At 43.8% G+C, this 230,686-nt stretch carries 202 protein-coding genes and 1 riboswitch (2 of these 203 only partly in view); of the genes, 95 read left to right on the forward strand and 107 right to left on the reverse strand.

Features of this window, described 5'->3' with window-relative positions; genetic code table 11:
* Positions 1–222 carry the 5' portion of a mannonate dehydratase gene (gene uxuA, locus D2U88_RS13670; protein WP_119641115.1) on the reverse strand. The gene continues 966 nt to the left of window position 1, outside the view, so the window shows 222 of its 1,188 coding nt (coding positions 1–222); it begins with the start codon at positions 220–222; its stop codon lies off the left edge, out of view.
* Between the two features lie 273 nt (positions 223–495).
* Here uxuA and D2U88_RS13680 point away from each other — a divergent pair, with 273 nt between their 5' ends.
* The 8 genes from D2U88_RS13680 to D2U88_RS13715 all read left to right on the forward strand — a co-directional run bounded on the left by D2U88_RS13680 (position 496) and on the right by D2U88_RS13715 (position 14,524).
* On the forward strand, positions 496–1,182 hold the full coding sequence (locus tag D2U88_RS13680; RefSeq protein ID WP_119641117.1) for an NUDIX hydrolase: 687 nt from the start codon (positions 496–498) through the stop codon (positions 1,180–1,182).
* A gap of 531 nt (positions 1,183–1,713) precedes the next feature.
* The gene (locus D2U88_RS13685) at positions 1,714–3,318 is read left to right on the forward strand and encodes a thioredoxin domain-containing protein (protein WP_119641118.1); all 1,605 of its coding nucleotides are present in this window, start codon (positions 1,714–1,716) and stop codon (positions 3,316–3,318) included.
* A 389-nt stretch (positions 3,319–3,707) separates the two neighbouring features.
* Positions 3,708–5,909: a peptidase domain-containing ABC transporter gene (locus D2U88_RS13690; protein WP_119641119.1), complete on the forward strand. Its 2,202-nt coding sequence runs from the start codon at positions 3,708–3,710 to the stop codon at positions 5,907–5,909.
* A gap of 3 nt (positions 5,910–5,912) precedes the next feature.
* Positions 5,913–7,211, forward strand: coding sequence for an HlyD family secretion protein (locus tag D2U88_RS13695; RefSeq protein WP_119641120.1), 1,299 nt, complete (start codon positions 5,913–5,915; stop codon positions 7,209–7,211).
* Between the two features lie 351 nt (positions 7,212–7,562).
* Complete coding sequence (locus tag D2U88_RS13700) at positions 7,563–10,013, forward strand: TonB-dependent receptor plug domain-containing protein (RefSeq protein ID WP_119641121.1); 2,451 nt, start codon at positions 7,563–7,565, stop codon at positions 10,011–10,013.
* 145 nt (positions 10,014–10,158) lie between these two features.
* A complete protein-coding gene (locus D2U88_RS13705) occupies positions 10,159–10,830 on the forward strand; it encodes a TonB-dependent receptor plug domain-containing protein (RefSeq protein ID WP_119641122.1) in 672 nt (223 codons plus the stop codon).
* An 81-nt stretch (positions 10,831–10,911) separates the two neighbouring features.
* Complete coding sequence (locus D2U88_RS13710; protein WP_119641123.1) at positions 10,912–11,343, forward strand: lipocalin-like domain-containing protein; 432 nt, start codon at positions 10,912–10,914, stop codon at positions 11,341–11,343.
* A 169-nt stretch (positions 11,344–11,512) separates the two neighbouring features.
* Entirely contained in the window at positions 11,513–14,524 is a 3,012-nt protein-coding gene (locus D2U88_RS13715; RefSeq protein ID WP_119641124.1) for a WD40/YVTN/BNR-like repeat-containing protein, read from the forward strand.
* 133 nt (positions 14,525–14,657) lie between these two features.
* Here D2U88_RS13715 and D2U88_RS13720 read toward each other — a convergent pair whose 3' ends face one another.
* On the reverse strand, positions 14,658–14,876 hold the full coding sequence (locus D2U88_RS13720) for a hypothetical protein (protein WP_119641125.1): 219 nt from the start codon (positions 14,874–14,876) through the stop codon (positions 14,658–14,660).
* A gap of 11 nt (positions 14,877–14,887) precedes the next feature.
* Positions 14,888–15,385 (reverse strand): DinB family protein, encoded by a 498-nt coding sequence (locus tag D2U88_RS13725; protein ID WP_119641126.1) that lies wholly within the window; start codon positions 15,383–15,385, stop codon positions 14,888–14,890.
* Between the two features lie 252 nt (positions 15,386–15,637).
* Between D2U88_RS13725 and D2U88_RS13730 the strand changes: the two genes are divergently transcribed.
* From D2U88_RS13730 to D2U88_RS13750, 5 genes are all read left to right on the forward strand, one after another.
* Positions 15,638–16,600 (forward strand): helix-turn-helix transcriptional regulator, encoded by a 963-nt coding sequence (locus D2U88_RS13730; RefSeq protein ID WP_119641127.1) that lies wholly within the window; start codon positions 15,638–15,640, stop codon positions 16,598–16,600.
* 78 nt (positions 16,601–16,678) lie between these two features.
* Positions 16,679–17,533 carry a methylated-DNA--[protein]-cysteine S-methyltransferase gene (locus tag D2U88_RS13735; RefSeq protein WP_119641128.1) on the forward strand — a complete coding sequence of 285 codons (855 nt, stop codon included), beginning with the start codon at positions 16,679–16,681 and terminating at the stop codon, positions 17,531–17,533.
* A 24-nt stretch (positions 17,534–17,557) separates the two neighbouring features.
* Complete coding sequence (locus D2U88_RS13740) at positions 17,558–18,271, forward strand: 2OG-Fe(II) oxygenase (RefSeq protein WP_119641129.1); 714 nt, start codon at positions 17,558–17,560, stop codon at positions 18,269–18,271.
* 1 nt (position 18,272) lies between these two features.
* Complete coding sequence (locus D2U88_RS13745; protein WP_119641130.1) at positions 18,273–18,524, forward strand: Ada metal-binding domain-containing protein; 252 nt, start codon at positions 18,273–18,275, stop codon at positions 18,522–18,524.
* A complete protein-coding gene (locus tag D2U88_RS13750; protein WP_119641131.1) occupies positions 18,505–19,116 on the forward strand; it encodes an alpha-ketoglutarate-dependent dioxygenase AlkB family protein in 612 nt (203 codons plus the stop codon). Before D2U88_RS13745 ends, D2U88_RS13750 begins: the two co-directional genes overlap by 20 nt.
* 9 nt (positions 19,117–19,125) lie before the next feature.
* On the opposite strand, the gene D2U88_RS13755 is transcribed toward D2U88_RS13750, so the two are convergent.
* Positions 19,126–20,676, reverse strand: coding sequence for a vanadium-dependent haloperoxidase (locus D2U88_RS13755; RefSeq protein ID WP_235855790.1), 1,551 nt, complete (start codon positions 20,674–20,676; stop codon positions 19,126–19,128).
* The gene (locus tag D2U88_RS13760; protein WP_220473506.1) at positions 20,657–21,667 is read right to left on the reverse strand and encodes a transporter; all 1,011 of its coding nucleotides are present in this window, start codon (positions 21,665–21,667) and stop codon (positions 20,657–20,659) included. Before D2U88_RS13760 ends, D2U88_RS13755 begins: the two co-directional genes overlap by 20 nt.
* A gap of 377 nt (positions 21,668–22,044) precedes the next feature.
* Here D2U88_RS13760 and D2U88_RS13765 point away from each other — a divergent pair, with 377 nt between their 5' ends.
* The 21 genes from D2U88_RS13765 (at position 22,045) to trxB (ending at position 52,958) form a co-directional block, all read left to right on the forward strand.
* Complete coding sequence (locus tag D2U88_RS13765) at positions 22,045–24,798, forward strand: LuxR C-terminal-related transcriptional regulator (RefSeq protein WP_119641132.1); 2,754 nt, start codon at positions 22,045–22,047, stop codon at positions 24,796–24,798.
* 232 nt (positions 24,799–25,030) lie between these two features.
* Entirely contained in the window at positions 25,031–28,069 is a 3,039-nt protein-coding gene (locus tag D2U88_RS13770) for a SusC/RagA family TonB-linked outer membrane protein (protein ID WP_119641133.1), read from the forward strand.
* Positions 28,070–28,079: 10 nt separating this feature from the next.
* Positions 28,080–29,624 (forward strand): RagB/SusD family nutrient uptake outer membrane protein, encoded by a 1,545-nt coding sequence (locus D2U88_RS13775; RefSeq protein ID WP_119641134.1) that lies wholly within the window; start codon positions 28,080–28,082, stop codon positions 29,622–29,624.
* Positions 29,625–29,648: 24 nt separating this feature from the next.
* Complete coding sequence (locus D2U88_RS13780; RefSeq protein ID WP_119641135.1) at positions 29,649–32,021, forward strand: LamG-like jellyroll fold domain-containing protein; 2,373 nt, start codon at positions 29,649–29,651, stop codon at positions 32,019–32,021.
* A gap of 40 nt (positions 32,022–32,061) precedes the next feature.
* Positions 32,062–33,429, forward strand: coding sequence for a glucoamylase family protein (locus D2U88_RS13785; protein WP_119641136.1), 1,368 nt, complete (start codon positions 32,062–32,064; stop codon positions 33,427–33,429).
* Complete coding sequence (locus tag D2U88_RS13790) at positions 33,419–34,792, forward strand: glucoamylase family protein (protein ID WP_182859187.1); 1,374 nt, start codon at positions 33,419–33,421, stop codon at positions 34,790–34,792. Before D2U88_RS13785 ends, D2U88_RS13790 begins: the two co-directional genes overlap by 11 nt.
* Before the next feature lies 1 nt (position 34,793).
* Positions 34,794–35,582: a carboxylesterase family protein gene (locus D2U88_RS13795; RefSeq protein ID WP_119641137.1), complete on the forward strand. Its 789-nt coding sequence runs from the start codon at positions 34,794–34,796 to the stop codon at positions 35,580–35,582.
* 4 nt (positions 35,583–35,586) lie between these two features.
* Positions 35,587–37,356 carry a discoidin domain-containing protein gene (locus D2U88_RS13800; RefSeq protein ID WP_119641138.1) on the forward strand — a complete coding sequence of 590 codons (1,770 nt, stop codon included), beginning with the start codon at positions 35,587–35,589 and terminating at the stop codon, positions 37,354–37,356.
* A gap of 24 nt (positions 37,357–37,380) precedes the next feature.
* Complete coding sequence (bglX, locus tag D2U88_RS13805; protein WP_119641139.1) at positions 37,381–39,648, forward strand: beta-glucosidase BglX; 2,268 nt, start codon at positions 37,381–37,383, stop codon at positions 39,646–39,648.
* 55 nt (positions 39,649–39,703) lie between these two features.
* Positions 39,704–41,329, forward strand: a complete 1,626-nt coding sequence (locus D2U88_RS13810) for a sulfatase family protein (protein WP_119641140.1) — start codon at positions 39,704–39,706, stop codon at positions 41,327–41,329.
* Positions 41,326–42,168, forward strand: coding sequence for an endonuclease/exonuclease/phosphatase family protein (locus D2U88_RS13815; RefSeq protein WP_119641141.1), 843 nt, complete (start codon positions 41,326–41,328; stop codon positions 42,166–42,168). The genes D2U88_RS13810 and D2U88_RS13815 overlap by 4 nt, the downstream gene beginning before the upstream one ends.
* A 238-nt stretch (positions 42,169–42,406) precedes the next feature.
* Complete coding sequence (locus tag D2U88_RS13820; protein ID WP_119641142.1) at positions 42,407–42,862, forward strand: (2Fe-2S)-binding protein; 456 nt, start codon at positions 42,407–42,409, stop codon at positions 42,860–42,862.
* 26 nt (positions 42,863–42,888) lie between these two features.
* Complete coding sequence (locus tag D2U88_RS13825; protein WP_119641143.1) at positions 42,889–45,093, forward strand: xanthine dehydrogenase family protein molybdopterin-binding subunit; 2,205 nt, start codon at positions 42,889–42,891, stop codon at positions 45,091–45,093.
* A gap of 476 nt (positions 45,094–45,569) precedes the next feature.
* Positions 45,570–47,024 carry an arginine decarboxylase gene (locus tag D2U88_RS13830; RefSeq protein ID WP_119641144.1) on the forward strand — a complete coding sequence of 485 codons (1,455 nt, stop codon included), beginning with the start codon at positions 45,570–45,572 and terminating at the stop codon, positions 47,022–47,024.
* 119 nt (positions 47,025–47,143) lie between these two features.
* Positions 47,144–48,118 (forward strand): deoxyhypusine synthase family protein, encoded by a 975-nt coding sequence (locus D2U88_RS13835; RefSeq protein ID WP_119641145.1) that lies wholly within the window; start codon positions 47,144–47,146, stop codon positions 48,116–48,118.
* Positions 48,119–48,120: 2 nt separating this feature from the next.
* Positions 48,121–48,435: a hypothetical protein gene (locus D2U88_RS13840; protein WP_119641818.1), complete on the forward strand. Its 315-nt coding sequence runs from the start codon at positions 48,121–48,123 to the stop codon at positions 48,433–48,435.
* A gap of 23 nt (positions 48,436–48,458) precedes the next feature.
* Positions 48,459–48,911: an NUDIX hydrolase gene (locus D2U88_RS13845; RefSeq protein ID WP_119641146.1), complete on the forward strand. Its 453-nt coding sequence runs from the start codon at positions 48,459–48,461 to the stop codon at positions 48,909–48,911.
* A complete protein-coding gene (locus D2U88_RS13850; RefSeq protein WP_119641147.1) occupies positions 48,877–49,290 on the forward strand; it encodes a VOC family protein in 414 nt (137 codons plus the stop codon). The genes D2U88_RS13845 and D2U88_RS13850 overlap by 35 nt, the downstream gene beginning before the upstream one ends.
* Before the next feature lie 3 nt (positions 49,291–49,293).
* Positions 49,294–50,082 carry an RMD1 family protein gene (locus D2U88_RS13855; protein WP_119641148.1) on the forward strand — a complete coding sequence of 263 codons (789 nt, stop codon included), beginning with the start codon at positions 49,294–49,296 and terminating at the stop codon, positions 50,080–50,082.
* Positions 50,083–50,093: 11 nt separating this feature from the next.
* On the forward strand, positions 50,094–51,464 hold the full coding sequence (gene rimK / locus D2U88_RS13860; RefSeq protein WP_182859188.1) for a 30S ribosomal protein S6--L-glutamate ligase: 1,371 nt from the start codon (positions 50,094–50,096) through the stop codon (positions 51,462–51,464).
* 525 nt (positions 51,465–51,989) lie between these two features.
* On the forward strand, positions 51,990–52,958 hold the full coding sequence (gene trxB, locus D2U88_RS13865; protein ID WP_119641150.1) for a thioredoxin-disulfide reductase: 969 nt from the start codon (positions 51,990–51,992) through the stop codon (positions 52,956–52,958).
* A 68-nt stretch (positions 52,959–53,026) separates the two neighbouring features.
* Here the strand turns inward: trxB and D2U88_RS13870 are convergent, their stop codons facing one another.
* The gene (locus tag D2U88_RS13870) at positions 53,027–53,470 is read right to left on the reverse strand and encodes a hypothetical protein (RefSeq protein WP_119641151.1); all 444 of its coding nucleotides are present in this window, start codon (positions 53,468–53,470) and stop codon (positions 53,027–53,029) included.
* Positions 53,471–53,767: 297 nt separating this feature from the next.
* On the opposite strand from D2U88_RS13870, the gene D2U88_RS13875 reads away from it, so the two are divergent.
* On the forward strand, positions 53,768–56,890 hold the full coding sequence (locus D2U88_RS13875) for a SusC/RagA family TonB-linked outer membrane protein (protein WP_119641152.1): 3,123 nt from the start codon (positions 53,768–53,770) through the stop codon (positions 56,888–56,890).
* 10 nt (positions 56,891–56,900) lie between these two features.
* Positions 56,901–58,382, forward strand: a complete 1,482-nt coding sequence (locus D2U88_RS13880) for a SusD/RagB family nutrient-binding outer membrane lipoprotein (protein ID WP_119641153.1) — start codon at positions 56,901–56,903, stop codon at positions 58,380–58,382.
* Positions 58,383–58,399: 17 nt separating this feature from the next.
* On the opposite strand, the gene D2U88_RS13885 is transcribed toward D2U88_RS13880, so the two are convergent.
* The 7 genes from D2U88_RS13885 to D2U88_RS13915 form a co-directional block, all read right to left on the reverse strand.
* On the reverse strand, positions 58,400–59,446 hold the full coding sequence (locus D2U88_RS13885; RefSeq protein WP_119641154.1) for a pyridoxal phosphate-dependent aminotransferase family protein: 1,047 nt from the start codon (positions 59,444–59,446) through the stop codon (positions 58,400–58,402).
* Entirely contained in the window at positions 59,446–60,456 is a 1,011-nt protein-coding gene (locus tag D2U88_RS13890) for a dipeptide epimerase (RefSeq protein WP_119641155.1), read from the reverse strand. The genes D2U88_RS13885 and D2U88_RS13890 overlap by 1 nt, the downstream gene beginning before the upstream one ends.
* 109 nt (positions 60,457–60,565) lie before the next feature.
* Entirely contained in the window at positions 60,566–61,288 is a 723-nt protein-coding gene (locus D2U88_RS13895; protein ID WP_119641156.1) for a head GIN domain-containing protein, read from the reverse strand.
* A 152-nt stretch (positions 61,289–61,440) separates the two neighbouring features.
* Complete coding sequence (locus D2U88_RS13900) at positions 61,441–63,177, reverse strand: PspC domain-containing protein (protein ID WP_119641157.1); 1,737 nt, start codon at positions 63,175–63,177, stop codon at positions 61,441–61,443.
* A gap of 10 nt (positions 63,178–63,187) precedes the next feature.
* Positions 63,188–63,517 carry a PadR family transcriptional regulator gene (locus D2U88_RS13905; RefSeq protein ID WP_119641158.1) on the reverse strand — a complete coding sequence of 110 codons (330 nt, stop codon included), beginning with the start codon at positions 63,515–63,517 and terminating at the stop codon, positions 63,188–63,190.
* A 178-nt stretch (positions 63,518–63,695) separates the two neighbouring features.
* A complete protein-coding gene (locus D2U88_RS13910; protein WP_119641159.1) occupies positions 63,696–64,487 on the reverse strand; it encodes a nuclear transport factor 2 family protein in 792 nt (263 codons plus the stop codon).
* On the reverse strand, positions 64,487–64,969 hold the full coding sequence (locus D2U88_RS13915) for a DUF4870 domain-containing protein (RefSeq protein WP_119641160.1): 483 nt from the start codon (positions 64,967–64,969) through the stop codon (positions 64,487–64,489). The genes D2U88_RS13910 and D2U88_RS13915 overlap by 1 nt, the downstream gene beginning before the upstream one ends.
* Before the next feature lie 167 nt (positions 64,970–65,136).
* On the opposite strand from D2U88_RS13915, the gene D2U88_RS13920 reads away from it, so the two are divergent.
* The 3 genes from D2U88_RS13920 to D2U88_RS13930 all read left to right on the forward strand — a co-directional run bounded on the left by D2U88_RS13920 (position 65,137) and on the right by D2U88_RS13930 (position 67,415).
* On the forward strand, positions 65,137–65,592 hold the full coding sequence (locus D2U88_RS13920; RefSeq protein ID WP_119641161.1) for a DUF4442 domain-containing protein: 456 nt from the start codon (positions 65,137–65,139) through the stop codon (positions 65,590–65,592).
* A gap of 137 nt (positions 65,593–65,729) precedes the next feature.
* Positions 65,730–66,530: a TIGR00266 family protein gene (locus D2U88_RS13925; protein WP_119641162.1), complete on the forward strand. Its 801-nt coding sequence runs from the start codon at positions 65,730–65,732 to the stop codon at positions 66,528–66,530.
* 231 nt (positions 66,531–66,761) lie between these two features.
* The gene (locus D2U88_RS13930; RefSeq protein WP_119641163.1) at positions 66,762–67,415 is read left to right on the forward strand and encodes a DUF2461 domain-containing protein; all 654 of its coding nucleotides are present in this window, start codon (positions 66,762–66,764) and stop codon (positions 67,413–67,415) included.
* A 3-nt stretch (positions 67,416–67,418) separates the two neighbouring features.
* On the opposite strand, the gene D2U88_RS13935 is transcribed toward D2U88_RS13930, so the two are convergent.
* Positions 67,419–68,975, reverse strand: a complete 1,557-nt coding sequence (locus tag D2U88_RS13935) for a M81 family metallopeptidase (protein WP_119641819.1) — start codon at positions 68,973–68,975, stop codon at positions 67,419–67,421.
* A 144-nt stretch (positions 68,976–69,119) separates the two neighbouring features.
* On the opposite strand from D2U88_RS13935, the gene D2U88_RS13940 reads away from it, so the two are divergent.
* Complete coding sequence (locus D2U88_RS13940) at positions 69,120–69,683, forward strand: NUDIX domain-containing protein (protein WP_119641164.1); 564 nt, start codon at positions 69,120–69,122, stop codon at positions 69,681–69,683.
* On the opposite strand, the gene D2U88_RS13945 is transcribed toward D2U88_RS13940, so the two are convergent.
* From D2U88_RS13945 to D2U88_RS13960, 3 genes are all read right to left on the reverse strand, one after another.
* Positions 69,677–70,897 (reverse strand): D-alanyl-D-alanine carboxypeptidase, encoded by a 1,221-nt coding sequence (locus tag D2U88_RS13945; protein WP_235855792.1) that lies wholly within the window; start codon positions 70,895–70,897, stop codon positions 69,677–69,679. The two genes, D2U88_RS13940 and D2U88_RS13945, sit on opposite strands and share 7 nt — an antisense overlap.
* Positions 70,898–71,311: 414 nt before the next feature.
* Complete coding sequence (locus tag D2U88_RS13955) at positions 71,312–72,253, reverse strand: LysR substrate-binding domain-containing protein (RefSeq protein WP_119641166.1); 942 nt, start codon at positions 72,251–72,253, stop codon at positions 71,312–71,314.
* A 129-nt stretch (positions 72,254–72,382) separates the two neighbouring features.
* Positions 72,383–72,802, reverse strand: coding sequence for a DUF2141 domain-containing protein (locus D2U88_RS13960; RefSeq protein ID WP_119641167.1), 420 nt, complete (start codon positions 72,800–72,802; stop codon positions 72,383–72,385).
* A 212-nt stretch (positions 72,803–73,014) separates the two neighbouring features.
* On the opposite strand from D2U88_RS13960, the gene D2U88_RS13965 reads away from it, so the two are divergent.
* Positions 73,015–75,177 (forward strand): TonB-dependent receptor, encoded by a 2,163-nt coding sequence (locus tag D2U88_RS13965; RefSeq protein WP_119641168.1) that lies wholly within the window; start codon positions 73,015–73,017, stop codon positions 75,175–75,177.
* On the opposite strand, the gene D2U88_RS13970 is transcribed toward D2U88_RS13965, so the two are convergent.
* Positions 75,178–75,600 (reverse strand): DoxX family protein, encoded by a 423-nt coding sequence (locus D2U88_RS13970; protein WP_119641169.1) that lies wholly within the window; start codon positions 75,598–75,600, stop codon positions 75,178–75,180. It lies immediately after the preceding gene.
* A 136-nt stretch (positions 75,601–75,736) separates the two neighbouring features.
* Positions 75,737–76,216, reverse strand: coding sequence for a GNAT family N-acetyltransferase (locus D2U88_RS13975; RefSeq protein ID WP_119641170.1), 480 nt, complete (start codon positions 76,214–76,216; stop codon positions 75,737–75,739).
* Positions 76,217–76,474: 258 nt separating this feature from the next.
* Between D2U88_RS13975 and D2U88_RS13980 the strand changes: the two genes are divergently transcribed.
* A complete protein-coding gene (locus D2U88_RS13980; protein WP_119641171.1) occupies positions 76,475–78,271 on the forward strand; it encodes a PorP/SprF family type IX secretion system membrane protein in 1,797 nt (598 codons plus the stop codon).
* Positions 78,272–78,274: 3 nt separating this feature from the next.
* Here D2U88_RS13980 and D2U88_RS13985 read toward each other — a convergent pair whose 3' ends face one another.
* Both D2U88_RS13985 and D2U88_RS13990 read right to left on the reverse strand, forming a co-directional pair.
* Positions 78,275–78,886 carry an FMN-binding negative transcriptional regulator gene (locus D2U88_RS13985; protein ID WP_119641172.1) on the reverse strand — a complete coding sequence of 204 codons (612 nt, stop codon included), beginning with the start codon at positions 78,884–78,886 and terminating at the stop codon, positions 78,275–78,277.
* A gap of 107 nt (positions 78,887–78,993) precedes the next feature.
* Positions 78,994–79,893, reverse strand: a complete 900-nt coding sequence (locus D2U88_RS13990) for a DUF4382 domain-containing protein (protein WP_119641173.1) — start codon at positions 79,891–79,893, stop codon at positions 78,994–78,996.
* A gap of 268 nt (positions 79,894–80,161) precedes the next feature.
* On the opposite strand from D2U88_RS13990, the gene D2U88_RS13995 reads away from it, so the two are divergent.
* From D2U88_RS13995 to D2U88_RS14030, 8 genes are all read left to right on the forward strand, one after another.
* Entirely contained in the window at positions 80,162–80,794 is a 633-nt protein-coding gene (locus tag D2U88_RS13995) for a tetratricopeptide repeat protein (RefSeq protein ID WP_119641174.1), read from the forward strand.
* Between the two features lie 6 nt (positions 80,795–80,800).
* A complete protein-coding gene (locus tag D2U88_RS14000) occupies positions 80,801–82,129 on the forward strand; it encodes a 2TM domain-containing protein (protein ID WP_119641175.1) in 1,329 nt (442 codons plus the stop codon).
* A 218-nt stretch (positions 82,130–82,347) separates the two neighbouring features.
* Positions 82,348–82,626, forward strand: coding sequence for a 2TM domain-containing protein (locus D2U88_RS14005; RefSeq protein WP_119641176.1), 279 nt, complete (start codon positions 82,348–82,350; stop codon positions 82,624–82,626).
* 44 nt (positions 82,627–82,670) lie between these two features.
* Positions 82,671–82,973, forward strand: a complete 303-nt coding sequence (locus tag D2U88_RS14010; RefSeq protein WP_119641177.1) for a 2TM domain-containing protein — start codon at positions 82,671–82,673, stop codon at positions 82,971–82,973.
* Between the two features lie 2 nt (positions 82,974–82,975).
* The gene (locus D2U88_RS14015; RefSeq protein ID WP_119641821.1) at positions 82,976–83,281 is read left to right on the forward strand and encodes a 2TM domain-containing protein; all 306 of its coding nucleotides are present in this window, start codon (positions 82,976–82,978) and stop codon (positions 83,279–83,281) included.
* Between the two features lie 9 nt (positions 83,282–83,290).
* A complete protein-coding gene (locus D2U88_RS14020) occupies positions 83,291–83,623 on the forward strand; it encodes a 2TM domain-containing protein (protein WP_119641178.1) in 333 nt (110 codons plus the stop codon).
* A gap of 9 nt (positions 83,624–83,632) precedes the next feature.
* Positions 83,633–83,971 carry a 2TM domain-containing protein gene (locus D2U88_RS14025; protein WP_119641179.1) on the forward strand — a complete coding sequence of 113 codons (339 nt, stop codon included), beginning with the start codon at positions 83,633–83,635 and terminating at the stop codon, positions 83,969–83,971.
* A 10-nt stretch (positions 83,972–83,981) separates the two neighbouring features.
* Positions 83,982–84,737 (forward strand): LytR/AlgR family response regulator transcription factor, encoded by a 756-nt coding sequence (locus tag D2U88_RS14030; RefSeq protein ID WP_119641180.1) that lies wholly within the window; start codon positions 83,982–83,984, stop codon positions 84,735–84,737.
* Between the two features lie 90 nt (positions 84,738–84,827).
* Here D2U88_RS14030 and D2U88_RS14035 read toward each other — a convergent pair whose 3' ends face one another.
* Entirely contained in the window at positions 84,828–86,018 is a 1,191-nt protein-coding gene (locus tag D2U88_RS14035) for an LETM1-related biofilm-associated protein (RefSeq protein WP_119641181.1), read from the reverse strand.
* Positions 86,019–86,186: 168 nt separating this feature from the next.
* On the opposite strand from D2U88_RS14035, the gene D2U88_RS14040 reads away from it, so the two are divergent.
* From D2U88_RS14040 to D2U88_RS14050, 3 genes are all read left to right on the forward strand, one after another.
* Positions 86,187–86,879 carry a DUF4331 family protein gene (locus D2U88_RS14040; RefSeq protein WP_119641182.1) on the forward strand — a complete coding sequence of 231 codons (693 nt, stop codon included), beginning with the start codon at positions 86,187–86,189 and terminating at the stop codon, positions 86,877–86,879.
* A gap of 13 nt (positions 86,880–86,892) precedes the next feature.
* The gene (locus tag D2U88_RS14045) at positions 86,893–87,591 is read left to right on the forward strand and encodes a DUF4331 family protein (RefSeq protein ID WP_119641822.1); all 699 of its coding nucleotides are present in this window, start codon (positions 86,893–86,895) and stop codon (positions 87,589–87,591) included.
* Positions 87,592–87,657: 66 nt separating this feature from the next.
* Positions 87,658–88,944: a tetratricopeptide repeat protein gene (locus D2U88_RS14050; protein WP_119641183.1), complete on the forward strand. Its 1,287-nt coding sequence runs from the start codon at positions 87,658–87,660 to the stop codon at positions 88,942–88,944.
* 105 nt (positions 88,945–89,049) lie between these two features.
* On the opposite strand, the gene D2U88_RS14055 is transcribed toward D2U88_RS14050, so the two are convergent.
* The gene (locus D2U88_RS14055) at positions 89,050–89,586 is read right to left on the reverse strand and encodes a mechanosensitive ion channel family protein (RefSeq protein WP_119641184.1); all 537 of its coding nucleotides are present in this window, start codon (positions 89,584–89,586) and stop codon (positions 89,050–89,052) included.
* Between the two features lie 70 nt (positions 89,587–89,656).
* Here D2U88_RS14055 and D2U88_RS14060 point away from each other — a divergent pair, with 70 nt between their 5' ends.
* Together D2U88_RS14060 and D2U88_RS14065 are read left to right on the forward strand one after the other, a co-directional pair.
* A complete protein-coding gene (locus D2U88_RS14060) occupies positions 89,657–90,637 on the forward strand; it encodes a CorA family divalent cation transporter (protein ID WP_119641823.1) in 981 nt (326 codons plus the stop codon).
* A gap of 139 nt (positions 90,638–90,776) precedes the next feature.
* On the forward strand, positions 90,777–91,424 hold the full coding sequence (locus tag D2U88_RS14065) for an OmpW/AlkL family protein (RefSeq protein ID WP_119641185.1): 648 nt from the start codon (positions 90,777–90,779) through the stop codon (positions 91,422–91,424).
* Positions 91,425–91,489: 65 nt separating this feature from the next.
* Here D2U88_RS14065 and D2U88_RS14070 read toward each other — a convergent pair whose 3' ends face one another.
* From D2U88_RS14070 to D2U88_RS14155, 17 genes are all read right to left on the reverse strand, one after another.
* The gene (locus tag D2U88_RS14070; RefSeq protein WP_313782288.1) at positions 91,490–92,290 is read right to left on the reverse strand and encodes an anti-sigma factor; all 801 of its coding nucleotides are present in this window, start codon (positions 92,288–92,290) and stop codon (positions 91,490–91,492) included.
* The gene (locus D2U88_RS14075) at positions 92,287–92,814 is read right to left on the reverse strand and encodes an RNA polymerase sigma factor (protein WP_119641186.1); all 528 of its coding nucleotides are present in this window, start codon (positions 92,812–92,814) and stop codon (positions 92,287–92,289) included. Before D2U88_RS14075 ends, D2U88_RS14070 begins: the two co-directional genes overlap by 4 nt.
* 33 nt (positions 92,815–92,847) lie before the next feature.
* The gene (locus D2U88_RS14080; protein ID WP_119641187.1) at positions 92,848–93,153 is read right to left on the reverse strand and encodes a GNAT family N-acetyltransferase; all 306 of its coding nucleotides are present in this window, start codon (positions 93,151–93,153) and stop codon (positions 92,848–92,850) included.
* Positions 93,150–93,410 (reverse strand): (4Fe-4S)-binding protein, encoded by a 261-nt coding sequence (locus D2U88_RS14085; protein ID WP_235855793.1) that lies wholly within the window; start codon positions 93,408–93,410, stop codon positions 93,150–93,152. Before D2U88_RS14085 ends, D2U88_RS14080 begins: the two co-directional genes overlap by 4 nt.
* 53 nt (positions 93,411–93,463) lie before the next feature.
* A complete protein-coding gene (locus D2U88_RS14090) occupies positions 93,464–94,087 on the reverse strand; it encodes a YceI family protein (protein WP_119641188.1) in 624 nt (207 codons plus the stop codon).
* Positions 94,088–94,180: 93 nt separating this feature from the next.
* Positions 94,181–94,768 carry a superoxide dismutase family protein gene (locus tag D2U88_RS14095; protein ID WP_119641189.1) on the reverse strand — a complete coding sequence of 196 codons (588 nt, stop codon included), beginning with the start codon at positions 94,766–94,768 and terminating at the stop codon, positions 94,181–94,183.
* Positions 94,769–95,152: 384 nt separating this feature from the next.
* On the reverse strand, positions 95,153–95,839 hold the full coding sequence (locus D2U88_RS14105; protein ID WP_119641191.1) for a DUF2490 domain-containing protein: 687 nt from the start codon (positions 95,837–95,839) through the stop codon (positions 95,153–95,155).
* Positions 95,836–97,761, reverse strand: a complete 1,926-nt coding sequence (locus D2U88_RS14110) for a S9 family peptidase (protein WP_119641192.1) — start codon at positions 97,759–97,761, stop codon at positions 95,836–95,838. The genes D2U88_RS14105 and D2U88_RS14110 overlap by 4 nt, the downstream gene beginning before the upstream one ends.
* Positions 97,762–97,767: 6 nt before the next feature.
* Positions 97,768–100,968, reverse strand: a complete 3,201-nt coding sequence (locus tag D2U88_RS14115) for a WD40/YVTN/BNR-like repeat-containing protein (RefSeq protein ID WP_119641193.1) — start codon at positions 100,966–100,968, stop codon at positions 97,768–97,770.
* A gap of 36 nt (positions 100,969–101,004) precedes the next feature.
* Complete coding sequence (locus D2U88_RS14120; protein ID WP_119641194.1) at positions 101,005–104,289, reverse strand: amidohydrolase family protein; 3,285 nt, start codon at positions 104,287–104,289, stop codon at positions 101,005–101,007.
* 113 nt (positions 104,290–104,402) lie between these two features.
* Positions 104,403–105,674, reverse strand: coding sequence for a metal-dependent hydrolase family protein (locus D2U88_RS14125; RefSeq protein ID WP_235855794.1), 1,272 nt, complete (start codon positions 105,672–105,674; stop codon positions 104,403–104,405).
* Positions 105,675–105,684: 10 nt separating this feature from the next.
* On the reverse strand, positions 105,685–107,109 hold the full coding sequence (locus D2U88_RS14130; protein ID WP_119641195.1) for an amidohydrolase family protein: 1,425 nt from the start codon (positions 107,107–107,109) through the stop codon (positions 105,685–105,687).
* Entirely contained in the window at positions 107,109–107,684 is a 576-nt protein-coding gene (locus D2U88_RS14135) for a YdeI/OmpD-associated family protein (RefSeq protein WP_119641196.1), read from the reverse strand. Before D2U88_RS14135 ends, D2U88_RS14130 begins: the two co-directional genes overlap by 1 nt.
* 1 nt (position 107,685) lies before the next feature.
* The gene (locus tag D2U88_RS14140; protein WP_235855795.1) at positions 107,686–109,302 is read right to left on the reverse strand and encodes a M1 family metallopeptidase; all 1,617 of its coding nucleotides are present in this window, start codon (positions 109,300–109,302) and stop codon (positions 107,686–107,688) included.
* A 9-nt stretch (positions 109,303–109,311) separates the two neighbouring features.
* The gene (locus tag D2U88_RS14145; protein WP_119641198.1) at positions 109,312–110,646 is read right to left on the reverse strand and encodes a M28 family metallopeptidase; all 1,335 of its coding nucleotides are present in this window, start codon (positions 110,644–110,646) and stop codon (positions 109,312–109,314) included.
* A gap of 104 nt (positions 110,647–110,750) precedes the next feature.
* The gene (locus tag D2U88_RS14150) at positions 110,751–111,935 is read right to left on the reverse strand and encodes a nuclear transport factor 2 family protein (protein WP_119641199.1); all 1,185 of its coding nucleotides are present in this window, start codon (positions 111,933–111,935) and stop codon (positions 110,751–110,753) included.
* Complete coding sequence (locus tag D2U88_RS14155) at positions 111,932–114,142, reverse strand: bifunctional alpha,alpha-trehalose-phosphate synthase (UDP-forming)/trehalose-phosphatase (protein WP_119641200.1); 2,211 nt, start codon at positions 114,140–114,142, stop codon at positions 111,932–111,934. Before D2U88_RS14155 ends, D2U88_RS14150 begins: the two co-directional genes overlap by 4 nt.
* Positions 114,143–114,245: 103 nt before the next feature.
* Here D2U88_RS14155 and D2U88_RS14160 point away from each other — a divergent pair, with 103 nt between their 5' ends.
* Complete coding sequence (locus D2U88_RS14160) at positions 114,246–116,045, forward strand: glycoside hydrolase family 15 protein (protein ID WP_119641201.1); 1,800 nt, start codon at positions 114,246–114,248, stop codon at positions 116,043–116,045.
* 66 nt (positions 116,046–116,111) lie between these two features.
* On the opposite strand, the gene D2U88_RS14165 is transcribed toward D2U88_RS14160, so the two are convergent.
* The 7 genes from D2U88_RS14165 to purL all read right to left on the reverse strand — a co-directional run bounded on the left by D2U88_RS14165 (position 116,112) and on the right by purL (position 128,404).
* The gene (locus D2U88_RS14165) at positions 116,112–117,917 is read right to left on the reverse strand and encodes an acyl-CoA dehydrogenase family protein (protein WP_119641202.1); all 1,806 of its coding nucleotides are present in this window, start codon (positions 117,915–117,917) and stop codon (positions 116,112–116,114) included.
* A 43-nt stretch (positions 117,918–117,960) separates the two neighbouring features.
* On the reverse strand, positions 117,961–118,296 hold the full coding sequence (locus D2U88_RS14170; protein ID WP_235855796.1) for a four helix bundle protein: 336 nt from the start codon (positions 118,294–118,296) through the stop codon (positions 117,961–117,963).
* A gap of 54 nt (positions 118,297–118,350) precedes the next feature.
* A complete protein-coding gene (locus D2U88_RS14175; protein ID WP_119641204.1) occupies positions 118,351–119,541 on the reverse strand; it encodes an acetyl-CoA C-acyltransferase in 1,191 nt (396 codons plus the stop codon).
* Positions 119,542–119,627: 86 nt separating this feature from the next.
* Positions 119,628–122,033 carry a 3-hydroxyacyl-CoA dehydrogenase/enoyl-CoA hydratase family protein gene (locus D2U88_RS14180; RefSeq protein ID WP_119641205.1) on the reverse strand — a complete coding sequence of 802 codons (2,406 nt, stop codon included), beginning with the start codon at positions 122,031–122,033 and terminating at the stop codon, positions 119,628–119,630.
* 15 nt (positions 122,034–122,048) lie between these two features.
* Positions 122,049–122,498, reverse strand: a complete 450-nt coding sequence (locus D2U88_RS14185; RefSeq protein WP_119641206.1) for a MarR family winged helix-turn-helix transcriptional regulator — start codon at positions 122,496–122,498, stop codon at positions 122,049–122,051.
* A 337-nt stretch (positions 122,499–122,835) separates the two neighbouring features.
* Positions 122,836–124,605, reverse strand: coding sequence for an AMP-dependent synthetase/ligase (locus D2U88_RS14190; protein ID WP_119641207.1), 1,770 nt, complete (start codon positions 124,603–124,605; stop codon positions 122,836–122,838).
* A 127-nt stretch (positions 124,606–124,732) separates the two neighbouring features.
* Positions 124,733–128,404, reverse strand: coding sequence for a phosphoribosylformylglycinamidine synthase (gene purL, locus D2U88_RS14195; RefSeq protein ID WP_119641208.1), 3,672 nt, complete (start codon positions 128,402–128,404; stop codon positions 124,733–124,735).
* A gap of 248 nt (positions 128,405–128,652) precedes the next feature.
* Between purL and D2U88_RS14200 the strand changes: the two genes are divergently transcribed.
* On the forward strand, positions 128,653–130,245 hold the full coding sequence (locus tag D2U88_RS14200; RefSeq protein WP_119641209.1) for a zinc-binding metallopeptidase family protein: 1,593 nt from the start codon (positions 128,653–128,655) through the stop codon (positions 130,243–130,245).
* 78 nt (positions 130,246–130,323) lie between these two features.
* On the opposite strand, the gene D2U88_RS14205 is transcribed toward D2U88_RS14200, so the two are convergent.
* The 3 genes from D2U88_RS14205 to D2U88_RS14215 all read right to left on the reverse strand — a co-directional run bounded on the left by D2U88_RS14205 (position 130,324) and on the right by D2U88_RS14215 (position 133,469).
* On the reverse strand, positions 130,324–131,226 hold the full coding sequence (locus D2U88_RS14205; protein ID WP_119641210.1) for a helix-turn-helix domain-containing protein: 903 nt from the start codon (positions 131,224–131,226) through the stop codon (positions 130,324–130,326).
* Between the two features lie 58 nt (positions 131,227–131,284).
* On the reverse strand, positions 131,285–132,127 hold the full coding sequence (locus D2U88_RS14210) for an SDR family NAD(P)-dependent oxidoreductase (RefSeq protein WP_119641211.1): 843 nt from the start codon (positions 132,125–132,127) through the stop codon (positions 131,285–131,287).
* 130 nt (positions 132,128–132,257) lie between these two features.
* Positions 132,258–133,469 carry an RsmB/NOP family class I SAM-dependent RNA methyltransferase gene (locus D2U88_RS14215; RefSeq protein WP_119641212.1) on the reverse strand — a complete coding sequence of 404 codons (1,212 nt, stop codon included), beginning with the start codon at positions 133,467–133,469 and terminating at the stop codon, positions 132,258–132,260.
* Between the two features lie 59 nt (positions 133,470–133,528).
* On the opposite strand from D2U88_RS14215, the gene D2U88_RS14220 reads away from it, so the two are divergent.
* A complete protein-coding gene (locus D2U88_RS14220) occupies positions 133,529–134,560 on the forward strand; it encodes a WD40/YVTN/BNR-like repeat-containing protein (RefSeq protein WP_119641213.1) in 1,032 nt (343 codons plus the stop codon).
* A 60-nt stretch (positions 134,561–134,620) separates the two neighbouring features.
* On the opposite strand, the gene D2U88_RS14225 is transcribed toward D2U88_RS14220, so the two are convergent.
* The 8 genes from D2U88_RS14225 to D2U88_RS14260 all read right to left on the reverse strand — a co-directional run bounded on the left by D2U88_RS14225 (position 134,621) and on the right by D2U88_RS14260 (position 142,089).
* Positions 134,621–134,974 carry a DUF6515 family protein gene (locus D2U88_RS14225; protein WP_119641214.1) on the reverse strand — a complete coding sequence of 118 codons (354 nt, stop codon included), beginning with the start codon at positions 134,972–134,974 and terminating at the stop codon, positions 134,621–134,623.
* 109 nt (positions 134,975–135,083) lie between these two features.
* Entirely contained in the window at positions 135,084–135,524 is a 441-nt protein-coding gene (locus tag D2U88_RS14230) for a hypothetical protein (RefSeq protein WP_119641215.1), read from the reverse strand.
* Positions 135,517–136,050, reverse strand: coding sequence for a hypothetical protein (locus D2U88_RS14235; protein WP_119641216.1), 534 nt, complete (start codon positions 136,048–136,050; stop codon positions 135,517–135,519). Before D2U88_RS14235 ends, D2U88_RS14230 begins: the two co-directional genes overlap by 8 nt.
* A gap of 33 nt (positions 136,051–136,083) precedes the next feature.
* On the reverse strand, positions 136,084–136,626 hold the full coding sequence (locus tag D2U88_RS14240) for an RNA polymerase sigma factor (RefSeq protein WP_119641827.1): 543 nt from the start codon (positions 136,624–136,626) through the stop codon (positions 136,084–136,086).
* Between the two features lie 354 nt (positions 136,627–136,980).
* On the reverse strand, positions 136,981–138,807 hold the full coding sequence (locus tag D2U88_RS14245) for an ABC transporter ATP-binding protein (protein ID WP_119641217.1): 1,827 nt from the start codon (positions 138,805–138,807) through the stop codon (positions 136,981–136,983).
* A gap of 4 nt (positions 138,808–138,811) precedes the next feature.
* Positions 138,812–140,518: a phospho-sugar mutase gene (locus tag D2U88_RS14250; protein WP_119641218.1), complete on the reverse strand. Its 1,707-nt coding sequence runs from the start codon at positions 140,516–140,518 to the stop codon at positions 138,812–138,814.
* Positions 140,519–140,577: 59 nt separating this feature from the next.
* Positions 140,578–141,525: a glycosyltransferase family 2 protein gene (locus D2U88_RS14255; RefSeq protein WP_119641219.1), complete on the reverse strand. Its 948-nt coding sequence runs from the start codon at positions 141,523–141,525 to the stop codon at positions 140,578–140,580.
* A gap of 42 nt (positions 141,526–141,567) precedes the next feature.
* Complete coding sequence (locus D2U88_RS14260; RefSeq protein WP_119641220.1) at positions 141,568–142,089, reverse strand: DUF4199 domain-containing protein; 522 nt, start codon at positions 142,087–142,089, stop codon at positions 141,568–141,570.
* Positions 142,090–142,248: 159 nt separating this feature from the next.
* On the opposite strand from D2U88_RS14260, the gene D2U88_RS14265 reads away from it, so the two are divergent.
* On the forward strand, positions 142,249–142,500 hold the full coding sequence (locus D2U88_RS14265; protein WP_119641221.1) for a type B 50S ribosomal protein L31: 252 nt from the start codon (positions 142,249–142,251) through the stop codon (positions 142,498–142,500).
* A 101-nt stretch (positions 142,501–142,601) separates the two neighbouring features.
* Positions 142,602–143,777: a GlmU family protein gene (locus tag D2U88_RS14270; protein WP_119641222.1), complete on the forward strand. Its 1,176-nt coding sequence runs from the start codon at positions 142,602–142,604 to the stop codon at positions 143,775–143,777.
* A 7-nt stretch (positions 143,778–143,784) separates the two neighbouring features.
* On the opposite strand, the gene D2U88_RS14275 is transcribed toward D2U88_RS14270, so the two are convergent.
* Positions 143,785–145,431, reverse strand: coding sequence for a SulP family inorganic anion transporter (locus tag D2U88_RS14275; protein ID WP_119641223.1), 1,647 nt, complete (start codon positions 145,429–145,431; stop codon positions 143,785–143,787).
* Positions 145,432–145,749: 318 nt separating this feature from the next.
* On the opposite strand from D2U88_RS14275, the gene D2U88_RS14280 reads away from it, so the two are divergent.
* The 4 genes from D2U88_RS14280 to D2U88_RS14295 all read left to right on the forward strand — a co-directional run bounded on the left by D2U88_RS14280 (position 145,750) and on the right by D2U88_RS14295 (position 150,055).
* Positions 145,750–146,331: a hypothetical protein gene (locus D2U88_RS14280; RefSeq protein WP_147378594.1), complete on the forward strand. Its 582-nt coding sequence runs from the start codon at positions 145,750–145,752 to the stop codon at positions 146,329–146,331.
* A gap of 41 nt (positions 146,332–146,372) precedes the next feature.
* Positions 146,373–147,434: a sensor histidine kinase gene (locus tag D2U88_RS14285; RefSeq protein WP_119641225.1), complete on the forward strand. Its 1,062-nt coding sequence runs from the start codon at positions 146,373–146,375 to the stop codon at positions 147,432–147,434.
* Entirely contained in the window at positions 147,431–148,156 is a 726-nt protein-coding gene (locus tag D2U88_RS14290; RefSeq protein ID WP_119641226.1) for a LytR/AlgR family response regulator transcription factor, read from the forward strand. The genes D2U88_RS14285 and D2U88_RS14290 overlap by 4 nt, the downstream gene beginning before the upstream one ends.
* Before the next feature lie 87 nt (positions 148,157–148,243).
* On the forward strand, positions 148,244–150,055 hold the full coding sequence (locus D2U88_RS14295; protein ID WP_119641227.1) for a CocE/NonD family hydrolase: 1,812 nt from the start codon (positions 148,244–148,246) through the stop codon (positions 150,053–150,055).
* Positions 150,056–150,111: 56 nt separating this feature from the next.
* Here the strand turns inward: D2U88_RS14295 and D2U88_RS14300 are convergent, their stop codons facing one another.
* The 13 genes from D2U88_RS14300 to D2U88_RS14360 form a co-directional block, all read right to left on the reverse strand.
* Positions 150,112–150,537: a sulfur reduction protein DsrE gene (locus D2U88_RS14300; RefSeq protein ID WP_119641228.1), complete on the reverse strand. Its 426-nt coding sequence runs from the start codon at positions 150,535–150,537 to the stop codon at positions 150,112–150,114.
* Positions 150,538–150,542: 5 nt separating this feature from the next.
* Complete coding sequence (locus D2U88_RS14305) at positions 150,543–150,938, reverse strand: DoxX family protein (protein ID WP_119641229.1); 396 nt, start codon at positions 150,936–150,938, stop codon at positions 150,543–150,545.
* A gap of 12 nt (positions 150,939–150,950) precedes the next feature.
* A complete protein-coding gene (locus tag D2U88_RS14310; RefSeq protein ID WP_119641230.1) occupies positions 150,951–152,579 on the reverse strand; it encodes a bifunctional metallophosphatase/5'-nucleotidase in 1,629 nt (542 codons plus the stop codon).
* Positions 152,580–152,641: 62 nt separating this feature from the next.
* Positions 152,642–153,019 carry a hypothetical protein gene (locus D2U88_RS19420; protein ID WP_147378595.1) on the reverse strand — a complete coding sequence of 126 codons (378 nt, stop codon included), beginning with the start codon at positions 153,017–153,019 and terminating at the stop codon, positions 152,642–152,644.
* Positions 153,020–153,158: 139 nt separating this feature from the next.
* On the reverse strand, positions 153,159–153,404 hold the full coding sequence (locus D2U88_RS14320) for a hypothetical protein (RefSeq protein ID WP_119641232.1): 246 nt from the start codon (positions 153,402–153,404) through the stop codon (positions 153,159–153,161).
* Positions 153,401–155,707, reverse strand: a complete 2,307-nt coding sequence (locus D2U88_RS14325) for a PHP domain-containing protein (protein ID WP_119641233.1) — start codon at positions 155,705–155,707, stop codon at positions 153,401–153,403. The genes D2U88_RS14320 and D2U88_RS14325 overlap by 4 nt, the downstream gene beginning before the upstream one ends.
* 211 nt (positions 155,708–155,918) lie before the next feature.
* Complete coding sequence (locus tag D2U88_RS19775) at positions 155,919–156,965, reverse strand: DUF6090 family protein (RefSeq protein ID WP_119641234.1); 1,047 nt, start codon at positions 156,963–156,965, stop codon at positions 155,919–155,921.
* A 99-nt stretch (positions 156,966–157,064) separates the two neighbouring features.
* Positions 157,065–159,110: an amidohydrolase family protein gene (locus D2U88_RS14335; RefSeq protein ID WP_119641235.1), complete on the reverse strand. Its 2,046-nt coding sequence runs from the start codon at positions 159,108–159,110 to the stop codon at positions 157,065–157,067.
* Between the two features lie 221 nt (positions 159,111–159,331).
* Positions 159,332–160,159 carry a 4,5-DOPA-extradiol-dioxygenase gene (gene ygiD / locus D2U88_RS14340; protein WP_119641828.1) on the reverse strand — a complete coding sequence of 276 codons (828 nt, stop codon included), beginning with the start codon at positions 160,157–160,159 and terminating at the stop codon, positions 159,332–159,334.
* 118 nt (positions 160,160–160,277) lie between these two features.
* Positions 160,278–160,802 carry a YceI family protein gene (locus tag D2U88_RS14345; RefSeq protein WP_119641236.1) on the reverse strand — a complete coding sequence of 175 codons (525 nt, stop codon included), beginning with the start codon at positions 160,800–160,802 and terminating at the stop codon, positions 160,278–160,280.
* An 87-nt stretch (positions 160,803–160,889) separates the two neighbouring features.
* Positions 160,890–161,717 (reverse strand): helix-turn-helix transcriptional regulator, encoded by an 828-nt coding sequence (locus D2U88_RS14350; RefSeq protein WP_119641237.1) that lies wholly within the window; start codon positions 161,715–161,717, stop codon positions 160,890–160,892.
* A gap of 74 nt (positions 161,718–161,791) precedes the next feature.
* Complete coding sequence (locus D2U88_RS14355; protein ID WP_119641238.1) at positions 161,792–162,610, reverse strand: AraC family transcriptional regulator; 819 nt, start codon at positions 162,608–162,610, stop codon at positions 161,792–161,794.
* 28 nt (positions 162,611–162,638) lie between these two features.
* Positions 162,639–163,634, reverse strand: a complete 996-nt coding sequence (locus tag D2U88_RS14360) for an SDR family NAD(P)-dependent oxidoreductase (protein ID WP_119641239.1) — start codon at positions 163,632–163,634, stop codon at positions 162,639–162,641.
* 214 nt (positions 163,635–163,848) lie between these two features.
* Here D2U88_RS14360 and mtaB point away from each other — a divergent pair, with 214 nt between their 5' ends.
* Positions 163,849–165,177 carry a tRNA (N(6)-L-threonylcarbamoyladenosine(37)-C(2))-methylthiotransferase MtaB gene (gene mtaB, locus D2U88_RS14365; RefSeq protein WP_119641240.1) on the forward strand — a complete coding sequence of 443 codons (1,329 nt, stop codon included), beginning with the start codon at positions 163,849–163,851 and terminating at the stop codon, positions 165,175–165,177.
* A 51-nt stretch (positions 165,178–165,228) separates the two neighbouring features.
* Here the strand turns inward: mtaB and D2U88_RS14370 are convergent, their stop codons facing one another.
* On the reverse strand, positions 165,229–165,522 hold the full coding sequence (locus tag D2U88_RS14370) for a GNAT family N-acetyltransferase (protein WP_119641241.1): 294 nt from the start codon (positions 165,520–165,522) through the stop codon (positions 165,229–165,231).
* A gap of 161 nt (positions 165,523–165,683) precedes the next feature.
* Here D2U88_RS14370 and D2U88_RS14375 point away from each other — a divergent pair, with 161 nt between their 5' ends.
* Both D2U88_RS14375 and D2U88_RS14380 read left to right on the forward strand, forming a co-directional pair.
* On the forward strand, positions 165,684–166,346 hold the full coding sequence (locus D2U88_RS14375; RefSeq protein WP_119641242.1) for an alpha/beta hydrolase family protein: 663 nt from the start codon (positions 165,684–165,686) through the stop codon (positions 166,344–166,346).
* A gap of 48 nt (positions 166,347–166,394) precedes the next feature.
* Positions 166,395–167,366: a lytic transglycosylase domain-containing protein gene (locus D2U88_RS14380; protein WP_119641243.1), complete on the forward strand. Its 972-nt coding sequence runs from the start codon at positions 166,395–166,397 to the stop codon at positions 167,364–167,366.
* A 4-nt stretch (positions 167,367–167,370) separates the two neighbouring features.
* Here the strand turns inward: D2U88_RS14380 and D2U88_RS14385 are convergent, their stop codons facing one another.
* The 3 genes from D2U88_RS14385 to D2U88_RS14395 form a co-directional block, all read right to left on the reverse strand.
* Positions 167,371–168,030 carry a peptidoglycan DD-metalloendopeptidase family protein gene (locus D2U88_RS14385; RefSeq protein ID WP_119641244.1) on the reverse strand — a complete coding sequence of 220 codons (660 nt, stop codon included), beginning with the start codon at positions 168,028–168,030 and terminating at the stop codon, positions 167,371–167,373.
* 63 nt (positions 168,031–168,093) lie between these two features.
* The gene (locus D2U88_RS14390) at positions 168,094–168,690 is read right to left on the reverse strand and encodes a hypothetical protein (RefSeq protein WP_119641245.1); all 597 of its coding nucleotides are present in this window, start codon (positions 168,688–168,690) and stop codon (positions 168,094–168,096) included.
* A 159-nt stretch (positions 168,691–168,849) separates the two neighbouring features.
* Positions 168,850–169,365 (reverse strand): DUF2892 domain-containing protein, encoded by a 516-nt coding sequence (locus tag D2U88_RS14395; RefSeq protein WP_119641246.1) that lies wholly within the window; start codon positions 169,363–169,365, stop codon positions 168,850–168,852.
* 168 nt (positions 169,366–169,533) lie between these two features.
* Between D2U88_RS14395 and rpmH the strand changes: the two genes are divergently transcribed.
* Positions 169,534–169,692: a 50S ribosomal protein L34 gene (gene rpmH / locus D2U88_RS14400; RefSeq protein WP_072882462.1), complete on the forward strand. Its 159-nt coding sequence runs from the start codon at positions 169,534–169,536 to the stop codon at positions 169,690–169,692.
* Positions 169,693–169,785: 93 nt separating this feature from the next.
* Positions 169,786–172,638, forward strand: coding sequence for a carbamoyl-phosphate synthase large subunit (gene carB, locus D2U88_RS14405; protein WP_119641247.1), 2,853 nt, complete (start codon positions 169,786–169,788; stop codon positions 172,636–172,638).
* 12 nt (positions 172,639–172,650) lie between these two features.
* Here carB and D2U88_RS14410 read toward each other — a convergent pair whose 3' ends face one another.
* From D2U88_RS14410 to D2U88_RS14420, 3 genes are all read right to left on the reverse strand, one after another.
* Positions 172,651–173,259: a hypothetical protein gene (locus D2U88_RS14410; protein ID WP_119641248.1), complete on the reverse strand. Its 609-nt coding sequence runs from the start codon at positions 173,257–173,259 to the stop codon at positions 172,651–172,653.
* Between the two features lie 127 nt (positions 173,260–173,386).
* On the reverse strand, positions 173,387–173,827 hold the full coding sequence (locus tag D2U88_RS14415; RefSeq protein WP_119641249.1) for a carboxymuconolactone decarboxylase family protein: 441 nt from the start codon (positions 173,825–173,827) through the stop codon (positions 173,387–173,389).
* Positions 173,828–173,890: 63 nt separating this feature from the next.
* Positions 173,891–174,478: a Crp/Fnr family transcriptional regulator gene (locus D2U88_RS14420; protein ID WP_119641829.1), complete on the reverse strand. Its 588-nt coding sequence runs from the start codon at positions 174,476–174,478 to the stop codon at positions 173,891–173,893.
* A 301-nt stretch (positions 174,479–174,779) separates the two neighbouring features.
* On the opposite strand from D2U88_RS14420, the gene D2U88_RS14425 reads away from it, so the two are divergent.
* The 4 genes from D2U88_RS14425 (at position 174,780) to D2U88_RS14440 (ending at position 181,129) form a co-directional block, all read left to right on the forward strand.
* On the forward strand, positions 174,780–175,184 hold the full coding sequence (locus D2U88_RS14425) for a hypothetical protein (RefSeq protein WP_119641250.1): 405 nt from the start codon (positions 174,780–174,782) through the stop codon (positions 175,182–175,184).
* A gap of 149 nt (positions 175,185–175,333) precedes the next feature.
* Complete coding sequence (locus D2U88_RS14430) at positions 175,334–176,419, forward strand: efflux RND transporter periplasmic adaptor subunit (RefSeq protein ID WP_119641251.1); 1,086 nt, start codon at positions 175,334–175,336, stop codon at positions 176,417–176,419.
* A 23-nt stretch (positions 176,420–176,442) separates the two neighbouring features.
* Positions 176,443–179,712, forward strand: a complete 3,270-nt coding sequence (locus tag D2U88_RS14435) for an efflux RND transporter permease subunit (RefSeq protein ID WP_119641252.1) — start codon at positions 176,443–176,445, stop codon at positions 179,710–179,712.
* Positions 179,699–181,129, forward strand: coding sequence for a TolC family protein (locus D2U88_RS14440; RefSeq protein WP_119641830.1), 1,431 nt, complete (start codon positions 179,699–179,701; stop codon positions 181,127–181,129). Before D2U88_RS14435 ends, D2U88_RS14440 begins: the two co-directional genes overlap by 14 nt.
* Before the next feature lie 123 nt (positions 181,130–181,252).
* Here D2U88_RS14440 and D2U88_RS14445 read toward each other — a convergent pair whose 3' ends face one another.
* The 6 genes from D2U88_RS14445 to gndA form a co-directional block, all read right to left on the reverse strand.
* On the reverse strand, positions 181,253–181,657 hold the full coding sequence (locus tag D2U88_RS14445; protein ID WP_119641253.1) for a Dabb family protein: 405 nt from the start codon (positions 181,655–181,657) through the stop codon (positions 181,253–181,255).
* 55 nt (positions 181,658–181,712) lie between these two features.
* Positions 181,713–182,075 carry a VOC family protein gene (locus D2U88_RS14450; protein ID WP_119641254.1) on the reverse strand — a complete coding sequence of 121 codons (363 nt, stop codon included), beginning with the start codon at positions 182,073–182,075 and terminating at the stop codon, positions 181,713–181,715.
* 39 nt (positions 182,076–182,114) lie between these two features.
* Positions 182,115–184,139: a S9 family peptidase gene (locus tag D2U88_RS14455; RefSeq protein ID WP_119641255.1), complete on the reverse strand. Its 2,025-nt coding sequence runs from the start codon at positions 184,137–184,139 to the stop codon at positions 182,115–182,117.
* Positions 184,140–184,206: 67 nt separating this feature from the next.
* On the reverse strand, positions 184,207–185,133 hold the full coding sequence (locus tag D2U88_RS14460; protein ID WP_119641256.1) for a mechanosensitive ion channel family protein: 927 nt from the start codon (positions 185,131–185,133) through the stop codon (positions 184,207–184,209).
* A gap of 132 nt (positions 185,134–185,265) precedes the next feature.
* The gene (locus D2U88_RS14465) at positions 185,266–186,117 is read right to left on the reverse strand and encodes a ChaN family lipoprotein (protein ID WP_119641257.1); all 852 of its coding nucleotides are present in this window, start codon (positions 186,115–186,117) and stop codon (positions 185,266–185,268) included.
* A 22-nt stretch (positions 186,118–186,139) separates the two neighbouring features.
* Positions 186,140–187,552 (reverse strand): NADP-dependent phosphogluconate dehydrogenase, encoded by a 1,413-nt coding sequence (gene gndA, locus D2U88_RS14470; protein WP_119641258.1) that lies wholly within the window; start codon positions 187,550–187,552, stop codon positions 186,140–186,142.
* A gap of 167 nt (positions 187,553–187,719) precedes the next feature.
* On the opposite strand from gndA, the gene zwf reads away from it, so the two are divergent.
* Entirely contained in the window at positions 187,720–189,252 is a 1,533-nt protein-coding gene (gene zwf, locus D2U88_RS14475) for a glucose-6-phosphate dehydrogenase (protein ID WP_119641259.1), read from the forward strand.
* 87 nt (positions 189,253–189,339) lie between these two features.
* Positions 189,340–190,065 (forward strand): 6-phosphogluconolactonase, encoded by a 726-nt coding sequence (gene pgl, locus D2U88_RS14480; protein ID WP_119641260.1) that lies wholly within the window; start codon positions 189,340–189,342, stop codon positions 190,063–190,065.
* Here the strand turns inward: pgl and D2U88_RS14485 are convergent.
* Entirely contained in the window at positions 190,046–190,591 is a 546-nt protein-coding gene (locus tag D2U88_RS14485; RefSeq protein WP_119641261.1) for an acyl-CoA thioesterase, read from the reverse strand. The genes pgl and D2U88_RS14485 overlap by 20 nt on opposite strands.
* A 48-nt stretch (positions 190,592–190,639) precedes the next feature.
* Here D2U88_RS14485 and D2U88_RS14490 point away from each other — a divergent pair, with 48 nt between their 5' ends.
* On the forward strand, positions 190,640–191,029 hold the full coding sequence (locus tag D2U88_RS14490) for an endonuclease domain-containing protein (protein WP_119641262.1): 390 nt from the start codon (positions 190,640–190,642) through the stop codon (positions 191,027–191,029).
* Positions 191,030–191,076: 47 nt separating this feature from the next.
* Here D2U88_RS14490 and D2U88_RS14495 read toward each other — a convergent pair whose 3' ends face one another.
* The 5 genes from D2U88_RS14495 to D2U88_RS14515 all read right to left on the reverse strand — a co-directional run bounded on the left by D2U88_RS14495 (position 191,077) and on the right by D2U88_RS14515 (position 195,919).
* On the reverse strand, positions 191,077–191,442 hold the full coding sequence (locus D2U88_RS14495) for a 6-phosphogluconate dehydrogenase (protein ID WP_119641263.1): 366 nt from the start codon (positions 191,440–191,442) through the stop codon (positions 191,077–191,079).
* A gap of 7 nt (positions 191,443–191,449) precedes the next feature.
* Positions 191,450–192,787 carry a DNA recombination protein RmuC gene (locus D2U88_RS14500; protein ID WP_119641264.1) on the reverse strand — a complete coding sequence of 446 codons (1,338 nt, stop codon included), beginning with the start codon at positions 192,785–192,787 and terminating at the stop codon, positions 191,450–191,452.
* Positions 192,788–193,055: 268 nt separating this feature from the next.
* The gene (locus D2U88_RS14505; protein WP_119641265.1) at positions 193,056–193,835 is read right to left on the reverse strand and encodes an ABC transporter ATP-binding protein; all 780 of its coding nucleotides are present in this window, start codon (positions 193,833–193,835) and stop codon (positions 193,056–193,058) included.
* A complete protein-coding gene (locus D2U88_RS14510) occupies positions 193,835–194,866 on the reverse strand; it encodes a FecCD family ABC transporter permease (RefSeq protein WP_119641266.1) in 1,032 nt (343 codons plus the stop codon). The genes D2U88_RS14505 and D2U88_RS14510 overlap by 1 nt, the downstream gene beginning before the upstream one ends.
* Positions 194,867–195,919 (reverse strand): ABC transporter substrate-binding protein, encoded by a 1,053-nt coding sequence (locus D2U88_RS14515; protein ID WP_235855797.1) that lies wholly within the window; start codon positions 195,917–195,919, stop codon positions 194,867–194,869.
* A 160-nt stretch (positions 195,920–196,079) separates the two neighbouring features.
* Positions 196,080–196,303: riboswitch (cobalamin riboswitch) on the forward strand.
* Between the two features lie 69 nt (positions 196,304–196,372).
* On the opposite strand from D2U88_RS14515, the gene D2U88_RS14520 reads away from it, so the two are divergent.
* A complete protein-coding gene (locus D2U88_RS14520) occupies positions 196,373–198,235 on the forward strand; it encodes a TonB-dependent receptor plug domain-containing protein (RefSeq protein ID WP_119641268.1) in 1,863 nt (620 codons plus the stop codon).
* A 31-nt stretch (positions 198,236–198,266) separates the two neighbouring features.
* On the opposite strand, the gene D2U88_RS14525 is transcribed toward D2U88_RS14520, so the two are convergent.
* Complete coding sequence (locus D2U88_RS14525; protein WP_119641269.1) at positions 198,267–199,742, reverse strand: S41 family peptidase; 1,476 nt, start codon at positions 199,740–199,742, stop codon at positions 198,267–198,269.
* Between the two features lie 212 nt (positions 199,743–199,954).
* On the opposite strand from D2U88_RS14525, the gene D2U88_RS14530 reads away from it, so the two are divergent.
* From D2U88_RS14530 to D2U88_RS14550, 5 genes are all read left to right on the forward strand, one after another.
* Positions 199,955–200,464, forward strand: coding sequence for an RNA polymerase sigma factor (locus D2U88_RS14530; RefSeq protein ID WP_119641270.1), 510 nt, complete (start codon positions 199,955–199,957; stop codon positions 200,462–200,464).
* Positions 200,451–200,870, forward strand: coding sequence for a hypothetical protein (locus tag D2U88_RS14535; protein ID WP_119641271.1), 420 nt, complete (start codon positions 200,451–200,453; stop codon positions 200,868–200,870). Before D2U88_RS14530 ends, D2U88_RS14535 begins: the two co-directional genes overlap by 14 nt.
* Positions 200,871–200,882: 12 nt before the next feature.
* Complete coding sequence (locus tag D2U88_RS14540; protein WP_119641272.1) at positions 200,883–201,422, forward strand: DUF4252 domain-containing protein; 540 nt, start codon at positions 200,883–200,885, stop codon at positions 201,420–201,422.
* A 113-nt stretch (positions 201,423–201,535) separates the two neighbouring features.
* Positions 201,536–202,075: a DUF4252 domain-containing protein gene (locus D2U88_RS14545; RefSeq protein WP_119641273.1), complete on the forward strand. Its 540-nt coding sequence runs from the start codon at positions 201,536–201,538 to the stop codon at positions 202,073–202,075.
* Between the two features lie 137 nt (positions 202,076–202,212).
* The gene (locus tag D2U88_RS14550; protein WP_119641274.1) at positions 202,213–203,028 is read left to right on the forward strand and encodes a mechanosensitive ion channel family protein; all 816 of its coding nucleotides are present in this window, start codon (positions 202,213–202,215) and stop codon (positions 203,026–203,028) included.
* Between the two features lie 225 nt (positions 203,029–203,253).
* On the opposite strand, the gene purB is transcribed toward D2U88_RS14550, so the two are convergent.
* Together purB and D2U88_RS14560 are read right to left on the reverse strand one after the other, a co-directional pair.
* Positions 203,254–204,597 (reverse strand): adenylosuccinate lyase, encoded by a 1,344-nt coding sequence (gene purB / locus D2U88_RS14555; RefSeq protein WP_119641275.1) that lies wholly within the window; start codon positions 204,595–204,597, stop codon positions 203,254–203,256.
* A 46-nt stretch (positions 204,598–204,643) separates the two neighbouring features.
* Positions 204,644–205,216, reverse strand: coding sequence for a hypothetical protein (locus tag D2U88_RS14560; RefSeq protein WP_147378596.1), 573 nt, complete (start codon positions 205,214–205,216; stop codon positions 204,644–204,646).
* 31 nt (positions 205,217–205,247) lie between these two features.
* On the opposite strand from D2U88_RS14560, the gene D2U88_RS14565 reads away from it, so the two are divergent.
* The gene (locus D2U88_RS14565) at positions 205,248–205,700 is read left to right on the forward strand and encodes a heme-binding domain-containing protein (RefSeq protein ID WP_119641277.1); all 453 of its coding nucleotides are present in this window, start codon (positions 205,248–205,250) and stop codon (positions 205,698–205,700) included.
* Here D2U88_RS14565 and D2U88_RS14570 read toward each other — a convergent pair.
* The 4 genes from D2U88_RS14570 to D2U88_RS14585 form a co-directional block, all read right to left on the reverse strand.
* Positions 205,684–206,382 carry an SIR2 family NAD-dependent protein deacylase gene (locus D2U88_RS14570; protein WP_119641278.1) on the reverse strand — a complete coding sequence of 233 codons (699 nt, stop codon included), beginning with the start codon at positions 206,380–206,382 and terminating at the stop codon, positions 205,684–205,686. The genes D2U88_RS14565 and D2U88_RS14570 overlap by 17 nt on opposite strands.
* Positions 206,383–206,406: 24 nt before the next feature.
* A complete protein-coding gene (locus D2U88_RS14575) occupies positions 206,407–207,909 on the reverse strand; it encodes a S10 family peptidase (protein WP_119641279.1) in 1,503 nt (500 codons plus the stop codon).
* Between the two features lie 85 nt (positions 207,910–207,994).
* The gene (locus D2U88_RS14580; protein ID WP_119641280.1) at positions 207,995–208,417 is read right to left on the reverse strand and encodes an EthD family reductase; all 423 of its coding nucleotides are present in this window, start codon (positions 208,415–208,417) and stop codon (positions 207,995–207,997) included.
* A gap of 188 nt (positions 208,418–208,605) precedes the next feature.
* The gene (locus tag D2U88_RS14585) at positions 208,606–209,217 is read right to left on the reverse strand and encodes a hypothetical protein (protein WP_119641281.1); all 612 of its coding nucleotides are present in this window, start codon (positions 209,215–209,217) and stop codon (positions 208,606–208,608) included.
* 144 nt (positions 209,218–209,361) lie between these two features.
* Here D2U88_RS14585 and D2U88_RS14590 point away from each other — a divergent pair, with 144 nt between their 5' ends.
* Together D2U88_RS14590 and D2U88_RS14595 are read left to right on the forward strand one after the other, a co-directional pair.
* A complete protein-coding gene (locus D2U88_RS14590) occupies positions 209,362–210,015 on the forward strand; it encodes a TrmH family RNA methyltransferase (RefSeq protein ID WP_119641282.1) in 654 nt (217 codons plus the stop codon).
* 42 nt (positions 210,016–210,057) lie between these two features.
* Positions 210,058–210,582, forward strand: a complete 525-nt coding sequence (locus tag D2U88_RS14595; protein WP_119641283.1) for an SRPBCC family protein — start codon at positions 210,058–210,060, stop codon at positions 210,580–210,582.
* An 8-nt stretch (positions 210,583–210,590) separates the two neighbouring features.
* Here D2U88_RS14595 and D2U88_RS14600 read toward each other — a convergent pair whose 3' ends face one another.
* From D2U88_RS14600 to D2U88_RS14615, 4 genes are all read right to left on the reverse strand, one after another.
* Positions 210,591–212,279, reverse strand: coding sequence for an alpha-amylase family glycosyl hydrolase (locus D2U88_RS14600; RefSeq protein WP_119641284.1), 1,689 nt, complete (start codon positions 212,277–212,279; stop codon positions 210,591–210,593).
* 94 nt (positions 212,280–212,373) lie between these two features.
* Positions 212,374–213,153, reverse strand: coding sequence for a carboxypeptidase-like regulatory domain-containing protein (locus D2U88_RS14605; RefSeq protein ID WP_119641285.1), 780 nt, complete (start codon positions 213,151–213,153; stop codon positions 212,374–212,376).
* A 75-nt stretch (positions 213,154–213,228) separates the two neighbouring features.
* Entirely contained in the window at positions 213,229–215,016 is a 1,788-nt protein-coding gene (locus D2U88_RS14610; RefSeq protein WP_119641286.1) for a DEAD/DEAH box helicase, read from the reverse strand.
* A gap of 140 nt (positions 215,017–215,156) precedes the next feature.
* Positions 215,157–215,738, reverse strand: coding sequence for a non-canonical purine NTP diphosphatase (locus tag D2U88_RS14615; protein WP_119641287.1), 582 nt, complete (start codon positions 215,736–215,738; stop codon positions 215,157–215,159).
* A gap of 59 nt (positions 215,739–215,797) precedes the next feature.
* Here D2U88_RS14615 and D2U88_RS14620 point away from each other — a divergent pair, with 59 nt between their 5' ends.
* Positions 215,798–216,250, forward strand: coding sequence for a methyltransferase family protein (locus D2U88_RS14620; protein ID WP_119641288.1), 453 nt, complete (start codon positions 215,798–215,800; stop codon positions 216,248–216,250).
* 158 nt (positions 216,251–216,408) lie between these two features.
* Positions 216,409–218,301, forward strand: a complete 1,893-nt coding sequence (gene serA / locus D2U88_RS14625; RefSeq protein ID WP_119641289.1) for a phosphoglycerate dehydrogenase — start codon at positions 216,409–216,411, stop codon at positions 218,299–218,301.
* A gap of 86 nt (positions 218,302–218,387) precedes the next feature.
* Here the strand turns inward: serA and rlmH are convergent, their stop codons facing one another.
* The gene (gene rlmH, locus D2U88_RS14630) at positions 218,388–218,861 is read right to left on the reverse strand and encodes a 23S rRNA (pseudouridine(1915)-N(3))-methyltransferase RlmH (RefSeq protein ID WP_119641290.1); all 474 of its coding nucleotides are present in this window, start codon (positions 218,859–218,861) and stop codon (positions 218,388–218,390) included.
* 173 nt (positions 218,862–219,034) lie between these two features.
* Positions 219,035–220,831, reverse strand: coding sequence for a BspA family leucine-rich repeat surface protein (locus tag D2U88_RS14635; protein ID WP_119641291.1), 1,797 nt, complete (start codon positions 220,829–220,831; stop codon positions 219,035–219,037).
* Positions 220,832–221,162: 331 nt separating this feature from the next.
* Between D2U88_RS14635 and nadC the strand changes: the two genes are divergently transcribed.
* The 3 genes from nadC to priA are packed head-to-tail and all read left to right on the forward strand — an operon-like array spanning position 221,163 to position 225,532.
* Complete coding sequence (gene nadC, locus D2U88_RS14640; RefSeq protein ID WP_119641292.1) at positions 221,163–222,020, forward strand: carboxylating nicotinate-nucleotide diphosphorylase; 858 nt, start codon at positions 221,163–221,165, stop codon at positions 222,018–222,020.
* Positions 222,021–223,043, forward strand: a complete 1,023-nt coding sequence (locus tag D2U88_RS14645) for a YihY/virulence factor BrkB family protein (protein WP_119641293.1) — start codon at positions 222,021–222,023, stop codon at positions 223,041–223,043. It begins immediately after the preceding gene.
* 32 nt (positions 223,044–223,075) lie between these two features.
* Positions 223,076–225,532, forward strand: a complete 2,457-nt coding sequence (gene priA, locus D2U88_RS14650; protein WP_119641294.1) for a replication restart helicase PriA — start codon at positions 223,076–223,078, stop codon at positions 225,530–225,532.
* On the opposite strand, the gene D2U88_RS14655 is transcribed toward priA, so the two are convergent.
* The gene (locus D2U88_RS14655) at positions 225,533–226,225 is read right to left on the reverse strand and encodes a LytR/AlgR family response regulator transcription factor (RefSeq protein ID WP_119641295.1); all 693 of its coding nucleotides are present in this window, start codon (positions 226,223–226,225) and stop codon (positions 225,533–225,535) included.
* Between the two features lie 236 nt (positions 226,226–226,461).
* Between D2U88_RS14655 and rpsF the strand changes: the two genes are divergently transcribed.
* From rpsF to hisS, 5 genes are all read left to right on the forward strand, one after another.
* Complete coding sequence (gene rpsF / locus D2U88_RS14660) at positions 226,462–226,800, forward strand: 30S ribosomal protein S6 (protein WP_119641296.1); 339 nt, start codon at positions 226,462–226,464, stop codon at positions 226,798–226,800.
* Positions 226,801–226,803: 3 nt separating this feature from the next.
* Positions 226,804–227,100 carry a 30S ribosomal protein S18 gene (gene rpsR, locus D2U88_RS14665; RefSeq protein WP_072882551.1) on the forward strand — a complete coding sequence of 99 codons (297 nt, stop codon included), beginning with the start codon at positions 226,804–226,806 and terminating at the stop codon, positions 227,098–227,100.
* Between the two features lie 13 nt (positions 227,101–227,113).
* Positions 227,114–227,566 (forward strand): 50S ribosomal protein L9, encoded by a 453-nt coding sequence (gene rplI, locus D2U88_RS14670; protein ID WP_119641297.1) that lies wholly within the window; start codon positions 227,114–227,116, stop codon positions 227,564–227,566.
* A gap of 100 nt (positions 227,567–227,666) precedes the next feature.
* Entirely contained in the window at positions 227,667–228,137 is a 471-nt protein-coding gene (locus tag D2U88_RS14675) for a DUF6495 family protein (protein ID WP_119641298.1), read from the forward strand.
* Positions 228,138–228,302: 165 nt separating this feature from the next.
* Positions 228,303–229,691, forward strand: coding sequence for a histidine--tRNA ligase (hisS, locus tag D2U88_RS14680; protein WP_119641299.1), 1,389 nt, complete (start codon positions 228,303–228,305; stop codon positions 229,689–229,691).
* Here the strand turns inward: hisS and D2U88_RS14685 are convergent.
* Positions 229,675–230,223: an NUDIX hydrolase gene (locus D2U88_RS14685; RefSeq protein ID WP_119641300.1), complete on the reverse strand. Its 549-nt coding sequence runs from the start codon at positions 230,221–230,223 to the stop codon at positions 229,675–229,677. The genes hisS and D2U88_RS14685 overlap by 17 nt on opposite strands.
* Positions 230,224–230,511: 288 nt before the next feature.
* A protein-coding gene (locus D2U88_RS14690) for a M42 family metallopeptidase (protein ID WP_119641301.1) crosses the window boundary here: on the reverse strand, positions 230,512–230,686 show its final stretch. Its footprint extends 914 nt past the window's final position; the window shows 175 of its 1,089 coding nt (coding positions 915–1,089); its start codon lies off the right edge, out of view; it ends in the stop codon at positions 230,512–230,514.

Below are 230,686 nucleotides of genomic sequence, written 5' to 3' on the forward strand. Positions count from 1 at the left end.
TTTTATGTCTTCGTGCACGGGTATGCTCTCAACTACCGACCAAGTCAACCCAGATTTTTCAATCTGTTGTTTTCTTTTCAAGATTTCAGCTTTGGACCACACTTCACCATTTGGTACATGGTGAAGCGCAGTGACCACACCTGTTGCCCCTGCTTGCTTAATGTCGGAAAGGGAAACCGGATCATTAGGGCCGTACCATCGCCATGTTTGCTCTAAACTCATAAAAACTGAAGTTTTAAACCTCACTACTATGATATGCTTCTATTCCATGGAGAACATAAAATCCCCCATTATGATTCCACACCATGTCTCTACCACAGATAACAACCACAACGTTGCCTTTCAATTCTTTATATTTGGAACTTTCCATTTAAAGGATTTCGAAAAAAGGAGTCGTATGGTTGAAAAATATGTTCTGTGTACTTTTTACATAGTTTCAAATATATTAATTTTTCCCATGCTTTTGGAGAAAAAATCAAAATATCACTTAAAAAAATGACAAAACAGGAAAAACTCCAGGATATTCAAGTAAAACCTGATTCGTTTGAATGTTCGGTCACCGCCGACATTACCGTGTTCGGATATGTTGACGGCAAGCTTAAAATTCTTTTGATTAAAAGGTCGTTTGGGCACTTTAAGAACCAATGGCATGTTCCTGGGGGGGTTATGGAAGCAGATGAAACCATTGAGGACTGTGCGGCAAAGGTCCTCTTCTCGCTCACAGGGTTCAGGGACATACATTTTGAACAGGTGAAGACCTATACAGAATTGGACAGGCATCCTTTGAAAAGGGTCATAACAGTATGTTTTTATGCTTTGGTAAGACCTGAAAACCATCCCTTGACATTGAGGGACAATGTTACGAGCATAGATTGGTTCGATATGGACAAAATACCCGAAAAACTTGGATACGACCATGAAAAGCTGATCAATGAAGCTTACTTGTTTGTGCAGAATAATTTAAGACATAAGCTTATCGTTGGTGAACTTTTGCCAAAAGAGTTCACCTTGCAAGAACTGCAGAACTTATACGAGGATATCTTGGATGTTGAGTTGGATAGAAGGAATTTCAGAAAGCGGATATTCCAAATGGATGTTTTGGAGAACACGGGGGAAAAGAAGCAAGGTGTGAAGGGCGGTCCGTACTTGTATAGATTAAAACAATCGAAAGCTATACGGTAATTGTTTTTTACATTGGTTTCTGTGTATGGTTAATTGGTATGTAACCTCTGGTTTGGACCTCATTATATTCATGGCCCCAAATCCTGCACATTCATTATAGGTTTTGCCCCAGGATCTACCGTCTTGAAGACTGTTGAGAGCTCGGTTAATCAGTTTTTATTTTAGTGTAAATATTGATCGTTAGAAGTTTGTATTGTTTCTTCCGATCATCCTGACTTAACCTTTTTAAGTAAAATCAAAACACTGATAATCATTTGATTTTAAGTGTTTTAGTGTTTGTTCGAATGCAAAAGGAAATTGAAATGCTTTTACAGAGCGAATGGTCAATATTTCCATGAGCACATGCACAATCCCAAAAAGGAATTTCATCACTACAGATACCATGGCCATCATTGCCCTGCTAAGCATTGGTACTGCTTCTCATTACACATTACATATATTTTTTGAAACTATTGATTACATTTAATGAAGTTAATTACTACAAATAGAAGTTAATTACTACATTTAAAGAGTGCTAAATTAATATGTGTTATGGGGGATACTTTGTTTAACTTGATAGTGAATTTTCTTAAAGATAATAATCACAATGTTAATTTTAATGAGCTAAAGTTACAACTACTAAGCCATCCTTCATATCCCAGCCTTCATTCCATAACCGGTGTATTGGATCATTTCAACATAGAAAATTTAGCGTTACAAGTACCGGTAGATCTAGGGACTTTGGAACAATTGCCAGAAAGCTTTATTAGTACCACATCTGGTAGTAGTCAATATATTTTGGTGTCCAATAGCCCAAATAAAGTTGAATTAAGACATGGGGACGGCAGAAAAGAGACATTGTCCAAAATACAGTTTTTACAACTTTGGAGTGGAATCATCATTGTAATTGACCCGCCTGACAAGAAAATAGGTAAAAAAGTGTCAGATGTTGGTAGCGTGGCGACATGGACAGTAAGCAGCTTTTTTTTAATTTTCTTGTTGCTGATTTTCGTCACTTCAAATCCAACGCCTTTTGAATATGTGCATTTTTCGCTTTCAGTTGTTGGTTTGGTGATCAGCTTCTTGATACTGAAACTTGATCTAGGATATCAATCCAAATTGGCTGATAAATTTTGTAATTCCAATAAGCTTACCAGTTGTGATGCCGTATTAAATTCAAATGGCGCAACATTTTTAAAGTTCTTGAAAATGAGTGATTTGAGCATCATTTATTTTTCAGCCCTTATACTTTCTTGGGTGTTGCACCTTTTTCTGGGCGAGGTTTATTCCTCCATGGTTGCAATTGGCTTTGTGGCGGTCTTGATTACTTTTTACACGTTGTATTACCAGTTTAAGGTTGTAAAAAAATGGTGTCCACTTTGTTTGGGAATAACCTCGGTTTTATGGTTCCAATTGTTGAGCGTCTTTGTACTGATCGATACCTCAATAAACGTATACAATTTCGATAGCATATTCATTCTGTTGTTTAGTTTTTTGGCCACAACCTCTATGTGGCTTTTCATCAAGCCTTTACTTGAAAAACAACAAGAACTGATCAAACTCAAAGTTGAGCATTATAAGTTCAAAAAGAATTTTGATTTGTTTTACGCGCTCTACGGTAAAAATGATTTTGTTGAGACCAACAACATTAATGGTAAGGAGATTTTACTGGGGAACAAGGATGCGGTATTACAAATGCTGCTGGTAACCAATCCGTCCTGCTTTTATTGCAAAGCGGCCCATACTGATATCATGCGATTATTGGAAAAGCATAAGGATAAGGTAAATCTTATGATTAGGTTCAATGTTCCCAAAGACGCTGATCACCCCTCGCATAAAACGGCCGATAAACTCTTACAAATTTACCATTCCGACAGATCCAATATTGAAACCGCCCTTCACGAAGTCTATTCGGATAAAGCAAACTTGGAAAATTGGTTGGCAAAATCGGAATCCATCGCTTCCAAAGGCTCTTTTGAACAACTGTTGCATGATGAAAAGGAGTGGTGTAACAAAAATGGTATTCACTTCACTCCGGCCCTGTTCATTGATGGAAAACAATATCCTAAAATGTACGACAGGAGCGACCTACAGTATTTTATTGAAGATCTGGTGGAGCTTAATGAAGATTCAATAAGTATGGAAAAAATCATATAAATGGGCCTCCATTGTCAGGAGGCCCGGAACAATATCTTTTCGCGAAAGATGGACGCAAACCTTGAGTGTCCTTAATTGTTCAAGGCTAATTTAATTTAAACTTTTTATCAATGAAAAAATTAGCGAATCTAAATGGTGTGAAAGCACTGAACAGACGAGAGCAGCAGTCTATCAATGGCGGTTCTGGTTGGGGAGGGGTTTGTTTCCCAAGCGAAGGCAAGTGTAATTATTATTGTGACTCTACATGTACGCCATGTGGTGCTCCTACACCACAGGGTTACACGCCCCATGTATGCAATGATATAGCACCTTGATTCTATTTGATTACGGGATGGGGTTGGTTTAAAAGCCCCGTCCTTTTTTAGTTTTATTTTATAAGCACTCTATAATTGAAATCGTCCTTTCCCTTTTATAAACAACCTGATTCCAAGGACTGTGGACCTACCTGCCTACGGATCATAGCCAAACACTATGGCAAACTAATTTCATTACAAGAGATAAGGGAACTCTCCGAAACAACCAGGGCCGGCAGCAATCTGTTGAAGTTGAGCGATGCCGCAGAATCCATTGGTTTCAAGACACTTGGGGTAAAAATTGACTGGAATCAATTGAACGAGGTCCCGCTGCCGTGCATTGTCCATTGGAACAAGAATCATTTTGTTGTGGTCTATAAGATAAAGAATGATCAAGTTCATATATCCGACCCTTCATATGGATTGATAACCTATGGCAAGGAAGATTTCATTTCAAGATGGATTGGCAACAATGCCAAAGAGGACAGCAAAGAGGGAATAGCTTTATTATTGGAGACAACACCCAAGTTTAAAAAAATGAACTGGGAGAATACCGACAAAAAGTCCATTGGTTTTCTGTTCCAATACTTGACCAAATATAAAGGACTTCTTATTCAACTGTGCCTCGGACTCTTTGTGGGCAGTGTTCTACAACTGATTTTTCCCTTCCTTACCCAAAGTATTGTGGATGTCGGGATCCAGAATCAGGACATTGGCTTTATTTATTTGGTCCTTATTGCCCAAGTAATGCTTTTCTTGGGCCGTACCAGTGTGGATGTATTCAGGAGTTGGATATTGTTGCATTTGAGTACCCGTATCAATATATCCCTGGTATCCGATTTCTTTATCAAGCTTATGGCACTCCCTATAGCATTTTTTGATACAAGAATGACCGGAGACATCATGCAAAGGATAAACGACCATAACCGCATTGAAAGTCTCTTGACAGGCTCTACCTTGAACACTTTGTTCTCCATGTTCAATTTATTGGTATTTGGAGCGGTACTGATCTACTATAGCCCTTTGATCTTTATGATTTTTGCTATCGGAAGCGTCCTATACGTACTGTGGATCATCTATTTTCTTAAGAAAAGAAAGGAACTGGACTATAAACGTTTTTCCCAATTGAGCCAGGAACAGAGCACGGTCATTGAACTCATTAATGGTATGCAGGAGATTAAGATGCACAATGCCGAAAAACAAAAGCGATGGAAATGGGAGTTTGTGCAGGCACGGTTGTTCAAAGTATCTATCCAAAGCTTGGTTTTGGAACAGACACAAGGGGTAGGGTCTTCCTTCATCAATGAGTTGAAGAACATTTTCATAACCTTCACTTCTGCAGTATTGGTCATTGAAGGGAATATAACATTGGGTATGATGTTGTCCATCCAGTACATCATTGGACAACTTAATTCACCTATTGGGCAAATGGTCTCGTTTGTTCGCTCCTATCAAGATGCCAAGATAAGTATGGAGCGTTTATCGGAAATCCACGACAAGAAGGACGAGGAGGCAAGTGAAATACAGATGATCAAAGATGTGAAGCCCGCACAAGACATAAGTCTAAAAAATATTTCATTTCGTTATTTGGGAAGTGAGGAAAATGTGATCAGCGATTTGGATATGGTAATCCCGGCCAACAAAATTACAGCAATCGTTGGCGCTAGTGGAAGTGGTAAGACCACCTTGATGAAACTAATCCTAAAGTTCTACGAGCCTAGTAAAGGGAAGATATGCTATGGGGACCATTACCTGCAATCCATTTCCCATAAAGCTTGGCGACATCATTGTGGTGTGGTGATGCAGGAGGGATATGTCTTTAATGATACCATTGCCTATAACATAGCAGTGGGAGAGGATGTCATTGACCAAGAACGTTTGGTGAGGGCTACCAAAATGGCAAACATTTATGATTTTATCCAATCCCTTCCTTTAGGATTCAATACCAAAATTGGAAATGAGGGAATCGGGATAAGTACGGGACAAAAACAACGACTTTTCATCGCCCGGGCAGTATATAAAGATCCGCACATCCTGTGTTTTGACGAAGCTACGTCCGCTCTCGATGCCAAAAACGAAAAGATAGTCATGGAAAACTTGGGTTCCTTCTATAGTGATAGAACAGTGGTCATCATTGCACATAGGCTTAGTACGGTCAAGAATGCGGACCAGATTGTGGTCATGGATGAGGGTAAGATCATAGAATCGGGAACACATAACGAGTTGTTGGGGCTACAAGGAGCATACTATAATTTGGTAAGTAATCAATTGGAGCTCGAAAATTTGAAAGCAGGATAAGGAATGGAGGAAGAAAAGAACCATGTGGAACTAAATCTCCGATCGGAGGAAGTGCAGGAAATTTTGACCAATCCTCCATCATGGCTGGTGCGATGGGGCATTACTATCGTTTTTGCGCTCACGGGCATTATTTTGGCGTTGTCGTTCTTGATCAAATATCCTGATTACGTATCCGCTAAGGTGATCGTAACGACCAAAACCCCTACCGAACATGTTGTGGCGCGTTACTCAGGGGCGTTGGAGGACATTTACATAGAAAATGGGGATACCGTGGTTTCAGGCCAGCGTTTGGCAGTGTTCCGCAATGCTTCCAATGTAAGGGATGTCTATCAGTTGAAATTTATTTTGGATACCATACAGAGCAGTACCCCAAACCTTCAGTTTCCCATAACATTGGTATCCGGCTTTGTGCTGGGGGATATTGAACCTTCCTACATCAATTTTGAAAAAAACTATGTGGATTACCAGCTTTTGAAAGATTTAGATCCCTATATGACACGTCTTTCGGGCAATATGGAATCCTTGGAAGAGATCAAGCTTCGGTTGCAAAGTCAGATTCGACAAAAAAAAGTATTGGAGCAGGAATATGAACTCCAAAAACGAGATTACGAACGATACGAGCAGCTCCACAAAAGCGGGGTGGTTTCACAGCAAGAATTTGAATCCAAAAAAATGGAATTTCTGCAGATGGAAAAGAACTTGAGCAACATGGCAATCTCCATTTCACAGATGAGAGAGGCCGTGGCTTCTGCAGACCAAACACTGCGCACCACAAAAATAAACAAAGAGGAGGACCAAACCCGACTTTTGGTCAACCTGTCCCAATCGTTCAACACCCTTAAAAAGGCAGTGAGGGAATGGGAATACCAATATGTATTGCTTTCTTCCATAGATGGTGTGGTGGGATTTCAAGAATTCTGGGGGGAAAATCAATTCATCAATGCCGGGGAAATGGTATTTTCCATTTTGCCTACCAATACCTCCCAATTGGTGGGTAAGTTGGTATTGCCATCCCAAAATGCGGGAAAAGTGGTCGCTGGGCAAAAGGTATTGGTCAAGTTGGATAATTTTCAGTACCAGCAATATGGCATGTTGGTAGGTAAGGTTGAAAACATTTCGGTGTCACCGGACAATGAGGGCAACTACTTTGTCTATATCTCCCTTCCCCAGGGAACGGTAACTTCCTATAACAAAAAGTTACCCTTTGAGCAGGAGCTTTTGGGAAATGCCGAGATCATTACGGAAAACCTGAGCGTGGCAGAAAGGATTTTCTATAAGTTTAAGGATTTGTTTAAGTATTGATTCCACCGAAGAATTAAAAGGTACGTCAATTAATGAATTTACGGCATAAAGAACCCATAAGTTTTGCCTAAGAATGTACTGTTTTGTAGATAGTTTAGAGTTAGCTTTTTAAAAAATCCATTTTATTGTCAATTTTCCAATTGTTGGCTTAAAAGACGTATCTTGTTCATAATTAGTAAGTTTACTGGAATAGATTTACGGATTTTCTAAAACTAAGTACTCCTAGGTTTTATTTGGGCGTTGTCTAAGAGAACTCTTTTGATTGTATTTCAGTATATCAACTGGGCTTTATTTCCAAAGAGTGATATTATTATAAATAATTGGATTAAAAGGTTTTAGTTTAAAAATCACATGAAACGAAAAACGATTCCAATACTAGTAATACTTGTTATAAGCTTGATTTCTTTCAACAGCCATGGGCAAGATGGAAATACAACAGAAATCCCCCTAACCGATAATATAAACTTCTATTCTCCGGAAAAAATCTATTTGCATACGGACAAGGATATGTACATGGCTGGGGACACCATTTGGTTCAAGGCCTACCTACTTGATGGTACTACCTATAAAAAAAGCACTAAAAGTAGCGTGGTCTATGTTGAGCTTTTGGATTCCAGAGACAGCATTGTAGATAAACGCAGGTTATATGTTGAAAATATCAGCAGTTATAGTGCAATACATTTGCCTAAAAAACCCCAAAATGGTTTTTACGGTTTAAGGGCTTATACCAAATCCATGTTGAATGGTACTGTTCCCTATTTTCAGAAGGTACTGCCCGTATTTCAGGATCATACCTCCCAAATGGAGTTCAGTGATGATTTTGTACATAACCCGGATAAGATCAAAAACCCTTCAATGTCCGAAGAGGACAAAACCATCCAAATCGATTTCTTCCCGGAAGGAGGAACCTTGGTGGCTGGACTCTCAACAACCCTGGCCTTGAAAATCACCGATGCGGACGGAAATCCACTTGATTTGGAAGGGGCAATACTCGATTCTAACGGAAAAACAGTCGCACATTTCAAGAGTGATGAGGGACTGGCCCTGGTTTATTTTAAACCCGAGAGCAACACCTCATATTACGCCATGATCCATGATGATGCCCAAAGAAAATATTTTCTGCCTCCGGTTTCCGCCAAAGGGTATTCCTTGAGCGTCAAAAACCGTGACGAAAACATCATAGTACAAGTAGAAAGTACTGAAAGGAACGGGCTTGATGGTACAGTCGTAAAGGGGTATATGAGAGGTGGAAAAATCATCGAACATAAAGTGGATTCCGGTCAAGAAAGTTTCTACGCCCTGAAAATACCTACCAAAGACTTTCCCAATGGGATGGCACGATTCACCCTAGACAACAAAAAAGGGGAACCCATTTGCCAAAGAACCATCTTCGTTGATAATAAAACCAAGGAGCCTAGATTATCCATCAACATTTCTCCCGACAAACCTTTCAAAAATGAAAGGACCAATTTATCGATAGCAATCAAAGACTCCATGGGAACACCGATAAAAGGGGATTTCTCGGTAAGCATTACACCATTGGAGAACCAGATACACCATTCTGGAATGAAGGACTGGTTTTTATTGGAATCGGACTTTATTGGCACATTCAACAATCTGACGATAGATCGTATAGGTTTTGAATTATCGAAACCTATTATGGATGCCTTCATGTTGACCAAAGAGAGGGAAGGGTTTATATTGAACGACCTGGAGGACAATAATAGATCGGTCGGCACATCCAATCAGGAAAAGGGCATCATGATCAGTGGAAAAGTGACTTGCTCGGCAAACAATGAAAAAATGAGCGAAAGGATCGTTTCGCTCAGTATTTTGGAAAATGCCTATAGTGAGACCCAAGTTGTGGACAAGAACGGTCATTTTAGTTTTGGCCCCTATGTCTTTAATGGCAAGGCCACGGCAATACTTCAATTAAAAAATAAGGATGATTTTCTCAAGGATTCGATCATCGTAGATCCGACATGGCCAAAAATCACCAAAAACATGCCTCATAATACAGAAAACCCGTATTTGATCGCTACTCATCATATCTCGAAAGATTACAATTCGGACTATGGCCATATCAAATCCGAGGATTACCAACCGGGTATGACGTATTTAAATGAAGTGGTGGTCAAAGAAAAAAGAAAGACAATAGACCAAATCATAATGGAGGAAATCAATTCCTCCGTTCCATATAGCCATCCTGATGTTCGGGTTTTCAGGGATTCCATACCAGGTTGGTATGGGATGAGTGCCATAGATCTGTTGGCTCGCAAAGGCTTCCGTATATCAGGGGATTATCCAAATCAAAGTATTAGTTTGTTAGGTGGAAGTCCCGGCAGTATAAAAAATGGGACAGGACCTTTGGTCTTGGTGGATGGGGTGCCCGCAAAAGGCCTTCTCAATACATTGCGGGCAAGTGAGGTGTTGTTCATCGACGTGCTCCGTTTTGCCTCGGCTACTTTATATGGGAGTAGGGCAGCTTCTGGCGTAATAGCGGTATATACCAATAGAACACTTTTCAGTTCAGATTATGGGCCTTCTGATACTGGTATGGTAAAGCTGGAAATACAAGGATTTGATGAAAATGCAGATTTTAAACCGGCCACTCTTGGGTTACATGGTGACAATAGGGGAACACTGTATTGGGATCCCAAAATCGAAATGGATACATCGGGTACCTATTCAATGGAGTTTTTCAGTGGAAACCAAATTGGCAAATATGTTATTGAACTTAAGGGGATAACCGAAAATGGGCAAATCGTAAATGAATCAAGAACTTTTGAAGTTAGTTTATAAAGACTTGTAAGAGAAATATTGACGTGAAAAATTAATCTTGATCAAAATCGATTAAATTACATCCAATAAAGTATGTGATACAAGCCTTATTTTTTAAATAAGAAAATTAATCTGATTATTTATAACCTTTAAAGTGTCATCGGAAATGAAAACAAAACCGCCAAGATTATATTTTATCATTCTCTATTTTATGTTCGTAGGTACACTTATAGCTCAAACTGCTGAATCCAAATCGGTTAGGGTAAGCGGTGCCGTATTGGACCCAGGGCATAATCCCGTTAAAAAGGCCATTATCTATTTGGACTCGGTCAATACCAGGATCAGAACCGATAAAAAGGGCCATTTCGAAATTGACTTGAATCATGATAACAAAGTTATCATGGCATTTTCCTCGATTTATGGAATCCAATCCGTTGATTTGGATGGAAGCGAAGAAATACAGATTGTTTTTCCTGAAGACGGCCCTGTCATCACCGAGGATAAATTGTCGGAACTTGGGTTCGATACGAAAGGAAAAGCACGGAGCAAAAGAGAGCCGAAAGATTATAGTAAATACCTGGATATGTATCAGTTGATTGCCACGGAAGTTCCGGGCGCCCAAGTGAACGGTACCAAAATCCGATTAAGGGGCAATGCACTAAACTCAGTGAACAGTGGGCAGGAGCCGTTATTGATCGTAGACGGCACAGTGGTAAGCTCCATAGAGTATATCTTGCCCAGAGATGTGGCTTCCGTAGAGGTGATTCGAGATGAAAATGCCTCATTGTATGGTGCTCGTGGCGCCAATGGTGTAATTGTCATTAAAATGAAAAAATAGATTGCTTGGCCAGCAAGCTTTTTTATTCCTGTATCACGCAACGTATTGAAAAAGAATCATCTTTATCGAAAAAATAAATTTATGAAAAAGATGTTTTTGTTTCTACCTATTTTAATTTTTACAGTCTTCAATTCTTGTGACAAAGAAGATGACCTTAAAGGATTTGACCAAGATGCTTTTCCAATTGAAGGAACATGGAAATTGACCTCAGCCTATATCAGTGCAGGTGGCCCACAGTATTGGACCGATGTGGAGGATGGGGAAGAACTTAACTTTCTCAACAACGGCAGTTTTTCCTCAGATAAATTTGAAGGGTGTTCAACAGGTACGTACAGCATTGAAGATGGGAACCTTACCTTGGAATATGATTGTGATGGTTTTGAGTCGGGCACGGAAAACGAAGAGGGCTTGATTACCTACAAGTTGGATTATGGCAAAAATGCAATCCTACTTACTCCCACAAGTATCCTTTGCATTGAAGGATGCAGCTATAAGTATAAGAGAGTGGATTAGATTCCAATAACAAAAACCTCAATTTTTCTTAGGGGATTTGCGGTGTTGATTTCTGTCCTATGAAATTTTCCCCGCTAAAATTCTTTAAATCCATAATTCTGTATCTGTAATATTTCAGTTTGCCTCAGTATTTAGTAGATTTGGGAAAACCAAACTATTCTACTGACTCATGCGAACTTACTACCGATTGTTACCATTACTTTTTACCTTTTTTCTCACTTCTGTCATTCTTGCCCAAGATTTTGATGCGTTTCAATACCGGACCATAGGCCCTGCTCGCGGCGGTCGTGTAACCACCGTTACGGGGACCGCCTTGGAGCCCGGTACCTTTTATTTGGGCGCTTCCGGTGGAGGAGTGTGGAAAACGGAGGATTACGGTACTTCGTGGTTCAATGTTTCCGATGGGTTTTTTGAAACGCCGTCCATTGGCGCTATCGAGATAGCGGAAAACGATGCCAACATTGTATACGTGGGTACCGGTTCCGATGGTATCCGAAGCAATATCATTGCGGGGAAAGGGATGTACAAATCCATAGATGCCGGAAAAACTTGGGAACACATTGGGCTGGAAAACGTGGGTCAAATAGGGGCTGTAGAAATCGACCCGACCAATAACAATATTGTTTGGGTTGCTGCCATTGGTAATGCTTTCAAATCCAATCCTGAAAGAGGGATTTTTAAAACGACGGATGGCGGCAAGACTTGGGAAAAAGTATTGTTCGTTTCCGATGAGGTAGGTTTTGCCGACTTGGAACTACTTCCGGGTAACTCCAATGTGGTGTACGCCGCGGCTTGGAAAGCTCGCAGAACGCCTTGGACCATCGATTCTGGAGGTGAAAACAAGGATGGCGGTATCTACAAATCCGTGAATGGAGGTAAGGATTGGGTGAAGTTGGAGGAAGGATTGCCCAAAGGACTGATCGGTAAGATTGATTTGGCCGTTTCTCCCGTAGATTCACGAATCCTATATGCGGTCATTGAAGCCCCGGACAAGGACAGGGGACTTTACAAATCGATAGATCAAGGAAAATCGTTTACCCATATTTCCGACAATGAAGATTTGGTGAACAGACCATTTTACTATACCAATTTGGAATTGGATCCCACCAATCCCGATATCATTTATTCCAATGCCAATCCGTTGGTAAAATCTACCGATGGCGGTAAAACTTGGAAACGGATGAGCGTACCCCATGGCGACAACCACGATATATGGCTCAATCCCAACAATCCCGATCTGTTGATCCAATGTAACGATGGGGGTGCCAATGTTTCCCATAATGGAGGAAAAACCTGGTCTACCCAATTTAACCAACCAACTGCTGAAATTTATCAAGTGGCAGTGGATGAGCAATATCCATATTGGGTCTACGGTGCACAGCAAGACAATACCACCATTGCCATTCCAAGCAAGGCACCTAGTGCCACCACCACTCCAGGAACACCAATCATGATGAACGTGGGCGGGTGCGAAACGGGACCAGTAATCCCCATGCCAGGCAACCACTACATGGTGTACAACAACTGTAAAGGGCGTTTTAGCGTGTACAGCAAAAAGACGGGAATTGATCGTGAATACTCCATCGGGGCTTCCAATATTTATGGCCACAATCCGAAGGATTTAAAATATCGCTTTCAAAGGGTGGCACCCATCCACGTGTCACCATTCGACCCAGAAGTAGTGTACATGGGCTCCCAATTCTTACATAGAACAAGCAACGGTGGAAAAAATTGGGAAATCATTTCCCCGGATCTTACGGCCAATGAACCTGATAAACAGGTTATCTCTGGTAATCCGATCACAAGGGACATCACTGGGGAAGAATATTACAGCACTTTGTATTCCATCAGGGAATCCAAGATTGCCAAAGGCACCATTTGGACGGGTTCCAATGACGGTGTCATTTCTGTAACCAAGGATGGTGGCAAAACTTGGAAGAATGTCACGCCTAAAAAATTGCCCAAAGGAGGAAGGGTGGAATCTGTGGAACCTTCTCAATTCAACCCGGCAAGGGCCTACATTGCTGTGGAACGTCACCTGCTTGGAGATAACAAGCCCTATTTCTACAAAACGGACAATTATGGTGAAAGCTGGGAATTGATCAGCACGGATTCCAATGGTATTCCTTCTGATTATTTTGCCCGAGTGCTAAGGGAAGATCCTTCTCGTGAAGGTCTCTTATACGCCGGTACGGAATATGGCATGTTCGTTTCCTTTGATGACGGGAAGAACTGGAAAAAGTTCCAGCAAAACCTTCCTGTAGTTCCTATTACCGATATCATCTTATTTCGTGGGGACTTGATCTTGAGCGCCATGGGTCGCGGTTTCTGGATTATCGATAACATCACTTCTTTGGAAGATCAAAATATGAACAGTTTAGGGGATTCGGCCGCACTGTTCAAACCGGCCAATACCATCCGTTATGACAGTCCAAGAGGAGGCGATTTCCCTGATTACCCATCCACTAGCGTACTCATCGATTACTACTTGCCTAGCGATATGAAAAGCGGGGTGCAATTGGATATCCTCGACGTTCAAAACAAGGTGGTGGCCTCCATTGTCAGTGATTCTACACAGCTAAAATCAACCAAGGAAGAAGTGGAGGACATGGGGTTGAACATGACTTTTGTGTATTTGGATAAAAAATTGGAGACCAAAAAGGGCATCAACCGTTTTGCTTGGGACCTTCGCCAAAAAGGACCTTGGGACAAGAACAAGAACAGAAGGTACAAAGGTGGTCCCATGGTTCCTCCCGGCATGTACAAAGCAAAATTAACGGTAGGCGGTGCTACTTTTGAACAACCTTTCGAAATTTTGATAGACCCTAGATTGAAGGATGATGGGGTGACCTTGGACAACATTTTGGAACAACAACAATTGGTTTTCAAGGTAATAGACCTATTGTCCGATGCCAAAATGCTTCAAGATAACTTGGAAAAGAAAATCAAGGAGCTTGAAAAATCCAAAATTGGCGATGCCAAATTGGATCACTACAAAACCATTTTAAAACAATTGAAAAACGAGGAAGGTGCCTATCCACAACCCATGATGGTGGGTCAAATCTCCTATTTATATTACATCTTGTCAGGAACCGACAAGGAGCCGGGCCAAGAGGAGAAGGAAAGATATTCCGAGCTGTTAAGCCAGTTTACGGAATTGAAACAAAAAGCGGGCATCTGACCCATAAGATCATGATGCCGACTTTTTTTGAAGGTTGGGTCTAATCGTCCAAAAACGAAGTGCGCGGTCAAAATCCCTTAATCGGTGGTTTTGGCCGTTTTCTTTTTCATCATTTGTGCTAGGGGAAGCATCTTCAATGGAGTTCTTCACAACTAAAGCCATTTTTTTCCAATAAGGTTGAAATTGTATGTGCCCGCACGTTCTGGGATTCGACCCGGAGAATGTTGTCACAATCCTCCAGGTCAAAATTCCACTGTCCGTTCTTGTTGATCAATTGGTTCAATAAAGGTTTCAATGCCCTAACATGGCCTTTGCCCAATACCGAAGTCTTAAATACCAAAACGGTCTTCATTGTCTTGTTTTTTATCGCTCGTAGAAAAATGGCGGTTCAATGTTCAAGGAACGCAGGTAAACATAAGCTTGCCCCCTGTGGTGGATCTCATTATCGATAAAATAGAAAATCGATGATTGAACGGTGCCTTCATACTGCCCGAAGAGTTTGATATACTCCTGAAAACGCTCTAAACCAATTTGGTTCCAGAGCTTGTTGATTTCTTCCGTGGATTCGTCCCACAGTTCCAAAACTTTGGCCTTACTGTGGCCAAAATCGCTTTTCTCCCTGAACTCCACTGTTTTTTTGCTCACGATTTCTTCCAGTCCCGGTACGGCAATGGCCAAAAGTTCAGCAACCATTTCGGAGAAGGGTCGCATACCTCCGATTTGATGCTCGAACAATTCTTTTTCGGGGAAGGCCTCAATGACCCTTCGGGTCAACCTTCGGTGTCCCTGCCAGTGCTCCAATAATTGTGCGGGTGAAATAACTTGATCCATTGTTTGCTGTGTTGCTGTTGTTTTTTCCATGATGTTGTATTTAAAGGATTTTAGAATTTGAATCAAAGGTAGAAGGGGGGTGTGACAGCCCTTTGTCAGTAGAAAAAAATGAGGTCGAAAAAAAATAATATTGACAAACTGTTGTCACTGTCCATAGGTAATATTGCTTGAAAATAAAGGATATACATAGCGTTGTCCTGTTTAAATCAATGAAAAATGAAAAGGAAATCATCTCATGGCTTTGGGCTTAAGTCCTATCTTTGGGAGATAGCCTACGCAATTATGGGAATGGATACCGTGAAACGTTTTGATAGGATTGTTGCCATCTTGATCCAGTTGCAGTCCAAAAAGATTGTAAAGGCCCAGGAATTGGCCGACCGCTTTGAAGTGAGCCTTCGCACCATTTACAGGGATATCCGCACTTTGGAGGCTTCCGGGGTACCCATAGCGAGTGAGGCAGGTATCGGTTATTCCATTATGGAAGGGTATCGTTTGCCACCTGTCATGTTCACCCGTGAAGAAGCTGGTAGTTTTGTGGCTGCCGAAAAGTTGATGCAAAAATTCACCGATAAATCACTCGGGGCGTATTATGAATCGGCCATGTTCAAGTTGAAATCCGTGCTCCGTGGCAGTGAAAAGGATTGGGTGGAAGCCTTGGAAAACCAAGTTTCCATAGTACCAGGACAGGAATTGTTCAACAAGGAGGTCCCGGATGCCCTTGAGATTTTGTTTGAAAGTATTGCAGAACGGAAACAGGTTTTTTTGCGATATGAATCCCTTCGGGAAGATGATCCCTCGGAACGGAAGATAGAACCTGTAGGCCTTTTCCATGAGAATGGCTATTGGTATATTTTGGGATATTGCCACTTGCGGATGGATTACCGTCATTTTAGAACGGATAGGATCCATCGGATCAAACGAACGCACGAACCTTTTGCCTTGGAACATGGCACCTTGGAAGAACACCGGGAAAAAAGGGAAAACGTGCAAAAGACCAAGGTGAAGATCTTGGTGGACAAGACCGTTGCCAAATACATCAGGAACGGGAAAAAATATTACGGATTTGTTTCTGAAAAAGCCACCGATAAAGGGGTGGAGATGACCTTTATGTCCATGGACATGAACAACGGTTTTGCCCGTTGGTACCTCATGTTTGCAGATTATGCCACTATTCTGGAACCCGAAGCTCTCAAACAACGTGTTGCCGATATCCTTCAGAAAAGCCAGGAAAGATTGTTGGGTTGATGAGGTTATTTAGGTTCGCAAGATTCGGGTTTTAAACCCTGGGATACGCACCTACATTTGCTCCAAACAATTTAGATCATGACAAGTCAAGCAGAATTCAACTACAACCGGATTGCCAAGGCAATTGCGTTTATTCAGGAGCATTTTCAGGAGCAACCCTCCTTGGGAGAGATTGCGGAGACCATACATGTAAGCCCTTATCATTTTCAGCGTTTGTTCACCGAATGGGCAGGGGTAAGCCCTAAAAAGTTTATGCAGTACATCAGTGTGGAACACGCCAAACAACTATTGAAACAAAAAGGGGCCACCTTGGCCGATGCCGCATGGGAAACCGGGTTTTCTGGTACGGGCAGGTTACACGATCTTTTTGTGGGCATTGAGGGGATGACCCCAGGGGAGTTCAAAAATGGGGGTGAAAATCTACATATCAATTACAGTTTTGCCGAAAGCCCATTTGGTAAAATGATTGTGGCCTCCACCGAAAAAGGTATTTGTCACATGTCTTTTATGGAGGATGCACAGCTGGCCTTTAACGAACTGAAATCCCGATTCCCCAATGCCCATTACCAGCAATTGCTGGACAAACATCAGCAAGATGGCTTGTTCATCTTCCAGCATGATTGGAGCAAATTGGATCAGATCAAACTGCATTTGAACGGTACCCCTTTCCAATTGAAAGTATGGGAAACTTTGCTCAAGATTCCCATGGGGAGTTTGGCCACCTATGGTGACATCGCTCAAAAGATAGAAAAACCAAATGCTTCAAGGGCAGTGGGGACTGCCCTAGGGAACAATCCCGTGGCATTCTTGATTCCTTGCCATCGTGTGATCCAATCCACTGGAAAAATAGGAGGCTATATGTGGGGTAATACCCGAAAAACGGCTATCATTGGCTGGGAAGCCGCACAGACCGAAACCCATCCAGAAGCTTAATCGGTATAATTAATCTGAATAAGTATGGACAGGATTTCAGAGCGAATCAAGCAACTGGATTGGGAAAACATTGGGGATGGTTTACACAACAAAGGGTATGGTTTGATATCGAACCTATTGGCCGATGCGGAAGTAGAGAGTTTGAAGAAGCTATATGATAAACCGGAAGGATACCGTAAAACGGTAGTGATGGAGCGCTACCGCTTCGGGTTGGGAGAATACAAGTATTTTGATTATCCCTTGCCGGAGATCATTCAAACGTTACGGACGGAACTTTATTCCCATTTGGCGCCAATAGCCAATCTTTGGATGGGAGCATTGAAAATGGACACTCGTTTTCCCAATGTACATCAACAATTATTGGAAGATTGCTGGCAAAACTATCAAACCAAACCAACACCGTTGATTTTGAAATATGGAGAAGGCGGATTCAACACCTTACACCGAGATTTATATGGCGAGGTTTATTTTCCCATGCAGGCTGTGCTATTTTTGAGCGAGCCTACAGTGGATTATGCTGGCGGGGAGTTTGTGTTGACCCAGCAAACGCCCAGGGCACAATCCAAGGCCATAGTTTTGCAGCCCAAAAAAGGGGATGTGCTACTATTCACTACGAATTTTAGACCGGTTCAAGGAAAAAATGGCTATTACCGTGTGAGCATGAAACATGGGGTAAGTGAACTGCATTGGGGAGAGCGCTATACCTTAGGAATCATTTTTCATGATGCCATCAGTTGAGATGCTACATCATGCAGGTTTAGGTGATGATGAAGTCAGAAGGAAGATCAAGTCTGGGAAAATCCGATATGGAGGCAACAGCAAGTTGAAGATTTATGGTACCTTGAAATGTAAATCGGGCAAACGGATGAAAAGGGAAAACCGTGTTTTCTTTGAATCTGAGAGTGAAGCCATAGCAATGGGGTATCGACCCTGCGGGCATTGTTTGCAAGGATTGTATAAAAAATGGAAGAATGGATTTGTTCAGCAATGAGGTGGACCACAGCCACAATTGGTTGCCAAAGGATGGCACAGTAAACTACTACGGCACCATCATGGATCTGGATGAAGCCAATGCATATTATCAACAATTGATGGAGACCATTGCTTGGGAAAATGATGTGGCCTTAATTTTCGGAAAACGCATCGTAACCAAACGGAAGGTGGCTTGGTATGGTGACCAACCTTTCGATTACACCTATTCCAACAACACCAAGAAGGCATTGCCTTGGACCAAAGAACTTTTGGAGCTGAAAAAACTATCCGAAAGGATCACTGGTGAAACGTTTAATTCTTGTCTGCTGAATTTGTACCATTCTGGAGAAGAAGGTATGGCATGGCATAGTGATGCCGAAAAGGAACTCAAGAAAAATGGGGCCATTGCCTCGATGAGTTTTGGAGCGGAACGAAAGTTTGCCTTCAAACACAAACAAACCCAGGAAAAAGTAGGTTTGGTGTTGGAACATGGCAGCCTTTTGGTGATGAAGGGCACAACACAGACCCATTGGTTACACCGACTGCCGCCCACCAAAATGATAAAGGCCCCAAGGGTGAATCTCACCTTCAGGGCCATTAATAGTCATTGAGTTTAGATTTTAATTATCCGCTCCGTCCGCTTTGGCTCGGTCAATGGTATATTGGGCAACCTCCCTTCCTTGATCTGTGCCCACGAAGGCATCAAAGCTCCAGTGAATGCCTCCATATACCCTCGAAATGGCAGCTTCTTCGGCCCATCCACGGACTTTGGCCGCCTCATCAGGAAAAATATAGGCCAAAACTTCAGATGCTGCCGCTGAAAACACACTGTGCCCGGATGTATAACTTGGAAAGTTCGGGGTACCCGCAATGGTCTCAAAATTCTCGATCATTTGTATTGGTCGCGGATAATGGTAATAGTACTTGGCATCCCAACAGCTGATCCCGGAATCCATGATGGCCATGTTCATATAGGCCAAGGTTCGTGTGGTCTGCAATGGGTTCAGCTGGTGTTCCACAATGATCTCATTGGCAATGCGGTTCCAGTGTCCGGGAGGGGTATAGGTGCCCAATCCGTCCTGCCAAAAATTAGCGATCCTTCGGTGCTCCTCGGTCATGTTACGGGCATAATCTTTGAGTAGTTGTACATCATCCAGAAACTCCTGTGAATCCAATTGTGGAGGAGCAATAGGGCGCACACTTTCCACATCAGCAATGCTCCACATGGTCACTTTTCCAAATAGAGGGGTAAGACCCACGGGACGTACTGGAATTTCCAAATTGTCCCATGCCCAGCCAAATCGGTCATAAGCTGCTTGCTTGATGGAATCCGAAACAGCCTTTGGGGTTTGGGCATTTTTCATCCCATCGTTGGCAGCCCTTGCCAATCCAGTGGCAGAAACGGCATCACCGATGACAAGTCCCGCATCAATATCGCTCATTACATATCCTCCGGAAAGCAAGAGACTTTCCAAGTTTTCATCTTCCATTTCCTGGAGATATTCCGCTTCAAGAGGGAACATCGCCGTCAAAATTTTTCGAGAGGCCCTTGCAATCACGGCTCCATCCGAAGGATAGGAGGGAATGTTGTTCTCCTCATAGGCGTACTTAATAGCTTCATCCAGTTGGTAGGGTGCTACCCTGTTATACTCGTATTTATAATGCCAAGCTGTGATGAGTCCATCAAATTGGGCCACGGACATGTAGGCAAGTGCCCTGCACGCATAAGGTGGGTGCGCAAAAGGGAAAGCTGGTGGGCCTTCAGGGTTGGCAGGATTGGGCAACGTATAGGTGCCATCGTCATTGGGACCAGGGATCAGGTTGTATTTGGCGATAAGCTCCAACGCGATCTCATTCCAGCGGATAGCCGGGTTATTGGTCCAATATTTTACAGCTTTTTTCTGCTCGGTGGTCATATTGGCCATGGCTTCCTTCACTTCTGCAAGCTCATCTTGATAAGCCTGTGAATCCGTTGCATCTGGTTCATCCACTGCAATGGAAGCACCGGAATCCTCCAAAACCGGAGTCCAATCCCCCCCATTTTCATTGAGCTCGGTAAAACTATAGCTTTCATAGGGCAGATATCTTGGGGTATCCTTTTCGCAGGAAACAAAAATGGCTAGGCCCAAAGCTAGGACTATGGTGATAATTTTATTGCGCATCTTTTTCATCAGTTTGTTTTTTGATTACGTTGAACTGGTAGGTGATCCCAAATCCGGTGTTGCTCAATTTTGGAGTGTTCCTTCCGTCCACCACTCGATTATGATAGGCGACGACACCCAACCCTTTTATCGATTTAAAGAAATATTGGGCAGATAACCCGATCCTGTCTGACTCGACCTTGTTTGTGGGTTGCGCTGCATTGTAGGCCCTAATATCATCCCCACTGGTGGAATTCAGGCTGAAATAGCTCAGCTCGAGTTTTAAAGAAGTATTGAAGAACCATTTTCCAAGGATTCCTTCGTAGGTCCAGGCGTTGGGAACATCCATCCAGGCAGTGTAGTAGCTTCCATTGTTGTAATAATAGTCGCGCTCCGCCTCGGTGTAACCTCTCCAAAGATGGGCCAATGCCGCACGTACATAAAATCCATTGTTCCATTGGTATTGTCCAATACCCCGGAGTGAAAATTCTGGTGCTCCAGACCCAATACTATATGGCCTATAATCCGAGAGATAATTGGTAAAGGGCGTGGAAAAACCGGCCGTAGCCAGCGCAGTAAGTTTGCCTCTCCCCAATGCTGTCTGTATGGCCCTATATTTTACCGCGAAGCCAATATCCTGAAAGCCTCGGGCCCCGGTAAATTTACCTCCATTGGGTTCTGAAGACTCTGTACTCACATAGGGGAGACTGATATAAAAGTTCAAATCGTCCAAAATACCGATGGCTGCCATGGGCATTATGGTATTCCGGTCAACTGTGGCCACTGTTTGGTTGGATCTAAGATAAGATCCTTCCCAGTATCTGTCAAAAGTACCCATGTCATAAGAGAACAGTACACAAACGTTTTTGGAACGCATCATTAATGCATCCGAAGGGGTCTGTGCTGAGAGCGAGTTTGGCAGGCAGAAGCCTACAAGTGCCAAAATAAAGGCACAGAATGTTGGGACTACCTTTTTTTTGTGCTTGGGGCACCGGTAGCGAAAATGCTTTGGAAATGTCATGTCAAAGTTTGGTTGAAAATTATAAGTGTTTAACAATCAGTTTTTTGGGGGAAATTTAGTTTGCGTGAAAAATCTTTCGAGGCTAAAATAGTTGTATGGAATACCAATTGGGATTAAGGTTTGGCCAAGAAGCATTATGAAAAAGGTAAACAGGTTGTGGAAGGATTAAGAAAGGTTAGGGAAAAGTAAATTTGATGCCCGATGACAATGCATTGGGTTAATAAAAACCAAACTTCCACATCAATTTTATGATAGGTGTTAGGTTTTTAGGCACAAAGCTTTCTGTTTTATCCAAAGAAAAAGATGTATTGCAATATGGTTAGTTTTGTATATTAAATGAAACAAAAGACCTTTGACCTAAGGCTAAACAGAACATAATGCTCAATAAGCTCGTTAGGATTATACTATTTTTTGTCCCTATATTCATTTTTGGTCAAAACCTGTTACCACCCATCTATAATTATAAGTTGTCGGAATATAAGGGGGCTAGTAAAAATTGGGATGTTTCGGCCAATGACAATGGGGAGTTGTTCGTGGCCAACAACAAGGGATTGCTCTATTACAATGGCGAGCAATGGACCCTCAACAAATTGCCAAATAATACCATTATAAGGTCCGTGGAATGTATTGGAGACAGGGTATACACGGGATCTTACGAAGAGTTTGGGTATTGGACCAAGAACGATATAGGGGAACTGGACTATACTTCGCTTACCTATTTGATCAAGGACCACACCTTTACCAGCGAGGAATTTTGGGAAATTTACCCTTCAAAAGATGGGAACGTACTGTTCCGCTCCTTCTCTGCGGTATATTGTTACAAAGGTGATAAAATCGTTGTGGTGGATCCACCACATGTGGTTTCCGACATCATCGAGTATAATGATAAATTGATAGTTGCCGGGGGTTCCTTAGGACTTTTTGAGGTAAAGGATAAGGAATTGGTACCACTTCCCGATCAAGAGCCTCTATTGGGAAAAACCGTGACCGATATGGTCGTTTTTCAAGGAAAATTGCTGGTGGGTACCAAATTGAACGGATGCTATCTGTTCGATGGAGAAAGGATACAGCCCTGGGACGGTAAGATCAATAACGAGCTCAAACTGCACCAATTGAACAAAATATCCCTATTGGGCAAAGACCAAATTGGTTTTGGATCTATTAAAAATGGGATTTATCTCTACAATACAAAAACAAAGAACTATCAGGTGCTTAACCGGGAAACGGGATTGGAAAACAACACCGTGCTGTCCATATTGTTGTTCAACGACCAGTTGTGGCTGGGGTTGGACAATGGGATTGCCCGTGTAAAACTCCACAACCCGATTACCTATTATACAGATTATTCCGGGACCTTGGGTATGGTCTATGATGTGGCAAACTATAAGGGAAGGTTGTATTTAGGGAGTAATACAGGGGTTTTCTATTTTGATGGCGGCTTGCTACGGTTCGTAAACGGTTCTCAAGACCATGTTTGGGATTTGGTAGAATTGGAAGGGGATTTGCTCTGCGGCCATAATACAGGAACATATAAGGTTACCGAAAATAGTTTTCAACAAATAAGTAATATTGCCGGAGGTTATGAGATTATCAAAGTGCCAGACCATGAATCCACCTATGTTCAAGGCACTTACAATGGATTGGCAAAATTTGAAAAGTTGGATAATGGGGAGTGGAGGATCCAAAAGATCCAAGGATTGGATTTCCCGGTAAAACAATTGTGTTTTGAAACGCCGAACATCTTATGGGTGGCCCATCCGTATAAAGGATATTACAGAATCCATTTTGATGACACCTATGACAACGTAAGCAGCATTCAACAGTTTGATCAAGAAAACGCGCCGAGCGAATACAATATAAAGATATACAACATCAAAAACCATATTGTGCTCAATAGTGAGGGCAATTGGTTCCGATACAATCCCATTGGCGATACCATTGTCCCGTTTGAAGAGTTCAAGAACTATAGGAACAAGGAACTTTTGTTCTTTGATGAGGACTATTATTGGTTCGTGGATTCGGAAAATGAAAAAGCCATCATCCATACCAATTTAAAAGGAGATAGTTTGGTCATTGCCGATGTTCCCTTAAGGGAAAGATTGGCGCCGGATTCCCAAAGTGTGATCAAAGTAAACGATAGTACTTCTTATATTACACTGACGGATGGATTCGCAAAGATCAATAATGAAAAGCTGGAGGATGAGACCGAAGAACAAGAGCTGCCAGCTCCCGATTTGATCGTATTGAAGGACCAAAGGAACACCTATCCGGCCAAAGCACAAGAAATTGAGGTTCCGAACCGGTTTTCACAATCCCTTACCATAGAAGTTGCATCCCCACAGTACATTTCGCCTCATTTCTTTTTTGAATTGAGCGGCCCAAAGCAATATTCAGAATACGTTGAGAATGGGTTTATCAATTTCCAGAACCTTCCTTTTGGTGACTATATTTTTAGAGTACATACAGTGGGTATGGGCAATGAACTGTCAGAGGCCAGTGTTCTGGAGTTCACCATAGCTCCACCCTGGTATTTTTCATGGGCAAGTTTATTGCTCTATGCAGCGTTGGGGGTTTTGGTAATTTTGATGGTAAGACGTTACAACCGCAAAAAACTGCTTCGCAAGCAAATGGAACTTCAGGAGCAAATGGAAAAAGAACAACGGGAACGTATGGCCAAACTGGAAAAAGAGGAATTGGCCAAAGAAGTCCGGTTAAAACAGAACGAATTGGCCAGTACCACCCTCAATATTGCTAAAAAGAATGAAATGATCCTGGAACTGAAGAATATGCTATTGGTGAACAAGGATAAGTTCTCCAATTCACAACGCTACAGGGCTTTCATCAAAAAGCTGAACAATTCCATAGAGGACACCGAGGATTGGAAACGGTTCGAGGTTAATTTCAAAGAGCTTCACGAAGATTTCTTTGAACGGCTTTTAAAAGCATATCCATCCTTGACCCCCAAGGACCTTAAACTTTGTGCTTATCTTAAAATGAATCTTTCCACCAAAGAAATTGCTCCACTTATGGCCATTTCGGTAAGGGGTGTGGAAATACATCGCTACAGGCTCAGAAAAAAGCTTGAAATTGACAGTACTGAAAACCTTTCCAACTTCCTGATCACTTTTTAGATTTGAGAAGCCCAAGCGTAGGGCCTGATTAGGGATCTAGTCACATTACATCATCACTACATCACTATGTTAATTTTTTTTACATCAAAGCGATGGATACTACTGCAAATACGGTGAAATAAGGCTTTTCAGAAGGTGGTGGAATGATGTATTTATTATGTATTCGGTCTGGAGCCCAGATACTTGCCTCTTTATTAATTTAGTAAAAATCTAACTCTATTTTTGCACAATTATGAAAATTAAAAGCAAACTATTGCTAATCTCGTTCTTGTTGTTTCAGGCGGTACTTTTCGCACAAAACAATACAACGATTTCGGGAACGGTGTACGATGATCAGGGGCAGCCGTTGCCTGGTGCCAACGTCGTTTTAAAAGGTACTACTACAGGTATCCAGACTGATTTTGATGGAAATTATACTTTGGACAATGTGCCCGGAGATGGAATTCTGGTGTTCAGTTACATCGGATTTACAACCCAGGAGGTGCCTATTAATAATCGAGCGACTATTGAGGTAACCTTACAACAGGACACCCAAAGCTTGGATGAAGTGGTGGTTGTAGGTTACGGTACGCAGAAGAAAGCGGACCTTACAGGTTCGATTGTGACCGTTGATTCGGAGCAAATCGAAAAGACACCATCGGCCAACCCCGTTCAATCCCTTCAGGGAAAAGTAGCGGGTGTACAGATTGTTACCACAGGTTCGCCTGGCGCTTCACCAACGGTTAGAGTACGTGGTCTGGGTACTTATTCAAATGCCACCAACATATTATATGTTGTGGATGGGATGTTCTATAGCAACATCGACTTTTTGAACCCCAACGATATTAAATCGATGAACGTATTGAAGGATGCCTCTTCCTCGGCTATCTATGGGGTAAGGGCTGCCAATGGGGTTATCATTATTGAGACCAAGTCTGGGGGTAAAAACAGGAAACCGCAGATTGAATATAATGGATATACTGGGGTACAACGAGCACAGAATGTGTTGAAGATGGCGAATGCCGAGCAATTTGTGACCATGGCGGTGGAATCAGGTTCCACTGCGGATGTACAGTTTGTACTCAATGCCATGCAGCGATATGGTAGGAGTCGTATCAACCCCAATGTTCCTGCGGTGAACACCGATTGGTACGATGAGATCATACGCGATGGGTTGATCCAAAACCATAGCTTGAGTGTAATGGGGGGAACAGACAATGTTTCCTATTCCATGGGAACCAACTATTTCTCCCAAGAAGGATTGCTCGATATGAAGAACGAGTACGAAAGGTTCAATATTAGATCAAAACTGGATATTGATGTTTTGGATAATGTGAAGGTTGGTGTAAATACGGTCTTCAGTAATGCCACACAATACACCCCGGAAGACTCCGCATGGTTCAAAGCGTATTTTGCGGTGCCCATTCTTCCGGTATTTGATGAACTGAACACGGATGCAACTCCTATTCAATATGCCAACGCCCAAGCTTTGGGCTACAGGGGAACCCAAAACCCTTTCCCGGATATGGAATACAACGAAAACAGGTTGAAAATACGCAAGTTGCTGGCTAACATTTACTTGCAGACTGACCTGATTAAGGACAAACTGACGTTCAAAACCACCTATAATGTAGACTATTCTGCTTTGGAGGAACGCTACGTGAACCTTCCTTATAACATGGGATATGGAGACCAACGCATTTCATCTATCAATAGAAAGCAGAACAACTACTACAACCAAATTTGGGACAATATCCTTACTTATAACGACACTTTTGCGGAAGACCATAATGTCACCATCATGGGTGGAGCATCTTATAGGGATGAGGCCGCGAACAGGTTTGAGGCAACAGGTAGCGATATTGTAGGAATCGATTATGATACCTCCCGTTATTTGGATTTTGCCGATCCCTTGTCTTTCAACAACAATGTGGAAGAAGAGAACAAAAGGATTTACGGACAGTCTTACTTTGGCCGATTGTCATACAACTATAAGGACAGATATCTTCTCTATGGTACGTTTAGGGCGGATAGATCCTCCAAGTTCACCCAAGAACAGTGGGGTTACTTCCCTTCCGTGGGTGCAGGTTGGGTGATTTCCCAGGAGCCCTTTATGAAAAATAACAATATTTTCGACTTCTTGAAGTTGAGGGCTGCATGGGGACGTTTGGGTAATGATAATGTAGCGGCCAGTGCAGGTGCCAATACCATTAGTAATACCACTGTGGACTTAGGCGATTCGCCTGTAACCGGTATTACGGCTACCAGCACCTATACGGATCTTACATGGGAAGTTGTTGAGGAAACAGATTTTGGTATCAACATGAGGACCTTTAACAATAGGTTGTCCTTAGAAGCGGACTACTATATCAGGGATACCAAAAATGCCATTATGCCAGTGTACATCCCTATTGCCAACGTTACGGTGAGCAGGAACTCCGGTGTGATCAGGAACTCAGGTGTAGAGGTTGCCTTGAATTGGAGCAACGATATTTCCCCGGATTTCAATTACACGGTTGGGGCCAACTTTACCACAGTAAAAAATGAGATCTTGGAACTAGAAGATCCTAAGGGCTATATAGATTCTGGTTCGGCAGAGTTCCGTCAAAGAACTATTGTAGGGGAACCTTTGTATGCCTTCTACGGCTACGAGACTACAGGGGTTTATCAGAATCAGGCACAGATAGATGCCGATCCAACCGCCCAGAGTGCTATAGCTGATGGCCAGGACATTCAACCCGGGTATTTGATTTACAAAGATAGAAACGGTGATGGATCCATTACCGATGATGATAGGACCGTGCTAGGATCTTTCTTGCCTAAGTTTACTTATGGGGGAAATGTCGGCATCAACTATAAGGATTTTGGTTTCTCCTTGAACTTCTACGGGCAAAGTGGTAACAAGATCTTGAATAGAAAACGCGGGGAGATCATCTTTACCAACGACACCAATATGGATGCCGATTTGGCCAAAAATCGTTGGCATGGGGAGGGAACCAGCAACAGCTACCCTTCTTCTGCAGGTCTTAGGGACGGTTGGAACCAAAAACTGAGCAATTTTTGGGTAGAGGATGGGGACTTTTTCAGAATCCAGAACATCCAATTGGCCTATACCTTAAGAGGAGAGAAACTAAAAGGTAATGCACCTGATTTCAAATTCACCCTTACCGCTGAAAGACCATTGACCTTGTTCAACTATAATGGATTCAACCCTGAGGTTTCAGATGGTGTGGACCGTCAGACCTATCCGGTACCAGCTATCTACACGGTAGGTGTTAATGTTAAACTGTAAAAAAATTGAAATGAAAAATAGTATAAACCCAGTATATAAATTGGTATTTGTCTTGATGGCCATGCTTTTTGTGCAGTCGTGCGATGACAAATTCAATGACATTGAAGGTCAGCTCAATGCGGATGACCTGGATTACTCCGCTACAGAAGACATGGTCCAGGCGTTGGTGGGAGCTTATAACGTATTGGCAACCCGTGGGTGGGAAGAACCATTGTTGCTTTCCGTACGTGGTGATGATGTGAATGCAGGAGGTTTGGGAGACCAACAACAATTTGCCGATACCGACAACTTTGTATATGACCAAGGATATTGGATGTATAACTCACTGTGGAACATACATTATGGTGATATCGTAAGTTTGAACACCGAGATCAGTCTTATTGAAAAATTCCAGGATTTTGCCTCTGAAGAAGGAAAAGCAACAGGAGACCAATATATTGCAGAGATCAAAGTGATGAGGGCTTGGCTGCATTTTAATTTGGCCAGGGTTTGGGGGGATGTATTCATCATCCAGACCAACCAACCTGATGCCGAAATTGCGGATGGTCCGGCATCCAAAAATGATGTGATGCAGTTCATCTCCGATCAAATGGATGAAGTGATTCCGTTACTGCCCAACATGAGACCCAACGAAAGGACCGATATTCCAGGAGGGATAACTAGATATACGGCCTATGCGTTAAAGGCATTGGCACATTTGGAAATGGAAGATTATCAAGGAGTGGCAGATGCCAGTGCGGCGATCATCAATTCCAACAAATTCTCTTTGTACCCGGATTATTATAGCTTGTTCAAAAAACCGGGGGAGTTGAGTGATGAAAGTTTATTGGAACTGCAATTCTCAGATTATGGTTCCAGTACAGGGGATACTTTTTATCACCTTTACGATCCCTTTGGACCTATTGGATGGACACCTGCAAGGGAAAACGCCGCTGGAGGTTGGGGGTTCTATGAGCCCAGTATGAAATTCATTAAGTTTATGTTGGACAGGGGGGAGACCGAGAGGTTGGAGACTAGTGTCCTTTGGACCGATAGGGGGATTGCTGAGCTTCAAACGGACCCAAACTATGCTACCTTACCTTCATTCGTATCCAATACGACCAGGGATGGGGATGTCTTCAACGATTATGCAAGGGCTCTGTTTGCTAGCGGAAAGCATTACTTACCATCCGTACAATTGACCGATGGTCGAAATCAGTACGCTGGTGGCAAGAACTTCATCGTGATTCGTTATGCTGAAATTCTTTTGATGTATGCCGAGGCGTTGACACGTGGAGCTTCCGGCTCCGGTATGACGGCAGATCAAGCCGTGAACCTGATCAGGGCCAGAGCCAATATGCCTGCAATTTCAGGAGTGTCTTCGGATGATGTAATGGACGAAAAATTTGCCGAACTGGGCATGGAGTGGGGTATTCGATTCTACGATATGATTCGTTTGGACAATTTCTCCGAGTTGAGCTATGATGGAAGGACATTCTCTGCCGACAAGCAGTTTTTACCTTACCCACAAGCTCAAGTGGATGCACTTCCAACCCTATCCGGAAGTACCGATTAACATTAACTAAATAAACAACACAAGATGAAATACGCAGTTAAATCCATATGGTTCCTTTTGGGTCTTCTGGTTGTTTCCTGTAACGAAGGGATCGACCCAATAACGGCGGTGGATGCCGGAGTGGACGAAACAGCCCCCCAGGTAACCATTACATATCCGACCGAAGGGGTGGAATTGATGCCCTTTGAGGAAGAGACATCCATTACTATAAAGTTTGAGGTAAAGGATGATATAGAAGTGTCCAATGTGAAAGTATCGATGGATGGTTCGCAAATAGCTTCCTTTAGCACGTTCAAGGATTACCGGATCGTACTTGAAGAAGTCACATATAATGGATTGGGGAACGGAGATCACAAGGTCACGGTGTCCGCAACCGATTTGGAAGGAAAGACTACAACACAGGAAGTCAATTTTGCCAAATTGGCACCTTATAGCCCTCAATTTGATGGCGAGGTATTCTACATGCCGTTCAATGGGGATTATATGGACTTCATCAGTTTTGAGGAAGCCGGCGAAGTGGGCAATCCAAGTTTTGCAGGTGGCGGTTTCTTAGGGGCCGATGCCTATATGGGGGCCACGGATTCCTATTTGACCTTCCCCATGGATAATTTAAAAAGCACCGAATTCAGTGCCGCATTCTGGTACAAGGTCGATCCCACACCAGATAGAGCAGGTATTTTGGTGGTTGGTGATGATGAAACCGACCGATTCCAAGGCTTCCGTTTGTTCCGCGAGGGCAATGCGGATGAACAACGTATTAAGCTGAATGTAGGTACAGGTGCTGGTGAAAGTTGGAATGATGGAGGGGTTATTGATGTTACTGCAGGGGAATGGGTTCATGTGGCCGTTTCCATATCACAAACTCAAAGTACTATCTATTTTAATGGAGTAGAAATGTTGACTTCAACATTATCAGCGCCGATTGACTGGACAGGTTGTGAAGAATTGGTAATCGGTTCCGGCGGGCCAACGTTCTCTTATTGGGACCATGGCTATGATGCCAGTGAGTTGGATGAACTCCGCATCTTCAACAAAGCTCTGACACAGAGCGATGTGCAGATTATGATCAATGCAGCCAATCCTTATGTGCCACAATACGACGGAGAATCGTTATATATGCCGTTCGATGGCGATTATATCGATTTGATAGGAAGTAAGGCGGCCTCAAAAGTCGGCTCCCCAGGATTCACCGATGATAGCCAAGTGGGCAATCAGGCCTATATGGGAGCATTGGATTCCTATATCAACTATCCTGCTGAAGGTTTGATGACCCCAGAGTTCAGTGGCGCTTTCTGGTATAAGGTCGATGCCAACCCAGATAGGGCAGGTATCATAACCATTGGTGATGATGAGGTTGATCGTTTCCAAGGATTTAGATTGTTCCGAGAGGGTGATGCCACTTCGCAACGCATCAAACTCAATGTGGGCACAGGTGCAGGCGAAAGTTGGAATGATGGCGGTTTGATCGATGTTGCCGCTGGTGAATGGGTCCATGTGGCCTTTACCATTGCCAGTGATAAGAGCACCATTTATTTTAATGGAGCGGAAGTATTGAGTTCTGCCATGTCCGCACCAATTGATTGGACAGGTTGTAACACCTTCACTATTGGAGCAGGAGGCCCTACATTCTCATATTGGGACCATCTTTCAGACTATAGTGCCATAGACGACCTTAGATTTTTCAGTAAGGCCTTATCCGCTTCGGAAGTTGCGGAAGTGTATGGAGGACAGGTAACGCCCAAAAACTTTGGATCCACATTATATCTGCCTTTTGATGGTACAAATATCGATGCGAACAACAATTTGGCACCAACCGTTGTGGGAACTCCGGGATTTGCAGGGGAGAGCAATGTAGGTAGTGACGCCTATGCAGGTGCCACGGATTCCTATCTGACCTTCCCGATAGATGGATTGTTCAGCAATCAATTCAGTGGGGCATTCTGGTACAAAGTCGATGCCAACCCAGATAGGGCAGGAATATTAACAGTAGGCCCACCTATGAACGGTGCTGACAATGATCTTACTTCTGGTTTCCGACTTTTCCGCGAAGGAGATGCCACTTCACAACGAATCAAGTTGCATGTGGGTACTGATGGTGGTGATGTCTGGAATGACGGTGAGGTTATTGATGTGACCGCTGGTGAATGGGTCCACATTGCCTTTACCGTGACCGACACGGCCACCCAGATTTATTTCAATGGGGAACCCGTAGCCAATATGGGCGATATGACTGGTAAAACCATTAGTTGGGCCAATTGTACCATCCTTTCTGTCGGATCCGGAGCTCCCAATTTCATTGGTTGGGGACATTTATCCGATTTAAGCTATATCGATGACCTATATCTGTTTGATAGAGCTTTGACACAAGAGGAAATTCAAGAAATCATGAACAAATAATGCTGTTACAAGCATTAACGATTTGAGTTAGTTAGTTTTTATGAGGTTAGTTTTAATTCCATTGGCCGTTGCATCCATGCTGATAGGGTGCAATGGCCATAAAACTGAAAAGGAAAAAGAATCAAGGACAAGTAAGGATACCATAGCGTACACTGATGAGGAGTTGATGGATTCTGTTCAGTACCAGACTTTTGAATATTTCTGGGATGGTGCGGAACCCATATCAGGATTGGCAAGGGAGCGCCTCCATATGGACAATGTTTACCCGAGCCATGATAAGGATATCATCACCACAGGTGGTTCAGGTTTTGGCCTGATGGCTATTTTGGTGGGGGTGGAACGCAAGTTCATTTCACGTGAACAAGCACTGGAACGTTATGAAAAAATCGTTGACTTCTTAGAGAAGGCTGATCGCTTCCATGGAGCTTGGCCCCACTGGATGGAACCTACAGGGAAAGTATCGCCATTCAGTCCCAAGGACAATGGTGGGGATTTGGTGGAAACGGCATTTTTGGTGCAAGGTCTTTTGGCTGTAAAGGAATATTTTAAGGACGGAAACGAACGCGAACAAGTCCTCGCAAAAAAGATTCAAGAGCTTTGGGAAGGTGTCGAGTGGGACTGGTACACCAAAGGTGGTCAGGATGTGCTCTATTGGCATTGGAGCCCGGAATATCAATGGGAAATGAACTTTCCTGTGGGAGGATACAACGAATGTCTCATCATGTATGTTTTGGCGGCTTCATCACCAACACACCCCATCAAAAAATCGGTTTACGAAAAGGGATGGGCTTTGGACGGAGAGATTGCTAAGGACACGGTGTATTATGGCCTGAAAACAGAATTGAACCATTACGAACATGATAAGGCTCCTGTTGGACCTTTGTTTTGGGCGCACTATTCCTATCTGGGCTTAGATCCAAAAGGATTGACCGATCAATATGCCGATTACTGGAAATTGAACGTGAACCATGCCATGATCCATTACAAATATGCTTTGGATAACCCAAAAGGGTACAAAGGCTATGGGAAAGATAGCTGGGGGTTGACCTCCAGTTATTCCATGAAAGGTTATGCGGGGCACAGACCTGGTGAAGACCTGGGGGTCATTTCGCCCACCGCTGCGTTATCATCCATGCCCTATACTCCGGAGGAGAGCAAACAATTTTTAAGACATCTGTATACACAACAAGATAGTTTGATCGGGAAATATGGGCCGTATGATGCCTTTAGCGAGCAAAACCATTGGTATTTGCCCAGATATTTGGCCATAGACCAAGGACCGATACCGGTCATGATAGAAAATTACCGAAGCGGTTTACTTTGGAAGTTGTTCATGGCGAATACAGATGTACAGAACGGACTTAAAAAATTAGGGTTTCAATCCCCCTTCTTAAAAAATGATGATTAAAAAAACTTTATACCTGTCTACTCTGTTGCTGCTGTTCATAGCATGTGGTGGAGGGGACGATTATACCTATATACCCACAACACCTGAAATTCCAGATGATGGCTCCAACGAGGTGCCTACCATAAGTGACGGTGATTTGCTAGACTTGGTTCAAGAGGAAACCTTTAAATACTTCTGGGATTATGCCGAAACGAATTCTGGCGGGGCCAGGGAACGGTATCATCCCAATGACCCAGGTCTCAATGCCGAAGTGGTTACCTCTGGCGGTACAGGTTTTGGTCTAATGGCCATTTTGGTGGGTATCGAACGCGGATTCATTACCCGAAGCGAAGCTGTGGACCGATTGACCACTCTTTTGGATTTTTTGGAAAATGCAGATCGTTTTCACGGAGCTTGGTCCCATTGGATCAATGGCTCAACCGGGGCCGTTATCCCATTTAGTAGTATGGATAATGGTGGGGACCTTGTGGAAACCGCATTTCTGACACAAGGGTTGATCTGTGTGAAGGAATATTTCAAAAACGGTTCCGATGCAGAAAAGGCATTGGCCCAACAAGCGGACGATCTCTGGAAAGGCGTGGAATGGAACTGGTATACACAGGACCAAAATGTTTTGTATTGGCATTGGAGCCCCAATTTTGGGTTCGACATCAACCTGCAATTAAAAGGCTATAATGAGGTATTGATTACCTACATTTTGGCAGCGGCATCACCCGATTTCAGTATTGAAAAACCTGTATACACTAATGGTTGGGCGTCTGGTGGCGGGATAAAATCCGCAAATACCCAATATGGTTTTCCCCTTTTGGTGAAACATAATGGTAACGAACAATTTGGTGGACCCTTATTCTGGGCCCACTATTCCTATTTGGGACTCAATCCCAAAACCCTTTCGGATGAATATGTGGATTATTGGGATGTCAACGTAAACCATTCCAAGATCAATTACACCTATTGTGTTACCAATCCAAAAGGTTTTGAGGATTATGGGGAAGATTGCTGGGGATTGACCGCCAGTTATTCTAGGAACAATGATGGAAGCTTGGGATATAATGCCCACAGCCCTGCCAACGATACGGGTGTCATTTCGCCAACGGCGGCTATCAGTTCAATTCCGTACACGCCTGAAGAATCTTTGAAGGCAATGCATTATTTTTATAAAAATAAAGATAAACTTTTAGGTCCCGCTGGATTTTATGATGCCTTCAGTCCCGAGTATAACTATTGGGTGGCCGAGGCCTATTTGGCCATAGACCAAGGTCCTCAGATCATCATGATTGAAAATTATCGATCGGGTTTACTTTGGAACTTGTTCATGGGCAACGAAGATGTGAAAGCAGGACTTGTAAAACTCGGATTTTGATATGAAAAAACAGGCAGTGTTCCTTTTGATGCTGTTGGTGTGCGGTTTTGCTTCCGCCCAATGGCAATCCAAGTATGAGGAAAAAAAGCTCGTACAAGGAAACGATACCTTAAGGTATCGGATCATGTACCCAAAAAATTTCAAGGAAACGGAAAAATACCCGGTCATTTTGTTTTTGCACGGTGCTGGGGAAAGGGGTAATGACAACCAAAGTCAGTTGGTGCATGGGGGAAAATTGTTCGCAACGGACTACCTTCAAGAAAGGTATCCGGCCATCGTGATATTTCCACAATGTCCTAAAGAAAGTTATTGGTCCAATGTGGATGTGGATCGAAGCACCTATCCTATCCATCTGAATTTCAAATACGACCAAGGACCGACTACACCTTTAAAAATGGTAATGGATTTGTTGGACAGTACCATCCAACAACCATATTCCGATGGCAATCAAGTTTATTTGATGGGACTTTCCATGGGCGGTATGGGTACGTTCGAACTCTTGAGTAGAAAACCGGATACTTTCGCGGCAGCCATTCCTATTTGTGGGGGAGGTGACCCCAATTCAGTTTCCAGTTATGCCAAAAACACTCCTTTGTGGGTTTTTCATGGGGCGCAGGACAATGTAGTAAACCCATTGCAGTCCATAGAAATGGTTTCGGCCTTGCTTAAGGCAGGAGCGTATCCAAAGTTCACCATCTACGATTTTGCCAACCACGGCAGCTGGGATCCCGCATTTGCAGAGCCAGAACTCTTACCATGGCTGTTTTCACACAAAAAGCAAAATCAATAACCAAATGGGGTCAAGAGCACTTTTAGGTTCTATATGTGCCGTGTTTTTGGCCTTATCACCTTTGTTGGTCAAGGCACAGCAAAAAACCTATTGTAATCCTATCAATATTGATTATGGGTATACCCCGATTCCCAATTTTGCCACCCATGGCAAGCATCGGGCCACGGCGGATCCCGTGATTGTCACTTTTAAGAACAAATACTTTCTTTTCTCTACCAACCAATGGGGGTATTGGTGGAGTGATGATATGTATGATTGGAAATTTATCCCAAGAAAATTTCTTCGAGAACGCAACAAGGTTTACGACGAACTTTGTGCCCCGGCAGCTTTTGTGATGAAGGATGAGCTGTATTTGATCGGTTCTACCCACGGGCCCGCTTTTTCCTTATGGAAGAGCAAGGACCCTACCACTGACAATTGGGAAATTGCCGTGGATTCGTTAAAAGTGGGGGCTTGGGATCCTGGATTTTTATATGAGGAGGATACCGATAAACTATATTTGTACTGGGGCTCCAGTAATGTGTTTCCTATTTTGGGAACAGAGATCAACACCAAGACCCTGCAGTCAGAAGGTTATGTGAAACCCTTGATTTCCTTGGTTCCTGAAGACCATGGATGGGAACGTTTTGGGGAATATAACGACAATACCTTTTTACAACCCTTCATGGAAGGTGCTTGGATGACCAAGCATAACGGCAAATACTACTTGCAGTATGGAGGACCCGGTACCGAATTTAGTGGTTATGGCGATGGGGTATATGTTAGCGATCAACCTTTGGATGGATTTGCCTACCAAGAACACAATCCGTTTTCCTACAAGCCTGGAGGTTTTGCCAGAGGAGCGGGTCATGGGGCCACTTATCAGGATACGTATGGAAATTGGTGGCATGTTTCCACCATGATCATCAACCAAAAGAACAGTTTTGAGCGCCGAATAGGGATTTGGCCGGCTGGGTTTGATGAAGAGGATGTGATGTATTGCAATACGGCCTATGGCGATTACCCAACCTATCTTCCTCAAGAAAATGCAGATCATGTTAAGGGCCTTTTCACCGGCTGGATGGTGTTGAACTATAACAAACCCGTTCAAACTTCTTCTACTTTAGGAGGATATCAACCCAATTATGCGGTGGATGAGGACATGAAGACCTATTGGAGTGCCAAAACCGGAAATAAAGGGGAGTGGTTTCAGACCGATTTGGGTGAAGTTTCCAACATCCACGCTATTCAGGTGAACTATGCCGACCAGGATGCCGAATTTCTGGGAAAATCCGAAGGAGTTTATCATCAATACAAGATTTACAGTTCCAATGATGGGAAAAAATGGAGCCTTTTGGTGGATAAAAGCAAGAACCAGACCGATGTGCCCCATGACTATATCGAATTGAAACAACCGGCCAAAGCACGATTCCTGAAAATGGAAAATATCAAAATGCCTACGGGCAAGTTTGCACTTAGCGGTTTTAGGGTGTTCGGAAAGGGGACGGGAGAGAAACCAAAACCTGTGGAAGATTTTATAGTGCTAAGGTCTGACCCTAAAAAGTTTGGGGAACGCAGAAATTCATGGCTTCGATGGAAACAGAACGATTTGGCCGATGGCTACGTCATCTATTTTGGCAAGTCTCCTGACAAACTCTACGGAAGTATCATGGTCTATGGGAAAAACGAATATTATTTTTCGGGAATGGACCGAACGGATGCCTATTATTTTCAGATTGAAGCATTTAACAACAATGGGATTTCGGAACGGACACCCATTGTCAAATCAGAATAAATACCACAACAAAACAACCTGATCATGTACTATAAAAAATTACTTTTCGCCGTAATGGCACTAACCTTTGGTGCTATCAGTGCCCAACAAAGGATTCCAGAAGTGGAGGCACTCTTACAAAAAATGACCTTGGAGGAAAAAATAGGTCAGCTGAACCTTTTGACACCAGGCGGAGGTGTGGCCACTGGCGAAGTAGTGAGCAAAAATGTGGAGGCCAAGATCAAGGCCGGGGAAGTGGGTGGCCTTTTCGGGGTGGCCGGACCAGACAAGGTACGAGTGGCCCAAGAACTCGCCGTTAAAAAAAGTCGATTGGGTATCCCGTTGCTGATTGGTTCTGATGTGATCCATGGCTATAAGACCACCTATCCTATCCCTTTGGGATTAGCTTCCAGTTGGGATATGGATTTGGTACAACAGGCGGCCCAAATGGCAGCAAAGGAGGCCACTGCAGACGGTATCAATTGGAACTTTTCACCTATGGTGGATATTGCCCGCGACCCGCGTTGGGGAAGGATTGCCGAAGGTGCCGGCGAGGATCCTTATTTGGGGTCCAGGATTGCCGAAGCATCCATAAAAGGATATCAAGGCGATGATTTGGCCGCAGCCCATACCATGTTGGCCTGTGTGAAACACTTTGCCCTTTATGGAGCAGCAGAAGCTGGTCGCGATTATCATTCTGTGGATATGAGCAAAATCAAGATGTTCAACCAATACCTGCCACCGTACAAAGCGGCTGTGGATGCAGGAGTGGCCAGTGTCATGAGCTCTTTCAACGATGTGGATGGTATTCCTGCCACGGGAAATAAATGGTTGTTGACCGATTTGCTTCGAGATAAATGGGGATTCAATGGATTTGTGGTTTCCGATTACACCTCTCTAAACGAAATGATTCCACACGGTTTAGGTGACTTGCAAGCAGTGTCAGCTTTGGCCTTGAATGCAGGGTTGGATATGGATATGGTAGGGGAAGGCTTCCTGACCACCTTGAAGAAATCCTTGGAAGAAGGAAAAGTGACCGAAGAAGCAATTACCAACGCCTGCAGAAGAATTTTGGAGGCCAAGTACATTTCAGGACTTTTTGAGGACCCCTATCGTTATTTGGACAGCAAACGTCCTGCAAAGGATATTTTAACCAAGGAAAATAGGGCACTGGCCCGCACGTTGGCTGCCCATTCCTTTGTACTGTTGAAAAATGAAAACAATATTTTACCCCTTCAAAAAAATAAAAAGATTGCCTTGGTAGGGCCATTGGCAGACAGCCGAAACAACATGCTCGGAACCTGGGCACCCACTGGTGATGTGAGTTTGGCCGTTACCATATTGGAAGGGTTCAAGAACGTGGCTCCAAATGCTACTATTCAATATGCAAAAGGTGCCAATATTTCTGATGATGAGGAATTTGCCAAACACGTGAATGTATTTGGGCCGAGGATAGAAATTGATGAGCGTTCCCCAGAAGTGATGGTGGACGAGGCCGTGGAATTGGCAAAGAACGCTGATGTAGTGGTAGCCGTTGTGGGAGAAGCTACGGAAATGACAGGTGAAGCGGCCAGCCGCACCGATATTTCAATTCCCGAAAGCCAGAAAATATTGATCCGTGCCTTAGTGGCGACCGGAAAACCTGTTGCCTTGGTATTGATGAGCGGTAGACCTTTGACCATCCCCGATGAATTGGGATTGCCTGTGGCCATTCTTCAAGTGTGGCACCCAGGGGTAGAAGCTGGAAACGCCATTGCCGATGTGGTTTTTGGCGATTACAACCCCTCTGGAAAACTAACGGTTACCTGGCCAAGAAATGTGGGGCAAATCCCCATTTACTACAGTGCCAAGAATACCGGTAGGCCTGCCCCTGAAAATGACGAGTTCCAAAAATTCAGATCTAACTACCTAGATTCCCCCAACTCTCCTTTATTACCTTTCGGGTATGGGTTGAGTTATACCAACTTTGAATATTCCAATCTTAAATTGGATAAAGCCAGCATAGGTCAGGGTGAATCGATTTCGGCAACCGTAACCGTGACCAACACTGGAAACTATGATGGGGAAGAAGTGGTGCAGTTGTATTTGAGGGATGTGGTAAGAAGCATAACCCCGCCAAAACGCGAGTTGAAAGGATTCCGAAAGATATTGTTGAAAAAAGGGGAGAGTAAGGAAGTGACCATCACCTTGTCTCCTGATGATTTGAAATTTTACAACAGTCAATTGGACTTTGTGGCAGAGCCTGGTGAGTTTGTAGTATTTGTCGGGACCAATTCCGATGCCCAGCTTTCAAAATCGTTTGTATTGAATTAATGATGGGGAAAGTGCTGTTCTAGCACGTTTGTTCCATCAACCTAAAACCGTAAAAATGTATTGGAGAAGAGCCATTCTGCTGCTATTGTTGATTTCGGCCTGTAAACAACAGGAAAAACCAAAAGAAGAAGTGGCAGCTGGTCCACCGAACATTATTTTCATCATGTCCGATGACCATGCCTTTCAGGCCATTAGTGCGTATGGCCATGAATTGGGTAAATTGGCTCCTACGCCCAATATTGACCGTATTGCGAAAAACGGGGCCATTTTCAGGAATAATTTCTGTACCAATTCTTTATGTGGGCCAAGTAGAGCGGTGATCCTTACTGGAAAATTAAGCCACATCAACGGTTTTCGTATGAACGGGGAACGGTTTGATGGCAACCAACCAACCTTGCCCAAATATTTGAAAGAACTTGGGTATCAGACAGGGATTATAGGGAAGTGGCATTTGTACGGTGCACCTACAGGATTTGATTATTGGGATATTTTGAATGATCAGGGCAACTATTACAATCCCGAGTTCATATCCGAAGGGGATACCACTGTGGTTGAAGGTTATGCCACGGATTTGATTTCCGATAAAAGTCTGGATTGGTTGCAGCACCGGGACAGCACACAGCCTTTTTATTTGATGGTGCACCACAAGGCACCACACAGGAATTGGATGCCGGCCCTGCGACATTTGAATGCCTACGACACCATTACCTTTCCGTTACCGGACACTTATTTTCCAGAGTTTGTAGACCAACAGGCGGCCGAGGAACAATTGCAAACCATTTATACAGACATGTACGAAGGGCACGATCTAAGGATGAGTACAGGCCCCGGAAGTACGGAACTGGCCCAAAATCCATGGACCATCGATTTTGATCGTATGACACCCGAGCAACGTAAAATTTGGGACGAAGCCTATCTTCCCAAAAACAATGCCTTTTGGGAAGCCAATTTGCATGGTAAAGAACTGGCTGAATGGAAAGGACAAAGGTTCCTTCAAGAATATTTGGCTACGATAAAGGCCGTGGATGAAGGAGTCGGACGAATCTTGGATTATCTGGAAAAAAAAGGGTTGGACAAAAACACCTTGGTAGTGTACACTTCCGATCAAGGATTTTATTTGGGCGAGCACGGTTGGTTTGACAAGCGGTTTATGTATGAGGAATCCATGAAAATGCCCTTGTTGATGCAGTTGCCAGGGGTTATCAAACCGGGAACGGAAATCGATGCGATGGTACAGAACCTTGATTTTGCCCCTACTTTTTTGGATTTGGCAGGCGGGACCCAATATGCTTCGGATATGCAGGGTCGGTCCTTTAGGCATGTATTGGATGGAACTGAACACGATTTCAAGAATGCCGTGTATTACCATTATTATGATTTTCCGGCATTTCATATGGTGAAACGGCAGTACGGAGTGCGCACGGATCGCTACAAACTCATCCATTTTTATGATGATATTGATGCATGGGAGTTCTATGACCTTCAAAAGGACCCCCACGAAGTACACAATGCTATCAATGATGAAGAATATAAAGATATCATAACGTACATGCACCAAAAATTGGATAGCTTGCAAGCTGTTTACAAAGTAACCGAAAAGGAATTTGAGACCACTCCGAAGGAAAAAGTTGATAAAGCCTATGAAGTCTTTAAAAAATTGAGAGGAACACCTATCCAATGAAAAAACTACTTTTTACCCTATTACTTTTTGTGGTGATGGTAGGCGCTAATGGCCAGACCATAGATGTGATCACCTATAACATCCGTTATGACAATCCCAATGACAATCCCAACAATTGGGACAACCGAAAGGCATTCCTGATCTCGCAATTGCAATTTTATGCCCCGGATGTTTTTGGGACCCAAGAGGGGTTGGTGCATCAACTCAAGGATATTGACCAAGGGCTTGAAGATTATACTTATGTTGGCATAGGACGCGATCATGGAGATGATCGTGGCGAGTTTTCGGCTCTTTTCTATAACACCAAAAAACTGAAGGTGTTGAAACAGTCCACGTTTTGGCTGTCCGAAACCCCGGATGTTCCATCCAAAGGATGGGATGCCGCCTTGCCCCGTATCTGTACCTATGGACTTTTTGAAAATAAGGCGGATGGGAGCAAGTTCATGGTCTTCAATACGCATTTTGATCATGTGGGGGTAACGGCAAGGGCAGAGAGTTCCAAACTCATCCTAAAAAAAATGAAAGAATTGAATCCTGATGGATTGCCTGTTATTTTGACCGGGGATTTCAATTTGGAAAGTGATAGTTCGGGAGTACAGGTAATCTTGGGAGAAATGACGGATACCCATGTCGCTGTGGGAAAAAATGCCTTTGGTCCCAATGGCACCTTTAACGGGTTTGAGTTCAATAAACCTGTGGAACGGAGAATCGATTACATCTTTGTTTCTCCTAATAATGTTGAGGTGCTAAAAAGTGCCATTTTGAGCGATTCCAAGGATTGCAGATACCCTTCGGATCACCTTCCGGTATTTGCACGGTTACGTCTCGTAGCACCTTAAAACCCGTTTCTTCGACCTCAAAACATCAGTTGTTTGAATTTTTTGGGTTTGGTCTTAAAACCCATATTACTTCCAATAGATTAATTGCTTTTAACCAAGGCTAGTGTTGACGTTGTTATTTATATTAAATTTAAGTAACCTCAAAAAATGTAAAAACAATGTTAATTTTTTTGGGATGCTCTACATTTATAAATGCATTTTAAGAGTAAATCCATAACTTCAAAGGAATTTTTATATCATGGCACTATTTACACTGAACATCAACGGAAAGGAACAAGAGGTGGATGTGGATCCTACCACGCCAATGCTCTGGGTTTTAAGGGACCATTTGAACTTGGTCGGAACAAAATATGGTTGTGGGATCGCGCAATGCGGGGCATGTACCATCCATTTGGACGGCACTGCAACACGGGCATGCATGCTGCCTGTATCTTCTGTAGGCAACCAGAACATCACCACTATTGAAGGATTGTCTGAGAATGGCGATCATCCGGTACAAAAAGCATGGCTGGAAGTGGACGTTCCCCAATGCGGGTACTGTCAGGCAGGTCAGATCATGACCGCGGCATCACTTTTGGAAAAAAATCCAAATCCAACGGATGAAGAAATTGAGATGGCCATGAATGGCAACATTTGCCGATGTGGTACCTATCTGAGAATCAGGAAGGCCGTAAAAATGGCAGCGAACTCATAATCCAATTCATCTGAAAACCTAAAAACATGACACTAGTTAAAACAAAAATAGGAAGACGGGCCTTTATCAGGAATACTGGATTGGCCAGTGGCGGACTGGTATTGGGCTTCAATTGGTTGGCCTCATGCAAAATGACACCGGAACAGGTCAACAGTTTACCCAACGAATGGTTCGACCTGAACGGATTCCTTAAAGTAGGGGATAATGGACTGGTGACCATTATGTCGCCAAACCCTGAGATAGGACAGAATGTAAAAACAGCTATGCCCATGATCGTAGCTGAAGAGTTGGATGTGGCTTGGAAAGATGTCATCGTTGAACAGGCGCCTTTAAATACCGATATTTTTACCCGTCAATTGGCGGGAGGTAGCCAATCCATCCGTCAAGGGTGGGAAAGTCTTCGTATGGCGGGCGCAACCGCTAGACACATGTTGAAGGAAGCTGCAGCCCAGGCTTGGCAAGTTCCCGTAAGTGAGATTACCACCAAGGAAGGCCAATTGATGCACGAAGCGAGTGGCAAATCCGCAGGGTATGGCGAAATGGCATCAGCCGCTACGGCTATTGAAGTGCCCGAGGAAGTGGAACTTAAGGATATCAATACCTTTAGCATCATTGGTACGGACAAGAAAAATGTGGATGGACCCAAGATCGTCACCGGTCAGCCCCTTTATGGATTGGACGTTCAGAGGGAAGGAATGCTCATAGCCATGATTGTGCACCCACCTGCATTTGGGATGAAGTACAAAAGCATGAACGCCGAATCGGTGAAATCCATGCCAGGTATAAAGGATGTGTTCCATTTTGAACCCTATACTGATGAGGTTGAAAAGCAATGGTCCGATGGCGGAGGAATCCCCGAATTGGTGGCCATTGTAGGCAACAGCACGTGGGAGTGCATGCAGGCCAAAAAAGCTTTGGAAGTGGAATGGGAAGAAGCGTCCAAATTGGAGAGCACCGCTTACCATGATGAGGCTTTGGCCGCCCTATTGGAAAAACCTACGGAACAACCCGCAAGGAAGGATGGTGATGTGGACGCGGCCTTTAAGAAAGCGGCCAAGATAGTGGAAAGCACGTATTCTGCTCCCTATCTGGCACACAATACCATGGAGCCCATGAACTTTTTTGCCCATGTTACGCCAGAGAAGGCAGAACTGTTGGGCCCCATCCAAACCCCGGAATTTTTGGAAAAGACCTTGGTATCCCGATTGGGAATGCCAGCGGAGAAAATAGATATTATGATGACCCGTATGGGAGGTGGCTTCGGCCGTCGTCTCTACGGAACCTTCGCCGTGGAAGCAGCGGTCATATCCCAAAAAATGAACGCACCGATCAAATTGGTGTATTCCAGGGAAGATGATATGACCCAGGGAACGTATCGCCCTTCGTACAAAGTAAAATACAAAGCAGGATTGGATGAAAATGGCAACCTGATCGCTTGGCATGTGCGAGGTGCCGGTACCAATGATGATTTGGTTTGGGAACACAGGTTTCCAGCTGGGGCCGTCGATAATTATTTGGCAGAAAAACATGTCCTCCCGACCAATGTGACCACAGGGGCATGGAGGGCGCCACGATCCAATTTTATTGCGGGAGCCGAGCAGGCTTTTATGGATGAGGTTGCCGAAGCATCAGGCAAAGATCCCATCGAGTTCCGTTTGGAGCTGTTCGATCGTGCCATCAACAATCCTGTGGGAGACCCAGAGAAGAATGATTACGACCCAAAACGTTATGCAGGGGTTTTGAAACTCGTCAAGGAAAAAGCCGATTGGAACGGCACGGACAATGGCAAATCCAGAGGGGTTTCGGCCTATTACTGCCATAATTCCTACGTGGCCCAGGTATTGGATCTTGAAGAGGGCAGTGGAACCCCAAGAGTAGGTAAGGTATGGTGTGCCGTAGATTGCGGAATAGTCATCAACCCATTGAGTGCCAAGAACCAAGTGGAGGGAGGTATTGTGGATGGTATTGGCCATTCCACCTTCAGTGCCATGACCTTCACCGATGGTAAACCGAACCAAAGCAATTTTGATAAATACCGTTTGATCAGGAATATGGAGGCGCCCAAAGAGGTGGAGACCTTCTTTGTGGACAACGGCATTGACCCAACTGGATTGGGAGAACCATCGCTGCCACCTATTATTGGGGCATTGGCCAATGCGCTGTATAAAGCTACGGGAAGAAGGCATTACAGCCAACCTTTCATTAGCGATAGACCGCCCTTGGTAGGATAACATATTGGGATTTTATAGATAAAACTTTAGGAATTATTCATTGCTCAGTAGTATCTTTATAAAGATATGGCTATATTGAATAGCGACGTTCTTGGATTTGTGTGTATGTAAATCATTGAATTACAACTACTTATTATTGAAAATAATTTTTCTGTAAAAAAGTTGCGGTATTTGTTTTTTGTTTATGTTTGATCCATGAATGGGTCCCTTATGTTTGGACGCATTTGCCTATTAGCGTTGAAATTTTTTTTCATGTTCGGGCTTTTGGGAAAAAGGAAGTCTATCCCCCAAGCCGTCTTAGGGATAAGACACCGAATCTCTGGGCTGACTTCCGAAAAACACTCCTTGATCCGTGATTTCTCGCGGACCCCTAACTTTGTTCCATACACAGTTTTTGAATTTCGTATCTGAGAACCAGCTATTGGCTTGGCTTTAAGAATTTTATTGTATCAATTAATCATCAATACGAAATTATAATGAAAACGAAATATATCGATTTGATCGAACAGACCTATGATTTTCCACAAGAGGAGTTTCAGTTGGAAGACAACAAGCTGCAATTCCACGGCATAGATCTTTACGGTTTGATCCAACAATACGGCACCCCTCTCAAATTCACTTACCTGCCCAAAATTTCAGATAACATCCAGAGGGCCAAAAAGTGGTTTAAGAGCGCCATGAAAAAGCACAGATATGCGGGCAGCTATCATTATTGCTACTGCACTAAAAGCTCCCATTTTGAGCATGTACTGAACGAAGCCCTTAAAAATGATATCCATATCGAAACCTCCTCTGCATTCGATATAGACATTGTGCAACATTTGATGAAGGCCGGAAAGATTACCAAGAATACCTATGTAATCTGTAATGGGTTTAAAAGGGACCAATACATCAAGAATATTGCAGGATTGATCAACAACGGTCACAAGAACTGTATTCCCATTATCGATAATTATGAGGAAATAGATTTGTTGAGTGACGTTATCGAGGGCAACTTTAAAGTTGGGATCAGGATCGCTTCGGAGGAAGAGCCCAAATTTGAGTTCTATACCTCGCGATTGGGAATCGGGTACAAGAATATTGTTCCCTTTTACAATCAATCCATCAAAACCAATGAAAAGGTGGAGCTGAAGATGCTTCACTTCTTCATCAATACCGGAATCAGGGACACGGCCTACTACTGGAACGAATTGTTGAAATGTCTCAAGGTGTACATCAGTCTTAAAAAGGTGTGCCCAACATTGGACAGTTTGAACATCGGAGGCGGATTCCCGATTAAAAATTCCTTGGCCTTCGAATATGATTATGAGTATATGGTGGACGAAATTATTCATCAGATCAAGCAGGCCTGTGACGAAGCAGAGGTAGATGTACCCAATATCTTTACCGAGTTTGGAAGTTTTACCGTTGGCGAAAGCGGGGGTACCATTTATGAGGTGTTGTACCAAAAGCAACAGAACGATAGGGAAAAATGGAACATGATCAACTCGTCATTCATTACCACCATGCCCGATTCATGGGCCATTAGCAAACGCTTCATTACCCTATCCATCAACCGTTGGAACGATGAGTACGAACGCGTGTTGTTAGGTGGATTGACCTGTGATAGTGACGATTACTACAATTCGGAACAGCATATGAATGCCATCTATCTTCCCAAATACCGAAAGGACAGACCACTCTATATCGGGTTCTTCAACACGGGAGCCTATCAAGAGACCATTGGTGGCTTTGGAGGATTGCAGCACTGTTTGATTCCCCATCCCAAACACATCCTTATCGATAAGGACGAAGAGGGAAACATGAAGACAACCGTTTTTGCTGAGCAGCAGACCGCACAGCAATTCCTGTCCATTTTGGGTTATGGCACCCAGAAGGAAGCGGGTTCCATGGTCAAATCAAAAGCATTGCCCGTACCCAGCAAAAATTAAATTTGGAACAAAGGGTCTACAGGGTCGTTAAATAGAAATCAATAAAGAAAATAGGGATTACGGATTTTGAGAAAACAATGATATATTTAGGTAGTCCGGAAACCTCATAGACAATAGAAATGAACAATAAAGGAGCAATATCACAATTTATTCAAAAGTATTACTTGCATTTTAATGCAGCCGCTTTGGTGGATGCCGCCAAAGGTTATGAGGACCAATTGAACCAAGGTTCCAAAATGTTGGTGTCCTTGGCCGGCGCCATGAGTACAGCGGAACTGGGCAAGATCTTTGCGGAGATCATCCGCACGGACAAAGTCCATATCGTATCATGTACCGGAGCCAATCTGGAAGAAGACCTGATGAACCTCGTGGCGCATTCGCACTATAAAAGAGTGCCCAATTACAGGGACCTGACCCCAAAGGAAGAGTGGGATCTGTTGGAAAAGGGGTTGAACCGGGTTACGGATACCTGTATCCCCGAAGAAGAGGCGTTCAGGAGATTGCAAAAGCACATTTTTGAGATTTGGAAGGATGCAGAGGCCAAGGGAGAACGCTATTTTCCGCACGAGTACATGTACAAATTATTGCTTTCCGGGGTTTTGGAGCAATATTATGAGATAGACATCAAGGATTCATGGATGTACGCTGCTGCAGAAAAAAATCTACCCATTGTGGTTCCCGGATGGGAAGACAGCACCATGGGCAACATTTTTGCCAGTTATGTGATCAAGGGAGAGTTGAAAGCAAGCACCATGAAATCGGGAATTGAATACATGACCTTTTTGGCGGATTGGTACCAGAAAAATTCCGAAAAAGGAATCGGTTTCTTCCAAATAGGCGGAGGTATCGCAGGGGATTTTCCTATTTGTGTGGTGCCTATGCTATATCAAGATCTGGAGCAGACAGAAACTCCATTTTGGAGCTATTTCTGCCAGATCAGTGATTCCACAACCAGTTATGGATCCTATTCGGGGGCGGTGCCCAATGAAAAGATCACGTGGGGCAAGTTGGATATTGACACGCCCAAGTTCATTGTGGAATCCGATGCTACGATTGTGGCTCCCTTGATATTTGCATACCTCCTAGATATGTGATGATGAAGAACAGACAAACAGTAGCTTTGAAACGTGTAATCGTAGATTACAAAAAGCTGGACAACCATATGCTAAACCTTTTGGTGGAAAAATTTCCGGATGGGTACGATGATGACGATATTGTTACCTACCGCAATGCCAACAATGAGGTGGTGGAATGTATAGAGGTACGTACCGAGGATACAGCATATCTGGTAAAAGTGAGCAAACGACTGGTAATGGCCATGGAAGATTACGACGACTCCGACAATGATTCGGACAGTGATGAAGAAACATCACTGGATACGGAGGGATTGGAAAGCTCTGAAGAGGAGTAGAACAAAAACCAAAAGGGATCTTTATGAAAAAATTGATCAAATCCCGCTTGATAGCCGTTCACAAGGATCAGGTCCTAGTGCTTAAGAAAGTGGAACGCCCACTGAGATATACGTTGCCCGGAGGTGTAAAGAAGAAGAAGGAGACAGAATCGGAAACACTCATCAGGGAGGTAGGGGAAGAAATAAAACTGAAACTGTCCCACAGCCAGTTCAATTTTTACCTCTCCCACATCAAAAAAGGCAAATTCCAGACCGTACTGAAAAACTATTATTTGGTACAGTTGAAGCCAAAGCCCATCAAGGTGAAGGAAACACATAAGTTTGAAGAGGCCCTGTGGTTGGAATGGAAGGAAGCATTGCCGTTTATGGACAAAATGGACCGCATGGCCGTTAGGTCCTATTTCAAGAGTTTGGGAAGAAAATTAAAGAAAGAAAAATCAAATGGATATAAAGTTCCACCTCGCCTTGCCATGTAAGGACATAGCAGAAACCAGGGCTTTTTATTTGGATGTTGTAAAGGCGGGCCTGGGTAGGCAGACCGAGCATTGGCTCGACATCGACCTTTTTGGAAACCAATTGACCTTTACCCAATCCGGTAGTTTCAATTTTGATTTCAAGAACTATCGGTTGGAAGACTATATCTTGCCATCCTTCCATTTTGGGGTTATCGTGCCCGTGGAGGTTTGGGGGGAACTATATGCCAGATTGTTCCAAATGGACTTGGAGATTACCACGGAAGCCACCTTTATGCAGGATAGGACAGGGGAACATCTTTCCTTTTTTATACAAGATCCCAATGGTTATATGGTGGAGTTCAAAAGCTTTAAGGAACCCAAGGATATTTTTGCAACGTAGACAATGGACTCAAAAGCCATAGCCTTACATCTAGCAGAGAGCATCGATATATCTGGTTGCAGACAGGCCATGGATAAAGAACTTGTTTATGGCGATAGGGACGAACTGTTCTATTCGGATGGAACGTTGGGCTATCTGTATATTTTCAAATATGGGATTGTATCGTTCTATGGGTTTGATGAAACGGCCATCTCCAATATTTTGATGGAACTAAAACCCTTTTGTGAAGAATGGCGCCAGTCAGAACTCACGGAGGAAATGGAAATTGAACTGGTTTCGGGAGAGCTGGCATCAAAAGTGACCAACAACAAAATAGTACTGTCAAAATCCAATGTGGAGGGCATGCGCTTGGCATTGTTACACTTATCACAATCGGTGGCCTTGGATTACTTTGCGGGGTTGTCGGACCAAATCATGAAGGAGACCCGAATCCACACATCCTACTTGGAGCACAACGGTAAATTGGACCTTGGAGGAAAAAAACTGAAGAAATACATTGCCAGGGTGCTGAACATCAACAACCAGATTTCGGAAAACCTCTATATTTTCGATTCCCCAGAATCGGCTTGGGAAGACGAATATCTGGACAGACTGGACAAAAGCCTCAAACAGATCTTTGATCTGAAAGAGCGTTACCGTACCATTAAGGAGCAGGGGTACATCATAAAAGAAAACTTAAGCCTTTTTAAGGACATAATGGACCATAGGGAAAGCAGCAGATTGGAATGGATCATCATCATTCTGATCTTGGTGGAGGTCATGGACCTGTTCATTATGAGATTAATCAATTAACAACAATTATTTTGGACGATTTTAAAATATTGGGCAGCGAGGAGTGGTGCCGCTTCGAGGAATTGGGAATACCCGCCATCAAGGCTAGGGTGGATTCCGGGGCAAAGACATCATCCATGCAGGCCAACAAGATCAAGATTTTTAGCAAGGGGCTGGAAGATTGGGTACGGTTTGAGGTGAACCCGTTGCAGGACAACAGGAGCATCTCCATTCTGTGCCAGGCCAAACTGGTAGATGTTCGCAGTGTAAAGAGTTCACAAGGGATTTCCGAGGAGCGCCCCGTAATCAAGACCCCGGTGAACATTGGGGGCAATGTTTTTGAGATCGAGGTTACCCTAGCCAACAGGGATACCATGGAATATCGGATGTTGTTGGGCCGTGAGGCACTTAATGCAAGATATTTGGTGGATCCTTCCCAAAGTTTTTGCCAAGGTGATATTTCGGATGAAGAGATGTCACACAAATATAGACCCTACCAATCCGATAAAACCGGGTTGAGTATTGGGTTATTGGCCAGTAATCCAGAGCTTTACAGTAATAAGAGAATCATTGAGGCAGGGGAAATACGAGGGCATAAAGTGGTTTTTTTAAACGTGGAGAACGTTTATATGAAACTGGATGCCAGTTCTCCGGAAATACGATATAGAGGAGGTAACATTCTGGATAAGTTCGATGCCGTGATTCCTAGGATCAAGCCTTCCGTGACCTTTTATGGTTGCGCCTTGTTGAGGCAGTTTGATACTCTGGGAGTCTATTGCCTGAACTCTGCGGATTCCATCAGTAAATCCAGGGACAAACTGTTTGCCTCCCAGTTGTTCTCCAAACATGATATTCACATTCCCATTACCGGATTTGCCAAATCACCGATGGATACCAAGGACTTGATCCGGATGGTAAACGGGGCCCCCTTGATCATCAAATTATTGGAAAGTACCCAAGGGAAAGGTGTGGTCTTGGCAGAGACCAATAAAGCAGCGGAAAGTGTCATCAATGCGTTCAAAAGCGTACAGACCAATATTTTGGTGCAGGAGTTCATCAAAGAGGCGAACGGTCAGGATATCCGATGTTTTGTGGTCAATGGTAAGGTGGTGGCCTCTATGCAGCGGCAGGCACAAAAGGGAGAGTTTAGGGCCAATATACACCAAGGAGGTGCGGCTTCTTTGATAAAGATCACTTCGGAAGAGCGAAAACTGGCCATAAAATCGGCAAAAGTGCTTAATCTCGATGTGGCCGGGGTGGATATCATCCGCTCCAATCGCGGACCTTTGTTACTTGAAGTGAATTCTTCCCCTGGACTGGAAGGCATCGAGAACACCACAGGGATGGATATCGCCAACGTGATGATCGAAACCATAGAAAGAAAACTAAAATATGCCCAGTAAAAACATAGTTGGTTAACTAATTTATAATCAATCAATTGAGTTTTAGCCGGTAATTTCCTACACACCGTGCGCATTTTAGAGCCATAAATTGAAATGGGGCATCCGTTAAAGCAGATGCCCCATTTGTTAATTGGCCCCACTTCAAATCTCATAGCCATAGTATGTTTGTCCCAGTTAACACACAAACCTCCTAAAAATAGGACGGGGTGATTGTAGGGACCAAGTGTTCTTTTCCCCATATCTTATCATGAACGAGGTTTTACGTTGCGCCATGGGGGTTTTTGAGGTTGAGCCCCCTTGGTTGCAGCGGTTTACAGATCAAATATATGTTTCCCATAAATTTGACCTACTTTATTAGGAAAGGAGCTATGGAAATGGCTCCTTTTGTTTTTCTTTCCTTTTGAATGCCATTAATCTTATTCACGGAAATTGTTCACATCTTTTAAGAAAAGGGGAAAGCACCTTAATGTAAGTTTTTGCACAAAAAACCTACTTTTGTAAGATAATGCATTGAGGATTTTTGTTATGTCAGAACAAGTAGAAAGAATAAAAACATTGATCATTGGGTCTGGTCCAGCTGGGTATACAGCAGCAATCTATGCTTCTAGGGCCGACTTGAAACCTGTAATGTATACAGGAATGGAGCCAGGAGGACAATTGACCACCACAACCGAAGTGGATAATTTTCCAGGGTATCCTGAAGGTATAGATGGCCCAACCATGATGATGCAATTGCAACAGCAAGCAGAACGCTTTGGTACCGATGTGAGGATCGGAATGGTGACCGCTGTTGATTTTAGTGACGAGATTGGTGGCCTGCACAAGATTACCGTGGACGATTCCAAGTTTATAGAAGCTGAAACGGTGATCATATCCACTGGGGCATCTGCAAAATACCTGAACATCCCGAGCGAACAACGTTTACGTGGTGGTGGTGTCTCTGCCTGTGCCGTTTGTGATGGTTTCTTTTACAAAGGCCAGGAAGTAGCCATTGTTGGGGCAGGGGATACCGCTGCGGAGGAGGCATCCTATTTGGCCAATATCTGTAAAAAGGTGACCATGTTGGTGCGTAAGGACCATATGCGTGCTTCAAAGGCCATGCAGCATAGAGTGAACAGTATCGATAATATCGAGATCAGATACAATACCGAAGTGGATGAAGTATTGGGTGATCAAGTGGTCGAGGGAATAAGGATTGTGGACAACCAAACCGGGGAGAAGGAGGAGATTTCTGTTACGGGATTGTTCATAGCGATCGGGCACAAACCCAACACCGATATTTTCAAGGGACAATTGGATATGGATGAAACAGGATACATCATCACCCAGCCCAAATCCACGAAAACGAATAAGCCAGGAGTTTTTGCCAGCGGTGATGCCCAGGACAAGATTTATAGACAGGCCGTTACGGCTGCAGGTACAGGGTGTATGGCAGCTTTGGATGCCGAGCGGTACTTGGCCGCGGTAGAAAGCAAGGAAATGATGGCTTCCTAAACGGAAAATCCACAGAACAGATTAAAAAAGGCACTGAAATTCAGTGCCTTTTTTCGTGGAATGCTAACTCAATCAATCCGTCTGTAGTTTTCTGAAAAAGTCCGGTTGCCATCGGCGTCGACCGAAATCTGGCTAAAGGTATCCTCATTCAAGATCAACTCGAATGTAAAATTCCTCATAGTGTCCAAAGCCTTCATCATTTCATCATCCCCATATTCGATGACTTCAACCAGTTGGCCATCGGTAACACGGTAAGAACCATAGCCAAATCTGCCATTGGGATCATCTGGAACATACCGCGTCCACATGATTTTTTCCTTGGAGTACATCTTGACCTGCCTGTACCCATCCGATTTTGGAATGGTATCGATGACGTTCTGTCCGTCATAATTATAAAAACTTTGGAGTTCCCAAGTTCCCTCAATAGTGGGATCGTAATGTTCGAGTCCCTTAAAGCTTCCCGCCATTAAGAACACAACACAACATACAATAAGCAAAATTGATTTTTTCATACGGTTTGACTTAATGGAGATTAAAGAATATACAAAAGATAGTGATATTTTATGAAAATATTAAATTATTACACTTAAAATTTTAACATATAGGCAGTTGTTAAAAGTATAAGCAAAAGCGAAGAGATGTTCTTTAAACTATAAAAGTGCTATATCATCTTCAATAGATTCCTTTGGAATTTGAAAAAAAAGGGATAATCCTATTATTTTTTTACAAAATGAACATTTCTGTTCAAAAATGTTTGATTTGTAAATTTTTTTGGACAAATTTCGGTAGTATTAACACAAACTTAAGTAATGAGAAACATTTATTTGACATTTGTTGCAGTGTTTTCTTGTATTGCTGCGTTTGGGCAGACCATTACGGGGACCGTATCCGATACTTCGGGTACTCCTTTGCCTGGGGTGACCATAGTAGTAAGTGGTACAAACAATGGTACAACTACCGATTTCGATGGAAATTACACCATCAATGCCTCCAGTGGGCAAGTGCTGAGATTTTCCTATTTGGGGATGAAGCCAAAAGACATTACCGTAGGGTCCGAAACAACCATCAATGTAGCTTTGGAAGAAGATTCCACACAGCTTGATGAGGTTGTGGTGACCGCATTTGGTGTGGAACAAAAGCAGAAGTCGTTGGGATATTCAGTGACCAAGGTCAATACCGAGGACCTTAACTTGGCCGGCCAGTCCAATCCTATCGAGAGCCTTCAAGGACGTGTGGCCGGGGTACAGATCAATCGTTCTTCCGGTACATCAGGAGGCGGTGTGGATATTCTGATCAGAGGTGTTACCTCTATCAATCCTAACAGGAGTAACCAACCCTTGATCATTGTGGACGGACTTGCGTTGAACAACGATACTTTTGCCGGGGAGGTTAGACCCAGTTCGGGGTCGAACTCGCCTAGCAGTTCGGAGCAGTTCGCCTTTTCCAATAGGGCAATGGATTTGAACCCTGAGGACATTGAAAGTTTCAACGTACTGAAAGGAGCGGCGGCGACTGCCCTTTATGGTGTGAGGGCATCCAATGGTGCTATTGTGATCACTACCAAAAAAGGAAAACAGGGCAAGGCCAAGATTAATTTGACGGCATCCACGACTTTTAGAAATGTTACAACTACGCCACCTTTACAAACCACCTATAGGGAAGGATTTAATGGGGCACCCAGAACGTTGTATGATCCAAACTCAGAAACTGGGTTCGATAGGGTCCAAAATGCAACTTCTTTCTATTCTTGGGGTCCTGAATATGCCTTGGATTCCTATGATTTAGGTGAAGGCAACATAGTTGACCTGTCCAACGATCGCTTTTATAGCCCTTATGATATTTTTAGAACAGGTTTTAATTCACAGCTCAATCTCAGCCTTAGTGGGGCCAACGATCGTTTGAGCTATTATTTTTCCTTGGGGAACAACAATGAACAGGGGATTTTGCCGAATACGGATTATAAAAAGACCAACTTCAGGTTGAAAGCTGGGTATAAGGTAACCGACAACTTCTCTGTGGATGGTTCTGTAGCTTTTACCAATTCGGGGGGAAGAAGGGCTAACGGAGGTGATAAATCGGTGATGAGTGCACTGTCCTATTATTCTGGCACATTCCCGATCAATGATTATATGAACCCTGATGGTAGCGAAAGGGACTATTCTTTTGGTATCATTGATAACCCTAGGTATTTGATGGAAACCAGTAATTTGGAGGACGATGTAAACCGTTGGATTGGAAATACCACCCTCACCTGGTCTCCTAAGGATTGGGTAACAGTTACCTATGCCGCCCAAATAGATAATTATTCCGATGTCAGGAACCGCTACGTGGGACCCGATTTGGATGGCGGTTCACAAGTAGGTGGTTTCATCCTTGAGCAGAATATCAATTTTACTGGGTTGGAATCCAACTTTTTGGTGGCATTCAATAAATCCTGGTCAGAGGATTTTACCACGGACCTTACATTGGGTCACCAACTTTCCGATACCAAGAGAAACTACTTGGAGGCAAGGGGTGAAGGTTTGAACATCCCTGGTGTCAACGAAATTGGAAACACCACCAATTTTTTTATCAATAAAAGCATTGTACAGAATAGGACAGTTGGTGTTTTCGGTGAGTTGAAGTTTGGTTATAAAGATAAATTGTTCCTTTCCTTGACAGGTAGGAACGACTGGATTTCCACCTTGCCCAAAGAAAACAGATCGTTCTTCTACCCATCAGCGAGTTTGGCATACGATGTATCCGATTTGTTCGGGGACAACGATATTTTTACTTTTGGAAAACTCCGTGCATCTTGGGCCGAGGTTGGTAAAGGGCCCGGCTTTGGAGATGTGGGCCAATATTTCGTAGTGGATGGTGATTTTCCTTTCGGTGGCGTTGGTGGCTACAGGAGAAGCACCTTGTTGGGCGATACCAACATAAAACCGGAAAGAAACCAGTCTACGGAATTTGGAGCGGATCTTAGGTTCTTCGATAACCGTATCCGTGTGGATTATGCATATTACAACACGCGTGTAAAAGATCAAATCTTCACTGTGGGCACCGCTTACTCTTCCGGTCTTTCGGGAATTACCAGAAACGCAGGCGATTATAAAGTATTCGGACATGAACTGTTGTTGAGTGCCGATGTTATTAGAAATCAAGATTTACGATGGGAGTTGATATTGAACTGGTCTACCAGCGAGGGAGAGGTATTGGAAATACCTGACGACATTGAAGCCATCATCTTTGCTGATTCAGGATTTGCGGGAGTAACTTCCGAAGTTCGCGCCGGCGATAAAATGGGTAACCTCTATGGGTACAAATGGGTCTATGAAAATGGACAAAGATACATAGGTCCGGATGGTTATCCCGTAATCAATACGGATGAAAGGGTTGTGGTGGGCAACGCGTTCCCCGACTTTATCTCATCCATTGGAAGTAACTTGAAATATAAAGGTATTGGCCTTAACTTCTTGTTGGAGTGGAAAAAAGGAGGTGACCTCTATGATGCTGGTTTGAGAAACTCCATCCGTAACGGTAACCCATTAAGCACGCTTCAAAGAGACGTAAATGTGGTGTTGGATGGTGTTATGGATGACGGGAATGGTGGTTTTGTGCCCAATACCACAGAGGCATTGATCGACCAAAACTATTACCGTAACTCCAATGTGTACAACCGAGCTTCTGAAGTTTTGGTACAGGATGCATCATGGGTTAAGATTCGTAACATTTCCTTGTCCTATGACTTTCCTGCCAAGTTGATCAAAAATTTCAATCTGGAAAAGGTAAGTGTTTCGGCAAGTGCCAACAACCTTTTGCTATGGACTCCTTTTGATGGGTATGACCCTGAAGGTAACCAGTATAGTGCGGGCAGTAATGTATATGGTTTCACTGGATTGAATATTCCATTATCTGAAAGCTATTCATTGGGATTGAACATTGCATTTTAAAAAAAATACTATGAAGAAAATAAATATAATTAAGGTTTTTCTGTTATGTGCCACGATAACCTACGTGGGATGTAGCGAAGATTATTTTGATGTGAACACGCCTTCCAATACGGCTAAACTGGAAGACTTGCGAATGAAAGATCTAATAGCTCCCGTTATTCACAGCACTATGGAGGGACAGCGTTCCGCGGAATTGTCATTTGGCAATTATGTGCAGAATTTTGTGTCCGCTGGGGGTGGCGCTGCCGGGCAGACCTCTGTGAGTGGTCTTTGGAGTCAGGTCTATCTGTATGTTTTGCCCAATCTTGAAGCGGTGAAGGACAAGGCAGCGGAAACCGGGGCAACGCATATTGACGCCATTGCGGATATATTGATTGCGGCCAATATTGGAATTGCTACGGATTCTTGGGACAATATCCCATATTCTGAGGCCAGTGGTGGTCCTGACAACAATTTTGCGACTTTTGATACCCAAGAGACCATTTACACCGAGATTTTTAGTTTGTTGGATGGAGCCATTGCCAAATTGAGTGCTGCCGATAATTCAGGATTTGAGCTGGGTTCTTCCGATTTGATCTATGGCGGTGATTCAGCCAAGTGGTTAAGGGCCGCCTATTCCCTTAAGGCACGCTATCAGCTTCACTTGATGAACAAAGGGCTAATTTCCGCTTCGGAAGTTCTGGCAACCGTGGATAACGGATTTACTTCAAATGATGATAATTTCGCTATGTACTATGATGAAAAGAATATCAACCCATGGTACTCGTCCGAAATTTTGGCGAGAAATACGGGAAATTTGAGCAACGACATTGCCAGCCAGTTGGTAAGCTCCATGAACGGTGATTATTACCCATTCCAAGGAGGCTTGGTTGAAATAGACCCAAGACTACCCTTGTTTGCCCAAAATGATGATGAGGCCGAATACAAAGGTTTTGTGAGCGGCGGCGGCGGTATTGCACCTGATGGTACGGATGCCAATGCAAGGTTCAGGACCGGCGGTTTTTATACTAGTGTTGACTCCCCATTAATGTTGATTACTTATGCAGAAGTATTGTTCATTAAGGCGGAAGCGGCTTTTATGGCCAATGGCGGTACCACTACAAGTGTAGGATCAGATGCAACGGCTTATGCCGCTTATATGGATGGTATTGCAGCCAGTATGGATATGTATGGTGTGGAGGGAACGGATTACATGGCCGATGGAGCAGTGGATGTCGGTGAGGCATCCTTGAGCTTGCACCATATCATGAAGGAAAAGTACATTCACAATTTCTTGAATCCAGAGACCTTCGTGGATTACAGGCGTTATGACTTTTCAGATGATGTGTTTACCGGTCTACAGATTAGAAGTGAAGAGGACAGTGCCGATAATGAATTCTTGGGTCAATGGTTCCGAAGGGCCAATTACCCTGATACGGAATTGACCAGAAATGAAGCCAATGTATTGGCCAACCAGCAAACACCGGTAACCCCAGTTTGGTGGGATGAATAAAAAGTAAAATACAATCCTTAAGTCAAGAGGGTGTTCAAGCAGTGGACCAATTGCTGAACATCCTCTTTTTTATGGTAGGCACTCAATACGATCCTACTAATCAAAAGACCATTGGCATCAGGATAATTGAAGTTCGTAATGATAAAACCTTGGTCTTCCAGTTCCTGGGCCAAGGAGGCATTTTCAAATTCAAAGGTGGGATGCCCTTTCATATGTTGAAAATATTGGGGTTGATCTAGGGAACCCAAGAACAATTGATAATTTTCCATCAATGTGATTAAGCGTTTCCCATAAATAGGTTCCGCATCAATTAAAGTTCCCATGAATGCAGGCAGTGCCGGACTTGCCCCGCCATAAAAAGGTGTGGCCTTTAATGATTCAATAATTTCCCAATCACCAAAAACAGCTCCGGCCTGTATGCCCAATCCTTTTCCCAAAGAACAACAGACCAATAATTGGGCAGGGTTCAGTTTCTGCAAAAAGCCATAGCATCCTTTTCCCTGGTCGCCAACAATTCCAATGCCATGGGAATCATCGCCCACCAGCATGATCTTATCCAAGGGAAGTTGTCGCAAAGCCTCAAAGTGTGGATATTGTTTCGCCGTAAAATCGATGGTATCAAAAAGGAGCACGGGCATGGGGCCGTTGTTTGAAATTTGCTGCTCCAAGGCCAGGTTCAGTTCCTCAAAACTATGCGTTCTGATCACCCCATTCATGAGCATGGCTGTGTGCGCGTTCGGCGCCGCGAACAAGGTATGCCCTTTATGTAATAAATGTTGAATGACCAATTGCGCCGCCAGATATCCCGAAGACATGGTCAGGCTAGCTTCACTACCCACCCAATTAGCCAAGTGCTCCTCTGCTTGTTTATAAATATCCAATGCTACATTAGACCGACGCGAGGCCCCATAATGCATTCCATACCGTTCCACATTTTTTAGGAACAGATCCTTAAATGGAGCATAGGCTTGAAGACCTAGATAAGCTGTCCCCCCAAAATAGAGAGATTCCCTGCCGTTGGCATGGATTGATCTGTCCGGTATTCTAGGAAGGGGAATGGCCATTATAACAAAGCTATACCGCTGCCTGGCAGTTTAGAGAAAATCACTTCGCCATCATCCAATATCGTAACTCCGGTGGCAATGTCGTCTTTAAGAAGCATGGCCCCGTCCATATCCACAAAATCCAATTGGGGAAGTAATTGGGCAATCGCCGAAATTCCTACGGTGGATTCCGTCATGCACCCGACCATAATCTTTAGTCCCAACTCCTTGCCTTTGGCAATCATCCGCCTTGCTGGGGTCAGACCTCCACATTTGGTCAGTTTGATATTGATGCCGTCAAAATAAGGCCCGCATTTTTCCACATCGCTTTCCACGATACAGCTCTCATCTGCAATGACGGGGAGCACACAGGATTCCTTTACCTTTTTCATTCCTTCCCAATTGTCGGCCTTAAGGGGCTGCTCCAAAAACTCCACCCCAAGTTCCTTGAGTATCGGGGCATTTTTAATGGTTTCTTCAGCGGTCCAGGCACAATTGGCATCAATACGGAATATGCTGTCGGTATGTTTCCGAAGTTCCCTCACTATGGCCACATCATCCTTGGTGCCCAATTTGATCTTGTACAAGGGCCATGGTTTTTCTTTCAGTTTTTCTACCATTTTTTCAATAGTATCGATACCGATGGTGTAGTTGGTGGTAGGGTAATAACTCGTATTGGTGCCCCAAATCTCGTACAAGGGTTTTCCTTGTAGCTTTCCATATAGATCATTGGCTGCCAAATCCAGGGCGCAAAGGGTAAAGTTCTGCAATCCCAATGATTCCAGATGTTTGTAGAAATTTTCAGGATTGTCAAAGTCGTATGCCTCAATGGAATCTCGCACAGCTTCGATTTCTGCCGTCATGCTTTCCACAGTGCTGTTATAATAGGGATTAGAGGTGGCTTCACCATACCCGGTTTTTCCATTGAGGGTCAGCCCAACGATCATGGTGTCTTGGGTATCGTGGGATTCCCGTGAAATGGTGAAAGTATGCGCTAACCGAAGGGTGTATTTTTTGATTTCTATCTGCATCAAGGACCTATTTTATAAAGATGCTAAGATAGGGTTTCGGCTACGGTTTATAAAGACAAAGGCCCATTGAAATTTCAATGGGCCTCTCATTTTTTGATTGGTTTTGATATCAATATTTGCGAACGCTACCGGATACCGATTTTTTGGTCTGTACACTGGCTTCTCCTGTGTAGGAAATGTCCGCTCCACTACTGGCGTCGGCCACTAGGGATTCGGTCACATTCACCGTAATATCGGCCCCACTGCTGGCATCGGCATTGCAACGTTTCACCAGAAGGTCTCTTGCCTTGATATCGGAACCGCTACTGGCATCGGCATACAACATATCTGCCTTGCCAGAAACTTTGATGTCCGCACCGCTACTGGCATCCGCAGTAACTTCCCTTGCAGACAATTCTACGGTAAGATCGGATCCACTGCTGGCATCCAGTTCAATGCTTTCAGATTCCACAACATTCTGTACGATGAGGTCCGCCCCGCTGGAACTCTTCAAAGCAGTAATTTTGGGAAGGGATACGTAAACATTCTTTGTGGCCCTACCAATGTTTTCAATGGCATGGATCTTTAATTTGCCATCCCTTACATCGGTACCGATCAGGTCAATGATATTTTCATCACCCTCCACCTTAATCCGGAACTCGGAGTCTTGGGTTACAAATACATCGATACCCTCGGAGGCCAAAACTTCGGTAAAGTTTTCGGGAATGTTTCGGGTTTCTTCTACAACCTGGCCGTTACCGGTTTTGCCGTGTCCAAAGTTCACATCCATCATACAGGACGATGCGAACAGGGATAGGAGTGCTACGATTGCTAATCTTGCTAGTGTTGTCATGATTGTTGTTTTTTGTGCCTAGCTTCACTGGGCACCTATTATTGATTGATTTTGAAAATTGATTTGATCCATACTGAAATAATTCAGTGTAAATGTCTATTTAATTGTGTTTGATATGAATTTTGATTGACCCAACTGTCGAATAATGCCTCTCAATTGTTGTTTTTCTGTCCTGCCTTCATTTTGATGCCATCCTCATCGATTTTCATCTGAAAGGAATCTTGATTATCCTTGATGTCTATATCGATGCCATCTTCATTGATGATGATTTTGTTGTTGCCATCCCCATCATCGCTGTCGTCCAATTCCGGGCAGTCCAGACACTTCAATTCGCCATCCTTGCCCATTTTCCATAGATATCCAACAATACCGCTTCGGTAATAATCCCTGTCGTTTTCAATACCTCTGGCGATGTGGTATTTAGTGGATTGTTCAAAGCGTACTATTTTGCCTTCAGGGACATGGATGGTAACGGAAACTTCTTGGTTTCTGGCCTTATTGGAAGTGTCGGTGGTCAAATATTCGTCCAAGATGATCTGGTTGCCCACCAACTCATAGCCAAAATCAATTTTTTTGGCCCTTTCACGGGCGGCCAAGGAAGAACTTCCATTGGCGTCTTTGCGAACAGTGATGTTCACCAAGCTATCCTCGGATTTTCTGACACGGATTTCCACATCATCCGAAATGAGCATTCTTTTATCGTTTTGGTCATAGGCGAAGGACATGCGACCGAAATGGACATCGTCTCTGGTATACTCATAGCCCGGGTTCTTCATTTTGATGACCAAGGTATCGGATACATTTTCCAATGCCAGTTCATTGCGCTCATGTACGCTTCCCGTGTTCGAGAATTCTGCCGCTTGACGAATACCCAGGGCAATCAAGATACCCACGGATATCAACCAAAGCCCCAAAAGGGTAAACTTGGCAATGTTCCCGATGGATTTTAGGTTGTTCACCAAAATCTTCAGGCCTAAATACAGGACAAAGAAGAACGGAATGCCCACGGCAAAGAACAACAGGATGGATACCACCCAAACCGGTGCCCCCGTGGTATTCACGATTTCATAAAAATCCACTCCGGGAAAATGTACCGCATCGAACATACCAACTGTGAAAAGAGCAAAAAACAGACCTATCAAAGTGGCTGCGCCGATGATGATCAACAAGATGCCGATGAACTTACCGAATACCTTAAATAGGAACAGGATAATATCCCCGATGGTATCAAAAAAGGTCTTGGAGCTGCTTTTGACCTTGTTGCCCATTTTTTCATAGTCAACACTTTTTACCTTGTCGGCAACATCATCAAACCCCTCTTTAACTTTGCGTTCTATATTGCTGATGTTGACAGGCTCCCCCCGCATATCCAATTTTTGCGAAGTGGTCACGGCCTCGGGAACCAAGATCCAAAGTAGAATGTAGGCAATCAACCCAAAACCGCTGGTGAATACGGCCAAAAGGATAAAGATCAACCGGATCCAAAGGGCATCGATGCCCAAGTAGTGCTCCAGACCGGCACACACACCACCAATATATTTATGGTCAATGTCCCTATAAAGTTTTTTGTTTCGGGTCTCTTGTTGGGGACGGGATTTTTTGGGCTCGTCCTCAAAAATGTCCTCATCGACCATATAATCTTCAGGCTGCCCCATAACATCGATCACCTGATCTACTTCCTTGTGGGTAATTACCTGTCTTTCGTTCTCCATTTTCTCTAGAAAGAGCTCGGCGATCCTTGCTTCAATGTCGGCTATGATCTCATCGCTCCCAGTGGTACCAGCAAAGGACCTTTTAATGGACTCAAGGTACCGCCTCAGCTTGTTATACGCATCGTCGTCTATGTGGAAGAGCGTATTTGCCAAATTTATGTTTACTGTCTTGTTCATTTTTTGATTCTTATTTTGTGTTGGTTACCAGATTGACTGCATTTCTAAGTTCATCCCAGGTACCGTTCAGTTCTTTGAGGAACAACCGGCCCGTTTCGGTAAGGGCGTAATATTTACGGGGAGGTCCCGATGTGGATTCTTCCCAACGGTAGTTGAGCAATCCAGCATTTTTAAGCCTTGTGAGCAATGGGTATATGGTACCTTCCACTACTAACATCTTAGCGTCCTTTAAGGCATCCAGAATCTCGGAGGCATACTTGTCGTCATCCTTGAGGATGGACAGGATGCAGTATTCTAGAACCCCTTTGCGCATCTGTGCTTTTGTGTTTTCTATGTTCATAACTTCATGGTTCTATTAAATTAACTGTTCGTTTTTGATTTACCAAACTGGGTCTGGTCCGGTTTCCACTCCATTCCCCTGTGATGAGCAGGGGAGTGGAAACGCTTTTTGATTGATGATCTCGTTTTTTGATTGATGATTAAACTCCTTTTTTTTGATTGATGATTTTTATGATTGATTACGTTTTTTGCGCTTCGTCCACGATTTGGTCGTTTTCCAGGATCACCATTTTGCTCACCTTTTTATCGGTTTTCACAAATTTGAAGGTGGTACCCCTTTCCTTTATAAAAAAGGTGTCCTCGGATTGTGGGTAAAGGGTTGCCTGAAATCCTTCCGATTGCAAAAGCAAGTGGTCCGATTCCCTTTTAATGCTCACATTACCCACTTGGGGAGATTTATAATTACCCTCGTACTGGTCCAATACTTCTGTCGCAAGAGAGACCATGGTTTGGTGTTCGTCGGTTTCAGAGTTATGATGGTCATAGCTCAGTTCCCGTTTTATTTTCCATTCACCGTTCACCAACATCCATACATGGGTGAATTTTGCGATGTCCCCTTTTTGGTATTCGTTCTTATCGTTCAAAAACTCAAAACGATGTATCCCATGCTGGATGGCCCCATAAAGTTCACCGTCTTTTTTTAGTGGATACACTTCCAAACTGCCATCGATCAATATCCTTTTGGCGTATTGGGGAGCTGAAGGATCTCTTTTTTCACAGTTCTCACGAGTGGGTCTAAGGAATTCTTCTTTGCCATCCGTAAAACCACCACGATCGTGATAGAATTCAAAATCTTCAGTGAATAAAGATGCCATGGTATCGGTATCGCATCGATTGAATGCGGCATCGAACAAAAGGCTGTCCTTTGATTTTAGGATTTTATAGAGTTCGGTATCCTCCGCAACCTGCGCACTGGCCAATGTTGTCATTCCAACAAGTGCAAGGGCCATGATGTTTTTAGTCCTGTTCATTATTTGATGAATTTAATGGTGAAAGGATATTTAAAATATTGTCCCTCATTGGTCCTGATGGTGGCCAAAATGGTAAAAACGATGTTTACAACGGCCAAACCTACCTGTAGCAATCCAGTAATGCTGGCAGGCCAAAAAAGTCGCCCAAACCTAAAGTCATCACTACTGATGTGGATGTTCAGGTTGTTTAGGTTGCTCAACCTATGGAAGCCGAAAACATCCCAGTCGAAAAGGTCGGGCAAGAACCCGATAAAGAAAGGAATGGTGATCAAGCCGGCCACGATGGCGTACAATAGCATGCTGATTTGGAAATTGAGTGCCTGTTTGCCATTGTAATCGACAAAGTCGTACTGCTTTTTGTTGGACATCCAAAGGATCAAGGGCACGATAAAGTTTCCGAAAGGAATAAAGTACTTCGAGAACGTGGATGCGTGGATGATCGCGGATAAGTTTCGTTCGTGTTTGGTTAATGTAGTTGCCATTTTTGATTGATGATTTTGATGTATAAATGGGTAAACCTATTAGCTTACGATGCAAATATATATCCAAAGGATGGTACTATGCAAAACAAAGTACTATAAATTAACATATTTTTAACAATAAATAATAACGGTAATTTGCCTATTTTTAAGCCATAGAACAATCCATTATGGCACTGACACCCAGTAAAATCAATACATTCACGTTTCTAAAGCTCCCTTCGGCCTGGTGGTGCGGGGTTCGTCTTAAATATATCGATGAGCAAAAGGCCGTCACCTCGGTAAAGCACAAATGGGTGAATCAAAATCCATTTAAATCCATGTTTTGGGCCGTACAGGGGATGGCCGCCGAGTTGAGTACGGGCGCTTTGGTTATGAACGAGATCCAAATAAGTGGCAAAAAAATCTCCATGCTCGTGGCCAATAACAAGGCCACCTTTACTAAAAAGGCTACTGGTCGAATATCATTTACTTGTGAAGACGGACCATTGATTGCCGATGCCATTCGAAAAACCGTGGAAACCGGAGAGGGACAAACCTGTTGGATGAAGTCCGTAGGGATTAATGCGGATGGGGTAGAGGTTTCTACCTTTCATTTTGAATGGACGGTGAAGGTTAAGGAGTAAAAGGTGAACGGGTGAAAGGTAAAGGTATTCAACAATAATCGTCTGCCTGAATATGTAACAAAACCGAGAACAGAGCAACATATAAACAGTGAAACCAGATACCCAGTCAAGCTGGGCATAAAAAAACAATCAAAAAAATGAACGCACACGAAATAGACTATCACATTTACGGAGAGGAAATGCAATATGTACAGATCGAACTGGATCCACAGGAGGCCGTTGTGGCCGAAGCTGGTAGTTTTATGATGATGGACACCGATATTAAAATGGATACCATCTTTGGGGATGGCTCCAATCAAGAAACCGGGGTCCTTGGAAAACTGTTTTCAGCGGGCAAGCGCTTACTTACAGGCGAGAGTTTGTTCATGACCGCTTTCCTGAATGTGGGCCAAGGTAAAAAACAGGTAAGCTTTGCTTCTCCCTATCCCGGTAAGATCATTCCTATCGACCTTTCAGAAAAAGGAGGGAAGTTCATCTGTCAAAAAGATGCCTTTTTGTGTGCCGCGAAAGGAGTTTCCATTGGTATCGAGTTTTCCAAGCGTTTGGGTCGTGGACTTTTCGGTGGGGAAGGTTTCATCATGCAAAAGCTGGAAGGGGATGGTATGGCCTTTGTTCATGCGGGTGGTACCATGGCCAAAAAAGTGCTGGCTCCCGGAGAAGTCTTAAAGGTGGATACCGGTTGTATTGTGGGCTTCTCCCATACCGTCGATTACGATATTGAATTTATTGGAGGTATCCGAAACACCGTTTTTGGCGGGGAAGGTTTGTTCTTTGCTACCCTGCGTGGACCAGGTACCGTCTATATTCAATCTTTGCCTTTTAGCCGATTGGCCGGTCGCGTTTGGGCCGCAGCTCCAAAAGGAGGTGGAAAAGACAAAGGGGAAGGCAGTATTTTGGGCGGCCTTGGCGATTTATTAGATGGGGATAATAGGTTTTAGGAGTTAGTGGTTAGTAGTTGGTAGTTAGGCCGTTTCAATGTCATTCTGAACAGAGAGAAGAATCTCAGCTATCCTTTTTTCAATAATCAATAAACAATAATCAATAAACAATGAACAATAATCAATTGACAAGGTGCACTGTTTCCTTGTTATCATTTAGACAGTGAAGAATCTCTCCAAAACTCTAAAAATCCAATGATCCATTCATTTATTTCCTTTCTTTTGTAGCCTATGGATTTCAAAGACCTATTCCGTTTTCTGGAAGAACTACAGCAAAATAACAATAAGGAATGGATGGATGCGAACCGTAAATGGTACCGCTCCCTTCGACATGATTTCATCGCCTGGTTGGACGATTTGGACCTGACCATGGCACAATTGCACGATGATTATTACCCGACTCCGGGCAAAAAGGGCATTAACCGCATCAACAACAACCTAATGTTCCATCCCAATAAACCGGTGTACAAGGACCATTTTGGGGCGGGGTTGGACAAGGCTCCCCATTCAGCGGATTTTTATATTGAAATCGGCCTAAAAAACTGTTTGTTGGCTGGTGGTTTTTGGCGTCCCGACCCGAAAACCCTTCGTAGTATTCGGGAAGGCATTGATTATGATGGGGAAGTGTTACAGGAAATATTGGACAAGCCTTCCTTCCAAAAAACGTTCGGTAATTTGTACGAGGATGAAAAATTGACCAACGCTCCGAAAGGGTTTTCCCATGACAACCCCCACATCGACCTATTGAAAAACAAAACCTTTGCCGTGGTGCATGAAATGACCCAAAAAGAAGTCCTTCAACCCAATTTCAAGGAAAAAATCGTGGAAGTGTACCAAGAAATGCTTCCCTTCCGTCGGTATTTGAACCGAACGGTAACGGTTTAAGCATTAATCCAGTTGGTCCGAAGCACGCAACAGGCGTGCAGACAGGTCGGGATGTTCCATATCCGCATCCAAGGGAAACATGGGGCGGATAATCCGTTTGTGTCCCAGTCGTTCCAAATCTTGGTCTACGCCGCCTGGTGTCAACGCCATGATCCAATCGCCCCTCATGTTGTATAATTCAGGTACCAGATAACCAATTTTTACCACCACAATATCAGTGTTTCTTGGGTCAAGATCCAACGCTGTAAAATCAGATTCATTGTGGTACGGCTTTCTTTTTTTGGTGACGATAACGCTGGCATTGCCCACTTTCACGACTACTTCGGTTTCTGCATGAACATCCCCCTTTTTTATGGCAGTTACCTCTCCTGCCAGTAAAAGGGGTGGAGCAAATCGGTTATCAATTGTGGCTCCTACTGGTGCACTGACCTTACCACCCACGCCGACTTCAAGGGCCTGTTCTACCAATTCTGGTCCTGGAATGGAGGCATAAATCAATGATTTACCCCCTGGTTCGTGGAATTCATCTCTTTTTAAAAGCTCTGTCAAGGTCCAGGTTACATCCCCAGCGCCTCCTGCTGTGGGATTATCGCCCATATCACTCAACATAAAGGGCTTCTTATCACTTGTCAAAGCAAGCTCCAAGGCCTCTTCATATGATTTTGTTGGAGCCACAAACTCAAATTCCTTGCGGACACCCCAGAAACTCTCGGCCAATTTTTCGGCACCGGCAACTACCTTTTCTTTATCATCGCCCGTGACCATAACCACAGCATGGTTTCGGGGTTCATCGGCCCAAGCGTACCCGATCCAAATGGCGGCATCTACCACACCTTCTTGGTTGGCCACTCCGGGCACTTGAGCGTACAAACTTTTTCCGGGTTCCACACGGGTACTCGTTTTTTCTCCAGGTAATAGTATCGGTACGGGAATCCAAGCTTTGTACTGGGGTTTTCCCTTGCCATTCTCCAATCGGTCCACGAGATTTTGCATGGCCCGTCTTCTGGATTCGGTAGCATCTTCATGGGGTGCCATACGGTAGCAAGTAATGAGGTCGCTATGTTCAGCAAGTCTTTCGGAAACATTGCCGTGCAGGTCCATGGAGGTTGATACGAGCACATCGGTGCCCACCACATCCCGTATTCTTTTGATAAGGTCACCTTCGGGGTCATCCAAACCGACTACGCTCATGGCACCGTGAATATCAAAGAAAAGTCCATCGTAGGGTTTGTTTTCTTCCAATAGTTGAAGTGTTTGTGCCACCAAGGATTCATAGGCTTCACGGGTAACGGTTCCACCAGGCAATGATTTTCCTACTAAAGTAGGAACCCAGTCAGCACGTTTCCTCAAGGTGGAATCCAGCGCCATAAATGGGTAGCGTGCGAAAATGGAATCCCCGATTTTTGCATGGAACGCTTCTTCATGGGTCAATGCGGGGGAAAAAGTACTGGATTCAATGCCCAAACCCGCAATGGCGATTCGGGGTAATTTTTTTTCGGCTTCCTGCTTGCAACTGAATAAAAGGGTCAGGAAAAATAGAATGGGCAATAACTTACGCATGTGGGTTGGTTTTGTTGGGTTTGAATCCGAAAGATACAATAAACAAAGGGATTCGAGAATCTTGTTCCAACACCAGGTTTGTGAAGAAATCCGTTACCTTTAAGTCCTAAAACAAAGGCTTTGGAAAACAATAGGATCAGAAACATGAAGCGGGAGTTGCTCTCGGACAATTGGTATACCCTTGAAAAAGTTTCATTTGAATACCTGCGGGATGATGGAGTATGGGAAAAGCAGGTTCGGGAAGCTTACGATCGCGGGAATGGGGCGGTCATTTTACTGTACAATACCCAAAAGAATTCGGTGGTGCTTACCCGGCAGTTTCGGATGCCTACTTTTCTGAACGGAAATGAAGACGGTATGATGGTGGAAGCCTGCGCAGGTTTATTGGAAAAGGGCAATGCTGAGGAAACCATTAAAATGGAAGTGGAAGAGGAGACCGGATATAAAATTGAAAAGGTCCAAAAAGTATTTGAGGCCTATATGTCGCCAGGATCGGTGACCGAGATTCTCTATTTTTTTATTGGCCAATATGAGGAATCCATGAAAATCAGTGATGGGGGCGGTGCCGAGGACGAGACGGAAAACATTGAGGTATTGGAACTTTCATTCCCCGAAGCACTAAATATGATGAAAAAGGGTGAAATCCAGGATGCCAAGACCATCATGCTTTTACAATACGCACAAATTCAAGGGTTGTTGAATCAATAACGCTCGTACAATTCCTTCAGGGCGGCATACATGGTTTTTCGTATTTCGATGGATGGCACCTTGAAATGATTATTCATGAAGCTGAAAATGAGCACTTTGCCCGATTTGGCCCTAATGAAGCCACTCAAATTATAGTTGTTACCAAAAGAACCTGATTTCGCGAATAAAAAAGGTTCCGTACTAGGGTCTTCCCAATCCTTTACCGTACTGTCCGGCCCCCACATAGGGAATAAGGCGAACAATCGCTCTTCAGGAACTTCCTTGTAAAGCTTATGTAGGATTTGAACAAAGGATTTGGGCGTGAACAGATTGTACCGTGAGAGTCCTGAACCATCTACCCATCTGGGTGGTTGTTCCAAATCATTGAGGTCGTGCTCAAGCATATAATCAATGGCTCGTTTAGTGCCCAAAGTATCAGAAATCATGGAAGAGGCGGTCATCAGCAATTGTTCGGCCAGAAAATTGTCACTTTTGAAGAGCATCTGCTTATAAATGGAATCCGTTTCCATGCCGTAAAGGGTTTCGATTGGTCCCACTGGAAAGTGATCCACCAAGCTGATTTTCTTGTCCAGGACAGTTTCCAAAAGCTGTTGGGTAAGACTATCACTGGTCATATAAGGAATCTCCAAAGTATCTTGCTCCGTAGGATCAATGTAAAAGTGGTTGGCAAACTCGTCCCGTTTAAAAGGATGCTCCCTGATTTCAGTATCCTCAAGAAACGAAATGGGAGAAACATTCAGGCCCAATGAATCGGTATTGGAAATGGTAACCACATTGCCATAGAGTGGCATGGGCGTTCTCTCCGGTGAAAAATAGGTATCAAAATCTTCCCATGCCCATCCCGGACCGTATCGAAGGTCCTCTGTGTTTTTGGTATACAGGGCGATGGTTTCTTGGTTTTTGAGCCATGTAATCGCCGTACTGTCATGCAAATGTGGGTGCAACCAAGAAGGATCTCCTGTTCCCTTCACAAAAACCGTGTCGTTGGCAACACTATAGGTAAGGGTTGGAATGTGCTTTGGAAGCAGTTTGATCCCCGTATAAAAAGTGATGATCTTAGTATTGCTAGCTGGAGTAAAGTACTTATCCCCGTTGACATTGAAAAGCTCTTTTTGTGTCTTGGCATCCATGACCACCAATCCGTGAAATGAGTTCTGGAATGCCGTGTTTTTAAGGTTGGTTTTGGCAATATGACGGGCCGGAGAGCAACCCATGAGCAGTATTGAAGAAATGAATAAATTGATTATCAGATATTTGAAAAATCTGCAATAAAAAAAGCCCATTTTAGCTATTTATCGAATTTAACACGAAGTTATTCAATTTTTAACTGGGTTTTAAGTTATGTAATTGGGTTTTTGCCTAATTTAGTTCAACAACCAATTATTCAATCTAATCAAATTTCTATGCCAAGAGCTATGTTAGATTACACCAAAACCATCCTACAAAAGGTCAGTTTTGATGTTAGACTCTTCTCCAAGGAATTGAAGAAAGCTATTTCAAGGTTATTACCAAGTGAAATCGAAGAACTTAAAATCTGGTTGCAATTTTATATTGTGGACAAACCAGAGTTACAACCGACATTAGTATTGTTAAGAGCATAAAACTGGAGCCGCTGAAAAGCGGCTCTTTTAATTTTTGGCCAAGGGACTGATGATCTTCACGTCCTGAAAAGCTATTGCTCCACGAACAATGCTGGAAATCACATCCCTGAGTGCCTCGGTAATCTGGATTTTCAGTTCGCTTTTATGGTAGATCAAACTGATTTCCCGAGCTGGTGACGGACTTTTAAAAGGTTTCAGGTTTTCCTTCTTTTGAGATTCCAAGTGCAATGTGTTCAGATACGGAAGAAGGGTCATGCCCATACCCTCATCGGCCAAGCTCACCAAAGTCTCAAAACTCCCACTCTCGATTTTAAACTGTTCCCCATTCATATTTTTGGAAGCCTTGCAGAGATTGATGACCCCATCCCTAAAGCAATGCCCATCCTGAAGTAGCAAAATATCATTGACATCCAAATGATCCGTGGTCAATTGGGTTTCCGAGGCCAAACGATGACTTTTTGGAACATAACCCACAAAAGGCTCGTAATACAAGGGTCTTTCTTTGATGAACTCGATTTCCAAGGGGGTAGCGGCAATTCCAGCATCTAAATGGCCATCCAAGATGTTCTTGATCAAGTTTTCTGTCGACTGCTCTTTAATGATCAGGTTCACCTTGGGATACTTTTTGACAAAGGTGTTCAGGAACATGGGTAATAAAGTGGGCATTACAGTGGGGATGATGCCCAAAGTATAGTCGCCCCCGATAAATCCCTTGTCTTGATCAACGATATCCTTGATGCGTTCCGCTTCAGCAACGATATTTTTGGCCTGATCCACGATTTTCTTCCCTACCTCGGTAATTGAAATGGGTTTTTTGCTCCGATCAAAAATGAGCACACCCAGTTCATCTTCCAGTTTTTGCACCTGCATGCTCAAGGTGGGTTGGGTAACAAAACTCTTTTCGGCAGCAAGGGTGAAGTTTTTGTGTTCGGCAACGGCCAGCACGTATTGAAGTTGGGTAATGGTCATCCTAACGATAAGTTTGAGATATAAAAGTATAAAAAACCATCAGGGTAATCTATAGCGAAATCACTTTTCACAATAAAAAAAGCCTGCACATGGCAGGCATATTCTTTTTGATTGATGTTGTTTTGGAGCCTAAAATCTTATGGAGAGCTCTAGGTCTTCATTCCCTACCTCGAACTTGGAGGCGGTAAAACTCGGTGGACCATAAGACATATCATTCCCGGACATGCCATAACTTTCCTTGGGCATCCCGTTGGCCTCGTAATCCATTCGATTGTTTTCATTGGCATCGTGTAGGGCCAAAATAGCATAGGTGCCAGGGGCTACGTTGGTAAAAGTGAGTACCACTTTCCCATTCTCAATTTTGCTTTCTTGGTTTTGCACACCGGGTCCTTTCATGAAAGTATCCTCGGTATGAAGGCCGGCCAATACCTTTCCTTCGTTGTTGGAAATGTTATCGATGGTCACGGTAATCTTGGTGCCGGTACTTTCCTGGGCCATGGCAACAAGGCTTACGAATAAAAAACTCAATGCTAGTGTTACAGTTTTCATAGGGTTTGTTTTTGATGTTTTTGTTGCCACAAATCTCGCATGCAACCTCTTCTTTAAAAATTACAATCTACCGAATTGTCAATTTTAGGGTCTGAACTGTAATGGGAAAATTGGCGTTCCAATTCATCACAAAAAATCAACAGTTGGGTATTTCCTATTGGTGCGGCAAATAGGGTCTGGTCAATTTTGCGGCAACAATCAAATGAACAGTCATGAAAAACATTATTATCGCATTCGTACTTTTTTTACCACTAGGATTCCTATCGGCCCAGACCATTGTATCGGGAACCGTTACCGATAACAAGAAAGTCCCCATCGAGGGTGCCAATGTATATTTGGAGGGCACTTATGATGGAGCCTCTACCGATAAGGATGGTAAATTTACTTTTGAAACAGAGGAAACAGGCACCCAAACCTTGGTGATTTCCATGTTATCCTACGAGCCTCATTACGAGATCGGTGACGTAACTTACTTCAAGGATTTGAAGATCCAATTGGCGGAAGCCATCAATTCCCTTTCGGGTGTCACCTTGACCGCCGGAACCTTTGAGGCAGGTGATAATTCCAAGGTTTCTGTTTTAAAACCACTGGATATTGTGACCACGGCAGGGGCAGCTGGAGATTTTGTGGCGGCTCTCCAAACCTTGCCCGGCACCACAACGGTCAATGAAGACGGCCGTTTGTTCGTTAGGGGAGGGTCTGCCAACGAGACCCAGGTATTCATTGATGGCCTTCGGGTATTCCAACCCTTCAGTGCCACCGCCAACAATACACCCACACGTGGTAGGTTTTCACCATTTCTTTTTAAAGGCATCACTTTTAGTACAGGGGGCTATTCCGCGGAGTATGGACAGGCGCTTTCCAGTGTATTGTTATTGAACACCTCGGATGTTCCGGATCAGGAAAAAACCGATATTTCGATCATGTCGGTCGGTGCCGGTTTGGGCCATACTGAAATCTGGGGAGACCAATCCCTAAGTTTGAACACTTCGTACCTCAATCTGGCCCCCTACGAAGCCTTGTTGCCATCCACAAACGGTGTTAACTGGAAAAGTCCGTATGAATCTTTTTCGGGTGAGGCGGTATTCCGCAGCAAAGGGGAAAAGAGTATGTTCAAGCTTTACACCGGTTTCAACCATTCCAATTTAGACATAGAACAAGAAGATATCAATTATACTGATTATGTTCGTTTTCAACTGACCAATAATAACCTTTACTTTAACTCTTCCTATAAATATTATTTTCAGAATGATTGGAGCTTGACCAGTGGCGCCAGCATCGCCTGGGATACTAACGACATTGGTATTGAAGGTGATAAAGTTGATACAAGGGAGACGTCATCGCACATCAAAATAAAGGCCAGAAAAAACTTCAGTAGTAGGTTTGATCTTAATTTTGGTGCAGAGGTTTTCATGTCAAAATACGATCAGGGCTATACCGATTTTGAAGGAACCGACTTTAATGCCGGATACGACGAAAACCTTTGGGCGGGGTTTATGGAATCCGATATTTTCTTGAGCAATAAACTGGCCTTGAAGTTGGGCGTTAGGGGAGAGCAGAGTACCCTTTTGGATGAGTTCAACATATCCCCACGTGTAGCATTGGCGTATAAACCAGGGGAGTTCGGGCAGTTTTCGTTGGCCTACGGGGATTTTTACCAACGCCCCAATTCCGATATTGTAAAGTTTGACAGTAATCTGCAATTTGAGAAAGCTTCCCACTATATTTTGAACTACCAATATGTGGGGAATGGGAAAACGTTCCGTGCCGAAGCGTATTACAAAGATTATGGCCAATTTGTGAAGTACAACACGAATATGCCAGAGTTTAACTCGCTTTACACAAATTCCGGCAACGGTTATGCCAGTGGATTGGACCTGTTCTGGAGAGATAACAAGAGTGTGGAGCACCTGGATTATTGGGTTTCCTATTCCTATTTGGATACGGAAAGGAACTATGCGAATTTCAGGGAAAGTGCTACACCCAATTTTGCTTCTAAATACAATCTATCTGTAGTAACGAAGTATTGGGTGGATAAACTGAGGTCACAGGTGGGATTTTCCTATTCCTATGGTTCGGGAAGGCCATACAATAACCCTAATAGCGCTGCATTTATGGCAGAGAAAACACGTTCTTACAACAATCTAAGTTTCAATTGGGCCTATTTGATCGACCAACAGAAAATCCTGTATTTTTCGGTCAGTAATATGTTGGGGTTCAATAATGTAAGTAACTACCAATATGCTGATACCCCAAATATGGACGGTGTCTATAATAGACGTGCCATTACCCCTCCGGCCGACAGTTTCTTTTTTGTGGGATTCTTTTGGACCATCAGTTCGGACAAGAAGAGCAATCAGTTGGACAATCTATAGTTATTGCTGCATTTTAAGGTAATAATCCACGGAATGTTTTCCCGACCCATAAATAATGAAGAACAGACAGATGATAAGTGCAACGATGGCCAAAACCAAGTTGGAAACATGCATCGTACCCAGAAAATTGGTAAGGATGGCCCCAAATAAAATTGGTAATTGGGCAATAGTGGCCCAACGGGTCAAGAGTCCGATCACTATTAAAAATCCACCCACAAAATGGGCAGGTGCAATGTAGTGCAATATGAGCATTCCTCCTGGTAGGCCTTCAAAAGGTCTGGCCATTTCAGCCATTTCATTATAGTTGGTCATCAGTTCCGTTCCTTTTATAAAAAGGAAAATGCCAAGGGCTATGCGGAACACATCCAAGGAATAATAGGTATGTGCGTTGGCCCATTTGTTCAGGTTTTTGACTGTCTCCATGGGTATTTTATTTTAGTTGTGTGATTTTAAGTTACTCATTTTAAACGAAGTGTAAAAATAAAAAACGCAAAATCCCCTAAAACATATAGGAAAAGTAGTATTTATCGTGGTTTAATAAAAAGCGGTATACAATGGTTTATGCTTTGTTGAGCAGTAATTCCATCTGTATATCGCTTCGTTCATAGGGTGAGCTAGCACCGATCATTTCCACAAACCCGAGTTTCTGGTAAAGGGACAAGGCTGGGGCCAGGATTCGGTTGCTTTCCAAAAACAATTTCTTCGCTCCCATGGATTTGGCCTTTTCTATAATATGCAGTCCCAATAACTTGCCAATGCCCTTTCCCTGGGCCTTTGGCGACACCCCCATTTTGGCCAACTCAAAGTCATACTCCTTACGCTGACTGGGAATAAGCGCACAAACACCAACGACCTCTTCTCCCATGAGGGCAACGGCAATATAGCCGCCTTTATCCAGAATGTATTCCTTGGGATGGTTCAGTGAAATATGGTCCATCTCTTCCATTTTGAAATATTTGGTGATCCATTCTTCGTTCAACCTTCGGAAATCATCCTTGTGGGCATCGGAATAGGGTGCAATGGAAATGATGGCTGGCATGACTTTTTGATTTGTATCTGTAGTTCAAAATTAAACCGAAATTGGAGGTGATGCTCAATTTTCACATCCTGAATGTGTTAAATAATAAAATCATCGTGCGGTTCAACGAAAAAATTGGCCTATGGCCGATAATTTACTTAATATTGCATTACATTTAGTAATAAAACTCTTACAAGTCCCAAATCTTGCTAATGAGACCAAACAACAAATATCAGCCTATCCCAAACAGGCATTTTAACCTACTTAATCCAATCGGCTATGGATATAAAACTACTTCTATTTTTCAAAAAGTTACCCCACGGACGTGTTGAAAGAGCACTGTTTCCTCTAATGGTATGCTTGCTCTTGGGGTTGAACTCCAAAGCACAGGAAACCAATCCTTACGTGAGTTATGATGTTCCTTTTCAAAATTTGTTGAAATTCAACAGGTTTTTGATCAACCCTACCTTTTCTGCTGTTAGGGAAGACAAATCCTATGTGAACCTTTTCCACCGCAGTCAAAGTGCCGCATTTGATAACAACCGTCAAAATTATTTTTTGAGCTACAGCGGTAGGTTGAACGATATGGTGGGGATTGGATTTAGCCTCTACAATCAGCAGGAAGGCGTTATCTCCAACCTGGGCGTTATGGCCAACTATTCCCATGGCATTAAATTGGGCAAAGAGAGCAGCCTTACCTTCGGGGTTAACATTCCCTACTACGTGAGCAGCTACGATCCAAGTAGGGCCGTGACTTTGGAAGAAGATCCGTTGTTGGATGATGCTACTGAAAGTTCCATCATTTCCTTTCAACCTGGATTGAACCTATCCCTAGGGAAGTTTGATTTTGGTGTGTTCGCCCAGAACTTGGTGGATTACAACATCAAGTCCGGGAAATCTTTAACGGCTTTGGACGACAAAACCTTCTCGGGACATATCCAATACACCTATGAATTCGAAAATGGCTACGGTATTTTTGAGGATGGCCGTTTGTTGCCACTCGCAAGGGCTCGGTTTGAAGGAAACAACGACCCCGTTTTTGGAGGGGGAATCATTTTGGACCTCCCTAAATTGGGATGGTTACAAGGAGGGTATGACCAGTTTTACGGAGCTTCCGCAGGAGCAGGTTTCAATTTGAACAGAAGGCTTTCCTTTGGGTACAATTTTGAAAAAAACCTGAGCAACAGTATTGCCAATTTGGGGGTTACCCATGAAATATCCATTGCCTATACCTTTATTCCCAATCTTTCCAAAAACACCTTCATCGTTGATGATGAAGAGGAAAACAAAGGAAAGAAACCTATTGATGGAACCCAAGTAGCCGATACCCAGGATAAGGATGGAAAGGATGCTCAAAAAGGAAAATTGGATGTGCAGACTACCCTTAGGCCCAATAATAAAGAAGATTTGGCATTTTGGGAAGCGCAATTGGAGGAGTTGAAGGCCCAACAAGAAGATAACTATGCTGTTATCAATGAACTTGTTTATCGCATGGATTCCTTGGAAAAGAACAGAGAGAGGGATATGGAGAAACGATTTGAAATGGTCATGCGCATCGTGAAAAGACATACGGGCAATACAACACCCGAAATAGAGGAGAAGGCCCAAAAACTTTATTTGGCGGATAGCAAAGACCTGGATTCCATTTATGGTGCCATTGAAAGGTCCGCAGTGGCCGATAATGCCCGAAAGGCAAAGACATTAAAATCTATCGATGTTGCCAAAAAGAATGAAGGTGGTTTCCATGGAGGCGCTTACAAGCCCATTGAAAAATACATCAACTTGGATGGAGTGGGCCAAGGACATTACATTGTGGCCAATGTATTCAAGAATGAGACCTATCTCAAAAACTTTATGGCCAAGTTAAAGGCCCAAGGTATCGAGGCGCAATATTTCAAGAATCCGGATAATGGGTTAAACTATGTGTATCTCGCAAAATATCAGGAAAATGAGGATGCCTATGCTGCCTATCAATCCAAGATGAAGGGCAAATACACGGATGAGATGTGGATCATGCATGTGGAAAATCCAAGATATTCCAACTGGGCCGACGCCATTTTTCAGGATATCGAGTAATCCTTACTGGTTTTCCCCGCTCATTTTATGGGCGATGGCCTTGCTGCCCGAATCATCCCGTTCCTCTAGTTCGGAGATGATTTTTTGGTGGTCTTCGGGTCGGGTCTGCGAGAGTTTGTAAGTGGCCTGTATATCCGAAATTTGGATTCGAAAACCTGCAACCCCTTTTACCTGTCGTAATGTTTTGGGAGACATGTTGTCTAGTGAAATAGGATTTTTGGATCCCTTTTCATATCTGTCCACCAATTGGTACATGGAAGCCATGGTTTCCTCCTCGGACAACAGTTCCAATTTCCCATACACATGCACGGCGATGTAATTCCAGGTGGGCACTTCCTCTTCTTTGTACCAGGATGAAGAAACATAAGCATGTGGGCCATTAAAAATGCACAAAACCTCATTATCCGATACTAAATATTTCGATTGTGGATTGGCCTTGGCAATATGACCGACCAAAATATCCCTCCCTTCAGCATCTGTTTCCAATTCCAGGGGTATATGGGTACCCCAGGGTTTACCGTCCACCACATTGATCAAAACGCCAAAACTATTGTCCTTTAGGAATTTCTTGATCTCGCCAAGGTCTTTGTTCTCGTAATAGGGTGGAATGTACATGGTTTGTGGCAATAAACAATTAAAATACAAACCACGAAGATCGGTTAAAATTGGACATAAAAAAAGCGGGACTTAAGTCCCGCTGCATGTATATATTTTGGGAAGCATTAATTACCTTCTTCCATTGCTTCGGCCTCTAACACAAAATCCTGTATGGTTTTGTTGCCGGCCACGATTTCCACTTCAAGGGTATCACTGTTCACATACCCGTTCAAGGAAGAATATACTTTGTAGGTTCCAGCATCCAATCCCATAATGGCATAAGCCCCATCAATATCGGAAGCTCCGGAAGTAATGGGCTCTTCGTCCAAATTCATTACGGAAATCTGTGCATTTTCGAGGGCAACGGGTGTTTCACCGTCCATCGTCGTAACAAGACCACTCAAAGTTCCTGCCGTTGACAAATTACAAACTTTGATCACAGGCTTGAAATTGAATCCGGTGATGCCATCCACTTTGATGGTACTTCCTTTGGCCACAAAGGAACGGCTCACATCAAAATCCAACAAGAGATCACTGCTCAATCCACCGGCAACTGTCAGTGCAGGTTTAAAGAAGACTTTTATGCCCGTTTGTGAACCACTTGGCACGGTAAGATCAAAAGTACGTCCATCAGTTAAGACCACATTTACGCCTTTAACATACACCCTGATCAGGTCATAGGTGCCTGCTGGGACATCCAAATCTGCCAATTCTTCGGTTACACCATTGGTGAGATCCAAAAGGTTAACAGGGACTTCTTCTTCCATTAAGGTGATGAATGGATAGCCATCTTCTTCGCTATCACCTTCCACATCTTCATTTTCGCTGTCAACTAATCTTGCATCGACCTTGAAAACGGTCACGTTGGCTTCGGCCACCATATCAAAAGGAAAAGGGGCATCCGTAAGTTGAAGTGTCAATCTGCCCATGGTGTCGCCATTTCCACCATTGCCAGAGTCATTGGAACATCCAACAAAAACAAGCAATACAAGGCTCAATGCAAAATAAAAGATTTTCGTTCTCATAAATAAGGGGTTTTATTTAATAAAATGTGTAACTATTTACGGGTAAAATGAAGATTCTGGGCGTAGAGCACCTCTTTTTTCGATAAAATACAGGTTTTATTATGATTTTATGTGTGAATTGTAAGAAACGTCTTAGGAATGATGAAGCACTAATTTTAGCCTTTGCAACAGTTCATCCTGCCAAATCAACAGTTCGGTTATTCTTTGTTTTGATTATGCTGAGTCATGTTCAATTTTGGACCATCAAATAATCATTAAAACAACAGTCATGAAAAAACTGATAACACTTTTATTACTTATTGGCGCCTCAGTTGCCCAAGTACAAGCACAGGCCAAGGATCAATACACCAAAGGGATGGAAAAGGCCTTTGAACTTTGGAAAGACCAGAAAATTGTGGAAGCTTCCAACCTTTTTGAACGCATAGCCACTGCCGAACCCGATAATTGGATTCCGTACTATTATGCCTCCCAAGTGAACACGGTCGCTTCTTTTGGGGAAAAGGATGAAGCGAAACTGAGTAAGCAATTGGAAAAGGCTAGGGAATTCGTGGATGTGGCCAAGGCCATTTCACCGGATAATCCTGAAATTTTGGTACAGGAAGCCTTGATCAATACGGCATGGATCGCTTTTGATGGGGCCACCTATGGCATGACCATGTCCCAAAAGAATGTACAATTGTACCAAAAGGCCTTGGAACTGGACCCGAACAATCCGCGTGTGGTTTTTTCCAAAGCGGAATGGGACATGGGTGCAGCACGGTATTTTGGTAAGGATACCGCTCCATATTGCAAGGATGTGGAAAGGGCCTTGGAACTTTTTGCTACCTTTAAATCCGATACGCCATTTTATCCTTCTTGGGGCAAGGAAAGGGCAGAGCAGGTGTTGGCAGCATGTAAATAAGACGTAATGAAGCTTTTTTTAAAGGAACTTATAAAGTCGTTTTTAGTGGGGATTGCCATTTTTTTGGTAGTCCTCATTATTCTTTTCCTCAACGGCTGGGATTTTACCATGCAAGAATTGTGGACGGAGTTTTGGGAGAGCATGATTTTCTCCATGATCATCTATCTCTGTAATTCAGCCTCTTTCATTTTGCTGATGCGGAAGTATGACAAGGAATTATTCACCCGCAAGTATATTGCCTATGGTATTCTGGGAAATATTATAGCTTCTATTATTGGTATTTTCCTTTCGCGTGTGGTGTTGAAGGTCATCATGTACAACATGTCTTTTGAAGCCTTTTTCACGTCCGAAAGACCACAGTATTATGTGAATACCTTCTTTATATCCATGGTGGTTGCGCTCTTGTTCTATGCGGCCTATTTCTATAAATACTACAAAGAAAAGCAGGTAAAGGAGCAGAAGATTATCGCAGGTTCGGCTTCGGCACGATTTGATGCCCTGAAAAACCAATTGGATCCCCATTTTCTGTTTAACAGCCTAAATGTATTGACCAGTCTGATCGAAGAGGACCCAGATCAGGCCCAAAAATTTACCACATCGTTATCCAAGGTATATCGATACGTGCTGGAACAGAAGAACAAGGACTTGGTCACGGTGGATGAAGAGCTCAACTTTGCCCGCACGTATGTCCGTTTATTGAAGATGCGTTTTGAGGACAGTATCATTTTTGATATCCCTGAGAAATGCACCCAGCCCGATGCCAAGATAGTTCCACTTTCCTTACAGCTTCTGCTCGAGAATGCAGTGAAGCATAATGTGGTCACCAGTTCAAAGCCCCTTCATATTAAAGTATTTGAGCAGGGAGGCATGTTGGTGGTAAGCAATAATCTACAGGAAAAACAGGTGGTCAAGAAAAGTAGTGGTGTAGGGTTGCAGAACATCAGACAGCGATACCAGATATTAACGGATCGTGGAGTGATCATCAACAAAACCAATTCGGATTTCAGTGTTTCGCTGCCCATGCTCACCCAAAGATATTCGGTGGTAGAGACCCAGCAGAGCTATATTGAGGAAAAGAGATATGCCAAGGCCAAAGAGCGCGTAAAGGCCATCAGGGACTTTTATGGAAACTTGATATCCTATTGTATCGTGATTCCCTTCTTATGGTGGATCAATTTACGGACCACGGATTTTCTTTGGGCTTTTTTCCCTACCATCGGCTGGGGGTTTGGAGTGTTGGCGCACGGTATGGAGGCCTTTGGGTATAATCCGCTGTGGGGCAAGCGTTGGCAAGAACGTAAGATTCGGGAACTCATGGAAAAGGATGATTTTTGATTTCAACTATCAACTATTAATCATCAATCATCAATCTTTCACCTTTGACACTTCACCCTTCACCCTTCACCTTTTACCCAAAAAACCTAAACCCTTGCCCATTATCCTTCCTCCCATACAACTCATCCCCTAAAATCAACAGTTCGAGAATCTACTTTTTCATAGGTGCTGCTTTCTATCGAATTTTGGACTAGAGTTAATTTCAAAATCAATCAGTTATGGAAAATGTACAACAAGACAGTTATAAAAGGGCCAAAAAAAGGGTGTGCCATCTTAAGGCCTTTTACAATAGTTTGGTGGCCTATTGCATCGTGATTCCCGTGTTGGTCTACATCAACTACCACACCACCAGTTTCCCGTGGGCCATTTTTCCAACAGTGGGATGGGGGATGGGGCTTGTAAGCTTGTGGATGACCGCTAACGGCCGTAACCCGATATTTGGGAAAGACTGGGAAGAGCGAAAAATAAGGGAATTCATGAACAAGGAAGAATTTTAACAATCAGTATATTTAACAATTACATCCAATCAACAAACAACATCATGGAAAATTCAAATAAAGAAAGTAAATACATTCGCGCCAAGGAGAGGGTGGATGAGCTTAAGAAGTTTTATGGTAACCTGACTTCCTATGTCCTTGTCATTTCCGCTTTGGCTTTGATCAACTACTACAGTAACGGCTTCGGCTACATGTGGTTCCTGTGGGCAGCCTTTGGATGGGGAATAGGACTTATTTTCCACGCCATCCGCGTCTTCGACCTTAACCCATTCTTTGGAAAACAATGGGAAAGGCGTAAGATCGAAGAATTTATGAAGGAAGAAGAAACAAACGATAAATGGAAATGATCATGGAAAATTTTGACAACGACAAATACAAAAGGGCCAAGAAAAGGGTCGATGAGCTAAAAGGTTTTTACATACATATGAGCATTTATGTGGTGATCAACACCTTTATCTTGGTGAATATCTTCTTACGGACCGACAATTTCTGGCAATGGCCCCATTTTGTAACTTTATTTGCATGGGGATTGGGATTGGCCTTCCATGGCATAAAAGTATTTGGGATCAACCCGTTCTTGGGAAAGGATTGGGAAGAACGGCAGATCCAAAAGTACATCGACAAAGACAAGAACGACACCGATAAATATCTATAAACTCGAACTGTGGAAAATTTAGATGATAAATACGAAAGGGCTGCCAAGCGGGTTAAGGAGTTGAAAGGCTTCTACAGACACATAAAAATCTTTGTTTTGTTCAATGGGATATTGTATCTACTGAAAAGTGGCCTACTTAACCCTTTCATGCCTGAGGGATTTCCAACAGAGCATTACTATTTTGACTGGGTAAACAGCAATGTATTTATTTGGGGGCTGATATTGGCCGTACACGCACTGTACACCTTTCGATATAAAATACCCTTCCTTCAAAAATGGGAAGAACGCCAGATTCAAAAATACATAGAGCGAGAGGATGAGGAAATGGGTAAATTTAAATGATCATCAAGGATGAGTCCTATCACCACATATGAAACTGCAAGGAGACGGGTAGGGGCCATAAAGGGGTTTTATGTCCACTTGACCTTGTTCATTCTTGTCAGTGTCCTGATCTTGGCTTCCAAGGGAACTATATTGGAAGTGATGATCGAAAAGAACCTCGAGGTCAACCCCAATTTCGTGGCCTGGTTGGATTGGAACTTTATTGCGGTTATCCTCATTTGGGGAACGGTGATATTGATTCAGGGACTTGTGGTATTTGGTCGACCGTTGATCAAAAAATGGGAAAAAAGAAAAATCGAGGCATATCTGAGAAAGGACAAAGATGGATCCTATACCAGAAAAAAATAAACTATAGCATATGAATGTGATCATCATCGAAGATGAAAAACCGGCTGCGAGACGGTTGTCTAGATTATTGGCCGAACAGGATATCGAGGTTTCTACCATGCTCCATTCGGTGGACGAATCCATTGAGTGGTTCCAGAACAATCCGCACCCCGATCTTATATTTTTGGACATCCAATTATCGGACGGACTTTCGTTCGAAATCTTTGATTTGGTCGAAGTGAAAAGTGCCATTATTTTCACCACTGCTTATGATGAATATGCCCTCCAAGCTTTCAAGTTGAACAGCATCGATTACCTCCTTAAACCCATCGATGATGAGGAGCTTGAAAGTGCTGTAAAAAAGTACCGAAATTTTAAACCGGAAAGCCAAAAAATATCGGTCGATTTCAACGACATAAAAAAGCTTTTGGTAAACCCTTTGGAGCGGGAATACAAAAAACGATTTACGGTAAGGGTAGGGCAACATTTAAAGATCATCAATGCTGATGATGTGGAGTGTTTTTATAGCGAGAACAAAGGTACCTATGCGGCCACTTCGGATGGCAGGAATTATTTGTTGGACACGACACTCGAGCAATTGGAGGAGGAGCTTTCCCCAGAAATGTTTTTTAGGGTGAGTCGAAAATTTTATGTGAACGTCAACCATATAGGAGACATCATTTCGTACACCAATTCAAGGCTTCAAATTAAGCTAAATCGCTTTAATGAGCAGGAAATCATCGTAAGCAGGGAGCGCGTTAAGGATTTTAAGTTATGGTTGGAATAAAATATTTCAATAAGCTGAAAATCAGATTAAATAAATATTTCAAAAAGTCACTATAAATTTTTCTTATAGTGACTTTTTTAGGTAAAAAAACTAGTTTTCCTCTATTCTGTTGTCATCAAAAGCTGATGGGAGTAACTTGGGTATCAGCTTGATGAAAATGGGTAGTAGAACGGCTCCTCCAGGGAGCATAAAAATGGCCAGGGAGGGAATGCTTTTAAAAATATCGAGCAGTTGGTTCTGTACTTTTTTCTTCTCTTCGGCACTCAAATCTTTCACGGTGGACTTCGATAAAAGGGTGACCAATTCCCTACTTTCGGCAAGCTCTTTTTTGAGTCGTTTGCTGTTTCTCAGAATTAATTTACTTACGTTTTTGGACATGCCTTCGTAGAATTGAACGGCCAAATTTTTATCGTTCAGATAGGCAATTTTTTCCCGATTTTTTTCAAAGAAATCCATGACAAAATCGAGCTCGATTCGCACCTCATTTTCGGCCTTTCCAAGGTCCTTTCCAAGACCAAAAATATAGTCCGATTCGGTAAAGTCTAGAGACTTGTCTTCCCATATGGTAAGGCAGGCCATATCCAAAAAATAATCCTTTTCAAAAGCGTTGAAATTTTGGTCCAAAAGGTCCAGATAGGAACCGTCAAATTTTGCCTTATCCAGGTCCACAAAACTTAATGATGATCCCAATAATTGGATAAGCTTTGCATCGTTTTCATGTTCCTCTTTGGAGTTGAGAGCATGGTAGGCAATGTTGATCGTAACATACTCCAAAAGTTGGGCATGCTGTTTCATGTCAATTTCCCCTCTCAGGTAGATTATGAAGATGAGCACATCCACATAAAGCAATGAATTGGTCAAACTGTTACCAAAAGCTCGATTGAAGGTATTGCCACTGAGATAGATTCTGGAATCAATTAATTTTTCCAATTGGGACTCGGTTTTGGAACCGGTCAAAATCTTATTGAGAAACGAAATCCTACCAACATCCAAAGACTGATAGTAGGCAAAAACGGTATCCACAAAATGGGTGAAGTCGGTTTTTCCCTTTTCAAAGGTATAAGTAAAGTATAGGGCGGTAAGAAGATTGATCTTGGCAATTTCATCTTCACTAAGGGTGTGTTCCACCTCAATAAAGGAGGGAATACTCAAATGCACCCCATAAATGAACCCATGTTCTTTTAGGTCTTTGTACAAGCTATCAAAGTCCGGATAAGGTAAGGACTCATTGTCGACTAGGTGACCAAACTTGTTGATCCAACCAGAGGCAGAAGGGTTCATTGATCCATGTTTGCAAGTCAAAGTAAAACAAAATATGGGACATTCTTAGGATGAAATCCATATGTAGCCATGAAAATTAGGTTAAGATTTTTTTAACATAAAAAACCAAACCACCCCAAAAAAGGTTCCGTAGGTAGGGGTGTATGAAACATTAAAACTTACATCATTATGAAACAATCAATTAAATATGCTTTGGGTCTTTCGGGAATGGCCGCCCTACTTGTAACCTTGGTTGCGGCTGACCATATCGACGCCCCATCATCTGCCGGTACCTCGGCCGATATCGCAGATTTTTATGCTTTTGAACCTTCTGAGGGCTCCGACAATACCGTTTTTGTGGTCGACCTGCAATCCAATGTATTGCCCGATCTGGCCTATGGAACCTTTGATGAGGATGTATTGACAGAAATCAATATAGATTTGGATGGCGACCTTATAGAGGATCAAGTAATTCAGGCCATTGCACGTAATGGTAGGATGTATTTCTTCGGGCCAACGGCACCCGAGCAAACAGGGTTGACCAGTATGGTATACACCGATACCCCTTTGGGAGATGTTGAGATTTCAAGTTCTATGGCTATCGTGGAGACCACGGATGCCGGTGTATCTCTTTTTGCGGGACCCAGACAGGATCCATTCTTCTTCGATTTCTTTCAGTTCAATGCGGTAATCTCACCGGAACTGGATTCAGCTCCTGGCGGATTTTTACCTGCAGGAGAGGCTATAGACACCTTTGATGGGGCCAATACCATGTCCATTGTAGTGGAAATCCCGAACGGTATGCTGGGAACACCCACAGCCACCAATGCCTTGGGACTTTCCGTTTACAAGACTTGGGTAACAACAAACAGAAAACAATAAAATCATGAAAAGTATGAAACTAAGATATTTTACCTCCGTATTCTTGATTGCAACCTTGGTAGGCTGCAATGACGATGATAATTCCCCATACATGTACGATGACATGATGGATGACGATATGATGTCCGTGGATTTTTCGGGAACCTATTCCCAAGAAGATCACTTGGGACGCCCAGGGATCAATACGACCTTAAGTTATGATATGGATGGCCAACCCAGTATCAAAGATGCGCATAATATGACCATTCCCTCTGAAATGACCGCTATGTTCCAAGCGGGTTTTCAGGCTCGGTTAGAGCAATATCATGATGTGTATGCCTTGAAGTTGGGGCTGGATCCTGCAGATGTGAACTATGAAAACAACATATTAGGTCTGGATGCGGCCACACTGACGACTGTATTGTCTGCCGATGTGTTGGAAGTGGCTCCCGATCTGCCCACAACATATTTTGATCCTGGAACGGATTTCGATAATGATGGACGTATTCTGGTGCCGGATGGTGACGAAGTTGCCTTGACGGGCAGGCGCCCCAGCGACGACATTATTGATGTGTCCCTGATATTGTTCTTTGGAGGTATGGAAGGTGATCGCTTCAGTGGACAAGATTTGGATGATGACGGTGTGGCGGACCTACCTAGGTTGACATCCGACGGTGTTTCCTTGACTGCAGATATTTCAACAACATTCCCCTATTTGGGAGCTCCCGAGTAATTGCTATGAAAGGGAAGAAGGGGGAGGAGCTATTTTCCTCTCCCTTTTATTAAAAACAACAACACAATGAAAAATACATCTTTAAAAATTATGGTTTTGATATTGATTTCATGTCATATGGTCTCATGTGAACAGGAAACTGAATTCAAGACCAACAGACAGGATTACGATCAATTCTTGGATCAAGGAGCCATGGAGACCACCTCAAAATATTTTGAGCTTTGGGACAATAAGATCAAACCAGACAGCATGCAGGTATTGAGCCTAATCAATGTTTCTGGGGAATACAACCGCTTTTTTAAAGGAACAGGAGATATCATTTACCTCAAAAAAGCGGAGCAATCCCTCAAAAAGGCCGTAGAAATTGCCGCTGTCGGAAAAGCCGGTTACCTAAGGGCACTGGCGCGTAACTACATTTCACAACATAGGTTCAGGGAAGCACTTGATCTGGCATACAAGGCCCGAAAATTTGGAAGCGGGGTGAATGCAACACAAGGGCTGTTGTTCGATGTTCAGATGGAGCTGGGCAATTATGATGTTGCCAAACAGTATCTGGATAGTATTCAGAACATGTCCGATTTTGGCTATTTGATACGTGTGGCCAAGTGGAACGATCACAAAGGTGATTTGGAAACGGCTATACGGTTCATGGAAAAGGCAAAGGAGAAGGCAGAATCATCAAAAAACCGAAGTCTGTTGTTATGGTCCTATTCCAATCTTGCAGATTTCTATGGACATGCTGGCCGTATCGAGGAATCCTATGGGCTGTATCTGAAAACCTTGGAGCTTGACCCCTATAGTGCACATGCCAAAAAGGGGATTGCCTGGATTGTATATTCTTACGAGCGAAATGGAAAGGAGGCCTTGCGGATACTGGACTCCATCATCAACAAAAATAAATCACCCGAATATTATCTGCTAAAGGCAGAAGTGGCTTCGTTTTTAGGTAACGATATGTTGCATGTGCAGGCCCTGGATGATTTTTATAAGCTTGTTCGGAACAAGAAATACGGGGATATGTACAATGCGTATAACGTAGACTTCTACTTGAATCTTGATTTTAATGAAAGGGCGTTGGCTTTGGCCAAAAGGGAGGTGAAGAACCGACCTACGCCCGAATCTTATGGATGGTTGGCCTACAGTCTTCTGAAAAAAGGAGAAAAGGAAAAGGCCCTTGAAATGGTTGAAGGACACATCGCCAATGAAACCTTCGAGCCGGCAATCCTTTACCGTGCGGCTGAAATATACAAGGCCAATGGTAAGAGGCAGCAGGTGGAGACTCTAAAAAAAGAACTCATGGGGTCAGTATACGAACTTGGCCCTTTAATGGAGGCTCAAATAGCAGGATTATAAAGGTTTTCACTCCATTTGGGTGTTAAAGAAGAAGCATGGATTGGGTTGATTTGTGCTTGGTTGTTGTTTAGGAGGCGCCATGGTTTTTTACCATGGCGTTCCTTATCATTGTTCCATGTTCGTTTCTGAAGAATCGTCTTCCTGCTTCAAAATCTCTATGCCCTTTTGGATGACCAAGTTGGTAGGGATGGTAATACGGCGTCCATCATCCGTCCGCATAAAAAGATAAAAACCGCTAATATCCTCCACTTTCCCGGTCCAATCAAAATCCTTGTCCATGACCCTAATGCGGTCGCCAAGGCGAAGCGGATGACTGAAAAATAAGATCACACTGGCCGTTAGGTTGGACAGAATGGACCATTGGGCCACAAAGCCGATACCCACAATGGCCAATACCGATGAGAGGAACAATGAAAAATCCTTTAGATTTACACCCCAAATCAAGGAAATGCCCACAAAGGCCAAAATATAGAACAATAGATTACTGAGATAAAAAATGATTTTTCTACTGTTCATATCAATGGCACTGGTCTTACCGAACTTTCTGATGGCCCTTTTGCTCAAAGAGTTGAGGGTCAGGATTACCGCCAAAAGGATTACGGTCAATAAAATCTCCGTTTTAAAGGACATAGGGTCTATCATGGGCAATACTTGCTAAATTTGGATTAACTTATGGTCTAAACTACAAATAACCCGTTTCACTTATACTATGATGGAAACAGAATTTGAAAAAAATACGTGGGTCATCAATTACTCTTTGGATGGCTATTACAACCGTAAATTTACGCTTGCCGAAGACACCAAACTCTCCAAAGGGGATGGTTCCATCACCTGGGTGAACACCTATGGACTGGAGTACATGGACGAGTTTCGTAAGATGGTGGATGGCAATAATCTTGACGACTTCCTACTTCGCTTGCTTCTCAACCAAAAGATGGGCAATAAGGTCATCGAATTGGAGGAACAACTTTTTGTGGCGGCCAGGATCGTGAAAACGGAGCACCATAATTTGGAGTCGGAGCAAATGTTCTTTGTGGTGGCCAAAGATTTTATTTGGTGTATTCAAGAAAAATGGGGTGATCATTTCGATTGGATCCGTAATAGGATTTTCGAGAACAAGGGTATCATAAGGAAGAAGAAGGCAGACTATTTGCTGTTCTTTATTTTGGAAACCTTGGTAACCAACTATAAGGAGAAATATGAGGAACTGGTCTTGATGAACAACACTTTGGATGCCATCATCAAGCAGGAGCCCACGCCCGAGTTCATGTTCGAAGTGGAGCAAAAGAAATCCATGATCAATGAGTTTAAAAGGGCCTCCCATGGTCTTAGGGACATTGTCATAAAGTTGGAACGTGTCAATGTGAAGGGCTTTCACAACAAATATTTCAGTGAACTTCGGGAGCAGATTGGGGGATTGATCAATGATATCGATTCGGATATTCAGGAACTGGAAAGCCAGATCAACCTCTTTTTCAGTGTTCAGGGGCATCGCCTCAACGAAGTGATGAAGACCTTGACCATTTTTTCCGTCATCTTTATTCCATTGACCTTTTTGGCGGGCATCTATGGGATGAATTTTGAGAACATCCCCGAATTGAAATGGCCTTATGGTTATTTTATTCTTCTCGGTCTTATGCTCGTGGTCACCATCATCTCCATCATCATCTTTAAAAGAAAGAAGTGGTTTTAAAGCTACTTTCTTGACATTTTGAGGATATGGGTCTGACTTCACAAAAGAGGCGTGTCATTTGCCCATACTGACCAATGATAAACATCATATTCTTGGAATATTCCACTCGGTAGTTTTGTCTCATCTTAAATATTTTACAATGAGAAAGACAATACTTTTAGCAGTGGCAACACTATTGGGATTTTCAAATTTGATGATGTCCCAAGACACACCGACCAACGATTTTAGTAAATGGCAATTCAGGTTGAGGGGCATTGTGGTCACTCCGGATGAAAGTGCCGATATTGAAGCTATTGGTGGGGATGTGTCCATATCCACTGCTGTTGTTCCCGAATTTGATATCACCTACTTTTTTGATGAAAATTGGTCCGCAGAGTTGATTTTGGGTACCACCAAACATGATGTAGAAGCTGTAGGCACTGCTGCGGGCGATATTGATTTGGGCAGTGTGTGGTTGTTGCCACCGACCTTGACAGGCCAATACCATTTTACTGGAGGCAATTTTGTCCCTTACTTGGGAGCAGGGGTAAACCTTACGCTTTTTTATGGGGCCGATGAAGGTCCGGTTGCCGATGATGTAAAGTATGATACTGCTGTGGGCTTTGCCCTTCAAGGTGGTTTTGATTTTATGTTGAACGATAAATGGTTCTTGAATTTTGATGTGAAAAAGCTGTTCCTGAACACTACCGCTACCGTTGATGCTACCACGGCACTTGGTGCCACAGTTGATGCGGATGTTGACATTGACCCATGGATATTCGGATTTGGTGTGGGTCTAAAACTCTAAGTTGTTTTTTAGGTCAATTTTGAATGCCGAAAGCAGTTTGGTTCCCCAGGCTGCTTTCTTTTTTATTACCGTCCAACGGTCCCGAGGGCGTAGAGCTGCTCTAATGTTGGTGATTCACTACCACCTTCAGGCTCCAAGGTAATTCCGAATGCTTCGGAAGCATTGGAGTTTTCCAGTGCAAACAATTTATCACCTTCATCTGAAAGATTATCCAAAAGGCCAATACTGGTAGGGGTGAGGGGATCCAATGTAAGCGACCATACTTGGTAGGTATAACCGGATGGAGGCTCAGGTAAACCTTGGGCATCTATAATGACGCTGTTCTGCTCCTTGTTCCAGTAAACTTTTGCGTAGGAAGTAGGTGATACTGCCTGTCCTCCCAGGGCGATCACCGATACATTTTGATTCCTAAGTTGTTCCAAAATAAAGTCTTTTCGGGCAATGGCGTCCTTGGTGGTCGATAAGGTTTCTTCAAGGTCTAGCTTTTCTTGGTTGGAGATTTCCACTTCCGATTGGAGATTACGGTTTTCAGAATACAACCAGAATAGGCCCACTGCCAATAAAATAGAGGCGGCCCAGCCCACATAATTGCCCCATGATGTTTTTCGCCTGGACTCAAGTGGGGTAAAGGGGATTATATCATCCAATTCGGCACTGATTTTACGGAACCCGTTCCCTTGCATTTTTGGGGATGTAGATTCCGTGAGTTTCAGAATGGACGCCTCAATCCCTTCAATTTCCTTTTGTATTTCGGGATATTGAAGGGCATAGTGCTGCACCTCCAAATTTTGCTCGGGTGTTAGGGCTCCGGCAACGTAGAGTTCCAAAATTCCGGATGCTATGTATTTTTCAACTTCCATGCTCATGCCATGTTTTTCCTTATCTCGGAAATACAGCTTCTAATCCTTGTTTTTATGGTGCCTATTGGTGTCTTTAGTTCCTTGGCCGCTTCTTTTTGGGTATATCCTTTAAAATAGAGCATATCTATCAAAAGGATGCACTTGTCCTTCAACCCCTTCAAAAGGGATTGAAGACCAATAGTATCTATTTTGTCGTTCAAGTCCTCACTGTTTTCATAGATACCTACGAGAGAATCCACAGGGAGGTTTTTCTTTTGATTTTTATGGGTTTTGGATCGCAGTTCATCGATGGCCGTGTTCCTTGCAATATTGAGGATCCAAGTAAAAAATCGCCCTTTGGACGCATCGTATTGGTCTGATTTCTCCCAAATTTTGATAAAGACATCATGGCAAAGTTCTTGGGCCCTTTCAGGATCATTCAATATCACATTGATGACCCCACAGATGTTTTTGGCATACATATCATACAGCGTTGCGAAGGCTGCTTTGTCCTTTTGTTGAAATTGCTGTATGAGGTTGTCCAATTCCATAGCCTGTTGGCTAAAGATATAAAAAAGGAAAGGTTATGCAATGTTGATCCCCTTCAGGACTAATTCTTTCCATTCGGGATGACGTTTTATGTACATCGCCACAAAAGGACACAGGGGTACAAGGGTCCATCCCTCTTTCTTGATGTGTTCCAGGGTTTGTCGAATGAGTTCCGACCCAATGCCTTTGCCTTCGTATACTTCGGGGACTTCGGTATGGGTGAGGTATATTTTCTCCTTGGCCTTGATGTACTCAATTTTTGCAATGCCTTTTTCCAGTTCAAATTGAAACTGTTTGGCTTTGGCATTGTCAACCAAAACATGTTTGTTGTCGTTGCTCATGATTTTAATTCGTAATAGGTCAGTGCCCCGGATGGACATTTTGAAACTTGTTCCTTCAATTTTGGGGTAGATGCATTTTCCACCGTTATCCATGGTCTTGCCTTCGGGTTATAAACTTTGGGCAACATTTTCACACAGATGCCGGCATGTTGGCACAGTTCCGGTTTCCACACCACGGAAATCTCGCCGTTCGGATATTCCTTGATTTTTTCCATATGCTTCAGGTTGATATAGGTAAGATATAAAAAAGGCTGCATCAATGCAGCCTTTTGTTGTTTTATGTTTTTCCTAATGTCGGAGACGGTTTAGGTTACATTTTCTTCAATAGCACGGATGCTTTAATGGCAACATCTTCCCAAGTCTTGCTCACGCCATCAGGTCCTGTGTGTAAAACCTCGCAGGCTTTGTTCAAAGAGGCTAGGGCATCCAATGCGTTCCAGTTTTTAAGGTCCATGGTCCCGGAAAAATTCACATGGTTATCATCCGTAATCTCATAGTCCATAGGAAGATCCGTGGTCACTCCGTTCATGGTCAATTTAACCGAACATTTTTGGTTCGCATCAAAAGCAAAGGTCCCTTTGATGGATTGGGTTTCCATCATCTTATCAAAGAAAAAGTGAATGATCTTGGGATCGCGGGTATTGGTGGTATCGTTGGTAAAAAGACTGCTCACGGGAATACTGAATTCCATACCGTCCAAAGTTTCCATAGGGGTTTCTCCGGCGGTATAGGTCAGGTCTACTTCGGTAAATGTGCCACCCACCGGTTTTTTGTCAGTGGTCTTGTAGGCAGTGAAACGAACATCTGTCGAATCTTGTACAATGCTGTAAGTTGCCATGGCTTCTTCAGCTTTGTTTTCTTCCTTCTTAGCTTGTTTGCAGCTAAAGGCTGTCACCAAAATCAACCCCAGTGCAACTGCTTGTAATTTTTTCATCATAAATAATTTTAGATTTAGGTCCAAGGTAGTCAATATTTGGAGGGTTGTCAATAAAAAAGCTGCCCAATGGACAGCTCTTTGTAAACTTTGTTAGCGGATAATTCCGGTACAGGCAATTCTGGTCCCGGCCGCTCCACTGGGTTGGGAGGTATAATCGTCTACACCTTGGTGCACGATCACAGCTTTGCCCAAAATATTTTTGGTATCGTCCTCACAACCAATGCACCATTCGTCGGTTTTAAAATCGACCGTGGCATTACCTTGGGCGTCCGCATAAAAGTTACCAATGTCACCTTTGTGGTAACCTTCTTTGGCCCCCCATTTTCCATGGGGTTGGAAAGTAGGGTTCCAGTGGCCCCCTGTGGATGTACCATCTGCTGCGGAACAATCCGCTTTTTCATGGAGGTGTATGGCATGCTCGCCTTCCGAAAGTCCTGTAAAAGTGGCTTTCATGATTACCACGCCATTATCCTCCGTAAAAGTGACCTCGCCCATTACGTTACTATCGCTTTTGGGCTCCATTTTAAGGGTAAGCACTTTGGGCTCCATTTTTTCTACTGTTTGATCAACAGTTTCCTCTATTTCCTCCGATGCTTTTTCGGCATCCTTTTTTATCTGTTTGCAGCTAAAGGCCGTTATCAATACCAGCCCAAGTACAAGTATTTGAAATTTTTTCATTGTAAGAGTTTTTAGGGTTCTCCTTAAAATACCCAATATTTAGGGGGTTGCCAATTATTTGGCCCGTAAATCCCATTTTTTGACTTTTATTTAAGACAATACGATTTTTTTGTTAGCACCGTTATAAAAGTAAGTATGATCTCCATCACAAAAATCAAAAGGAAAAGTTTGGGTTATCGGGTACTGGACTATATCAAATTTTTTATCTATTGCGAAAAAAGGAGGGTTTTTTGCAAGGGCTATCGCCGTTTGAAGGCTACTAGGATGAAGGGGCACATAAACCAGAAAGATTATGTAAAATCCTTACGTGAAATTTACAATGACGTGATTGAACTGGAGCTTGATTATTTTGATATCCGATACTTACGATTGTAACCCATCCTTTTACTTCTTTTTGAACAATCCGCTTAAATCGGGATTATAGAAAACCGCGACTTGGAATCGGTCGTAGACAGCATGGGCAAACTGGTTGCGCATATACCCGACCTGAAGGCTGCTGTTCTCCGTAATGTTGACCCCTACCGCGGCATATAACCTGTTTTGGCCAAAAAGATCGTCCTGTAGGTTGATGAAGAGTTCATCATAAAAGTTGAGATAGAAGGTGTCGGTCAGAGGTAATGTCATCTGAAGGCGATAACGGGCCCTGTGTTGGGTGTCCGTGGTATCTCCAAAATCCAAAAAACGCTGCTCCAATCGGTAACGGTGTTCAAAAAGGAATTCCCACACCTTATTTTTTAGAATAAACTGTTCAAAGACGCGGTGCTCCTTGCTATCTACTTCATCTGGAAATTCATAAAATGTATTATCGGTACTGATGTATCCATATCCTAGGGTGGCTATTGCATCCGAATTGATATGATAGTTCAATCCAGTCCGCAACAATAATTGGTTAAAGTTACTGGTGGTTTCATAAAACCGGAACTGGGCCTCGGTATGGATACTGAATCGTTCCGAAACCTTGTTCGTTCCAAAATACATGTACCATGCCCCAAGTTTGTCCTCGCCCGGTTGCTGGGCTTTTACTACCAAGCAACCGAACAAGAACACAAGTCCCATTATTTTTTTGATCATAAATTTCCGTCTTTAATTGGGGTACCTTCCTCTCCTTCACCTTTGAGGTACACATCCAAAAATTCCAATATTTTACTGTAAGCGGTGATTTGGTTTTCTTTTTTTACGAACCCATGCCCTTCATCCTCAAAAAGAACATACTCCACAGGAACGCCATTTTTGCGTACTCCGGCCACAATTTCATCTGACTCGGCTTGGAGTACCCTGGGATCCTGTGATCCTTGTAGCACGATCAAAGGTTTGGTCACCTTATCGGTATGGAACAAAGGCGAAATCTGCTTCAACCTCACGGAATCGGCACTATAGGGATCTCCCAATTCCTTGTACAGGGCATCCTTAAAAGATTCCCACCATGGTGGAATGCTCTTCAAGGTCCTGATCCAGTTGGTGACCCCGAATAGATTCACGCCTACATCAAACTCTTCGGGTGCATAGGTGAGGGCCGCCATGGTCATGTACCCACCATAGGAACCACCAATGATCCCAATTTTTTCACCGTCGATACCGGATTGTTGGGCCAACCAGTTTTTGCCTTCTACACAATCCTTAAGGTCTTTATCGCCATGGTTAAGGTCGTCCATTTGATAGAACGTTTTGCCATATCCACTACTGCCTCGGTTGTTCACGGCCAAAACGGCATAGCCATGGTTCACCAAATATTGGATGAAGGCACTAAAATTTTGTCGTGATTGCCCTCCCGGACCGCCATGCACCCATACCAGTGCCGGTACAGGATTCTCTTCGGAAGCCTGATGGGGTTTATAATAGATGGCAGGAATTTCCAACCCGTCAAACGACTTGAAACGGACCACTTCGGCTTTTACAAGATCTTGCGCTTGAATTTCCGGATTGAGCACATTGGTAAGTTGTTTTTGTTCTTTGGTTTCCAAATTGTACACATATAAGTTGGAAGGCGTAAACGATCCCCCTGCATAAAATCGCATCATGGTTTCATCATCGGAAAAGCTAACGCTCGTTATCTCCATGTTTTCCACAGTGGGGAGGTCAACATTTTTGCCCGTGGCCACTTCCATAACCTCGATCGTGTTCTTGGCATCTTCGTTTATATAGGTAACCTGGTAAGTTCCATTGTGGGTAAAATAACTTCCCGCAATGTCCCAATCCCTTGCCATGGCTTTTGCACGCGATCCATCCTCAAGGTTGTACTTCATCAAATAGGCAAATTCACTGCCATCGTCGGTAGTATAATAAAAGGCCGTGCCATCGTGTGAAAAGTCCTGACCACTGTTACCACTTTGGTTTTCATTGACCTTGGTCAATTCCTTGGTTTCCATGTTGTAAAGAAACAGGTCACTGTCATTGGTATTGATGGATTTGCTGAGACCCACATATTTTTTATCGGGAGAAATCACGTTGATATCATACCCATCATCGTTTTGATAGACCATTTTGGGTTCCATGGTTCCTAGGTCCATTTCGTAAAGATCCATGAACCGTTTGTCCCTTTTGTTGGAACCATAAAAGAATGAGGCCCTATCTTGGGACCATTGATAGAAAAGTGACCGAGCCCCTTCCTCGGGGGTAAGATCTTTGTGGGTCCCGTCGGTTTCCATCACAAAAATGTGATAGATCTCGTCCCCATTGTTGTCCATTCTAAAGAGCATGCGCTCATCCTTTGGAAAGTAGGAAATGGAAAATACCGAGGAGCTATCGGATTGGGTAACGGGAACCATTTCCCCACCTGTAGAAGGGATGGTATACATGTTGTAAATCCCAGAACGATTGCTCGAAATCAACAGTTTGGATTTATCAGGAGAAAAGCTACCTCCTCCAATGGCCTCGTTATCCATCATTTGGGCGATGGTATAGGTTTTCATGGTTTCGGCAATGGAAGGTGTCTTTTCTTCTTTTTTACAGGCCCAGACCGAGATGATCACGGCTATAACTAAAATTCGTTTCATGGTGTTCTAGTTAAGATTGAAAGTTTCTGTTTCCTTAAAAGGGGAAAGGTCCAATGATTCAATGGAAGTCCGGTATGGTTTCCATTTTTCATTAAAAAACGTATTGGTCTTATCCAATGCTGCTTTTAGGTCTTGCTCGGCAAACTGGATCATTCTTTTTTCGGTTGCCGTGATTCCTGATTTTCTCGAACTAACATAATAAGAAGCATTGCCCAATCGCATCATGACCGTTGGTTCAGGATCTCTTATAATGCCTTGTCGCTTATCGTCCTTGCCAAGATACAAAGCAATGACGGAATCAATCTGCTTTACGATGTCATCTGATGCCTTGATCTGCTCCTTGAACTTATCCTTGTCCAAATCTTTGAGTTCCTTTTGGAATTTGTTGGCCAAATCCTTGCTTTCCACCAACTGTTTTACAGCATCTGCTGCGGTTTGGGTATAGGCCTCCAATTGCTTGCCTGCGGCGTAAACCTCGTTGATGGAAGCTAGGGATACGTCTAGTCGTGGATCTGTTTTAACGGTTACCGTTGTTGAATCGGATATGTTGCCATACAACACTTTTACTTTGTAAGTGCCCGGTTTTACATCGATTCCACCAGATTCCCGGTCCCTTTTTCTAATAGTTCTGGAAGGTCTATCGGGACCCTTTTCGTCCAAGTTCCAATAAATTCTGTGGAAACCTGCTTTTTCTGGAGTCTTATATTTCAATGTTCTGATCAATCTATCCCCATCATAGAATTCAAAGAAAATGGAGTCCTTTGTTTTCTCTTTGGATTTGTCATCGACCTTATCTTCCTCTTTTTCTTCTTTTTTCTCTTCTTTGTCCTTTTTGCTTCCTTCCTTGAGATAGTAGGTGATCATGGCACCTGGTTTTCGGTTCTCCCCATTATACATGGCATCGGCACCAAAACGCCCTCCTGTAGGTTGTTGATAGGCTGCCAGATAGGCATCCGGGCTTTTGAACAGACTGATCTCTTTTTGAAGCACTGACGTGTTCCCGGCCAACGCCCTGAGCGGACGAATATCATCCAATACCCAAGCAGCTCTCCCGAACGTTCCTATGACCAGGTCCTGTTCCCTTGGATGAATGGCCAAATCCTTGGTGGAAACCGTCGGGAAATCTTTGTTCCATTTTTGCCATGTATTCCCGGCATCCAGGGAAACGTGGAGACCATCATCTGTTCCCAAGAATACAAGATTAGGGTTTTCAGGATCTTCCAGAATGGAAAGTGCGTAGCTTTTTACATCATTTTCATCCACAATGCGTGTCCAGGTTTTTCCATAATCCTTGGTTCTGTACACATAGGGAGCGTAGTTGAACCTCCGGTAGTCGTTGGCCACCAACAATGCCTCACCTTTGTTATTGTGGGATGCCTTTATCTGTGGAATCCAGCTTCCTGTGGGGAGGCCTTTGATATTCTTGGTCACATCGACCCATGTCTGGCCCCCGTTTTGGGTAAAATGTACCCTTCCGTCATCGGTTCCGACCCAAAGCATGTTCTTTTCAACTGGGGAAGGTTCTATTACGATAACAGTACAATGATTTTCAGCGCCTGTGGCATCCATCGTAAGACCACCACTTTCTCCCTGTTTTTGTTTTTCCTTGTCATTGGTGGTCAAATCTGGGGAAATCACTTCCCAGGTGAGTCCTTTATCGGTTGATTTGTGCACAAACTGGCTTCCGAAGTAAACCGTACTGTTATCAAAAGGATCTTGACCAATGGCCGCATTCCAATTGAAGCGCAACATGGTATCCGGGTCTGGAGGGGTAGGTCTGACAATATAACCATTACCTGTGATCCAATCGTAACGACTCACATAACCTTGCTGGCTCATGGCATAGCCATATCGACTGTCATCCTTGTCGGGAACCACATCAAAGCCATCCCCAAAAGCAATTTCCTGCCAATAACTATTACGGATTCCTTGGGCTTTCCAAACATATGCCGGTCCCCGCCACGATCCATTGTCCTGCATCCCGCCATATACGTTGTACGGGTATTCATTGTCCATATTGATGTGATAGAACTGGGCTACGGGCAAATTGCCTATGAAGCGCCAAGATTGGCCACCGTTTTTGGTGATGTTGAGGCCTCCATCGTTCCCATCCATCATGAACTGTCCGTTTTCTGGATGTATCCACCAAGCATGATGATCGGGATGTATGCCATTATCCACACCATAAGAGGGCATTAATTGGGTAAAACTCTTCCCTCCATCTTCTGAAACGTTGATGAAGGTAAAAACCGAATAGAGCCTGTTTTCATTTTGTGGGTCTACATATATTTCAGAATAGTAAAAAGGCCGATTCCCGATCTCTTCCTTGTCATTGATTTTGGTCCATTTATAACCCCCATCGGTGGATTTGTATAGTGCATTTTTCTTGGATTCGACCAAAGCGTAGATGATATTGGGCTTGTTGCGGGCAATGGCAACACCGATCCTTCCCAATTCACCTTTGGGTAAGCCATCATCCGCGGTTACTTTTGTCCAAGTGGCGCCACCATCATGGGTAATGTGGAGTCCGCTACCTTCACCTCCCGATTTAAAAAACCAGGGTTCCCGTTTGTGTTCCCACATGGCGGCAATCAACTTATTGGGATTGGTAGGGTCCATGACCAAATCTGCTACACCGGTCCTATTGTTGATGAACAGTATTTTTTCCCAGGTCTTTCCACCATCGGTAGTCTTGAAAACACCACGCTCTGGATGCTCACCCCATGGAGATCCTATAGCCCCTACATAAACCACGTCAGGGTTGGTCGGGTCAATAATAACACGGTGGATATGACGTGTTTTTTCCAATCCCATGGATTTCCAGGTTTTTCCGCCATCCAAAGACTTATAGATGCCGTAACCACCATTAAGACTGTTTCTAGGATTTCCCTCTCCGGTTCCGACCCAAATTACAGATGGATTGGATTGTTGGATGGCTACTGCACCAATGGATGCCGTAACTTCATGGTCAAAAACAGGCTCCCATTTGATTCCGCCAGAAGTAGATTTCCATAATCCTCCCGATGCGGTACCAACAAACATGATATCCGGGTTGGCACGTACCACATCAATAGTGGTGACCCGTCCGCTCATGCCTCCAGGGCCAATGTTCCTAGGTTTCATGTCTTGAAGAAGGTCTACCGTAAATTCTTGGGCAGACATACTTCCTACGATAAAGAGAACGAATAGAAATAGTGTTTTTTTCATCAGTTTAGATTGAGTTAGTTAGTTCTTATTTTGAGTTTAGTTATGTCCAATTTGGCACCCACAGCCGGGTGTCGTAAAGCTGTGGGCTTCTTCATGCCATGGAAAAGCTGCGTTGTATTTATTGTTTTCCCACCAGAATTTGGTCCTTTTCGTTTCAGTGTTCCCTATTTCGTCCATGGTTTCCGTGTCGAATAGCCTACCGTTGACCATGGTATATTTCACAGATTCCGAGTTTCTGATATCTTCCAATGGATTTTTATCCAATACAATGAGGTCTGCCTGTTTGCCCACCTTCAAGGAGCCGATATCATTCCCGGCACCGATGTATTTTGCCCCGTTGATGGTGGCGGCCTGTAATGCCTCCATGTTCGTTATACCTCCTTGTTGCAACATCCAAAGTTCCCAATGCGCGCCAAGTCCCTGCAACTGTCCATGGGCTCCCAAATTCACTTTTACGCCTTCATGGGCAAGGTCGGTAACGGTTTTGGAAACAAGGATGTGGCCATTTTTATACTCCTCATCCGGTAGCATGGTACGGAACCTTGACCGGGAATCGATGATTTCCCTTGGTGTATATTTTAGTAGTTTTTCATTTTCCCAAACATTGTCTTTTTGGTAGAAGTAGTATTCCCCACTCGGGCCTCCGTAGTTGACAATAAGGGTAGGGGTATAGCCCGAATTACTGGTTTTCCAAAGCTCGGTCACATCTTTATAGACAGGAGCCACGGGAATGTTGTGTTCCACTCCTGTGTGCCCGTCCATGATCATGGACATGTTGGTATAGAAAGTGGAACCGCCTTCGGGCACCACGTTTATACCCAATTCCCTTGCTGCTTGTATGATCTGTTGCCGTTGCTCCCTTCGGGGTTGATTGTAGCTTTTTACGGAATGGGCACCAAAGGCCTTGGTTCTTCGGATGGCCGAACGGGCATCGTCCAAATTATTGATCACAGCCTTAAAATCCCCATCGGCCCCATAAAGGATAATGCCTGTGGAATACAATCTAGGACCTACCATATCGCCATTCTTGATGAGTTCGGACATGGCGAAAATGGATTCGGTATTTGCTGATGGATCATGCGAAGTAGTGACCCCAAAGGCCAAATTTGCATAGAGTTGCCAATGTTTTTGAGTGGTCAACCCATATCGGAAGCCTCCCACGTGGGCATGTGCATCCACAATCCCGGGCATGATGGTCTTTCCTGAAACATCGTACACTTTTGCATTGGAGGGTACATTGATTTCATTGGATTTACCCAGATATTCAATACGGTTTTCATTGACGACAATGGTACCGTTCTCGATGACCTCGTCACCTTCCATGGTAATGATTCGGGCATTGGTGAAGGCAATCCTTCCCGAAGGTTTGTAGGTTTTGGATACCAACCCCACCTTGATGCCGACACTGTCCATCTTGGCCACTTTGTCTGGAGAACCAGGCAAAAAGGTAAACCGATTTTTAATGTCATTCTCGAAATACTCGTCCCCCAAAGTCCAAAAAATCTTTTGGCTATCGCTGGACCAATGCAGGTTGATACCCGCGTCCTTAGAAATTTGTGATACAGGAACCGCTTTGGAATTGTTGTCGAGGTCCACTTCTTGTCCGTTGAGCACCAAGGGCGCAATATAGGCCTTGTGCAAAATGGTGAATGCAATCCAGTTGTTATCTGGACTGGGCACCAGTCGGTTGGCATATTTGGATTTGATATGGGTTCTTTCGTCTTTCCCGTTCAAGTTGATGGATTTGAGCGATTTGGTCAGGTTCCCAAAGTAAGTACCCCCCGTTTGGTAAAAAATGCGTTTGCCATCTTTGGTGAAAACAGGATATTCCCCATTGTCCAAAACCCATTTTACATTAGTGCCATCGGCATTCATAGTGTAGATTCCCGATTTATTGGTAAAAATCCTGCCCTGGTCGTTGTTGCCCGATTCTTTTTGATAGGCGATCATCTTTCCGTCCGGACTAAAGGAAGGGGTCCTGTAAATGCCTTTTTCGGCGGTCAGTTTGGTCATCGTTCCCCCAGAAACTGGAATTTTATAGATAGCACCCAAGTTTTCATCGTTCCAGGTAACAAAAGCGATGGTTTTCCCATCAGGTGAAAAAGCAGGTTCAAACTCAAAATCTTCTCCTTTGGTCAAACGGGTAGGTTTGCCATTGGGCAATTTTTTGGTCCATAGATGTCCCAACGCATTAAACACCAAAGTTTTTTGGTCGGGAGAGGTAACTGCATGCCGAATCACCTTGGCCGTAAATTGGTCAGGAGCCGCAGGGGAATCCACATGAAGGGTTTCTGCAATTTGAATTTTGGCATCAACAGTAAAGGGGATATTCGTCACCGCCAATGAGTTAATATCGATTTTGAAAATTTTTCCCTTGTTCCAAAAAACGATTTCCTTGTCATTGGGCATCCAACTAAAGTTGGGATACACTCCAAAAATGGCCCAAGCCTCTTGTTGGTCTTTGTTTAGGTCGTCAAAAATGGGCCACTCTTCACCCGTTTCAAGGTCGTGCAGGAAGAGCACCGTTTTGGTACGGACACGTTTTATAAAGGCCAATGTTTTGCCATCATGCGATATTTGAGGTCTGGCGGCACCACCTGGTCCTCCGGTGACTGTAGTGGTCTCGCCTGTTTCAAAATCATATCTTTTGATGACATAAATCTGTGAGTTGGGGTCTTTGTTGTACTGAAAATAGCCTCCTGGATACACATCTTCACTGTAATACAAATATTTGCCGTCCGGGGAAATTACGGGTTCGTTCACATCTTGTTGGTCATTTTTACGCTTGGTCAATTGTATGCCCGAACCTCCAGTGATATGGTACTGCCAAATTTCACCGGCACCCAAGGAGCGTTGTGATGTAAAATGCTTCCTGGCTACCAAATAATTGCCATCGGGCAACCAATAGGAATTGTTCAACAACCTGAAATTCTCCTCGGTCACCTGCTTGGCGTTGGAACCATCGGCATCCATCACCCAAATGTTGTCTCCACCACCTGCATCACTGGTAAAGGCAATTTTTTTACCATCTGGACTGAAATGGGGTTGTACTTCAAATGGGATTCCTGTTCGCAGAACCTTAGCCTTACCTCCGGTTATAGGCATGGAATAAATATCACCCAATAGGTCAAACACAACGGTCTTTCCATCCGGACTTACATCTAGGTTCATCCAAGTACCCTCATCTGTGGTAAATTGATGTTCCTTGAAGTTAAAATCCCCTTTGGGATTGGTCACATCCCACTTGGAGTCATCCTTTTTATCTTGGGAAAAAAGTGATGTTGATGCCATAAGCACCAACAGGAAGAGAGGCTTTTTCATTTTCAGTAGTTAATTAGTCGCTTAAAGATACCAAAAAGCCCCGCTGGATTTCTTAAAAAGATGTTAAGGGGGTGATAGACAAAGGTCTGAAGGAATCAAGGAAAGAGATAATATCACTCATTTTTGTAGATAACCCCATCTTTCATAACAAACCGAACTTTTTCCATTTGCTTTATATTTTGGGAGGGGTCGCCTTCCACGGCAATGATATCGGCCAAAAAGCCATTTTGAAGAGTCCCTAATCCTTCCAAATGCAAAACCCTTGCATTTACGGAAGTAGCCGCCTGTAATACCTTAATGGGCTTCATTCCGTACTCGACCATAAGTTCCATTTCCCTGTAATTTTCGCCATGTGGAAAGACACCTACGTCGCCTCCAAAGACAATCTCCACACCGGATTCCAGTGCCAGTCTAAAGGATTTTTTCTTTTGTATGATGCGGTCCGTATCAGGTTCGGTACCTTTTTTCCAACCTTTGTACTGTTCCGTGGCATCACTGGCAGCCAAAGTGGGGCAGAGCGCCACATTTTTTTCTTTCATCAGTGCAAAGATTTCCGAAGTACCGCCATCGCCATGTTCAATGGTTTCCACGCCGCCCTTAATGGCACGTCGCATGCCTTCAGCTGTCCCAGCATGGGCCACTACGTAACGACCAGCTGTGGTTGCCGTGGCCACCATGGCATCGATTTCCTCTTGCAGAAAAGTAGGTTGGGAGGGTTCTCCTTTTCCCCAGCGATAATCGGCATATATTTTAATAAGGTTGGCGCCATTGCCCATTTGAGTGCGGACCTCCTTGATCGCTTCGTCCCTTCCGCTCACGGGAACTGCCCCAAGAGGTACCGTTACCCCATCATGAAACCCTTTTGGCCCATAGGCCCCAGTCGCCACAATGGCGGGTCCAGCAACCAACAATCGCGGACCGGGAATGATGCCGTCATCTATGGTTTTCTTTAGATAGACGTCGGTATATCCGGCACCTTCGGAGCCGAGATCACGCATGGTGGTAATGCCGGCCATCAACGAATTTTTGGCATGGACCACCCCGCGAACAGCCCTCTCGGTTGGGGATTCCTTCAATACCTGATCGTTCCATTCGGTTTCATTGTAGGGATGCAAAAGCAAATGGGAATGGCCCTCAATGATTCCTGGCATTAAAGTGGTCCCATCCAAATTGACCCTTGTATAAGAATTGGCACGTTTTAACCCGTTTTCTGGCCCTGAATACACAATTTTGTTTTCCACTACGGCCACTACCCAATCTGAATGCATTTCTTCCCCGTCAAATACCCGATCCGGGACCAATAAGGTCTGTGCCTGTATTGATGTGGTCATCCAAAATAGCAGTAGTAGGAGGTAGGTGCGGATTGAAAGAAATTTGTTCATCATGGTACTTGTTTTATGGCATTACGGCTTCATCCAAAAGGTTGTTCAATTGCTCCTTGGAAAACACTTGTGTCCCTTTAATTACGGAATATATGTTTTGGGTATTTTCGATATTATCCAATGGATTGCCTTCCAAAATCACCAAATCGGATACTTTTCCTTCTGAAATGCTCCCGTATCCATCGGTTTGCCCTAAAAATTTAGCTCCATTATAGGCTGAGGTTCGAAGTGCATCCAAAGGAGAAATACCATTTTCAACCATGGTCTGCAGTTCCCCATGCAATGAAATTCCTGGGTAGGTATACGAGTTGAAGGCCCCACTATCGGAACCGGCCAAAAGTTGTACTCCAGCAGTATTCAAGGATTTGGCCAAGTGACCAAAGAAGGTATCCAGTTCTTTTCTACTTTTTCTAGCCTCTTCGGAAGCATTTAAGGCGCCACGGATACGACCCTCGTAGGTTTTGATGATGCCTTTCCCCATGTACTTTAAGTATAGGTCGTTACTGTGGTCTACTTCATCCAGATAGCTCAAAGTCTTGCCAATATGAAGGGTTGGCACCACGAAAACGTCATTTTCTATTAAGGTTTTGAAAGTCGTTTGGGCCGTACTATCCGAATAAGTACTCATCAAAGCAGGCATGGCACCCCAAAAGCCCATTTCACCGTTTTTTAATTTTTCCGTAACCTCTACCTCATTGCTGGCGCAGCCTTTCATGATATAGTACAGGTGTTCAATGCCATCCATGCCAGCGGAAACAGTTTCATCCAAAGTAACGGTAAAGGGCATGTGGCCCGATACGGTGAACCCTCTTTTTTTGGCCTCTTCGATGGATTTCAAATAATTTTCCCCAGAAATACGGCTGTCGTAGATTTTTACAAAATCGACCTTTAGTTTTTCCAAGGAATCCAGGGCGTGAACAATATCTTCGTCGGTTTCCACTTCCAAGGAACCTGCCCAAGTGGAATTGGGACCATCAATTTTAGGTCCGGCCGTAAAAATGGTGGGACCTACCAATTTCTCGTCAGCGATTTGTTGTTTCCAACCCATGACCGAATGTGTCAAGTCCCCACCGGCATCCCGTACCGTGGTGATGCCATTGGCAATGAAAAGTTTCAGGAAATTCTTGTTGTTGGCAATCAAGGAATCGCCGCCCCTTAAATGGATGTGGTTGTCCCAAAAACCAGGCAACACATATTTTCCCGTGGCATCGATGGTGGTATCGACCGCAAAATCATTTTTGGCACCAGCTTCCAATATGGCCTGTATCTTTCCTTCGGAAAGAAAAAGATCCCTTAAGCTACTTTTACCGGTTTCCAGGTCAATGACATTCGCATTGGTTATGGCAATATCTGCATGGTGTTTTGCTGATTTGGTCTGACATGAGGCCAATAGGATCAATACCGAACAGGATAGCCAAATTTTTATATTTTCTTTCATTACCACGTATTTCTGGATTTAATGTTTTGCTCCGATAGGGAAATGATTTCCTCGATTCTTTTTTGCCGGGTATCTTCCCGTTTGGCTTGGTTCAACCAATACAGGTAACTTTTTCGTTGTCCGCGGGTAAACCCTTGAAAGTTCTGATAGGCTTTCTTGTTCTTTTTGAATGCTTTTTGGAGGTCATCGGGTACCACACCATTTTCCACATCGTCCAGCACCGTCCACGACCCATTTTCCTTCGCCAATTGAATGGCATCCAGACCACTTTGGTGCATGAGTTCTGCTGCCATCAATTCCTCTATGTGGTCTTTATTGACCTTACTCCAAGTGCTTTTGGGCTTTCTGGGGCAGAAATATTGCCGCCGTTTACCATCACCCAGACTTTTTACAGTGCTATCGATCCAACCATAGCATAAGGCTACCCTTACCGCTTCTTCCCATCGCATACTGTCCATATGATGATCCACAGCAAAAAAGATAAGGTAGATTCCATCTGCGGTGCGATGGTTTTCATGCAACCATTCACGCCATTCGGCATCGGAAGAAAAGTAATGCTCGGTCAGTTCGTCCAAATCAACGTTTTTCGGTGTCTATGTAAAAGTTCTTATCGATGACCAATTCTGAACCTTCCAATTTTTCCGTTTTCCATTCCGAATTGGGAAAGATCCAATGTTCCTTACCCTCCACATAAATGCGAATGGGCATATCAAAATCTTCCACGATGTTGGTATATCGATAGGTCATTTCATTGCCTTTCATTTTGTATTCCAACTTGGGAACCATGGTGGTGCGCAAGTATTGGTTGAAAAATGCCGAAAGGTCCTTACCACTTTTTTCACTCAGGTAATTTTCAATCTGGGCAGAAGTAACGGTTTGATGGTAAAAATCGGCATTGAGTCCACGAAGCATCTGTCTCCAAAGGGTATCATCCTCAACCAACTGACGTAGGGTGTGCAAGATATTGGCCCCTTTGTAGTACATGTCTCCGGAACCTTCGGTGTTCACATCATAAGGCCCAATGATGGGTTTATCGTTGCGGATATTTGCCCGGGTACCGATCACATATTCTGCGGAGGCCTTGGTGCCAAAATGGTAGTCCAGGTAGAGGTTTTCGGAATAGGCCGTAAACCCTTCGTGTACCCACATATCGGCAATGTCTTTGTACGTGATGTTGTTGGCAAACCACTCATGTCCCGATTCGTGGATGATGATGAAATCGAACAACAACCCCCATCCTGTTCCAGAGAGGTCGCGACCCAAATATCCGTTTTCATATTTGTTGCCATAGGTAACGGAGCTTTGGTGTTCCATACCCAGATAGGGCACTTCTACCAGTTTAAAACCGTCTTCATAAAAAGGATAGGGGCCGAACCAATGTTCAAACGCCCGCAGCATCATATCGGCTTGTGTGAACTGCACCTTGGCTTTTTCCAAATTATCTGGAAGCACATAAAAATCCATATCCAAAGGACCCTTTTCTCCTTGGTAGACTTCATGGAAATGGGCATAATGGGCAATGTTCACATTCACTCCATAGTTGTTGATGGGGTTGTCCACAAACCAATGATAGGTCTTGTAATCCCCATTTTCTTCCACACGTTCCAAACGACCATTGGACACATCCATCAGGTCTTTGGGAACGGTAACACTGATGCGCATACTGTCCACTTCATCATACATATGGTCCTTGTTGGGCCACCACACGCTGGCACCTAGCCCTTGACATGATGTGGCCACGAAAGGTTGGCCTTCGGCGTCCTCTTTCCATGAAAAGCCACCATCCCATGGAGCCCGAACGGCTTTCCTTGGATTGCCGGAATATTCAATTGTGATTTCATTGAAATCACCGGGAACTTGCTTTTTCTTCAGTTTGATGAAATGCACATTTCCTTCTGAGGTAAACTTCAATTTTTTGCCATCTTGGGTGATGGCAGAGATTTTCATCGGCTCCTGAAGATCTATCTGAAGCACATTGGAAGGTTTCAAAACCTTATACCGAACCACATTATAGCCCGAAAGGAATTTTTGACTAGGGTCTACCTTCACGTTCAAATCGTAATAGTTCAAGTCCCACCATGCCCTTTCCGGGGTAATACTACCCCTAAGGGTATCCTGCCGGGTAAAGTTTTGGGCATAAGTTGTTCCCAAAACCAGTAAAATGGTGACAAAGGCAATAAAATGTTTCTTCAAGGCCATGTTCTATCTAAATACTTTATTTGGGAAAACCACGGGGCTTTCGTGTCCGTCCTTTCCAACTGCAGCTACCCCGAAGAAAAAGTTGTCCAGCACAATGCCTTCCAAAACAAATTCGGTCACATCACCCACATATCGGGCATTGTCCCAAGTCGGGGAAGTGGTGTCCCTCCAATAAATTTTATAACCAACGGCACCCTCTACTTTGCTCCATCGGAGTTTAGCATTGGGTTCCACAATACCTCCTATTTCCACAGTGGTGGGGGCAGGGGGAGCCCAAGCAATGGATGCCAAATTGATAGCGTTGACCGCGGTCAGTTTTTTGGCATATCCAAAGTTCACGTGCTCCAACTTGTCGCCATATGCAATGCCATCTTCCACACGGATATCCTGATGTTGTTGCGTGTAATTTTCATGGGCTTCCATAATTCGGATTCCCGCAAATCCTGCATCATTAAAAGGTCTATGGTGACCTCCTCGGCCAAAACGGTCCAATCGGTAGATCATCATAGGATTCATCTCGGGCATATAGGTTTTGGTCGTTGTGTAAACGTATCGTGCCAATTGACGAGAAATGCCATCCACTTCACCACCGTAAAAGCGACGGGCATTACGTTGTTGTTCAGTTTCGGTTGGGGGTACAGGTTCTGAAAAAATGCGGAAATCGCGGTTACTCACCACGCCATCTACTCCTGTGATGTTCCCGATCATGTCATTGTTGAGGATGCCCACAATGTCCCATCCTTGTTCCTTGGCATATTCGGCCAATCCTTTTCCGCCATAAAGTCCTTGCTCTTCACCGGAAAGTCCAACGTAAATAATGCTACTTTCAAATTTATATTTGGAAAGCACCCTGGCAGCTTCAATGGTCCCGGCCATGCCACTGGCATTGTCGTTTGCACCGGGAGAATCGGAAGTAAAATTAGCGGGATCGCTGACCCGTGAATCGATATCGCCACTCATGATGATGTAACGGTTGGGGTACTTGGTGCCTTTTTGCATTGCAACCACATTTACCACCCAAACATCATGCACGATCCGGGCATTATCTCCTTTTGGCACTAGGTTTTTTTGATAGAACACATCCAAGCAGTCACTACACTCCGAAGAGATTTTTTCAAACTCCGATTTGATCCATCGGCGGGCCGCACCTATACCACGGGTTTGTGAAATGGTGTCGCTCAAAGTATGTCTGGTACCGAAATTCACCAACTTGGTCACATCCTTTTCAATCCGTTCCGCGGAAACGTTATTGATGATGTCATAAATGCGAAGATCGGTTTGGGAATAAAGCATCGGGACGCTCATAAGAGCAACCAAAAGCACGGAAAACTTTTTCATGTTAGTAAGGTTTTGTTTCTGAAAAGCTCGATAGATACAAGAGCAGAATTTCTTTTGATTAATTGAGGTTTGGTTTTGATCTGATGAAAGTAGAAAAAAAGAGATCAACGTAAAAATGTAACTTTTACAATTTTGCCATTTGCCACTTCATAAATGGCCACCGCAGAGAATGTGGAGCCATTTGCAGTCACCGATTCCTCGTCAATGACCTTGTTGCCCATTACGATCCTATTTTTTATGGTACAGTGCAGATCTGGGGTATTTTCAAAAAAACTGCCATACTGTGTTTCCATAGCATTTTTGCCTTCAGAAAAAAGTTGGTTGGGAAAATTATACAACTTGACATTTTCGGAATACGTATCCAAAAAGGCATCAATGTCCCTTGCGTTGTAGGCATCCAATTGTTTTTGTACAATTTTGGCTGGAGAATCCTCTGCCACAAAGGCCAATCGTGTTTTGCTTGGATTTATGGCAATACGTGAAATTTTGTTGATTTCTTCTTGATCAAAGGTCATCAGGGGTTCCCAGTTCACACCATTCTTGACGTTAAAGGTCAAAAGTGATTTTTCATGACCTGTGATGATTATATTTTCGTTCAACCAGCAGATATCCTCTTCATTTTCAAAAGTTTTGGCAATGCTGTTTGTGGCGCCAGAGACGGGGTCCATGGATTTGATTTCCCATTGCTTTTTACTTTTATCGATATAGCTGATACGATTGGTGCCAGGTATTTTGTGTAACGACCGTCCCACATTTTTTTGAACTGTGTAATGGCTATTATCCTTTAGATTGATGACCACCAGATCCATCCGGTTTTCTACCAATACTGTAGCGACCAACAGTTCTTTATTCACCCAAACATGGTACCCGATCTTTAGATTGGTGATTGGGGTAGATTCGCCAGTTTTCAGGTCGTAATCGTAAAGTCGCTGAAGACCATCCAAATCCAATCGAATGGCAGAAAAGGCATTTTTACCAGGAATTTTCAACGGGGAATATTCACTGCCCGTTGGGGTATTGGTCAACCATTTGTAGGTACTCCCCTCGTTGATGTTCAATCGTCTTACATCCGTTTGGTCATCCCTTGTGGAGGCAAAAAGCACCGTGTCATCGTCCCAAAAGGACGGCTGGTTGTCATACCCATCGTTATTGGAAATGTTCTTTGGGTTGGATAATAACGGCACGCCATTTTGGAATGACAGATCAAAAAGATATACCTCAGTGTTAGGCTGGGCACTTAGGAGAGTAGCCCCTAACAAGCTGGCGATGAAGACAATTCTGGAAATCATGGTTTGGCAAACCGTGTTAAAAGTTCCCGTACCCTTCTTGTATTTTCCACATGGTATCTGGCATGAGTCTTTTTAAGGCCCACCTTTACCGTTATGGCCGATTCGGGTAATTCTTGGAACATAAACTCATCGGTCCAGTCGTCCCCTATGGCAAAGACGAAATCGTAATCATCTTCGCTCATCATCCGAGTGGCGGCGCGCCCCTTGTTTACATTACTGCTCTTGATTTCCATGACCTTGTTTCCGTTCAAAACACTAATGTCGTCATTTCCGATTAAACTTCTCAACACTGTGTTAAGCTCGGTGGCGCGTTTTTCACCAAAATCAGGGTCGGTGTTCCGATAGTGCCAGGCCAAGGAATAGTTTTTCTCTTCAATAAAGGATCCAGGGGTCCGGTCCACAAAGGATTCCAATACGGGCCGGATCTTGGCCATCCATTCTCCTTTTACCTGTTCCAGCATCTTAAATTCATGTCCCTCCTTGGAAATCCAAACCCCGTGTTCCACGATCATGTTGTACTTTTTGGGAAGGAACCAACGTCCAAAGGTTTGCTTGTCACGCCCACTGATCAGAAACAGGGTGGTATTCTCTTGGTTCTGGAGTTCGTCCAACAATTCATAGAGTTCTTCATCAGGGGAGGCTTTTTGGGGATCCTTGTGAAATCCTACCAGAGTACCATCATAATCCAAGAACAACAACCGTTTTTTCGATTTTGAATATTCAGTCTCAATATTGTTCAAAATATCCTTCGACATTTTCTCTGAAATAAAGGCTTTGCTCACATCCCTTTTTTCGTTCAATGCACGCATGAATTCCTTGGCCCATACTTCCACGTTATAGCGTTCCAGCCGATTTTGCAGAAATTCATTCCTGGATATTTGTTCTTCTACTGGCATGTTCAATGCTCTTTTCAAAGTATCGGCCTGTTCCTCAAAATTGTTGGGGTTGATCAAAAGGGCTTCGTTCATTTCGTAGGCCGATCCTGCCATCTCGCTTAGGATAAGGACACCGGTTTTATCGGTTCTGGTAGCGATATATTCCTTGGCAACCAAGTTCATACCATCCCGAAGCGGGGTCAACCAGGCAATGTCGCTTGAAGTATACAGGTCGATGAGGTTATCAAAAGGTAAAGAGCGGTAAAAATACCAAATGGGGGTCCAATTTACTGTGGATAACTCCCCATTGATGCGTCCGACCAATTCATCAATTTCTTTTTTTAGCAACTGGTATTGGGGCACATTGGAACGTGAAGGGACGGCCAATATGATCAACCGGACTTTTTCCTTGTATTCGGGGTACTTGTTCAAAAAATATTCAAAGGCATTGATGCGCTTAGCGATGCCCTTACTATAATCCAATCGGTCTATTGAAAGGATAAGCTTGGTATCGGGTGCGGAGGCCTTGTGGCTATCCAATCGCATTTGCAGATCACTGCGTTCACCTTCACTTTTTGAGGAATGAAGGATGGCCGCGTCCTTGAATTTTTTATAATCGATTCCCATTGGAAAGGAATCCACCTTGATTACCCGATTATCCAAATAAATCTCATTGAAGCTTACATCGAGCCCCAACAGCCTTCTCACGGAGCTCAAAAAATGCCGTTCATAGTCATAGGTGTGGAAGCCGATCAGATCGGAGCCCAACAAGCCCTCCAATATCTCTTCACGCCAGGGTAGGGTCCTGAAGATTTCATACGATGGAAAAGGGATATGCAAAAAGAAGCCGATAGTAGTATCGGGTCTTTTTTCCCGGACCATTTGTGGCACGAGCATCAATTGGTAGTCGTGTACCCAAATGGTGTCATCCTCATCTGACTTCTCGATGATGGCGTCCGCAAATTTTTGGTTCACTGCTTTGTAGGTGTTCCAAAAATCAAGTTCAAATTCGGAATATTCCAAAAAATAGTGGAACAAGGGCCATACCGTTCTGTTGCTAAAACCAAAGTAAAAACCATCGATTTCCCCTGCATTCAATTTTACCTTGGCACAGCCATTTTTGGCCAGTGCCTTGTCGATATCATCTTCAAGCTCGGGAGGTGTTTCCTCATCTGTAAGTCCGGACCAACCGATCCATAGGCTTTCGCTACCACTGTGCACCGATTTCATTCCTGTGGCCAATCCTCCCACACTTGGTATAGCATTGATGGTTCCATTGCTAATTTGTAATTGTACGGGTAATCGGTTTGAGATAATGATAGTTTTGCCCATAAAAGGATGGTTTTTGTCTGTTTTTAGTTTTTTGTTTCTTTAAATTTCGGGAAATTCGACCGCAAAACCAATTTGTTCTAACCCTTTTGAGAATATTTGAACTATGGACAACCTGAATTATGGAATTATCGGTAATTGTCGAAGTGCTGCCTTGATCTCCAAGGAAGGTTCCTTGGATTGGTGTTGCCTACCTGAATTTGATTCCACTTCTATTTTTGCCAAGTTATTGGATGAGAAAAAGGGAGGCAGTTTCGAGATCATTCCCCAGGGAGAATGCACGATCCATCAGGAATATTTTCAGAACACGGCCATATTGGTGACCCGTTTCACCCAAGGGGATGATGTTTTTGAAGTGCACGACTTTATGCCAAGGCACCACAAGATGAACGGAAAGTATATGGCGCCTCCAGAGATCATCCGGTTTGTGAAACACATTTCCGGGAAGCCCAAAGTGGTTGTAAAATATGATCCGAAGTTGGAATATGCCATGGGCGAGACCAAGCATTTCATCAAAAAGGATTTTATTGCCAGCATCACCCATGAAATGAAGTATGATACCCTGTTCCTATACACTTCTATCCATAAGCAAAGTATATTGGATGGCAAGGTGATTACTCTGGAAGGTGATGAGTATTTCCTGATTTGCTACCACGAAAAAATTCTGAGACCGACCACGGAAAAAATGGCCTTAGAGCTTGAGAGGACCAAGGTATATTGGTTGGATTGGGTGGACAAGACCCCGACCTACAAAAAATTCAACAACGAAATTATCAGAAGCGCCATTACGCTTAAAATGCTCACTTATGATAAAACAGGAGCAGTGCTGGCTGCAGCGACCACTTCCTTACCCGAGACTATAGGTGAGGTTAGAAACTGGGATTATCGTTTTTGTTGGATTCGGGATGCCTCCATGGTGATAAAAGTGGTATCGGAACTGGGCCACAAGAATTCGGCCAAACGCTTTCTTCAGTTTATCATTGACCTGATGCCCGATAAGGATGAGAAGTTGCAGATCATGTATGGCATCAACAAAGAGAAAAATCTGACCGAGATTTCATTGGACCATTTGGAGGGCTATCAAGGTTCCAAACCTGTACGGATAGGGAATGCGGCCTATATGCAAAAACAAAATGATATCTATGGCATTTTGATGGATGTGATCTACGAACAGATTCGATCTTTCAGTAATGACATTGAGAACGTTGAAGAACTCTGGAGCATTACCAAGGGCATAGTCTGGATCGTAGGCAACCACTGGCAAGAGCCTGACAAAGGCATTTGGGAGTTTAGGGGCGAGGATAGACATTTCACGTTCTCCAAGGTACTGTGCTGGGTGGCCTTGGATAGGGCCATCAAAGTGGCCAAAATGTTCGGGAAGACCCACAAGATTGAAAAATGGACCGGACTGGAACAGCAGATTAAGGAGGATATCCATAAAAACGCCTGGAACCCTGATATCAATGCTTTTGTACAATCCTATGGATCGCGGCATTTGGATGCATCGGTTTTGTTGATGGAGTCCTACGGTTTCATCCATGCGAGGGATCCCAAATTTGTCAATACCGTTAAAGCGATTGAGGAAGGCCTTAGTAACGATGGCCTTTTGTATCGATACAAAAACGAGGATGATTTTGGATTACCTTCTTCATCCTTTACCATTTGTACTTTTTGGTTCATCAACAGTTTGTTCAAAATTGGGGAAGAGGAAAAAGCCCTTGAACATTTTGAACGTTTATTGGGGTACAGCAACCATTTGGGATTGTTCAGCGAGGACATCGATTTTAAGACCAAAAGATTGTTGGGGAACATGCCGCAAGCGTATTCCCATTTGGCTTTGATCGAATGTGCCATCAATTTCTCTAGGAAAGAGAGTGATGAACAGATTTTAGAGTCCATCAGCTAAATAAAAAACGCCCCAATTTGGGGCGTTTTTCAAATCCTATGGGTTTTCATCCCAGCAAAATTTGAATTAGTCAAAGGTATACCCGTTATCAGCTGCAACTTTATCCGCGATTTGCGTGCGAAGGGCCACAACATTGGGTTGGTTCGTATACTTGGTGAAGCGTTTCAATCCCATCAACATCATGCGTTGTTCATCACCTTCGGCAAAGGAAACCACAGCTTCCTTGGCTTTTTGTTGGATGATGTCCACAGCCCGGTATAAATACAGCTTGGACATGGCAATTTGGGTTGCTTGGGCCTCTTCACCAAAGCGTTTTGCGTTTTTCTCGGTACGGAGAATGGCCGATTCGGCCATATATACTTGGATCAAGATATCCGAAGCGGCCATCAACAGCATTTGATGTTCCTCCAAGTCTGGGCCAAATTTTTGTACGGCACTACCGGCCACCATCAGGAATACTTTTTTCAAACGTGCAATCATGTCCTTTTCTTCAGCAAAAAGAGCTGAAAAATCGGGCGTGTCGAAAGAAGGGATTCCCATCAATTCTTCACCTACTGCAGTAGCAGGGCCTAAAAGGTCCACATGGCCTTTCATGGCTTTTTTCACCAACATGCCCACACACAGCATACGGTTGATCTCGTTGGTTCCTTCGTAAATTCTGGAAATACGGGCGTCCCTCCACGCTGATTCCATTGGGGTATCGGCACTAAAGCCCATTCCTCCAAAAACCTGAATGCCTTCATCCGTGGTGTGCTGTACGTGTTCGGAAACGGCTACCTTCAAGATGGAACACTCGATTGCATATTCCTCCACACCCTTAAGTTCCGCTTCTTGGTGGGTATTACCGCTTGCTTCGCGAAGTGCAATGCGATCTTCAATATTTTTGGCGGCACGGTAACAGGCTGATTCATCCACATAAACATTGGTGGACATATCGGCTATCTTCGCCTTGATGGCCCCGAAGTTTATGATCGGTGTCTTGAACTGGATACGCTCGTTGGCATATTTGGTGGCCTCGTTCACAATACGACGTTGGGCTTCCAAACAGGCCGCAGCCAATTTGATCCTACCAATATTGAGGGCATTCATGGCTATTTTGAAACCATTTCCCCTTTCGGAAAGCATGTTTTCCACGGGAACCTTGGTCTCATTAAAGAACACCTGACGGGTAGAGGAGGAGTGGATGCCCAACTTTTTCTCTTCATCACCTAAGGTGATACCATTGCTCGGGTCGTTCTCCACAATAAAACCGGTGATGTTCTTATCATCCTCGATACGTGCGAACACAATAAACATGTTGCAGAACCCAGCATTGGAGATCCACATTTTTTGCCCTGTGATGCTGTAGAATTTACCATCCGCAGAAAGTACGGCCTTGGTTTTTCCGGAGTTGGCATCAGAACCAGCACCTGGCTCTGTTAAGCAATAGGCGCCGAACCATTCGCCAGTGGCCAATTTGGGCACATATTTTTGTTTTTGCTCTTCGGTACCGTATAGGGTAATCGGCATGGTACCAATCCCGGTGTGTGCTCCGAATGCGGTACTAAAAGATCCTGTGGCCCCAGAGATATAGTCGCACACCAACATGGTGGATACGAATCCCATTCCCATACCGCCATAAGCTTCAGGAACGGCAACGCTTAAAAGTCCCAGTTCCCCAGCCTTTTTCATACACTCTTCGGTGTAGGCGTAGTCTTTTTTCTCAAATCGTTCCCAATGTGCCCAAAGCTCCCGGTCTACAAATTCCTTGGTGCTTTCGCGCATCATTTTTTGTTCTTCGTTGAGGTCTTCCAAGGTGAACACATCTTCGCAGTTGGTCTCCTTGACCAAAAATTGACCTCCTCTCAATATGTCTTTTTCTGTTGTTTCCATAGTTGCTGTTTAGATTAATAGAATCAAGAATCAAGAGCCAAGACTAGGTGTCAAGATTGAGTTGAAAACTTGAAATCATTTTTTGTACTTGTTTTATTTTATGTTCTAATTTTTCAAAAATTTCCTTTGAGATGTATTGCTCATTCAATGCGATAATCAATTGGGTCTCCCATTCAAAGGCAGAGCCTAAACTAGTTTCAAGATAGTTCCGAAAGTGCTTATCGGAACTTTTGCTGGAACCTTCAGCAATATTTGATGGAATTGAGATTGCACACCTATTCATCTGACTTGCCAACCCAAACTTTTCAAAATCAGGGAAGTTCCTAGTAATTTTATAAGATTCTGAAACCAAGTCCATGCTCTCTTTCCAAATTTTCATTTTCTTGAAATTATGCATGTTTGTCTTGATTCTTTGTTCCCACTGTCTTGGTTCTTAGGACAAGAATTCATAGATGCCTGCGGCACCTTGACCTGTACCAACGCACATGGTCACCATGCCGTATTTGCCTTTCATGCTGCGTTTCCGCATTTCATCAAAGAGTTGTACGGAAAGTTTGGCCCCGGTGCAACCCAGAGGGTGCCCCAAAGCAATGGCTCCTCCGTTAACGTTCACAATATCTTGGTCAAGCCCAAGCTCACGGATTACAGCCAAGGATTGTGAGGCAAAGGCTTCGTTCAATTCGATCAAATCGATGTCGCTTTGTTGCATCCCGGCTTGTTTCAAGGCTTTCGGAATGGCTTTCACTGGTCCAATACCCATGATACGTGGTTCCACACCGGCTGCGGCATAGTTGACCAAGCGAGCAATGGGTTCCAGGTTGAGTTCCTTGACCATTTCTTCGCTCATGACCATCACAAAAGCGGCTCCATCACTCATTTGGGATGAGTTCCCTGCGGTAACGCTTCCATTTGCAGCAAAAACGGGTCTCAATTTGTTGAGGGTTGCAATGTTCGTGTCTGCTCTTGGTCCTTCGTCTTTGTTGACGGTATAGGTAGTGGTCTCTTTTTTACCTGCGGCATTCACAAAGGTATGCTCTACCTCAATCGGTACGATTTGGTCTTGAAAACGGTCCTCAGCTTGAGCTTTTAGAGCTTTCATGTGGGAATTGTAGGCAAAAATATCCTGGTCTTCCCGTGAAACGTTGAATTGCTTGGCCACTGCTTCCGCGGTAAGGCCCATTCCCCAGTAATAGTCTTCATGACCTTCTTTGGCCGTGGCATAATCGGGGGTTGGTTTATAGCCTCCCATGGGGATGTAGCTCATGCTTTCCGCACCGCCGGCAATGATACAATCTGCCATTCCCGATTGGATTTTTGCGGTTGCAATACCAATAGTCTCCAGTCCTGAAGCGCAGTATCTGTTTACCGTTACTCCAGGCACGTCCTCAATGTTAAGTCCCATCAGAGAAATCAGTCTGGCCATGTTGAGCCCTTGTTCGGCTTCTGGCATGGCGTTTCCGACAATGACGTCATCAATTCGTTTTTTGTCCAGTTGTGGGAGTTCCTTCATCATATATTCAATGGTCTCGGCGGCCAGTTCATCGGGTCGCTTGAACCTGAACAAACCTCTCGGGGCCTTGCCCACGGCTGTTCTGTATGCTTTTACTATATATGCTGTTTTCATTTCTTTTTGGATTCTTTGATTTTTGGATTGCTGAATAGTCAGATATGTCTGTTCGAATAATCGAACGATCTAATGATCCAGATCATCTAATTCCTGAGGGGTTTTCCGGTTTTCAACATATGTTGGATACGCTCCAAGGTCTTTCTTTCGGTACAAAGTGAAAGAAATGCCTCTCGTTCCAGATCCAACAGGTATTGTTCTGTCACAAACGAAGGTTCGGACAGGTCTCCACCGGCCATCACATAGGCCAATTTATCGGCAATTTTCTTGTCGTGTTCAGAAATGTAGTGACCGGCTTCCATGGAATCGGTTCCTACCAAGAACATACCCAAAGCTTGCTTGCCCAACACTTTTACATCTTTGCGTTTGACCGGTTTGGTGTATCCTGCTTCGGCCATCAACTTGGCATGTGCTTTGGCGGTTGCTATTTGACGGTCCTTGTTGACCACAACCACATCCTTACCTTTTTGAAGGACACCCAAATCATAAGCTTCATATGCAGAAGTGGATACTTTGGCCATACCGATGGTCAAGAAATACTCTTGCAATACGTTTAGTTCCACATCATTCTTACGGAAGGTGTCAGAGGCCCTCAAGGCCATTTCCTTGGAACCACCTCCACCTGGAATCACCCCTACACCAAATTCCACTAATCCGATATAGGTTTCGGCAGCAGCCACCACTTTATCAGCGTGCATGGAAAGTTCACAACCACCACCCAAGGTCATCCCGTGGGGTGCGGACACCGTAGGGATGGAAGAGTATCGCATCCGCATCATAGTATCCTGAAAGTATTTTATGGCCATGTTGAGTTCGTCGTATTCTTGCTCCACAGCCATCATAAAGATCATACCGATATTGGCCCCCACGGAGAAATTGGCTCCTTGGTTACCGATGACCAATCCCTGAAAATCCTTTTCAGCGAGGTCCACAGCTTTATTCAATCCGGCCAATACATCACCACCAATGGTGTTCATCTTGGACTGGAACTCGCAGTTGAGGATTCCATCACCCAAATCTTCAATCACTACGCCGCTGTTCTTGAACACTTCGTTGGATTTACGAATATTGTCCAGAATGATGAAGGCATCCTGTCCTGGAACTTTCTCCATGGACTTCTTGGAGATGTCATAGAAATAGGTGGCACCATCTTTTACGGTGTAGAAGGAATTGATTCCTGTAGCCTTCATATCAGCGACCCAAGCGGCCGCTTCGAAACCTTCGGCCTTGATGAGTTCCAGACCTTTTTCCAGCCCAACGGCGTCCCAAATTTGGAAGGGACCATGTTCCCAGCCGAAACCGGCCTTCATGGCATCATCTATTTTATAGAGTTCATCCGAAATTTCTGGAATCCTGTGCGTTACGTAAGCGAAAAGAGCCCCGAAACTCTTTCTGTAAAACTCCCCGGCTTTGTCTTTTCCATTTACCAAGACAGGAAAACGGTCGATGACCTTGTCAATGGTTTTGGTGAGTTCCAAAGTGGCGAATTTTGCGCTTTTTTTGGAACGATAATCCATGGTGTCCAAGTCAAGGGTAAGAATTTCACTCTTACCATCGCTTCCGGTCACTTTTTTATAGAAACCTTGTCCTGTTTTGCTGCCCAACCATTTGTTTTCCATCATGGTTTTGATGAAATCGGGAAGTTGGAAGAGTTCGTGGCGTTCGTCATCTGTACAGTTTTCACTGATTCCGTTGGCCACATGAACCAAAGTATCCAACCCCACAACATCAACAGTTCTGAAAGTGGCAGATTTTGGCCTCCCGATGACGGGTCCGGTAAGCTTGTCCACTTCTTCCACAGTCATGCCAAGGTCTTTTATGGCATGGAAAAGACTTTGGATGCTGAAAATCCCGATTCGGTTCCCGATAAAGGCAGGAGTATCTTTGGCTACCACAGAGGTCTTGCCCAAGAATTGCTCCCCATAACCGTTCAAAAAGTCCAAAACTTCCTGTGAAGTTTTCGGACCAGGAATGATTTCAAAAAGTTTTAAATATCTCGCAGGATTGAAAAAGTGCGTTCCGCAGAAATGTTTTTGAAAATCTTCACTTCTCCCTTCACTCATAAAATGAATTGGGATACCTGAAGTGTTGGAGGTAATCAATGTCCCAGGGGTCCTGTGTTTGTCCAGATTTTCAAAAACTTGTTTTTTAATGTCCAACCGTTCCACGACCACCTCAATGATCCAGTCCACTTGAGAAACCGTGGCAATGTCATCTTCCAAGTTTCCTGTAGTAATTCGGTCAGCAAATTTTTGGTGATAGATAGGGGAGGGTTTGGACTTGAGGGCGGCAGCCAAAGAATCGTTCACCAAACGGTTACGGACCACTTTATCTGCCAAGGTAAGCCCTTTTGCCTTTTCCTTGTCGTTGGGTTCACGCGGAACAATATCCAATAACAATACCTCGACCCCGATATTGGCAAAATGGCAGGCAATGCCACTTCCCATGATTCCGGAACCGATTACGGCAACTTTGTTTATACGCCTTTTCATGTGCGGGTTTGTAAATTAATTATTAGTTGTTTTTATATAGATTTTCTTATCCGTGATAAGTTTGTTGATGATATCTATGGTCTTAAAAAAACCATTCAAATCCTGTTCGGAAACATGCTCTTTGACCACTTCATTGAATCTAAGAACTACATCTTTGGATGCTTCCCTTTTTTCAAGCCCCAATGCAGTAAGATAGATCAGTACTCCTCTTCCATCATTAGGGTTGGGTCTACGTTCAATATAACCCCGTTCTTCAATGGTCTTCAATATTCTTGACAAACTCGTAGCTTCCATGCCCATTTTAGGTCCTAGGGTAGTACTTGGCGTACCTCCTTTTGGATCAATGCTGAGCAAGGTAAAACCTATGGCCATGGTTAGCCCATAGTTTTTGGCCTCTTCATTGTACATCTTGCTCACCGCTTGCCATGTAGCTCTCAGAGCATAGTCAATGGTCAAATCTTTCATAGAACCGGTTTGGTGTTCTCAAATATATAAAAATTTATTATGCATGCATAATAAATTATGGTTAAGGGGAAGATAAATTTTGTTCTACGGAAGGAAAGTGATGCAGGGAAGTAATGGTGTTTGGATTCTTCACTTTGTTCAGAATGACCAAAACCAAGTGTTGCCCTATATTTTAATGAAATGGAATTCTAGATTTTTTCTTTTACTACGTTCAGAGTGACATGTGTGTGGATTTCACCTGTTGAGCATAGCAAAGTATCTATTTAACCATGTGTTCTTTGGGATTCTTCGTTTCGCTCAGAATGACTTTTATTGTCAATTGGTTATTGATGACTGTTCAATATCCATAAATATCATTGTATAGCGTAATATATTTTTCCTTGATTGGTTTTCTTCTCAATTTCATGGTAGGGGTAAGGTGTCCTCCATCCACACTCCAAACATCGGGGGTCAATCGGAATTGTTTCACTTTTTCCCATTTGGCAAATTCTTCATTAGCCAAGTCCACTTCGTCTTGAAAACGGGCAATGACCTTTTCGTTTTTGACCAACTCCGAATTGTTCCCAAGGTCGATGCCATGTCTTTTGGCCCATTCCCGAACAAATTCAAAATTGGGCTGGATAAATGCTGCTGGCATTTTTTCTCCCTCGCCAATGACCATTATTTGTTCAATGAAACGGGATTGCTTGAACCGGTTCTCCAAAATCTGCGGAGCTACATATTTTCCACCTGACGTCTTGAACATTTCCTTTTTACGGTCGGTAATCTTCAAAAAGCCTTCTGCATCCACTTCACCAATATCCCCGGTATGGAAATAATCACCAGTCATCACCTCTGAGGTTTTCTCGGGATCTTTGTAATAGCCCATCATTACATTGGGACCTTTGCATAGAATTTCACCGTCCTCGGCAATCTTTACTTCCACGCCATCGATGATTCTTCCCACTGTGCCAATCTTCCAACCTTTGTTGCGTTGGTCGTTCACGGCAATCACGGGAGAGGTTTCTGTCAACCCATACCCTTCCATCACGGGCATGCCAGCTGCTCCGAATACCCGTGCGAGCCTCGTCTGCAAGGCGGCACTACCGGACACCATAATTTCCAAGTTGCCACCAAGGCCTTCCTTCCATTTGCTAAAAATCAGCTTGCGGGCTAGTGCCAATTTCTTTTCGTACCACCAACCGTTGGCTCCATAGGGTTCAAACTTAAGGCCTTCTTCAACCGCCCAGAAAAACAGTTTCTTTTTAATGCCTGGCTGTACAGCACCTTTGCTGATAATAGCATCATAAACTTTTTCCAACAAGCGGGGTACCACCGTCATTACGTGTGGTTTTACTTCTTTTACGTTGTCACTGATCTTGTCCAAACCTTCGGCGAAATAGATTTCCACACCACAATATTGGTATAGGTATAAAATCATCCGTTCGAAAATGTGACAAACAGGTAAAAAGCTCAAGGCAGTCGCCCCGGATTCAAACGGCACCCTTTTTTCGCTGGATATGACGTTCGATACAATATTATCGTGTGAAAGCATTACCCCCTTGGGCCTTCCCGTAGTTCCTGAAGTATAGATCAAGGTAGCCAAATCCATCGGATTGACAGAATCTTTCAACTTTTCAACATCCTCTTGGTTGGAGGTATCGGCCCCCATGTCCAACACCGTTTTCCAATTTTTGCAATTGTCCAGTTCATTAAAGGAATACACTTCTTTCAAGTGCTTCAAGTTGGAACTTACCATCAAAACTTTTTCCAACACCTCGGCACAGGAAACGAAACAATACTTTGCCTCGGAATGGTTCAAGATGTATTCGTAGTCCTCCTCCGAAATAGTTGGATAAATAGGAACGGTCTGTGCGGCAATCTGCAAAACACCGATATCCATGATATTCCACTCGGTACGATTGGTCATGGAAATAATGGCAATCTTGTCATTGGGTTGCACACCCATGCGCAACAAAGCCCTGCTTATAGCATTGGCCTTGTCCAAATATTCTTGTGTAGAGGTTGCTACCCATTTGCCATTGAATTTGGTAACCAATGACTTTTCTAGGGGGCGTTTTTCAAGCTGGTAATAGGGAAAATCAAATAATCGGGTAACAGATTGCATAGTAAGTTTTATGTAAAGCGATTGCAAATTAGCAAATCGGAGCTTAACAAAGAAAACGATTTAACAATTACCATAGGGAAATTTTGAAAAATCCCTAAATAATTCACACTATGATGTCCTTAAATTACTAATTATCCAAGGCTTCCAACCATTCCCTAGCATTCACAAAGGCCTGTAACCAAGGTGAAACCACGTCTTGTCTATCCTTTGGATAGTGGGCCCAGTTCCATGGAAAGGTGGATCGCTCAATATGGGGCATGGTCACCAAATGCCTACCTGTTTTATCGCAAAGCATGGCGGTGTTGTAATCACTTCCATTAGGGTTGGCAGGATAGCCTTCATAACCATATTTTGCTACAATGTGGTATTGCTCTTCATTGTGCGGCAAACTGAATTTTCCCTCACCATGACTGATCCAAACTCCCAAGGTGTTACCGGCCATGTTGGAAAGCATCACAGAGTTGTTCTCCTGAATTTTTACCGAAGTAAAATTGCTTTCGTGTTTGTGCGAATCGTTATAGGTCATGCGGCCATGGGTCTCATGTTCTGGGTTGATGAGATCCAACTCCATGAACAACTGGCAACCGTTACAAATACCCACGGAAAGGGTGTCGGGTCTTGCGAAGAAATTCTTCAAGGCCTTGTTGGCTTTTTCATTGTATTTGAAAGCACCTGCCCAACCTTTGGCACTGCCCAACACATCTGAGTTAGAAAATCCTCCCACGGCACCAATAAATTGGATGTCCTCCAAAGTTTCCCTACCTGTGATGAGGTCGGTCATGTGCACGTCTTTTACATCAAAACCGGCCAAAAACATAGCGTTGGCCATTTCGCGTTCCGAGTTGCTTCCTTTTTCACGAAGGATGGCAGCCTTGGGGCGATGGCTGAGCGAAGTCGAAGCCATTGGGAGTTTCCCTGTAAAGTTTTCAGGGAAATGATACACCAAGGGTTGCTCCTTGTAGTGGTCATAACGGTCCTTGGCCAAACCATTGGCAGTCTGTTTGCTGTCCAATAAATAGGAAGTTTTAAACCAAGTGTCCCGAAGGGATTCGATATTTAGGCCAATTTCGACACCATTGTTTTTGATATGCAGAATGTTACCAGTGGATACGCTTCCAATTTTGTTGAATGCAATGCCATTTTCAGCCAAAACTTTTTCGACGGAACTGTCCTTGGACTGAAGTACCACACCAATATTTTCCGAGAACAACAGTTTGATGATATCCGATTCGCCTATGGAAGTCAAATCCAGTTCGGCACTAAGGTAGTTATCGGCAAAACACATTTCCAGCAAGGTGGTGATCAAACCTCCGGAACCAATATCGTGGCCGGCCAAAATCTGTCCGTCCTTGATCAATTGTTGAAGCGTATTGAAAACCGTTTTCACATAAGCCGCATCTAAAACGGATGGGGCCTCATCCCCAATACCGTTCAAGATTTGGGCAAAGGACGATCCGCCCAATTTATGGGCATCTTTGGAAAAATTGATGTAATAAATGTCTCCACCATTTTTTTGAAGAACAGGTTCCACAATTTTGGTAATGTCATCACAATGAGCTGCTGCAGAAATGATTACGGTTCCAGGGGAAAGTACTTCACCGTCCTTATATTTTTGTTTCATGGAAAGGGAATCCTTCCCGGTAGGCACATTAATGCCCAGTTCGATCACAAAATCCGAAAGGGATTTTACTGCTTCGTACAAACGTGCATCCTCTCCTTTGTTGCGGCAAGGCCACATCCAGTTAGCGGACAGGGAAACCGATTTCAAACCATCTTGTAAAGGGGCCCAAACCATATTGGTCAAGGATTCTGCTACACTGTTTCTACTTCCCGCAACAGGGTCGATCAAGGCCGAGACGGGGGAGTGCCCGATGCTGGTCGCAATCCCTTCCTTACCTTTAAAATCCAATGCCATGACCCCAACGTTGTTCAATGGCAGTTGAAGTGGTCCGACACATTGTTGTTTGGCCACTCTACCACCTACGCATCGGTCCACCTTGTTGGTCAACCAGTCCTTACAGGCTACAGCCTCCAATTGTAGCACTTGTTCCAAATAATCATGAAAATATTCCAGCGAATAGGAAAGGGCAGGGTAGGTTTGTTGGGCTTTGGTGTCTGCCATGATGGTCTTGGGTGAACTTCCGAACATATCCGAAAGCTCCAAGTTCATGGGGGTTTCACCTGTTGTACCGGAGGTAAAGGTGAATTTGTGGTCTCCAGTAACGGTTCCCACCTGATACATGGGCGAACGCTCCCTGGCGGCTACACGATCTAATAATTCAATATCTTTTTCACCGATCACCAATCCCATTCGCTCTTGGGATTCATTGCCGATCAATTCTTTTTTGGATAGGGTAGGGTCACCGATAGGGAGTTTGTCCGTATCGATTTTTCCACCGGTTTCTTCCACCAATTCGGACAAGCAGTTCAAGTGGCCACCTGCACCGTGATCGTGAATGGAAACGATAGGGTTGTCATGACTTTCCACCAAACCACGGATGGCATTGGAAGCCCTTTTTTGCATTTCGGGGTTGGAACGTTGTACGGCATTCAACTCGATGGCAGAACTGAATTCGCCCGTATCGGCACTGGATACGGCCGCTCCGCCCATTCCGATGCGGTAATTGTCCCCACCTAGAACGACTATTCTGTCTCCCGTTTTTGGGGTGTCTTTCAATGCCTGTTCGGTTTTGCCATACCCGATTCCACCAGCCATCATAATAACCTTATCAAAGCCCAATTTTCGGGCTTCTTCTTGGTGTTCAAAGGTCAAAACGGAACCCGCGATCAGGGGTTGTCCAAATTTATTCCCGAAGTCGGAAGCACCATTGGACGCCTTGATCAAAATATCCATTGGGGTTTGGTACAACCATTCCCTTTCTGCCATTCCTTTTTCCCACGGACGGTTTTGCTCCAAACGGGAGTAGGAGGTCATGTATACGGCAGTCCCGGCCAAGGGCAGTGAACCTTTTCCTCCAGCCAAACGATCTCGGATTTCACCTCCGGAACCTGTTGCAGCACCATTGAAGGGCTCTACTGTGGTAGGGAAGTTGTGGGTCTCCGCTTTTAGCGAAAGCACGGAATTGAATTCCTTTTCTTCGTAAAAATCGGGTTTATCGGCACTTTTGGGAGCAAATTGGATTGCCTTGGGCCCTTTGATGAAGGCCACATTGTCCTTATAGGCCGAAACAATATCATTAGGGTGGGCTTCGGAGGTCTTCTTGATCAATTTGAATAGGGAAGTGGGCATTTCTTCGCCATCGATTACAAAAGTCCCGTTGAAAATTTTATGTCTGCAGTGCTCCGAGTTTACTTGGCTGAAACCGAACACCTCGGAATCCGTCAACTTACGGCCGAGTTTTTTGGACAATCCTTCTAGGTAATCCACTTCCTCATCACTCAAGGCCAAACCTTCCTTTTGGTTGTAGGCGGCAATGTCCTCAATCTCCAAAATGGGTTCGGGAACGATGTTGATGGTAAAAATATCCTGTCCCAAGCTCCTGTATTTTTGGGAGAGCATGGGGTCGTAATCCATAAAATCCTCGGAAACAGCATGGTACTCCTCAATTCGGATGATGCCCGAAATGCCCATGTTCTGGGTAATCTCGGTGGCGTTGGTACTCCAGGGCGTGACCATGGCGGCGCGTGGGCCAACAAAAAAGGCGTCGAGTGACGCCGCTTCAATCTTGGGTTGGTTGCCGAACAACCATGTCAGTTTACTGTTGTCTTCCTGAGCAATTTCCTGTGTGGTCTGGACGGCAAAAACCTTGGTAGCCTTGTCCCCAAAAAAATGGATCATACGAGTGGTGCGTTGAGCGGTTTTAGAAAGTGCAAATTTACGATTTTGGAGTGGAAAATGACGAATGGGATTTTGGAATTGTTAACTATGGATGTTGATTATTTCCTACTGAAAAACAAATCTTGAATTTTTAATGAGATAAATTGATTTCTTGGCAAAAGTGTTTTGTCATCCAAATCAAAAATGATAAAGTATTGTTGTGTTTCATTATCTTAGAAGCATTGTAACTAACTCAAATAACCAACCTTATGAAAAATGCCAAGATCCTGTTATCCGGGATATTGATCCTGAGCAGTGTCACCTTTACATCCGCTCAAAAAAAATACTCCAAAAAACAGATTGAAAAACTAAAAAGCGAAGCCGCCGCCATTGTGGAGGCCCATAAAAAGCAGTCCCAAGTGATGGTGGACAAGGTTTTCAGCTTTGCTGAACTCGGTTTTCAGGAGGAAGAAAGCTCCAAATACCTCACCGGAATCTTGGAGAGCAACGGGTTTACCATCGAGCATTCCATTTCGGGCATTCCTACGGCTTGGTTCGCCACGTGGAGCAATGGGGATGGCCCCGTCATCGCCCTAGGTAGTGATGTGGATTGTATTCCCAAAGCCTCCCAATATCCAGGAGTGGCCTATCATAAACCGATTGTGGATGGCGCACCCGGACACGGGGAAGGTCATAATGCCGGTAACCCGTTGAACATTACTTCTGCCTTGGCCGTAAAGGAAATCATGGAGCGCGAGAATATTGGTGGCACCTTGATCCTTTGGCCCGGTATTGCCGAAGAATTGGTGGCCGCAAAGGCTTGGTACGTTCGCGATGGCCTTTTTGACAAAATTGATATGTGCATCTTTACCCATGTAGGCAACAACTTGGGAGTTTCATGGGGACCTACCAGTGGTACAGGGCTTATTTCCGTGGAATACCTTTTTGAAGGGGAAGCCGCACACGCTGCTGGGGCACCTTGGAGAGGACGTAGCGCTTTGGATGCCGCTGAATTGATGAACATCGGATGGAACTACAAAAGGGAGCACTTGCATCCCCTAAAACGTTCCCACTCTATTTTCACGGATGCGGGCGATCAACCTAACGTGGTACCCTCCAAAGCCGCCATCTGGTTTTATTTCAGGGATGTAAGCTATGAAGGTATCATGGAAATGTATGCCCAGGCCAATGATATTGCCAAAGGTGCTGCCTTGATGACCAGCACGACCATGACCTCTAGGGTTTTGGGCACCGCTTGGCCACGTCACTATAACAAAGTGATTGCCGAGACCATGTACGAAAACATCAAGGATGTGGGGCTTCCTACTTGGACGGAGGCCGATCAGGAATTGGCCAAGGCCGTTCAAACCGAAGTGAAGGCCAAAAAGATTGAGGGACTGCCCACAGAATTATCAGAACTGGGATTACCGGTTTTGGAGCCCATCAGCGGTGGTTCCGATGATATCGGGGACATTTCATGGAAGGTACCTACCGTGACCATGCGTTTTCCTTCCAACATTCCAGGATTGCCGGGCCACCATTGGGCCAATGCCATTGCGATGGCCACTCCCATTGCGCACAAAGGTGTGACCGCAGGGGCCAAGGCCGAGGCCATGACCATTTTGGATTTCTTGTTGAAACCGGAACTGTTGACCCAGGCTTGGGATTATTTCAACAACGAACAGACCAAGGAGACCAAGTATCAGCCGATGATTGCTGCAGATGATATGCCCCCCATCTATTTGAATAAAGAAAAACAGGAAAGCTTCCGTCCCGAGCTGGAGAAATTTTACTTCGATGAGACCAAATACGATACCTATTTGGAGCAATTGGGAGTAGAGTATCCTACTGTGAAGCCTTAAGGTCATGAAAATACTGTCATATCGAGCGGAGTCGAGAACCTTTAAACTGATATCTCGACTCGGCTTGACATGGCTGTTTTAATTGAATGATGCCCTAAAAGCCAGCGGCGACTGTTTGGTCTTGCTTTTGAACAACTTGCTAAAGGATTGGGAATGCTCAAATCCTAGGGTGTATGCAATCTCGCTGACGGAAAGTTGGGTGGTCGATAATTTTTCTTTGGCCTTCTCTATCAATTTTTCATGGATGTGCTGTTGGGTACTTTGCCCCGTCAGGACTTTAAGCAGACTGCTCAGATAATTGGAAGAAACATTTAAGGTGTCCGCTACGAATTGGACGGTCGGTATCCCTTTGTCAATGGCTTCCTCTCCGTTGAAATAGGTGTCGAGAAGATTCTCCAACCGAACCAAAACCTCGTGGTTGTTGATCTTTCTCGTAAGAAATTGTCTTTGATAATATCGTTCGGCATAATTGAGCAATAATTCGAGTTGGGCAATAATGATGTTCTGACTGAATTTGTCGATGTTGGACCGATATTCTTGCTGAATGTGCAACAAAACGTCAACCAAAGTATTTTCTTCCTTTTCTGAAAGAAATAGGGCTTCATTGATGGCATAGCCAAAGAATTCATAGTTTTTGATGGTCTTGGCCAATGGGGTGTTCCACAAAAAATCGGGGTGAATGAGCAACAACCAGCCTGAGGGTTTCTTTTCCCTTGGAAGCATTTCAAACTGTAGCACCTGTCGTGGGCCGATAAAACTCAACAGCCCTTCATCAAAATCATATTCCTGTTGCCCGTACCGAACCTTGGCCTGTATATCCCGTTTCAGCCCGATGGAATAGAAATTTTGCATCCAAGTGATTTGCTTTTCAATGGTCTGGTAGTCCACTTGGCCATAATTGACCACACTTATCAAAGGATGCTCCGGTTTGGGGAGTGCACAAAATTTGTGGAACTCACTTAAGGTATTAAAAGTATGCATATGCTTTTATGGATGAGGGGGCAAGGTTTTGCACCTCACCCCATTTTCAAATTACACATTAATTTTTAAAGTCTGTGGAATGGCTTAATGCTTTGTTGGCCTCCAAGGCAGATTCCAAGGTTTTCAATTTTTGCTGTGCTAGACCATAGGAGTCGCTACCCAAGAACAAATGTAGGGCGGGGTCATCGCTTTCGGCCACCTTGATGAGTACCTCTGCAGCTTTTTCGGGATCACCCAATTGGTTTCCGGCAATCTCTTCTTTGTGCAAGCGTTCCGATTCCCTAGCTTGGACGTACACATCCATGCGGTTTTTGGCCAATTTCAGGGAGTCGTCGGATAGGAATTCGGTACGAAAGTATCCTGGATAGACTACTGTGGAATGGATTCCAAACGGTCCCACTTCCGCGGACAAAGCCTCGGTCAGACCAACAACGGCAAATTTGGTGGCACAATACACGCCAAATCCCGGAAAAGTGGCTATCATACCCGCAATGGATGCAATGTTGAAGATATGCCCTGATTGCTGTTCCCTTAAATGCGGTATGGACTTACGGATGACATTCAACAGGCCAAATACATTCACGTCAAAATTTTGTCTTGATTCTTCATCGGTAATCTCTTCCAACGTTCCATTTTGTCCATATCCGGCATTGTTAACCACCACATCGAGATGGCCAAAAGTTTCCAGTACCAGCGAAATGGCAGATCCCACACTTTCCTCGTTCATCAAATCTACTTGAAGCGGCAGGAAAGCTTCCTGTTTTCCCACGGCATTTTCCAAAGCGTTTAAGCTTCTGGAAGTGGCCGCTACCTGGTATCCGTGGTTCAACAATGTTTTTACCAAAGTCAGTCCCAGTCCTTTGGAGGCTCCGGTGACCAACCATACTTTTTTTGTGTCCATTTTCTTAGAATTTTATTGTTATGAATTGACACAGCAAAGTTGCCCCGAAACGAGAGGGGGGATGTAGCCTAATCTAAGGTTGTTGTAGCCGAAAATTTATTATTGGTAAATAGGGCTTGTGTGAATCGAATCAGTTCTTTTTGAGAAGCGCCATATAAAATCCATCAAAACCTGTTTCGGAGGCATAAACGTTTTGTTCCCTAACCAATTCAAATTCTTTCCCGGCTTCGGAGGCCAAGAATTTTTTGACCTGTTCGGTGTTTTCCTGCGGAAGGATGGAACAGGTGGCATAGACCATTTGTCCGCCTTTTTTCAGCATTTTGCTATAATTTTGGAGAATGTCCTGCTGAACACCCATGATACGCTCGATGAATTCGGGTTCCAATTTCCATTTAGAATCGGGATTTCTTTTGATGACCCCCAATCCGGAGCAAGGCGCATCAAGGAGGAGTCTATCGGCACTGTTGTGCAGTTTTTTGATGACTTTATTGGAATCGATGACACGGGTTTCTACATTGTGCACACCATTGCGTCGAGCCCTGATTTTAAGTTTTTTCAATTTGCTCTCATAGATATCGAGGGCAATAAGTTGACCCTTATTCTGCATCATGGAGGCCAAGTGTAGTGTTTTCCCTCCGGCACCGGCGCAGGCATCAATAACACGTTGACCTGGTTCCACCTCCAAATATGGCGCCACCAATTGTGAAGAAGCATCCTGCACTTCAAAAAGCCCATCCTTAAAAGCTTCGGTAGTAAAAACGTTCTTCCGCTCCTTCAATTTTAAAGCATCCGGATAGCCTTTCAAAGTTTCGGTTTCAATTTCTTCTTTCGCCAAAAACGATTGTAACTGGGGCTTTGGAATTTTTAGGGTATTGGTTCGAAGGATGACTTCTGCTTGTTGGTTCAATGCTGCTATTTCCTTGGTCCAAAGTTCGTTGCCCAAGGATTTTTCTCCCAACTCATCCATCCAATCGGGAACAGATTCCCTGAACTTCCTAATTTTGGAAAGCTCGTCAAACCGCCCCTTGATACGTCGTTCAGGGGTTCCTTCCAGCTGTTTCCAATCGGGCAACCTTATGCCGCGCAATACACACCAAACTCCAAACAATCGGAACAAATGAGGGCGGGTATACGGTTCGTGGGCCTCTGCTATTTCGGTATATAACCGTTTCCAACGAACAATGTCATAGGTGGTTTCGGCAATAAAGGCACGGTCCCTAGCACCCCAACGTTTGTCATACTTCAATACTTTTTCAATGACCTTATCGGCATATTCCCCTTCGTTAAAAATAAGGTGTAGGGCATCAATTACGGCAAATACCAAGTTTCTGTGTAGACGCATGACATAAAATAAGGTTGCAAAGGTATCATTTCTCCTTACTTTTGGGGAAAATAAATGTAATGAGGTTATCCATTCTTCTCCTGGCGCTCTTGGTTTTGGCGTCCTGTTCCACCGAAAAAAAACAGCAACCCTTTAAATCGGTATCCGTAACACCTGTTTTTGAAGACTCCGTGAGTATCAGGGCCATAACTTTTTTAGATAGCCAAACCTTGGCCTTTGCAGGGAGTGGCGGGGTTTATGGAACTGTGGATGTGAACAGTCACAAGGTACGTTCCAATATCCAGACTTATGATTCATTGACCCCAAGTTTTAGGGCAGTCGGGAAAACCTCCAAAGACTTTTTCATGCTTTCCATTGAAAGTCCGGCCTTGCTCTACAAAACAGGGGGTAATGGTAAAATGGAAGCGGTCTACAAAGAAGAAGGTGAAGGGGTTTTTTATGATGCTATGACTTTTTGGAGCGATACCGAAGGCATTGCGGTGGGTGATACGGTGGATGGTTGTCTTTCCATCATTCTAACCAAGGATGGAGGGGAAACCTGGACGAAAATTTCTTGCTCGGAATTACCCGAAGGGATTGAAGGGGAGGGTGCCTTTGCGGCCAGTAACAGTAACATTGCAGTGGCGGGCAACCAAGTTTGGATTGGTACCACCGAAGGGCGGATTTATCATTCATCGGACAAGGGGGCTACCTGGGATATACAACAAACCCCGATCATTCACGAGGAACCCACCCAAGGCATCTATTCCATGGATTTCTACGATGAAAACCTTGGCTTTGCCATTGGAGGGGATTATACCTCACCCGAATCCAACCAAAAGAACAAGATTATTACCTTGGACGGTGGAAAAACCTGGAGCCTGATTGCGGATGGAAAGGAACCGGATTATAAAAGCTGTGTGCAATTCGTGCCCAATTCCGAAGGAAAGGGATTAGTGGCCATCGGATTTACGGGGATTTCGTATTCTGCTGATGGTGGGGAAAACTGGAGGGAACTGAGCGAAGAATCTTTTTTTACCCTTCGCTTTTTGAACGATTCCATTGCCTATGCTGCAGGAAGAAACCGAATTGCCAAACTCGTATTTAACTAAAAAAGAGCGGCGATATTATCGCCGCTCCAGAATCAATAACCAACCAAAAAACAATTAAAACTATACGGTCACGACTACATATTGTCGTCCTGTTCTTTTATACCAAACACCTCTGTATTTGTAGAGTCTTCTGCCATTTACATACACCACTTTGCTTCCTCTGGGCAACATGTTCACGACCACTCCCCGTGGTGCGGAGCATACCACATATTTTCTTCCCCGAGGTTTGTACCATACGCCATCGGCATAGTAAAAGTTGTTGCTCTTATGCACCACAAGAGTGGGGCTTGTAACGGTGGTGACTACAGTTCCATATTTTGGATAAACCTTCACCACGGTCCTTCTTTGTGCTTGTGCGGCCAATATTGTTCCCAAAAAGGCCACGATAACCAAAAGTGTCTTCATACGTTTCATAATGCGGATTTTTATGGTTTCTGTATCTAAGACTTGGGAATCGTAAAAAGGTTTAATAAAAAAAGAGCCAAATGGGCTCTTTTCTTGTTTTTTGCTGATTTATAAGTGGTTATCCCCCACCTCTACGATTTCGATAGGTTTGAAGCAGTTGCTTTTTAAAATCTTCTTCTGCCTTGATGAGCAACAATACCTTCTTGGCGGGAATCACCTTTCTAATATCTCCCATGAATTGCTGTTCGGCATTATGGCGTTCGTTTTGAAGGGAGAGCAAATTGTTCAACAGTTCTTCCGAATCTGCATCCGATAGCCCTTGTGCCATGGAAATTTTGGATTGCAGCTCGGCACGTTCCCTTCTCCGGATGTTTTCCAAAACATCCTCATGTTCGTTGTAAATGGGCCAAAATTGTTGTGCTTCCTTGCTGGTCAGGCCTACCCGTTCGGTGATGAAGGCCACTTTCAAGGTTTTGATGCGATCCCGTACCGGTCCTTGGGCCTGCATCCAAAAGGTGCCGATCAAAAACGCGATCAGTATGGGTATTTTTTTACTCATAATCAATGTATTCTATGTTTAGGTCTCTCAGGTCGTCAACATTTTCATCCAGATATTCCAATATAACTTCTCCGCTAAGGTCATCTTCCAGCATGTCGTTCAATTGAACGTTTTCAAAGGAGACCATTTCGGCCAGTTCGTAGGAACTCATATCGATGCGGTTGTTGTCAAAATAGGCATCAATTTCGGTATTCGCCAAATCATCAAAGGTAACAGGTGAAGGCTCTGATTTCCAATTGAATCCGAAGATCAAAAGGAAAACCGCTGCCACAGCGGCTGCTCCGTAATATATTTTCCTGTACGATTTGAGCTGGATTACCTTGCCCTTTTCTTCTGTGGTTCGGGATAACACCTTGGGGACAACATCATCAAAATAGCTTTCCGGAACCCCAAAACCATCCGTTTTCGGGATGATGGAACTCGCTTCATCCGTGGCTTCTTCCTGGATTCGAGCCATCAAACGTTCGTTGAAGCTTTCGAAGTAGCCTTCCGGGGTGTTGAAACTATTTTTTTTGTCCTTTTTCATGATATGGTTTTGACATCAATTTTTGCCAAAGGTTTAATCTGCTTTAAGATACGCTTCAATTTTCTTTACTGCCAAATGATAGGAAGCTTTTAGCGCACCCACCGAGGTTTTCAGTACTTCGGAAATATCCTCGTATTTCATTTCCTGAAAATACTTCATGGTGAAGACCAGTTTCTGCTTGTCTGGGAGTTCGGCCAATGCTTTTTGCAATTTTAATTGGATCTCATCTCCTTCAAAATACACATCGGCTTCCAGATTTTCTACCAATCTCTCCTTGAGTTGTTGATCACCGATGCCCATTTTTTTTGATTTTTGCTTCAAAAATGTCAAGGATTCATTGGTGGCAATGCGGTACAACCAGGAATATAACTTACTTTCCCCTTTAAAGCCATCTATATTTTTGTACACCTTGATGAAGGTATTCTGCAATACATCATCGGCATCATCATGGTCCAGTACAATCCTCCGGATATGCCAATAAAGTCGCTCTTTGTAAGTGTTCACCAACACCTCAAAGGCCTTTGCCTGGCTATTTTTGTCCTTAAGTTCTTGTACTAAGGTTTCCTCAGCGATCAATGGTCCGTACAATTTGATGCTTTGACTAAGGTAAGGGGAAAAGGTTTAATTATTCAATGGACAATTTGCAATTATCAATTAGCAATAATCAATTGCCAGGATTGTCATTCTGAGCAAAGCGAAGAATCTCTTTTAGTAGGGATTCAATTGAGATGCTTCACGGTGTTCAGCATGACATTTTGGTGCTAATTTATTCTATGTTCATTCTGAGCGTAGCGAAGAATCATTTGGTTTGGATAAGTTTTAGATCCTTCACGGGGTACAGATGGTACAATTGTCATTCTGAGCGAAGCGAAGAATCTCTTGACTCCTGGCTCCTGATTCTTGACTCTTGAATTTTGAATCTTTGGATAATCAAATGCTGAACGATTGCATCTCCACCAGTTTTTTGTAACTGTTCTGTGCTTTCATGAGTTCATCGTGGGTGCCTTGTTCCACAATTTTTCCTTTGCTCATGACCACAATGGTGTCCGCATTTTGGATGGTGGATAGTCGGTGTGCAATCACAATAGAAGTGCGGTTTTGCATCATTTTCTCCAAAGCGTCCTGCACCAATCGTTCACTTTCGGTATCGAGGGCCGAGGTAGCCTCGTCCAAGATCATGATAGGTGGATTTTTGAGTACGGCCCTTGCTATGGAGAGACGTTGTTTTTGACCGCCACTCAATTTGCCACCGCCATCGCCAATATTGGTGTCGTAGCCATGGGGGAGGTCCATAATAAAGTCGTGGGCATTGGCCACCTTGGCGGCTGCAACGATTTCCTCCATGGTGGCATTTTCTTTGCCCAGGGCGATATTGTTTTTTACCGAATCGTTGAAAAGGATGGAATCCTGTGTCACCAATCCCATGAGTCCACGAAGAGACTTTTTGGTGAGGTCCTTGATGTTGGTGCCATCTATCAAAATTTCGCCTTTGTTCACGTCGTAGAAGCGGGTTACCAGATTGGCCACGGTACTTTTACCACTTCCGGATTGGCCCACCAATGCTACCGTCTTGCCTTTTTCAACCTTTAGGTTGAAGTCTTTCAACACATAATCCTCTTCATATTTGAAACCTACATTGTTCAGCTCAATACCAGTATTGAAATCTATTTTCTCCTCGGCACCTTCTTTGTCTTTGATGGGATTTTCGGATTCCAACACTTCCAACACCCGCTCTGCTGCTGAATTTCCTTTTTTCACCCCGTAGGAAGCCTTACTAATGGCCTTGGCAGGGGTTAAGATATTGAATGCTAGTCCCATATAGGTAATAAAAGAAGCTGGATCCAAATCATTTTCAATTAAAACCAATTGACCACCATACCATAATAAAACACCAAAAACAACGATACCTAGGAATTCGCTGATTGGAGATGAAAGGTTTTGCCGGTTCAAAAGGGAATTCGAAAACCTGTAAAAACGATTGGTTGAGTTTTTAAAAGTGCTATAAAATTTGGATTCAGCATTGAAAGCCTTGATGACACGCAATCCGCCCAAGGTTTCTTCTACAATGGACAAAAATTCGCCCTGTTCCTTTTGTACTTTGTCCGATTTGCGTTTAAGTGATTTTCCTATTCGGGAAATGAGCATTCCGGCAATGGGAATAAAAATAAAAACAAAAATGGTCAGCTTCACGCTGATCAGGAACATGGCTATGATCGTAAACAAGATGGTTAATGGTTCACGTACAATCAATTCCAGAATGGACAAGAAGGAATGTTGGATTTCCAATACATCCGAAGTGATCCGGGCAATGACATCTCCTTTTCTTTTTTCGGAGAAATAGGAGATGGGTAGGTCCACAATTTTTTCGTACATCTTGTTCCGAATATCCTTGAGCACTCCATTGCGTAAAAACGTGATATAGTACATGGCGATGTAATTGAAGACGTTCTTGAAAAAGAACAAAGCCAGTACCAACCCTATGGCCAACATGAGCCCCTTCATAGGATCATCTCCCGAAAACCCTGTTATTTTATAACTCATGTAATCGGTGAAAAAATCCTTTAATTTTCCAATACCTTGATATGTTGGAGGTGTTGTGACGCGTTTCGTTTTATCAAATAGCACGTTCAACATCGGGATCAATGCTGCATATGACAACGCACTGAAAAGCGCATATAAAATATTGAAAAAGATATTCAAATACCCGTATTTGCGGTATGGTCCTGCAAATCGGAGAATTTTCTTAAAGTAGTTCATTCACCTACAAATTCAATTCAGAAAGGATACCGTCAATTTTGGTTTCCAGCTGCGAATTTACGGATTTATAATCGGCAGCCTTGTCCAATTTTGCATTTGTGCTGATGTAAAACTTGACCTTGGGTTCGGTGCCACTGGGACGGGCCGCAATTCGGGTACCATCCTCGGTCTCATAGATCAATACATTGGATTTGGGCAGGTTAAGGGAAAACTCCTCGCCCGTCTGCACATTTTTGGCCGTGGAAGTATTGTAATCCTCGATCCAAAGCAATTTGGAACCTTGAACGGATTCCACAGGATTTTCCTTAAAATCCTTGAGCATCTGTTTGATTTCTTCGGCGCCGCTCATTCCCTTTTTGGTCAGGGAAACCAGCTTTTCCTTGTAAAACCCAAACTGCACATAGGCATTGATCAATTCCTTGTAGAACGAGCTTCCTTCCGCCTTGGCATTGGACGCGATCTCGCAGGCCAAAAGGGTAGAGGTCACGGCATCTTTGTCCCGGACAAAGTCACCCACCATAAAACCAAAGCTTTCTTCACCACCACCAATAAATTTGGAGTTCGGGAAATCCTTGATCATCTTGCCGATCCACTTAAAGCCTGTCAAGGCCGTTTTGTATTCCACACCGTAGGCTTTGGCCAACTGGGCCATCATGGGGGTAGAAACAATGGTGGAGGCAATAAATTCGTTGCCCTTGAATCCTTTTTCCTTGTATTGGTCCAACAAAAACTTGGTCATCAAAACCATGGTCTGGTTTCCGTTGAGCAACTCAATCTTTCCCTCCAAATTTCGCACTGCAATGCCCAAGCGATCACTGTCGGGGTCGGTGCCCACAACCATGTCCGCGCCAATTTCCTCAGCTTTTTTAATGGCCATTTCCAAAGCTTCGGGTTCTTCGGGATTGGGCGACTTCACTGTAGGAAAGTCACCGTTAGGGGTGGCCTGTTCCTCAATAATGGTGACGTTTTTATACCCTGCCCGTTTCAATACCTCCGGAATGGCAGTGATGGATGTTCCGTGCAAGGAGGTAAATACGATCTTGAAATCGTCTTTTCCTTTAGCGTTGAAGTTGCCATTTTTCAACGAACCATCAAAGAAAGCTTCGTCCACTTCCTCATCGATCAGATGGATCAGTGCTTCGTTTTTATCGAATTTGATATCCTCAAAGGAAAGGGAATCGATCTCTGCAATGATTTCTCCATCTTGTGGGGGGACAATCTGCCCACCATCGGCCCAATACACCTTGTACCCATTGTATTCCGGGGGGTTATGAGATGCAGTCAAAACAATACCCGCATGACATCCCAAATATTTTACGGCAAAGGAAAGTTCTGGAGTGGTACGTAGATCGGAAAACAGGTAAACACTTATACCATTGGCGGAAAAAACATCCGCCACGGTCTTTGCCAATGTTTTGGAATTGTGCCTGCAGTCGTAAGCGATGACCACCTTAAGATCGTGGTCGGTATACGATTTTTTGAGATAGTTGCTCAATCCCTGTGTATTCTTGCCCAAGGTATATTTGTTGATCCTATTGGTGCCGACCCCCATTACACCACGCATACCCCCGGTACCAAATTCCAAATCCTTGTAAAAACGTTCCTTGAGTTCTTCTGGATCATTTTTCATCAAATGTTGGATTTCTTTTTTTGTTTCGTCATCAAAAAAATCGGTCAACCAAGATTGTGCGATAGCGGTAATGGAATCCATAGTGTTTTATGCTTGTTTAGATGCTTAAAAATACAAAGATTAAAGGGTTTGGGAATACCCTACAGATTAATTTTATCGGAGATGGTGTATCGGGTATCGTTTTTTCTGGAACGTACCATAATCTCGCCCAAAAAACCTGCCAAAAATAGTTGGGTACCTATGATCATGGCTGTAAGGGCGATGTAGAATTGTGGTCGTTGCGTGATCAATCGTCCTGTAGGATTCAAAAAGAGTTTGTCGATTCCCAAATAGAGCGAAAATCCAAAACCTACGATGAACATAAGCACGCCCAACGCCCCGAACAGGTGCATGGGCCTGCGGCCAAACTTGGAAACGAACCAAATGGTGATCAGGTCCAAAAAGCCATTGATGAAACGTTCCATCCCAAATTTGGTGGTGCCGTATTTTCGGGCCTGGTGCTGGACCACTTTTTCGGAAATGTTGGAAAACCCTGCATTCTTGGCCAAAACAGGGATGTAGCGGTGCATTTCTCCATGTACCTCTATGGCCTTCACCACCTGATGGTCAAAGGCTTTTAATCCACAGTTAAAGTCGTGCAATTTTACCCCGGAGGTTTTGCGGGCAGCCCAGTTGAAGAGTTTGGAAGGGATGTTCTTGGCAATGACCGAGTCATACCTTTTTTTCTTCCAGCCGGAAACCACTTGGTTGCCTTCTTGGGTAATCATGCGGTACATTTCGGGGATTTCCTCTGGATTGTCCTGCAAATCGGCATCCATGGTGATGACTACATCGCCTTCGGCGGCCTTAAATCCAGCATGAAGAGCCTGGGACTTTCCGAAGTTCTTCAAAAATCGGATACCTTTCACATGTTCATTTTTTTGCGAAAGCTCCATGATGGTTTCCCAAGAACCATCGGTACTGCCATCATCAATAAAGATGATCTCATATAAAAAATGATTGGATTGCATCACCTGTACAATCCAATCATGTAGTTCTTTAAGCGATTCTTGCTCGTTGAGTAAAGGAATTACAATGGAAATCTGCATTGCTTGTTTCTCGAATTCCCTTCAAAAGTAGCATTTTTTGGTTTAGTATTCCGGCTTGGACTTTTTTAGGATGAGCCCAGTGATGACTCCCACGACCAAACCGATGATGCAACTGAAGATCAAACCAATCGGATAGCGCAACCATCCTAGTTTTTTCTGCATGGCCACACCTTGTTGCCATTGTTCCTCCGTCATGGAAGGATTCTGTGCCATGGCCTTTGGTTTTGCCATTTCGATTGCCTTGTCCATAAAATCGGGCTCAATAAAGTTGATGAGCACGTACTGGTAAACAAGGGAAATGATGGTGGATACCAATGCGATTCCCACAGCGATCTTTAGGGCCTCGGAAATTTTCAGATAGCCCCCGTTGGCTTTTTTGTAGGCATTCACCCCAAGGAAAATAGCCACTACGGTCAATAGAACCGAAATGACAATAACAGGAGTGCTCATCTCATAGTGCATCTTTTGGGTGTAGAGCATTACCCCGAAGATTACGGAAACTACGCCTAGGATCAGGCCATAGTTCAACATGAATTTACTGGCTTTTGGTTGTTGTTCTTCCATTTTATTGATTTTTGTGTTGATTGTAGCTTGTTAGTGCTTGCTAGATGGATTTTGTTACAATAAATTTACTTTTTTATTTTTTACCTATTTTAAGTTGGAGGTATCAAAGAAATCATTAAATTTGCACCTCGAAAATTCTGAGATTAAGCATTTAAGACGATGAGAAAAGGTATACACCCAGAGAACTATAGATTGGTAGCTTTTAAAGATATGTCCAATGAGGATGTCTTTATCACCAAATCCGCTGCTGAAGCAAAAGAGACCATCACTGTGGATGGCGTTGAGTATCCTTTGGTGAAATTGGAGATTTCAAGAACTTCGCACCCATACTACACTGGTAAGACCAAATTGGTGGATACTGCTGGTAGGATCGACAAGTTCAAGAACAAATACAAGAAATTCAGCAAGTAAGGGGAATAGGCCGATAAGGGCCGTCTCTTTAACGAAATATACAAGCGCTCCTGAATCTTTTCAGGGGCGTTTTTTATTTTTGTACCATCCAAAGTTAAGCCATGAACTATATTCTTTCCGACGGATACCACCGCGAAGATCTTTTTCCCTTTACCTTCACACGGCCCGTATGTGAAATTCGGGTAGGCATCCTGACCATCAGGGAGAAATGGGAAAAATGGCTTGGTACAACCGTCAGTAGCCTCACGGAGGAATACCTCTCGGAAAAATTTCCTCTTGAGATGGGGAAAGAGAATGTAGTGATCAATGAGAGCTATCTTCCCAATGCCGATGTATTGGCCGCTATCCAAAGTTTGAAAAAAGGAGAGGCTTTGATGGATCAAGATCAATACATCGCTTATGGTACCGATGATGCCAAGACACCTTTCAACAGTGATGACTATGTGCTGATTCCGTATACTTCGGACAGCTTGACCATCAAGCATACCTGGGACATTTTTTCCAAAAACGGTGAAGCTTTGCAATCCGATTTTGACCTGTTGACCAAAGGAAGAAAAAGTCAACCCATTTCAAGTACCAACCAAGTGTTGAACCCTGAAAATATTTTCATCGAAGAAGGTGCCACGGTAGAGTTCAGTATTTTGAACGCGTCCACAGGGCCCATCTATATTGGTAAAAATGCCTTGGTGATGGAGGGCTGCATGATCCGGGGAGGTTTCGCCCTTTGTGAAAATGCCGTTGTGAAAATGGGTGCCAAGATTTACGGACCCACCACGGCTGGACCCGGTTGTAAACTCGGTGGCGAAGTAAACAATTCAGTTCTGTTCGCCAATTCCAATAAGGGACATGATGGTTTTTTGGGCAATTCCGTGTTGGGGGAATGGTGCAATATCGGAGCCGATACCAATACTTCCAATTTAAAAAACAACTACGCAGAGGTACGCCTGTGGAACTATAAAACAGAAGGTTTTGCCAGAACAGGTCTTCAGTTTTGTGGGCTGATGATGGGCGATCATAGCAAATGTGGTATCAACGTCATGTTCAATACCGGAACCGTCGTGGGGGTGAGCGCCAATATTTTTGGCAGTGGATTTCCACGGAATTTTGTCCCCAGTTTCAGTTGGGGTGGGGCATCTGGGTTTACTACGTTTTTACCTAAAAAAGCCTTTGAAGTGGCCACGGCCATGATGGAACGTCGAGGCATGCAATTCAACGAAACCGAAGCTCGTATCCTGGAACACGTTTTTGAACTTACCCAGAAGTGGCGGAACTATTGAAGGAATTTTAAATGATCTTGGCTTTTTCCACGGCGGTTTGGATATCCCGAACAACCAATCCCTTGTTTATCAAACTGTAAAGGCCAAATTTCTCAAAATCTTTCTCCAACCCATCATTGACCCCGGAAATGATGACCTCAATTCCTTTGGATTTAAAGGTTTTGATGATTTCTTTCAACCCTTGGAAACCCGTGGCATCTATCAACGGAACATATCGCATCCGTATGATCACCGCTTTGGGCTGGATATGCGTTTGGGTGATGGTTTCCTGAAATTGTCTTGCCGCACCAAAGAAGAGGGGACCGTTTATTTCATATAAAACGACATTCTTGGGTATTGCCAAGTTTTCGTTCTCAAAAAGTTGTTCCGCTTCTTGACTTTCGTGGGTAATGTTCTGTATTTGAACAGATTCACTCATTCTTTTCATGAATAAAAAACTTGCGAGTACTACACCAACCTCAATGGCAATGATCAAATCAAATAGAACGGTAAGCAAAAAGGTAGTCAATAAAATGATGATGTCCATTCGGCTCCCCTTCAGAATGGATACAAATTGCCTCCACTCGCTCATATGGTATGCGACCACTACCAAGATGCCTGCCAAGCAGGAAAGCGGGATCAATTTTGCATAAGGGGCAAACAATAACATGATGGCCAACAGGACCAATCCGTGCACGATGCCCGCAATCGGGGTGCACCCTCCGTTCTTTACGTTGGTCGCGGTTCTGGCAATGGCACCCGTGGCAGGGATTCCGCCCAAAAGTGCAGAAAAAATATTGGCCGCCCCTTGGGCGATGAGTTCCATGTTGGAGCGATGTTTTCCACCTATCATGGAATCGGAGACCACAGCGGAGAGCAAGGATTCGATGCCTCCCAACAATGCAATGGCAAATGCAGGCTGAATGAGGGATTTCACGGTTTCAAAATCAATGGAAGGAAAAGAGGATATATCAAAATGGTTCGGGATTTCACCAAAGTTGCTTTCGATGGTATCCACAGGAATATTAAAAACGCTGACAGCTATGGTCGACAATAGGATGGCCACGATGGATCCAGGGACTTTTGCTATCCATTTTTGAAAGAAAAGGGTCAGCAAGACCGTGCCCACAGCAATGGAGATGGCATACCCATTGACATGGCTGAAGTTTTGAAAGTAAACGGTCCATTTCTCCAAAAAATCGGAAGGAACCTCTTTGACGCCCAATCCCAAAAAATCGTTCACTTGGGAAGATAGGATGATCAACGCAATAGCGCTGGTGAATCCCACGATCAACGAGTAGGGGATAAATTTCAAGAGATTACCCAGTTTGGCAAGCCCGAACCCGATAAGGATAAAACCTGCCATAAAAGTGGCTATGGTCAACCCGGAAAGACCAAACTCTTGCACAATGCCATAAACAATGACAATGAAGGCACCTGTGGGCCCTCCGATCTGCACCCGACTTCCACCTAACACTGAAATAATGATTCCGGCTACAATGGCCGTGATCAATCCTTTTTCAGGCGAAACCCCAGAAGCAATGGCAAAAGCGATGGCCAAGGGCAGGGCCACGATTCCCACAATGGAACCAGAAATAATATCTTTTGAAAGTGTTTCCTTAGAGATACCTCCTTTTAGGAGGGAAAATAATTTAGGGGTGAATTCCACATTCATGTTTCAGGGGCTTTGGCCAATACACTATTCTTGTAGATAGATTTCGAATTTAGTGGAAAAATGGTAAGCTGGAAAGAAGGGCTAACAAAGGTTATCACCCTTTTTGTCAACTGTTTTGGAATAGTGGGTTGTATCTGGGAAAAGGTTTTTGAGATTACCCAAAAGTGGCATACGTCCGACGGATGTCATACGCTTAACCCCAGATTTTTACGTCCATGTACTTTCTGTTCCTCGGATGGGATGTTTTCTGTTGCTTTGTACCGGTTGTGAATGATACAACCACAACTATCATTATACATCAATCAAAAATCAACAGAGATGAAAACAAAGGTACTATTCTACATGGCACTTTTACTGATTTTCGGTAATTGTGCAACAACAAAAACCAATCCACCCATTTTAAAGGATTATACTCTTGGGGAAAAATGGATCTGGAAATGGGAACGTGTAGCTGAAGGGGAGGTTCGTGCACAAGGGGAAGACATTCAGGAAGTAGTAAACTACAACGGAACGTTAGGGCTTTGGAACGGTATCGATACGCTTCAAATTTCAAAAACGATTCATCAAGAGCAGAGCGATACCCCATTTCGGAATTGGCCTTTAGAGGTAGGAAAAAAATGGAAATATGTATCGGAATGGGAAAATAATGAAGGTACAACGGGAAAAACCAGTCAAGATGCTAAAATTACTGCATTTGAAGAGTTACATGTGGTGGCCGGGAAATTCAAGGCATATAAAATAGAATACAAAGGAATTGTGACAAATTCCAGAGGTTTTAAGGGGGAGATGAACGATATTTGGTGGTATTCCCCGGAATTGAAAACCTACATCAAACATGTCAACGATGATGGTTATGGCTTATATACCAATGAATTGACTAGCTATTCAAAAGCCAATTAAGATAACCTTAGCCTAAATCCAGTATATTTCAAACCAGAACTTTGGGAGCAAAAAAATCAAATACAGGAATATCGCTTTATTGGAAATGCCAAATCGTATGTTGGGGTGTGGTTTCCTTGTTGTGGTTGTACATTGCTTTGGACAGAGATCATTTTACGGTTCCCCATGCCATTGTCAACTATGTGTTGGACGTTTCCGTTTGCATTGGCCTAACCCACGCGTACAGAGCAATTGCGTTAAGATCAGGATGGAATCAACTGGGCATTAAACAACTGCTAAAAAGGATTATTCCATCCATATTGATTTTGGCCGTTTTGTTTATGCAATTGATGAATCTAAAAACTTCGGCCTATATCTATTTGGTGCATCACAACAATACCTTTGAGGACAACGTATGGATTTGGAACCCAGTTTTGATAACAGGATTGAGGCATATGGCCATTTGGGTGCTGGCCTATCATGCTTATCATTTTTACCAAAGAGAGGTAAAAACGACAAAGGCGAATGCACAGCTTTCGGTAATTGCAAAGCAGACCCAACTGGACAATCTGGCGGCACAGTTGAACCCTCATTTTTTGTTCAATTCCCTGAATTCCATTAAAGCATTGGTCATTGAAAACCCGAAGAGTGCACGCAGGGCCATTGATCTGTTATCCGATCTATTGCGTTCATCACTATATGAAAAGGAACATACCACCATATCCATTGCGGAAGAAATGGCATTGGTAAAGGATTATGTGGAGTTGGAAAAACTACGATTTGAGGAACGTCTCAATATTCAATTCAATGTGGACCGGACCCTTGAACACTTTAAAATCCCGCCACTGAGTATTCAACTTTTGGTGGAAAACGCCATCAAACACGGGATAGATAAACAGTTGGAAGGAGGTACCGTTGCTATTTTGGTGCAAAAGGAGAACGACCATGTGGTGATAACCGTCAAAAACCCTGGAAATCTCTCCAAAGATGATCATATTGGGGTTGGATTAAAAAATCTAAAGCAACGCCTTTTGTTGCAATATGAAGGGAAGGCGAATTTTAAGATGGAGTCTCCTTCCGAAAACGAGGTGGTTGCCACCTTAATGATACCGATTGAAAAATGAAGGATAGATATACAACTTTGATCATAGATGATGAGCGTTTGGCCCGTGAAGAGGTCCGAAGGGCGCTTGAAGGCTATCCAGAATTTGAAATTGTGGGAGAAGCGAACAATGCGGAAGTTGCCATCAGTTTGATTGAAAAAGAACAGCCTGACATCATCTTTTTGGATATCCATATGCCAGGGAAATCTGGGTTTGATTTGCTGGAGGAACTGGGAACCGTTCCCGAAGTGGTGTTCACAACGGCTTATGACCAATATGCGGTACAAGCTTTTGAGGTAAATGCGCTGGATTATTTGGTAAAACCGCTTAGGGACGAGCGTTTTGTCAAAACCATTGAAAAGGTAAAGGTTGAATTACAAAAGAAGGAAGAGGCACAGAAAGCACCGTTGGCAAGCCATCAAAAAATCTTTATCAAGGATGGTGAGAAGGTCTATTTCATTGCATTATCGGAGATACGTTTAGTAGAGTCCATGGACAATTATGTGCGCCTATATTTTGGTAATCAAAAAGCCATGGTGAAGCGTTCCCTGAACCAACTGGAGGAAAAATTGGACCCCAATACGTTTTTCAGGGCCAACAGGAGCCAAATCATCAACACGGAATACATCGAGGAAATACAACCTTATTTCAATAACAAACTACGAATTGTAATGACCACTGGGGAAACGGTGGACCTCTCGACAAGACAATCGGTAGCGTTCAAAAACCGAAACAGTTTGTAGCGATTGAACATGCAATCACATCAAAAAACGAATAGCAAAAGCATAAAGCTTAGGGGCGACTATGCCCTAAACTCAAAATCAATCAAAATGAAAAAATCGATTAGCAAAGCATACAGTATTGCAGTTCTGGCCTTATGTTTTCTAGCCGCTTGCAAGGAACGGACCCCAGTTCAAATCCCAAGGACTGTTACCGAAAATGGCACAACCTATCTAGTTCAGGACAGTATCTTGATTGCAACGCAGGATGGTGCCAAAATCCATGCGATCGTGGTTCGGAACGCCCAAAATGAGGAACCCACTCCTGCGGTGTTGTTCCATACCATCTACGCACGTAAAAGCGACCTAAAAAGGGCAAAAATGGCAGCGGACCACGGGTATGTTGGGGTGGTTTCCTATACCCGTGGCAAAGGATTGAGCCCCGATTCCATAGTACCCTATAAACATGAAACAACCGACACGTATGCGGTCATTGACTGGATCAGTAGGCAAGATTGGAGCAACCAAAAAGTGGGGATGTATGGCGGAAGTTATGTAGGCTTCACACAATGGGCCGCTGTAAAAAACAAGGTGCATCCCGCCTTAAAAACGATTGTTCCTTCGGTTTCTGCGGCACCGGGTATCGCGGAGCCCATGGAAAACGGGGTCTATTTCAATTTTCACTTTCCATGGCACCATTATGTTTCCAACAACCAATATTTGGACACCACCTTGTATTATAACGGGCAACGTTGGCAGGATTTGAACATGGAATGGTTTCAAAGAGGGGTGGCTTACAATGCCATGGATAGTTTGGATGGATTGCCCAATCCCCAGTTTGGGGAGCGATTGTTACACCCGACCATTGACACTTATTGGCAAGACATGATACCCTATAAAGAGGATTTTGCCCATATCAACATACCTGTTTTGGCCACGACCGGGTATTATGATGGGGGACAAATCGGCACCCAGTACTATTTGAGGGAACATGCCAAATACAACAAAAATGCAGAACATTACCTGGTCATTGGGCCGTATACCCATTTTGGCGCCCAACAAAAACCAGATGCCCGTGTTTTGGGATATGACATCGATTCCGTGGCACAAATTGATATCACGGAGTTGATTTTCGAGTGGTTTGATTACGTCATGAAGGGTGAGGCCAAACCCACATTGCTTCAAGACAAGATCAATTACGAGGTCATGGGAGCCAACAAATGGGAACACGCTCCTTCATTGGGGCAGATGGCCACGGACACGCTCAACTATTATTTGAGCAACCAACGTTCGGGGGTGGCCTTTTCCTCGCTGTTTGGTACGGGAAACAACGGGGAGGATATTCATTACACACTGTCGGAACAACCTGAAGACCCCAATGCATTTTTGGAGCAGACCATTGATTTTTCGGATCGTAGCAACCTTACCTGGAATTCAAGTGGCTGGAGAAGTATTATTGCCGACAGCTTAATGGTGGGACAAGGTTTTTCCTTTGTGACCGAACCTTTTGACTCCGATTTTGAACTGAACGGTTCATTTGGAGGGGAGATCTCGGTCTCCATCAACAAAAAGGATTTTGATTATAAAGTGGTGTTGTTTGAGCAGACCCCTGAGGGCAAATTCTTTGCACTGGCATTACCCTATGTAGGTAGGGCGAGTTATGTACGAGATCGAGAACACCGACAATTGTTGACACCAAATGAAAAAACAAAACTTCCTTTTGGCATCGTACGGATGACGAGCAAGAAAATCAGTAAGGGAAGTAGATTGGTTGTGGTCATCAATGGGATCAAGGACCCCTTTACTGAAATCAATTATGGCACGGGCAAAAATGTAAGTGAAGAAACTATCAAAGATGCCCAGGAACCCTTGGTCATTAAATGGTATGGGGATAGTTATCTGAAAATTCCGGTAAAAAAGTAAAAAAGAAAAGGGCAATTGAAGTATTGCCCTTTTTCTCTATTCAAACCCTGAGTATTTTACAAAGTAATGCTCAGAAAACCATCTTTTTGCAGGTTAAACCCATATAAAATGCCGTTTTCAACCACACCCATTTCCTTGGGAAGTTTTGTAGCGTCCACCCCGAACTTTTTCAAAGAAAATCCACAGGCCAACAACTTGATGTTCTTGTTTTTGGCCATATCCAGATAGGGTTGCATGGTTTCCAAGTTCGTAAGGTCGGAAACGGTCTGCCCGCAGATGACCACATGGAACTCCCCAAATTTTTCCCCGTCATCTGTAGCTAGGGCATCGGCGGCCAGGATAATGGCCTTCAGTTGGGGAACGTTTCGGGTGAGCACAAAATAATTGTTTCGCTCTTTGTTATAAGTGGTCTGGGCTTTCCCTTCTTGGAGCCCTGCTATAAAAGTCATGGCTACCAAAGCCATTGTCAATATATGTTTCATGAGTATTATTTTTTAAGTTTTGGATTCAGTACAAAAAATAGGAGTCCGCCTAAAATGGCAATGTTCTTGAACAACGGTCCAATGGTGGCCATTTGTCCCACTTGAACGGTAAGGGTGATGGGCACCAATACACAAATGAGCACGATGGCCGACAAGCGGGTCTTGAAACCCGCAAAAAAAGCGATGCCAAACACGAACATCACCACGCCCGACACTATCACAGAAATTTCGGCAGGACCCAACAAATGGCCCAAGGTACCAAACCGGGCCTGATCCATTTTGGCAATGGTCTTGTCCACGTTGAGCAGATGGTTCAGGCTGGCCACGATAAAGATCAAACTCACCAACATCCGCAAAACGGTTACCGAGGTACGACTGACCGCAATGGTTTTGTTTTCCATATCGATCAGGGTTTAGTGGAATTGATAATCGGTTCCAGGCAATTGCGACAACACATTGTCGCCTAGGTCCAAGGCTTTGGCCCGACCATCCATTACTGGGGCAATGGCACCCTTGGCTTTCAGGTATTCCACGATCACATCATGCACGGTATAGTCCATCACTTCCGTCTCCACGGTGTTTGGCATGCGACAGAGGGTGGGCAGCGGTTCGCCCTCGCGCCTACAGGCCGAAAGGGTGTACAGTTTATCCTCCTGCATGGGCTCGCCACCGATCATGATCGATGCCACGCGTTCCCCTTTGGGTTTGTTGGCATAAAAGGTGAGCTCCATACCCGAAAAGCGCACCAACCAACCCCCGAAGCGTTCCATGGGATTTTGGGCGAATACGTTGTGGATTTCCTTTTCCAGCCAATCCTTGATCTGCTTGCCCGTGGCCTTGCCGATTTTTACCTTTTCGTTTACAGGGAGCATGCTCCACAGATCGGCCCGGGTAATGGGTGCCTTGCCGCTTTCTCCAATGGAAATGGGCGTACTGAACCGGAACCCGTTGGAAATGGAAATATCGGCCCCGGTCTTCCAGCGGGCGGCATCGGTAATAAAGTTGTCCATGGGGTTTTCCACCACAAAATAGCGGTAGAGTGGGGTGCTGGTATAGCCCAACACCTGTTCGATTTCTTCCTTGTATGGGGCGGTTTCCTGATCAATAAGCTGTGCCACTTGTGCATCGGCGGGGTATGTTTTTGGATCCACTTCCATGAGGTCGTAATCTTCCTTGATGATCTTGCCATCCTTCACCATCAAGGTCAGTTTGCCCACAAAGGAGGCAAAGGCCCCGGGTTCGGTCACCTTGGAATATTTCGCCTGAAGCGGTTTGCGGATGCGTTCGTGGGTATCGTTGCCCAAAATGTAATCCACGCGCTGCAGGGCAGGGTGATTGGCCAAATCGTATTGCTTGCTGATGCCAATATGCGTCACCAAAAAGAGCAGGTCCACCTTTTGGTTGTCCTTGAGTTCGGTGATGAGGGCCTCCAAGTTTTTGTCGATGGGATCAAAACGGATGCCCTTGCTGAAGGATGGGTTCTGGCGTACCGGAATCTCGGGATCGTTGTAGGAGATAAAACCGAGTTTTACGCCTTTCATTTCCTTGATAAAATATTGGGGAAACAGGGTTTCGCCCGAAGCCTCATCGTACATATTGGCCGAAATGACCGGGGTGTCGTAGTGCTGCAGCACGTCCATCATGGTCTGTTTGCCATAGACGACCTCCCAGTTGCCGGGAATCAGAAAATCGTACCCCATGGCCTTGATGATGGGGGCAAAGGCCTTCCCGTGCGAAAGGGCCGCCACGGCACTGCCTTGGATCATGTCGCCACCGTCTAAGATCAGGGTGCCTTCGGGGTCTTTGCTGCGTTCCTGCTCAAAAAGGGTCTTCACATGGGCCAAACCACCCAGCTGGCGAAAGGTAATCTGGTCGTTTTCCCAGAACAGCTCATCGTGGGGCTGCAATTGCCCGTGAATGTCAGCGGTTTGCAGAATGGTGATGGTCTGCTCGGGGTTTTCTTTTGGGGTCTCCTTGCACGAAAACAGGGTTCCGCCGAGGAGGGCCAGGGCCGCCAAGCCCAGGATTTTATGTGGTATCATGTGTTTTGTGTTTGTAATGAAACGTAAGCTAAGGATAAAAATGGGGTCTTGTTATGGAATGCTTACAGGTAGCCCTTAAACTGTTGGTAGAGAATGTACAACGGTACCGAAGGAGGTAAAGCCACTTCATTGTCAGAGTGCAGTAGTGGTTGATTTCCTGTTGATCCAAGTGCTGCCAAAGCCGTGGTAGTAATGGGCAAAAAAGGCAGGGGTTGGGCATTGATTTCCTTTGCTTTGGCCGTGGACACCGTAACAAAAGACGCGCAACAGGTTTTGGAAGCCGCAGTGGCCTTAATCTTGTTGGTCACCTTGGTGGTGGTGAGACCCAAAGAGGACTCTATGGTGTTCCGGACCTTGCAGGGTGCCAAAAGGAGCAGCCCGATCAACAGAACGGACAGTCCTTTTTTAGTGCTAGGTGGTGATGTGTGGATTCCCTGCATGTTTCAAATTAAAAACGATCTGTGCAATTTTGCTGTAACTAAAGTTACAGAGGATGGGTGATTGGTGCAAAGAAATTGGAATAGAGTTGGATGAATAAATTCTGTTTCAATTTCGAAAAGCTATTAAGTTTATTAGTATCTATTTTTCACTAGAACTTTCGTCTTCAGTTTCTTCCTCAGCAAAAATCCCCGAAATTTTCTTAAGCATTTCTTCCAAGTTTACTTTTTCATCATGTGATAAATTACCAAAGTCCGTGTCCTCAATAGAATTATCCTCTAACATTTGTTTGATCATTTCTGTGTATGTGAAGTCAACGGCAATGGTACCTTGCTGTATCTTAATGGTAATGTCATTATTTTCCTCTTTGTTAAATATCAATTTCATTCTTCTGTAAATTTCTTAAGATTATATTTCTTTACTCTCTTTTTAATTGAGGATTTACCACCGTCCGTAATTGTGGCTATTAAATCCACAACACTTTTACCTTCAATTTCTCCTTCCAATGGACTTGATTTAATGATTAATTTGTTATTTACATTTCTGCATAATATTATATTTTGAGCATCCGCTAACATTGGAATTGTGGCATTGTGAGAAACCAATATTATTTGTTTTTTGCTTTTAATTTTCTTAACAGCTTCAACCAATCCTTTGTTAATGTAATCAGTAGCTAAATTATCCTCTGGCTGGTCGATGATTATAGGTGCACTATCTTTATCATAACCTAAAATAATATCAAGAATTACTGAAGTTTTCCAGCCTGGACTTAATTTTTCGAATTCTCGACCATCCTTAGTGATGATTTTGTATTTCTTTTTGTTTAAATTTTCAAAACCATTGTAGATTTTACTTTCAAAATCATCATAATCATGAACTTTAGGATTTTGTTTTTTGAAGTTAGATTCAAATAGTAATTCAGGCGTAATATATTTAAAATCAGTGATTTTATTTTTTAGATAGTGATTGACTACTTCAATGAATTTATTTGGGTTTAATTCAAAGTCATTTTCTATATAAAGTTTATGTCCCATAGATTCAATTTCCTCCGAATCAAAATTTAAAGAATAGGTTGAAATTGAAGATAAAGTTCTATGAAACTGACGGTATGCTCGAACGTATTTTTTTAGGGATTCTTGAAGTTTATTGAAGTTTTGTCTTTTGGTTTGTTCTTCAAGATTGGAATGCTTTAGCTCTTGGTTGTAATCTTCTTGCTTTTGCTCTAGTAAATTTCTAACCCTTTTTTCCTTATTTGAAATTTGTAGTACGCTTTCAAGTTCTTTCTTTAGGCTTAAAACTAAGTTAGAATCATGTATTATGAATGGATATTGAGACAGAAAGTTTTCTAAATTATCTAAAGATTGAATATAATTATCATATGCACCTTTGGAGAAAAGAAGTTTTTCATTCTCAATTTCTGATGGTTGAAGATTATCATAGATATTGGTTTCTAAATTACTACCAGTTATTAGTCTGGAAATAATAGGAATCGTGTTTAATGTTTGACTTTCTTCTTCTAGAATTTTTACGCATCTAATTAATTCTTGAATGTTCTTTTTAAATTCTCTTAGACCATTATTAATACTTATTTTTATATCATCATCTCCGGGAAAAACTCTTTTTATAATATCAATATTTTCAATTTTATCCTCACTGACATTGTTTACTACTTCTGATATGTAGTTCTGTGACAAAAAATGAGGAATCATACCAGAAGGATTTACAACAGTTATCTTGTCTACTTCGTATTCGGAATAAATAGATTCATCTAAAGTTTTATTTAAGTTTCTAACAATTGAATCGGCAAGTAGTGTTTTACCACTTGAAGAACCTCCTATTATTACATTTAAGCCAGAAGTTAATTCGATATCTATTTCAATGTTGTTTTTTTTGTGAGAAACAGATTGAATATTTTCAGAATAAAATACAGGCTTTGTCTCAGAGTATATTAGTCTTGACTTTTCAGATAGTGATAACCTTAAACCATTAAATGTTGGCTTTGCAAGCATCCAAGTTGGTTTAAAGGGATTTTTATCTTTTCCGTTTGGATAATTATTTGGTGTGTAATTGTCACTACAAGTTATTAGGTTAACAAATTCATTTATACCTAACTTTTTAAAATATTCTTGAGTGCGCTCCAAGCCATTATCTCCTCTAGCTGTAAATCCTTCAAAGTGATTATAATATACACTTCTTTCTAATGTTCCATCTACTGTAGTTTCTTTTGGTATTGAGGTGTTAAAAGTAGCGTGTGATTGACCTCCGTGAGGCAAAAGCATAAAATTGTACTTATCAAACTTATTTATAATATCTTGAATTGTAGGTATAGTTGGGTCTTTCTTCTCTACTACTTTATTTGGGTATAGTTCATCAAGTCTACCATTAATGTCATCAATTATTTCTTCTGTTATTTCATTTAAGTCAAAATAGATATGACAGTGATATGCAGGACAGGTGTTATAGTTTCTGATGTGCAGTTCAACACCAAGAATGATGTTTATATTTAAAGCAACTGCTTTTAAATAGGCACTTTTGTTAACCATATTATGGTCAGTTAGGGAAATCAAAAATTCAGAGTTCCCATTAAATTCGTGAATTTTACTTACTAAAGTTTCAATGTCGTAATCATTATTTACGTCATTTGGGTCCGTAGAAGTATGGATATGTGTGTCTAGGTAAATTGGATGCACAGTCTTTTTTAGGTTTACTTTCTTTTAATGGGGATATTGCTATTTCGATGTTCTGCTAAATTAACAGAAAACCCCCTACAATACCTTACGCTTTTCCGTAAGGAGTTGTCGTTTTATCAACAGGAATCCCTGTTTCTCAGATATTCAGGATCAGTTCAAGTATGGTAGGAGTCACATTGCTCAACAAAGAGGATCGTTCCAAAGCATGTGATCATTGGGCCACGGGAATAAATTCGTAGTTCTTTTCGGAGAGATTAACGATCAGCCGAAACGTTCCGGCTTCCGTGATGATATCCGGTCCAAACCATTCCAGTTGTCCCTTTGGGAAAGTGGCCCCGCCCCAGTTTACGTTCCAGCTCTTGTTTTCCCTAATCTTAACACCGCCTCCCTTTAAGGTAACAACGGCTTCCCAAATGGCCTTCTTTTCGTCTACCAAGGTTAGGAGGGTATCATCCAACCAGTTTTGGTTGGAGGTTCCCTGGCCGATGATGCCAATATTTTCATATAGGAGTTTCACCTCGGGATACAGATCGTGAATTTGGGCCATGGAGTTGGTGGAGAGTTCATGCAATTGACCCAATTGATTTTTTAAAAATTCCTTTTGTTGGGCCAGTTGCACCAAACCGGACCGGATTTCAGGTGTTTGCAGCAGGGATTTGGCCTTTTCCCAATCCTTTTGTTTAAAGTAGGCCGTGTCGTTGAGCATCCCCATAAAAAGCGAATACCCAAAGTTGACCGAAGGGACAGGGAAACCCTCCTTGATCATTATGGCCGAAATGGGTTTGTCATTGGTGGATACATCTGAAGAAGCCAGGGACAGGTAATTGGTCAGGTTCCTTGCCAACAAGTTTTCATTCTTGTCCTTTGGGTTCACCACCATATTTTGAATGTGAAATCCTATGGATGTAGTAAAGGCCCGAGGTTCGGATTCCAAGTAAAAAAGAAGTCCGGGGATTTGTTCCAACCGCAGGGAATCCGAAAAGTTGTAGAGGCTATCCGCATACCGTTGTTGCAGGTACAATCCCGCTATATTAAAGTTTAATTGTTGGGTTTCCAATTCCAGACCATTGTAAATCTGCTCAATGGTGGCTTGGTAGTTTTCCTTTCGTTTTCGCTCCTCGTTCCAATTATTGATCTGCAACGCGATCAAGATCCCGATGACCACCAGTACAATTTCCCCCGTAGCATAAACGAGGTATTTGGTGAACCTATTTTGGGCAAGTAATCGTTGCCTAATGGTACGAAAGAATCGGATCACGCGAGGTTGGTTTCCCTAAATATATGATTTTTATGAATTTAGGGGATAAAAAAAGCCAGCAACAACAGCTACTGGCTTTTATGGGTTGGTTTGAAGACGTTATTCCTTTACTTCGGGTTTTTCGGTAAAAGGGGTAATGCCAAATTCAGGATATACCTCGGTGGGGTAGTAGAATGTACCGCCCTTACTCACCATTTCAATGGTCTTGATCGCCTTGATGTCCTCCACGGGATTGCCGGGCACCAAGAAAAAGTCGGCCAGTTTGCCTGGTTCCAAGGTTCCCAAGTCATCCTGCCCTAGGTATTGGGCCATATCGTAGGTGGCACGTTTTAGGATCTCACCATTGGTGAAGCCCAATTGGTCCACGTAGAGTTCCAGTTCGCGGTGCAGGTTAAAGGCACCGCCCAAATCGGTTCCGGCCACGATAAAGATGCCCTTGTCCTTCATCATTTTGATGGTCTCCACAATTTTATCGTAGGCTTCGCGATAGGCTTTGTCCTCCTCGGCATCGGCAATCTGGGCCATGGCCACTTTCAGTCCACGTTGGGCATTGGGAGGCATATGGTCGATATAATCCTCGGAACCTGGGGCCACTTCCCCGTTGCGGGAAAGCATCAATTTTTCATGGATGGCCAAGGTGGGATCAATGGCCGTTTTGTTGTTCACGAAGAGGTCCATGGTCTCCTGTACTTTGGGACTGTTGAGGTCCAATCCAGGAAAACGTTTCATGGCCGTCAATCGGAGGAGGGTACGGGTATCTTCCTCAGGCTCCAAGACCCAACCCAACATGGTCTGGTTGATGTGGGTCATTTCATCATACCCGGCCCGTAACATGGCGTTCGCATTGGAAAATGCGGGGACGTGCCCGGTAACGAACAGGCCTTTGTCATGGGCTTTTTTCACGATGTCCGGGGCCCAATCCCCGTTCATGCTGTTATAGAGTTTGATGCCGTAAAAGCCAAGGCTGTCATAGGTGTCCACTGCGGCCAAGGCCTGCTCCTTGGTTTCCACCAGAATGCCGTTGTTGCTGTTGAAGGGACTTTTTCCCTCGATAAAGCCCAAACGGGTAATACGGGGTCCGGCCAACACGCCTTTTTCGATTTTATCGATAAGGTTGGACAGTACTTCGGTGTCGTTCCCCATATCGCGGAAAGAGGTCACCCCCGCCAATACGTTCAACAAGGCACCGTTGTCGCCGGAGTGGGCATGCATTTCGTATAGTCCGGGTACCAAGGTACCGCCATTGCCGGCAATCACCACTTCGTTGTCGCCAGAGGCATCGGCCGCTTCAATGGCAGCGATCTTATCGCCATCCACCACCACAGAAACAGGGTCGGAAACGGTCATATTTTTGCTATCGAACACATGCACGTTTTGGATGCGCACCTTTTTGTCGTAGTTGTGGGCGTATTCGGTTTGCAGGGTCTCATACCGATGGGTGGAATAGTTTTCGGCGAGTTCCCTCATGTCTTTTTCCACATTTTCATACCCCTCGCGAATCATGATGAACCTGGGGGTAATGGCCGCAAAAAAGCGTTGGTCACCATCCAGAATAAAATAGGAAGGGTTCAGGTCGGCACCGGATAGGGCATAAGTGGTCAAAGCCAATTCCCCGTCCCCAGAAAATTTGGGGATGAGAAGGTCTTCCATCTTGGTCAGTTTTAGGTTTCCGGCGGGCAACACGGGCAAAGTGTTCTCTGGGGCATCCAAAAGCAAGCGTGCGGCCAAAACTGCGGAGTAGGGACTTCCAAATTGGTTTACGTACAATCGTGGCGAGGTAACGGTGGCGGAGCCGGTTCCAGTGGCATCCGTCCAGGAGGCATTTTCACCTTCCAAAGAAAAATGTTCGTCCACGGCGTTGCCAAAAGTAGTGTTCCCGGTGATTTTCCAATCGATGGGATAGCCTTCGGGATTCAACACGATGGTTTCCTTCATCGTCGGGCCACGGCCATTGTTCTTAAAATCGTAATCAATGTTGATGGTGTCCCCGGCAGTGTTTGTCTTGAGGTACCCCACCTTGTTTTCACCGATGATCACGGTATAGCTTTCATCGCCTTGGTAGTTGGCCAGGGATGAAACGGTTTCTTTTTTACAAGAAAGGCCTGTCAACAAAATCAGGCCAAAAATCAGTAATCGAAGTTTCATAAAGTTGGTTTTTTAAAGGTTTCAAGGTAACGATTTCCAATCTATTTTGGGTGATAGAGCTGTTAAGATATTCCGTGTTCTGTCTGTTATTGGGCCACAAAAAACCCCAGCGCCACTGGTACGTTGGCAACTGGGGTTTCCATCATCAATCAAAGTAAAGACGGTAATATTCCGAGGCGAAAGGATTACCGGACCTTGCTTTTAATTTTTTTAATTATTCATTACGCAATCCGAAGGGACATCATGCTAATAGATCCGCCTACAGTTTTGTCATTGAAAAGTTCCACTTCCTCTTTTTTGTCCTTCAAGGCGAGGGTGTACAGTAGGGGCAAATAGTGCTCCGGGGTGGGAATGGACATCGCAAAACTGTTTCCTTGCTTGTGATAGTGGATAAGGGCATCGTGATTGTCGTCCAAAATGAAACCTCTCATCTTGTCATTGGCTTCTTGGGCCCAATCCCAGGCATAGGTATCGTTCAACTTTTGCCATGCTACGCGACGCAGGTTGTGCACCACGTTGCCGCTGCCCACGATCAATACCCCTTTATGTCGAAGGCACTCCAATTGTTGGGCGAGCTCATAGTGGTATTGTGGGTCTTTGGTATAGTCCAAACTCAATTGGATCACGGGTACATCGGCATCAGGATACATGTGCTTGATCACGCTCCAGGCCCCATGGTCCAATCCCCAGTGATGGTCCAGTTCCACTTGGGTCTTGGTGATGATGTCCTTGGTTTCCTGCGCCATTTCAGGACTGCCGGGTGCGGGATATTGCACGTCGAACAACGCTTGCGGAAACCCGCCAAAATCATGGATCGTGGGCGGATGCTGCATGGCCGTCACCTTGGTGCCACGGGTTTCCCAATGGGCCGAAACACAAAGGATGACCTTGGGCTTGGCCACTTCCTTACCCAATTTACGAAAGGAGGATACAAATTCGTTTTCCTCGATGGCGTTCATAGGGCTACCGTGTCCCAAAAAGAGGACAGGCATTTTTTCGGAAAGAGGAAGGCTCTGATCGAGCGACCGTAATGTGCTTAAATTGTTCATGGTAGTGGTTAAAGGTACAATTCCCAAGATTTTGATAAACTCCTTTCTGTTCATGAAGGGAACTTTAAAAAGCCCGGACCCTTTCGGAATCCGGGCAACTGGTACATCATATTTGCGCCTAGGCCTTTACAAATTGAACCTCGGCGGCAATTTTCACTTCATCGCTTACCAAAACACCACCGGTTTCCAAGGCGGCATTCCAGTTAAGACCGAAATCCTTGCGATTGATCTTTCCTTCAAAGGAGAACCCGGCTTTTTCGTTGCCATATGGGTCTTTCATGAATCCCCCGAACTCTACATCGAGCTCCACGGATTTGGTAATGCCTTTGATGGTCAAATCCCCGATCAGGGTATATTCCCCATCATCCGTTTTGGTGATGCTAGTGCTCTCAAATTTCAATTCGGGATAGGTTTCCACTTCGAAGAAATCGGCACTCTTCAAGTGTCCGTCCCTATCGGTATTGTTGGTGAAAACGGAAGTGGCATCCACTGTTGCGGTAATTTTGGAGGTTTCAAAATCGTCTCCTTCGATTTTCGCATTGAACTTGGTGAACGATCCCTTCACGTTGGAGATCATCAGGTGCTTTACCTTAAAGGTCAATTCGCTATGGGTTGGGTCTAAATTCCAAATGGTTGTTGACATTGTTTTACTTTTTATGGTTTTAATGATGGTACAAAGATCCCGCAAGAAAGGGAGCAGGGGGTAATACCATTTGGAAGAAGGGTTGTACTATTTGGAAATGAGCTGTTTCATCTCGTTTCGGAAGTCGGAAGGGGTCTGGCCGGTCTTACGTTTGAAGACTTTGGAGAAGTAGGCCTTTTCATTGTAGCCCAGTTCAAAACCGATTTCGGCAACAGTCTTGTTGGTGTTGATGAGCAGGTTTTTGGCTTCGGTCAATTTTCGGGTCTCAATGATTTCGCCAACACTTTGCTGCATCACTTCCTGACAGATGAGGTTGAGGTTGCGCTCACTCATGAACAGTTTTTCGGCGTAGAAGGATATTTTTTCGGGTCTTCGGAAGTTTTCCTCCAAAATGCGCAAAAAATTGGCGTAGGTCTGGGAATGCGCATTGCTCGATTCCTGTTCCGGGTCCTCGGGCTTTTCATTGTACACCATGGTGAGCAAAGTGGTGAGCAATTGTTTGATGATGGATAGGTTGGGATGGGGTCTGTTTACCTCATCGTGCATCATCTCGCAAAGGGAAGTGAGCCTCCCAAAACAGCGATTGGTGGGCAAGGTGATGTTGGCCCTGTTATGAAAGTAGTTATACAGGTTAAAGATGGTCTCCGACATGAACTCGCTTCGGAACCGGATGACCCAAAGGTCGCATTTCCCTTCATGCAACTGTGGCTGGAGCAGGTGGGGTTTGCCTTGGGTCACAAAGCTTACGAACGGGGCATAGACCGTTTCATCATCAAAATCGATGAAATGGGAAATTTTGCCTTCGACCCCAATGATCAATTCCTCAAAATCGTGGATGTGCGGTTTTATGCTCTGGCTTTCAAGGGCCTTGGCATCCGTTTCCGTAAACCTGAATATTTTGAAGAGTTCCTGCACAGTCTTGGGCTTTCGTAGGACGAGATAGCCACAAAGCTAAGCAAAAATAGGGTCGACATCATGTATTGTGACGGTCAGCGTCCTCCTTCGGCCAATGTGGTAGGGGTGTACCCAAAATGTCTTTTAAAGGCAAACGAAAAATGCGACAGGTTTTCAAAACCCGTTTCAAGGTAGACTTCAACGGGCTTCCGATTGTTTTTGGACAATTGGTAATGGGCCAGTTCCAAACGTTTTTGGGTAAGCCACCGTTGCGGGGTGGTATGGAAAACCTTATGGAAATCCCGTTTAAAAGTGGTCAAGCTCCTGCCAGTCAAATAACTGAACTTTTCCAGTGGCATGTTGAACATGAAATTCCGTTCCATAAAAGTGGCCAGGTCTATTTTGTGGGGTTCCTCAAAATTGGCCAAAACATCGTCGATGCCCATATCCAATGTTCTAAGGATGGAAATGGCCTCGGTAATCTTCAAGGAAGCGATGTTTTCTGGAAATGCTTCCTCTTGCATATCAAAATAGGGAATCAAGGAGGCTAGGCAACTTTTCAATAAGGGATGGTTCCCAAAACGGACGATTTTGGGTGTCGATACCACCTTCGGTTTCACATCCAGTTTGGCATAAAAGTCCCTCAACCTGTCCGTGGAAAGGTGCATCACCACCGATTTATGGGGAAGGCCGTCCTTGGGATAATTGATGATGGTGGCCAGTTGGTTTCTGGGAATCAGGAAGATGTCCCCTTGCCTGAACACATGGCTTTCATCTGCCTGTATGATCTTTGTTTCCCCCGAAATGAACCACACAAGCATATGGTGGTCAAACACCACTTCCGTTTTGAACAGCTTGTCCTCGTAGGAAGAAAGCTTGATATCGGGTGTTATGTATTTTAATTGATAGTCCATATGCCTGTGCAGTGTAAAGGTAGCAATATCAATGGATGGGAAATTGTATCCCGATGAGTTCTTCGCTCAAATCCCACAGTTGTTTGGCAAACGTTTGGTCCAAAGAATATGGGTTGACCCCATTGGATGTTGAGGATTCGGTTGTCAGGGTTGCTATTTCCACATCCTCGCAATACACCCCTCCCAAGTTGTGGAGCATGGGACTTGTGGCACACCATACCGTTGTGGCCGCTCCTTGGGGAATGGTTTTTAAGGATGCGGCCACTTCGGGCAGAATATTGCCTTCGGCATCACAAAAACCCATTTGTTGGAACAGTTCCAGCGATGCTTCCCTAGCCAATTCTGTTCCTCCAATAGATCCGGGATGTAACGAATAGGCCCGGACGTTGTGGGTCTTGGCCCTATTATCCAATTCAAGCGAAAATAGATTCACCGCGGTTTTTGACTGTCCGTACGCCTGCAAAGTCTCATAATCCCTGTTTAAAAAATTGGGGTCATCAAAGTTGAAGGGGGCAAATTGGTGGCCGTATGAAGAGACATTGACCACTCGTGCACCATTTGCTATTTTAAGAGAGGGCCATAGTCTGGCGGTGAGTTGAAACTGTGCCAAGTAGTTGGTTGCCAATTGGGATTCCATGCCGCGTTCGTCCCTTCGCAAAGGCACCCACATAATCCCCGCATTGTTGATGAGCAAATGTAACGGTCTGTCTGATGTCAGGAATTTTTCAGCAAAGGCATCGATGGATTCGGGATCCATCAAGTCCATGGCTTCTACTTCTACATTGGCCATTCCTTGTAGGTTGGTCTTAGCTTTTTTGATATCCCTTGCCGGAACGATTACGGTCGCCCCTGCATTTGCCAACGTTTTGGTGGTTTCCAGGCCGATACCCGTGTTGCCTCCGGTCACGATGGCAATTTTGTCGGAAAGGTCGATTCCCTGGATCACTTCGTTTGTTGTTGATGCCGCGTTGAATCCCGAACCAATGGGATTTTGCAAGGCGCCTTGATAATTGTTCTGTTCCATTTTGATTTGTTTTATGGAGCAAAACTAGAGGGGAAAACAGCTGACAGGTTTGTTCAAACGTCTGAATGTACTTTGTTCAAACGGTCATTTGTTGGAGTAGTGGGGATGTACGTCCTGTTGTTTTACCAAATACAGTTTGATTTTTCTATAGTTAAGCTGTTCTTATAACTTCCAACAAATCACTATCTTTGCGGCCCTGAAACGCAAAACGCATATGAACAAAAAGGTCGCTTTTTACACCCTCGGCTGTAAGCTCAACTTTTCCGAAACTTCCACGATTGCAAGGAGTTTTGAGAAGGAGGACTTTGAGCGTGTGGACTTTTCTGAAAAAGCGGATGTGTATGTGATCAATACCTGTTCGGTGACCGAGAATGCGGATAAACGTTTCAAGGCCATTGTAAAACAGGCCCAAAAAAGCAATCCTGAAGCCTTTGTGGCCGCGGTGGGGTGTTATGCCCAGCTGAAACCAGAGGAACTCGCCGCTGTGGACGGGGTGGATTTGGTTTTGGGTGCTACCGAAAAGTTCAAGATTACGGATTACCTGAACGATTTGACCAAGAATGACAAAGGTGAAGTACATTCCTGTGAGATCGAGGAAGCCGATTTTTATGTGGGCAGTTATGCCATTGGCGACCGTACCCGTGCTTTTTTGAAAGTTCAGGACGGATGCGATTACAAGTGCACCTATTGTACCATTCCTTTGGCCCGTGGTATTTCGCGTAGCGATACCTTGGAAAATGTGTTGCACAATGCCAAAGAAATTGCATCAAAGGATATCAAGGAAATTGTGTTGACAGGGGTCAATATTGGGGATTACGGCAAGGGTGAATTTGGCAACAAACGCCATGAGCATACCTTTTTGGATCTGGTAAAAGCGTTGGATACCGTGGAAGGCATTCACCGTTTGCGGATTTCGTCCATAGAGCCGAACCTGTTAAAAAACGAGACCATTGATTTTGTGTCGCAGAGCAATTCCTTTGTACCCCACTTCCACGTGCCGTTACAAAGTGGCAGCGACGAGATTTTAAAGAAAATGCGACGTAGGTACTTGACCAACCTGTACGTGGATCGGGTAAAGCGCATCAAAAAAGCGATGCCTCATGCCTGCATCGGGGTGGATGTGATCGTAGGGTTTCCTGGGGAGACCGATGAGCATTTTCTCGAAACCTATCATTTCCTCAACGAATTGGACATTTCCTATCTGCATGTGTTCACCTATTCGGAACGGGACAATACGGTAGCGGCTGAAATGGGTGACGTGGTTCCCAAGAACGTACGCAACAAGCGCAGCAAGATGCTTCGTGGGCTATCCGCCAAAAAAAGGAGGGCTTTTTATGAGAGCCAGTTGGGCAGTTTAAGGACTGTTCTTTTCGAAGGGGAGAACAAATTGGGCTACATTCATGGATTTACCGAAAACTATGTAAAGGTAAAGGCTCCTTGGAACCCCGAGTTGGTGAATACGTTGCACCAAGTGGAATTGATTTCCATTGACGAGGATGGTTTGGTACGTTTCGAATTTGTTCCTGAAAACGTTATGGCATAAAAAAACCTCCCGGTTGTGAGAGGTTTTGATTTTTAGGGTGTTGTGTTGGTGTCAGATACGGATGCCAACAGGCAACATTTCCTTATACTGTCTGTTCTTTCTCAAGAAACCTGCTATTTGAGGGCTGGTTGGTACCACTCTTAGGTTTTTCTCTTGGATTTCGTGAAGCACGGCTTTGATGAATTCTTCCCTAAAGCCTTCTTGCTCAATTTCTTCTGGAATAACCAGCTTGGTCAGGAATACTTTGCGCTCTTGTGAAGAGTACTCGATTTTGGCTAAATGCCCATTGACCCTAGTTTCAAACTGGCGCAGGAAACTATTGTCATTGATTTCCATTTGTGTCATATAGTACTGTTTTGTTAATGACTCTGTAAAACCATCAAAGCGATGATTTTGGTGATCCCCATTAAATAAAATAATCCGTTAGGTGGGGTTAACTGCAAAAGGGGTACAAATTTAGTCAAAATATTGCTAATTTCCTAGGGCTTATCGATATTTGGTGTGATATGCCCGATAACAAAATCCATGTGTACCTGATGCCAGGAATGGCGGCCAACCCTTCCATATTCGATGGCATCCATCTTCCTACCGATACCTTTGAGACACATACCCTGGAATGGTTTGTTCCCGAAAAAGGGATGAGTCTTCACGATTATGCCCAAAAGATGTGCGATAAGATTGCACACCCCAATCCGGTTTTGTTGGGGGTTTCCTTCGGAGGGATGCTGGTACAGGAAATGGCCAAATGTATGCCCGTACAAAAGGTCATTGTGGTGTCCGCCGTAACAAACAAGCACGAACTACCTAAAAAAATGCTCTTTGCCAAGTACACCAAGGTGCACAAACTACTGCCCACGGGTTTGGTGAACAATGTGGAACTGTTGGCCAAGTATGCCTTTGGGGAAACTGTGACCAAGCGGTTGCATTTATACGAACAATATCTATCCGTTCGGGACAAACATTATATTGATTGGTCCATAGATCAGATCGTCAATTGGAATCAGGAGGAAACACCTACCAATGTAGTACACATTCATGGGGAGAAGGACTCGGTTTTTCCGATAAACAACATGAAGGACTGTATTCCGGTAAAGAACGGAACGCACACGATGATCATTCATCGGGCAAAATGGTTCAATGAACACCTGCCTACAATTATTTTGCAATAATTTCGTCTATATAATAGTATCTTTAGGGTACTTTTTAAAAAATCGGCTATGAAACACATCAAGAACATATTGGCATTTATAGGACTAATTGCGGTGGTAAGCACCTTGATTTTTGCGGTTCAGTCAGAACCTACGGAAGAGAAAGCCCAAGATCAGCAGGTGCAGAAAGATGATGAAACCGATAAAAGTGTGGCGGATGGTTACCAGATCAGCGCCATTGAAATTCCAGAAGACCTCAATTTTGCAGGGGAGGCAGTTCCATTGGATGATCCCGAGATCATGGAGCGAGTGGATCGTGAGTTTTTGGTGAACACCTATTGGCAGTCCAATGCCCTTTTGTTGATGAAGCGTGCTAATAAATATTTCCCGATCATAGAGCCCATTTTGAAAAAGAACGGCATCCCGGATGACTTTAAGTACTTGGCCGTTGCCGAAAGTGGCCTTGAAAATGTGGTTTCACCAGCAGGGGCGACCGGTTTTTGGCAGATTATGAAAGGTACAGGCAGGGAATATGGACTTGAGGTGAACGACAATGTGGATGAACGCTTCCATATTGAAAAAGCCACTCAAGTGGCCTGTGATTATATCAAAAAGTGGAAGGAACGTTTCGGTAGTTGGACCTTGACCGCTGCGGCCTATAACGCAGGACCGGCAGGAATCCAAAAATACATGGGCATCCAACAAGTGGATGACTACTACGATCTGTTATTGGGGCAAGAAACTGGACGTTACGTGTTCCGGATCATGGCCATCAAGGAAATTATTTCCCATCCGGAGAAATATGGTTTTGAGCTCGAACAAAAGGATATGTACGAGAAGGTGCCCACCTTTACCGTAGAAGTGGACACGGCAGTGACCAGCTGGGCCGATTTTGCCGAGCTTTATGAGATCAATTATAAAGTGTTGAAACGCCACAACCCTTGGTTGCGTGAGCCCCATTTAAACAATGCTTCCCATAAAAAATATGTGATAGAGATTCCGAACAAGGGGTATTACCGTGTTGGGAATGTGGGGAAATAGGGTTTTAATATTTGAACAGAAAATAAGGCGAAGGGAAATACAGTTCTACCTTTGGTAGAAGTTCTGGTGAGATATAGCCCCAATCCGTATATCCGGCATCGATAGCTTCTTGGGTTAAAATTTGCAAATGTACGTGGCAAAACCAACCACCACTATCACTTTCTTGCCCTATGTGCGCAAACGCTTGTCCAGCTTTGATCTTGTCACCTAAATTGAACAAATGCGGTGTTTTCAAGTGACCGTAGAACGAATAAAACACCACATCATTGATGTCATGTTTTAGAATGATGTAGCCCCCATAATTACCAACGGTAGTTTCTTTCCCCGTTTTATAGACCTCGGCATCCAAAGGTGAAAACATCGGAGTGTTGTATGGCACAACAATGTCCAAACCGAGATGATAATACCGTTTTTCTTCAATAATATTGGTGCAGTTTCTCAGAAAGGTTTTGCGTTCTTCCATGTATTTACCGATGCCCCATTGGTGGGAAGAGGCATCCAGTTCCTCAAAAATCATGTCATTGAACTCCTTAAAATCAAAAAGGTTGTATTCTAAAACTTTTGGATTGTTTGAGGAAAAATCAAAGATGTGCGGTTTTCCTTTTAGGAAATCACCAAATAAGGGATGGATAGGAACTCCGTTAAGGTTGAGGGGGTAGTACATATTAAGTTAAGGAGAAAAATATAAAGTAATACGGGTACTTGTTGAATTGTATAAATTGTAAAATTATTTAATTGATGTTTTTGTTTCCTTTTTCAAGGGATTATAAAATCTCTCGTGGACATGTTCTCTTAATTCATTGGTGTTTTCAATTAAATCAGTAAGTTCCCACACCATCATTGATGTCATAAAAATAAACTTCCCCCTAATTCCCTCCAATAAATCATCATTTCTTTCAATGCCTTCCATGGCCTCTAGTATGGTATTGTGAAACGAGTTTTCTAATTCCCTTATACGGGAAATCACCGATCCATTTTCAAAATTGCATCCATAGATATCATGCGCAAAGGAATTTCTGATTTTCCTTACAATATGTAAATCACGAGCAAATTTACCTGATATTAATCCTATTCTGAAGGCCATATCAATTTTTGAACTAAAATTTGACAATGGGCTTGTTGCACTGTCAAATAAAGAATCACTAGATGAGGGTGTTGGGACTAAATAAGTTTTCAATAAAGTTTGTAAATTCTCATCTATTATTGAAACTACTAAGATTACAGCTGCTCTATCGCTTTCTTTTTGGAATTGCTCTAAAAGGAAATCCCATTGATTATCTGAAGTTTTTGCTTTTTCCTTTGTTACTTTTTTATTCTCACCCATATCAATTTTAATTGTATCTAGCTTCTAAGGTATGATTTGTTTTAATAAGCTTTATGTGCAATCAAAAACAATTAATGCCTTATATGTAGATAGGAAATTAGCATTCCTAACTACAACTGAAATACCAACTAAATTACAATATCCAATTGGGAAAGACCCCTAAATCTTCTTCATCTGCTGCTGCATCATCTTGATCTGCTCGGTCAGCATGTTGTTCTTGTCCAACTTTTTGGCTTCTTGCAACAACTGGGTGGCTTCGCGCTTTCTGCGCTTTTGCATGGCAATACCCGCCAAGCTCAATTTGGCCATAGCCACATCGTAATCCATGGTCAATCCAAACTGCAATGCCTTTTTAAAGTATTTTTCCGCCTGGGTCAAGTTTTTCTGGGAGTAGATGATCCCGTGTAGGTAGTTAAAGTACCCCTGTTGTTTCTTGATCAGGGCAGCTCCGGGGTTCTTGATCTTATCAAGCCATTTTTGGGTGCCTTCCAAGTCTTGTTTCCTCATTCTTAAGAATGCCAATAGAATGAACTCGTTCCTAAAATAAAGAAAGATAAAGACAAGGGACAGCAAGATCAGGGCAATGCCATTGCCAATGTTGCCTTCCACAAATTGGTAAACGGCATAGGCAATGATAAGACCTGCGATAACGAGCTTGATATTTTTATTGAACATATCTCCGGAGATTTTTCCTTGGGTTAAGAGGTGGCAAAAGTACTAAAAACTAATTTAAATATTTTCCTTTTGGGCTTGCCAAAGTAAAAAGTCTTTGTATATTTGCGCCCAGAATTTTTCGGGAAGGACAATTTTCCCAATCAACAAAATCCATAAAAGAGTTCCGTAATGAAAAGAACGTATCAGCCGTCAAAAAGGAAGAGAAGAAACAAGCATGGTTTTAGGGAGCGCATGGCGACTGCCAATGGTAGAAAAGTTCTTGCGAGAAGAAGAGCCAAAGGAAGAAAGAGATTAACTGTTTCCTCTGAGCCAAGACATAAAAAATAATGATAGTTTTCAAAATTTAAATTAAAGGTGTTACTTTTCTAGGTAACACCTTTTTTTTGACGTAAAAGCAAATAACGAGAAACACCAACTAGAATGCCCAAAAGAAAAGATTTAAATTCCATTTTGATTATTGGTTCTGGCCCTATCATCATTGGTCAGGCATGTGAGTTCGATTATTCTGGTTCCCAAGCGCTTAGGTCGCTTCGAGAAGATGGTATTGAGACCATCTTGATCAATAGCAACCCCGCTACGATCATGACCGACCCCTCCATGGCGGACCACGTGTACCTGAAACCGCTGACCACTAAATCCATCGTGGAAATTTTAAAGAAACACCCGAATATCGATGCCGTTTTACCGACCATGGGAGGACAAACGGCCTTGAACCTTTGCATCGAAGCCGATGAAAAAGGCATTTGGGCAGATTTTGGGGTAGAGATCATAGGTGTGGACATTGATGCCATCAACATTACCGAGGACCGTGAGAAATTCAGGGAACTCATGTTGAAAATCGGGATAGGTATGCCCCCTCAGGCTTCGGCCACTTCTTTCCTAAAAGGAAAAGAAATTGCCCAGGAGTTTGGATTCCCCTTGGTCATCCGTGCTTCCTTTACTTTGGGAGGCGCTGGGGCAGGTATTGTTTATGATCCAGAGGATTTTGATGATATGCTAAGTCACGGCCTGGAAGTATCGCCCATTCACGAGGTCATGATCGACAAGGCCCTGATGGGCTGGAAAGAGTATGAGTTGGAGCTATTGCGCGACAAGAACGACAACGTGGTGATCATCTGTACCATTGAGAATATGGACCCGATGGGTATCCACACCGGAGATTCCATTACTGTGGCCCCTGCCATGACCCTTTCAGATAGGACTTTCCAAAGAATGAGGGACATGGCCATCCATATGATGCGCAGTATTGGGGATTTTGCCGGGGGGTGTAACGTGCAGTTCGCCGTGAGTCCGGATGAAAAAGAGGATATCATCGCCATCGAGATCAACCCAAGGGTTTCCCGTTCGTCTGCCTTGGCCTCCAAAGCAACCGGTTACCCTATTGCAAAGATTGCCGCCAAGTTGGCCATCGGCTATACGTTGGATGAATTGGACAACCAGATTACCAAGTCCACTTCTGCTTTGTTCGAGCCTACGTTGGACTATGTGATCGTAAAAATACCCCGTTGGAATTTTGATAAGTTCGAAGGATCTGACAGGACGTTGGGACTACAAATGAAATCCGTAGGGGAGGTGATGGGTATAGGTCGATCGTTTCAGGAAGCCCTGCACAAAGCCACGCAATCCTTAGAGATCAAGCGAAATGGATTGGGCGCCGATGGAAAAGGTTATAAAGATTACGACACCATCATTGAAAAACTTCGTGTACCCAGCTGGGACAGGGTTTTCGTAATCTATGACGCCATTCAATTGGGTATACCATTGAAGAGAATCCATGACATCACCAAAATTGATATGTGGTTCTTGAAGCAATATGAAGAACTGCATTATCTGGAATTGGAAGTTTCAAAATATACTATTGAGAGCCTTCCCAAAGATTTGCTGCTAGAGGCCAAACAAAAAGGGTTTGCTGACCGTCAGATTGCCCACATGTTGGATTGTTACGAAAGCGAAGTACACTCCAAACGTATGGATTTGGGAATCAACAGAGTATATAAACTGGTAGATACCTGTGCGGCAGAGTTTAAGGCCGTTACGCCGTATTACTATTCCACCTTTGAAGAAGAGATTGAAACTCCGGATGGCAAACGTTATGTGGCCAACGACAGTGAGGTGACCGATAAGAAAAAAGTGGTGGTACTGGGCTCTGGACCCAATCGAATCGGGCAGGGAATCGAGTTTGATTACTGTTGCGTGCACGGGGTTTTGGCCGCTGCCGAATGTGGTTATGAGACCATTATGATCAACTGCAACCCCGAAACCGTTTCCACGGATTTCGACACTGCTGACAAGTTGTATTTTGAACCTGTATTCTGGGAACACATCTACGATATCATCCTTCATGAAAAGCCTGAAGGGGTCATTGTACAGTTGGGAGGACAAACAGCGCTGAAATTGGCCGAGAAACTGGATAAATATGGAATCAATATTATCGGAACCAGTTTCCATTCCTTGGATTTGGCCGAGGATAGGGGAAGTTTCTCCACACTTTTGAAGGACAACAACATTCCATACCCAAGATTTGGTGTAGCGGAAACCGCAGATGAGGCCATGGATTTGGCGGATCAATTGAATTTTCCTCTTTTGGTAAGACCGTCATATGTATTGGGTGGACAGGGTATGAAGATCGTGATCAACAAAGAAGAACTGGAATCCCATGTGGTGTCTTTGTTGAAGAGTATCCCCAACAATAAACTGCTTCTAGACCATTATCTGGATGGCGCCATTGAGGCGGAAGCCGATGCCATTTGCGATGGTGAGGATGTGTACATCATCGGTATCATGGAGCATATAGAGCCTTGTGGGATCCACTCAGGGGATTCCAATGCCACATTGCCACCTTTCAACTTGGGAGAATTTGTGTTGCAACAGATCAAGGATCACACCAAGAAGATTGCCTTGGCCTTGAATACGGTTGGACTAATCAATATCCAGTTCGCCATCAAGGATGATATTGTGTATATCATCGAAGCAAATCCAAGGGCCTCACGTACCGTTCCCTTTATTGCCAAAGCTTATGGCGAACCGTATGTAAACTACGCCACCAAAGTAATGTTGGGAGAGAAAAAGGTGAAGGACTTTGTGTTCAATCCAAAATTGGAGGGTTATGCCATCAAGCAGCCTGTGTTCTCCTTTAACAAGTTCCCCAATGTAAACAAAAACTTGGGCCCCGAGATGAAGAGCACCGGCGAGAGCATTCTGTTCATTGAGAGTTTGAAGGACGACGAGTTCTACAACCTGTACTCAAGAAGAAAGATGTACTTGAGCAAATAGATTAAACTTGAATTAAACCTTTGCAGCGGCTGCCTGATCCAGCAATTCAAAAGATTGGGCAATCGTTTCAAAGGTTTTTTGATGCTCTTCTTTTTTACTTTTTAAGGTCCAAGCCATAATCATGTAGATATTTTCCGTGCCTTCAACAAAGGTTAGAAAATAGGATATTTCCTCATCGATGCCTTCCACATGGCCATCGATTTCTACCGATTCGGCATCCAATCCATGTATGGTCATGGGCTTTACCTCGGATTGATGGCTCACCTGAATGGTGCTGGTAAAGGCTTGAAGCTGGATTTTCCTATAATTCTGCAACAGTGTAATGCCCTCGTTGTATTGATCCAATTCCTTATAAACATCCACAAAATCTTGCTTGGGCTCATCAATAATGATGGTATAGGCTTCCTTAAAAAGGTTTTGGTATTGAAGTGATGCTTCTTCGTTGAGCCCTGTGGTGCCTTTCATGAATTTTGGAAGGCTTATTTGGTATTCTTCGTTGACCGTTACCGTATGGAAATCCTCCATTTTGGGTTCCTTATTACCATTTTTGCCTTTGGACTTGATGCAGGAAGAAAAGGAAAAAACAGCTAAGAAAAGCAATAGGGTTACCGGATTTTTCATGGTTTGATAGGGCTACGTGGTTTGTGCACCGACGAAGATACATTTTTAATATCATCGTTTAAAGTCTCATTATCCCTAAAACAAAAGGGCCCATAAAGGCCCTTGTTGCATACTGATTTTAATTTTCCTAGTCCTCAACTGGTTTTAGGGTACTTATGGCAATCCGGTTCCATGCATTGATGGTAATTACCGCCATAATGATTTGGGCCAAGTAATGTTCACCAAATATTCTCAACCCTTTTTCGTACGTTTCCTTTGTCAATCCATCTTTATGGATCAAAGTGACCTCCTCGGTAATTTTGAGTATGATCTGTTCCTCTTCGGAATAAAGTTCAGTGTCCGACCAAGCATCCAACAAGAAAATTCGTTTGGCCTCTTCACCCAAGGCAAGGGCATCCTTGGTGTGCATATTCAAACAGAATGCACAGCCATTGATTTGGGAGGCCCGTATTTTGATCAGTTCATAATGCAATTTGTTCAGATCACTTTTTTGCATGTAGCCCTCAAGTCCGAGCATAGCCCTCAAGGCTTTTGGTTCCGTTGCATCAATTTGGATTCGTTGTTCCATCGTTTTGTTTTTAAATTTTGATGCTAAGGTAGATGGGTGGGGTTCCCAAATACTTAAACTGGTTTAAGAACGCTTTTTGGCGCGGATTTCACTCACATATTCTGGGGTCAGGCCCAGAAAGGAGGCAATCAGATATTGGGGTACACGTTGGGCGAACTCTGGAAAATGCTCGGTAAAGTGAAAATAGATCTCCTCTTTGGAAAAGTCGAACAGGTATTTCATTTTCATGATGGAAGAACCATAGGCAATTTGGAATATGATCCTGAAATACCGTTCCAATTGTGGGAAATCATGGAGCAATCTTTCATATTCCCCATACCGAACGGAAAGAACAACGGTGTTCTCTATCGCTTGGATGAAAAAATGGGTGTTGGTTTGCTTCTGAAAAGCCAAAAAGTCTGTGATCCACCAATTTTCCAGAGCAAATTGAACCGTACGTTCCGTGCCTTTTTCGGTAAGAAAATACATGTGTACGCAGCCTTTCAACACAAAATAGATCTGGTCACAAGGACTATTGGCTTTCATCAATAGCTGTTTTTTCTTCTGATTTTGTGTTTCAAAATAGGAGCGGATGATTTCGAATTCTTTTTCCGAAATCGTTACAAATTGATTCAGATGGTCAAAAAAAGGATGTGCACTGGATTTTTTCATGGACTCGTAAAACCTGATAGGGTGTTGGGTTATCTTACAAAATACATCAAATCCTATTGAATGAGCTGGAAAATTGCCAATAGCCATTCATAAAAGCTACTAAAATTCAGAGGATTCTTCGGGATAGGAGGAAATTGGATAAATTTTTGTTAAAACCTATGATGTAATTTTGCACTTAATGAATTTTTAGGGGTTAACTTCAACCGTATCAATAAAAATATAAATACACTTGCCAATTTTAACCTTTATTAACAACCAGTATTTGTTGGAATTGTCTGCGTGAGCTAGTTTTGTTGCCCAAATGAAAAAGGCATTCAGGCGCTATTTATTTCCCCTTTGCATCCTTTTATTGGGAGGGTTCATCAATTTGTATGCGGATTCGCAGAACAGTATTGATGAAGAAAACGCCTGTTACCTAGAAGCCGGTCAAAATCTTGAGAATATTGACTCGGTTGGATTGCTTCAATATGGCCCTGAAAAAAAGCATTGCACCGAAACAGAAGTTGAAGAGCAAGAAGAAAGGGAAGAGGAAGCAGCCTCACATGATTTGGATTTAGAGTATGGCAGTTATTTGACTGCCTTTTTTTATGCCTCACAATCGGGGCAATTTATCCGTAAACCTGATACAGACCTTGGTGATCTATCACCTAGTCCGATTTCCACACCGCTTAAGCGATACATTAGGTTCCAGGTATTCCGGATTTAGAATTTTCTTTCCAGAATGGCTCATTATTATGATGTTGCCATTCTCTCACATCACTTTGAGTAAATATCAATAACCAGGGGCAGGTCCATGTTAACGGATTAGGACTTCCCTTAATCATTTTCAAAAACCATTTTAAACCATTTAAAACTATGAGGAGAATTCCCATCTTCATTGGCTTGTTCGCATTGCTTTGCTACAGTACAAGTTGCGAATCCAAAAAACATGAAAACAAGGACGAAACCAAATACCTCGTTTCCAGTCCCATTCGAAAGGATACGTCGATCACCAAGGATTATGTATGTCTGATCCATTCCATAAGGCATATTGAGCTAAGAGCCTTGGAAAAAGGATACCTGCAACACATTTATGTGGATGAGGGACAATCGGTGACCAAGGGACAGAAAATGTTCTACATTATGCCCAACGTGTACCAAGCCGATCTTCAAAAGGCCAAAGCTGAGGCAGAGGTTGCGGAAATCCAATATAAAAACACCCAGTTGTTGGCCGATGGCAATGTAGTGTCTGCCAACGAACTTGCCATGGCCAAAGCAGAATTTGACCGGGCCAAGGCAGAGGTCTCCTTAGCGGAGACCCACTTGGGCTTTACCGATATCCGTGCCCCATTTGATGGCATTATGGACCATTTGGAAGCAAGGGAAGGTAGCCTTTTGGATGAAGGCGAATTGTTGACCACCCTGTCCGACAACAGCAAAATGTGGGTCTACTTCAATGTTCCCGAGTCAGAGTACTTGGATTACATTACCAGTGCCAACAAGGGCAGTAAACAAAAAGTGGAGCTTTTGATGGCCAACAACAAAAAGTTCAATCAACCCGGGATAGTGGAGACCATCGAGGGAGAGTTCAACAACCAAACAGGGAACATCGCCTTCCGTGCCACGTTCCCTAATCCAGATGGTATTTTGCGCCACGGGGAAACCGGAAGCGTTTTGATGACGGTTCCTTTGAAAAATGCCATGTTGATCCCACAGAAAGCCACTTTTGAGGTTTTGGACAAAAAATATGTCTTTGTACTTGATAAGGATGATAAGGTGCAACAGCGAGAAATTGTTGTTGGGGCCGAACTTCCCCATCTTTTTGTAGTGGAAAAGGGATTGTCCGAAGATGACAAAGTATTGTTGGAAGGCATTCGTATGGTAAGAAACGGCGAAAAAATTCATTACGAATTCGAAAAGCCTGAAGCCATACTGGCCAATCTAGAATTGTACACTGAGTAACAATCCCAAAATCTCCAGACAATATGTTTAAAAAGTTTATACACAGGCCCGTATTGGCAATCGTGATCTCGGTCATCATTGTCTTTGTAGGGATGCTGGCCATAAAACAGCTGCCCATATCGCAGTTCCCGCAAATTGCCCCTACAACAGTGAACATTTTCATTGCCTATCCTGGTGCAAGTGCCGATGTATTGGTAAAATCGACCCTGATTCCTTTGGAAACCTCCATCAACGGGGTACAGGGCATGCGTTATATCGCTTCCGATGCCACCAGTGCGGGTGAGGGAACCCTTCGCGTAATCTTTGAACCGGGGACCGACCCCAACCAGGCCGTGGTACGGGTAAAGACCCGGGTAGACCAGGTAATGCCCCTTTTACCGGATTTGGTGCAAAGGGAAGGGGTGATCATCACCCCCGTACAGCCCAGTATGTTGATGTACGTGAACTTGTACAGTGATTCCAAGAACAATGATGAAAAGTTCCTGTACAACTATGCGTACACCAAAATGATACCTGAAATCCAAAGGATCAACGGTATCGCCAGTGCCAAGATTTTGGGTAGCCGTAAGTTCGCCATGCGGGTTTGGTTGAAACCGGACCGTATGCGGGCCTATAACGTTTCGGCGGAAGAGGTCCTAGAGGCCATGGAAGACCAAAGTATTTTGGCAAGACCAGGCCGTTTGGGGAGAAGTTCGGGTAAAAAGGCCCAATCCCTGGAATATGTGTTGGTTTATCAAGATCGATATAGTGAGCCTGAACAATACAAGGACATTATCATCAAGGCCAATGAGGAAGGAGAAATCTTGAAGTTGGGCGATTTGGCCGATGTGGAACTCGGTAGTGAGTTCTTCGATATTTATTCCAACCTCGACGGTAAACCGTCCGCTTCCATTGTATTGAAACAGACCTTTGGAAGTAACGGTAGTGATGTGATCAAGGCCGTTAAGGAGAAATTGAACGAACTAGAGGCCGAAATGCCCCCGGGAATCGACTACAAGATCAGTTATGACGTTTCCAACTTCTTGGATGCCTCCATTGAGCAAGTGTTACATACCCTACGGGATGCCTTTATCTTGGTGGCCATTGTGGTGTTCCTGTTCTTGGGGGATTGGCGATCCACATTGATTCCGATCATCGCGGTACCCGTTTCCTTGATCGGAGCCTTCTTTGTGATGCAGATGTTCGGTCTGTCCATCAACCTGATTACCCTCTTCGCTTTGGTATTGGCCATAGGTATTGTGGTGGATAACGCCATTGTGGTGGTGGAGGCGGTCCACGTGAAGATGCACGAGGAAAACCTAACACCGTACAAGGCATCCTATGAAGTATTGGGAGAGATTGGTGGTGCGATCATTGCGATTACCTTGGTAATGACCTCGGTGTTTATCCCCATTTCGTTCATGACAGGACCGGTTGGGGTATTCTACCGACAGTTCTCCATCACCATGGCGGGATCTATTGTGATTTCGGCCATTGTGGCCCTTACATTGACTCCGGTACTCTGCGCCATGATGTTAAAGAATACCCATGGTCAAGCCAGAAGAAAATCACCTGTCAACCGCTTTATTGATTGGTTTAATGGGAAGTTTGAAAAACTTACGGGAAGGTATGTCGGTGTCTTGAACAAGATCGTAAACCGAAGAGTGGTGACATTTGGCCTTTTGTTGGCTTTCTGTGCCGGTATCTTTTTTACCAATCAGGTATTGCCGGCCGGATTTATCCCGAACGAGGACCAAGGGATGATCTACGCGATCATCCAGACACCTCCTGGTGCTACTTTGGAGCGTACCAATGAGGTGGCCAGAAAACTTCAGAAAATTTGTGAAGAGACCGAAGGTGTGGAATCCGTTTCATCCTTGGCCGGTTATGAGATCATGACCGAAGGTAGGGGTTCCAACGCAGGTACCTGTTTGATCAACTTAAAACCATGGTCGCAAAGGGAACATTCCGTTCACGAGATCATGGAAGAACTGGAAGAAGAAACCAAAGACCTAGGGGCGGTCATAGAATACTTCGAGCCCCCGGCCGTTCCTGGCTTTGGTTCATCCGGTGGTTTCTCCATGCGTTTGCTGGATAAGACCAACGGTACCGACTACCACGAATTCGAGCGTGTCAACAACAATTTTATGGATGCATTGCGCGAGCGTAAGGAGTTGACAGGTTTGTTTACCTTCTTTGCTGCCAATTATCCTCAATATGAATTGAAGATCAACAATAAAGTGGCTATGCAAAAAGGCGTTTCCATAGGAAAAGCCATGGAAAATTTGAACATCCTTATCGGTAGTACCTATGAGCAAGGTTTTATCCGCTTTGGTCGATTCTTCAAGGTGTACACCCAAGCAGCCCCAGAATATCGTGGGTTGCCATCAGACCTTGAAAAACTGTTTGTTAAGAACGAAGAAGGGGAAATGGTTCCTTATTCCGCCTTTATGACCATGGAGAAAAAACTGGGACCTAACGAGATTACCCGTTACAACCTGTACAACTCTGCGGCCATTAGAGGGCTTCCTGCAGCTGGGTTTACCAGTGGTGATGCCATTAAGGCGATTAAGGATGTGGCTGAGAAGACATTGCCTAGGGGTTATGACATTGCTTGGGAAGGATTATCCTATGATGAGGCCCAACGCGGTAACGAATCCATCTACATTTTCATGGTGGTATTGATTTTCGTGTACTTGGTATTGGCTGCACAGTATGAAAGTTTCCTTTTGCCATTGGCCGTAATCCTTTCATTGCCTGTTGGGGTTTTTGGATCTTTCTTCCTGTTGAAGGTCATGGGATTGTCCAATGACGTGTATGCACAAATCGGGATGATCATGCTGGTGGGACTCCTGGGTAAAAACGCGGTATTGATCGTGGAATTTGCCGTGCAGAAGCACCGTGAAGGTGCCACGATCCTAGAGGCGGCCATCGAAGGTTCCAAACAGCGGTTCCGTCCGATTTTGATGACCTCTTTTGCCTTTATTGCCGGTTTGATACCATTGGTGGTAGCCACAGGTGCAGGGGCCATCGGTAACCGTACTATTGGAGGTTCTGCCCTTGGGGGGATGCTTATCGGTACCATCTTTGGAGTATTGTTGATTCCTGGACTGTATTTCATCTTTGCCAAAATGGCTGAAGGGAAAAGCCTTATCAGGGATGAACATGACGAACCTATTTCCGAGGAATTGTTCAAGGATAATGATACCGAAAGTAGGCTGCGTGCCCGTTTACGCGAGGTAAACAAACTGTTGAAAAAAATGACCACAAGAAATGGAAACAAAAAGAAAAAAGGGAGCAATGAAGAAGAATAGAAAATCAATTTTGATCGGCATTCTCGCAACAATGGCCCTATATTCTTGTGTGCCTACCCGCGAGATACGGGACGAGAACACATCGGTTCCCGAACAGTACCAAAACCAGCCCACTGATACCGTAAACACGGGGTTGGTGCAGTGGAAGGAGTTTTTCAAAGACCCCAACCTAATTGCGCTGATCGATACTGCCTTGGTCAAGAACCAGGAGTTGAACATTATGTTGCAACGGGTGGATATGTCCAAGAACATGATCAGGGCCAAGACTGGGGAGTATTTGCCTTTTGTAAACTTTCAGGCTGGTGCCGAAGTGGAAAAAGTAGGCGAGTATACCCGTAATGGAGCCGTAGAAAAGAACCTTGAGATCAAGGAAGGGGAGGAGTTTCCTGAACCCTTGACCAATTACGGCCTAGGGGCATTCGCTACTTGGGAGTTGGATGTATGGAAGAAACTTCGCAATGAGAAAAAGGCGGCCGTGTTCGAATACCTTTCCAGTGTGGAAGGGAAGAACTTCATGGTTACCAGCTTGGTTGCGGAGATTGCGGATTCCTACTATGAGTTGATGGCTTTGGACAACCAATTGGCCATCATCGACCAAAACTTGGAAATCCAGCAGAACGCCCTCAAAATGGTGAAACTGCAGAAGCAAGCGGCTCGCGCCACAGAGTTGGCCGTGCAGCGTTTCCAAGCTGAGGTATTGAAGAACCAAAGCCATAAGTACGATATCCAACAGGAGATTGTGGAGGTTGAAAACCGACTTAATTTCTTGATCGGTAGGTCGCCACAGCATATCAATCGGACTTCGGACGACTTTATTGATACTCCTATTGATCATCTGTATGTGGGAATTCCTTCCCAATTGCTTCAAAACCGTCCTGATGTACGTCAGGCGGAGTTGGAATTGGCAGCCGCCAAATTGGATACCAAAGCGGCCAAGGCCAGTTTTTATCCCCAGTTTACCATTAAGGCAGGCTTGGGTCTAGAGGCATTCGATACCAAATACCTGACCACCACACCAGAATCCGTTCTGTATTCGGTGATGGGGGATATGGTGGCACCTTTGATCAACAGAAATGCGATCAAGGCGCAGTATTTGAATGCTACGGATAGACAGTTGCAAGCGGTTTATGAATACGAAAAGGCCATTTTGAATGCCTATATCGAGGTGGCCAATCAGTTGTCCAACATCGACAATCTGAAAAAGAGCTATGAATTGAAAGACGGTCAAGTTCAGGCCCTGACGGAATCCATTGACCTTTCCACTCGTTTGTTCCAATCCGCAAGGGTGGAATATATCGAGGTGCTTTTGGCACAACGGGAGGCGTTGGAATCCAAAATGGAGCTTGTGGAGACCAAAAAAGACCAGATGCTTGCCCAGGTAAACATGTACCGGGCCTTGGGCGGCGGCTGGAATTAAGGACCCCAAATCAATGGTTTGGCCTACTACCTTGGCTATTGATTTACCCAAAGCGAAAACCCGATTTACATTTGTAAATCGGGTTTTTAATTTTAGACTTTTACGAGTGGTTTCCCAACAAGTTTATTTCGTCCAATAATCCACGACCACCACATCTTGGATATGGGGTCCTGCCACGTCTCCGAACGCCACATGGGCAGGATGGGTGAGGTAGGTGTCCCGGTCCTTTTCACTATCAAAAGTCAGAAAAAAACAATGGGTCAACCCCTTGTTCAGATTTTCGGGACTATTGTTCAGGCCCCATTCAAACCCCTTGATTTCTGAAATTTTGGAAGGCAATTCGCCAAAGGCGGCTTCCACGGCAGCAACATCTTTGGGTGTTGAGGTATCCTTAAACTGGAACAGGACCACATGGCGTAAATGGGAGGTTGGTTTTTCCATTTCGGTTTCATTTTTGGGTGCTTCCTTGGTCGAAGTATTACATCCGGCCAAAATCAACATAAAAAGGGTTAAGAATTTGATTTTCATATTGTGTAGTTTGATTTATGTGTTATTGTTTTCCGCACTTCAAAGTTTTTAAGGTTTACCATTCTTGGAAAATAATCCCCAATTGATTGTCCATAATAGCAAACTCCTTGGCACCCCATGGGCGCTTGGTTACCGTTTTCAAGTTAGGGTGCAGATATTCGGGAAACAAATTGGATATTTCTTCAAAAACGTTTTCTATGTCGTTGGTGACCAATCTAAATTCAGGATGATGTTCCTTGGCTAACTTTTCGTCTTCAAATAGATTGACACGTAGACCATCCTTTGCCACCACACAAAAAGGGTTCTTTGCAGAAAGGTCATTATGTTCAATTTGAAACTGTAAAACCTCTACGAATAATTTTAAACCATCCTTTATATCAACATAAAAGATATTCGGAACAAGTTTTGAAAAGTTCATAACCACTGATTTTGAATTGGTTTCAATCTGTAGTCTGGGTTATTTTTTATACTTCTCAAACCAAGCCAACACGCTGGCAATCTTGGCAATCAAGTTGCTAGGTTTGTTGGCAATACCATGCCCGGAATTGGGAATACGTACCATGGCGGTCTCCACATTCTGGAGTTTTAACGCGGCATAGAACTGCTCCGATTCTGCAATGGGGGTACGGTAATCATCCTCACCGGTCATCAACATGGTAGGAGTGGTCACATTGCCCGCGTAGGTCAACGGAGAACGACGCATATAGTTTTCGGGGTCTTCCCAAGGTTTTTTGCCAAACCAGTATTTGGAGAAAAATTGGATGCCGTCCGCATAGAGTACAAAGCTGTACCAGTTGATCACGGGCTTGGCCACCACTGCAGCCCTAAAACGGTCCGTTTTACCCACGATCCAAGCCGTAAGCACACCGCCGCCGCTACCACCGGTCACAAATAGATTGTCCTTGTCCACAAAACCTTTGGCGAGTACGGCATCCACACCGGACATAAGGTCGTCATAATCATGGTTCGGGTAATCGTGGTGGATCAGGTTGCCGAACTCCTCGCCATAACTGGTGCTTCCGCGCGGATTGGAGTAGAGTACCACATAACCGGCCGCGGCATAGGCCTGTATCTCTGCCGAATAGACCGAACCATAGCTGGTGAACGGTCCTCCGTGGATTTCCAAGATCATTGGGTATTTTTTGGAAGGGTCAAAATCGGGAGGCGTAACCACCCAACCTTGGATTTTGCGTTGGTCATAGGAGGACTCCCACCAAATTTCTTCCACTTTGCCCAATTTCCTAAAGGAAAAAAGGTCGTCGTTCAAGGCAGTGAGACGCTTACTGCCTTTAGTGTCGGATACTCCCAAATCGGAAGGATGGCTGGTATCCCCAACGGTATAAGCAAATTTATTGTTGTTAGATGCCGAAAAGCTGGCCGCGTTGTAGGGGCGTCCCAAGGAGAGTCCGCCCAAACCGTCGGTGATGTCGTCCACCTTTCCAGAAAGGCTGATGGATGCCAGTTTCCCCATTCCCTTATCGGTATAAATGAAGTACAGGCCGGTGCCTTTATTGTTCCACACCATGTCCTCCACATCGCGGTCAAAATCCTTGGAAATCAATTGGGAATTGGAACCATCGGCATTCATTACATATAACTGGGTCAACTGATACCCTTGGTAACGGTCATCAAAACCTACATAAGCAATTTTGCTGCCATCGGGGGATAGCACTGGATTTGCATCAGGCCCGTAGCGACTGGTCAATTCCTTGATTTCCCCATCGTTTACACTGATTTGGTAAATTTCACTATCGGCAGGTTCAAACTCCTCTTCCTTATGAAAATTGGCACTGAAGTACAGATGGGCATTGTCTTTGGCCCAAGTGGGTCCCCCGTGGTCGAATTCGGTGAATGTAAGCTGCTTTGGGGTCCCGCCACTGATGGGCAATGTGAACAATTGCATGTTTCCGCCCTTAAGATACCCCTGGCCATCACCTCGATAGTTGATTTTATCGATGTATTTGGGAGGGGCGTTCCATTTGGCACCTTCGGGTTTGGCGGGTAGTTTAATGATGGATTTTTCCTCGGCAGGCACAAACATATTGAAGGCCAAATAGTTGTCATCATACGACCAGGACACTTGCCCAGGGGATTGTGGGGTGTTGGTCAAGGCCATGGTTTCCTTGGTATCCAACCACATGAGGTATAGCTTCATCTTGTCGTCGGCCATATTGGATTTGAAGACAATCTTTTTGCCATCGTGCGACCATTTGGGCGAGAAATCGTTGTGGTTTCCCGTGGTCAACGGACGGTTGTTGGAACCGTCGAAATTTACGATCCAAAGGTTGGAAAGGTTGCGGTCCGTCATCACGTCCTTAAAGTTGCGCACATAGATGATCTTGGAACCATCAGGGGAAATCTGTGGGTCGGAGACAAACTCCATGTTGAAGATGTCCAACAGTTCCAAGTTGGATTGCACTTGCCCAAACCCTAAAGGGTTTATGGCCACCAAGAGAAGCAGGGTAAAGAGTATTTTTTTCATAGGGTTGGATTTTGATGTGTTAGCATCACAAAAGACTTTTGCCATGTCTTTTGCATTAGTGAATAGTTTATGGGTTATCGGATGTATGCTTTGTTTCATTGATATTGAGTGTTGGTATCTTGACAATTTCGAACGTGGCCGAAGCCCATGTCACCTTTCCATTGGTCTCCCGGATTCTTTTTCCAATCTCCTCAAAGAGCAGATGTTTGGTGATCCGTCTCTTTTTATAATCCACAATATACCTTAAGTTGAATTGAATCCAATTGTCGCTCATGGTGATGGCGAGGGTGGGTTCCACTTGGGCATCTTCAATATAGTACTTGTTTACCACATCTTTCCAACCCGCAATGGAGTTTTTTACGTATTCCGACAGTATTTCCTGTGCCGCCGAGATAATAATTTCTTTGGCCAGTTCTATGTCGGACTCATACCGGATGGGCATATTGAATTCATCCCAAACAAATGGAAAATCGAGGGAATAGTTATACACAGGGCCTTTAAAAACAAAGGCATTGCTCAATTTCACAATGCGTCCGCTGTAATTATCACTGGAAACCCATTCGCCAATTTCCATCATGGTGGTGTACATGCTATCAATATCGATGACATCCCCTTTGATTCCATTAAGCTCAATACGATCACCGGGTTTGTAGACGCGCACAAAAAAGATATAGAACGACCCTGCAATACTTAAGATCAGTTCTTGGAGTGTTATGGTGATGCCTGCTGTAAGCAGACCAATGGCAAGTCCAAAATCCTGAATGCTTCCGGTGAAGTAAGAAATGGTGATCAGGATGATAAATAGGTAACCGATTATCTGAATAGCCTTCTGTACTTTGTATTTGATGGCATTATCATGGAGATTTTTCTTCATCCAACGTCTTATCCATGCAATGAGGAAAAATACCAAGGCAACCCAAACCAAATATCTGATGATATTTGATGCTACAGGGTAATCCGAAAACCAATTTTTTACACTTTCAATCAGTTCCATTTAGGTTCATTACAGTGTGATTCCGCATTGCCAACCGAATATATTGAAGACGGGTTGCGAGCGTGAGTGTACCACCCTTAAAAATAAGGAATTTATCCCCTAAAAAGGTGTTGGATAACAAGTAATTCCAATCTAATACGTTGTGGTCATATTGTTGTCCACACAAATGATGAAGTCCGCAATACCCTTGTTTTCGTCTTCCAGGTGTTGCACATCGTCCTGCATCACGGTAGAAATGGTCCCGTACTGCAAATCAGGTTGGTCTTTTTTCAGATACCAAAGAATGCCTTCATAGTCGTTGGAATGGTAGGCGCCGTTGTAATGGAGGAGCAGACTTCCTTCCTTGTAGTTTTTTAGGATAAAGTGTGCCATGGTGGCATCTTTGATGGCCTGTGCCATCACCAAGGTGGGACTGCCGTGGTCGCCCATCATTTTGAGGATATTCTGGTATCCGGGCAATTCGGGATCAAAGGCAATGGGTAGGGGAGCGATCCATGCCTTTTCTTGGGCGGATAGGGTGTCCAGGGCTTCAAATCCACCTTTGTACACCATGCTTGCGTAACGACGGGGCACATTGGAGGCCACAAAGACCAATTTTTTGTCCTTCGCGAAGTCCACCAAAGGGGCATAGTCCGTTTTGTGGTTGTTCCAAAGTCGGGCGGTGGAATCCAAAGCCTTGTAATCGATGGTGCCCGCCAAATAAGCATCCAGTTCATCCTGATTGTCGGCCTCTACCATTTCAGCGCCGAGAATGAGGGGTTTTTTGGTATATAGGTCGGAAGTGAGCTCGTACTGTAGCCAATGCGCAATGGGGTTGTTGTGCAGTTCCCCGAAGAGGACCATATCCTTTTGCTCCAACTTCTTCAACATTTTTTCATACGATACCTTTTTGCTCTTGGCGTTGTAGATAACATAGGGAGCTTTTTGAGCGAAACCAAAGGTTAAGCATAAGGTGAAGGCTATTGAGAAAAAGATTTTGTTCATTGTAAGTATTGATAATTGATGATTAATTGTCCTCCCACTCCGTATGGAAAATTCCCTCACGGTCTACACGCTCATAGGTATGCGAGCCAAAATAATCACGTTGGGCCTGGATCAAGTTCAGCGGTAATCTACTACTGGTATAGGCATCAAAATAGGTGAGGGCATTGGAGAGTCCCGCTAAAGGAATACCGTTTATTGCACCATAGGCGGTCATTTCCCGAGCGGCTCCCACGGTTTCTTTCACCTTTTCCACAAAGAAAGGGGAGAGCAATAGGTTTTCCAGTTTTTCATTGGCTTGATAGGCGTCGGTAATGTCCGCCAACAAAGCGGCGCGAATGATGCAACCTGCCCTCCAGATCTTGGCAATTTCACCTAGTTCCAGTTCGTAGCCGTACTCTTTGGAGGCATCGGCCAATTGGTGCATGCCCTGTGCATAGGTAATGATAAAGGCAAAGTATAATGCCCGTTCCGCTTTGGAGATAAATTCAGCTTTGTCCACTGCTGATGGGGTTGGACGATCGTAAAGGGCATCCGCTTTTACACGTTCTTCCTTCAAGGCCGAAAGTTCCCGCATGCTAACGGCCACATCGATGGTTGGTACAGGGATACCAAGATCCATGGCGTTTTGCGAGGTCCATTTTCCAGTTCCTTTTTGTTTGGCCTTGTCCAAGATCTTGTCCACCAATTCACCATCACCCAAATCGTCTTTTTGCTCAAAAATTTCAGAAGTGATCTCCACCAAAAAGGATTGCAATCGACCTTTGTTCCATTGGGCAAAAGTTTGGTGCAGTTCTTCATTGGAAAGTCCGCCTGCTTTTTTCAAGAGGTCATAGATTTCCGAAGTAAGCTGCATCAACCCGTATTCAATACCGTTGTGGACCATTTTCACATAGTTTCCAGCTGATTTCGGACCTAGATAGGCCACACAAGGCTCGCCTTTATATTTGGCGGAAACCGCCTCAAAAATGGGTTTTACGTGTTGATACGCCTCCCGAGAGCCGCCAGGCATGATGCTTGGACCTCTTCGTGCTCCCTTGGCACCTCCGGAAACCCCGGCACCGAAGAAATTGATGCCCTTTTCCTTCAAATAGGCCTCACGTCTATCGGTATCCGTAAAAAAGGAGTTGCCACCATCGATGATGATGTCATCTTTGTCCAAGTGGGGCAACAAACTTTCAATGACGATGTCCACCACTTTTCCGGCCGGCACCAATAACATGATTTTTCGGGGAGTGGTCAGGGCATCTACGAAGGTTTTTACATCGGTAGAAGCGTTCACTTTGCCCATATCACCCCCTTCTTTGATCAATGCGCCCACTTTTTCATCATCCAAATCGTTCCCAAAGGCGGTAAAACCATTATCGGCCACATTTAAAATAAAATTGCGTCCCATTACCCCAAGGCCCACAAGGCCAAAATCATACGTATCTGCCATCTTGTGTTTTTATCTTCTTCTGTTGTTAAGACAACCCTAAGGTTGCCCTTTCTTGAATTATGAACCTAAAATAAACCTTATATTCGTTATGCTCAAAAAATAAACGGCTTCATTGGGGAAACCATGGAGCTTGCATTGGATTCAATCAGCCAGAAACCAAAAACACTATGAAGAAGACCGAAAACCAGATGCTCGTAATTTTTGGGGCATCGGGAGATTTGACTGCACGAAAACTGATTCCGGCACTGTTCAATCTATATCTAGCCAATCATTTACCCAAAAATTTTGCGGTTTTGGGCGTAAGCCGAAGCAATTTGTCTGATGAATCCTTCCGTGACCGAGTGGTTTACGAAAGTGATTATCTGAAGGAGAGAATGAAGAATCTTGGGAAAGAGGAGATAAAAGGATTTGCGGATAAGCTTTACTATGAAGACCTTGGGAAAAGCTATGATACGGATTATAAGAGTCTGCGCAAGCGGGTAGAGGAGTTGAAAGCAGCACACGATACCACGGGCAACATCATTTACTACCTTTCCACGCCCCCCACACTTTATGAGACCATTGCCCATAATTTAGCGGAAGCCGGGATGAACACACAGAACAATGGTTGGAAGCGTTTGATTGTGGAAAAACCATTTGGCTACAGCTCGGAAACGGCAAAGAACCTGAACAAGGGACTCCACCAATACTTTACAGAGCCGCAGATATACCGAATTGATCATTATTTGGGCAAGGAAACGGTGCAGAACCTTTTGGTGACCCGGTTTGCCAATAGCATTTTTGAACCGCTTTGGAACCGGAACTACATCCAACATGTGGAAATCACGAATGCCGAAAGTGTGGGGGTAGAAAAACGCGGGGGCTATTACGACAAATCGGGTGCGTTGCGGGACATGTTCCAGAACCATTTGTTGCAGATTGTTTCCTTAGTGGTCATGGAACCGCCCATTGGGGCAGAAGCGGAGGAAATCCGGAACGAAAAGGTGAAGGCCTTAAAATCGTTACGAGTGATGAAGGATGATAAAACCCTTTTTGAGAATACCATCAGGGCCCAATATGTGGAGTCCGTAGTGAACGGTAAAAAGGTGAAGGGGTATCGGGAGGAAGATGATGTGGATCCCAATTCGACTACGGAAACCTATGCCGCCATCAAGTTTTATGTAGATAATTGGCGTTGGCATGGGGTGCCTTTCTATGTGCGTACCGCAAAGCGGATGCCCACGAAGGTTACGGAAGTAGTCATCCATTTTAAGGAACCCCACCACCAAATCTTCAAGGAGCCCAGTATGCACAGTAAGGATAACAAACTCATTATCAGAATACAACCCGATGAAGGGATTTTGATCAAGTTCGGAGTAAAAGTCCCTGGACAAGGGTTTAAAGTGGAAAGGGCCAATCTGGACTTTTATTATTCCAGTCTTGCCGAAACGTATGTCATGGAAGCCTACGAACGCCTTTTGTTGGATGCCATGCAGGGTGATGCCACCTTGTATGCCCGCGCAGATGAGGTAGAGGCGGCTTGGGAATTTGTGGACCCCATTTTGAATTATTGGCAGAAGGGAAAAGATGTACGGATGTACGGTTATGCTGCTGGGGTTTGGGGCCCTGAAAATGCGGATGATCTATTCGATGGAAAAGGATTTTGGCGCAACCCAGGGGAGAATTTGGCGGATGATCCCGGATATTGTGTGATTTGCTGATTTCAGTTTTCAATGAACAATTAGCAATAAACAATTATCAATGAGCAATGAACAGCTGGGTTATTGAAAACAAAAAGTAAGAAGGAGATGGGCATCAAAATTTATAAAGATAAAAATGAAGTTGCGGTACAGTTTTCAGCCTATTTTGTAGAGCAAGCAGCAGGGCGTGATGAGTTCCATGTAGCCCTTTCCGGTGGCAGTACCCCAAAGATCGTGTTCGATGTGCTGGCCGAAAACTTTGCCGATCAAGTGGACTGGGGCAAAGTGCATTTTTATTGGGGCGATGAACGCTGTGTACCTCCCACAGACGCCGAGAGTAACTACAAAATGACGGTGGAACACTTGTTTTCCAAGATTGATGTCCCCCATGAAAACATCAACCGTATTTTGGGAGAAAGGGACCCCAATGGTGAGGCCATGCGTTATGCCAATCTCTTGGAAATCGATTTGAATCGTGTGGATGGCATTCCCCAGTTCGATTTGGTGATCTTGGGTATGGGTGATGATGGGCATACCGCATCCATTTTCCCCCATGAGATCGAACTTTGGAACGCTGCGGACCATTGTGTGGTGGCTACCCATCCGGATTCGGGCCAAAAAAGGGTATCCATCAACGGAAAAGTGATCAACACGGCCAAGGAGGTGGCATTTTTGGTCACAGGTGCTTCCAAAGCGGAAAAAGTGGAGGCTGTCATTGAAAAGACCGAAGGTTCGGATGTTTACCCAGCATCGTTGGTCAACCCAAAATCAGGAAGGTTGATTTGGTTCTTGGACGAGGAAGCAGCAGCAAAACTCAATCAAGATCCATCATAGCGTTTTCGCCATCCAAAAAATCCAAAAAGTCGTTTACCTTAAAGTTGGTCGACTCGTATTTGTTGTCCCTATTAAAAGCGGACTGTTTGCGTTCCTTGCTCCGAGCAAATCGCCGTATGTCTTGTTTGGTCTTTAGGATCAAACCAGGAACAACCTTATTTTTACCATCCTTTCCCTTGGCCACCATGGTGAAATAGGAAGAATTGCAGTGTTTTACAACCCCGGTGGTCACATTTTCGGATTCTACCCGCACACCGACCACCATGGATGTCTTCCCTGTATAGTTGATGGAGGCCTTTAGGGTGACCAGTTCCCCTACCTCAATGGGATTGAGGAAATCCACTCGGTTTACCGAAGCCGTTACGCAATAGCTTTGGGAATGTTTGGAGGCGCAGGCAAAAGCAATTTGATCCATAAGGTTTAGGATGTGTCCTCCATGCACCTTGCCACCAAAATTGGAATGGGAGGGGAGCATCAACTCGGTAATGGAGACCCTACTTTCTTTGGACGATTTGAATTTTTTCATATTTTTTGGAATTTAATCCCTTCAGAAAAGGAATAATGGAGATTTGGAATGGTTATCAAATATAACCCAAAGCTAAAGGAACTTGCAAGGCAATTAAGGCAGAATGCCACTAAAGCGGAAGTGATTTTATGGCAAAAGTTGAAGCGTGACCAAATGCATGGTTATGATTTTCATCGACAAAAGCCAATTGATGAATATATTGTGGATTTCTTCTGTAACAAATTACGACTTGCCATTGAAGTTGATGGATATTCCCATGGGATTCTGGAGGTGTGGGAGAAAGATGTGGCAAAGACAAAGCGATTGAATGAACTGGGAATCCATGTACTTCGGTTTTCAGATAATCAAGTATTGCATGACATGGAAAATGTACTATTGGTGATTGAGGATTACATTGAAAAGTTTGAAGCTACACCTCCCTCAATCCCTCCTTATTAGGAGGGAAGCACTTTTCCCCTCTAAAAAGAGGGGCTAGGGGTGTATGTTCAATTTCTAAAAAGCGGGGATTTTTCAACGGCTACTTCGGTGATAAAATACTTGGTATCGCCCAACCAAAAAAAAGTGGCGTAGCGTTCTTTATAGGTTACTTTGATGTACTGGCCTTGGTATTCCTTCAATTTTTCAATGATGTCCTCCTCCTTGTCCTCTACCGAAAAGGAAAACACATTGGTACCCGATAGCCCTTGGCTGATTTGGCCTTCCCAGGTTTTGACCACTACCCCTTTACGACTGAACTTGATGAGTTCCCCGGAGCGATACCCCACACTATAGGGCACATAGTAAATGAAGGCAAAATAGGCCCCAACACCGAGCACAATAACGGCAATGAGGATGGTCAGGAATTTTTTCATGGTGTGTTTACTGGTTAAGTTCTTCCAAATCGTCGTCTTCAGCACGCTTCAAGATGGGTTCTGGCAATATTTTTTTGGCCTTGGCCCCCATGGTGCGAAGCTTTTCAATACTTGTGATGATGTTTCCACGGCCATCGAACAATTTGTTCATGGCGTTTTTATATTCCCCTTTGGCATCGTCCATCTTTTTGCCCACTTGGGTCAAATCACCCATAAAACCAACGAACTTATCGTATAGCGCCCCAGCCTGTCTTGCTATTTCCATGGCATTCCGTTGTTGCTTTTCATTGCTCCACATGGTATCTATAGTTCGAAGGGTCGCCAATAAAGTAGATGGGGTAACAATGACGATATTCTGCTCAAATGCCTTGTTGTAGAGGGAGTTGTCCTCATTTACGGCAATGGCGAAAGCAGGTTCTATGGGAACGAACATCAACACAAAATCGGGACTTTCCATTTCGTAGAGGTCCTCATATTTTTTGGCTGATAATTGCTCTACATGCCTACGAAGTGAATTGATATGGTCTTTCAGGAATTTGGGTTTGTCCTCTTCCGTGGCGTTCACAAATCGTTCGTAATCGGTAAGCGATACCTTGGAATCCACCACCATTTTCTTTCCATCGGGCAGGTGGATGATGACATCGGGCATGACCCTGCTACCATCTTCCCTAGTGAAGTTTTGCTGTATGCTGTATTCTCTATCTTTTTCAAGACCAGACTTTTCCAAAACGCGTTCCAAGACCAATTCCCCCCAATTCCCTTGCATTTTACTGTCACCTTTCAAGGCTTTGGTCAGGTTCTCCGCTTCTTGGGTGATTTTTAAATTTTGGCTCTGCAGGTTCAACAGTTGTTCCCGCAATGCCGAATGTATGCTGATGTTCTCCTTCTGGTTTTCTTCTACCTTCTTTTCAAAAAGCTGTATTTTTTCCTGTAATGGACTTAAAATGAGTTTGATGTTTTTTTGGTTCTGTTCCGTGAATTTGGTGCTTTTTTCATCCAAAATCTTATTGGCCAGATTCTCGAACTCTTTGGTGAATTTTTCCTGAAGCTTTTCTACTTCTTCTTTCTGCTCCCCGTTAATGCGTTGCAAGTGTTCCATTTCGGCCTGAAACCGCACCAATTGGTTGCCCTGTTGTTCCTTTTCCCGTTGGAGTTCCTTTTTTTCCTCATCACCGAGCAGCAGTTTATCATTAAGGGACTTTATGGTGTTATTGAGTTGCTGCTCCCTCTCCTCCCAAACACTTTCGGTAGATTTGGTCTTCAGCTTTTGGATATACATACCCACAAAAAGGCCGATGACCAAAGTGATGACCCCAACAATGACATAGATTAATTCAGCGCTCATGCTATAGTTTCTAATGGATAAAGATAATGGATTACAAAATTAAAATGTCATTTCATCAAAGGCAGAAATCCACAAAATGGACGATCAAGAGATAATAGGTGTTAGGTTAGAGGTAAAATTAAATGATTAAGCCATGAAGAGATTCTTCAGTCGCTTTGCTCCTTCAGAATGACAAAGGGGAGTGGAATAATACTATGATTAAAAGAGGGTAATGGGTCAATGTGTCTAATAATCCAAAATCTAATAATCCAACACTCCGTATCAATAATTACTTCGATATCTTGAACGAACCGGTCTTGGCATCAAACTGAACCATTTCCGAAGGGAAGAGTTTTTCGAAGTGCTTTTGCTCGATCAGTTCACAGGGATCTCCAAAGGGGTTTTCCTTGCCATCCAAAATCAAGATGTTGTCGCACAGTTGAATGGCCAGCTCTATCTCATGGGTGGTGAAAACAATGGTTTTTTGTTGGTCGTGCGCCAATTGTTGCAACATTTTCAAAATCTGCACCTTGTGGTACAGATCCAGATGAGTGGTGGGCTCATCCAATAAAATAAGGGGTGTATCCTGTGCCATAGCCCGGGCAATCAGTACGCGTTGTAATTGGCCATCGCTCAACTCGTGGCACTTCCGATGTTTGAGGTCGTTCAACAAAAAGGCATTCAAAGCGATTTGGACATGTTTTTCGTCTTCGGGAGACAAGGTACCCAGCCAATTGGTGTAGGGCTGTCTTCCCAAAGCGATGAGTTCAAGCACCGTCAGGTTTTTGGAGGCAGGTTGCTCCGTCAAAACCACACTGAGGTTTTTGGAGAGTTCCAACGGGGAGTATTGGTCCAATTCCTTATCATGTAGTGTGATGTTTCCTGATAGTTTAGGTTGGAATCTTCCCATAGTACGCAACAAGGTTGACTTGCCAATGCCGTTCACACCCACTATGGCACAAAGGGTACCTAGTTTAAGGGAAAAATTGATATGCTCGACCACCACGTTTTTTCCATAACCGATGGCAAGGTTGTGTGCTGAAAGATTTTTTTGAATCCCTTTTTCCATCAGAACAACATTTTACGTTTTCTGACCAACAACCAAATGACCACTGGTGCCCCGACCAAGGAGGTTATGGCATTGATGGGCAACACGCTGGCCGAATTGGGCCATTGCGCCAAGGTATCGCACAAAAGCATCAAAATAGCGCCATAAAGAAATACGGCAGGAATCAATACCTTGTGTTCCATGGTGTCAAAGATTTGCCGGGTAAGGTGAGGCACTGCTAATCCCACAAATGCGATCGGGCCGGCAAAGGCCGTGATGCCACCAGCTAACAGTCCTGTCGCAATAATAATGATCAATCTTGATTTTTTCAGTGAAACACCGAGGCTTTGGGCATAATGTTCGCCCAGAAGAAAAGCGTTCAAGGGTTTTAAGGAAAGCATACTGAGCAAAAGGCCGATTATCACAATGCCTGTCAACAAAAAAATCTGGTTAGGGGTGAGGTTACCTACACTTCCAAACGACCAAAAGATAAACCTTTGCAAGCTTTCGGCACTTGAAAAATAGGCCAGTACACTGACTATGGAAGAGGTAATACTGCCAAACATCAACCCAATGATCAAAAGGGCCATGGTATCTTTCACCCGCTGGGCTACGATCATCACCACGGAAAGCACCAAAAAACTGCCAATGCTAGCGGCCAATGCCAAGGAAACATCACCTAAAAAGGAAAACGAAGCCATTCCCGTAACCATAGTGACACCCATGAGCAAGAGGGCGGCCCCCAAACTGGCCCCGGAGCTGATGCCCAAAACAAAAGGTCCCGCCAATGGGTTTCGAAACAAGGTCTGCATCAACAAACCACTCAACGACAAACCACCTCCGACCAAAATAGCAGTAAAGGATTTTGGTAATCGGTAATTCCAAACGATGTAACCCCATGATTCTACTTGGGGTTCGCCCCCAAAAAGAATGGATACGGTATCCCCAAAAGGAATGTGGACCGATCCCGAACCCAAGTTCAAGACCCAAGAGCATAACAATGCCAGACCGATCAGGATAAAGAAAATGCGATATGATCTTGGACGCTGCATTTATTCCAGGGGTTTGATAAAGCGGAGTTCGTGGTCCGGAAGTAATTCGGGATGTAGAATGGCAATAAAATCTTTTAGGACAATATCAGGCCTTTGCGGAGCCTGTTCGTAAAAAATCAGCCCTCCTTTGGCACCCTTTTCCATGGCATTGGAGTAGATTTTTTTATTGGTGAAGGCCGCAAATTTCCTATGGTGGGGATTTGCGTTTTCCAAATTCGTATAAGAAGTTTCTGCCGATGGATTGAACCAGAAATCAGCATTCTGGGCCTTTTCCAGAACCGATTCAAGGCTTAGTCCGATGCTTCCAGTTTCAGAGGTGTCGGCCCACAAATAATCGGAATTGGCATCTTCGAGAAATTGGGCCATCCAACTTTTTCCACCTGCCACGTACCAGACATCTTTATAGAGTCCTCCGGTTAAGACCGAAGGTTTGTTTTTGGCTGTTTTGGCCAGTTTCACGGCTTCCAAATACGAAGTTTCAATCTCTTTGAAAATGCTGTCCGCTACAACTTCCTTCTGAAAAAAAGGAGCAAAAAACTTGATCCATTCCGCCTTGCCCAACGGTGTCTGTTCTACCCAATCACCATTGTAGATCACAGGTATTCCAGCCCGTTTAATGATATCATATGAATTGTTGTCCTCGTTGATGCTGAACCCAATGATCAAATCAGGATGGAGCAATAACACCATTTCGGTATTGATGGCCTCGTTCATGCCCAAATCCTTAATTTGACCTTCATCTACTAGTTTTCTAGCTGCTGAAGAGGATATATAGTCGGTATCTGGAAAGCCAACTAGTGTTTTGAGCTCCCCCAATGCTTCAAGTGGGGCAATGTGAGTGGTGGAGGTAAGCACTATGTTTTCGACCGGGGTACCCACGATGGCATCATAGGCATCCTTGGGAAAGGTCATGGATGCCAATTTTTCCTTGGGAACCAAGGCATATTTGAAATGCGTTTCCGCTCCAGGCCAAGGAGAAGTAACCTCCAATACGGTATAGTCCTGCTTTTTTTCGATGATAAAGCCACTGGCGTATTTTATGGCTGATCCCACGGAATCCTTTTGTACTATTTCCGCATGTTTTTTCTCCCCACACCCCCAAAAAAGTGTAAGCAGGCAACCGCAAAATAGAACCAATGGACGAATTGATTTTACCATAGCTCCAAAAGTAAGATTATTTAACTTTTGCCAAAAAAGATTAAACAGAATCATTATTTTCGTGCCGAATTTAGGTTCATACAGGGATTGATTCTTGTATGATTAAAAGGGAATCCGGTGTAAATCCGGAGCTGTTCCCGCAACTGTAAGTCCATGCCAAAATTGCTTTGGCACCCCTTTGGGGATGTTGCTTTCTTCAAAACCACTGTTCGGTGATCGAATGGGAAGGTGAGGTAACATAAAACGAGCCAGGAGACCTGCCAAATTCAAACAAACAATGTTAAACTTTCGGGATAAAAGTTTACGTATGGAAACCATACTATTCTCCCGTTTATTCACGTAAACGAAATGAAAAAAAATCATTTTTGGTTATTGGCCGTCGTATTGGCGGGTAAGGGACTTTTTGCGCAAAACGTACAGCAAGATTCCCTAAAAGTGCACCAGCTCGATGAAGTGGTGGTAAGCGATTCAAAATTTGAACTGAAAAGGGAAAACTCTGGGAAAACGGTGATCAAGATCACGGCCCAAGAGTTGGAACGCAACCAAGGCAAAACGGTTGCGGAGATCATCAACACCAAAAGCGGTATCGAGATTACGGGTAGTCGCGGTCGAGATGGTGATGTGCTTGGTGTGTATGCCAGAGGAGGTCGAGGCAGGCAAGTGTTGATCATTATTGATGGGGTCCGGGTGTCCGACCCATCTTCTTTCTCGCAGGAATATGATCTTCGGTTGCTTTCCCCCTCGAACATTGAATCCATTGAGATCATCAAAGGAGCAGCGAGTACACTCTATGGAACCAATGCCGCCACGGCGGTGATCAACATCACCACGAAAAAAAGTTCCAAAGAAAAGATTGTGGGCAACTTTCAAACCAGTATTGGGACCAATCAAACCGCTGAAGATCAAAACTATGATCTGGGAAGCATCAGCAACGCCGTCAATGTGAACGGCACATTGAACAAGTTCAAGTATGCCGTCGATTTTTCAAACCGATATAAAAGTGGCTTGTCCGCAGCGGTTACACCGGAAAACGAGGAGGACATTTTCTCGCATTACAGTACCAATCTGCGATTGGGCTATCAGTTTTCGAAGGATTTTGAGATTGCTGTATTTGGCAACCAAACGAAGTTCAGCAATGAATATGATGCTTCCAATGCCGATGCGCCGAATTTGGGCAAGAGCGAGCAACAAAGGGCAGGGATTTCCTCCAAACTAACCTATGGAAAGGGCTCCCTTCATTTGAATGCCGCTTACACCGATTATGAAACCAACTCCAAGGACACCTATGGCGAAAGTACTACGGAAGGGAAAAACTGGGTTTTGGATCTTTACAACAAATATACCCTCGGAAAACAGTGGCATACCATTTTAGGGGTAAACTGCATTAATGACGAAGCGGTTTTTGTAGAGAATGCCCAATTTACCATTGTAGATCCCTATGCCAATGTGGTCTATGTTTCCAATTTTGGACTAAACCTGAATGCCGGCGGTCGCTTGAATCATCATTCTGAATACGGAAACCATTTGGTGTACAATGTGAATCCCTCGTTTGTATTCCCTACCCGGGATGGTTATGTAAAATTGCTGGGGTCGTATGCCACTTCCTATATCACTCCCAACCTGACACAATTGTTCGGCGCCTTTGGCGGCAATCCGGATTTGGAGCCTGAAGAAAATAGGACCATAGAAGGTGGTTTAGAAGTCAAACTGAGCAACAAACTCAGGTTCAGTACGGTATATTTTGACCGCAATGAGAAAAACACCATTGGATATGATATCAATTATACCAGCATCAACTTAGCGGATGAGATCAATGCCAATGGGGTAGAGGTAGAGGCTATTTGGCTACCCATTACATCCTTGAACGTAAACGCCAACTATACCTTTACCGAACGGAAAGGCGACAATGCCATTCGAATTCCTAGGCACAAGGCCAATCTTTCCGTTGGCTACGAGTTGGGGCAAGCCACCGATTTTTCCCTGACCTATGCATATACTGGGAAAAGGTTCGATACCGACTTCAGTACTTTTACCGATGTGCCTTTGGACGCCTTCTCCTTGGTGAATTTGTACATTGGCCATGAATTGATTCCCAATAGGCTGAATATCTTCATCAATGCAGAAAATATATTGAACGAAGAGTTTACCGAAATTATAGGTTATACGACAAGGGGAAGGAATTTCCGGATAGGGATGAACTTGAACCTATAGAAATAAAAAGCGGCCCTTGGGCCGCTTTTCTTTATTGTATGGTTAAATCAGTGGGCAATGGTTTGTCCAGATACATGTTGTCTTTCACCGCGGTCTGTACCCTGGAAGATGTAAATGACTTGGCGGCCATTTGTACCGTAAAATCTCCTTTTGCAGAAGTTCCTGAAATTTCTTGAAGAGCTCTTTTCAATAGCGGCTCATCCACATTTCCTAGGGTACCTAAATTTGTCAAATCTTCTTCTAGTTCAATATCAGGTACCAGTCCACTGGTATAATCATAAAAACCATCTGCATTTTGGTTACGGCCAACCAAAGGTTGTAATCCCCAGCTATTGTCGGTATTGATTTTGTCTTCCCTATCGCTGGAATATATAAAGGAATTCCCGGGGTCATCCACCAATGTAATGGAAAACTCATTTTTTCCTCGTGTGGTCTCTCCAATATGGATTACATCGATATAAGGGGCAAGACCGTTCATCACCAACTCACTGGCAGATGCTGAACCATTGGTGGCCAAAACAAATACCCTGCTCAAATTCAATGTGTTGATTGGGCTGACACCAGTGGTGCTGGCAAAGTAGTCCGTTAAATAATCGTCAGTCAATTGGGCTTGTATTTTATCGTTCCAACGCTGTTTGATGTAAACCTTGTCCGTATCGGTATCATAGATCATGCTGGCCAATAAACGGGAAGTGTTTACGGACCCCCCTGGATTGTAACGCATATCCAGCACAAGTTCCGTGGCACCATCATTTTTAAATTTTAGGAATACCTCATTTAGATCCTCATTGAAGTTGCTAAGAAATCTATTGTACATCAAATAAGCCACTTTGGTGCCACCAACGTCCAAAGTTTCCGCTATCAATATAGGGTCTTCCACTTGGTTTTCAATTTTGGTCAAGGTAACCTCTCTGGTGGTATCTTCATAAATGGTATTCCCACTGATGTAGGCCATACCCAGCGTATAACTGTCATTGTCACCAAAAAGCAGGTCGTAGTAGTTGTCCACAGTGAGTTGGGTACCATCAACCTTAAGGAACAAGTCTCCTCTTTTTATGTCTTTGGTAGAGGCATCCGAGTTGGCTACGATATACTGCACATACCCAAAAACGTCGTTACTGTCCGAAAATTTAACTAAACCAAACTCTAGACCATTGCTTTTGGAAACACCGGAAAGGTTGCTTACCAATTCGGAATAATCCTCGTTCAAGAAACTGAAACGGTCATCCCCATAAAGCAAAATATCATAGTAAAAACTTTCAGGGTCGTCATAGGTTTGCAGAAATTCGGTGTATTGCGCGTCGGTCGAGAACCTATCATCCGCCAAATCGTTAACATCAGCCTGCCAAAAATACCAAAGGTTCAGGGCTTGCCACATAAAGTTTTGTACGGTTACATCGGTGGAATCGGGGTTTGGGGTTTCTCCATTTTTAATGTTATTATCGTCTTTACTACACGATAGTAGCACCACAGAAAATCCCAAAAACAATAAAAGATACTTTTTCATAGCCTATTTTTAATTAAAATCCCACAACTATCGTTCCATTTAGCGTCAGAAGCACTGGAAGAAACTTAATGGAATCCCCGTATAACGGGATACATTTGCTCTGCAAAATAGGTACATCTAAGGAGATTGCAAATTTTTTGTAACAAATTTCGATATGTGTCGTCGTGATAATGTAGGGCGATAAGAAAGCCTGAAACAACTAAGACAACCAAATGAAACAAACAGAATTTTTAAACGTGGTGATGCCCTTCAAGGACAAGCTTTACCGAATGGCCAAGCGCCTGCTGGTGTCCAGGGAGGAAGCGGAAGACGCTACACAAGAAATTTTGTTGAAGCTTTGGTCAAAAAATGAGTCGATGGGAGAGTACAAAAATGTTGAGGCCTTTGCCATGACCATGACCAAAAACTTTTGTTTGGACCGATTAAAGTCCAAACAAGCGGGTAACCTGAAATTGGTGCACAGTAATTACACGGATGAAAATGTGTCGCTTCAGCGGCAATTGGAAGCCGAGGACAGCATTGGCTGGATGGAGCGCATCATGGAAGACCTGCCCGAACAACAAAAAATGGTATTGCAACTGCGCGATGTGGAGCAATACGAGTTCGAGGAGATCTGTGATCTGCTCGACATGAAACCTACGGCGGTGCGTGTGGCACTGTCCAGGGCAAGAAAGACAGTTAGGGATGAATTAACAAAAAAACATAGCTATGGAATTGGGTAACATAGAAAAAATATTGGAAAAGTATTTCGAGGCCACTAGCACTGTGGACGAAGAAAGAAAACTCAGGGAGTATTTCGCACAGGACAGCGTAGCACCGCACTTGGAGCAGTACAGGCCCATGTTCAACTACTTTTCCATCGCCAAGGAAGAAAGGTACACCAAGCAGGTTCCATTAAAACCTAGAGTAAACTATTACAAGTGGCTATCCGTTGCAGCGGCAGTAGTTTTGACCTTTGGCATCTATTTTGGTAAACAATACCAAGAAAGAAAAGAGGCGGAGTATGCCTACCAGGAAACCAAAAAAGCATTTGAGCTCTTGGCGGAGAATTTTGGCCGGGGAACAGAAAAAGTGGCCTATCTGAAAGAGTTTGAAGCAGCAAGAGAGAAAATTTACAACAACAATTAAAAAACGAAAAAGATGAGAAAGCATATTTTAATCCTATTGATGACCGTACTACCACTTGCCGGATTTTCACAATCCTTATTTGACAAGTTCGAGGACATGGACGAAGTGACCTCCGTGGTAGTGAACAAGAGCATGTTCAACCTATTGGCGAAAATCGATGTAGAAGTAGATGACCCAGAGGCCAGGGATTTTATGGACATTGCCAGTAGCCTGAAGAGCTTGAAGGTATTTACCACCGATAACAAAAACATCGGTGCCGACATGAAATCCGCGGTGAACAGTTACTTGGGTTCCTCCAAACTGGAAGAGTTGATGCGGATAAAGGACAAGGATGCCAATGTGAAGTTTTACATCAAGCAAGGTAGGGATGATGATCACGTAAGCGAACTATTGATGTTTGTTACCGGAATAAAGGATGTGGAAGCCGATGGGCGTAAATTTGAGACTGTGATCCTGTCCCTTACCGGTGATATCGATTTGAACAAGATCAATTCGTTGACCAAGAAGATGAACCTGCCCGAAGAGTTGAACAAAGCGGGCAAGGATAACTAAGAACACGATCGGTTGGCAGTAATGGGTTGTATATTGTAACAAAAAGCAATAATCCGCAACTAATTACTGTCAGCTGATTTTGCTGTTTTTACATCAATCAAAAAAGCATAGAAATGAAAAGTATTTTAAAAAGTATCGCAGTGATGGGAGCCGTCCTTTTGGCTTCCTGCTCTTCGCAACAGAGTTTGCAGGAGTATTATGTGGACAATTCCGAGAACCCCAGTTTCTTATCCATAGACGTTCCGGCCAGTATCCTTAAAATGGAAGGGGTGGATTTGACGCCTACCCAAAAGGAAGCTGTGGAATCCCTACGCAAGTTCAATTTGTTGGCCTTTAAAAAGAACACCGACAACGAGGCCGAATATGAAATGGAGAAGAAAAAAGTAAAGGAAATCCTGAAAGGGGATGAATTTGTGGAGCTCATGAAAATCAATTCCAAGTATGGGAAAGGCGTAATCAAATATTTGGGTGAGGAAGATGCCATTGATGAGGTCATCATTTATGGCGACAGCAATGATAAAGGCTTTGCATTGGTACGCGTACTGGGCAAGAACATGAATCCGGCCCACATCATGCAGTTGATGCAGGCCATCCAAAAGTCCGATTACAAAGGAGAAGGATTAGGTGAGATCGGTGCATTTTTGAAAGGCTAAGACCAATCATCATAAATTTTAGGAAGGGCAACAAGGGTTGCCCTTTCTTTTTTATTGAACATTTCGCAACCCCAATGGTGACTTACTTTCTTAACTTAGTGTCTCATCACTAGAACACTAACAAAAAATCAGACACCATGGAAAAAGCAGAAGAATGGATCAATTATGGCCTGGAACTGGCCAAGGAATTTGGACCTAAACTCATTACAGCCCTGCTCATTTATCTTGTGGGTATGTGGGTCATCAAAAGAGTGGTCAAGGGCACCCGAAAGGTAATGTCCAAGAGCAAGTACGACGAATCCCTACAGCGTTTCTTATTGAATCTATTCTCTTGGGCGCTCAAGGTATTCCTGATCATCGTAGTAATATCGCGATTGGGGGTAGATGTCACCACGTTTGCCGCCGTTATCGCTGCTGCCGGTTTGGCGGTAGGTTTGGCCCTTCAGGGCTCTTTGTCCAACTTTGCGGGAGGAGTTCTCTTGATGATTTTCAAACCTTACCAGATAGGGGATTTGATAGAGGCCCAAGGCGTGCTGGGTGTGGTCAAGGAGGTGGAAATTTTTACCACCAAACTGGTTACCCCACAGAATAAACTCGCCATTGTGCCCAATGGAGCGATGGCAAACGGAAATATCATCAACTACACGGCAGAGGGTAGAATGCGGGTCGATACCGTAATCGGGGTCGGCTATGGAGAGGATATCAAAAAGACCAAGGAAGTGCTGTTGAATGTATTGACTTCCAATCCAAAAGTGTTGCAAGATCCTGCGCCGTCGGTCAATGTGATGGAATTGGCGGATAGTTCCGTGAATTTTGCCGTACGCCCCTTTTGTAAACCCGAAGATTATTGGGATGTGTACTTTTCTACTTATGAAAATTGCAAGTTGGCTTTGGATGCCGCAGGTATCGAGATTCCATATCCGCACCAAGTGGAAATTCACAAAAATGCTTAGAATTTACTTTTAAAATTAAATCTAAACCCGGTATAATTCTCTAGGGTTAGTTTTTGAGTTTCCGCCATATGTAAAGAACTATTCCTGCAAAAAGAAAAAGGTATCCAAAAGCAATCAATAAAGCGCCATTAATGGGGCCAAATTCCCAGTGAAGTATTTTTAAAAGTGAACCACTAAAGAGAAAAAAGAATCCAAAAGTGAATAAGATTTTTCGAAAAACACTCATTACACCCCAGTATAATTCGCTGGGGTTATGTGTTTCAGTTCCGCTTTGATGGCCTCCGAAACCTCCAGAGTATCAATAAAATCCGCAATGGACTTTTGGGTAATCTTTTCGTTGGTGCGGGTCAAGCCCTTTAGGGCTTCATACGGGTTCGGATAGCCTTCCCTGCGCAAAATCGTCTGGATGGCCTCGGCCACCACGGCCCAGTTGTCCTCCAAATCCTTTTCAAACTTGTCTTGGTTCAAAACCAGTTTGTTCAATCCTTTTAACGTGGATTGAAATCCGACCAAGGTGTGGGCGAATGGAACACCTACATTTCGTAAAACGGTACTATCGGTTAGGTCACGCTGCAAGCGGGAAATGGGCAATTTGGCGGACAAGTGTTCAAAAATGGCATTGGCCAGTCCCAAATTCCCTTCGGAGTTCTCAAAATCAATGGGGTTCACCTTGTGTGGCATGGCCGATGATCCTACTTCCCCCTTTTTGATTTTTTGCTTAAAATAATCCATGGAGATATAGGTCCAAAAATCACGATCCAAATCGATCAAGATGGTGTTGATGCGTTTCAGGCAATCGAAAAGGGCGGCCATGTGGTCGTAATGCTCGATTTGGGTAGTGGGGAAGGAGTGGTACAATCCCAATTTTTCCTGCACAAATTTTTGGCCAAATGCCTTCCAGTCGTTGTTTGGATAGGCAACTTTGTGGGCATTGTAATTTCCGGTGGCACCCCCAAACTTGGCAGCACTCGGGATGTCGTTCAATACATTGAACTGCTCCTTGAAACGTTCCACGAATACCTCAATTTCCTTGCCCAAACGGGTTGGGGAGGCCGGTTGACCGTGGGTCCTGGCCAACATGGGGATGTTTTCCCATTCCTTTGCCAATTCCTTCAATTTTTCAAATACCTCAAAATAAGCGGGTACGTAAACCTCATTCATGGCTTCCTTGATGGAAAGTGGAATGGCGGTGTTGTTGATATCTTGGGAAGTCAATCCAAAGTGGATGAACTCCTTGTGCTTTTGCAGGCCCAACGCATCAAACTTTTGCTTGATGAAATATTCCACGGCCTTCACATCGTGATTGGTGGTCTTTTCAATTTCCTTGATGGACTGCGCGTCCTCAGTAGAAAAATCCTTATAAATCTTTTGAAGTTCGGGGAACAATGCCGTATTGAAATCTGCCAATTGGGGTAAGGGAATCTCGCAAAGGGCAATGAAATATTCGATCTCTACCTGAACGCGATATTTGATCAGGGCCTCCTCGGAAAAATAGTGCTGAAGGGCCTCGGTCTTGCTTCGATATCTACCGTCAATGGGCGAAATGGCATTCAATTGGGTCAACGACATGGTCACGAAAATTTTGAAAGCATCAAAGATACTTAAACTATAGGGTTTAGACCCCCAATTTGGCCAACTTATCCAGCGTTTTTTTGGCCCGGTTTTGATAGCCGGTCGTTCCCGTAGGGTAGGTGTCCAGCAATACTTGTTTCAATTCGGGGTGCACCCATGAAAATTTCATCCCCAAATAATATAAGCTGGTCATGGAAAAGACCTTGGGTGCCATATTCATTGGGCTGATGAGCCAATCGAAACAACAGGTCATCATTTGCTCCAACTGTTCATCGGTGATATTCTTTACAAAGGCAGGGTCTTTCTTTTTGAAATAGGCAACACAGACCATTTCACACACATGGGCCAATGGGCGGATGCAGGATTCTGTCTTTAAGCGGGAAAGACTATCCACAAAAGTCCCGAAAAAAGGTAAAAGATATTCCAGTTTTTTGCGCATGAGGTTGTCAAAGGTCCAACTGGCATTGAAAGTCCCTTCTTTGTCCTCTAACAATACTTCATTGAGGAGTTGCAGGGCAAGCTCTGGAAAGTGCAACATTTGGTCCACAAGGATATCCACTTGGGCCTTGGAAAGTCTCCCGGAAGTCATCGCGATATGCAGTTCTTTTTCTGTCACAAAAACGTATATTTACGGAAACCCTTGAACGATGAAAATAGTAAAAAAAATAGCAATTGCATTATTGGTCATCTTTGTTGGAATGCAATTTTACAGGCCGGAAAAAAACCAGGCTGAAGGCGATTATGTGGCCGCTTTTGAAGCCGAGACCCAACCCAATACCGAGGTGAAGGAAATTTTGCAATCGGCCTGTTATGATTGCCACAGCGCCAACACCGAATACCCATGGTACAACAACATCGCTCCGGTTTCCTATTGGTTGGCCGGCCATGTGAAAGAAGGAAAAGAACATTTGAATTTTTCAGATTGGGAAAACTATACCGATAAAAAGAAGGACCACAAATTGGAAGAGGTGGTGGAAGAGGTGAAAAAGGGTGGAATGCCTTTAAAAGAATACACTTGGACCCACGGCGATGCGCGATTGACCGAAGCTCAGATCAGTGCCTTGGTTTCTTGGGCGGATGCGGCTAGGGCCAAGTATTGAAAAGCGCTTCCACAAGGGGAGGAACGCCCTCGACCGCTGTTTTTTGGATGATGGTAAGCTTCCCGAAATCCGACGCCCGAACCGTAGGTTTGGGATCTACAAAATAGATAGGGGTTTGGTGGTCCACATAATGAATCAGACTGGCCGCCGGATACACCTGCATGGAGGTGCCAATGATGATCAAAACATCGGCCTGCTGGGTGATTTCCGCTGCCGTTTCCAACATAGGGACCATTTCCCCGAACCATACAATATGGGGGCGTAGTTGGTGCCCATTGGGGTCCAGATCACCCAAAACAAGGTCCTTTTTCCATTCCAACACATGGTTTTCGTCCCAAATGCTCCGTACTTTAAAGAGTTCGCCGTGCAGATGCACCACATGGGAACTGCCTGCCTGTTCGTGCAGGTTGTCCACATTTTGGGTCACGATGCTCACATCAAACTGTTGCTCCAGTTTTGCCAAGGCCAAATGGCCTTCGTTGGGGCTGACCTCCAACAGTTGTCGTCGTCTTTGATTATAGAACTCCAAGACCAATTCCGGGTTTCGTGCAAAACCTTGGGGAGAGGCCACTTCCATGACATCATGTCCCTCCCAAAGGCCATTGGCATCGCGAAAGGTTTTTAATCCACTTTCAGCACTCATTCCGGCTCCGGTAAGGACTACTATTTTTGGTTTGGACATTTTACTTTGAAGTTTTTTTGGACATCAATTTGCTAGAAATACCCGAATATCATTAGCCAATTTCACCAAATCAGGTTCATGGGTGTACATCATATGACCTGCTTCGTAATAGAACAGTTGAACCTTTTCCCGTTCGATGCCATTTCTGGAAAAAGTGTATTCAGCATCAAAAAAAGGACAGATGAGGTCGTAATAACCACAGGCGACCATCACTTTCATTTCGGTGTTTCTTCGCATGGTTTCACTTAGTTTTCGGGTCACGTTCACATAGGAAGGTTCCCAACCGTGTCCCTCGGGCACAGGTTTCCAGTCCCATTTGCCGTAAATACCATCGTTTCCTGTCAAATAAGGCCTGTCCATGTCTACCTTCAACGTGGAGGCGTAATAATGGTTAAGCCCAGCGGTATAGGCCGAACCGATTTGGTAGCTGGCCGGATCGCCTAAGTGGGGTCCATCCGAAAGCTTGTCCACTTCGTCACCCATAAAGCGACCGTCCAAGCGGCCCACGGCAAGGCCCTTATCCGCAAGGAGTTGCTTTTGGAATCGGGGTACCAACACCCTTAGGTCCGATTTTAAAATATAAGCTTTGTCCAACCCCATAAACTGACTAAGCTGCTCCGCGATTTTATTCTTTTCAGTATCGGTCAACAAGGAGCCTTTGTACAGGGCCGGGGCATAGGTATTGTACGTGAAATTTCGACATTCTTCGACAAAGGCCTCGAGGGATTTGCCCTGACCGGCTTTTTTATGGTACCACGCCGTAGCAGCCATACTGGGCAAATAGGTCAGATAGGAGGTGATGTTGTCATGTTCGGAAGTAGAACCCGCGTAGTCCAAGGCTTGGGAAATCAGGATCAGACCGTTCAAGGCCATGTCCTGCCCATCGCCTTCCAAGGCATTTGCCACTCCAGCGGCCCTAGTGGTGCCAAAACTTTCGCCGATGATGTATTTGGGGGACATCCAACGCTTGTTTTCGGTGACCCATTGCCGTATGAACTGCGCCACTGAGTTTGCATCTTGGGTCAGTCCCCAAAAATCCTTTTCCTTACCCTTCCCGATGACTTTGCTATAGCCAGTGCCTACGGGGTCGATAAAGACCAAGTCGGTCAGGTCCATGATGCCATGGGTGTTGGGAACCAAAGAGTAGGGGGCAGCGCCATCATCTTTGGTGGCATCGGAGTCTGTTTTTACCAATTGCGGACCGAACATGCCCATTTGCAACCACACGGAAGCCGACCCGGGTCCACCATTGAATACAAAGGCCACTGGCCGTTTGGTGGTATCCTCCACACCTTGTTGCACATAGGCTGTGGACCAGATGGAGGCCACAGGTTCCCCTTTTTCGTTTTTCAGATAGGTTTCGGAAGCAATGGCCGTGTACTTGATCAATTTGCCACCATTGGTGATTTGGTGGTTACTGACAAAGGATTTTGGTTCTGGTACCGAAAGGGAATCGGTTTGGGTTTCCTGTGCTGCAATACCCATTGAAATCAAGAAACAAATAAAGAGCGCGTATTGTTTTTGCATGGCTATGGTTTGTGTTTCTAAAGATAGCAAAAGGATGGCTGACGGCCATTGCCAAATTGCTGCCAGGCAAGACTAATTGAGCTGTTTATTTCTGATAGACCACCTGCTGTATCTCACTGATCTGAACCACGGGTTGTATGTTCGTGTAATTTTTAAAGTCGCTCACAATGGCATCGATGTTTGCCCCTATGGCTTGGTTGTATTCCGCAATGTTGCTCACATAAAAATAGCCTACGGCCAAATGGGGTGGCTGATCGTTAGGTGTCCTGCCAGAGATGACTTTGTCTATTTCATAAAACTTTAGATTATCCCCAATAAATTGGGCTACCATGGGCATATGCTTTTGCTCGTAATAGTCCATATCGAAGGTTTTGTCCTCTCCGTTCGGGTACAAAATGGTCACTTTGTACATGCCTTTGGAAAGAGTTGAGGGAAGCTGGCCCGTTTTACAGCTTAGTAGGGTCACTAGGAGGAAGAGCGGAAGGATAAATGCGAACTTGGATTTCATGTGCGTGGATTTAGTGGTGTTTGTCTAGTTTGTAAAGGTAAATATATGATTTTCAGTACTTCCTATGCGGTGTGATTGCGACAAGGAGGGAGGTTGTTTTAATTTAATTAAAATGATTCTTGAATCGGAGACTTTAGGCTCTGGGGAATCTACTGTTATTTAGTTCCGAGAATGACGTCATTATCATTTTATTCCACATTTTTAAAACGTAATTCTCCATTTTCAAATTCAGGTACAATATCAATTTTTCTCCAAAAAAGAATTTTCAAATCGTTTTTTGTTTCTAAAGAGTCATATGATTTTGTAATTAGTTCTAAATGTTTTTGAATTCCATTCATTCCTTTGTTTTTAGATATTTCAAATATGAATAAAACCTTATCAGGACTATCTGCAAAATCAGCTTTTGTTCCCATATTTTCATAGTTCTCCTTCAACAATGAAGTTAAGTTGACAGATTGAACTTGTCGTTCATTTTTATAAATGCTATCCTCGTCAATGTAAAATGTGTTTCTAGTTTTAGGATCAAACATTGGTACTTCACAATATTCAATTGGGTAGATATGACGAATTTTCTTTTTCGTTTCGAGAACAATTATTGGAATGCTATCATGACAGGTGATATCTTTAAGTCGGTATAGAAGTTTTCCATAATTATCAAAATCTGATATTTGTAATAAAACATTTAAACTATCATTTTTATTCAACTTAAACCACCCATATTTTTTAAGTTCTTTATTATGATTTCCACAACTCGATAAAAGGAAGATTACTGAGAAATATTTGGCGATTTTCAATAACATTACTGTGGGTTATATATTGATGCTAAAATTATTTTTCTATTGATAAAGCATTTACAAGCTTCATCCAAATTACCATAAAATCGGTTTCTTTTTCCATTTTAAGTAGTCTGAATATCCATTTCCAAATTTTTCTATCTTGCTCTCATGGTAGATTTGGAATTGTTGGACTATTTGGAGGGTTACCTTACCGAGGAGCGCAAACAGCGCTTTTTGGAGGTGTTGCAACTCCGTACCAAGCACATTACCGTTGCTATAGAGGATGTTTTCCAAATGCATAATACCAGCGCCATCATCCGTAGTTGTGATGTGTTCGGGGTACAGGAAGTGCATGTGGTGGAGGACCGTTTTGCCAAAAAGCTGGACAAGAACATTGCCATGGGGGCCGAAAAATGGGTGGATGTGCACAAATACCGGAATACTTCGGATTGTATCACCACCTTAAAGCAACAAGGTTACCAGATCATCGCTACTACACCCCATGAGGATTCCACCCTTTTGCCCGATTTTTTCCCCGAGAAGAAGTCGGCCCTATTTTTTGGTACTGAAAAGGAGGGGTTGAGTGAAGTTGTGATGCGGCAAGCCGATGCCTGCCTCAAAATTCCCATGGTAGGCTTTTCCGAAAGTTTGAACGTGTCCGTGGCGGCGGCCATCATTATACAGGATGTGGCGCATAAAGTGAGGGCCTCCCAATTGGATTGGCGACTGACCGAAACCGAGATTTTAGAGAAACGGATGAACTGGACCCAAAAATCCATCCAACATGTAAAAGGCATCATCAAAAGATATTATGCCGACTAAGGATTTTTTGTATTTTTAACTGTAAACCAATCCATTAGCGTTATGTTGTTCCTGTATATTCTCTTGGGCCTTGTGGTGCTCGTCCTCATCTTGGCGGCTGTGGCCCCAAAAACCTATGATGTTTCTCGTTCGGTCATAATTGCCAAACCGAAAACGGAAGTTTTCACTTACCTCAAATCCCTGAAAAATCAAGATGTTTGGAGTCCATGGGCCAAAAAGGACCCTAATATGGTGCAAACCTTTACGGGAACCGATGGTGAAGTCGGCGCCACCAACCATTGGAAGGGCAATAAACAAGTTGGGGAAGGGGAGCAGGAAATCACCAAAATTGTAGAAGGGGAACGGGTAGAGTCCGAACTTCGCTTTTTAAAACCATGGGAATCCACTTCTGACTGCTATTTGGTTACAGAAGAGGTGGACAAGGATACTACCAAGGTAGTCTGGGGATTTTCCGGGAAGAACAAATTCCCCATGAGCATTATGATGTTGTTCATGAACATGGATAAGGCAGTGGGCAAGGATTTTGAAGAAGGACTTGCCAATCTAAAAGAGGCTTTGGAAAAATAGGTTGAATCTTATTGTTCCACCAGTTCCAATAATGCGGTGTCGAAGTCGTTTTCCAGTATAACCTTGCCATTGGAGACCATGACCTCGGTTTCGGAATAGGTATCGTATAACTTAGTGCCATCACCAAAGAACCCTTTTACCCAAAGCGATTTTTTGCCCTTGGGCAAGTCCAGTCCAACCACGACTTTGTCCTTATATTCGCCTTCCACGTAGGTTCGGGAGAACACATAGGGTGATTTTGCCAAGCGTTTGTGCTTACCGGCACCTATGGCGGGGTGGTTCCTGCGGAACTGACCCAGTTTTTGCCAGTGTTTGTGTATTTTCTGAATGTTGGGAACAGAGTCCAAATCCTTCCAGTTCATGAAAGAACGCAGGTTGGCATCACCTTGTGCACCCTCAACGATCAAAGGGCGTGAGGTTTCATCCCCGTAATAGATTTGTGAAGCACCAGGGGTCAACAATAGCACGTTGGCAGCCCGGTAAGGCTGTTTTCTTTCTCGGTCAAAAGGTCCCCCGTCATCATGAGACGAAAGGTAGTTGAGCACACTCTTGCCCTTCAACTTGGTGTTTAAGAGGTTACTGTATTTAGAAAAAATGGTTTCATAGTCGTTGTTGGCATCGGTCTTCAATTCAAAATTGATAAGACTTTTGAAACCATAACTGAAGAAGTCTACCTTTCTGTCCCCAAAATCATAGTCGCGCCCTCCGGAAATCCCATAGTTGTAGACTTCCCCTACCATGTAGAAGGGGTTTTCGTCCAAAATTCTATCCTGATGTTTTTTCTTCCACATCTCAAACGCATAGACAGCTTCTTTGTGCAGGTCTTGCCATGCGTTTTCGTTTACGTGTTTCACGGTATCCACCCGAAAGCCGTCCACCCCATAATCGTTGATGTAATCCGTCAACCATTTGATGATATAATAACGGGGCGCCCTGGGATAGCCTGTACGCTCAAAAAAGAGGTTCAGTTCATCCAGTTCCTTGCTCAGCCTTCCTTCGTCCTTCCATTTGGCCAAAAGGGCATCGGGCAGCTCCACGGGTTCATCGGATTCGGTAAGGATATCAGGTAAGTTGGCCACCAAGGTACACTCGGTGGTGTTTTCGTAAGTAGTGAATTCGCAAGGGGGACCTGTGCGCACCCAATCATCGGGCCAAACAGGGTCCTTATCGGTGACGGGTCCGGTATGGTTCAATACCACATCCAAAAGGATGCGTATGCCCTTTGCATGGGCAGTTTTTACCAGCTTTTCCAAATCTTTTTTGGTGCCGAAGTTGGGGTCAATGGCCGTCCAATCCTTGGTCCAATAACCATGGTACCCATAAGTATTGCCTGTTCCCTCATCCGTGGAACCGTGAATTTGCTCCACAATGGGCGTGAGCCAAATGGCATTGATGCCCAAATCGGTAAAATAACCTTCTTCAATTTTTTGGATGATACCCTGCATATCACCGCCTTCAAATCCCCTTAGAACCCCGGTTTCCTTGGTGCGGTCAAAATTTACATCATTTTCAGGGTTGCCATTGTTGAAACGGTCGGTAAGCAGGAAGTATACGTTGGCACCTTCCCAAACGAAAGGGACTTCCTTTTTCTCCTGTTTTTCTTGAACTACCTGTGCTGTGGTCTGCGGTTGTTTTTCAACTTCCTTGCAGCCTATAAAAAGGGGAAGAATCGACATGACGACAAGTAGTTTTTTCATGAATTGGGATTTTGTCTAAAGCTATAAAATGAATATGGAATTCGAAAATTTATTTATAGCAAGGCAGACCTGTCCCAATACCCTAAACCATGATTTACTGTTTTCTGTTCAACACTTTATATTCCTCATAACAACTGGAAATGGCATCCAAGATCTGCAGGTCGTTCGCTGTACTGATAAACGACTTTGAATAATTGCAGTTGTTCAGGATGTCCTCAATGTCCACTTTTTCCAATTGGAGCAGCTCCATGAGGGTTTCCCTGTCGAATTTGGAAGCGAGCAAATCACGGATGTTATCGTCTTCCTTGATCTGTCTGAGTTTGCGCATCTGCCGCGGTTTCTTTCCGAATAGGTTCCGTAAAAGGTCGGCCGGATTGAGGATGGCTCCCAAAACCTTGGTCACCGCACTGGGGTTTTTACTGCCCGCCTCGTAACTGGTGGGCAATCCTGAAATGCTATATTGCTGTGAATTGTTGATAGGCAGGTTCTTTACATCTATTTCCAGGTATCCCGTGAGTTGATAGGGTCTAACGATGACTTCTTCCAAGGCATATGCCAGTTCGGTCAAGGCAATTTTGGTGTCGCCAAACTTGAACATGTCGTTGGTAACCCTGATTTTTTGGGTCTTGAAACCGAGATAGGAGAGGTAAAGCGTATCGTTCACGGCGGCTGGGATCGTAAACTTTCCATTTTGGTCCGTAATGGTCCCTTTTACCAAGTTTAGGTTGATGACGTGAACACTTTCCAAAGGAAAATCCGTCTGAGCATTCACTACCGTGGCCGTTATCTCTTTAACTTCCTGATTTTCATCCTCATTTTGGGAAAAGCCCAGAAGAGAAATCAAGGAGAAAAATGTAAGTAGAATTCTTCTCATGCAATCTTTGTAGGTATAAATGTACTAAACAAAGAAAAATAAACAGGATCCGGATATCATTTAATATAGAATTAACTAATAAAAACCAGGTCTCTTTTTACCGCCTTTTTTACTGAAATTTCCCTTTTTACCACTCTTGAAGGACTTGTTCTTGTCGCCTTTTCGGCCGCTACCTCCTTTGAAGCCGCCGCCACCTTTTCTACTGCTGCGCTTTCTTCCACCACCTTTTCCACCGCCACCACCTGGCTTGGTGGATACTTCAACGTTGATGAACCTTCCATCGACCTTAAAGTCCGTAAAGGTTTGGATGATGAATTCGGTCAGTTGCGCATCCGTATTGAAAAAGGAAAAACTGTCCTTCGTATCCACATTGTAGATGTCCTCCTTTTCCAAGTTGAGGGTATCCCGAAGAAAATCCTTCAACGACATCCAATCATACCCATCGCGCTCCCCAATGTTGATGAAGTAGCGCACCGATCCTTCGGATGGAAGGTCTTCCCTGGAGAAATCTTCACCACCTCGACTTTCCCTACCACCTTCAGTAGTGTTCAAGTCTTTGGTCTTGCTGTAGTAATTGTAAAACTGAGTGAACTCCACGGACACCATTTTTTTGATCAACTCGTCGCGATCGATACCTTCCAATACATCATAAATGGCCGGTAGGTAGTTGTCGATTTCTTTATTGACCTTGGTTTCCTTGATCTTGTTGGCCAAGTGATACAATTGGATCTCACAGATTTCGATGCCCGAAGGAATCTGTTTCTGGATGAACTCTTGCTTGATCTTGCCTTCTATGGCACGTATCTTTCTCACCTCTGAACGGGTAACAATAACCATGGAAATCCCAGATTTTCCGGCCCTTCCGGTTCTACCGCTTCGGTGGGTATAGGTTTCGATCTCGTCTGGCAATTGGTAGTTGATCACGTGGGTCACGTCATCCACATCGATACCACGGGCCGCCACATCGGTGGCCACCAACATCTGTACCTGTTTTTTTCTGAAGGCGTTCATCACCAAATCCCTTTGGTTTTGGCTTAGGTCACCATGCAAGGCACCGGCGTTATAACCGTCCTCGATCAATTTCTCGGCTACTTTTTGGGTGTCGCGTTTGGTACGGCAGAAAACTACGGAAAAAATCCCGGGGTTGGCATCGGCCAAACGTTTAAGAGCGGAGTAACGATCTCTTCCACCCACGGTGTAATATTCATGTTGGACAGTGGCTGCTCCAGCATTCTTGGTCCCAACGGTAATCTCAACCGGTTGAACCATGAATTTTTTGGCAATGGAGGCCACTTCTTTCGGCATAGTGGCCGAAAAAAGCCAAGTAAGCTTCTCTTCGGGAGTATTGGACAAAATATCCTTGATATCCTCATAGAAGCCCATGTTCAACATTTCATCGGCTTCGTCGAGTACACAATAATCAATTTTGGAAATATCGACCATACCACGACCGATCATATCTTTCATACGACCTGGGGTGGCTACAACGATCTGTGCCCCTCTTCTGATCTGACTGGCCTGTTCGGTAATGCTCGCACCGCCATAAATGGCCACTACGTTCAATCCCTTTATGTATTTGGAGTAAAGTTTGAGTTCGTTGGTGATCTGAAGACAGAGCTCACGGGTAGGGGAAAGAATCAATCCCTGTGTGGTCCTACTCTCCACATTGATTTTTTGGATCATTGGAAAACCGAAAGCTGCGGTCTTTCCTGTTCCTGTTTGTGCCAAGGCCACCAAATCGGTGTCTTGCTCCAATAAAATGGGAATGGCTTTTTCCTGTACTTCTGATGGGGTTTCAAATCCTAGGTCGGAAATAGCATCCAATAGGGGTTGGTCCAACCCCAAGGTTTCAAATTTTGTCATAATGGTATATACCTTTGATCGCAAATATGTTGTGTTGCATAGAGCGATTTTAGTATATCCCGTTGGCCCATCGCAACACCTTGCCCATACCGGCGGCGTTAATAAAGCGGCAAAGGTACACTAATTCTGATCAGTGGGATCTATGAGGACAAGTTTTTTAAGAAGGCAACCAATTTCTCTACGGCCTTGCCCCTGTGACTGATGACATTTTTAGTTTCGGGCGGAAGTTCCCCAAAAGTGCTGTCGTACCCCAACGGCTTGAAGATGGGGTCGTATCCGAAACCGCCTTCCCCATATTGAGTATGGGTAATTTCACCTTCCACAATCCCTTCGAAAACATAGGGTTCACCGTTCCAATTTAAATGGATAACGGTTTTAAAATGGGCGTTTCGGTCGGTTTGGTCTTTCATTTCCTTCAAGACTTTGACCATATTGTCCTGGGCATTTTTGCCTTCTCCTGCGTAGCGGGCCGAGAATACGCCAGGTCTGCCGTCCAAAGCATCGATCAACAGCCCGGTGTCATCCGAAAAACAATTGAAACCATAGGTTTGGGTTACAAAATCGGCTTTGATTTTCGCGTTTTCTTCCAAAGTCGCGCCAGTTTCGGGAATTTCATCAAAACAGCCGATATCGTGTAAGGACAAAAGTTCGATGGAGTTGGGAAGGAGTTGCTGTACTTCCTTTAATTTATGGTCGTTGTGGGTAGCAAAAACAAGTTTCAAAATAGAAAAGGATTCGATTGAGGTTCAAAAGTAGTAATTTCGCCCATCAACCCATTTGTATGAGACTACGGATTCCACCTGCGTTGGTGATGTTGATTTTTGGAGCTTTGATGTACGTCCTGGCCAAATTTTTACCCGTTGGTGACTTTGATTTTTTCGGTAGGAACGAGCTGGCGTGGTTTCTGTTCGGCCTTGGATTTCTTATCGGGATTGTGGCCGTGGCGCAGTTTATCATCACCAGGACTACCACTGATCCCTTACATCCGCAAAAAACTTCCAAACTGATAACCAGAGGTGTTTTCAACTACACCCGTAACCCTATGTATTTGGGGCTGCTCCTTATTTTACTGGCATTTGGATTGAAATTGGGAAATGCGTTCAATACCCTTTTGGCCGCAGGTTTTGTGTCTTACATAAACCGTTTTCAGATCAAGTATGAAGAGGAGGTTTTGGAAGAAAAATTCGGAAAGGAATACCGTATCTTTTGCAAATTGACAAGGCGCTGGTTCTGATTTGAAAACTTGTAGAAAATCCGATTTCGGGTGCTATTTAAAACAAATTGAAAGCGTTTTTTGATTTATCCACAATTCTGTAAGGTTTTTAAAAAGATGCGATTACAAGGAATGAATTAATATGTAATTTTACACTTTAATTTTTTTTGAAGCGATTCATGGTGGAAGCGGGACGAAAATATGTTTTCGATTTTGATAGTACCTTGACCAGGGTAGAGGCCTTGGATGTCTTGGCCGAAATGACCTTGCAGGGAAACCCCAAAAGGGAAGAAATCGTGAAGGAAATCCAAAAGATAACCAATCTGGGGATCGATGGGGATATTTCCTTTACCGAGTCCTTGGAGCGTAGGATCCGATTGTTGAATGCCAATAAGGCGGACCTTCAAAACCTGGTGGCCGAACTTCGTCAAAAAATTTCCCGTTCCATAGCATCCAATAAGGAATTTTTCCATGAGTATTCCGAAGATATCTATGTGATTTCCTGCGGGTTCAAGGAGTTTATCGATCCTATTGTTGAAGAATACAACATCCCGTCCGATAGGGTATATGCCAATACCTTCAAGTTTGATGAAGAAGGGAATATCATCGGTTTTGATGAAACCAATGTATTGGCGGCCCACAACGGAAAGATTGAATGTTTGAAGAAATTGGATCTCGATGGAGAGGTCCAGGTCATCGGCGACGGCTATAGCGATTATGTGATGCGCGAGGCCGGTATCGCCCATAAGTTTTTTGCCTATACTGAAAACGTGCACCGTGAAAAAGCGGCAAGCAATGCCGATCACGTGGCACCTAACCTAGATGAATTTTTATTTGTGAACGATTTGCCAAGAAACCTGTCATACCCAAAGAATAGAATCAAGATCCTTTTACTTGAAAATGTCCACCCTGCTGCTTTCCAGAACCTATCGGAGGAAGGTTTTTCCGTGGAATTGGTAAAGCATAGCCTCTCCGAGGACGAACTTATAGAGCGCTTGAAAGGCGTACATGTGTTGGGCATCCGATCTAAGACCCAAGTGACCAAAAAGGTACTTGATGCTGCCAATAAGTTGATGGTCATCGGTGCTTTCTGTATCGGTACCACACAGATTGACCTTGATTACAGCAGAAAAAAAGGAGTAGTGGTGTTCAATGCACCGTATAGCAACACCCGTTCCGTAGTGGAGCTTGCCGTGGGGCACATCATCATGCTCATGCGGAACATTTTTACCCGTAGCAGTGAAATTCACAATGGGGAGTGGAACAAAACCGCTTCCAACTCTAGGGAGGTTAGAGGCAAGAATTTAGGTATTGTGGGCTATGGCAATATCGGAAAACAGATGTCCGTTTTGGCCGAGGCTATCGGTATGCGTGTCTATTATTATGATGTGGCCGACCAGTTGGCTTTGGGCAATGCCGTTAAATGCAACAGTTTGGAAGACCTTTTGTCCGTTTCCGATGTAGTGACCCTGCATGTGGACGATAATAAGGCCAACAAAAACTTTATTGGGGAACGAGAGATCAACCAAATGAAGGATGGCGCTATGCTCATCAACCTATCCCGAGGATTTGTGGTGGATATCGATGCCCTTGCCGCAGCATTGAAGAGCGGAAAATTGGGTGGCGCAGCAGTGGATGTATATCCTGTGGAGCCAGCAAGCAACGGACCGTTCGAAACCCCATTGCAAGGTTTGCCCAACGTGATCCTTACCCCACATATTGGTGGTAGTACCGAGGAAGCGCAACGCGACATTGCGGAGTTTGTGCCCAACAAGATCATGGATTATATCAATTCGGGAACCACTGTGGATTCCGTGAATTTTCCCAATATACGGTTACCCAAGCAGAACAAGGCGCATCGCTTTTTGCATATCCATAAAAATGTACCGGGCATTATGGCCAAGATCAACGAGGTGTTGGCCAAATATGGTCTCAATATTACCGGACAGTACCTTTCTACCGACCCAGAGGTGGGTTATGTGATCACGGATTTGGATCGTGAGTACGACAAAGAGGTGGTGAAGGAGTTGAAGAATGTGGAAAACACTATCAAGTTTAGGGTACTTTATTAATCGATTCAGGACCGCTTCGCTTTAGGATGCAGGAACAAAGACGTTTTGACTCTTGATTCTTGTCTTTTGATTCTTGAACTTATGGATTACTGATGGTGATACGGTTCGTTCCGTAAAATGGTAAATCCACGGTAAACTTGTTCGATTAGGAACAACCGAACCATTTGGTGTGAAAAGGTCATTTTGGACAAACTGATTTTTCCTGAACATTTGGAATAGACCGTTTCACTGAAGCCATAAGGTCCACCAATGACCAAGACCAAGTTTTTGATACCACTGTTCATTTTCTTCTGAAGGAAATCGGCAAAATCCATGGAAGTATATTGCTTGCCCTTTTCATCCAGTAAGATGAGGGTGTCGGTAGGTTGCAATTGGGCCAAAATCAGTTCGCCTTCCTTCTCTTTTTGTTGGGCTTCGGAAAGATTTTTACTGTTTTTGATATCGGGGATGATCCGAAATTCAAACTTGATATAGTGCTGGAGCCGTTTGGCATATATCGATATAAGTTCTTCCAACTCAGCCCTATCCGTTTTCCCTATGGCGATCAAAGTTATCTGCATGCCCAAAAATAAATCTTTAAGTCGGATGTCTGCACAGGGTAATTCACTTAAATAGCAATCTGAGCCACTTAACTAAGGGCACCAGTTTCCTAAGCCCATAAAAAAACCACCGGAAGGCTGAAGTCTTCCGGTGGTTCAAAGTAAAATGAAATGCTTTAAGAGATAATGTGAAATTAAAAGCACATTACGGCACCACCAGTATCATTAATGGTCCAACCATTCTCTGAAATTAAGACGGTATTTCTAAAATAATCGGTATCTGAATCGTTACAAAAACTAATTCCTACAGCTCCCAAAGTAATGCCATTTGGAATGAATACATTACCTTGATTGCCCCAGCCAATTAATGTTGCACTATATTTGGAGCTACTCATCCCTGAATTATTGAACATACCATCCATATTGGTTATGTTTTTAATGACCCAATTGCCCAAATTTTGATTAAAGGAAGAAGCCCCGAAGAACATATAAGCAATAGAGGTAACTTTACTTATATCCCAATTGCCAACATCCTGGTTGAAGGAGGTTGCGTTGGCAAAGGTACCATGCATGGTAGTCACGTTGCTTGTATCCCAATTGCCCAAATTTTGATTAAAGGAAGAAGCCCCGAAGAACATATAAGCAATAGTGGTAACTTTGCTTATATCCCAATTGCCAATATCCTGGTTGAAGGAAGTTGCTTGAGAAAACATATAGGACATGTCCACTACATTTGAGGTATCCCAATTGCCAATATTTTGGTTGAAGGAAGAAGCCTCGGAGAACATATAAGCAGTATGGGTAACTTTACTTATATCCCAATTGCCAATATCCTGGTTGAAGGAAGTTGCTTGAGAAAACATATAGGACATGTCCACCACATTTGAGGTATCCCAATTACTGATATCCTGGTTAAAAGAAGTAGCATTCGCAAACATATAACTCATATCATTTACTTGGGATAGGTCTGGGGTATCCGATGCCTTTAGGACCATGTTTTCGCAATCTCCAAATGCACCACTCATACTGGACCATTGGATATTGCCCCATTGATCAATGGACACCAATTTAGGCCCCATTTCGATTTGTTCAAACATTTTTATGTGTGGAAACATACCTTGTATGGCAACTTTATGCTCTCCAGCATTGGCATAAATATGAGAAGCACCCACACTTGAAGTTATAGTTTCTACGGTGCCATCTCCCCAATCAATGATATAATCATAAGTTAAGACGATGTCTGTGGTAATGACAATTTCCTCATTGTTGGTTTCGGTCTTCCAAGTGGTGACAAAGGAATTAGGGTCACCTGCCAAAGTCTCGTCCACATCTGCTACGGTAATGATAACTGTGGCCTCCGAGCTAGCTTTTCCATCACTGACACTTACCGTGATACTGTGTTTTTCAGAGGTTTCATAATCAAGATTTTTGCCAGTAGCCAACGATAGTTCCCCGGATGTGGAAATCTCAAAGAGGTCATTATCATTGACAGTAATTTCAAAAGTAAGATCATCATTGTCCGCATCGGTGGCCTCAACAGTGCCAATAATTTCTTCGTCAGATATGTCCTCAGAAACTGAGAAATCCTGGTCGGCAATAATCGGGACGGCATTGTGCGCTACATTTATAGTAATAGATGCCGTGGCAGCATCTTCACCATCCGTTACTTCCACAGTGATGATATACTGTGCTTTGGGTTCTGTTGCCAGTGACTTTCCAGCAGCTAAACTTAAGACGCCACTGGTGGTAATGGCAAAAAGCGCATTATCATTGGTTTTGATACTGAAAGTCAAGGCATCTTTATCAGCATCCGAAGCCACCACGGTACCAATGGTTTGGGTATCTAGGATGTCTGCAGCGACTGAAAAGGATTGAGCCGCGATTACGGGTACTGTGTTCTTGGCCGGGGTTGGGCTATCGTCCTTGCTACATGACCAGACAAAAGCAAAGGCAAGTAGTACGACAGCAAATTTCTTCATGATGTTTTTCATAATCAGATTTTTTAATTAACACTGCAATTTGGGACGTTTTCAAGGAAATTGGGTGTATGATCTGACGGATGGACTATTTGATTTGATGAGGAGGCACTAGGGAATGACCCACTAATGTCAATCCATGGCTGTAATAGGTATAATTTCTTTTTTAAATTAAGTTTGATTCATTTACTATTCGTCAAATATCTAGTTTACAATATCCTAAGTCCAGACACTTAATTTGCCATTTTTGTCAATTGAATTCTGACATTGAGGTAAATTCAAATAACCCAGTAACTACGTGGCCAAGGAGCAATGTTTTTACTATTTTCGTTGAAACCCCAAGGAAATGATATCCGAAGAACAATTTCAAAAAGAACTTGATTTGATCATTGCCAATGCCGTCCGTGAAGATGTGGGCGATGGTGACCATAGCTCATTGGCCTGTATTCCGGTCATGGCGACCGGTAAGGCAAAACTATTGGTGAAGGATGAGGGAATCATTGCAGGGGTAGATTTTGCCCGAATGGTGTTCCAATACATCGACCCCAATTTAAAAATGGAAGTGTTGCTGCAAGATGGCAGTCCGGTGAAATATGGCGACGTGGTTTTTTATGTGGAAGGGAGTTCCCAAAGCATACTTAAGGCAGAGCGATTGGTGCTCAATGCCATGCAACGGATGAGTGCCATTGCCACGAAGACCCAGGATTTTGTTTCCCTTTTGGATGGCACCGACACCAAGATTCTCGATACCCGAAAGACAACTCCTGGCATTAGGGCTTTGGAAAAATGGGCCGTAAAAATCGGGGGAGGGGAAAACCATCGATTTGCCCTGTACGACATGATCATGCTGAAGGATAATCATATCGATTTTGCAGGAGGGATTACCAAGGCCATACAAAAAACACAGGAGTATCTTCAAGAAAAAGGAAAAGACCTAAAGATCATTGTAGAGGCTAGGAATCTGGATGAAGTTGACGAAATTTTGAAGTCCCCGGGAGTACATCGGATTCTATTGGATAATTTTGATTACGATGATACACGAGAGGCAGTCAGAAGGATCGGGGACCAATGCCAGACCGAATCCTCTGGGGGAATCAATGAGGAAACCATTCGAACGTATGCCGAATGTGGGGTGAATTACATTTCGTCAGGGGCCTTGACGCATTCCGTTTATAATATGGATCTAAGTTTAAAAGCCGTGTAGATGTCCGAAGCTATTGAAGCGCAATTGGAAAAAATACCCATTCTCAACTGGGCAGTTCGGTTGTTGAAAAAAATAAAGCTCAAAGCTTTTGAAGGGCTTTCCTTTTATGACCTTATCGAAATGTACCTCATGGGAATTGTCAGGGGAGCGGTTTCCACAAGGGCCAGTTCCATTGCCTTCAGTATCTTTTTGGCTTTATTCCCACTTTTGATTTTTCTAGTGACCCTGATTCCCTTCATCATTCCGTACGTGAGTGTAGGCAATGCAAATTTTGACCACCAATTTCTTGACTTTTTGGAATCTTTTCTTCCTTCTGCCACTGGTGAATATTTTGGGGACATTTACCAGCAGATAAAAGATCAGAAGCAAGGCGGGTTATTGTCCTCTGCCTTCATTTTGTCCATTTTTTTGGTGGCCAACGGGGTGAATGCCATTTTTGGTGGTTTTGAGAATTCGTACCATGTGGAGCTGACGCGTAATTTTTTCCGTCAATATGCCTATGCTTTAATGGTGGGACTTCTTCTGTCCATTCTCCTGATTATTGGTGCTGTGGCCTTTGTTTATTTTGAATTTTATATTGTGGAATACACCAGTGAGTATTTGGGCAAAAAATTGGGGTATGATGTGGCAAAAGGTGATTCCGTCGGAATACAAGTGGCTAAAATCTTGTTCTTCCTGTGTCTTTCCTATCTTACTACTGCCATTCTGTATTATTTTGGTACGGCGGAAGGTCGAAAAGCACGGTTTTTTTCTGCAGGTGCCCTGATGACCACCTTACTTTTTTTGTTGACTTCTTATCTGTTCGGAATCTATGTGGAAAAATTTGCCCGCTACAACGAACTGTATGGCGCCTTGGGAGGTTTATTGATTTTGATGGTCTATATTTGGTTGAATTCCAATATTCTACTCTTGGGATTTGAACTGAATGCCACCTTGAATTCTTTAGGGCGAAGTCATCGAAGAAAGCAAGAAGAGAAAGCTAAAAAACTGGAAGAGCAGCCCCAGGAACTCGGTGAAGATTAAAAAATGCAAGCTTGGCATAACTAGGATAGTGTATGGACTTTTTTTTGGATGTTGTACTGCCCATTCCCTTGGAAAGACTTTTTACCTATAAGATCACACCACAAGAAGCTGATTTTATAAAAAAAGGGATGAGGATTGGAGTACCTTTCGGCAAATCCAAAATATATACCGCGCTTGCTTACAGGGTGCACCGTGAAGCCCCCATTGCCTACGAACCCAAGGAAATCTACCAGATTTTGGATGAAATCCCCTTGGTCAATGAATTTCAACTAAAACATTGGGAATGGATAGCCGAGTACTATATGTGTACTTTGGGAGAAGTGATCCGAAGCGCCCTACCCAGTGCCTTCATGTTGGAAAGTGAGACTCTGGTCTTGTTGAACAAAGAGGTCCAAGTGGATGAAATGGACCTTCAGGATGACGAATTTCTGGTCTTTGAGGCCCTTCAACACCAATCGCATCTGCAAATAGGTGAAATCAGCGACATTGTGGACAAGAAGAATGTATTGTCCCTTGTTAATAGACTGGTACAGAAAGGGGTGGTGCTTCAAAAAGAAGAGCTCTACGAGCAGTACAAACCCAAAATGGTGCGCTATGTAAAACTTTCGGACACATATGGTGATGATGGGCAATTGGAAGCCTTGTTGAACGAACTCTCCCGAGCCCCCAAGCAAAGCCAAGTGGTGTTGACCCTTTTTCAGATTCAGGCCAAAAACAAAAAACCGATACCGATAGATGACTTGGAAAAGGAAAGTGGCAGCTCCAAGGCGGTGATCAAAGCTTTGATCGACAAAGGGGTACTGGAAGAATACCACATCAGAAAGGATAGGGTAGAGCATGGTGATGCCTCAGAGGAATCCCGGAATATTGCTTTGAACGAATATCAGTCCAAGGCATTGGATGGCATTCAAGACTCCTTTGAAGACAAGAAACCGGTACTGTTACACGGGGTCACTTCATCAGGAAAGACTGAAGTGTACGTAAAATTGATACAACAGTGTCTTGATGAAGGCAAGCAGGCGTTATATCTACTGCCCGAAATCGCGTTGACCTCCCAATTGATCAATAGGTTACAACATTATTTTGGGAACAAGGTTTCGGTATACCATTCCAAATATAGTATTCATGAAAGGGTGGAGGTGTGGAACAATGTATTGCACAATGCCGAAAAGGCCCAGATTGTCATCGGTGCCCGATCCTCGTTGTTTTTGCCATATTCCAACCTTGGTTTGGTGGTGGTGGACGAGGAGCATGAGAGCTCCTTTAAGCAATTTGACCCGGCTCCAAGGTATCATGCCCGCGATGCGGCCATTGTTTTGGCTTCGCTCCACAGTTCCGATACCGTTTTGGGGTCTGCCACCCCGAGCATAGAGAGCATGTACAATGCCAAATCGGGAAAATACGGGTATGCCGCCATTCCTTATCGATTCGGAAACGTATTGATGCCTGATATCAATTTGGTGGATATTAAAGAAGCTACCCGAAAGAAACGAATGAAGGGGCATTTTTCCGAAATTTTGATCAATGCCATTGCGGAGGCCTTGGAAGAAGGGGAACAGGTAATCCTTTTCCAAAACCGAAGGGGGTTTGCGCCTGTAGTGGAGTGTACCACTTGTGGTCATGTGGCCCAGTGTCCCAATTGCGATGTGAGCCTTACGTATCATCAGCATCGGAATCAGCTACGTTGTCATTACTGTGGATACCATATGGCGTTACAGCAAGCGTGTTTGGCCTGTGGTAATGCCACTTTGGACAAGAAAGGGTTTGGTACGGAACAGATTCAGGAAGAATTGGGACAACTTTTCACCAAAGCGGCTGTCGGGCGCATGGACTTGGATACCACCAGGGGCAAATATGCCTATGAAAAGATCATTTCTGCTTTTGAAAACCAAGAAATGGACATTTTGGTAGGTACCCAAATGGTGACGAAAGGTCTCGACTTTAGGAATGTAAGTTTGGTGGGCATCATGAATGCGGACACCATGCTCAATTTTCCAGATTATCGTGCCCATGAACGCAGTTTTCAAATGCTGACCCAAGTGGCAGGTAGGGCAGGGCGTACCCAAAAACGTGGCAAGGTGTTGATACAGAGTTATAATCCATACCACCAGATCTTGCAACAGGTCACTACCAATGATTACGAAAAAATGTTCACCGAGCAGTTGTACGAAAGGGAGCAGTTTAAATATCCACCTTTGGTGCGCATCATCAAGATTACCTTAAAGGATAGGGATTTCAATAAATTGAACGAGGCTTCGGATTGGTTGGCCAGTTCGTTGCGAAATGTGCTCAAGATTCCGGTACTGGGACCTGAATATCCACCCGTGGCCCGCATCCGTAGGGATTATTTAAAGAACGTCCTCATCAAGATACCTCGTGAATACCCCTTGGCACAAACAAAAAATAGCATTAAAAGAATCGAACGATCTTTTAATGCTATTTCCAAGTATAAAAGTGTAAGACTGGTCTACAATGTGGACCACATATAATTATACGTTGGCAAGTGCTTCAGCCAGCTCGGTTTTCTTGTTTCGGCTCAATGGAATCTGTCTTCCCCCAACTTCAACATTTTTACTGTTGAATTTTTCTATCTTCTCCAGATTCACAATATAAGACTTGTGGATACGAAGGAATTTTTCGGCAGGCAACTGCTTTTCGAAAGACTTCATGGTGGAGAGGATTACGATATTGGCCTCATCGGTCACCAATTTGATGTAATCTCCCAACGCTTCGATCCATTTAATGTCGTTTAATATAACCTTTCGTTTTTTAAGGTTGCTTTTCACAAAGATGTGCTCTTCGTCCTCATCCACCCTGTTCATTTGCTCAAATTTGGCAACGGCTCTTTTTACAGAGGCTTCAAAACGGGCCAGGGTAATGGGTTTGTGAAGGTAATCGGTTACGTCGTAGTCAAAAGCTTTAAGTGCATAATCAGGTTTTCCTGTGATCAAAATAACCTGTGGTGGGTTCTCTAGGGCCTCTAAAAGGTCAAAACCACTAATGATAGGCATTTCTACATCGAGGAAAATAAGGTCGACTTCGTGGTTTTTCAGGCCATTTTTGGCTTCAATGGCGTTGCTGTATTCAGCAACCAAAGCAAGATGTGGATGATTGTTGACCAATTTAGCAACGGCCATCCGCTGCATGGAAGAATCGTCTACAATTATACTTTTTAATTTCATAGAATGGGGTGATTTGTAGGGTTTTAAATCATCGGCAAATTACACAAAAATGACGGTTAAGAGCAACAAAAGATGTAAACATGGTCTATTTTGTTGTGTATATTGCCATATACGTTATTTAGGTTTATTGGGTTTGTCATTGTTAATAACTCTTGTACTTTAAACGAAGTTTTTTCGCTTTTCTTGCAGGGCGAAATAAATATTACTACTTTTGCGCTCCTTTAAAATATATAATAATGAACCATTACGAAACTGTTTTCATTTTGAATCCCGTTCTGTCTGAAACACAGATAGAGGAAACAGTCAAGAAATTTGAGGATTTTTTGATTAACAATGGTGCCAAAATGGTCTCCAAGGAAGATTGGGGACTTAAGAAATTGGCCTATCCCATTCAGCACAAGAAAAGTGGTTTTTACCACTTGTTCGAATTCACAGCCCCTGGTGAGGCCATCGGTCCTTACGAGGTGGAATTCAGGAGAGATGAGCGCGTTATGCGTTTTTTGACCGTTAAGTTGGACAAGCATGCAATTGCTTGGGCAGAAAAACGTAGAACCAAATTAAAAGCAAAGGCATAGGTTATGGCATCTATTGAACAACAAGCAAAAGCAAAAAAAGACGGGGAAATCAGATATTTGACCCCGCTGAACATTGAGACCAACAAGCAAAAGAAGTATTGTAGGTTCAAAAAATCAGGTATCAAGTACATCGATTACAAAGATCCTGATTTCTTGATGAAGTTGGTGAACGAGCAAGGAAAATTGCTTCCTCGCAGACTTACCGGTACTTCCTTGAAATACCAGAGAAAAGTGGCCCAGGCCGTTAAGCGTGCCCGTCACATTGCGTTAATGCCGTACGTTGGCGATATGTTGAAATAAAAAATACCGAAGAATGGAACTTATTCTAAGAGAAGATGTACAGGATTTGGGATTTAAGGATGATATCGTTTCCGTAAAGAACGGTTACGGCAGAAACTACCTGATCCCACAAGGTTTGGCCACATTGGCCACTCCATCAGCCAAAAAAGTTTTGGCCGAGAACCTTAAGCAAAGAGCCCACAAAGAGAAGAAAATCGTTGATGAGGCCAACAAGATTGCCGAAGCCCTAAAACAATTGGAAATCCGTATCGCTGCCAAGGCTGGTGCGGGCGATAAATTGTTCGGATCTGTGACCAACATTGATTTGGCAGAGGCTTTGGACAAAGAAGGACACCAAATCGAGCGAAAGTTCATCAATATTAAAGGTGGAGCGATCAAACGAGTGGGACCTTACGAAGCGGTGATCAGACTTCACAGGGAAGTTGTAGTAGAATTCCCTTTTGAGGTTGTTGCTGAAGCGAAGTAACATACTGTAATAAGTATTTGGAAATAAAGAGGGCTATGTTCGCATAGCCCTTTTTTTATATGGATTTTTCGAAGACAACAAGACGGATTATTTTTGCACCATGAAATACAAAAGACTTTCTAAAGAACAATTGGAGGAACTGCACCCGGAGTTCATCAACTTTTTGGCAACACAATCCATAACCGCCGAAGAATGGATAACACTTAAGACCGAAAAGCCCGAAGTCGCCGAGGAGGAAATCGATGTGTTCAGCGATTTGATCTGGGAAGGCGTACTTTCCAAAGTGGAATATTTGGAAAATATCTCGGAACGGCACATGCACCTGTTTCATCTGACGGATAAAGAGATGAAGCTTCTTTCCGTAAAGGTGATGAATCCTGAAATAGACCTACGGACCAAAGTCGGTTTTGATTGGTTCAAGCGTAACTTTCAATCGGATTTTGTGGAATACCTAACCGCGTCCAAAGCCTACGGGGAAGATAAAAACGTGGACAAGTTCGAATTGATCAAGCAAGGAGCAGTAATCACCAAAGGAGATTTGTATAAGTGGTTCGATCAGATTATGGAATGATTCAGGGGTTTAGGGTAAATGGTTTTTGGGAAAGGATGCTATTCATTAGCATATAAAAATATCATTCCAATGGAGCGAAGCGACTGAAGAATCCCTTAACCTTTCATACCCATGCCCTTGATCCTTTACCCAAAACCGTATATTTGCACGAGAATTTGAAATTACATGGCACAGAAACCATCCATTCCCAAGGGAACCCGTGATTTTTCACCCGCTGAGGTGTCCAAGCGTATCTATATCATCCAGACCATAAAAAAGCATTTTGAAACCTACGGTTTTCAGCCTATCGAGACACCTTCCTTTGAAAATTCGGAGACGCTCATGGGCAAGTATGGGGATGAAGGGGACCGCTTGATCTTTAAGATCTTGAATTCTGGGGATTTTATTTCCAAGGTGGATGATGTGACCTACAGCTCCAAAAATTCAGCATCACTTACCCAAAAAATTTCTGAAAAAGCCTTGCGCTATGACCTTACCGTGCCCTTTGCCCGTTACGTGGTCATGCATCAGAATGAAATTGATTTTCCTTTCAAGCGCTACCAAATCCAACCCGTTTGGCGTGCCGATAGGCCCCAAAAAGGACGTTTCCGTGAATTTTACCAATGCGATGCCGATGTGGTAGGTGCCGATTCGTTGTTGCAAGAAGTGGAATTTGTGCAGTTGTACGATGCCGTGTTCACCGATTTGGGATTGAAAGGCTGTACCATTAAAATCAATAACAGAAAAATTCTTTCAGGCATTGCCGAAGTGATCGGGGCCAAGCATTTGTTGGTCGATTTTACCGTGGCTCTCGATAAATTGGACAAGATAGGAGAGGAGAAGGTGAAGGCCGAAATGATGGGAAAGGGCATTTCCGAAACGGCTATTGCCAAGGCTCAACCGTTGTTTGAAATGTCAGGCTCTGCCTCGGAACAATTGGAGCAACTCAAAACCTTGCTTGCCAATTCAGAAGTGGGTATGAGGGGTGTTTCCGAATTGGAGGAAATTATTTCTACGGTGGACATGATAGGACTTCAATCCAGTCATTTACTATTGGATGTGACCCTTGCAAGGGGTCTAAACTACTATACTGGTGCCATTTTTGAGGTTGCTGCCCCTGAAGGCGTGAGCATGGGTTCCATAGGTGGTGGTGGCCGTTATGACGACCTAACCGGCATTTTCGGCCTGCCAAATGTAAGTGGTGTGGGCATTTCTTTCGGTTTGGACCGTATTTATCTCGTATTGGAAGAATTGGACCTGTTTCCAGATAGTTTGGATACTTCGTTGGATGTGCTTTGCCTCAATTTCGGTAAAGGTGAGGGACTGGCTTCCTTGAAGTTGGTATCAACCTTAAGAAAAGCTGGCCTTCGTGCTGATTTATACCCGTCTGATGCCAAAGTGCAAAAACAGTTCAAATATGCCGATAAAAGAAATGTCCCCTATGTGATTCTATTGGGGGAGCAGGAACTTGCAGAAGGGAAATTCGTGGTCAAGAATATGAAAACGGGCGACCAAAAATCGTACGACTTGGATGCTGCCAAACAATTTGCCGAAGCCATCAAATCCGACTTTTGATTTCCTTTACGATGGTTTTGTAATAGGTTGGGCCATGGGGCACATACTTGGCAACATTGGCCAGCCCCCAAGTTTCCTCGGCAAACTTGAACAATGGAATCAATGCTAGGTCATCCACCTCGCTGTCTTGTTTGGTCAATGCACCAAGCGGAACCTTCAATTCACACAGGAAAATATGGTGGAGTTCGGCATCAATAAAATCTTCGGATATTTTATGGACAGCTTTAAAAGTTCCGATGGGTTCCAAATCCTTTTGGGTAATGTGAAGTCCCACTTCCTCTTTCACTTCGCGTACCGCAGCCAAGGAAATGTTTTCACCAGCAGCTACATGCCCAGCTACCGAGACGTCCCACAACAAAGGGTGGGTGTCTTTGTGTTTTCCCCGTTGTTGGATCAGTACCCGACCATCCTTGGTGTACAGCCAAACATGGATGGTGGGATGGAGTAGACCTTTTCGATGCGCTTCGGATTTTAAACAGGACTGTCCCGTTGGGTTGCCCTGTTCGTCCAAAATGTCTACATATTCATCCATACCCCTAAAGATAAGAAATTGTCATATGGAGGGGAGGTAAAATGTTTTAAATGAACAGGCCAACCTGTCAATTCGAGTGATTTTTCAGAATGAAATAAAGAAAAATTGTATCGAGAATTAGATTCCGAGTAGAGGAAAATTGTTCTCGATACAAAATACTTTCAGCATTTCACTCGAACTGACAATTCACGTTATAAAACAGCTCAAAAATGTCATTCTGAAGGAGCTTTGCGACTGAAGAATCTAATCTATCATCGGATTCTTCGCTACGCTCAGAATGACCATTGGTTAATCAAAATAGCTGAACGTTTCTCCCTCTTTTATGGTCAACAAGGTTTCATAGATCAGGCGAATCACATTTTCCACGTCGTCCTTGTGTACCGTTTCCACAGTGGTATGCATATAGCGCAAGGGAAGGGAAATCAAAGCTGAGGCTACACCACCGTTACTGTAGGCAAAGGCG

It is taken from the genome of Flagellimonas aequoris, from assembly GCF_003584165.1.
GTDB lineage: Bacteria > Bacteroidota > Bacteroidia > Flavobacteriales > Flavobacteriaceae > Flagellimonas > Flagellimonas aequoris.

What these genes read in the sequence shown, in the direction of transcription:
- D2U88_RS14685 (WP_119641300.1), bottom strand. Translation starts at nt 230,223, where the DNA reads ATGGATGAATATGTAGACATTTTGGACGAACAGGGCAACCCAACGGGA.
- D2U88_RS13995 (WP_119641174.1), top strand. Translation starts at nt 80,162, where the DNA reads ATGAAAAAACTGATAACACTTTTATTACTTATTGGCGCCTCAGTTGCC.
- D2U88_RS14345 (WP_119641236.1), bottom strand. Translation starts at nt 160,802, where the DNA reads ATGTCAACAACCATTTGGAATTTAGACCCAACCCATAGCGAATTGACC.
- D2U88_RS14410 (WP_119641248.1), bottom strand. Translation starts at nt 173,259, where the DNA reads ATGAAAAATCCGGTAACCCTATTGCTTTTCTTAGCTGTTTTTTCCTTT.
- D2U88_RS14510 (WP_119641266.1), bottom strand. Translation starts at nt 194,866, where the DNA reads ATGCAGCGTCCAAGATCATATCGCATTTTCTTTATCCTGATCGGTCTG.
- D2U88_RS14080 (WP_119641187.1), bottom strand. Translation starts at nt 93,153, where the DNA reads ATGAGCAACGACAACAAACATGTTTTGGTTGACAATGCCAAAGCCAAA.
- D2U88_RS14385 (WP_119641244.1), bottom strand. Translation starts at nt 168,030, where the DNA reads ATGTACTACCCCCTCAACCTTAACGGAGTTCCTATCCATCCCTTATTT.
- D2U88_RS13700 (WP_119641121.1), top strand. Translation starts at nt 7,563, where the DNA reads ATGAAACGAAAAACGATTCCAATACTAGTAATACTTGTTATAAGCTTG.
- D2U88_RS14540 (WP_119641272.1), top strand. Translation starts at nt 200,883, where the DNA reads ATGAGAAAGCATATTTTAATCCTATTGATGACCGTACTACCACTTGCC.
- D2U88_RS13910 (WP_119641159.1), bottom strand. Translation starts at nt 64,487, where the DNA reads ATGAACAGGACTAAAAACATCATGGCCCTTGCACTTGTTGGAATGACA.
- D2U88_RS14310 (WP_119641230.1), bottom strand. Translation starts at nt 152,579, where the DNA reads ATGATACCACATAAAATCCTGGGCTTGGCGGCCCTGGCCCTCCTCGGC.
- D2U88_RS13820 (WP_119641142.1), top strand. Translation starts at nt 42,407, where the DNA reads ATGGCACTATTTACACTGAACATCAACGGAAAGGAACAAGAGGTGGAT.
- D2U88_RS13880 (WP_119641153.1), top strand. Translation starts at nt 56,901, where the DNA reads ATGAAGAAAATAAATATAATTAAGGTTTTTCTGTTATGTGCCACGATA.
- D2U88_RS14585 (WP_119641281.1), bottom strand. Translation starts at nt 209,217, where the DNA reads ATGTTATTGAAAATCGCCAAATATTTCTCAGTAATCTTCCTTTTATCG.
- D2U88_RS13905 (WP_119641158.1), bottom strand. Translation starts at nt 63,517, where the DNA reads ATGAACATAGAAAACACAAAAGCACAGATGCGCAAAGGGGTTCTAGAA.
- D2U88_RS14065 (WP_119641185.1), top strand. Translation starts at nt 90,777, where the DNA reads ATGAGAAAGACAATACTTTTAGCAGTGGCAACACTATTGGGATTTTCA.
- D2U88_RS14485 (WP_119641261.1), bottom strand. Translation starts at nt 190,591, where the DNA reads ATGAAAAAATTCAAATCGTCCAAAGAAAGTAGGGTCTCCATTACCGAG.
- priA (WP_119641294.1), top strand. Translation starts at nt 223,076, where the DNA reads ATGGACTTTTTTTTGGATGTTGTACTGCCCATTCCCTTGGAAAGACTT.
- D2U88_RS14025 (WP_119641179.1), top strand. Translation starts at nt 83,633, where the DNA reads ATGAGTCCTATCACCACATATGAAACTGCAAGGAGACGGGTAGGGGCC.
- rpsR (WP_072882551.1), top strand. Translation starts at nt 226,804, where the DNA reads ATGGCATCTATTGAACAACAAGCAAAAGCAAAAAAAGACGGGGAAATC.
- D2U88_RS14090 (WP_119641188.1), bottom strand. Translation starts at nt 94,087, where the DNA reads ATGAAAAAATTACAAGCAGTTGCACTGGGGTTGATTTTGGTGACAGCC.
- D2U88_RS13790 (WP_182859187.1), top strand. Translation starts at nt 33,419, where the DNA reads ATGATGATTAAAAAAACTTTATACCTGTCTACTCTGTTGCTGCTGTTC.
- D2U88_RS13955 (WP_119641166.1), bottom strand. Translation starts at nt 72,253, where the DNA reads ATGACCATTACCCAACTTCAATACGTGCTGGCCGTTGCCGAACACAAA.
- D2U88_RS14495 (WP_119641263.1), bottom strand. Translation starts at nt 191,442, where the DNA reads ATGAAAAAATTCCTGACCATCCTCATTGCCGTTATTGTGCTCGGTGTT.
- zwf (WP_119641259.1), top strand. Translation starts at nt 187,720, where the DNA reads ATGAAGAAGACCGAAAACCAGATGCTCGTAATTTTTGGGGCATCGGGA.
- D2U88_RS13975 (WP_119641170.1), bottom strand. Translation starts at nt 76,216, where the DNA reads ATGCCAGCCATCATTTCCATTGCACCCTATTCCGATGCCCACAAGGAT.
- D2U88_RS14145 (WP_119641198.1), bottom strand. Translation starts at nt 110,646, where the DNA reads ATGAAAAAGTTTTCCGTGCTTTTGGTTGCTCTTATGAGCGTCCCGATG.
- D2U88_RS14270 (WP_119641222.1), top strand. Translation starts at nt 142,602, where the DNA reads ATGAACTATATTCTTTCCGACGGATACCACCGCGAAGATCTTTTTCCC.
- purB (WP_119641275.1), bottom strand. Translation starts at nt 204,597, where the DNA reads ATGTCGTTGACCCAATTGAATGCCATTTCGCCCATTGACGGTAGATAT.
- bglX (WP_119641139.1), top strand. Translation starts at nt 37,381, where the DNA reads ATGTACTATAAAAAATTACTTTTCGCCGTAATGGCACTAACCTTTGGT.
- D2U88_RS14030 (WP_119641180.1), top strand. Translation starts at nt 83,982, where the DNA reads ATGAATGTGATCATCATCGAAGATGAAAAACCGGCTGCGAGACGGTTG.
- D2U88_RS14255 (WP_119641219.1), bottom strand. Translation starts at nt 141,525, where the DNA reads ATGCAGATTTCCATTGTAATTCCTTTACTCAACGAGCAAGAATCGCTT.
- D2U88_RS14180 (WP_119641205.1), bottom strand. Translation starts at nt 122,033, where the DNA reads ATGAAAAGGCGTATAAACAAAGTTGCCGTAATCGGTTCCGGAATCATG.
- D2U88_RS14215 (WP_119641212.1), bottom strand. Translation starts at nt 133,469, where the DNA reads ATGCGTCTACACAGAAACTTGGTATTTGCCGTAATTGATGCCCTACAC.
- D2U88_RS13845 (WP_119641146.1), top strand. Translation starts at nt 48,459, where the DNA reads ATGAAAAAATTGATCAAATCCCGCTTGATAGCCGTTCACAAGGATCAG.
- D2U88_RS13835 (WP_119641145.1), top strand. Translation starts at nt 47,144, where the DNA reads ATGAACAATAAAGGAGCAATATCACAATTTATTCAAAAGTATTACTTG.
- D2U88_RS14250 (WP_119641218.1), bottom strand. Translation starts at nt 140,518, where the DNA reads ATGGATTCCATTACCGCTATCGCACAATCTTGGTTGACCGATTTTTTT.
- D2U88_RS13900 (WP_119641157.1), bottom strand. Translation starts at nt 63,177, where the DNA reads ATGAACAAGACAGTAAACATAAATTTGGCAAATACGCTCTTCCACATA.
- purL (WP_119641208.1), bottom strand. Translation starts at nt 128,404, where the DNA reads ATGATCCATTTTTTTGGGGACAAGGCTACCAAGGTTTTTGCCGTCCAG.
- D2U88_RS14595 (WP_119641283.1), top strand. Translation starts at nt 210,058, where the DNA reads ATGTTGTTCCTGTATATTCTCTTGGGCCTTGTGGTGCTCGTCCTCATC.
- D2U88_RS14110 (WP_119641192.1), bottom strand. Translation starts at nt 97,761, where the DNA reads ATGAAACGAATTTTAGTTATAGCCGTGATCATCTCGGTCTGGGCCTGT.
- D2U88_RS14655 (WP_119641295.1), bottom strand. Translation starts at nt 226,225, where the DNA reads ATGAAATTAAAAAGTATAATTGTAGACGATTCTTCCATGCAGCGGATG.
- D2U88_RS13760 (WP_220473506.1), bottom strand. Translation starts at nt 21,667, where the DNA reads ATGACATTTCCAAAGCATTTTCGCTACCGGTGCCCCAAGCACAAAAAA.
- D2U88_RS14085 (WP_235855793.1), bottom strand. Translation starts at nt 93,410, where the DNA reads ATGCAGCCTTTTTTATATCTTACCTATATCAACCTGAAGCATATGGAA.
- D2U88_RS14445 (WP_119641253.1), bottom strand. Translation starts at nt 181,657, where the DNA reads ATGAAAATCAAATTCTTAACCCTTTTTATGTTGATTTTGGCCGGATGT.
- D2U88_RS14035 (WP_119641181.1), bottom strand. Translation starts at nt 86,018, where the DNA reads ATGAACCCTTCTGCCTCTGGTTGGATCAACAAGTTTGGTCACCTAGTC.
- D2U88_RS14220 (WP_119641213.1), top strand. Translation starts at nt 133,529, where the DNA reads ATGAGGTTATCCATTCTTCTCCTGGCGCTCTTGGTTTTGGCGTCCTGT.
- D2U88_RS13990 (WP_119641173.1), bottom strand. Translation starts at nt 79,893, where the DNA reads ATGAGAACGAAAATCTTTTATTTTGCATTGAGCCTTGTATTGCTTGTT.
- D2U88_RS14570 (WP_119641278.1), bottom strand. Translation starts at nt 206,382, where the DNA reads ATGTCCAAACCAAAAATAGTAGTCCTTACCGGAGCCGGAATGAGTGCT.
- D2U88_RS14620 (WP_119641288.1), top strand. Translation starts at nt 215,798, where the DNA reads ATGAGACTACGGATTCCACCTGCGTTGGTGATGTTGATTTTTGGAGCT.
- D2U88_RS14550 (WP_119641274.1), top strand. Translation starts at nt 202,213, where the DNA reads ATGGAAAAAGCAGAAGAATGGATCAATTATGGCCTGGAACTGGCCAAG.
- D2U88_RS13890 (WP_119641155.1), bottom strand. Translation starts at nt 60,456, where the DNA reads ATGCAGATAGAAATCAAAAAATACACCCTTCGGTTAGCGCATACTTTC.
- D2U88_RS13720 (WP_119641125.1), bottom strand. Translation starts at nt 14,876, where the DNA reads ATGAAGACCGTTTTGGTATTTAAGACTTCGGTATTGGGCAAAGGCCAT.
- D2U88_RS14170 (WP_235855796.1), bottom strand. Translation starts at nt 118,296, where the DNA reads ATGAAAATTTGGAAAGAGAGCATGGACTTGGTTTCAGAATCTTATAAA.
- D2U88_RS13980 (WP_119641171.1), top strand. Translation starts at nt 76,475, where the DNA reads ATGGATATAAAACTACTTCTATTTTTCAAAAAGTTACCCCACGGACGT.
- D2U88_RS14155 (WP_119641200.1), bottom strand. Translation starts at nt 114,142, where the DNA reads ATGGGCAAAACTATCATTATCTCAAACCGATTACCCGTACAATTACAA.
- D2U88_RS14590 (WP_119641282.1), top strand. Translation starts at nt 209,362, where the DNA reads ATGGTAGATTTGGAATTGTTGGACTATTTGGAGGGTTACCTTACCGAG.
- D2U88_RS14420 (WP_119641829.1), bottom strand. Translation starts at nt 174,478, where the DNA reads ATGAAAAAATCCAGTGCACATCCTTTTTTTGACCATCTGAATCAATTT.
- D2U88_RS14675 (WP_119641298.1), top strand. Translation starts at nt 227,667, where the DNA reads ATGAAATACAAAAGACTTTCTAAAGAACAATTGGAGGAACTGCACCCG.
- D2U88_RS14150 (WP_119641199.1), bottom strand. Translation starts at nt 111,935, where the DNA reads ATGATTTCCAGAATTGTCTTCATCGCCAGCTTGTTAGGGGCTACTCTC.
- D2U88_RS14320 (WP_119641232.1), bottom strand. Translation starts at nt 153,404, where the DNA reads ATGAAATTGATATTTAACAAAGAGGAAAATAATGACATTACCATTAAG.
- D2U88_RS14075 (WP_119641186.1), bottom strand. Translation starts at nt 92,814, where the DNA reads ATGGAATTGGACAACCTCATACAGCAATTTCAACAAAAGGACAAAGCA.
- D2U88_RS14260 (WP_119641220.1), bottom strand. Translation starts at nt 142,089, where the DNA reads ATGGAAGAACAACAACCAAAAGCCAGTAAATTCATGTTGAACTATGGC.
- D2U88_RS13745 (WP_119641130.1), top strand. Translation starts at nt 18,273, where the DNA reads ATGCTACATCATGCAGGTTTAGGTGATGATGAAGTCAGAAGGAAGATC.
- D2U88_RS13840 (WP_119641818.1), top strand. Translation starts at nt 48,121, where the DNA reads ATGAAGAACAGACAAACAGTAGCTTTGAAACGTGTAATCGTAGATTAC.
- rpsF (WP_119641296.1), top strand. Translation starts at nt 226,462, where the DNA reads ATGAACCATTACGAAACTGTTTTCATTTTGAATCCCGTTCTGTCTGAA.
- D2U88_RS14525 (WP_119641269.1), bottom strand. Translation starts at nt 199,742, where the DNA reads ATGAAAAAGTATCTTTTATTGTTTTTGGGATTTTCTGTGGTGCTACTA.
- D2U88_RS14490 (WP_119641262.1), top strand. Translation starts at nt 190,640, where the DNA reads ATGGTTATCAAATATAACCCAAAGCTAAAGGAACTTGCAAGGCAATTA.
- D2U88_RS14190 (WP_119641207.1), bottom strand. Translation starts at nt 124,605, where the DNA reads ATGCAATCTGTTACCCGATTATTTGATTTTCCCTATTACCAGCTTGAA.
- D2U88_RS14305 (WP_119641229.1), bottom strand. Translation starts at nt 150,938, where the DNA reads ATGGAAAACAAAACCATTGCGGTCAGTCGTACCTCGGTAACCGTTTTG.
- D2U88_RS14415 (WP_119641249.1), bottom strand. Translation starts at nt 173,827, where the DNA reads ATGGAACAACGAATCCAAATTGATGCAACGGAACCAAAAGCCTTGAGG.
- D2U88_RS14425 (WP_119641250.1), top strand. Translation starts at nt 174,780, where the DNA reads ATGAAAAAGGCATTCAGGCGCTATTTATTTCCCCTTTGCATCCTTTTA.
- D2U88_RS13695 (WP_119641120.1), top strand. Translation starts at nt 5,913, where the DNA reads ATGGAGGAAGAAAAGAACCATGTGGAACTAAATCTCCGATCGGAGGAA.
- D2U88_RS13855 (WP_119641148.1), top strand. Translation starts at nt 49,294, where the DNA reads ATGGACTCAAAAGCCATAGCCTTACATCTAGCAGAGAGCATCGATATA.
- hisS (WP_119641299.1), top strand. Translation starts at nt 228,303, where the DNA reads ATGGCACAGAAACCATCCATTCCCAAGGGAACCCGTGATTTTTCACCC.
- D2U88_RS13915 (WP_119641160.1), bottom strand. Translation starts at nt 64,969, where the DNA reads ATGGCAACTACATTAACCAAACACGAACGAAACTTATCCGCGATCATC.
- D2U88_RS13785 (WP_119641136.1), top strand. Translation starts at nt 32,062, where the DNA reads ATGAGGTTAGTTTTAATTCCATTGGCCGTTGCATCCATGCTGATAGGG.
- D2U88_RS14355 (WP_119641238.1), bottom strand. Translation starts at nt 162,610, where the DNA reads ATGGACTATCAATTAAAATACATAACACCCGATATCAAGCTTTCTTCC.
- D2U88_RS13680 (WP_119641117.1), top strand. Translation starts at nt 496, where the DNA reads ATGACAAAACAGGAAAAACTCCAGGATATTCAAGTAAAACCTGATTCG.
- D2U88_RS13895 (WP_119641156.1), bottom strand. Translation starts at nt 61,288, where the DNA reads ATGACAACACTAGCAAGATTAGCAATCGTAGCACTCCTATCCCTGTTC.
- D2U88_RS14450 (WP_119641254.1), bottom strand. Translation starts at nt 182,075, where the DNA reads ATGAACTTTTCAAAACTTGTTCCGAATATCTTTTATGTTGATATAAAG.
- D2U88_RS14050 (WP_119641183.1), top strand. Translation starts at nt 87,658, where the DNA reads ATGAAAAATACATCTTTAAAAATTATGGTTTTGATATTGATTTCATGT.
- D2U88_RS14575 (WP_119641279.1), bottom strand. Translation starts at nt 207,909, where the DNA reads ATGCAAAAACAATACGCGCTCTTTATTTGTTTCTTGATTTCAATGGGT.
- D2U88_RS14235 (WP_119641216.1), bottom strand. Translation starts at nt 136,050, where the DNA reads ATGAAAAAGGACAAAAAAAATAGTTTCAACACCCCGGAAGGCTACTTC.
- D2U88_RS14600 (WP_119641284.1), bottom strand. Translation starts at nt 212,279, where the DNA reads ATGAAAAAACTACTTGTCGTCATGTCGATTCTTCCCCTTTTTATAGGC.
- D2U88_RS14175 (WP_119641204.1), bottom strand. Translation starts at nt 119,541, where the DNA reads ATGAAAACAGCATATATAGTAAAAGCATACAGAACAGCCGTGGGCAAG.
- D2U88_RS14105 (WP_119641191.1), bottom strand. Translation starts at nt 95,839, where the DNA reads ATGATCAAAAAAATAATGGGACTTGTGTTCTTGTTCGGTTGCTTGGTA.
- D2U88_RS14390 (WP_119641245.1), bottom strand. Translation starts at nt 168,690, where the DNA reads ATGGGTGAGAATAAAAAAGTAACAAAGGAAAAAGCAAAAACTTCAGAT.
- D2U88_RS14055 (WP_119641184.1), bottom strand. Translation starts at nt 89,586, where the DNA reads ATGATAGACCCTATGTCCTTTAAAACGGAGATTTTATTGACCGTAATC.
- D2U88_RS14530 (WP_119641270.1), top strand. Translation starts at nt 199,955, where the DNA reads ATGAAACAAACAGAATTTTTAAACGTGGTGATGCCCTTCAAGGACAAG.
- D2U88_RS13875 (WP_119641152.1), top strand. Translation starts at nt 53,768, where the DNA reads ATGAGAAACATTTATTTGACATTTGTTGCAGTGTTTTCTTGTATTGCT.
- carB (WP_119641247.1), top strand. Translation starts at nt 169,786, where the DNA reads ATGCCCAAAAGAAAAGATTTAAATTCCATTTTGATTATTGGTTCTGGC.
- D2U88_RS14635 (WP_119641291.1), bottom strand. Translation starts at nt 220,831, where the DNA reads ATGAAAAACATCATGAAGAAATTTGCTGTCGTACTACTTGCCTTTGCT.
- D2U88_RS13935 (WP_119641819.1), bottom strand. Translation starts at nt 68,975, where the DNA reads ATGCGTAAGTTATTGCCCATTCTATTTTTCCTGACCCTTTTATTCAGT.
- D2U88_RS14520 (WP_119641268.1), top strand. Translation starts at nt 196,373, where the DNA reads ATGAAAAAAAATCATTTTTGGTTATTGGCCGTCGTATTGGCGGGTAAG.
- D2U88_RS13815 (WP_119641141.1), top strand. Translation starts at nt 41,326, where the DNA reads ATGAAAAAACTACTTTTTACCCTATTACTTTTTGTGGTGATGGTAGGC.
- D2U88_RS14130 (WP_119641195.1), bottom strand. Translation starts at nt 107,109, where the DNA reads ATGAAAGAAAATATAAAAATTTGGCTATCCTGTTCGGTATTGATCCTA.
- D2U88_RS13750 (WP_119641131.1), top strand. Translation starts at nt 18,505, where the DNA reads ATGGATTTGTTCAGCAATGAGGTGGACCACAGCCACAATTGGTTGCCA.
- D2U88_RS13705 (WP_119641122.1), top strand. Translation starts at nt 10,159, where the DNA reads ATGAAAACAAAACCGCCAAGATTATATTTTATCATTCTCTATTTTATG.
- D2U88_RS14500 (WP_119641264.1), bottom strand. Translation starts at nt 192,787, where the DNA reads ATGAGCGCTGAATTAATCTATGTCATTGTTGGGGTCATCACTTTGGTC.
- D2U88_RS14040 (WP_119641182.1), top strand. Translation starts at nt 86,187, where the DNA reads ATGAAACAATCAATTAAATATGCTTTGGGTCTTTCGGGAATGGCCGCC.
- D2U88_RS13770 (WP_119641133.1), top strand. Translation starts at nt 25,031, where the DNA reads ATGAAAATTAAAAGCAAACTATTGCTAATCTCGTTCTTGTTGTTTCAG.
- D2U88_RS14605 (WP_119641285.1), bottom strand. Translation starts at nt 213,153, where the DNA reads ATGAGAAGAATTCTACTTACATTTTTCTCCTTGATTTCTCTTCTGGGC.
- D2U88_RS14045 (WP_119641822.1), top strand. Translation starts at nt 86,893, where the DNA reads ATGAAACTAAGATATTTTACCTCCGTATTCTTGATTGCAACCTTGGTA.
- D2U88_RS14095 (WP_119641189.1), bottom strand. Translation starts at nt 94,768, where the DNA reads ATGAAAAAATTTCAAATACTTGTACTTGGGCTGGTATTGATAACGGCC.
- rlmH (WP_119641290.1), bottom strand. Translation starts at nt 218,861, where the DNA reads ATGCAGATAACTTTGATCGCCATAGGGAAAACGGATAGGGCTGAGTTG.
- D2U88_RS14245 (WP_119641217.1), bottom strand. Translation starts at nt 138,807, where the DNA reads ATGAACTACTTTAAGAAAATTCTCCGATTTGCAGGACCATACCGCAAA.
- D2U88_RS14300 (WP_119641228.1), bottom strand. Translation starts at nt 150,537, where the DNA reads ATGAAACATATATTGACAATGGCTTTGGTAGCCATGACTTTTATAGCA.
- D2U88_RS13735 (WP_119641128.1), top strand. Translation starts at nt 16,679, where the DNA reads ATGACAAGTCAAGCAGAATTCAACTACAACCGGATTGCCAAGGCAATT.
- D2U88_RS13780 (WP_119641135.1), top strand. Translation starts at nt 29,649, where the DNA reads ATGAAATACGCAGTTAAATCCATATGGTTCCTTTTGGGTCTTCTGGTT.
- D2U88_RS13930 (WP_119641163.1), top strand. Translation starts at nt 66,762, where the DNA reads ATGGATTTCAAAGACCTATTCCGTTTTCTGGAAGAACTACAGCAAAAT.
- D2U88_RS14005 (WP_119641176.1), top strand. Translation starts at nt 82,348, where the DNA reads ATGGAAAATGTACAACAAGACAGTTATAAAAGGGCCAAAAAAAGGGTG.
- D2U88_RS13985 (WP_119641172.1), bottom strand. Translation starts at nt 78,886, where the DNA reads ATGTACATTCCACCCTATTACGAGAACAAAGACCTTGGCGAGATCAAG.
- D2U88_RS14290 (WP_119641226.1), top strand. Translation starts at nt 147,431, where the DNA reads ATGAAGGATAGATATACAACTTTGATCATAGATGATGAGCGTTTGGCC.
- D2U88_RS14275 (WP_119641223.1), bottom strand. Translation starts at nt 145,431, where the DNA reads ATGAATGTGGAATTCACCCCTAAATTATTTTCCCTCCTAAAAGGAGGT.
- D2U88_RS14565 (WP_119641277.1), top strand. Translation starts at nt 205,248, where the DNA reads ATGAAAATAGTAAAAAAAATAGCAATTGCATTATTGGTCATCTTTGTT.
- D2U88_RS13755 (WP_235855790.1), bottom strand. Translation starts at nt 20,676, where the DNA reads ATGAAAAAGATGCGCAATAAAATTATCACCATAGTCCTAGCTTTGGGC.
- trxB (WP_119641150.1), top strand. Translation starts at nt 51,990, where the DNA reads ATGTCAGAACAAGTAGAAAGAATAAAAACATTGATCATTGGGTCTGGT.
- D2U88_RS14380 (WP_119641243.1), top strand. Translation starts at nt 166,395, where the DNA reads ATGAAACACATCAAGAACATATTGGCATTTATAGGACTAATTGCGGTG.
- gndA (WP_119641258.1), bottom strand. Translation starts at nt 187,552, where the DNA reads ATGGCAGATACGTATGATTTTGGCCTTGTGGGCCTTGGGGTAATGGGA.
- D2U88_RS13740 (WP_119641129.1), top strand. Translation starts at nt 17,558, where the DNA reads ATGGACAGGATTTCAGAGCGAATCAAGCAACTGGATTGGGAAAACATT.
- D2U88_RS14015 (WP_119641821.1), top strand. Translation starts at nt 82,976, where the DNA reads ATGGAAAATTTTGACAACGACAAATACAAAAGGGCCAAGAAAAGGGTC.
- D2U88_RS13825 (WP_119641143.1), top strand. Translation starts at nt 42,889, where the DNA reads ATGACACTAGTTAAAACAAAAATAGGAAGACGGGCCTTTATCAGGAAT.
- rplI (WP_119641297.1), top strand. Translation starts at nt 227,114, where the DNA reads ATGGAACTTATTCTAAGAGAAGATGTACAGGATTTGGGATTTAAGGAT.
- D2U88_RS13795 (WP_119641137.1), top strand. Translation starts at nt 34,794, where the DNA reads ATGAAAAAACAGGCAGTGTTCCTTTTGATGCTGTTGGTGTGCGGTTTT.
- D2U88_RS14395 (WP_119641246.1), bottom strand. Translation starts at nt 169,365, where the DNA reads ATGTTCAATAAAAATATCAAGCTCGTTATCGCAGGTCTTATCATTGCC.
- D2U88_RS14125 (WP_235855794.1), bottom strand. Translation starts at nt 105,674, where the DNA reads ATGATGAACAAATTTCTTTCAATCCGCACCTACCTCCTACTACTGCTA.
- D2U88_RS13830 (WP_119641144.1), top strand. Translation starts at nt 45,570, where the DNA reads ATGAAAACGAAATATATCGATTTGATCGAACAGACCTATGATTTTCCA.
- D2U88_RS14465 (WP_119641257.1), bottom strand. Translation starts at nt 186,117, where the DNA reads ATGAACAAAATCTTTTTCTCAATAGCCTTCACCTTATGCTTAACCTTT.
- D2U88_RS14535 (WP_119641271.1), top strand. Translation starts at nt 200,451, where the DNA reads ATGGAATTGGGTAACATAGAAAAAATATTGGAAAAGTATTTCGAGGCC.
- D2U88_RS14375 (WP_119641242.1), top strand. Translation starts at nt 165,684, where the DNA reads ATGCCCGATAACAAAATCCATGTGTACCTGATGCCAGGAATGGCGGCC.
- D2U88_RS14580 (WP_119641280.1), bottom strand. Translation starts at nt 208,417, where the DNA reads ATGAAATCCAAGTTCGCATTTATCCTTCCGCTCTTCCTCCTAGTGACC.
- D2U88_RS14060 (WP_119641823.1), top strand. Translation starts at nt 89,657, where the DNA reads ATGGAAACAGAATTTGAAAAAAATACGTGGGTCATCAATTACTCTTTG.
- D2U88_RS14435 (WP_119641252.1), top strand. Translation starts at nt 176,443, where the DNA reads ATGTTTAAAAAGTTTATACACAGGCCCGTATTGGCAATCGTGATCTCG.
- D2U88_RS14070 (WP_313782288.1), bottom strand. Translation starts at nt 92,290, where the DNA reads ATGAGCATGGAAGTTGAAAAATACATAGCATCCGGAATTTTGGAACTC.
- D2U88_RS14120 (WP_119641194.1), bottom strand. Translation starts at nt 104,289, where the DNA reads ATGAAAAAGCCTCTCTTCCTGTTGGTGCTTATGGCATCAACATCACTT.
- ygiD (WP_119641828.1), bottom strand. Translation starts at nt 160,159, where the DNA reads ATGAACAATTTAAGCACATTACGGTCGCTCGATCAGAGCCTTCCTCTT.
- D2U88_RS13885 (WP_119641154.1), bottom strand. Translation starts at nt 59,446, where the DNA reads ATGGCCATTCCCCTTCCTAGAATACCGGACAGATCAATCCATGCCAAC.
- D2U88_RS13775 (WP_119641134.1), top strand. Translation starts at nt 28,080, where the DNA reads ATGAAAAATAGTATAAACCCAGTATATAAATTGGTATTTGTCTTGATG.
- D2U88_RS14460 (WP_119641256.1), bottom strand. Translation starts at nt 185,133, where the DNA reads ATGGAACTGATTGAAAGTGTAAAAAATTGGTTTTCGGATTACCCTGTA.
- pgl (WP_119641260.1), top strand. Translation starts at nt 189,340, where the DNA reads ATGGGCATCAAAATTTATAAAGATAAAAATGAAGTTGCGGTACAGTTT.
- D2U88_RS14200 (WP_119641209.1), top strand. Translation starts at nt 128,653, where the DNA reads ATGAAAAATGCCAAGATCCTGTTATCCGGGATATTGATCCTGAGCAGT.
- D2U88_RS14230 (WP_119641215.1), bottom strand. Translation starts at nt 135,524, where the DNA reads ATGAGTAAAAAAATACCCATACTGATCGCGTTTTTGATCGGCACCTTT.
- D2U88_RS14645 (WP_119641293.1), top strand. Translation starts at nt 222,021, where the DNA reads ATGTCCGAAGCTATTGAAGCGCAATTGGAAAAAATACCCATTCTCAAC.
- D2U88_RS19420 (WP_147378595.1), bottom strand. Translation starts at nt 153,019, where the DNA reads ATGCAGGGAATCCACACATCACCACCTAGCACTAAAAAAGGACTGTCC.
- D2U88_RS13850 (WP_119641147.1), top strand. Translation starts at nt 48,877, where the DNA reads ATGGATATAAAGTTCCACCTCGCCTTGCCATGTAAGGACATAGCAGAA.
- D2U88_RS13940 (WP_119641164.1), top strand. Translation starts at nt 69,120, where the DNA reads ATGAAGCGGGAGTTGCTCTCGGACAATTGGTATACCCTTGAAAAAGTT.
- D2U88_RS13870 (WP_119641151.1), bottom strand. Translation starts at nt 53,470, where the DNA reads ATGAAAAAATCAATTTTGCTTATTGTATGTTGTGTTGTGTTCTTAATG.
- D2U88_RS13925 (WP_119641162.1), top strand. Translation starts at nt 65,730, where the DNA reads ATGAACGCACACGAAATAGACTATCACATTTACGGAGAGGAAATGCAA.
- D2U88_RS13710 (WP_119641123.1), top strand. Translation starts at nt 10,912, where the DNA reads ATGAAAAAGATGTTTTTGTTTCTACCTATTTTAATTTTTACAGTCTTC.
- D2U88_RS14295 (WP_119641227.1), top strand. Translation starts at nt 148,244, where the DNA reads ATGAAAAAATCGATTAGCAAAGCATACAGTATTGCAGTTCTGGCCTTA.
- D2U88_RS13960 (WP_119641167.1), bottom strand. Translation starts at nt 72,802, where the DNA reads ATGAAAACTGTAACACTAGCATTGAGTTTTTTATTCGTAAGCCTTGTT.
- D2U88_RS14010 (WP_119641177.1), top strand. Translation starts at nt 82,671, where the DNA reads ATGGAAAATTCAAATAAAGAAAGTAAATACATTCGCGCCAAGGAGAGG.
- D2U88_RS14160 (WP_119641201.1), top strand. Translation starts at nt 114,246, where the DNA reads ATGGACAACCTGAATTATGGAATTATCGGTAATTGTCGAAGTGCTGCC.
- nadC (WP_119641292.1), top strand. Translation starts at nt 221,163, where the DNA reads ATGATATCCGAAGAACAATTTCAAAAAGAACTTGATTTGATCATTGCC.
- D2U88_RS13970 (WP_119641169.1), bottom strand. Translation starts at nt 75,600, where the DNA reads ATGGAGACAGTCAAAAACCTGAACAAATGGGCCAACGCACATACCTAT.
- D2U88_RS14610 (WP_119641286.1), bottom strand. Translation starts at nt 215,016, where the DNA reads ATGACAAAATTTGAAACCTTGGGGTTGGACCAACCCCTATTGGATGCT.
- D2U88_RS13725 (WP_119641126.1), bottom strand. Translation starts at nt 15,385, where the DNA reads ATGGAAAAAACAACAGCAACACAGCAAACAATGGATCAAGTTATTTCA.
- D2U88_RS14280 (WP_147378594.1), top strand. Translation starts at nt 145,750, where the DNA reads ATGAAAACAAAGGTACTATTCTACATGGCACTTTTACTGATTTTCGGT.
- D2U88_RS13800 (WP_119641138.1), top strand. Translation starts at nt 35,587, where the DNA reads ATGGGGTCAAGAGCACTTTTAGGTTCTATATGTGCCGTGTTTTTGGCC.
- D2U88_RS14505 (WP_119641265.1), bottom strand. Translation starts at nt 193,835, where the DNA reads ATGGAAAAAGGGATTCAAAAAAATCTTTCAGCACACAACCTTGCCATC.
- D2U88_RS14370 (WP_119641241.1), bottom strand. Translation starts at nt 165,522, where the DNA reads ATGACACAAATGGAAATCAATGACAATAGTTTCCTGCGCCAGTTTGAA.
- D2U88_RS14225 (WP_119641214.1), bottom strand. Translation starts at nt 134,974, where the DNA reads ATGAAACGTATGAAGACACTTTTGGTTATCGTGGCCTTTTTGGGAACA.
- D2U88_RS14335 (WP_119641235.1), bottom strand. Translation starts at nt 159,110, where the DNA reads ATGAAACTTCGATTACTGATTTTTGGCCTGATTTTGTTGACAGGCCTT.
- D2U88_RS13810 (WP_119641140.1), top strand. Translation starts at nt 39,704, where the DNA reads ATGTATTGGAGAAGAGCCATTCTGCTGCTATTGTTGATTTCGGCCTGT.
- D2U88_RS14115 (WP_119641193.1), bottom strand. Translation starts at nt 100,968, where the DNA reads ATGAAAAAAACACTATTTCTATTCGTTCTCTTTATCGTAGGAAGTATG.
- D2U88_RS13715 (WP_119641124.1), top strand. Translation starts at nt 11,513, where the DNA reads ATGCGAACTTACTACCGATTGTTACCATTACTTTTTACCTTTTTTCTC.
- D2U88_RS14265 (WP_119641221.1), top strand. Translation starts at nt 142,249, where the DNA reads ATGAGAAAAGGTATACACCCAGAGAACTATAGATTGGTAGCTTTTAAA.
- D2U88_RS14205 (WP_119641210.1), bottom strand. Translation starts at nt 131,226, where the DNA reads ATGCATACTTTTAATACCTTAAGTGAGTTCCACAAATTTTGTGCACTC.
- D2U88_RS13765 (WP_119641132.1), top strand. Translation starts at nt 22,045, where the DNA reads ATGCTCAATAAGCTCGTTAGGATTATACTATTTTTTGTCCCTATATTC.
- D2U88_RS14440 (WP_119641830.1), top strand. Translation starts at nt 179,699, where the DNA reads ATGAAGAAGAATAGAAAATCAATTTTGATCGGCATTCTCGCAACAATG.
- D2U88_RS14210 (WP_119641211.1), bottom strand. Translation starts at nt 132,127, where the DNA reads ATGGACACAAAAAAAGTATGGTTGGTCACCGGAGCCTCCAAAGGACTG.
- D2U88_RS14360 (WP_119641239.1), bottom strand. Translation starts at nt 163,634, where the DNA reads ATGGAACAGAACAATTATCAAGGCGCCTTGCAAAATCCCATTGGTTCG.
- rpmH (WP_072882462.1), top strand. Translation starts at nt 169,534, where the DNA reads ATGAAAAGAACGTATCAGCCGTCAAAAAGGAAGAGAAGAAACAAGCAT.
- D2U88_RS14545 (WP_119641273.1), top strand. Translation starts at nt 201,536, where the DNA reads ATGAAAAGTATTTTAAAAAGTATCGCAGTGATGGGAGCCGTCCTTTTG.
- D2U88_RS13730 (WP_119641127.1), top strand. Translation starts at nt 15,638, where the DNA reads ATGGGAATGGATACCGTGAAACGTTTTGATAGGATTGTTGCCATCTTG.
- D2U88_RS14000 (WP_119641175.1), top strand. Translation starts at nt 80,801, where the DNA reads ATGAAGCTTTTTTTAAAGGAACTTATAAAGTCGTTTTTAGTGGGGATT.
- D2U88_RS13920 (WP_119641161.1), top strand. Translation starts at nt 65,137, where the DNA reads ATGGCACTGACACCCAGTAAAATCAATACATTCACGTTTCTAAAGCTC.
- D2U88_RS13945 (WP_235855792.1), bottom strand. Translation starts at nt 70,897, where the DNA reads ATGGGTTGCTCTCCGGCCCGTCATATTGCCAAAACCAACCTTAAAAAC.
- D2U88_RS14165 (WP_119641202.1), bottom strand. Translation starts at nt 117,917, where the DNA reads ATGGAAACAACAGAAAAAGACATATTGAGAGGAGGTCAATTTTTGGTC.
- D2U88_RS13965 (WP_119641168.1), top strand. Translation starts at nt 73,015, where the DNA reads ATGAAAAACATTATTATCGCATTCGTACTTTTTTTACCACTAGGATTC.
- D2U88_RS14455 (WP_119641255.1), bottom strand. Translation starts at nt 184,139, where the DNA reads ATGAAAAAAATACTCTTTACCCTGCTTCTCTTGGTGGCCATAAACCCT.
- D2U88_RS13685 (WP_119641118.1), top strand. Translation starts at nt 1,714, where the DNA reads ATGGGGGATACTTTGTTTAACTTGATAGTGAATTTTCTTAAAGATAAT.
- mtaB (WP_119641240.1), top strand. Translation starts at nt 163,849, where the DNA reads ATGAACAAAAAGGTCGCTTTTTACACCCTCGGCTGTAAGCTCAACTTT.
- serA (WP_119641289.1), top strand. Translation starts at nt 216,409, where the DNA reads ATGGTGGAAGCGGGACGAAAATATGTTTTCGATTTTGATAGTACCTTG.
- D2U88_RS14185 (WP_119641206.1), bottom strand. Translation starts at nt 122,498, where the DNA reads ATGAAAGATTTGACCATTGACTATGCTCTGAGAGCTACATGGCAAGCG.
- D2U88_RS14430 (WP_119641251.1), top strand. Translation starts at nt 175,334, where the DNA reads ATGAGGAGAATTCCCATCTTCATTGGCTTGTTCGCATTGCTTTGCTAC.